This window comes from Stenotrophomonas sp. 05N37 (assembly GCF_056397365.1).
This window is the reverse complement of record NZ_JBFTNG010000006.1, coordinates 57,672-226,093: the sequence shown is the minus strand read 5'-3', so window position 1 is coordinate 226,093 and position 168,422 is coordinate 57,672. Positions and strand designations below refer to the sequence as shown.

At 67.6% G+C, this 168,422-nt stretch carries 139 protein-coding genes, 1 tRNA gene and 1 pseudogene (1 of these 141 only partly in view); 91 read left to right on the top strand and 50 right to left on the bottom strand.

Annotated elements, in window-relative coordinates; genetic code table 11:
- Positions 1-222: 222 nt before the first annotated feature.
- From AC1DGC_RS16635 to ykgO, 6 genes are all read right to left on the bottom strand, one after another.
- A complete protein-coding gene (locus tag AC1DGC_RS16635; RefSeq protein ID WP_478048378.1) occupies positions 223-1,446 on the bottom strand; it encodes a TraB/GumN family protein in 1,224 nt (407 codons plus the stop codon).
- A 1-nt stretch (position 1,447) separates the two neighbouring features.
- Positions 1,448-1,978: a GNAT family N-acetyltransferase gene (locus AC1DGC_RS16630; RefSeq protein WP_259208419.1), complete on the bottom strand. Its 531-nt coding sequence runs from the start codon at positions 1,976-1,978 to the stop codon at positions 1,448-1,450.
- Between the two features lie 17 nt (positions 1,979-1,995).
- Complete coding sequence (locus AC1DGC_RS16625; RefSeq protein WP_259208422.1) at positions 1,996-2,883, bottom strand: carbon-nitrogen hydrolase; 888 nt, start codon at positions 2,881-2,883, stop codon at positions 1,996-1,998.
- A 203-nt stretch (positions 2,884-3,086) separates the two neighbouring features.
- The gene (locus AC1DGC_RS16620; RefSeq protein WP_478048377.1) at positions 3,087-4,124 is read right to left on the bottom strand and encodes an agmatine deiminase family protein; all 1,038 of its coding nucleotides are present in this window, start codon (positions 4,122-4,124) and stop codon (positions 3,087-3,089) included.
- Between the two features lie 43 nt (positions 4,125-4,167).
- A complete protein-coding gene (locus AC1DGC_RS16615; RefSeq protein ID WP_394163624.1) occupies positions 4,168-4,500 on the bottom strand; it encodes a hypothetical protein in 333 nt (110 codons plus the stop codon).
- Positions 4,501-4,681: 181 nt separating this feature from the next.
- The gene (gene ykgO / locus AC1DGC_RS16610; RefSeq protein WP_017355593.1) at positions 4,682-4,807 is read right to left on the bottom strand and encodes a type B 50S ribosomal protein L36; all 126 of its coding nucleotides are present in this window, start codon (positions 4,805-4,807) and stop codon (positions 4,682-4,684) included.
- Positions 4,808-5,001: 194 nt separating this feature from the next.
- Between ykgO and cmk the strand changes: the two genes are divergently transcribed.
- The 8 genes from cmk to galU all read left to right on the top strand — a co-directional run bounded on the left by cmk (position 5,002) and on the right by galU (position 13,314).
- The gene (cmk, locus tag AC1DGC_RS16605; RefSeq protein ID WP_259208432.1) at positions 5,002-5,682 is read left to right on the top strand and encodes a (d)CMP kinase; all 681 of its coding nucleotides are present in this window, start codon (positions 5,002-5,004) and stop codon (positions 5,680-5,682) included.
- 196 nt (positions 5,683-5,878) lie between these two features.
- Positions 5,879-7,564: a 30S ribosomal protein S1 gene (rpsA, locus tag AC1DGC_RS16600; RefSeq protein WP_068851279.1), complete on the top strand. Its 1,686-nt coding sequence runs from the start codon at positions 5,879-5,881 to the stop codon at positions 7,562-7,564.
- An 87-nt stretch (positions 7,565-7,651) separates the two neighbouring features.
- Positions 7,652-7,957 (top strand): integration host factor subunit beta, encoded by a 306-nt coding sequence (locus AC1DGC_RS16595; protein ID WP_017355596.1) that lies wholly within the window; start codon positions 7,652-7,654, stop codon positions 7,955-7,957.
- Between the two features lie 98 nt (positions 7,958-8,055).
- A complete protein-coding gene (locus AC1DGC_RS16590; RefSeq protein ID WP_259208441.1) occupies positions 8,056-8,346 on the top strand; it encodes a LapA family protein in 291 nt (96 codons plus the stop codon).
- A gap of 6 nt (positions 8,347-8,352) precedes the next feature.
- Positions 8,353-9,531 (top strand): lipopolysaccharide assembly protein LapB, encoded by a 1,179-nt coding sequence (lapB, locus tag AC1DGC_RS16585; protein ID WP_259208443.1) that lies wholly within the window; start codon positions 8,353-8,355, stop codon positions 9,529-9,531.
- 3 nt (positions 9,532-9,534) lie between these two features.
- Complete coding sequence (locus AC1DGC_RS16580; RefSeq protein WP_449336360.1) at positions 9,535-10,509, top strand: MraY family glycosyltransferase; 975 nt, start codon at positions 9,535-9,537, stop codon at positions 10,507-10,509.
- 16 nt (positions 10,510-10,525) lie between these two features.
- Positions 10,526-12,433 (top strand): polysaccharide biosynthesis protein, encoded by a 1,908-nt coding sequence (locus AC1DGC_RS16575; protein ID WP_259208447.1) that lies wholly within the window; start codon positions 10,526-10,528, stop codon positions 12,431-12,433.
- Positions 12,430-13,314: a UTP--glucose-1-phosphate uridylyltransferase GalU gene (gene galU / locus AC1DGC_RS16570; protein WP_259208450.1), complete on the top strand. Its 885-nt coding sequence runs from the start codon at positions 12,430-12,432 to the stop codon at positions 13,312-13,314. Before AC1DGC_RS16575 ends, galU begins: the two co-directional genes overlap by 4 nt.
- A 243-nt stretch (positions 13,315-13,557) precedes the next feature.
- Here the strand turns inward: galU and AC1DGC_RS16565 are convergent, their stop codons facing one another.
- From AC1DGC_RS16565 to AC1DGC_RS16555, 3 genes are all read right to left on the bottom strand, one after another.
- On the bottom strand, positions 13,558-14,766 hold the full coding sequence (locus tag AC1DGC_RS16565; protein WP_259208453.1) for an acetyl-CoA C-acyltransferase: 1,209 nt from the start codon (positions 14,764-14,766) through the stop codon (positions 13,558-13,560).
- A 73-nt stretch (positions 14,767-14,839) separates the two neighbouring features.
- Complete coding sequence (locus AC1DGC_RS16560) at positions 14,840-17,212, bottom strand: 3-hydroxyacyl-CoA dehydrogenase/enoyl-CoA hydratase family protein (protein ID WP_478048376.1); 2,373 nt, start codon at positions 17,210-17,212, stop codon at positions 14,840-14,842.
- A 51-nt stretch (positions 17,213-17,263) separates the two neighbouring features.
- Entirely contained in the window at positions 17,264-17,926 is a 663-nt protein-coding gene (locus AC1DGC_RS16555; RefSeq protein ID WP_259208455.1) for a TetR/AcrR family transcriptional regulator, read from the bottom strand.
- A 311-nt stretch (positions 17,927-18,237) separates the two neighbouring features.
- Here AC1DGC_RS16555 and ndk point away from each other — a divergent pair, with 311 nt between their 5' ends.
- From ndk to AC1DGC_RS16475, 16 genes are all read left to right on the top strand, one after another.
- On the top strand, positions 18,238-18,663 hold the full coding sequence (gene ndk, locus AC1DGC_RS16550; protein ID WP_008265389.1) for a nucleoside-diphosphate kinase: 426 nt from the start codon (positions 18,238-18,240) through the stop codon (positions 18,661-18,663).
- Between the two features lie 10 nt (positions 18,664-18,673).
- A complete protein-coding gene (gene rlmN, locus AC1DGC_RS16545; RefSeq protein ID WP_259208463.1) occupies positions 18,674-19,879 on the top strand; it encodes a dual-specificity RNA methyltransferase RlmN in 1,206 nt (401 codons plus the stop codon).
- A complete protein-coding gene (pilW, locus tag AC1DGC_RS16540) occupies positions 19,866-20,663 on the top strand; it encodes a type IV pilus biogenesis/stability protein PilW (protein WP_478048375.1) in 798 nt (265 codons plus the stop codon). Before rlmN ends, pilW begins: the two co-directional genes overlap by 14 nt.
- A 6-nt stretch (positions 20,664-20,669) precedes the next feature.
- The gene (locus AC1DGC_RS16535) at positions 20,670-21,545 is read left to right on the top strand and encodes a helix-turn-helix domain-containing protein (protein ID WP_478048374.1); all 876 of its coding nucleotides are present in this window, start codon (positions 20,670-20,672) and stop codon (positions 21,543-21,545) included.
- Positions 21,546-21,603: 58 nt separating this feature from the next.
- On the top strand, positions 21,604-22,242 hold the full coding sequence (locus AC1DGC_RS16530; RefSeq protein WP_259208470.1) for a YfgM family protein: 639 nt from the start codon (positions 21,604-21,606) through the stop codon (positions 22,240-22,242).
- Complete coding sequence (gene bamB / locus AC1DGC_RS16525; RefSeq protein ID WP_259208473.1) at positions 22,242-23,450, top strand: outer membrane protein assembly factor BamB; 1,209 nt, start codon at positions 22,242-22,244, stop codon at positions 23,448-23,450. The genes AC1DGC_RS16530 and bamB overlap by 1 nt, the downstream gene beginning before the upstream one ends.
- A gap of 12 nt (positions 23,451-23,462) precedes the next feature.
- Positions 23,463-24,854, top strand: a complete 1,392-nt coding sequence (gene der, locus AC1DGC_RS16520; RefSeq protein WP_259208475.1) for a ribosome biogenesis GTPase Der — start codon at positions 23,463-23,465, stop codon at positions 24,852-24,854.
- A 522-nt stretch (positions 24,855-25,376) separates the two neighbouring features.
- A complete protein-coding gene (gene moeB, locus AC1DGC_RS16515) occupies positions 25,377-26,516 on the top strand; it encodes a molybdopterin-synthase adenylyltransferase MoeB (protein ID WP_478048373.1) in 1,140 nt (379 codons plus the stop codon).
- 253 nt (positions 26,517-26,769) lie between these two features.
- Positions 26,770-28,596: a monovalent cation:proton antiporter-2 (CPA2) family protein gene (locus AC1DGC_RS16510; RefSeq protein ID WP_478048372.1), complete on the top strand. Its 1,827-nt coding sequence runs from the start codon at positions 26,770-26,772 to the stop codon at positions 28,594-28,596.
- A gap of 70 nt (positions 28,597-28,666) precedes the next feature.
- The gene (gene folD, locus AC1DGC_RS16505; RefSeq protein WP_259208479.1) at positions 28,667-29,548 is read left to right on the top strand and encodes a bifunctional methylenetetrahydrofolate dehydrogenase/methenyltetrahydrofolate cyclohydrolase FolD; all 882 of its coding nucleotides are present in this window, start codon (positions 28,667-28,669) and stop codon (positions 29,546-29,548) included.
- 618 nt (positions 29,549-30,166) lie between these two features.
- Positions 30,167-31,624, top strand: coding sequence for an IMP dehydrogenase (gene guaB, locus AC1DGC_RS16500; RefSeq protein ID WP_259208622.1), 1,458 nt, complete (start codon positions 30,167-30,169; stop codon positions 31,622-31,624).
- 111 nt (positions 31,625-31,735) lie between these two features.
- The gene (gene guaA / locus AC1DGC_RS16495; RefSeq protein ID WP_046273759.1) at positions 31,736-33,301 is read left to right on the top strand and encodes a glutamine-hydrolyzing GMP synthase; all 1,566 of its coding nucleotides are present in this window, start codon (positions 31,736-31,738) and stop codon (positions 33,299-33,301) included.
- A gap of 154 nt (positions 33,302-33,455) precedes the next feature.
- Positions 33,456-34,868 carry a hypothetical protein gene (locus tag AC1DGC_RS16490; protein WP_478048371.1) on the top strand — a complete coding sequence of 471 codons (1,413 nt, stop codon included), beginning with the start codon at positions 33,456-33,458 and terminating at the stop codon, positions 34,866-34,868.
- Positions 34,837-35,823, top strand: coding sequence for a phosphoribosyltransferase-like protein (locus AC1DGC_RS16485; protein WP_478048370.1), 987 nt, complete (start codon positions 34,837-34,839; stop codon positions 35,821-35,823). Before AC1DGC_RS16490 ends, AC1DGC_RS16485 begins: the two co-directional genes overlap by 32 nt.
- Complete coding sequence (locus AC1DGC_RS16480) at positions 35,787-37,853, top strand: ORC-CDC6 family AAA ATPase (RefSeq protein WP_478048369.1); 2,067 nt, start codon at positions 35,787-35,789, stop codon at positions 37,851-37,853. Before AC1DGC_RS16485 ends, AC1DGC_RS16480 begins: the two co-directional genes overlap by 37 nt.
- Positions 37,843-38,793 carry a hypothetical protein gene (locus AC1DGC_RS16475; RefSeq protein ID WP_478048368.1) on the top strand — a complete coding sequence of 317 codons (951 nt, stop codon included), beginning with the start codon at positions 37,843-37,845 and terminating at the stop codon, positions 38,791-38,793. Before AC1DGC_RS16480 ends, AC1DGC_RS16475 begins: the two co-directional genes overlap by 11 nt.
- Positions 38,794-39,312: 519 nt before the next feature.
- Here AC1DGC_RS16475 and AC1DGC_RS16470 read toward each other — a convergent pair.
- Positions 39,313-40,236: pseudogene (locus tag AC1DGC_RS16470) on the bottom strand (LysR family transcriptional regulator).
- Positions 40,237-40,331: 95 nt separating this feature from the next.
- On the opposite strand from AC1DGC_RS16470, the gene AC1DGC_RS16465 reads away from it, so the two are divergent.
- The 3 genes from AC1DGC_RS16465 to AC1DGC_RS16455 all read left to right on the top strand — a co-directional run bounded on the left by AC1DGC_RS16465 (position 40,332) and on the right by AC1DGC_RS16455 (position 42,983).
- Positions 40,332-41,030 carry a type 1 glutamine amidotransferase domain-containing protein gene (locus AC1DGC_RS16465; protein WP_478048367.1) on the top strand — a complete coding sequence of 233 codons (699 nt, stop codon included), beginning with the start codon at positions 40,332-40,334 and terminating at the stop codon, positions 41,028-41,030.
- A 336-nt stretch (positions 41,031-41,366) separates the two neighbouring features.
- A complete protein-coding gene (locus AC1DGC_RS16460) occupies positions 41,367-42,149 on the top strand; it encodes a 3-hydroxybutyrate dehydrogenase (protein WP_478048366.1) in 783 nt (260 codons plus the stop codon).
- A gap of 195 nt (positions 42,150-42,344) precedes the next feature.
- Positions 42,345-42,983, top strand: a complete 639-nt coding sequence (locus AC1DGC_RS16455) for a hypothetical protein (protein ID WP_478048365.1) — start codon at positions 42,345-42,347, stop codon at positions 42,981-42,983.
- A 19-nt stretch (positions 42,984-43,002) separates the two neighbouring features.
- Here AC1DGC_RS16455 and AC1DGC_RS16450 read toward each other — a convergent pair whose 3' ends face one another.
- The 4 genes from AC1DGC_RS16450 to AC1DGC_RS16435 form a co-directional block, all read right to left on the bottom strand.
- The gene (locus AC1DGC_RS16450; protein WP_478048364.1) at positions 43,003-43,671 is read right to left on the bottom strand and encodes a hypothetical protein; all 669 of its coding nucleotides are present in this window, start codon (positions 43,669-43,671) and stop codon (positions 43,003-43,005) included.
- Between the two features lie 110 nt (positions 43,672-43,781).
- The gene (locus AC1DGC_RS16445; RefSeq protein ID WP_478048363.1) at positions 43,782-44,033 is read right to left on the bottom strand and encodes a helix-turn-helix domain-containing protein; all 252 of its coding nucleotides are present in this window, start codon (positions 44,031-44,033) and stop codon (positions 43,782-43,784) included.
- An 810-nt stretch (positions 44,034-44,843) separates the two neighbouring features.
- Positions 44,844-47,963: a galactose-binding domain-containing protein gene (locus AC1DGC_RS16440; RefSeq protein WP_478048362.1), complete on the bottom strand. Its 3,120-nt coding sequence runs from the start codon at positions 47,961-47,963 to the stop codon at positions 44,844-44,846.
- A gap of 115 nt (positions 47,964-48,078) precedes the next feature.
- Positions 48,079-48,978: a LysR family transcriptional regulator gene (locus AC1DGC_RS16435; protein ID WP_259208523.1), complete on the bottom strand. Its 900-nt coding sequence runs from the start codon at positions 48,976-48,978 to the stop codon at positions 48,079-48,081.
- Between the two features lie 84 nt (positions 48,979-49,062).
- Between AC1DGC_RS16435 and AC1DGC_RS16430 the strand changes: the two genes are divergently transcribed.
- A complete protein-coding gene (locus AC1DGC_RS16430; RefSeq protein ID WP_394163652.1) occupies positions 49,063-49,842 on the top strand; it encodes an NAD(P)H-dependent oxidoreductase in 780 nt (259 codons plus the stop codon).
- Here the strand turns inward: AC1DGC_RS16430 and AC1DGC_RS16425 are convergent.
- Complete coding sequence (locus tag AC1DGC_RS16425; protein ID WP_478048361.1) at positions 49,827-50,279, bottom strand: N-acetyltransferase family protein; 453 nt, start codon at positions 50,277-50,279, stop codon at positions 49,827-49,829. The two genes, AC1DGC_RS16430 and AC1DGC_RS16425, sit on opposite strands and share 16 nt — an antisense overlap.
- A 267-nt stretch (positions 50,280-50,546) precedes the next feature.
- Between AC1DGC_RS16425 and AC1DGC_RS16420 the strand changes: the two genes are divergently transcribed.
- From AC1DGC_RS16420 to AC1DGC_RS16405, 4 genes are all read left to right on the top strand, one after another.
- Positions 50,547-51,074: a DUF3592 domain-containing protein gene (locus AC1DGC_RS16420; protein WP_259208529.1), complete on the top strand. Its 528-nt coding sequence runs from the start codon at positions 50,547-50,549 to the stop codon at positions 51,072-51,074.
- 91 nt (positions 51,075-51,165) lie between these two features.
- Positions 51,166-52,374 carry a hypothetical protein gene (locus AC1DGC_RS16415; protein WP_394163658.1) on the top strand — a complete coding sequence of 403 codons (1,209 nt, stop codon included), beginning with the start codon at positions 51,166-51,168 and terminating at the stop codon, positions 52,372-52,374.
- Positions 52,371-54,596, top strand: a complete 2,226-nt coding sequence (locus tag AC1DGC_RS16410) for a hypothetical protein (RefSeq protein ID WP_478048360.1) — start codon at positions 52,371-52,373, stop codon at positions 54,594-54,596. Before AC1DGC_RS16415 ends, AC1DGC_RS16410 begins: the two co-directional genes overlap by 4 nt.
- A gap of 96 nt (positions 54,597-54,692) precedes the next feature.
- Positions 54,693-55,721, top strand: coding sequence for a phosphotransferase enzyme family protein (locus tag AC1DGC_RS16405; RefSeq protein WP_478048359.1), 1,029 nt, complete (start codon positions 54,693-54,695; stop codon positions 55,719-55,721).
- Between the two features lie 55 nt (positions 55,722-55,776).
- Here the strand turns inward: AC1DGC_RS16405 and AC1DGC_RS16400 are convergent, their stop codons facing one another.
- The 8 genes from AC1DGC_RS16400 to amaB form a co-directional block, all read right to left on the bottom strand.
- Positions 55,777-56,664, bottom strand: a complete 888-nt coding sequence (locus AC1DGC_RS16400) for a DMT family transporter (RefSeq protein ID WP_259208538.1) — start codon at positions 56,662-56,664, stop codon at positions 55,777-55,779.
- 32 nt (positions 56,665-56,696) lie between these two features.
- On the bottom strand, positions 56,697-57,746 hold the full coding sequence (gene murB / locus AC1DGC_RS16395; RefSeq protein ID WP_478048358.1) for a UDP-N-acetylmuramate dehydrogenase: 1,050 nt from the start codon (positions 57,744-57,746) through the stop codon (positions 56,697-56,699).
- The gene (locus tag AC1DGC_RS16390; protein WP_259208541.1) at positions 57,743-58,798 is read right to left on the bottom strand and encodes a quinone-dependent dihydroorotate dehydrogenase; all 1,056 of its coding nucleotides are present in this window, start codon (positions 58,796-58,798) and stop codon (positions 57,743-57,745) included. The genes murB and AC1DGC_RS16390 overlap by 4 nt, the downstream gene beginning before the upstream one ends.
- Positions 58,799-58,807: 9 nt before the next feature.
- Positions 58,808-59,578 carry a class I SAM-dependent methyltransferase gene (locus AC1DGC_RS16385; RefSeq protein ID WP_478048357.1) on the bottom strand — a complete coding sequence of 257 codons (771 nt, stop codon included), beginning with the start codon at positions 59,576-59,578 and terminating at the stop codon, positions 58,808-58,810.
- 7 nt (positions 59,579-59,585) lie between these two features.
- Complete coding sequence (locus tag AC1DGC_RS16380) at positions 59,586-59,870, bottom strand: DUF4190 domain-containing protein (RefSeq protein ID WP_259208545.1); 285 nt, start codon at positions 59,868-59,870, stop codon at positions 59,586-59,588.
- Positions 59,871-59,958: 88 nt separating this feature from the next.
- Positions 59,959-60,270, bottom strand: coding sequence for a DUF4190 domain-containing protein (locus tag AC1DGC_RS16375; protein ID WP_478048356.1), 312 nt, complete (start codon positions 60,268-60,270; stop codon positions 59,959-59,961).
- A gap of 46 nt (positions 60,271-60,316) precedes the next feature.
- Entirely contained in the window at positions 60,317-61,081 is a 765-nt protein-coding gene (locus AC1DGC_RS16370) for an SDR family NAD(P)-dependent oxidoreductase (RefSeq protein ID WP_478048355.1), read from the bottom strand.
- On the bottom strand, positions 61,078-62,610 hold the full coding sequence (amaB, locus tag AC1DGC_RS16365) for an L-piperidine-6-carboxylate dehydrogenase (RefSeq protein WP_259208550.1): 1,533 nt from the start codon (positions 62,608-62,610) through the stop codon (positions 61,078-61,080). Before amaB ends, AC1DGC_RS16370 begins: the two co-directional genes overlap by 4 nt.
- Positions 62,611-62,824: 214 nt before the next feature.
- Here amaB and kdsA point away from each other — a divergent pair, with 214 nt between their 5' ends.
- Together kdsA and AC1DGC_RS16355 are read left to right on the top strand one after the other, a co-directional pair.
- Complete coding sequence (kdsA, locus tag AC1DGC_RS16360) at positions 62,825-63,670, top strand: 3-deoxy-8-phosphooctulonate synthase (RefSeq protein ID WP_259208551.1); 846 nt, start codon at positions 62,825-62,827, stop codon at positions 63,668-63,670.
- Between the two features lie 128 nt (positions 63,671-63,798).
- A tRNA-Arg gene (locus AC1DGC_RS16355) sits at positions 63,799-63,875 on the top strand.
- Between the two features lie 94 nt (positions 63,876-63,969).
- Here AC1DGC_RS16355 and AC1DGC_RS16350 read toward each other — a convergent pair.
- Together AC1DGC_RS16350 and AC1DGC_RS16345 are read right to left on the bottom strand one after the other, a co-directional pair.
- Positions 63,970-64,221, bottom strand: coding sequence for a hypothetical protein (locus tag AC1DGC_RS16350; protein ID WP_259208553.1), 252 nt, complete (start codon positions 64,219-64,221; stop codon positions 63,970-63,972).
- A 187-nt stretch (positions 64,222-64,408) separates the two neighbouring features.
- Positions 64,409-64,903 carry a YciE/YciF ferroxidase family protein gene (locus AC1DGC_RS16345; protein ID WP_449335476.1) on the bottom strand — a complete coding sequence of 165 codons (495 nt, stop codon included), beginning with the start codon at positions 64,901-64,903 and terminating at the stop codon, positions 64,409-64,411.
- A 402-nt stretch (positions 64,904-65,305) separates the two neighbouring features.
- Here AC1DGC_RS16345 and AC1DGC_RS16340 point away from each other — a divergent pair, with 402 nt between their 5' ends.
- Positions 65,306-65,881, top strand: coding sequence for a hypothetical protein (locus AC1DGC_RS16340; RefSeq protein WP_478048354.1), 576 nt, complete (start codon positions 65,306-65,308; stop codon positions 65,879-65,881).
- 25 nt (positions 65,882-65,906) lie between these two features.
- Here the strand turns inward: AC1DGC_RS16340 and AC1DGC_RS16335 are convergent, their stop codons facing one another.
- Positions 65,907-67,013, bottom strand: coding sequence for an alpha/beta hydrolase (locus tag AC1DGC_RS16335; RefSeq protein ID WP_478048353.1), 1,107 nt, complete (start codon positions 67,011-67,013; stop codon positions 65,907-65,909).
- Between the two features lie 162 nt (positions 67,014-67,175).
- Between AC1DGC_RS16335 and AC1DGC_RS16330 the strand changes: the two genes are divergently transcribed.
- The 8 genes from AC1DGC_RS16330 to thrC all read left to right on the top strand — a co-directional run bounded on the left by AC1DGC_RS16330 (position 67,176) and on the right by thrC (position 75,942).
- A complete protein-coding gene (locus AC1DGC_RS16330) occupies positions 67,176-67,397 on the top strand; it encodes a hypothetical protein (protein ID WP_394163692.1) in 222 nt (73 codons plus the stop codon).
- A 230-nt stretch (positions 67,398-67,627) separates the two neighbouring features.
- Positions 67,628-68,077 (top strand): PA2169 family four-helix-bundle protein, encoded by a 450-nt coding sequence (locus tag AC1DGC_RS16325; RefSeq protein WP_449335481.1) that lies wholly within the window; start codon positions 67,628-67,630, stop codon positions 68,075-68,077.
- Between the two features lie 174 nt (positions 68,078-68,251).
- Positions 68,252-68,530 carry a hypothetical protein gene (locus tag AC1DGC_RS16320; protein WP_310440123.1) on the top strand — a complete coding sequence of 93 codons (279 nt, stop codon included), beginning with the start codon at positions 68,252-68,254 and terminating at the stop codon, positions 68,528-68,530.
- Between the two features lie 540 nt (positions 68,531-69,070).
- Entirely contained in the window at positions 69,071-69,790 is a 720-nt protein-coding gene (locus tag AC1DGC_RS16315) for a helix-turn-helix transcriptional regulator (RefSeq protein ID WP_478048352.1), read from the top strand.
- A gap of 72 nt (positions 69,791-69,862) precedes the next feature.
- Positions 69,863-70,810: a DMT family transporter gene (locus AC1DGC_RS16310; protein WP_478048351.1), complete on the top strand. Its 948-nt coding sequence runs from the start codon at positions 69,863-69,865 to the stop codon at positions 70,808-70,810.
- 367 nt (positions 70,811-71,177) lie between these two features.
- Positions 71,178-73,685, top strand: a complete 2,508-nt coding sequence (gene thrA, locus AC1DGC_RS16305; RefSeq protein WP_478048350.1) for a bifunctional aspartate kinase/homoserine dehydrogenase I — start codon at positions 71,178-71,180, stop codon at positions 73,683-73,685.
- A complete protein-coding gene (locus AC1DGC_RS16300) occupies positions 73,685-74,614 on the top strand; it encodes a homoserine kinase (protein ID WP_478048349.1) in 930 nt (309 codons plus the stop codon). The genes thrA and AC1DGC_RS16300 overlap by 1 nt, the downstream gene beginning before the upstream one ends.
- A gap of 32 nt (positions 74,615-74,646) precedes the next feature.
- Entirely contained in the window at positions 74,647-75,942 is a 1,296-nt protein-coding gene (thrC, locus tag AC1DGC_RS16295; protein ID WP_478048348.1) for a threonine synthase, read from the top strand.
- Between the two features lie 58 nt (positions 75,943-76,000).
- Here thrC and AC1DGC_RS16290 read toward each other — a convergent pair whose 3' ends face one another.
- The gene (locus tag AC1DGC_RS16290; RefSeq protein WP_394163701.1) at positions 76,001-76,756 is read right to left on the bottom strand and encodes a Crp/Fnr family transcriptional regulator; all 756 of its coding nucleotides are present in this window, start codon (positions 76,754-76,756) and stop codon (positions 76,001-76,003) included.
- A 141-nt stretch (positions 76,757-76,897) separates the two neighbouring features.
- Between AC1DGC_RS16290 and hisS the strand changes: the two genes are divergently transcribed.
- The 15 genes from hisS (at position 76,898) to AC1DGC_RS16215 (ending at position 90,834) form a co-directional block, all read left to right on the top strand.
- Positions 76,898-78,295: a histidine--tRNA ligase gene (hisS, locus tag AC1DGC_RS16285; RefSeq protein WP_478048347.1), complete on the top strand. Its 1,398-nt coding sequence runs from the start codon at positions 76,898-76,900 to the stop codon at positions 78,293-78,295.
- Positions 78,292-78,591 (top strand): hypothetical protein, encoded by a 300-nt coding sequence (locus AC1DGC_RS16280; protein WP_478048346.1) that lies wholly within the window; start codon positions 78,292-78,294, stop codon positions 78,589-78,591. Before hisS ends, AC1DGC_RS16280 begins: the two co-directional genes overlap by 4 nt.
- A gap of 205 nt (positions 78,592-78,796) precedes the next feature.
- Positions 78,797-79,117, top strand: a complete 321-nt coding sequence (locus tag AC1DGC_RS16275) for a YerC/YecD family TrpR-related protein (protein WP_259208585.1) — start codon at positions 78,797-78,799, stop codon at positions 79,115-79,117.
- An 11-nt stretch (positions 79,118-79,128) separates the two neighbouring features.
- Positions 79,129-80,040, top strand: a complete 912-nt coding sequence (gene hisG, locus AC1DGC_RS16270) for an ATP phosphoribosyltransferase (RefSeq protein ID WP_478048345.1) — start codon at positions 79,129-79,131, stop codon at positions 80,038-80,040.
- Entirely contained in the window at positions 80,037-81,332 is a 1,296-nt protein-coding gene (gene hisD, locus AC1DGC_RS16265) for a histidinol dehydrogenase (RefSeq protein WP_478048344.1), read from the top strand. The genes hisG and hisD overlap by 4 nt, the downstream gene beginning before the upstream one ends.
- Positions 81,329-82,420: a histidinol-phosphate transaminase gene (gene hisC, locus AC1DGC_RS16260; protein ID WP_259208590.1), complete on the top strand. Its 1,092-nt coding sequence runs from the start codon at positions 81,329-81,331 to the stop codon at positions 82,418-82,420. Before hisD ends, hisC begins: the two co-directional genes overlap by 4 nt.
- Positions 82,417-83,490 (top strand): bifunctional histidinol-phosphatase/imidazoleglycerol-phosphate dehydratase HisB, encoded by a 1,074-nt coding sequence (hisB, locus tag AC1DGC_RS16255; RefSeq protein WP_394163713.1) that lies wholly within the window; start codon positions 82,417-82,419, stop codon positions 83,488-83,490. Before hisC ends, hisB begins: the two co-directional genes overlap by 4 nt.
- Positions 83,487-84,089: an imidazole glycerol phosphate synthase subunit HisH gene (gene hisH, locus AC1DGC_RS16250; protein WP_259208593.1), complete on the top strand. Its 603-nt coding sequence runs from the start codon at positions 83,487-83,489 to the stop codon at positions 84,087-84,089. The genes hisB and hisH overlap by 4 nt, the downstream gene beginning before the upstream one ends.
- Positions 84,086-84,820 carry a 1-(5-phosphoribosyl)-5-[(5-phosphoribosylamino)methylideneamino]imidazole-4-carboxamide isomerase gene (gene hisA / locus AC1DGC_RS16245; RefSeq protein WP_478048343.1) on the top strand — a complete coding sequence of 245 codons (735 nt, stop codon included), beginning with the start codon at positions 84,086-84,088 and terminating at the stop codon, positions 84,818-84,820. Before hisH ends, hisA begins: the two co-directional genes overlap by 4 nt.
- Positions 84,814-85,590, top strand: a complete 777-nt coding sequence (hisF, locus tag AC1DGC_RS16240) for an imidazole glycerol phosphate synthase subunit HisF (protein ID WP_259208595.1) — start codon at positions 84,814-84,816, stop codon at positions 85,588-85,590. Before hisA ends, hisF begins: the two co-directional genes overlap by 7 nt.
- A complete protein-coding gene (hisIE, locus tag AC1DGC_RS16235; RefSeq protein ID WP_394163715.1) occupies positions 85,580-86,203 on the top strand; it encodes a bifunctional phosphoribosyl-AMP cyclohydrolase/phosphoribosyl-ATP diphosphatase HisIE in 624 nt (207 codons plus the stop codon). Before hisF ends, hisIE begins: the two co-directional genes overlap by 11 nt.
- A gap of 93 nt (positions 86,204-86,296) precedes the next feature.
- Positions 86,297-87,895, top strand: coding sequence for a calcineurin-like phosphoesterase C-terminal domain-containing protein (locus AC1DGC_RS16230; RefSeq protein ID WP_259208597.1), 1,599 nt, complete (start codon positions 86,297-86,299; stop codon positions 87,893-87,895).
- Positions 87,896-88,049: 154 nt separating this feature from the next.
- Entirely contained in the window at positions 88,050-89,048 is a 999-nt protein-coding gene (locus AC1DGC_RS16225) for a glucokinase (RefSeq protein ID WP_310440139.1), read from the top strand.
- 56 nt (positions 89,049-89,104) lie between these two features.
- Positions 89,105-90,103: a glycosylasparaginase gene (locus AC1DGC_RS16220; protein ID WP_259208599.1), complete on the top strand. Its 999-nt coding sequence runs from the start codon at positions 89,105-89,107 to the stop codon at positions 90,101-90,103.
- A 2-nt stretch (positions 90,104-90,105) separates the two neighbouring features.
- Positions 90,106-90,834, top strand: coding sequence for a copper homeostasis protein CutC (locus AC1DGC_RS16215; protein WP_478048342.1), 729 nt, complete (start codon positions 90,106-90,108; stop codon positions 90,832-90,834).
- Between the two features lie 595 nt (positions 90,835-91,429).
- Here AC1DGC_RS16215 and AC1DGC_RS16210 read toward each other — a convergent pair.
- Positions 91,430-94,519, bottom strand: coding sequence for a TonB-dependent receptor (locus AC1DGC_RS16210; protein ID WP_478048341.1), 3,090 nt, complete (start codon positions 94,517-94,519; stop codon positions 91,430-91,432).
- A 630-nt stretch (positions 94,520-95,149) separates the two neighbouring features.
- On the opposite strand from AC1DGC_RS16210, the gene AC1DGC_RS16205 reads away from it, so the two are divergent.
- From AC1DGC_RS16205 to AC1DGC_RS16180, 6 genes are all read left to right on the top strand, one after another.
- A complete protein-coding gene (locus AC1DGC_RS16205; protein ID WP_478048340.1) occupies positions 95,150-97,621 on the top strand; it encodes a GH92 family glycosyl hydrolase in 2,472 nt (823 codons plus the stop codon).
- A gap of 105 nt (positions 97,622-97,726) precedes the next feature.
- Positions 97,727-98,773 (top strand): LacI family DNA-binding transcriptional regulator, encoded by a 1,047-nt coding sequence (locus AC1DGC_RS16200; protein WP_478048339.1) that lies wholly within the window; start codon positions 97,727-97,729, stop codon positions 98,771-98,773.
- 43 nt (positions 98,774-98,816) lie between these two features.
- Positions 98,817-100,127, top strand: coding sequence for an L-fucose:H+ symporter permease (gene fucP / locus AC1DGC_RS16195; RefSeq protein WP_259208607.1), 1,311 nt, complete (start codon positions 98,817-98,819; stop codon positions 100,125-100,127).
- A 7-nt stretch (positions 100,128-100,134) separates the two neighbouring features.
- Positions 100,135-101,130, top strand: a complete 996-nt coding sequence (locus AC1DGC_RS16190; protein WP_394163720.1) for a carbohydrate kinase family protein — start codon at positions 100,135-100,137, stop codon at positions 101,128-101,130.
- On the top strand, positions 101,127-102,335 hold the full coding sequence (locus AC1DGC_RS16185; RefSeq protein ID WP_478048338.1) for an AGE family epimerase/isomerase: 1,209 nt from the start codon (positions 101,127-101,129) through the stop codon (positions 102,333-102,335). The genes AC1DGC_RS16190 and AC1DGC_RS16185 overlap by 4 nt, the downstream gene beginning before the upstream one ends.
- Positions 102,336-102,559: 224 nt before the next feature.
- Entirely contained in the window at positions 102,560-105,199 is a 2,640-nt protein-coding gene (locus tag AC1DGC_RS16180; RefSeq protein ID WP_478048337.1) for a beta-mannosidase, read from the top strand.
- A 1,171-nt stretch (positions 105,200-106,370) separates the two neighbouring features.
- Here AC1DGC_RS16180 and mtnC read toward each other — a convergent pair.
- The 5 genes from mtnC to AC1DGC_RS16155 all read right to left on the bottom strand — a co-directional run bounded on the left by mtnC (position 106,371) and on the right by AC1DGC_RS16155 (position 111,482).
- Complete coding sequence (gene mtnC, locus AC1DGC_RS16175; protein WP_478048336.1) at positions 106,371-107,069, bottom strand: acireductone synthase; 699 nt, start codon at positions 107,067-107,069, stop codon at positions 106,371-106,373.
- A 3-nt stretch (positions 107,070-107,072) separates the two neighbouring features.
- Complete coding sequence (locus tag AC1DGC_RS16170; RefSeq protein WP_259202429.1) at positions 107,073-107,636, bottom strand: 1,2-dihydroxy-3-keto-5-methylthiopentene dioxygenase; 564 nt, start codon at positions 107,634-107,636, stop codon at positions 107,073-107,075.
- A gap of 161 nt (positions 107,637-107,797) precedes the next feature.
- On the bottom strand, positions 107,798-108,439 hold the full coding sequence (locus AC1DGC_RS16165; protein ID WP_259202431.1) for a methylthioribulose 1-phosphate dehydratase: 642 nt from the start codon (positions 108,437-108,439) through the stop codon (positions 107,798-107,800).
- Between the two features lie 68 nt (positions 108,440-108,507).
- The gene (locus AC1DGC_RS16160; RefSeq protein ID WP_259202432.1) at positions 108,508-109,935 is read right to left on the bottom strand and encodes an amino acid permease; all 1,428 of its coding nucleotides are present in this window, start codon (positions 109,933-109,935) and stop codon (positions 108,508-108,510) included.
- 68 nt (positions 109,936-110,003) lie between these two features.
- On the bottom strand, positions 110,004-111,482 hold the full coding sequence (locus AC1DGC_RS16155; RefSeq protein WP_259202434.1) for an amino acid permease: 1,479 nt from the start codon (positions 111,480-111,482) through the stop codon (positions 110,004-110,006).
- 186 nt (positions 111,483-111,668) lie between these two features.
- Between AC1DGC_RS16155 and AC1DGC_RS16150 the strand changes: the two genes are divergently transcribed.
- Positions 111,669-112,250, top strand: coding sequence for an NUDIX hydrolase (locus AC1DGC_RS16150; RefSeq protein ID WP_394163724.1), 582 nt, complete (start codon positions 111,669-111,671; stop codon positions 112,248-112,250).
- 1,191 nt (positions 112,251-113,441) lie between these two features.
- Here the strand turns inward: AC1DGC_RS16150 and serA are convergent.
- Complete coding sequence (gene serA, locus AC1DGC_RS16145; RefSeq protein WP_478048335.1) at positions 113,442-114,683, bottom strand: phosphoglycerate dehydrogenase; 1,242 nt, start codon at positions 114,681-114,683, stop codon at positions 113,442-113,444.
- Positions 114,684-114,871: 188 nt separating this feature from the next.
- On the opposite strand from serA, the gene AC1DGC_RS16140 reads away from it, so the two are divergent.
- The 4 genes from AC1DGC_RS16140 to AC1DGC_RS16125 all read left to right on the top strand — a co-directional run bounded on the left by AC1DGC_RS16140 (position 114,872) and on the right by AC1DGC_RS16125 (position 119,306).
- On the top strand, positions 114,872-116,260 hold the full coding sequence (locus AC1DGC_RS16140; protein WP_259202439.1) for an FAD-binding oxidoreductase: 1,389 nt from the start codon (positions 114,872-114,874) through the stop codon (positions 116,258-116,260).
- A 61-nt stretch (positions 116,261-116,321) separates the two neighbouring features.
- The gene (locus tag AC1DGC_RS16135; RefSeq protein WP_394163727.1) at positions 116,322-116,618 is read left to right on the top strand and encodes a DUF2388 domain-containing protein; all 297 of its coding nucleotides are present in this window, start codon (positions 116,322-116,324) and stop codon (positions 116,616-116,618) included.
- Entirely contained in the window at positions 116,618-118,432 is a 1,815-nt protein-coding gene (locus tag AC1DGC_RS16130) for a DUF7844 domain-containing protein (protein ID WP_478048334.1), read from the top strand. Before AC1DGC_RS16135 ends, AC1DGC_RS16130 begins: the two co-directional genes overlap by 1 nt.
- A 139-nt stretch (positions 118,433-118,571) precedes the next feature.
- Complete coding sequence (locus AC1DGC_RS16125; protein WP_478048333.1) at positions 118,572-119,306, top strand: MliC family protein; 735 nt, start codon at positions 118,572-118,574, stop codon at positions 119,304-119,306.
- 12 nt (positions 119,307-119,318) lie between these two features.
- On the opposite strand, the gene AC1DGC_RS16120 is transcribed toward AC1DGC_RS16125, so the two are convergent.
- From AC1DGC_RS16120 to AC1DGC_RS16090, 7 genes are all read right to left on the bottom strand, one after another.
- On the bottom strand, positions 119,319-119,900 hold the full coding sequence (locus tag AC1DGC_RS16120) for a hypothetical protein (RefSeq protein ID WP_394163730.1): 582 nt from the start codon (positions 119,898-119,900) through the stop codon (positions 119,319-119,321).
- A complete protein-coding gene (gene yeiP / locus AC1DGC_RS16115) occupies positions 119,890-120,456 on the bottom strand; it encodes an elongation factor P-like protein YeiP (RefSeq protein ID WP_394163731.1) in 567 nt (188 codons plus the stop codon). Before yeiP ends, AC1DGC_RS16120 begins: the two co-directional genes overlap by 11 nt.
- Before the next feature lie 67 nt (positions 120,457-120,523).
- On the bottom strand, positions 120,524-121,294 hold the full coding sequence (locus AC1DGC_RS16110) for an SDR family NAD(P)-dependent oxidoreductase (RefSeq protein ID WP_394163732.1): 771 nt from the start codon (positions 121,292-121,294) through the stop codon (positions 120,524-120,526).
- Positions 121,295-121,371: 77 nt separating this feature from the next.
- The gene (locus tag AC1DGC_RS16105) at positions 121,372-123,939 is read right to left on the bottom strand and encodes a sensor domain-containing protein (protein WP_478048332.1); all 2,568 of its coding nucleotides are present in this window, start codon (positions 123,937-123,939) and stop codon (positions 121,372-121,374) included.
- Positions 123,936-124,832 carry a hydroxymethylglutaryl-CoA lyase gene (locus AC1DGC_RS16100; protein ID WP_394163734.1) on the bottom strand — a complete coding sequence of 299 codons (897 nt, stop codon included), beginning with the start codon at positions 124,830-124,832 and terminating at the stop codon, positions 123,936-123,938. The genes AC1DGC_RS16105 and AC1DGC_RS16100 overlap by 4 nt, the downstream gene beginning before the upstream one ends.
- Before the next feature lie 192 nt (positions 124,833-125,024).
- Positions 125,025-125,411, bottom strand: a complete 387-nt coding sequence (locus AC1DGC_RS16095) for a VOC family protein (protein ID WP_478048331.1) — start codon at positions 125,409-125,411, stop codon at positions 125,025-125,027.
- A 10-nt stretch (positions 125,412-125,421) separates the two neighbouring features.
- Positions 125,422-126,210, bottom strand: a complete 789-nt coding sequence (locus tag AC1DGC_RS16090) for an enoyl-CoA hydratase-related protein (protein WP_259202453.1) — start codon at positions 126,208-126,210, stop codon at positions 125,422-125,424.
- Between the two features lie 117 nt (positions 126,211-126,327).
- On the opposite strand from AC1DGC_RS16090, the gene AC1DGC_RS16085 reads away from it, so the two are divergent.
- From AC1DGC_RS16085 to AC1DGC_RS16075, 3 genes are read left to right on the top strand one after another with little or no spacing between them, the layout of a single operon-like run.
- The gene (locus AC1DGC_RS16085; RefSeq protein ID WP_259202454.1) at positions 126,328-126,585 is read left to right on the top strand and encodes a FeoA family protein; all 258 of its coding nucleotides are present in this window, start codon (positions 126,328-126,330) and stop codon (positions 126,583-126,585) included.
- Positions 126,582-128,441, top strand: coding sequence for a ferrous iron transport protein B (gene feoB / locus AC1DGC_RS16080; RefSeq protein ID WP_259202455.1), 1,860 nt, complete (start codon positions 126,582-126,584; stop codon positions 128,439-128,441). The genes AC1DGC_RS16085 and feoB overlap by 4 nt, the downstream gene beginning before the upstream one ends.
- Positions 128,441-128,695, top strand: a complete 255-nt coding sequence (locus tag AC1DGC_RS16075) for a DUF6587 family protein (protein WP_478048330.1) — start codon at positions 128,441-128,443, stop codon at positions 128,693-128,695. Before feoB ends, AC1DGC_RS16075 begins: the two co-directional genes overlap by 1 nt.
- A gap of 159 nt (positions 128,696-128,854) precedes the next feature.
- Here AC1DGC_RS16075 and AC1DGC_RS16070 read toward each other — a convergent pair whose 3' ends face one another.
- Genes AC1DGC_RS16070 through AC1DGC_RS16060 form a run of 3 tightly spaced genes read right to left on the bottom strand, consistent with a single transcriptional unit; the run spans position 128,855 to position 130,652 of the window.
- Positions 128,855-129,436 carry an NAD(P)H-dependent oxidoreductase gene (locus AC1DGC_RS16070; RefSeq protein WP_478048329.1) on the bottom strand — a complete coding sequence of 194 codons (582 nt, stop codon included), beginning with the start codon at positions 129,434-129,436 and terminating at the stop codon, positions 128,855-128,857.
- A 53-nt stretch (positions 129,437-129,489) separates the two neighbouring features.
- Positions 129,490-129,891, bottom strand: a complete 402-nt coding sequence (locus AC1DGC_RS16065; protein ID WP_478048328.1) for a MerR family transcriptional regulator — start codon at positions 129,889-129,891, stop codon at positions 129,490-129,492.
- Positions 129,891-130,652 (bottom strand): 3-oxoacyl-ACP reductase, encoded by a 762-nt coding sequence (locus tag AC1DGC_RS16060; protein WP_449336271.1) that lies wholly within the window; start codon positions 130,650-130,652, stop codon positions 129,891-129,893. The genes AC1DGC_RS16065 and AC1DGC_RS16060 overlap by 1 nt, the downstream gene beginning before the upstream one ends.
- A gap of 129 nt (positions 130,653-130,781) precedes the next feature.
- Here AC1DGC_RS16060 and dapB point away from each other — a divergent pair, with 129 nt between their 5' ends.
- From dapB to recJ, 6 genes are all read left to right on the top strand, one after another.
- Positions 130,782-131,522 (top strand): 4-hydroxy-tetrahydrodipicolinate reductase, encoded by a 741-nt coding sequence (gene dapB, locus AC1DGC_RS16055; protein ID WP_259202462.1) that lies wholly within the window; start codon positions 130,782-130,784, stop codon positions 131,520-131,522.
- Between the two features lie 293 nt (positions 131,523-131,815).
- Positions 131,816-132,946, top strand: coding sequence for a glutamine-hydrolyzing carbamoyl-phosphate synthase small subunit (carA, locus tag AC1DGC_RS16050; protein WP_259202464.1), 1,131 nt, complete (start codon positions 131,816-131,818; stop codon positions 132,944-132,946).
- Between the two features lie 147 nt (positions 132,947-133,093).
- Positions 133,094-136,336 carry a carbamoyl-phosphate synthase large subunit gene (gene carB / locus AC1DGC_RS16045; protein ID WP_259202465.1) on the top strand — a complete coding sequence of 1,081 codons (3,243 nt, stop codon included), beginning with the start codon at positions 133,094-133,096 and terminating at the stop codon, positions 136,334-136,336.
- Between the two features lie 8 nt (positions 136,337-136,344).
- Entirely contained in the window at positions 136,345-136,809 is a 465-nt protein-coding gene (gene greA, locus AC1DGC_RS16040; protein ID WP_026069738.1) for a transcription elongation factor GreA, read from the top strand.
- Between the two features lies 1 nt (position 136,810).
- Positions 136,811-137,731 carry a phosphoglycerate mutase gene (locus tag AC1DGC_RS16035; RefSeq protein ID WP_478048327.1) on the top strand — a complete coding sequence of 307 codons (921 nt, stop codon included), beginning with the start codon at positions 136,811-136,813 and terminating at the stop codon, positions 137,729-137,731.
- 157 nt (positions 137,732-137,888) lie between these two features.
- Entirely contained in the window at positions 137,889-139,676 is a 1,788-nt protein-coding gene (gene recJ / locus AC1DGC_RS16030; RefSeq protein ID WP_478048326.1) for a single-stranded-DNA-specific exonuclease RecJ, read from the top strand.
- Between the two features lie 60 nt (positions 139,677-139,736).
- On the opposite strand, the gene AC1DGC_RS16025 is transcribed toward recJ, so the two are convergent.
- Positions 139,737-140,792: a DUF1176 domain-containing protein gene (locus tag AC1DGC_RS16025; RefSeq protein WP_478048325.1), complete on the bottom strand. Its 1,056-nt coding sequence runs from the start codon at positions 140,790-140,792 to the stop codon at positions 139,737-139,739.
- 137 nt (positions 140,793-140,929) lie between these two features.
- Here AC1DGC_RS16025 and AC1DGC_RS16020 point away from each other — a divergent pair, with 137 nt between their 5' ends.
- The 6 genes from AC1DGC_RS16020 to AC1DGC_RS15995 all read left to right on the top strand — a co-directional run bounded on the left by AC1DGC_RS16020 (position 140,930) and on the right by AC1DGC_RS15995 (position 151,787).
- Positions 140,930-143,860: a VIT domain-containing protein gene (locus AC1DGC_RS16020; protein WP_478048324.1), complete on the top strand. Its 2,931-nt coding sequence runs from the start codon at positions 140,930-140,932 to the stop codon at positions 143,858-143,860.
- A gap of 159 nt (positions 143,861-144,019) precedes the next feature.
- Entirely contained in the window at positions 144,020-144,913 is an 894-nt protein-coding gene (locus AC1DGC_RS16015) for a LytTR family DNA-binding domain-containing protein (RefSeq protein ID WP_478048323.1), read from the top strand.
- Between the two features lie 55 nt (positions 144,914-144,968).
- Positions 144,969-146,094, top strand: a protein-coding gene (prfB, locus tag AC1DGC_RS16010) for a peptide chain release factor 2 (RefSeq protein WP_259203508.1) whose coding sequence is annotated in 2 segments (ribosomal slippage) — positions 144,969-145,043 and positions 145,045-146,094 — 1,125 coding nt in all. Because the reading frame shifts where the segments join, the coding sequence is not laid out codon by codon here.
- Positions 146,095-146,217: 123 nt separating this feature from the next.
- Complete coding sequence (gene lysS, locus AC1DGC_RS16005; protein ID WP_259202474.1) at positions 146,218-147,735, top strand: lysine--tRNA ligase; 1,518 nt, start codon at positions 146,218-146,220, stop codon at positions 147,733-147,735.
- Positions 147,736-147,931: 196 nt separating this feature from the next.
- Positions 147,932-149,071 (top strand): cyclic di-GMP phosphodiesterase response regulator RpfG, encoded by a 1,140-nt coding sequence (rpfG, locus tag AC1DGC_RS16000; protein ID WP_259202475.1) that lies wholly within the window; start codon positions 147,932-147,934, stop codon positions 149,069-149,071.
- A 544-nt stretch (positions 149,072-149,615) separates the two neighbouring features.
- On the top strand, positions 149,616-151,787 hold the full coding sequence (locus AC1DGC_RS15995) for a response regulator (protein WP_478048381.1): 2,172 nt from the start codon (positions 149,616-149,618) through the stop codon (positions 151,785-151,787).
- Positions 151,788-151,814: 27 nt separating this feature from the next.
- Here the strand turns inward: AC1DGC_RS15995 and rpfF are convergent, their stop codons facing one another.
- The 3 genes from rpfF to acnA form a co-directional block, all read right to left on the bottom strand.
- On the bottom strand, positions 151,815-152,684 hold the full coding sequence (gene rpfF, locus AC1DGC_RS15990) for a diffusible signal factor synthase RpfF (RefSeq protein ID WP_259202478.1): 870 nt from the start codon (positions 152,682-152,684) through the stop codon (positions 151,815-151,817).
- A gap of 209 nt (positions 152,685-152,893) precedes the next feature.
- A complete protein-coding gene (locus AC1DGC_RS15985) occupies positions 152,894-154,570 on the bottom strand; it encodes a long-chain fatty acid--CoA ligase (protein WP_259202479.1) in 1,677 nt (558 codons plus the stop codon).
- Positions 154,571-155,014: 444 nt separating this feature from the next.
- Entirely contained in the window at positions 155,015-157,771 is a 2,757-nt protein-coding gene (gene acnA / locus AC1DGC_RS15980) for an aconitate hydratase AcnA (protein ID WP_259202480.1), read from the bottom strand.
- 286 nt (positions 157,772-158,057) lie between these two features.
- On the opposite strand from acnA, the gene AC1DGC_RS15975 reads away from it, so the two are divergent.
- From AC1DGC_RS15975 to acnB, 3 genes are read left to right on the top strand one after another with little or no spacing between them, the layout of a single operon-like run.
- Positions 158,058-158,282: an AbrB/MazE/SpoVT family DNA-binding domain-containing protein gene (locus AC1DGC_RS15975; protein ID WP_259202482.1), complete on the top strand. Its 225-nt coding sequence runs from the start codon at positions 158,058-158,060 to the stop codon at positions 158,280-158,282.
- A 7-nt stretch (positions 158,283-158,289) separates the two neighbouring features.
- A complete protein-coding gene (locus AC1DGC_RS15970) occupies positions 158,290-158,688 on the top strand; it encodes a type II toxin-antitoxin system VapC family toxin (protein ID WP_259202483.1) in 399 nt (132 codons plus the stop codon).
- A gap of 49 nt (positions 158,689-158,737) precedes the next feature.
- Positions 158,738-161,323 (top strand): bifunctional aconitate hydratase 2/2-methylisocitrate dehydratase, encoded by a 2,586-nt coding sequence (gene acnB / locus AC1DGC_RS15965; protein WP_394163746.1) that lies wholly within the window; start codon positions 158,738-158,740, stop codon positions 161,321-161,323.
- Between the two features lie 63 nt (positions 161,324-161,386).
- Here acnB and AC1DGC_RS15960 read toward each other — a convergent pair whose 3' ends face one another.
- Together AC1DGC_RS15960 and AC1DGC_RS15955 are read right to left on the bottom strand one after the other, a co-directional pair.
- Positions 161,387-161,755 carry a hypothetical protein gene (locus AC1DGC_RS15960; RefSeq protein WP_478048322.1) on the bottom strand — a complete coding sequence of 123 codons (369 nt, stop codon included), beginning with the start codon at positions 161,753-161,755 and terminating at the stop codon, positions 161,387-161,389.
- A 1,619-nt stretch (positions 161,756-163,374) separates the two neighbouring features.
- Positions 163,375-164,625: a LysR family transcriptional regulator gene (locus AC1DGC_RS15955; RefSeq protein WP_310439032.1), complete on the bottom strand. Its 1,251-nt coding sequence runs from the start codon at positions 164,623-164,625 to the stop codon at positions 163,375-163,377.
- Positions 164,626-164,726: 101 nt separating this feature from the next.
- Here AC1DGC_RS15955 and AC1DGC_RS15950 point away from each other — a divergent pair, with 101 nt between their 5' ends.
- The 4 genes from AC1DGC_RS15950 to AC1DGC_RS15935 form a co-directional block, all read left to right on the top strand.
- Positions 164,727-165,398, top strand: coding sequence for a 4-carboxy-4-hydroxy-2-oxoadipate aldolase/oxaloacetate decarboxylase (locus AC1DGC_RS15950; protein WP_478048321.1), 672 nt, complete (start codon positions 164,727-164,729; stop codon positions 165,396-165,398).
- Complete coding sequence (locus tag AC1DGC_RS15945) at positions 165,391-166,446, top strand: 4-oxalomesaconate tautomerase (RefSeq protein ID WP_478048320.1); 1,056 nt, start codon at positions 165,391-165,393, stop codon at positions 166,444-166,446. The genes AC1DGC_RS15950 and AC1DGC_RS15945 overlap by 8 nt, the downstream gene beginning before the upstream one ends.
- A gap of 42 nt (positions 166,447-166,488) precedes the next feature.
- Entirely contained in the window at positions 166,489-167,802 is a 1,314-nt protein-coding gene (dctA, locus tag AC1DGC_RS15940) for a C4-dicarboxylate transporter DctA (protein ID WP_259202489.1), read from the top strand.
- 78 nt (positions 167,803-167,880) lie between these two features.
- A protein-coding gene (locus AC1DGC_RS15935; protein WP_478048319.1) for a carbohydrate porin crosses the window boundary here: on the top strand, positions 167,881-168,422 show its start. 754 nt of this gene lie beyond the right edge of the window; only the first 542 of its 1,296 coding nucleotides appear in the window; the start codon lies at positions 167,881-167,883; its stop codon lies off the right edge, out of view.

Genomic DNA, 168,422 nt, shown 5'->3' with positions numbered 1-168,422 from the left:
CCCCATGCCCTTGGAGGCGAAATAAAGGAGGAGGGGGCGGCCGCAGGCCGACGCCGGGGGACATTCGCCGGAAAGGGCATGGGGCCCCAGCGCCCAACCCACTGACCGCGCGCGCCTGGAAGAAGTCAAAGCACGCTTCTGCTTGCCCCCGCATAGGGGCGAAGAACCTAAAAAAAAGGCCACGCATTGCGTGGCCTTTTCATACGCATCGGCGTGGGGTGATTACCCCGCCACCTTGCCCCACACCTGGAACCCGGTCAGCCACAGCCCCAGCATGCTGCCGAGGTTGGTCAGCATGAAGGTCAGCACCACGCGGGTGACCCGGTTGCGGTACCAGCCCTTCACGCTCTGCGCGTCATCGCGCAGCTTGAGGAAGTCCTCGTAGGCCGGCTTGCGCAGCCGCGTTTCCACCAGCGCGGCAAACGCGCCGGTGGGGATGCTCAGCCGGAACGGCTTGAACGGAGCCACCACGATCGCGGTCAGGATGCTCAGTGGATGGCTGCCCGCCAACAGGCAGCCCAACCCGGCCAGGCCGCCGGTGTACATCGCCCAGGTCAGCAGCAACTCGCCGCCGACACCGAGGCCACCGCGGTAGAAGCCCACGGCAATACCGGTCAGCACCACGGCCAGGATGGTCAGCGTGATCCACGGGATGTTGCGCTTCTTCGGCACCGCTTCCAGCGACTCGCGCAACGGGCCCGGCGCATCGGTATCGGTCTCCAGGTACCGCGCCAGCCCGGCCAGGTGGCCGGCGCCGACCACGGCCAGCACCTCGCGCTGGGCCGAGTCGTGCACCTCGCGCAGGCGGGTGGCCATGTAGCGGTCGCGCTCGCCGATGATCGTCTCGTACAACGCCGGGCTCTCGCTGGCGAACTCGCCGAAGCTCGCTTCCAGCATGTCGCCCTGCTTGAGTTTCTCGATCTCGTCCTCGCCCACGTCCTCGGACGCGAACAGGCCGGCGCCCAGGCCCATCACCAGCTTGATCCGGCCAAAGAAGCCCAGCTGCTGCGAGGCGCGCTTGAAGGTCAGCCCAACCTCGCGGTCGATCAGGTGGACCGGCAGGTTGTGCTGGTTGGCCAGGGTGACCGCACGCTTGAGCTCGGCACCGGGCTCGATGCCCAACTGCTCGGCCAGCCGGCGCTGGTAGGCGGCCAGCGCCAGGTTGGCGGCGAACAGCGCCACGCGCCCCTTGCGGATCACCTCCACCAGGTCCAGCTTGGCCATGGCATCGGGGTTGGTCAGCGCCTGCAGGCGTTGCGGGTCCAGTTCAACCGCGACCGCGTCGAAGCGGCCGCTGCCGATGGCGCGTTCCACCGCCTCCACGCTGGCCTGGGAAACGTGCGCGGTGCCCAGCAGGGTGTAGCGCACGCCGTCGCGTTCGACCACGCGCACGGGCTGGCCGGCGAACAGATCGTCGCCGGTGTCATCGAGTTGGGGTTCAGTCATTTCATTCATTCGAAGGGGCGCTGTCGGCACCATCGCCGAGCGCGCGCTGCATCTGGACGGTATCCAGCCAGCGGCCATGCTTGCGGCCGAGGCCGCGGAAAATGCCGACGGTATGGAAACCGAAGCGCTCGTGCAGCTTGATCGAGGCGGTGTTGGTCGGCTCGCCGATCACCGCCACCATCTGCCGGTAACCGCGTGCCACGCAGGCGTCGATCAGCCCCTGCATCAGCGCCGTGCCGACCCCGCGACCCTGGAAGCCGCCCGCCACGTAGACCGAATTCTCCACGGTCCACTGGTAGGCGATGCGCCCGCGGTAGGTATTGGCGTAGGCATAGCCGGCCACCTGGCCATCGACGTCGGCCACGAGGTAGGGGAAGCCACGGCCGACGATGTCGTGCATGCGGCGCAGCATCTCCACCGCGTCGGGCACGTCGTACTCGTAGGTGTTGACCAGGTCGGTCACCTCCACCGCGTAGATGGCGGTGATGGCATCGATATCGGTGTCACGGGCGTCGCGCAGCTGCACGGTCACGGGCGGTTCCTGGTCGGTCAGTCGATGTAGCGCTTGAGCAGGTCGCCGTACGCATCGATGCGGCGATCGCGCAGGAACGGCCAGATCCGGCGCACGTGTTCGCTGCGTTGCAGGTCGACGTCGCAGAGCAGCACGGTGGGGTCGCCACCGGCCTCGGCGATGAACTCGCCCTGCGGGCCGAGCACGTGGCTGTTGCCCCAGAACTGGATGCCCGAGGCGCCCAGCGGCGAGGCTTCATGACCGACGCGGTTGCAGCTCAGCACCGGTACGCCGTTGGCCACGGCATGGCCGCGGTGGCTCAGCACCCACGCATCGCGCTGGCGGTTCTGTTCGTCCTGCTGGTCGTCCGGGTCCCAGCCGATCGCGGTGGGGTAGAGCAGCAGCTCGGCGCCGGCCAGCGCCATCAGGCGCGCCGCTTCCGGATACCACTGGTCCCAGCACACCAGCACGCCAAGGCGACCCACCGAGGTGTCGATCGGCTTGAAGCCGATGTCGCCGGGGGTGAAGTAGAACTTCTCGTAGAAGCCCGGGTCGTCCGGGATGTGCATCTTGCGGTACTTGCCGAGCAGCGTGCCGTCCTTTTCGAAGACGACCGCGGTGTTGTGGTACAGGCCGGCGGCGCGGCGTTCGAACAGCGAGCCGACGATCACCACGCCGTGCTTCTTGGCAAGCGCGCCGAGGCGCTCGGTGCTGGGGCCGGGGATCGGTTCGGCCAGGTCGAATTCGTCCACCGACTCGTGCTGGCAGAAGTACGCGCCGTTGTGCAGTTCCTGCAGCAGGATCAGCTTGGCACCCTGGGCGGCCGCTTCAGCCACGCGCGTTTCGATCACGGCCAGGTTGGCCGCGGCGTCTCCGTGGTTGCGCTCCTGGATCAGGGCGACGGAAAGGGTGTGGCGTGAGCTCATCCGAGTGCGGTCCTGCGGGGGAAAAACGCAGTTTATCGCGGATGGGTGCACGCGGCGTGCTGTGCGCTAAATGGGGAGCGCGCAGCCTCGGGGCTGGCGAGGGAGCGGGCTGGGCAGTGCGGCCGGGGCCACGCCGTGAACCCACGCATTGGCCGCTCGCGGGCGCCCTCCATGGCGCCCAACGGTCGCGGCCCGGGCGGCGGTCAGGCCAGCAGGCCTTCCGGCAGCTGCATGGTGATGCAGTGCAGGCTGCCGTTCTGCCAGATCAGCGAGCGGCAGGGCACCGGCACGATCTCCCGGCCCGGGTAGGCCGCGGCCAGCACGGCCCGCGCGGCGTCGTCGGCCACGTCGCCGTACACCGGCATCAGCACTGCGCCGTTGAGGATCAGGTAGTTGGCGTAGGACGCGGCCAGGCGGCGGCCGTCGTCGATCACCGGCTGCGCCCACGGCAGCGGGAACAGGCGATACGGCGCACCGGACGCGGTGCGCAGCGCGCCCAGCTCATTGCCCATCGCCTGCAGTTCGACGAAGTGCGAGTCGCTGCTGTCATCGCAGGCCTGGTAGACGATGCTGTCGGTCGAGGCGAAGCGGGCCAGCGTATCGATGTGGGCGTCGGTGTCGTCGCCTTCGAGGTAGCCGTGATCCAGCCACAGCACGCGGTCCTGCTGCAGCCAGTTGGCCAGATCGGCGCTCAGCGAATCGCGGCTGCGCTCCGGGTGGCGCTCGTGCAGGCATTGCCAGGTGGTCAGCAGGGTGCCGGCGCCATCGGTCTCGATGCCGCCGCCTTCCAGCGCGAACGGGATGCTCTGCACCTCGGCGCCGGAGGCGAACACGCCGGCCTCATGCAGTACCCCCACCAGCTTGTCGTCCAGGCTGGCGTCGAACTTGCCGCCCCAGCCGGTGAAGCGGAAGTCCAGCAGGCGGAAGCCGCCGTCGGCGCGCGTGAGCGTGATCGGGCCGGAATCGCGCAGCCAGGTGTCGTCGTACTGCGCGGTGACGAAACGGACGCGGTCCATGTCGATCCGGTTGGAGCGCAGCCGTGCATCGGCGTAGGCCTCCAGGTCATCGTCGGCGACGATGATCAGCACCGGCTGGAAGCGGGTGATGGCGGCGACCAGGGCGATGTAGGTGTCCTCGACGTCACCCAGGCGGTCGGCCCAGTCGGTGTCGGCGTGGGGCCAGGCGATCAGGATGGCGGACTGGGTTTCCCATTCGGCCGGAAAGCGGAGCGTGTCGTTCATGGTCTCGGTGCGATGGCCCGCCCTGCGCGGGCGGAGTGATGGGTCAGCGGATCGGCGGCTTGGGGCCGACCTCGTTGGCGTCGGCCTTGTTGGCCACCACGTCGATCACCTTCTGCTTTTCAAAGTAGACGGTGAACTGCGGGTAGACCCAGCGGTTGATCGTCGGCCACTGGCGCTTCTGGCCGCCGCGCGGGTCCAGGCGCTCGCTGGGGTCGCCGAACCGGGATTGCACCTCCTGCATGCTCTGGCCGCGGACGGGCAGGGCGGTGGCGGGCTTTTCCTGGCTGCGGTCGATCAGCAGCGTATCGGCGTGGGCGCTGGCGCTGGCGCAGGCCAGCACGGCAAGCAACGGCAGGGTGGTCAGGTAACGCGTCATCTCGATCTACTCCCCAGTGGTCAAGAAAGGTGTCACGGCAAGGAACGTGTCACGACGGACGGCCTTGCGACCGACCGTCACGACCAACCCGGCGATTACAACAAAAACGGCAATAAAAAACCGCCCGGAGGCGGCTTTTTATTCAGGATGGTCGCGACCAGAGGCCGGGACCCCCGCCGGCTCAGCGCTGGCGAGCCTTGAAACGCGGGTTCGACTTGCAGATCACGAAGATCTTGCCGCGACGACGAACGACCTTGCAATCGCGGTGACGGGACTTGGCCGACTTCAGGGAAGACAGGACTTTCATTGCATACCTCGGCGTAAACGTTGGATTCGGTTGGAGCGCGGCCGCGATATGCAGATGACAATCGGCAGGTGACGCCCGTTCAAGCCCGCAATTGTACCGGGCTTTTTTCCATCCTTTCAAGTGGTTGCACGAAAAAGGTCTCGAAGGCCCCCGGGCGGGGGCTAGAATGGGCGGTCCATTCCACAGGGAAACCCATGAACCAGCTTCCTCCCGTGCTCACCATCGACGGCCCGTCCGGGGCCGGCAAGGGTACCGTCAGCCGCATTGTCGCACGCCGCCTGGGCTGGCATTACCTGGATTCGGGCGCCTTGTATCGCGCCGTGGGCGTGGCCGCGAGCTGGGCCGATATCGACACCTCCGACGCCTCGGCACTGGTCCGCTGCACCTTCGACACCCATGTCCGCTTCGTCGAGGCGGCCGACGGGGGGCTGCGGGTGGTGGTCAATGAAACCGACGCAACCGACGAGCTGCGCCTGGAGACCACCGGCGCGCTGGCCTCGGCCATCGCGGCCATTCCGGAGGTCCGCGCCGCGCTGAAAGAGCGCCAGCGCGCATTCAGGATTCTGCCCGGCCTGGTCGCCGACGGCCGTGACATGGGCACGGTGATCTTCCCGGATGCCCCATTCAAGGTCTTCCTGACGGCGAGCGCGGAGGAGCGGGCGGGGCGTCGGCATAAGCAGTTGAAAGACAAGGGGGTTTCTGTTAACTTTGATGACCTCCTGCGCGAGATCATGGCCCGCGACGCCCGTGATGCACAGCGCACAGTGGCGCCCCTGAAGCCGGCAGACGATGCCGTCATCATCGACACCAGTGGCATCGGCATCGACCAGGTCGTTGCCAATGTGTTGGATCTGCTTCCGGTTTCGGGTGCCTGATCCGTTGTACAGGAGGACCGCCAGGGCACCGGCGGTGTCGCACATCGCAAGGCAGCACAAGCTCCGTCCCGCAATGATGCGTGGCGGTTTTCCTACTTAACACACGGCCTGCAGTACCGGGGTCGACGAACAGGCGGGCGGTAGCCATTCCCCGAAGGGAAGCCAACCGACCCATGTGTCCAACAGAGTAAATCTAATGACCGAATCATTTGCCGAACTGTTTGAAGCCAGCCAGGCCAATCTGGCCAAGCTGAAGCCGGGCGCCATCGTCAGCGGTGTTGTCGTTGAAGTCCGCGGCGACGTCGTGGTGATCAACGCCGGCCTGAAGTCTGAAGGCATCGTGCCGATCGAGCAGTTCCGTAACGACGCTGGCGAGATCGATGTCGCCGAAGGCGACGTCGTCAAGGTCGCCCTCGATTCCATCGAGAACGGCTTCGGTGAGACCGTCCTGTCGCGCGAGAAGGCCAAGCGCGCGATGGTGTGGGACGAGCTGGAAGAAGCGTTGGAAAAGAACGAAACCATCACCGGCCGCATCAGCGGCAAGGTCAAGGGTGGTTTCACCGTGGACATCAAGGATGTCCGCGCGTTCCTGCCGGGTTCCCTGGTCGATGTGCGCCCCGTGCGCGATCCGGCCTACCTGGAAGGCAAGGAGCTGGAATTCAAGCTCATCAAGCTGGACCGCAAGCGTAACAACGTCGTGGTCTCGCGCCGCGCTGTCGTCGAAAGCGAGCACTCGGAAGAGCGCGAGCAGCTGATGGACAAGCTGCAGGAAGGCGCGATCCTGAAGGGTGTCGTCAAGAACCTGACCGATTACGGCGCGTTCGTGGACCTGGGCGGTATCGACGGCCTGCTGCACATCACCGACATGGCCTGGAAGCGCGTGCGCCATCCGTCCGAAGTCGTGAACGTCGGCGACGAGCTGGACGTGCGCGTGCTGAAGTTCGACCGCGAGCGCAACCGCGTTTCGCTCGGCCTGAAGCAGCTGGGCGAGGATCCGTGGGACAACATCGCCCGTCGTTACCCGGCCAACAGCCGCGTCTTCGGCAAGGTCTCCAACGTGACCGATTACGGCGCGTTCGTCGAGATCGAGCCGGGCGTGGAAGGCCTGGTGCACGTGTCCGAAATGGATTGGACCAACAAGAACGTCAACCCGTCCAAGGTTGTGCAGGTCGGTGACGAAGTTGAAGTCATGGTCCTGGACGTCGACGAGGAGCGTCGCCGCATCTCGCTGGGCATGAAGCAGGTTGCCGCCAATCCGTGGGAAACCTTCGCTGCCATCCACAAGAAGGGCGACAAGGTGTCGGGCCAGATCAAGTCGATCACCGACTTCGGCATCTTCATCGGCCTGGACGGCGGTATCGATGGCCTGGTGCACCTGTCCGACATCAGCTGGAACACCACCGGCGAAGACGTGGTCCGCAACTTCAAGAAGGGCGACAACCTGGACGCCGTCGTCCTGGCCGTCGATCCGGAGCGCGAGCGCATCAGCCTGGGCGTCAAGCAGCTGGAGCAGGATCCGTTCGGTCAGTACATGGCTGCCAACCCGAAGGGTTCCAAGGTCGAAGGCGTGGTCAAGGAAGTGGACGCCAAGGGCGCTACCATCGAACTGGCTGACGGCATCGAAGGCTACGTGGCCGCTCGCGACGTTGCCAACGAGCGCGTGGACGACGCGACCCAGTTCCTGAAGGTCGGCGACAAGGTGGAAGCCAAGTTCGTGGGCATGGATCGCAAGGGTCGTACCCTGCAGCTGTCGATCAAGGCCAAGGACGACGCGGAAATGCGCGAAGTGCTGGAGGAATACCAGTCCTCGTCAGCATCCAGCGGCACCACCCAGCTCGGCGCGCTGCTGCGTGCACAGCTGAACGGCAACAAGTCCGAGTAATCGGTTTGTCGCTGGCGTAGTTTCCTGGACGGCCCGGACATCAGTCCGGGCCGTTTCAGGGTCTGAGTTCCCCTCGAAGAGCCCGTAATGACCAAATCCGAGCTGATCGAAATCCTGGCGCGCCGACAGGCGCATTTGAAATCGGACGATGTCGATCTGGCGGTAAAGTCGTTGCTGGAGATGATGGGTGGGGCGCTGGCCGGCGGGGATCGCATCGAGATCCGCGGGTTCGGCAGTTTTTCGTTGCACTACCGGCCGCCACGGCTGGGGCGCAACCCCAAGACCGGGGAATCGGTCGCGTTGCCGGGCAAGCATGTCCCGCACTTCAAACCGGGCAAGGAGCTGCGCGAACGCGTCAGCGCCGTGGTGCCGCTGGAAAGCGACCCCGCGTAGAGCGGCCCGTTGGTCCGTTGCTCTTCTGGTCCGCGTCTCTTTTGTCCCGCCGCTCCATATTCCGCTACTCTTGAATCTCCCGGAACTGGAGCTGCTGCATGAAAGTCGTACGTCTGCTGATCCTGTTGGCGGTTCTGGTGTTCGGGCTCATCGTCGGTGCGCTCAATTCAGACCCGATCGTCATCAGCCTGGGCTTCACCCATATCAATTCCACCACCGGCCTGGCGATCATCATCGCCCTGTTGTCCGGTGCCATCATCGGTGGCGGCATCGTGCTGGCCAGCCTGGTGATCCCGTTGTACGCAAAACTGCGCAAGGCGCAGAAGGCAGGCCCGACCGTGGTCGTGGCGCCTGCTCCCACCCCTTCTTCTCCTTTCGACGGACGCTGAGCGCCGATGGAATTTGTCTCCGAGTGGTTCTGGTTCTTCCTGTTCCTGCCGTTGGCGGCGGTGTCCGGCTGGGTGATCGGCCGTCGCGGTGGCCAGCGCCACGGCGACAACCAGGTCAGCCGCCTCTCCAGCACCTACTTCCGTGGCTTGAACTACCTGCTCAACGAGCAGCCGGACAAGGCGATCGAGCTGTTCCTGCATATCGCCGAGCTGGACAAGGAAACCTTTGAAACCCAGGTCGCGCTGGGCCACCTGTTCCGCCGTCGCGGCGAAGTGGACCGCGCGATCCGCCTGCACCAGGGCCTGGTCAACCGCGCCGACCTGAACGACGCGCAGCGCGTGCAGGCACTGCTGGCGCTGGGCGAGGACTACATGAAGTCCGGCCTGCTGGATCGCGCCGAGACCGTGTTCACCGAACTGGCGCAGATCGACCAGCGCGCCCCGCAGGCGCTCAAGCACCTGATCGGGATCTACCAGGCCGAGCGCGATTGGGAAAAGGCGATCGACAACGCCAGCCGGTTCGAGGAAGTCACCGGCGAGCCCATGGGCAAGCTGATCGGGCAGTTCGAATGCGAACTGGCCGAGCGCTTCCGTGGCGCGGGCAAGATCGAGGAGGCGAGGGCGGCGATCGCGCGCGCCTACCAGGCCGATGCGATGTCCGTCCGTGCCGGCATCATCGAAGGCCGCCTGGAGGCCGACGCTGGCAACGCCGAGGCCGCCGTGCGCGCCTTCGAACGTGCCGCCCGCAATGATCCGGAGTACCTGCCGGAAGTCCTGCAGGCGCTGATGCAGAACTACCGCAAGGTCGGTGACCTGGGCGGCGCGCGCGCGTTCCTGTCGGAAATGACCGAGCACTACCGCGGTATCGCCCCGGTGCTGGCGCTGACCCAGTTGATGGAAGAGCAGGAAGGCGTTGCCCCGGCGCGCGCCTACCTCGGGCGCCAGCTCAAGGACCGGCCGTCGGTGCGTGGCGAATCGGCGCTGATCGACCTGACTCTGGCCGAGGGCGCCGATTCCACCGCGACTTTGCACGACCTCAAGCACATCACCGACCAGTTGCTGGTACGCAACCCGGCCTACCGCTGCACCCGTTGCGGGTTCGGGGCACGTACCCACCACTGGCAATGCCCCAGCTGCAAGGAGTGGGGCACGGTCAAGCCGCTGCTGAACTACGCGGTGCTCTAAGCGATGCCCGTTGCCTGGATGATCGGATTGCCAGCGGTGCTGGTGATCGCGGCGCTGCTTACCTGGGTGGCGCGCCAGTACGCGTTGCGTCGCAATCTCATGGACCAGCCCGGCGAGCGCCGCAGCCATGGCGTGGCCACCCCGCGCGGCGGCGGCATCGCGATCGTGCTGACGCTGCTGCTGGCCACCGCGGCCGCCGGCCTGGCCTGGCCCGGCGGGCGCGTGGCGCTGCTGGTGTTCGGGGTCGGCCTGGTGCTGGTCGCGGGGATCGGCTGGTGGGACGACCACCGGCCGCTGCCGGCGGTGCGCCGCCTGCTGGTGCACCTGGTGGCATCCGCGCTGGTGGCCGCGCTGGTCTGGCAGGCCAGCGGCAACCCGGTGCAGGCGGTCCTGGCGTTGTTGTTCACGGTGTCGATGATCAACATCTGGAACTTCATGGATGGCATCAATGGCATCGCCACCACCCAGGCGATCCTGGCGGGCCTGGCGTTCGCCGCGGTGATGCCCATGCCGTTCGCCTTGGCCGGCGCGGTGCTGGCCCTGGCTTGTCTCGGCTTCCTGCCGTTCAACTATCCGCGGGCCCGGATCTTCATGGGCGATGTCGGCAGTGGCGCCCTGGGCTATGCGATCGCCGCGCTGGTCTGCCTGGCCAGCGTGGTCACCGAGGTCCATTGGTTGCTGCTGCTGGTGCCGCTTTCGGCCTTTCTTGTGGACGCAGGCTTCACACTCCTGTCGCGCATGCTGTCGGGGCAGCGATGGATGGAACCCCACACCCAACATCTCTATCAGCGCGCCGTTAAAGGTGGCATGAGCCACACTTCGGTGACAGGGATGTACTTCGTTTTTGGTCTGTTCAGTATTACAGTGTTTAATGCTTGCAGCGATCTGCAGCCGAGGTGGGAGGCTGCCGTGGCCGTCGCGTGGTTGATCTTCGCGACCGGTTTGTGGCTACTCCTGCGCAAGGGAATGCGCAACTAGAAGGATTGTTTGTTTTATGACGCCTTGGCAGGACCGTCTTACCAGTTTGATTCCACGCGGCGCCATCGTGGTCCACGACCTGTTCATGGTCTGGGCCTGCTGGCAGCTGCTGCATGCCGGCCGCTATTCGATGCTGGCCGATGCCCCCTCGCTGCCCCTGTGGAACATCGACACCTCGCTGGTGCTGGTGATCCAGGCGGTGGTGTTCTGGCGGGTGGGCCTGTATCGCGGCCTCTGGCGTTTCGCCAGCGTGGCCGACCTGCTCAATATCTTCAAAGCCAGCTTCATCGGCCTGCTGGCCATCGTCGTGGTGCTGGCCTACAAGCGCTTCAATGGCGTGCCGATGTCGGTGCTGGTGATCTATCCGTTCGCGCTGTCGGCGCTGCTGGGCGCGCCGCGCCTGCTGTACCGGGCATGGAAGGACTATCAGTCGCTGCAGTCCGATGCCACCGCCCGTCGCGTGCTGATCCTCGGCGCCGGACAGGCGGCCGAGGCGCTGGTCCGCGACCTGCGCCGCTCCGGCGATTTCGAACCGGTCGGCCTGCTCGACGACGCCCCGCACCTGCAGGGGGCCAAGCTGCAGGGCCTGCCGATCCTGGGCACGCTCGACGATGCGCCGGCGGCCGTGCGCGAGACCGCGGCCAAGCTGCTGGTGATCGCCATCCCTTCGCTGGACGCGGTGGGCATGCAGCGCGTGGTCGCCATCTGCGAGGCCACCGGCGTGCCGTTCCGCATGGTGCCCAAGCTCAATGACGTGCTGCTGGGGCATTCGCTGCCCGGCGAGCTCAAGGAAGTGGCGATCGAGGACCTGCTGGGGCGCAAGCCGATCCTGCCGGACTGGTCGCTGATCCGCGGCTGGCTGGGCGGGCGCACCGTGCTGGTGACCGGCGCCGGCGGCTCGATCGGCTCGGAGCTGTGCCGCCAGTGCGCGCGCCACGGTGCCGGGCGCATCATCCTGCTGGAAATGAGCGAGCTGCTGCTGCTGACCATCGAGGCCGAGCTCAAGCGCAGCTTCCCGGACCTGGAAGTGGAGGCCGTGCTCGGCGACTGCGGCGACCCGGCGGTGATCCGCCACGCGCTGTCCATGGCCAGCGTCGATGCGGTCTTCCATGCCGCCGCCTACAAGCAGGTGCCGGTGCTGGAGCGCCAGCTGCGCGAAGCGGTGCGCAACAACATCCTGTCCACCGAGACGGTGGCCCGCGCCTGCGTCGAAGCCCGCATCGAGCATTTCGTCTTCATCTCCACCGACAAGGCGGTCGACCCGGTCAACGCACTCGGCGCCAGCAAGCGCTATGCGGAGATGATCTGCCAGAGCCTGGACCAGAAGACCAGCCACACCCGTTTCGTGACCGTGCGCTTCGGCAACGTGCTGGCCTCGGCCGGCAGCGTGGTGCCGCTGTTCCGCGAGCAGATCCTCAAGGGCGGCCCGGTCACCGTGACCGACCCGGAAGTCACCCGCTATTTCATGACCATTCCCGAGGCCTGCCAGCTCATCCTGCAGGCGGCCGCCTCGGCGTCGCATGGGGCCATCTACACCCTGGACATGGGCGAGCCCGTGCCGATCCGGGTGCTGGCCGAGCAGATGATCCGCCTGGCCGGCAAGCAGCCGTACAAGGACATCGCGATCATCTACACCGGGCTGCGCCCGGGCGAGAAGCTGCACGAGACCCTGTTCTATTCGGACGAGGACTATCGCCCGACCGCGCACCCGAAGATCCTGGAGGCCGGCGTGCGCACGTTCGCGCGTGAGCAGGTGCTTGGCAACGTGCCGCGGCTGCGCGAGGCGATCGCCACCTACGACACCGATGCCATCAACAACATCCTGTTCGCGACCATGCCGGAGTTCTCGCCGTTGCAACAGGACGATCACGTCGCCTCGGCTAAAGTGCTTCCTTTCCCGGCACGAGAGGCCAACAGGCTGTGACGAACAAGCGTATTCGCAAGGCGGTTTTCCCGGTGGCAGGGCTGGGCACGCGTTTCCTGCCCGCAACCAAGACGGTTCCCAAGGAAATGCTGCCGATCATCGATCGGCCGCTTATCCAGTACGCCGTCGACGAGGCGATCGAAGCCGGTTGCGACACCCTGATCTTCATTACCAACCGCTACAAGCACGCGGTCGCCGACTATTTCGACAAGGCCTACGAGCTGGAGCAGAAGCTCGAGCGCGCCGGCAAGACCGAGCAGCTTGAACTGGTGCGCCACGTGCTGCCCAACGGCGTGCGCGCGATCTTCGTCACCCAGGCCGAGGCACTGGGCCTGGGCCATGCGGTGCTGTGCGCCAAGGCCATCGTCGGTGACGAGCCGTTCGCGGTCCTGCTGCCCGACGACCTGATCTGGAACAAGGGCGACGGTGCACTCAAGCAGATGGCCGATGCCAACCAGGCCAGCGGCGCGAGCATCATCGCGGTCGAGGACGTCCCGCACGACAAGACCGGCAGCTACGGCATCGTGGCCACCGACACCTTCGACGGCCGCCAGGGCCGGATCAGCGCGATCGTCGAGAAGCCGAAGCCGGAAGACGCACCGAGCGACCTGGCCGTGGTCGGCCGCTACGTGCTGAGCCCGAAGATCTTCGAGCTGCTCGAAGCCACCGGCACCGGTGCCGGCGGTGAGATCCAGCTGACCGATGCCATTGCCGAGCTGCTCAACAGCGAGCGCGTGGACGCGTACCGGTTCGAGGGCACGCGGTTCGATTGCGGCACCCACCTGGGCCTGGTCGAGGCCACCATCCGCTTCGCGCTCAACAACGAGAAGCTGGCCGGCCCCGCCCGCGAGATGCTGCAGAAGGCGCTGGCCGACGGCTGACCCTGGCGCCGGGCCATGCCCGGCCGCCCGTCGACGCGGGCGGGGTGGTGTTGCCGGGCATGGCTCGGCACTGCGCACGGGTTTCCGGTCACGGTAAACAAAAAGGGCAGCCTCGCGGCTGCCCTTTTGCGTTTCAAGTGCCCACCAACGGCTGGCACCTACCGTTTTCTCACTGCCGTATCGACCAACGGTCGATACCTGCCGCGTGGCAAGTGCCGGCGCTGGGCCGGCACCGCCGATGCATCACAGCGACTCGAAGATGCCCGCCGCGCCCATGCCGGTGCCGATGCACATGGTGACCATGCCGTACTTCTGCTGGCGACGGCGCAGGCCGTGCAGCAGGGTGGCGGTACGGATCGCGCCGGTCGCGCCCAGCGGGTGGCCCAGGGCGATCGCGCCGCCCAGCGGGTTGACCTTGGACGGGTCCAGGCCGCAATCGCGGATGACCGCCAGCGACTGCGCGGCGAAGGCTTCATTGAGCTCGATCCAGTCCAGCTGGTCCTGGCTCAGGCCGGCCTGCTTGAGCGCCTTGGGGATCGCGGCGATCGGGCCGATGCCCATCACTTCCGGGCGCACGCCGGCGACCGAGAAGCTGACGAAGCGGGCCAGCGGGGTCAGGCCGTAGTCCTTGATCGCCTGCTCGGAGGCCAGCAGCACCGCACCGGCGCCGTCGCTCATCTGCGAGGAGTTGCCGGCGGTCACGGTGCCGCCGAACTGGCCGTTGCGGAACACCGGGCGCAGCTTGGCCAGGCCCTCGGCGGATGAATCCAGGCGCGGGCCTTCGTCGGTGTCGACGATCTTGTCGCGGGTGATGATGCGGCGGCCGTCAGCCAGGTCGGGCTGGCGGGTGCGCACGTCGTAGGGGCTGATCTCGTCCTTGAAGTCGCCGTTCTGGATCGCGGCGATGGCCTTCTGGTGCGAGGCCAGCGCAAAGGCGTCCTGCTCCTCGCGCGAGACCTTCCACTCCTCGGCGACCTTCTCGGCGGTGATGCCCATGCCGTAGGCGATGGCGACGTGGTCGTTGTCGAACACGCTCGGGGCCATCGCGATCTTGTTGCCCATCATCGGCACCATCGACATCGACTCGGTGCCACCGGCCAGCATCAGGTCCGAATTGCCCAGGCGGATCTGGTCGGCCGCCATCGCCACGGCCTGCAGGCCGGAGGAGCAGAAGCGGTTGACGGTCTGAGCGGCGATGGTGTCCGGCAGGCCGGCCAGCAGCACGCCGATGCGCGCCACGTTCATGCCCTGCTCGGCTTCGGGCATGGCGCAGCCGATGATCGCGTCATCGATGCGGTTGAGGTCGATGCCCGGGGCCTGTGCGACCACCGAGCGGAGCACGTGGGCGAGCATGTCGTCGGGGCGGGTATTGCGGAACACGCCCTTGGGCGCCTTGCCAACCGGGGTGCGGGTGGCGGCGACGATGTAGGCGTCCTGGATTTGCTTGGTCATTGCAGTGATCTCTCGAAATTTTTGCCGGAGTGCCGACCTGTGGTCGGCACCCACCGAAAGCAGGGAGGGGCCATCAATTGCGCAGCGGCTTGCCGGTCTTGAGCATGTGCGCGATGCGGGCCTGGGTCTTTTCCTGCTGGGCCAGTTCGACGAAGTGCTTGCGCTCCAGGGTCAGCAGCCATTCTTCGTCCACCAGCGTGCCGCGATCCACTTCGCCGCCGCACAGCACGGTGGCGATGCGCACGGCGATCTCGTAGTCGTACGGGCTGATGAAACGGCCTTCCAGCATGTTGACCAGCATCATCTTGAAGGTGGCGATGCCGACGTCGCCGGCCACCTGGATGCGACGGGCCGGCATCGGCGGACGGTAACCGCCGTCGGCCAGCGCCTGCACTTCGGCCTTGGCGATGTAGAGCGCTTCGAAGCTGTTGAACACCACCTTGTCGGTGGCGCGCATCAGGCCCAGTTCCTTGGCGTTGACCGCCGAGTTGGAGACCTTGGCCATGGCCACGGTTTCGAAGGTCTTCTTCAGCTCGGCAAAGACGTCACCGCCCGGGCCGGCCGCCTGCGAGGCGCGCACCGCCAGTTCCTTCAGCCCGCCGCCGGCCGGCAGCAGGCCGACGCCGGCTTCGACCAGGCCGATGTAGCTTTCCAGCGCGGCCACGCTCTTGGCGCTGTGCATCTGGAACTCGCAACCGCCGCCCAGGGCCAGGCCGCGCACGGCGGTCACCACCGGTACCAGCGAGTACTTGATCGCCTGGCTGGTGCGCTGGAAGTTGTGCACCATTTCTTCGAACTGCTCGACCTTGCCGGCCTGCAGCAGGCCCAGCGCACCGGCCAGGTCGGCACCGGCAGAGAAGGGCTCCTTCTGCTGCCAGATCACCAGGCCCTTGAAGTCTTTTTCGGCGCGCTTGATCGCTTCCTGCAGGCCATCGAGCACGTGGTCGGAGACGGTGTTCATCTTGGTCTTGAAGCTGACCACGGCAATGCCGTCGCCGTCGTGCCACATGCGCACGCCGTCGTTCTCGAACACGGTCTCGCCCGGGCTGAAGGTTTCGCCCAGCAGCGGATCGGGGAAGCGCTGGCGCTGGTACACCGGCAGCGCCGAGCGCGGCAGCTTGGCATTGCGCGACGGGCTGTAGCTGCCTTCGGCGGCGTGCACGCCCTCGCGGCCATCGAACACCCAATCCGGCAGGGGCGCGTTGCTCATGCTCTTGCCGGCGACGATGTCATCGGCGATCCACTGCGCGACCTGCTTCCAGCCGGCCGCCTGCCAGGTTTCGAACGGGCCCAGCGACCAGCCGTAGCCCCAGCGGATGGCCAGGTCCACGTCGCGCGCGGTCTCGGCGATGTCGGCCAGGTGGTAGGCGCTGTAGTGGAACAGGTCGCGGAAGGTCGCCCACAGGAACTGCGCCTGCGGGTGCTCGCTCTCGCGCAGCTTGGCGAACTTCTCGGCCGGGTTTCGGATCTTCAGGATCTCGACCACTTCCGGGGCGGCGGTGCGGTCGGCCGGGCGGTAGTCCTGCTTTTCCAGATCGAGGACGACGATGTCCTTGCCGACCTTGCGGAAGATGCCAGCACCGGCCTTCTGGCCCAGCGCGCCCTTGGCGATCAGCGCGTCCAGCCACTTTGGCGATTTGAAGAACTCATGCCACGGATCGTTGGGCAGGGTGTCGCCCATGGTCTTGATCACGTGCGCCATGGTGTCCAGGCCGACCACGTCGGAGGTGCGGTAGGTGGCCGACTTCGGGCGACCGACCAACGGGCCGGTCAGGCCGTCGACTTCGTCGAAGCCCAGGCCGAATGCCTGCGTGTGGTGGATGGTGGACAGGATCGAAAACACGCCGATGCGGTTGCCGATGAAGTTCGGGGTGTCCTTGGCGTACACCACGCCCTTGCCCAGGGTGGTGACCAGGAAGGCTTCCAGGCCTTCCAGCACCGCCGCATCGGTGGTGCTGGCCGGGATCAGCTCGGCCAGGTGCATGTAGCGCGGCGGGTTGAAGAAATGCACGCCGCAGAAGCGGTGGCGCAGCTGCTCGGGCAGCACGTCGGCGAGCTTGTTGATGCCCAGGCCGGAGGTGTTGGAGGCCAGCACGGCGTGATCGGCCACGAACGGGGCGATCTTCTTGTACAGGTCCTGCTTCCAGTCCATCCGTTCGGCGATGGCTTCGATGATCAGGTCGCAGTCCTTGAGCTGCTCCAGGCCGGTCTCATAGTTGGCCGGGGTGATCGCCTCGGCGTAGGACTTGCTGGCGAGCGGGGCAGGGCTGAGCTTGCCCAGGTTGGCGATTGCCTTGAGCACGATGCCATCGGCCGGACCTTCCTTGGCGGGAAGGTCGAACAGCACGGTGTCGACGCCGGCATTGGTCAGGTGGGCCGCGATCTGGGCACCCATGACGCCGGCACCCAGCACGGCGGCGCGGCGGACTAGCAGGGAATTGGACATGTCGATAAGCCTTTGTTGGTCAACGTCGGTGCAGCCGGGCAGCGCCCGGCTCTACGGGGTGGAAAGGGAACTCGTCGCAGCCTCGGTGCCCGCGCTGGCGCGGAAACCGGCTTCGGCGAAGTGGATCAGTTCGCGGGCGGCATGGGCACGATGCGCCGCTTCGGTGACACCGGCAGGTCGCTTGATCAGGCCGAAGTCGGCCATGGCGTAGGTCAGCGAGCCGGCCAGGAAATCCAGGCGCCAGTACAGCTCCTCCTTGCTCAGCCCCGGCACGCAGGCGGCGATCGCCTTGCCGAAGTCGCGCAATACGTGGCCGTAGTGGTCGGAAAGGAACTTGCGCAGGTTGTCGTTCTTCTCGGCGTAGGCCCGCGCGATCACCCGCACGAAGGCACCGCCGGTCTGGCGGTCCTGGGCCATGGCCAGGGCTGGCTCCACGAACGCGGCCAACACCGGGCGCAGCTGGCCGGGATGCTCGCGGCGGGCGCCCTCGAGCTGGGCCAGGCGCGCGGCGGTCATCTCGTCCATGCGGCGGCGGAACACCTCGTTGACCAGGTTTTCCTTGGACCCGAAGTGATAGTTGACCGCGGCGATGTTCACGTCGGCCTGGCTGGTGACCTGGCGCAGCGACGTGCCGGCGAAGCCATGCTGGGCGAACAGCTCCTCGGCCGCGCCGAGAATGCGGTCCTTGGTGGAGAAATGAGCGGGCTTGGCCATGGGACGGGCAGGGTTCAATCAAACGATTGTTTGATATTAGGCCCATGCCGGCGAGGGAGCATTGTGCGGCGCACAAAAGCGCGGCATCCGTTCATCGTCGTGCAGGGCGTTGACCGGCCACCCCGGGGGCGCCTGAACGGGCGGCATCGCCCTGCGGGGTGCCGGCCTGCCACGCGTGGCGTGGCACTACCGTAGATGGGGAGGACACGTTAGAATTGCCTCACGTATATCAGGCTAAGCCCGCGTTTTGACGCGGGTTTTTTTCATGTTACTCTCGGGCCGATCAGTGGCCCGCCCAACGGAGAATTCCCATGGCGCTGGAGCGCACCCTTTCCATCATCAAGCCGGACGCCGTCGCCAAGAACGTCATCGGTGAAATCTACGCCCGCTTCGAAAAGGCCGGCCTGAAGGTCGTCGCCGCCAAGTACAAGCAGCTGTCGCGCCGTGAAGCCGAAGGCTTCTACGCCGTGCACCGCGAGCGTCCGTTCTTCAACGCGCTTGTCGAGTTCATGATCTCCGGCCCGGTGATGATCCAGGCGCTGGAAGGCGAGAACGCCGTGCTGGCCCATCGCGACCTGCTGGGCGCCACCAATCCGAAGGAAGCCGCTGCGGGCACCATCCGCGCCGACTTCGCTGAATCCATCGATGCCAATGCCGCCCACGGCTCGGACTCGGTCGAGAACGCCGCGATCGAAATCGCCTACTTCTTCGCCGCGACTGAAGTCGTCTCGCGCTGAGAGTGAACCCGTGAACGAGGTCGTACAGCCAACCGCCATCCCCGTCGTGCTCGTCCCGAGCGCGCCGGTGGCCAAGCAGAACCTGCTCGACCTCGATCGCGAGGGTCTGGAGCGCTTCTTCGCCGATACCCTCGGCGAAGCGCGCTACCGTGCCCACCAGGTGATGAAGTGGATCCACCACCATTACGTCACCGATTTCGATGAGATGACCGACCTGGGAAAGGCGCTGCGCGCCAAGCTCAAGCAGCACGCCGAGGTCCGCGTCCCGAACATCGTGTTCGACAAGCCTTCCGCCGATGGTACCCACAAGTGGCTGCTGGCGATGGGCACCGATGGCAAGAACGCCATCGAAGCGGTCTACATTCCGGACAAGAACCGCGGCACGCTGTGCGTGTCCTCGCAGGTCGGCTGCGCGCTGAACTGCACGTTCTGTTCGACCGCCACCCAGGGCTTCAACCGCAACCTCTCCACCGCCGAGATCATCGGCCAGGTGTGGGTGGCCGCGCGTCACCTGGGCAACATCCCGCACAAGCAGCGTCGTCTCACCAACGTGGTGATGATGGGCATGGGCGAGCCGTTGATGAATTTCGACAACGTCGTGCGCGCCATGAGCGTGATGCGCGACGACCTGGGCTACGGCCTGGCCAACAAGCGCGTGACCCTGTCCACCTCCGGCCTGGTGCCGCAGATCGACCGGCTGTCCGCGGAAAGCGACGTGTCGCTGGCGGTGTCGCTGCATGCGCCCAACGATGCGCTGCGCGAGACCCTGGTCCCGCTCAACAAGAAATACCCGATCGTCGAGCTGATGGCCTCGTGCGCACGCTACCTGCGCGCCAACAAGCGCCGCGAATCGGTGACGTTCGAATACACCCTGATGAAGGGCATCAACGACCAGCCCGAACATGCCCGCCAGCTGGCGCGGCTGATGCGCCAGTTCGACAACGCCGTGCAGGCGTCGCACTCGGGCAAGGTCAACCTGATTCCGTTCAATCCGTTCCCGGGGACGCGCTACGAGCGTTCCGGTGATGCCGAGATCCGTGCGTTCCAGAAGATCCTGCTGGATTCGCAGGTGCTCACCATGGTGCGACGCACCCGCGGCGACGACATCGATGCCGCCTGTGGCCAGCTCAAGGGCCAGGTGATGGATCGCACGCGTCGCCAGGCCGAGTTCAATAAAACACTGCAGGAAGGGAAAGGCCGGGATGCCGCTGCCTGATATCCGATTGCCAGCCGTTGTCTTCATCGCGCTGGCATTGGTCGGCTGCGGCAGCAAAGGCGTCAAGCCCCCGTCCGGACCCTTGGCCATCGCGCCGGTGTACGAGGTCCGCGACACCCCGTCGACCCGTCAGCGGGTCGGCTACCAGGACCAGATGACCCTGGCGGCCGAAGCGTTCCGCGCCGGCCAGATCGAGGCGGCCGAGAAGAAGGCCAAGGCGGCACTGAAGATCGACGGTACCCGTCCGGACGCCTACCTGCTGCTGGCCAATGTCGCCACCCAGCGTGGCGCCGACGCCGAGGCGGGCACGCTGTATCGCAAGGCCGCCGAGTTGGCGCCCGCCCACGGCGATGCCCTCAACAACTACGGCGCCTGGCTCTGCACGCATGGCCATCCGGCCGAGTCGCTGGTCTGGTTCGACCGCGCCATCGCCGCGCCGGGCTATGCGACGCCGGCCTCGGCCCTGGCCAATGCCGGCGGCTGCGCCCTCGATGCCGGCCAGGCCGAACGGGCCGCGCGCGACCTGCGCAACGCCATCCAGCTGGACCCGACCAACGCCTACGCGCTGGAATCGATGGCCCGCAGCGAGTATGGCCAGGGCCGTTATTTCGAGGCGCGCGCCTTTTCGCAACGTCGTCTTGCGGCTGCGCCGGCCACACGTTCCGTGTTACAACTTGCCTCTCAAATCGAGGCGCAGCTTGGCGACACTGTGGCATCCGGTCGTTATCTGCAGCGAATTCGCGACGAATTTCCGCAGGATGCGGCTCCTAATCCCCGGGGTTGAAGCATTGTGATTGATGACCAGACTGTGAACGCTCTTGACGCTGCCGCCGGCTGTGGCGCACGCCTCCGCCAGGCGCGGGAAGCGGCAGGGCTGACGCTCGAGGAAGTGGGGCAGCAGCTGCGCATGCCCATGCAGGTGGTGAAGTCGCTTGAGGATGAGCAATGGGAGCGCCTGGGCGCACCGGTGTTCGTCCGCGGCCAGCTGCGCAGCTACGCGCGCCTGTTGAAGGTGGACCTGGGCGATGCGCTGGAGCAGGCCCGGATCGGGGCGGTGGTGCCGCCGCAACTGGTCAGCCACACGCATACCCCGCGCACCCGCCGCATTGCCGAGAGCCTGGGCCGCAAGGCGCTGTACGTGGGCATCACGGCGGCGCTGGTGGTGCCGACCTATTTCACGACCCGGGGCTTCTTCGACGCGGGCAGCCCCGCCCCGAGCACCGCCTCGCTGGATGTGATCCCGGCGGCCGTGCCGGTGGCCGGTGGTCCGGCCCCGGCCGACACCGCGCCCGCGCCGGCCGCTGCCCCCGCCGGTGCCGTTCCCGCCACGCCCAACGCGCCCTACGTGGCCTCGCTGACGGCGGTTCCGCGCCCCGCGGCCGCCGCCGCCCCGGCCCCGGCCGGTGCCTTGAACCTGCAGTTCACCGGCGACAGCTGGGTGGACATCACTGCTCCCGATGGCAGCAGCGTCGAGAAGGCCCTGATCAAATCCGGCGAGACGCGCAGCTTCAGCCCCGGCCAGGTCGGGCGCATGGTGCTGGGCAATGCCTCTGCGGTCGAGGTTCAGCAGGCCGGCACTATCGTCGACCTTTCGCCGTACCAGCGAGCCAACGTGGCACGCTTTACGGTATCCTCTGACGGCTCCGTGGCCCCAGTTTCGCACTGAGTCGCGTTTCCCAATCCAATTCAACTAGCTCCCCTTCACGGGCGGGGCGAGAGTACGCATGGCGATCGACGATCTGCTCGACGAGCACGAACAAAGTGAACGCGTCCGCAGCTGGCTGCGGAAGAATGGTGTCAGCATCATCGCGGGTGTCGCGATCGCAATCGGCGGCATTGCCGGTTGGCAGTGGTGGCAGAAAGAGCACAGCAATTCATTGGCCGGCGCCAACGTCCAGTACCAGGCGGTGCTCAAGCACCTCCAGGACAAGGACCTGGAGCAGGCAGCCAAGGGCGTGAAGGCGCTCGATGAAGGCAAGGCCAACATCTACGCCGACCTGGCGGCGCTGCAGCTGGCCAAGGCCCAGGTGGAGGCCGGCAAGAACGACCTCGCGCTGGCGACCCTGCGCGGTATCAAGGCCGACCCGGAGTTCCAGCCGGTCATCGAGCAGCGCATCGCGCGCCTGCTGCTGGCCACCGGCAAGTACGACGAGGCCAGCAAGGCACTCGGCGGCGCCAGCGACAGCGCCAGCCTGGAAATCCAGGGCGACGTGTTGATGGCGCAGGGCAAGCGTGATGACGCCCGGCAACAGTATGAGAAGGCGCTCAAGACGCTGGACGTGGCAGCGCCGCAGCGGCGACTGCTTGAAACCAAAGTGATGGATGCCGGTGGCACCGTCACCGATGCTGCGGAGTCGGTGTAATGAAGCAGATGGTCATGATCAAGCGCGTTGCCACCCTGGTCCTGCTGGGCGTTGCATTGTCCGGCTGCACCACCGTCAAGGGCTGGTTCGCCGGCAAGGACGCGGCCGCCAAGAAGGCGCTGGAGCCAGCGGAGCTGGTGAAGTTCGAGCCCACCGTCAAGGTCGACAAGCTCTGGAGCGTCAACGTCGGCAAGGGCGAAAAGCGCATCGGCGTCCGCCAGGGCCCGACCGTGGCCGATGGCCGCGTGTACGCGGCGGCCATCTACGGTGGCGTGCATGCCATCGACCTGCAGACCGGCAAGAAGGTCTGGACCTGGGAGCCGGCCAAGGAAAAGAAGAAGCCCAAGCTGCGCCTGTCCGGTGGTCCCGGCGTGGGTGACGGCCTGGTGGCCATCGGCACGCTGGACGGCCAGGTGATCGCCCTCGATGCCAACGATGGCACCGAGAAGTGGCGGGCCAAGGTGACCGGTGAAGTGATTTCCGCGCCGGCCATCGCCCAGGGCATGGTGTTCGTGCGCAGCAACGACGGCCGCGTGACTGCCCTGGACGCCGGCAACGGCACCCAGCGCTGGTTCAATCCGCGTGAGCTGCCGGCCCTGACCGTGCGTGGCAATGCCGCCGTGGTCGCAGGCCCGGGTGTCCTGTTCATCGGCAACGATGACGGCAGCGTTTCGGCGCTGGGCATGCAGGACGGCCGCACCGTGTGGGACCAGATGGTCGCCAACGGCGAAGGCCGCACCGAGCTGGAGCGCATGTCCGACGTGGACGGCGCCCCGGTGCTGGAAGGCAACACCCTGTTCGTGAGCAGCTTCAAGAGCCAGACCATGGCCATTGAAGGCCCGACCGGTCGTCCGCTGTGGGCCCGCGATCATGGCGGCGCCGGCGGCTTGGCGCTGACCTCGGGCAACGTCTTCGTCACCGACAACAAGGGTGGCGTGTTCGGCCTGGACAAGAGCAGTGGCACCGCGATGTGGTCGCAGACCGGCCTGGCGCGGCGCTCGCTGACCGGCCCGGCGGTGCAGGGCGATTACGTGGTGGTCGGCGACTACAAGGGTTACCTGCACTGGTTGCGGACCGACAATGGTGAGTTCGCGGCGCGCGCCAAGAGTGGCGGCGACGCCCTCCTGGCACAGCCGGTAGCTGCCGATGGGATTCTGCTGGTGCAGAACGTTGATGGAAAGCTGACCGCATTCCGGTTGGCACAATAAGGAGTTACCGCGATGCTGCCCTTGGTCGCCCTGGTTGGACGGCCGAATGTCGGCAAGTCCACGCTGTTCAATGCGTTTACCCGTACGCGCGACGCGCTGGTCCATGACCAGCCCGGCGTGACCCGGGACCGTAATTACGGTGTTTGTCGTCTTAACGAAGACCACCCGTTCCTGGTGGTCGATACCGGCGGTATCGCCGGTGAAGAAGAAGGTCTGGCCGGCGCTACCGCCCGCCAGGCCCGCGCCGCCGCCGCCGAGGCGGACCTGATCCTGTTCGTGGTCGATGCCCGTGAGGGCCCGATGGACGACGAGATCCTGTCGTGGCTGCGCAAGCTGGCACGTCCGACCCTGCTGTTGATCAACAAGATCGACGGCATGAACGAAGACACCGTGCGTTCGGAGTTTGCCCGGTACGGCTTTGGCGAAATGCTGACCGTCTCGGCCGCGCATCGCCAGGGCCTGGACGACCTGCTGGACGAGGTCGTGGAGCGGCTGCCGGAAGAAGGCACCACCGAGACCCTCGACACCGATCCGAACCGGATCCGCATCGCCTTCGTCGGCCGCCCCAACGTGGGCAAGTCGACGCTGGTCAATCGCCTGCTGGGCGAAGAGCGCATGATCGCCTCCGAAGTGCCCGGTACCACCCGCGACTCGATCGCGGTGGACATGGAGCGTGACGGGCGCGAGTACCGACTGATCGACACCGCCGGCCTGCGTCGCAAGGCGCGGGTGGAGGAGGTGGTCGAGAAGTTCAGCGTGATCAAGACGCTGCAGGCCATCGAGCAGTGCCAGGTGGCGGTGCTGATGCTGGACGCCGCCGAAGGCGTGACCGACCAGGACGCCAGCGTGCTGGGTGCGGTGCTCGATGCCGGCCGTGCCCTGGTGGTGGCGATCAACAAGTGGGATGGCCTCACCGATTACCAGCGCGAGCAGGCCGAAGCGCTGGTGTCGCGCAAGCTCGGGTTCGTGCCGTGGGCGGAAGTGGTGCGGATCTCGGCCAAGCACGGTTCGGGCCTGCGCGAGCTGTTCCGCTGCATCCACGCCGCGCACGCCTCGGCCACGCACGAGTTCAGCACCAGCGAAGTCAACAAGGCGCTCGAAGTGGCGTACGAGACCAACCCGCCGCCGGCGATCCGGGGTCACGTGTCCAAGCTGCGTTACGTGCACCCGGGCGGCTCCAATCCGCCCACCTTCATCGTGCACGGTACGCGCCTGAAGGACCTGCCGGAGTCGTACAAGCGCTACCTGGAGAATTTCTTCCGCAAGCGCTTCAAACTCGTTGGCACCCCGGTGCAATTCATCTTCCGCGAGGGTGTGAACCCGTACGAAGGCAAGAAGAACGTCCTGACGGAACGCCAGATCAAGCGCAAGCGGCGCCTGATCAAGCACGTCAAGGGCAAGTAATCCAGAAGAGCCGGCGAAAGCCGGCTCTTCTGCATTACCGGTAGTGCCGAGCCATGCTCGGCAAGGCAGCGCTCAGTCATCCAGCCGGTAGTGCCGAGCCATGCTCGGCAGGCCCCCGCGCAATAATCCAGCCCGGTAGTGCCGAGCCATGCTCGGCAGGCCCCCGCAAGGGGGCAATGGCCGATGCCAACAGCAGCCGAGCATGGCTCGGCTCTACCCGCGGCCGGCCTGCGCGATGGTCCCGGGATGAGCAGCGCGCAATCATCCCCCCGGTAGTGCCGAGCCACGCTCGGCAAGGCCCCCGCAAGGGGGCAATGGCCGATGCCAACGGCAGCCGAGCATGGCTCGGCTCTACCCGCGCCCTGCCTGCGCGATAATCCCGGGATGAGCAGCGCGCAATCATCCAGCCGGTAGTGCCGAGCCATGCTCGGCAAGGACCCCGCAAGGGGGCAATGATCGATGCCAACGGCAGCCGAGCATGGCTCGGCTCTACCCGCGGCCTGCCTGCGCGATAATCCCGGGATGAGCACCGTCCGCGAAATCACCCCCGAGCAGGCCCGCGCGCGCATCGTCCATGGCGCCCTGCTGATCGACGTCCGCGAGGCGCACGAGCGCGCCACCGGCATGGCCGAGGGTGCGCTCGGCATCGCCAAGGGCGATCTCCAGGCCGAGCCTTCTACCCATCTGCCCGCCACCGACCGCGAGGTCGTGCTGATCTGCCAGAGCGGCAAGCGCTCGATGGAGGCTGCGCGGGTGCTGCACGACCTGGGCTACACCCACCTGGCCTCCGTGCAGGGCGGCACCACCGCCTGGCGTGCCGACGGCCTGCCGCTGGTGCAGCCGCTGCAGGGCGACGCCGAGCGCGACTTCAACGAACGCTATTCCCGCCACCTGCTGCTGCCGCAGGTCGGCGTGCCCGGACAGCAACGCCTGCTGGGATCGCGGGTGCTGGTGGTCGGCGCCGGAGGCTTGGGCGCACCGGCCAGCTTCTACCTGGCCGCGGCCGGGGTAGGGCACCTGCGCATTGCCGATGACGACGTGGTGGAGCGCAGCAACCTGCAGCGCCAGATCATCCACACCGACGCCAGCGTCGGCACGCCGAAGGTACTGTCCGCGCGTGAGCGCCTGATGGCGCTCAATCCGCACCTGCAGGTGGAGGCGCTGCAGGTGCGGGTCACCTCCGGCAACGTGGACGCGCTGCTGGACGGCGTGGACGTGGTGCTGGATGGCTCGGACAATTTCCCGCTGCGCTACCTGCTCAACGATGCCTGCATCCGGCACGCCATCCCGCTGGTGTATGGCGCGGTGGAGCGCTTCACCGGCCAGGTGAGCGTGTTCGATGCCGGCCGCCAGCGCGGGCACGTGCCGTGCTATCGCTGCCTGTTCCCCGAGCCGCCGCCGCCGCAGTTCGCCCCCAACTGCGCCGAGGCCGGCGTGCTCGGCGTGCTGCCGGGGATGGTGGGGCTGCTGCAGGCCACCGAGGTGCTCAAGCTGCTGCTGGGCGTGGGCGAACCGCTGACCGGCCGGTTGCTGAGCTTCGATGCACTGGGCATGCGTTTTCGTGAGACCCGCCTGCGCCCCGATCCGGCCTGTCCGCTGTGCGCGCCGGGCACGGCCTTTCCCGGGTATATCGACTACGCCGCGTTCTGCAACGCCCGCTGATGCGCGTTGTGGCCAAGGTAGAGCCGACCCATGGTCGGGGCTGCCTTTGGCGCGGTCTTCGGCAGCGTGAGCAGCCGACCATGGGTCGGCTCTACCGGGCTTGCGTGGTGCGACCCCTGTTTGCGGGACGATATGCCGTGTGAATCCCGCCATCGTTCTGTTTTCGGCACAATCATGCGCGACATGCGTGCTATTGCCGCCAGACGCTTTGCCCTATCGTTGACCCCTCTATGTAGTCCGGGGAAGCAACCGCATGGCGGTCGAAGCAGGTGCCAGCGAGCTGGTGAAAGTAGTGGCGCTGCTGGGCGCGGCGGTGGTGATGGTGCCGCTGTTCCGCCGGCTGGGCCTGGGCTCGGTGCTGGGCTATTTCGCCGCCGGCCTTGCCATCGGCCCGTTCGGCTTCGGCTGGTTCTCCGATCCGCAGGCGATCCTGCATACCGCCGAACTCGGCGTGGTGATGTTCCTGTTCGTGATCGGGCTGGAAATGCGGCCCTCGCACCTGTGGAGCCTGCGCAACGAGATCTTCGGGCTGGGCACGCTGCAGATCGTGGTCTGCGGCACGGTGCTCACCGGCGTGTGCATGCTGCTGGGCTTCCCGTTGCCGGTGGCCTTCATCGGCGCGGCGGGTTTCGTGTTGACCTCCACCGCGGTGGTGATGCAGTTGCTGGCCGAGCGTGGTGACATCGCCTTGCCGAGCGGCCAGAAGATCGTCTCGATCCTGCTGTTCGAAGACCTGCTGATCGTACCGCTACTGGCCGTGGTCGCGTTCATGGCGCCGGTGCACAGCGACGCCGGCGAGAGTTCGCGCTGGGTCACCGTCGGCATCGCCGCCGGCGCGATCGTCGGCCTGGTGCTGGTCGGCCGCTTCCTGCTCAACCCGTTGTTCCGCATCCTCGCCGCCGCCAAGGCGCGCGAAGTGATGACCGCCGCCGCACTGCTCGTCGTGCTGGGCGCGGCGCTGCTGATGCAGCTGGGCGGCCTGTCGATGGCGATGGGCGCGTTCCTGGCCGGCGTGCTGCTCAGCGAGTCCACGTTCCGCCACCAGATCGAAGCGGACATCGAACCGTTCCGCGGCATCCTGCTGGGCCTGTTCTTCCTCAGCGTGGGCATGGCGCTGGACCTGACCGTGGTGGCCAACAACTGGCCGCTGATCGTCTCCGGCGTGTTCGCACTGATGCTGGCCAAGGCGGTGTGCATCTACGTGGTCGCGCGGATCCTCGGCAGCGATCATCGCCAGGCGCTGGATCGCGGCGTGGTGATGGCGCAGGGCGGCGAGTTTGCGTTCGTGCTGTTCTCCGCCGCGGCGGTGGCCGGTGTGATCGACGTACAGGTCAACGCCAACTTCACCGCGATCGTGGTGCTGTCGATGGCGCTGACCCCGTTGTTCGTGCTGCTGCACGACAAGCTGATGCCCGACCGCGAAGTGTCGCTGGACGGCGTGGAGGAGGCCGACGGCCTGTCCGGCAGCGTGCTGATGATCGGCTTCGGCCGCTTCGGCCAGGTCGCCAGCCAGTCGCTGCTGGCGCGCGACGTGGACGTGACCATCATCGACAACGACGTGGACATGATCCACAACGCCGAGCGCTTCGGTTTCAAGATCTATTACGGCGATGGCACCCGCCTGGACGTGCTGCATGCCTCCGGGGCCGGCTCGGCCCGGGCGATCGCGGTGTGCGTCAACAACGACCAGGACGCCGACCGGATCGTCGAGCTGGTCACCCATGAATTCCCGCAGGCCAAGGTGCTGGTGCGCTCGTTCGACCGCGAGCATTCGCTGCGCCTGATCCATGCCGGCGTGGACTACCAGATTCGCGAGACGTTCGAGTCGGCGCTGCAGTTCGGCCAGGCCGCGTTGATGGAACTGGGCGCCGACCAGGACGATGCGCGCGAGATCGCCGAGCAGATCCGCGAGCGCGACGCCGAGCGCTTCGAGCTGGAAATGGCCGGCGGCAGCCTGCGTGCCGGCGCGCACATGGTGTTCGGCAGCGCGCTGCCAGGCGTGCCCACGCCCACCCCGTTCACCGCGCCCAAGCGCAAGGCGCGCACGCTCAACGCCGGCGAAGTGCCCGAAGAGGAATGACGCAGCGGTGGGCGGGGCCGGCGTAATCGGGGACAATACCGTCCCCGCCGCCCCACGCCTGCCGCCCTCGATGAGCTCACCGACCCCCGCATCCGCCGCCCCCGCCCGCATCCTGGACGGGCGCCGCATCGCCGAAGACCTGCTGGACAGCCTCAAGGTGCGGGTGGATGCCCGACTGGCCGCCGGCGGCACCCGGCCCGGCCTGGCCGTGGTGCTGGTGGGCGGCGACCCGGCGTCGACCGTATACGTGCGCAACAAGCGCCGCGCGGCCGAGAAGGTGGGCATCGAGGCCTTCGACTACGACCTGCCGGCGGGCACCAACGAGGCCCAGCTGCTGGACCTGATCGACCAGCTCAACGCCGACCCCAAGATCCACGGCATCCTGGTGCAGCTGCCGCTGCCGGGCATCCCCGATGCCAGCCGCCTGATCCACCGGATCGACCCGCGCAAGGACGTGGACGGCTTCCACCCGGAAAACGTCGGCCACCTGGCCCTGCGCGAGTTCGGCCTGCGCCCGTGCACGCCGCGCGGCATCGTCACCCTGCTGGGCCACACCGACCAGCCGGTGCGCGGCCGCAACGCCACCATCGTGGGCGTGAGCAACCACGTCGGCCGCCCGATGGGCCTGGAGCTGCTGATCGCCGGCTGCACCGTGACCAGCTGCCACAAGTTCACCCCGCGCGACGTGCTGGAGCGCAGCGTGCGCGACGCCGACATCCTGGTGGTGGCGGTGGGCCGCCCGGGCATCGTGCCGGGGGAGTGGGTGAAGCCGGGCGCGGTGGTGATCGACGTGGGCATCAACCGCCTGGACGACGGCCGCCTGGTCGGCGACGTCGGTTTCGAGGCCGCCGCCGCCCGTGCCAGCTGGATCACCCCGGTGCCGGGCGGGGTAGGGCCGATGACGGTGGCCACGCTGATGCAGAACACGATCGAGGCGGCGGAAGCCTTCTGACCGCCCGGGGCTGACTCGCGGTCGGCACCTGTCGCGGCTGCGGTTCCTGACCGACCGATACCTGCCGTGGCGGCGGTCCCGGACCGAGCGATACTTGCTGCCTCCACGGTCTCGGGCTGACCGATACCTGCCGTGGGGGCGATCCCGGACCGAGCGATAACTGCCGACGCTGGGATCTCGGGCCGACCGAGACCTGCTGCGGCCGCGATCTAGGGCCGACCGACCGGCGCCGCTGCCGCGATGTCGTGCCGACCGACCGGTGCCGCTGCCGCGATGTCGTGCCGACCGACCGGTGCCGCTGCCGCGATGTCGAGCCGATCGACCGGTGCCGCTGCCGCGATGCCGTGTAGAGCCGACCGTTGGTCGGCTGCTTTTGGCGCGGTGGCTCATCGATCCAGGTGCAGCCGACCAACGGTCGGCTCTACCGGGTTCGGGGCAGGGTTCAGGTGTAGCCGACCAACGGTCGGCTCTACCCGGTTCGGGGGAAGGTTCAGGTGCAGCCGACCAACGGTCGGCTCTACGGCCCCCGCCGGCGCGACAGTGCGTCGCATCCGCCCCCTGCCCAAGACGGCCGAATCAGGGTAAAATGTCGCGCTTCCCCACATCTCGGGTATGCCGATGCTGCGCATCCAGGCTGAAGCTCTCACCTACGACGACGTCTCGCTCGTCCCCGCACACTCCACGATCCTGCCCAAGGATGTCAGCCTGGAAACCCGGCTGACCCGCGACCTGCGGCTGAAGCTTCCGATCCTCTCCGCGGCCATGGACACGGTCACCGAAGCCCGCCTGGCGATCGCCATGGCCCAGCTCGGTGGCATGGGCATCATCCACAAGAACCTCAGCGTGGAGCAGCAGGCCGCCGAAGTGGCCAAGGTCAAGAAGTTCGAGGCCGGCGTCATCCGCGACCCGATTACCGTCGGCCCGGAAACCACCATCCGCGACGTGCTGGCCCTGACCCAGGCGCGCAACATCTCCGGCGTGCCGGTGGTGGACGGCGGCGGCCAGCTGGTCGGCATCGTGACCCACCGCGACATGCGCTTCGAGACCGAGCTGGACGATCCGGTCCGCCACATCATGACCAAGAAGGATCGCCTGATCACGGTCAAGGAAGGCGCCGCGTCGGAAGAAGTGCTGCAGCTGCTGCACCGCAACCGCATCGAAAAGATCCTGGTGGTCAACGACGAGTTCGCCCTGCGCGGGCTGATCACGGTCAAGGACATCCAGAAGAACACCGACTACCCCAACGCCGCCAAGGACACCGCCACGCGCCTGCTGGTGGGTGCTGCGGTAGGCGTCGGCGGCGACACCGATCGCCGCGTCGAGGCGCTGGTCGCCGCCGGCGTGGACGTGCTGGTGGTGGACACCGCGCACGGCCATTCGCAGGGCGTGCTGGACCGCGTGCGCTGGGTCAAGAAGAACTTCCCGAACGTGCAGGTCGTGGGTGGCAACATCTGCACCGGCGAAGCCGCGCTGGCGCTGCTGGACTGCGGCGCGGACGCGGTCAAGGTCGGCATCGGCCCGGGCTCCATCTGCACCACCCGCGTGGTCGCCGGTGTCGGCGTGCCGCAGATCACCGCGATCGACCTGGTGGCCGAGGCGCTGCAGGACCGCATCCCGCTGATCGCCGACGGTGGCATCCGCTACTCCGGCGACATCGGCAAGGCGCTGGCCGCCGGTGCCTCCACCATCATGATCGGCGGCCTGCTGGCCGGTACCGAAGAATCGCCCGGCGAAACCGAGCTGTTCCAGGGCCGCTCGTACAAGAGCTACCGCGGCATGGGCTCGTTGGCCGCGATGGAGAAGGGGTCCAAGGACCGCTACTTCCAGGACGCCTCCAGCGCCGACAAGCTGGTGCCCGAAGGCATCGAAGGCCGCGTGCCCTACCGCGGCCCGGTCGGCGGCATCATCCACCAGCTGATGGGCGGCCTGCGCGCCACCATGGGCTACGTGGGCTGCGGCACCGTCGAAGACATGCGCAGCAAGCCGAAGTTCGTCAAGATCAGCGGCGCCGGCCAGCGTGAGAGCCACGTCCACGACGTGCAGATCACCAAAGAGCCGCCGAACTACCGCGCCTGATGCGGCATGAGCAAAGAGGAACGAGGAAGCTGATTCCCGTTCCTCTTTCTCTATCCGCCGCCGGTAACGAATCTGTGTTTCCCGTATTTACTCCTGCATTGCCCGGGCACCATGACCAACATCCATAACGACAAGATCCTCATCCTCGATTTCGGCGCGCAGTACACCCAGCTGATCGCGCGCCGCATCCGCGAGCTCGGCGTGTACTGCGAGATCTGGGCGTGGGACCACAACCCGGCCGACATCGCCGCGTTCGGCGCCAAGGGCATCATCCTGTCCGGTGGCCCGGAGTCGACCACGCTGCCGGGCGCGCCCGCCGCGCCGCAGGAAGTGTTCGACAGCGGCCTGCCGATCTTCGGCATCTGCTACGGCATGCAGACCCTGGCCGCCCAGCTCGGTGGCGCCACCGAAGCGGCCGACCAGCGTGAGTTCGGCCATGCCGAAGTCAACGTCGTCGCCCCCGATGCGCTGTTCAAGGGCCTGAGCGACCACGGCGGCGAGCCCAAGTTGAACGTCTGGATGAGCCACGGCGACCACGTCTCCGTCGCGCCCCCGGGCTTCACCGTGACGGCTGTGACCGATCGCATCCCGGTGGCCGCGATGGCCAACGAAGAGAAGCGCTGGTACGGCGTGCAGTTCCACCCGGAAGTGACCCACACCCTGCAGGGCCAGGCGCTGCTGCGCCGCTTCGTGGTGGATGTGTGCGGCTGCGAAACCCTGTGGACCGCCGCCAACATCATCGACGACCAGATCGCCCGCGTGCGCGAACAGGTGGGCGATGACGAAGTGATCCTGGGCCTGTCCGGCGGCGTCGATTCGTCCGTCGTGGCCGCGCTGCTGCACAAGGCGATCGGCGACAAGCTGACCTGCGTGTTCGTCGATACCGGCCTGCTGCGCTGGCAGGAAGGCGACCAGGTGATGGCGATGTTCGCCGAGCACATGGGCGTCAAGGTGATCCGCGTCAACGCGGCCGACCGCTACTTCGCCAAGCTGGAAGGCGTGAGCGATCCGGAAGCCAAGCGCAAGATCATCGGCAACCTGTTCGTGGACATCTTCGATGAAGAGTCCACCAAGCTGAAGAACGCCAAGTGGCTGGCGCAGGGCACCATCTACCCCGACGTGATCGAGTCGGCCGGCAGCAAGACCGGCAAGGCGCACGTGATCAAGAGCCACCACAACGTGGGCGGCCTGCCGGAACACATGAAGCTGGGCCTGGTCGAGCCGCTGCGTGAGCTGTTCAAGGACGAAGTACGTCGCCTCGGCGTTGAACTCGGCCTGCCGCGCAGCATGGTCTACCGCCACCCGTTCCCGGGCCCGGGCCTGGGCGTGCGTATCCTGGGTGAAGTGAAGCGTGAGTACGCCGAGCTGCTGGCCAAGGCCGATGCGATCTTCATCGACGAACTGCGCAAGGCCGATCTGTACGACAAGACGAGCCAGGCGTTTGCCGTGTTCCTGCCGGTGAAGTCGGTGGGCGTGGTGGGCGATGCGCGCGCTTATGAGTGGGTGATCGCGCTGCGTGCGGTGGAGACCATTGATTTCATGACGGCGCATTGGGCGCACCTGCCGTATGAGTTCCTGGGTACGGTGAGTAACCGGATCATCAATGAGCTGCGGGGGGTGTCGCGGGTGGTTTATGACATCTCCGGGAAGCCGCCGGCGACGATCGAGTGGGAGTGACACAAGGGAACGGTGTCAACCGGCTTTGGGGTTCGGAGTAGTTCTATAGGATGGAATGAGCGCCCAAGAGGCGCTCTTTCTATACTCAGCGGGCGCACGGGAGTAGGACTTCAAGCGTAGGCCGCCACTCTGTACGCTAGCCTAGGTTCGAAGCATGGTCTGTACGGAAATATTTGAGGATGAGGAAGTGACTACGCCGAAGGCGCGCAGGGCGGTGACGGAACGCCAAAAGCCTTATCCCGTCGACACAACGGAACTTATTGAATCTCTCACTCGTGACTATCGAGTGAATGGTCGGCCGGTAACTGTATCCTTTCGACAGCTAGTCCCTTGGATGAAGGTGGGAGAGCGCGCGACGCATTACTTGCACCATTACCCTGCAAAGCTCCTGCCGCAGATCGCACATTTTTTTCTCGCGTCCCAGACATTTTGCCCCCTCGGCGGAGTTGTTTTGGATCCTTTTGGGGGTACCGGAACTGTCGCCTTGGAGACGATCCTATCCGGGAGGTTGGCGGCTTACGCAGATACCAATCCGTTAGCACGGCTTATCGCGGAGGCTAAAACCAATCCACCCGACAGGGTCGACTGGGACTCGGTGTTCTTGACTATTGAGTCTAAGTACAAGCTGTGCAGAAAACGGAATCTTCCTGATGTCGTTAATCTGGAGAAGTGGTTCACGCCGACTGTGATTGGCGCACTGGTCCGATTGCGATTTGTTCTTTGTAATGAGTTCGATGGCGCAGTCAGAACCTTTCTCCTTGTTACTTTTTCGGCGAGCCTTAGAAAGGTTTCAAACGCGGATCCGCGCCTCTCAGTTCCAGTGATGTCGAGGCCTGGTCGTCCAGAATTGTGTTCAGAAGACGTCTTTAGCGCTTTTGCTGATCAGTTCAGGTCAAACGTAAAGCGCTTGGCGTCGCTGTCAGCTATGGGGCAAAACTTCAGGTCGTTCGATCACGTTGGGCGAGATGCCAGGAAGATAAGTCGTGGGAATGGCGGAGAACTGGATCTCGAGAGCGTTGATCTAATAATTACGTCGCCACCGTATGCTGGTGCTCAGAAATACATTCGCGCATCTTCCCTAAGCTTGGGGTGGCTGGGTCTGGCTGGCGCACGTCAGTTGAAGCCTTTGGAGAATGCGACTATCGGCCGCGAGCATTTGACTTCCAGTCACAGGTTGATGGATTTTGGGAGCACTAGTGGCGAATTGAGAGATGTTCTGGAGCGCATACAGAGGAAGAACCCAATTCGGGCTGCGATATGTTTTACCTATATTAGAGAAATGGAGGAGGCGCTCTTTGAGGCTTCGGCAGTCCTTAAAGTTGGTGGGTTCTTCATTCTTGTCATTGGAAATAATGAGGTCTGTGGTGAGCAGTTTTGGTCGTCACGATTTCTCACGAATATCATGGAGCGCGCTGGTTTTGCAGTTGAGCTTGAGCTTGTTGATGAAATAAAGTCTCGGGGGCTCATGACCAAGCGGAATAGAAGTGCGAGCGTGATTTCAACGGAATGGGTAATTATTTTTAGGAAGGTTACAAATGCTGACTGTTCCGGGCGGGCTTACGAATGACCAGATGGAAACTTGGGAGGCGCTTGCAAAAAGAGTGCTCACTCTAGACGAGCGCTCCTGGGCTGGGGCTGTCAATGGGCCCGCCGTAGTTCAATGGCTCGGAAATTTTCGAGGTGACGCCCGTCAGGCCTCGGCTGTAGAGCAGCTTCACGCTCTCTACATGCTTTCTCAGTTCATGTATTTCGGCGCCAAGGAAATCAGAGTGCTGCTCAAATCCCTTTATAGGGACCTCTTTTTCCTTCCTCTAGCGCACAGGGTGAAGTCGAGAACTTCAAGTTACATGGAGTTTCATGCTGAATTTGAAAGGGAGATTTTCGCGACGAGATTTCTTGGTGTTGGAAACCCGTCAGAGAGTGGTGTGCACCTACTCTACTATTTCAGACAGGAAAATGGACTGTCTAAAGATAATTTCCTGGACTCGGCGCAATTATACAAGACGGAAGCTACTAGCTCGGGACGGCAGAGGGTTGTTCGTCACGGAGAAATAACTCGCTATGTGTTCATCGATGACATGTGCGGGAGTGGAGAAACGGCAACTCGATATTCCAAAGATCTTCTGCCGGATCTCGTTGCGCAAAAGCCCGATGTTGAGCTGCACTATCTTTGTCTCTTTGCATCGAAGGATGGCCTTGATATAGTTCGCAATGACTCAGTTTTTGGCCCCAACGCTGAGGCTATTTTTGAGCTGGATGACACCTACAAATGGGCTTTCAGCGGGTCGCGATACAAGAATGGGCTTCCGCCAGGTATAGAATCGGACATTCTAGACGAGATAGCTCGCAAGTACGGAGGTCTGGTCTGGCCGGGTCACCCACTAGGGTTTGGTGGAGGGGAGCTTTTGTTGGGATTCTTTCACAACACCCCTGATAATACGCTTCCTATTATTTGGGGCGAACTGTCAAATGGTTCCTCGGTCTCATGGAGCCCAATTTTCAGAAGGTATCCGAAGGTATGATGGAATCGGCACTCAAGTCCGTAGCTAGAGATAATCCATTTGATCTTAATAAGGCGTCAGACTACTCTGATCGACAAGTTCAAGAGTACTGGGTCGATGTGGAAGAGCTCGGTCTACAAAGTCTATTAAATCCGACCTCGCTACTCCCAATGTTCATTCTTGGAGGGAAGGGGAGCGGGAAAACGCATCTGATGCGTTATTGCTCATCAGCAGTGCAGGAGCTTCGACACGGAAGTCTGAGTGATGCGATCGCTCATGATCAGTACATAGGCGTGTACACAAGCATTGATGGCTTGAATGTCCATAGGTTCTCAGGGAAAGGACAGTCTGATGAGACTTGGGCTGCAGTGTTTTCTTACTCGACTGAGCTCTGGCTCGCCGTCAGCTTCCTTTCCGCGCTCAGGCCACTTACAGATCCGCTTCCTCTGGATGTGCAGAAGAGAATCTCACGTAAAATTTCTTCGGCCGTTCGAGTTGATGAGTTGGCAGAGGCGCTGACTATTGGCGACCTCATTGCTGGCCTAAATTCCATCCGAGCAAAGGTTGATGTGGTCGTGAATAACTCTGCTATTCGTCGAAATCTCGACGGAATAGAGATAGGTTTCGGTGCAGGGGATCTGTTTTACGGCATTCCCAAAATATTCGCCGAGGAAGTTCCGAGTGTCCGGGATTTAGTGATTGTTTATCTGATCGATGAGGTTGAAAATTTCACCGCAGATCAACAGCGATTCGTAAATTCACTTATTCGGTACCGCAAGGGTAACGTTACGCTTCGGCTGGGATCTAGGCTGTATGGGGTCAAGGGCTTGGGTACGCTAGGCTCAGGGGAGCCGATTCATAGGGGGGCGGAGTTCGACAACGTAGTGATAGATGAGGTCTTGCGCGACAGGCATAAAGATTACGAGCGGTTGGCGGAGAGGCTCCTGTTAAAGCGCCTTCAAATCCAAGGTTTGGACAAATTCGCGGATATGTCAGATCTTCGTCAGTGCTTTGATGAGGCAGACTCGGCGCTTTTCTATCGTGACGCGGCTCTTGCAATTATCTCTGGCAGAGAGATGTCAGGCTTGGATCGTCCGCACGTTGTGCGATTGCGGCAGCAATTGGATGGATTTCTCGCCGATGATCAGGCGAATTCGGTAGTTGCAAATCTATCCATTCCTGATCATCCACTGCTGGAAAAGGTGAATATTCTAGCATTTCTTAAGGCGGCGCCGCGAGGCGGTGCGCTTCTTGAGTTGTCGCAGGAGATAGCGGCGTCGTGCGCTGCTTTCCGCTCTGGAGGAAAGCAGGCGTCCGAGCGATATTATCAGCTGTACAGTCATTTTTCATCTGATATGTACGCTCAGCTGTGCCGAGAATACGGGAAGAAGCCAGTCTACGCTGGGCTGAAGACCGTGGTTAAGCTGTCGCAGGGTGTCCCGCGCAATCTTCTCAATATTATGAAGAATATATATAGAAGGTCCATGTTCGCTGGAGAGGCCCCATTTCAGGGATCTCCGTTGTCTCTGGAAGCTCAAACATATGGCGTGCAGGATACGGCAGAGTGGTTCTGGGAGGATGCTCAGGCAGACTCTTTTGGAACTGTTGTTCGGCGTATGGTTGACAATGTGGCTAGCCTTCTGCGTGCTGTCCGTTACAGCGACAATCCGTCAGAGTGCGACGCTTGCTGTTTTCTTGTAAACGTTGACGCACTCTCCGACGATTGCGTACGAGTCATACGGGCGGCAGAGACGTGGGCATTTCTCATCGGTGTAGGCAAGAGCTCGAGCGCCAAGAACGATGACAGGGTTATGTATAAGTATCAGATTAATCCGATGTTGGTGTCGCGATGGGGCATTTCTGAGTCGAGGCGAGGTGCAATTGAATTGAGTGATGAGCTCGCTGCAGTCTTGCTTGATCCAGGAGTTGATCAACCGGTTGTGAAGCAGGCTATCAACGGTAGGGTTGAAAGGATGACCGGATATAAGGCTCTTGAAAGATGGCGGTCATCGGGGGGCGGTTTCACGCAGGAGGTGCTCTTTGATTTATAAGAGCTTATACGAGAGTATTGGCAATGGTCGACTACTGCTGCCTGCGGACTACTCCTGCGATGTGTTTGTATCAGCGTACAATCTCAGTGATCGGGTAATTTCAACTTTTGATAAGATCAATTCTGGATCTAAGTATTGGGTCATCCATAATGAATATGAATTTAGTGATAGCGAGCTTCCTTATGGCGCTAACATCTTGCAATCCGATTCTGGGAACGAATCTGATTTTATTTATGAGGTGATGGATTCAGTCGTATCAGGGTTGCGTGTCGATGATTCTCTTTGTATAGATGTAACTGGCTTCATGCGGCCTCATTTGATGTTCCTGCTTATGTATCTACGTGCAAGCGGGGTTGCCAATGTTGATTTGATTTATACCGAGCCCTCGCATTATCTGAGGAAGTCGGATACCGTCTTCTCATCTGATGTCTATTCTGTGCGTCAGGTGGGGGGCTACGAAGGTGTCCATAAGGTTGATTTATCGAATGATGTATTGTTGGTTGGTTGTGGTTATGACCATGATTTGGTTAGTCAGGTGATTTCTTATAAGAGCGGCGCCAAACTTTTGCAGCTGCTTAGCTTGCCGTCATTGAGTGCGGACATGTATCAAGAGAGTTTGGTTCGCCTGCAGAAGGTGGCAGATGCTCCGATGCGAGTCCCTGACGAGCAGATTTCCTATGTTTGTGCGAACGATCCGTTCGCGACTTGCCTCGTGCTTGAGAAATCCATCTCCAAGTTTGAGCTGGCGCAGGGAGCTATCACGAACCTTTATTTGAGCCCGTTGGCGACAAAGCCTCAGGTTATCGGCTTTGCTCTGTATTACATTCGTGAGATGATTGATCAGTCAACTAGTGTGATATTTCCTTACGCCAAGAGCTATTCGAAGGAGACGGGTGCCGGGGTAGGGCGCCGTTGGCTGTATAGAATATCGATTGTTTGATTTTTTGCGGAATGGGGCTGAATTACTTTGGTTTAACAGTTGAAGGCGTGCGATTGGTTTTGGAGGCTGCGCTAATCTTGATTGGGCATATCTGAACCTGCTTATCTTGGCTTTTTGCGTGCTTTTACTCTCGGCTCTCTTCGAGGCAGGCTCGCTCAGCCCCGTCCTGCTAAAAGTCAGAATCAGCCATTCAATGTTCCTTCGCCAAACTGTCGGTCTGAAGCGGCAGCGGGCGCGTATCGTTTTAACCGATTGCGGCGGCTCTACGATTGGAGGCGGCTTCGCTGATGCGAGACATGTCCTGACTGGTCTTGCCTGTCCTTCGGGGGAGACCTACTTCACAAATCAAAGGTGCAATCGGTGGCTTGGTAGCCGCCCTTGCTCTTTAGTAGTCCGGGCAGGAAGCCAAGGCAGCCGGGGGTTTGGTTGCTGATGACCCTGGCGATGAATTGCTAGGCAGCCCCATCTACCGCAAGGCCTAGAAAGCTCAAACCCGCACTGCCAGCGGGCATCGCATCTTCAACCAATCCCCTCCTCGGCAATCGCCGCATTTCCCACCAGCAGCTCAACCATTACCCGCGCTGCCGCCGATTGACGCCGATGGGGCGCATAGATCACCGCGAACGGCCGCGATCTACCTCGCAGCGGCGGCAGCAGTTCACCAGGTGCCCACGCAGCCGCCGCTCGCGCACGATGAACTCATAGCTCTGGCAGATGCCGATGCCCTGTTCGGCCAATGACACCACGCCCAGCATATCGTCGGAGGTCTCGATGGACGAACGCGGTACCCAATCCACGTCGTGCCCATCGTTGCGGAACACCCACGGTGCCAACCGCCCCGTGCGCGGCATCACGAAGGGCAGGTACAGGTGCTGCTGCAGATCGTCCAGCGTCTGCGGCGTGCCGCGGCGCTGCAGGTGGTCCGGCGCGGCCACCAGCAGCAGCGGGGCGTCTTCGAGTTTGCGCGCCACCAGCCCGCTGTCCGGCAGCCCGCCCAGGCGGATGGCCAGGTCGAAACCTTCGGCCAACAGGTCCACGTTGCGGTTGCTGATGTTTCAGTTCCACCTGCACATGCGGGTACTGCAGCGCAAAGCGCGCCAGTACGGGCGGGAGCCGGCAATGGCTATAGGTGGTCGGCACGCTCAGGCGCACGCGGCTGGCCAGCGCGCCTTCCTGGCCCTGCACGTCGCGCTCTGCGTCGTCCAGCAGGCCGAGGGCGGTGCGAGCCTGTTCCCGATAGAGCCGCTCGGCGTCGGTCAGGCCCACGCGGCGGGTGGTCCGCTACAGCAGCTGCCGGCCCAGCCGTGCTTCCGGCCGGGTGAACGCGCGGCTCAGCACCGAGGGCGTGGTGGACAGGGCCACGGCGCCGGCGGTGAAAGAGCCGTGCTCGACCACCGCCAGGAACACCTCCACATCGCCCAGGTAGCCGAACTTGCGGCTCATTTGGCTCTCCGGGGAACAGATGTTTTGCGGGAAGGCCAATTTATCGCCGCTGGGGCGATGAATAAAGTGGCGGCCATTCCCCGACGAGCTCCCCCATGAATCTGATGAGGCGACTGGCCGTTGCACTGGCCCTGACCCTGACCCTGGCCGCTACGGGCGCTAATGCCGCCAACGTGCTGGTGGTGCCGTCCGATGAAAACCACGTGGACCTGAAGGACGGCAAGGTGCTGTCGACGGGCTTCTATCTCAACGAACTGATGCAGCCGGTCAAGCTGCTGCTGGATGCGGGCCACGAGGTTACCTTTGCCATGCCGCTGGGGCGGGCACCTACGGTGGATGCGTCATCGGTGACGCCTGCGCACTTTGGCAACGATGCCACGCAGTTGAAGGTGCACAAGGACCTGCTGGAGAAACTTGCCTTGACCTCGCCGAAGGCGTCACCTGTGCTCAGCTTGGCGCGTGTCGAGCAACAGGGTTATGTGCATTTCGATACGGTCTACATTCCCGATGGCCACGCGCTGATGCAGGACCTGCCGAAGAGCCCGGCGCTGGGCCGGTTGCTGGCCGATTCCTACCAGCGCAACAAGACTACCGCTCTGGTCTGCCACGGGCCGATCGCGCTGCTGTCCACGCTGCCCGATGCCCAGGGCTTTGTGGCGACGCTGGAAGCCGGTGCCACGCCGAGCGCGCCGAAGTGGATCTACAGCGGCGCCCAGATGACCGTGATCAGGAACCAGGAAGAAGAACGGCCCAAGCCACTGCTGGGTGGCGGTGAAATGAAGTTCTACCCGTAGACCGCGCTGCAGCGAGCGGGTGCTAGGTTCAGCAGCAACACCACGCCGTGGACGAGTCATTTGGTAGTGGACCGCGAGCTGATTACTTGGCAGAACCCGGCTTCGGCGTTGGAGTTAAGGCAGCGGTGGGTTGAGCGGTTGAAGTAAGCCGCTTCGTTCTAAGCGCGTGTGCTTGCGGAGAACTCCGCGCGAACTGCGCGGGATCTCCGCCAGTCGGCGATGCGCATTATCGCGGGCCAATTATGGCCGACGGCGGCAAGCAGCCAGGGGCGCGACATGCGCTGATGGGCTTCCCAACCGCTACACTGGCCGCCTGCCCCCGATGGAATCTCGCCCATGTTCACTGGAAAAGTCGCGGTGGTTACTGGCTCCACCAGCGGTATCGGTCTTGGCATTGCCACTGCGCTCGCGCGGCAAGGGGCCAACATCGTGCTGAATGGATTTGGCGATGCGGCGGAGATCGAACGCATCCGTTCCCGCTTGGCGACCGAGTTTGGCGTACGGGTGGCACACGATGGCGCCGACCTTTCCCGTGGTGAGGCGGTGCGCGAAATGATCGCCCATGCCGTCGAGAAAATGGGGCGCGTCGACATTCTGGTGAACAATGCGGGCATCCAGCACACTGCGTCGATCGAGGAGTTTCCCGTGGAGAAGTGGGATGCGATCCTGGCGCTTAATCTATCTGCAGTGTTCCATGCAACCGCGGCTGCCTTGCCCTACATGAAGCAGCAGGGATCCGGCCGCGTGATCAACATCGCGTCGGTGCATGGATTGGTTGCGTCGGTGAACAAGTCTGCCTATGTGGCCGCGAAGCATGGCGTAGTGGGATTCACCAAAGTGACGGCACTGGAGAACGCGGGCACGGGCATTACGGCCAATGCCATCTGCCCCGGTTGGGTGCGAACGTCGCTGGTCGAGCAGCAGATCACCGCGTTGGCGGAACGGGAAGGAACGGATAAGGAGTCCGCCGCGCGCGCACTGCTGGCCGAAAAACAGCCCTCGCTGCAGTTTGTGACGCCCGAGCAGCTCGGAGACATGGTGGTCTTCCTGGCCTCGGACGCCGCTGCTCAGATTACCGGTACGGCACTTCCGATGGATGGCGGCTGGACAGCCCGCTGACTAGCCGTCTTTGCCCGTCGACGCAGCATCGGCAGCGCCGCCAGGTTTGCTACCCGAGCGGTGATCCATGTGCACCAGGTTGAGCATCCTGCCCACCCTGGTGGCAGAACCGGCTGAGGTGACGAGACTGCCTTATCGAATTCCGCCGTCAGGCGCTACAGTTCGCGGTTCCACCCGTACCCGCAAGGAAGCACGATGTCAGAGCTGGATTACCGCGCCTTCTACCGCCTGTTGGCTGCTGAAGTGCGCGCCTCGACGGATGTCGGCCAGTCCATGCAGACGCTGCTGGCCTGGGGCGACCAGCGCATCCCGCACCCGTCCTGGGCGGCGCTGGGGAAACTTGATTGTTCGGTTGAGAGTGCCGGCATGGGCAAGTGGCTCACCCGCGTGCTGCGGCGGGCACCGTGCCCCTTCCCGGTGCGCGCGATCTACTTCGGACTTGGCGAACGCGCCACCCGCGACCGGGTGGAATTCGCGGACCTGTACGTCGGTCTGTTGAGTCACTACGAACCGGAGGACAAGGCCTGCGAGTGGTTGTGGCGCAACCCCAGGCACTATCCCGACAAGGCCTACCTCGGCTCGGCGATCTTGAGAACGGCCGGCGTGATCTGCAACGAGGACGAGGTCACCGGACTGGGCACGCCTGGCCACGTGGTGTTTGCACTGGCTTTCGCGGCGTTGCTGCTACGTGCTTCGCTGGACGGGGCCATCCACCAGCTGCTGGGTGCGGTGGAGCCCGTGGGCGTGGTAGTCGGTTTTGATTCGGGCGACCTGTTCCGGCTTGGAGAGCTTCACCGTCATGGGTTCGAGCCGACACAGGGTGCAATGACGTAGTCAGTGCGGGGAGTGCGCATTACGCATCGCCAGTGGCCTGGAAAAGGCCCACTACTGCCGCATGGTGACCGCCATAGAACTGCATGTTCATCATGACGGTGGTTGAAGACTCGAACATCTGGTAAGCGAAGATCTGTTGATGCCCGCCCGCCTTGGGATATCGCTCCATATCCTGTGCAGTCTGGGACCTCAGTCTTTCCACATCCGCCCTGAAATGGACATCGCTCGCGTTGTCTACAGGGAGGAACAGCGGAAGAACGTGCAGTGGAATCCGCAGCTTTCTATGACCGCCATGATGGTCGAAGTAGAGTGCACGTGCCATTTTTTCCAAGCCAGCGCGTAGTAGCTCGATATCCACAGTGAACTCGTTTCCGATCACGAGTGTCTGTTCATCCCATTTGAAGCCAAAGCGCTGAATATTCCGGCTACGCTTTTCGGCGAGTCGAACCGCTCCTCTTGCCGCACTTGCGATGATCGACGGCGGAACGTCCGACGCGATCGCGCCTAGCAGAAACTTCAAATACTCGTCGGCCTGTGAGGTGTCGTTGTTGTGCTTCGAGCAGGACGGGACGGTAATCAGGCGCGATCGGTCCATGTTGCGGGGAAAGAGGCACTTCGGAGGGACGTGCTCTCTTCCCGTGGCCGTGGCATCGCACTGGTAGCAGCTTGGGGCCAGGGCAGTACTCATGGGCATCAGCAGGGCATGACATGGCGGTGTGCCAGTTTGGCAGAACCACTGGCGGGGGCGGGGCGTCGCGTTCTGGCGGGCACGGGCGACATGTACTGGCCGTTGTCGGCTCAGCAGCCCACCAGTCGATCGGCGGGGATGATGTTGCGGTGCCGATTGCGGTACTCGGTGGGACTTGTGCCGACCATGCCACGGAAGTGACGGCGAAACGACTCCTGCGAGCCAAACCCGGCTTGGCCGGCCACCCACTGCAGCGGCCGGTCGGTGGTTTCCAGCAGTTCGCGCGCGTACGCCACGCGCTCGCGGATCAGCCAGTCGATCGGTGACAGGCCGGTCGCGTCCAGGAACGGGCTCTGCAGCATGCTGGCTGAGCGCTGCCTGCTTGGCCATGCTGCCCAGCGAATGGGTGCGCGCGCAGGTTGCGCCGCATCCATTCCATCAGCCTGGCGAGCCGGGTGGGTTCGCCCAGAGGAATGGAGCGCACCACGCGCTGGCTGCGTTCGGCATCGCGCCACGGGGCGAGCACCAGCCGTTCGGCCACCAGGTTGGCCACGCGCGCGCCGTAATCCTTGCGCACCAGGCGCAGCATCATGTCCATGCCGGTGGGAGGTGAGGAGGCTGCCTTCGTCGGCGTACAGCACGTCCTCGCGGACGCGGATGGCCGGAACGTACGGACCAGGGTATCTGTGAGGCCCAGCAGGTGGTGGTCTTGCGACCCCCGAGCAGACCGGCCCACGCCAACACGAATGCGCCCGAGCAGATCGGCGTGATGCGTTCGCCGCGCAGGTGCGTGCGGGTGAGGGCGTCGAGCAGTGCCTGCGGGGGCGCTCGGTGGGGCCGCGTCGGCCGGGGACGAAGATGGAGTCGGCGTGGTCGAGGGCGCGCTGGCCGTGCGGTCGCTGCACGTGAGTGCGGCCCAGCATGCGCGGGGGCCGTGGGATGCTGCGTCGGTGGTTCATCCACGCATGGCGTGGATCTACGTGGTGCCGCGGCGGTGGATCATCGATGCGCGGCGCAATCGCAGACCAATCCGCCGGGGTTGCCGAACCTGTGAGGCGGCAGGAGCAGCCGAGCATGGCTCGGCTCTACCCGAACGCGCCGGCTCGGTGCCGATACGGCGCTGGCCGCAACGTGCCCTGTAGAGCCGGGCCACGCCCGGCTGCCCTGCGGGGTTACCAGCGCGCCTCCAGCGTGCGGAACGGCCGCGCCAGCAGCACGCCGTCTGCATCGTAGTCGCTCACCGCGCGCCCATCCACGCGCACGCTGGCCGGCCGCGTGCGCGACGGCCACCACACGCGCACGGCGGCGTCCTTGCGCAGGCCCGGGCCCAACGTGAGCCGCAGCGCATCGTCGCGCTGTCGCGCCTGCAGTTGCAGGGTGCCGTAGGCGGTGGGCAGGCGCTCGATGGCCAGGCCTTCGCCAGCCACCCACGACGGCGGCGTGCCCGGCAGCAGCGACAGTGCGTTGTCGTCTTCGCGCATCAACATGCCAAACAGCGTGCGCCCGTATTCGGCACCGATCCAGGTGTGCGGCATGTCGCCGAGGTAGCGCGGGAAGCGCAGCCGCGAGTGCACCACTTCGGCCAGTACCTGCCATTCCAGCGGGCGGCGGTCGTGCAACAGGCCCTGCAACAGCTCCTCGGCCGCGGCTGGCTGGTCCAGGTGCACGTAGCTGAGTACGTTGCGGATCTCGTACGGGGTATAGGCATACAGCGCGCCGGGCTGCCTGCGCTTGCGCACGTCCTCCAGGTAGCGCGCGAAGGTGGTGCGCAGTGCCTCGGGCGGCAGCACGCTCTGTGCGCCGGTCGGGTCCAGCGCGATCGAGACGCCGGTCGGATCGCCGTCGCCGAGATCGGCCGAGGACGGGATGAAGTCGATGCCCTTCCAGGCCATCGTCGCCCGGATCGACGCACCGAGGGCGTCGTACAGCGCCTTGTACTGCGCGCGTGCCCACGCGGCGGTTTCGTGGTCACCCAGCGAGTCGGCCAGCCACGCGCCGTCGTGCCAGCCCTTCAGGCCCCAGTAGTCGTCCCAGTAGCTGTGGGTGGGCGAGGGATAGCCTTCGTGGCTGATCGACGGCGCAAGGATGCCGGCGAAGCGCTCGGGCGAGGGTTGGCTGGCCATGTAGCCGGGCACCAGCGTGCGCTCGCGCAGTTCCTGCAGGAAGCGCAGTGCGGCCTTCACCTTGGGCAGGTAGCCGCGGACCGACTCGGGACCGCCGTCCAGCCGTGCGACGTCGGCCACCAGCGTGACGTACTGGCCCTGGCTGTCGTACTCGATATCCGAGCCGAACCCGGTGTTGACGCTGCCGTCGTCGTTGAGGATGGGCGATACCAGACCGTTGGCGTGCACGCCGTGCTCGCTGTACCAGGCCAGGTAGTCGCGCGCGACCTTGGCCTCGCCCATGCGCAGCAGCACCGCCGAGGTGGCCATGCCGTCGCGGATGAAGGACCGGTTGTAGTTGCGCGGGCCGGGCTGCATGGCCGGCCCGGTCTGGTTGATCAGCATGTAGGCGGCCTGCGCGCGCAGCATGTCCACCAGTGACGGGTCGGGCAGGCGCAGGCCGACCTGGCCCAGGCGTGCCTGCCAGTCGTCGGCGGCGCGCCTGGCCAATGCGTCGAAGGCGGCATCGGCGTCGCGCGGGGCATCGGCCAGGTCCAGCGGGGGTGCCTCGGGCAACGCGCCATCGGAACCGGTCGCGGCGGTGCCGAGCGGGAAGGCCACCACCACGGCGCGGCTCTCACCGGGTGCCAGCTGCACGCGATAGCGCAGCGCGGCCGCCGCCAGGCCGTCGGCGTCGCGGGCGTGCTGCGCGGTGGGCAGCACGCCGCTGGCGATCGCCGCGGTGATCTCGGCGTTGCCATCGGGCCCGAACGGCGCGGCACCGGCGGCATCCACCGCGCTCAGCGACTGCAGCAGGCGACGCCCATTGACGCGCACGCTGCGGCCGTCGATCGCGATCTCGCGGATCGGCGAAAGGCCGCCGTTCTGCCACGGCGGGTTCATCTGCATCGGCCGCACCACCAGCGCCAACGTTCCGTCCACCGGCGTGCTGCCGGTGTTCGTGAGGCGGTGGCGCAGGTACGTCACCGGCTGCCCGTCGCGTTCGATGGCGAAGGTTTCGCTGCGCAGTTGCAGCCCCGGTTGGGGCGACCAGGTGGCCGACGGCATGGGCTTCCAGCCGTCGCGCAGGGCGTGCTGCACGGGATGGTCGGCGGCGCCGGCGGTGTTGCCATCGGCGTTGCGCCAGATCGGCTGCACCAGCGGCGCCCCCTTGAATGCCTCGATGTTGCCGTACTCGTCGAAAATCGACTTCTGCCGGCCGCCGTGGATGCCGACCGCGGTCCAGTAGGTCTGCTGCATGTGCAGCGAGGCGGGGAACAGGCTGCGTTGCGCGCCACTGGCGGCGATCTGGTATCGCTTCATCGGCGTCATCACCGCCTTCGGGCCAAGCAGGCGCAGGCGCGCAACCTGCGGGGCGTCGCCGGCCACGCTCAGGCGCAACGCCTTGGCCGTCACGGGCGCGCTGCCCGCCAGCCAGCTCTGCGGGCGGCTGCCGGCCTGCGCGTCGGTGGCAAGGTCACGCCATGCGCCGTGCGTGTCCTGCGCCTGCAGCCGCGCCGCGCCGTGCGCGCCGGCCCATTCCACGACCAGGCCGGTGGTGGCCTGTGGGCGGGGCAGGGTGATGTCGAGTGCGTGCGTGCCGCTCTTCAGTGGCGGCACCGGGACTGCTCCGCCGCCCTGCCACACGGCGGCGGCCTGCTGTGGGGTGAGCGCGGCCACGCGCGCGCTGCTGGCGGCGTCCAGCGGCTCCAGTTCGAAGATCGACACGCCCCAGTCGGAGGTGCGATCCGGACTGGCCAGGCGCAGGTAACGCGCCTGGCGTGGGGCGAAGTACAGGGTTTCGATGCTGCCCAGCGAGTCGGCCATGGTGTAGGCGGGCTGCCATTGCGTGCCGTCCAGCGAGGTCTGCAGCGTGTAGCCTTCCGGGTTGGAGACATCCCAGGTGATCTGCGCGCCGCTGAGCGACGCCGTGTTGCCCAGGTCCACTTGGAACCAGTGGCCGGGACTGAAGGCGCCGCCGGTGACGGTCTTCGGGTCGCCGTCGATGAGGTGGCTGACCGCCATCGCCGGGACCTGCTGCGAGGAACTGCTGGCGTGCCACTGGCTGCGTGGCGGCAGGTTCTGCGCGGCTGCGCCCAGGGCCAGCAGCAGGGCCGGGAGCAGCAGGCTGCGCGCGAGGCGCTCTGCAGGCGGGCGCGGGACGGTGCGGCGATCGGCAGGCAACCCCATCAAGCTCTCCTCGGCGACCCTCGACATGAGGTGGGGGCAACGCTAGCAGGGGATGTAACCGTTTACATGACGCGTCGCAATATCGTTTTCGACTGCGCCCTGCCGCCGGTACCGGTCAGCCCAGCCCCGCCACGATCCGTTCGCGCAGCCAGCGGTGCGCCGGGTCACGGTGCACGCGCTCGTGCCAGAGCATCACCATCTCGAAGCCCGGCACCTCGATCGGTGCGGGGACCGCCTTCAGCGCCGGATCCTGCGCGACCAGGCGCGAGGGCATCATCGCCACCAGGTCGGTGCGCAGCAGCACGCTGCGCAGGAACAGGAAGTGCGGCACCGACAGAACCACGTTGCGGCGTGCCCCGGCGTGCGCAAGCGCGCTGTCGGTATTGCCGTGGAAGCCGCCGCCATCGGGCGAGACGATCACATGGTCCAGCGCGCAGAACTGCTTGAGCGTGGGCCGGCGCTTGAGGCGCGGGTGGTCGCGGCGGCCGGCCAGTACGTAGCGCTCCTGGAACAGAGGGCGGTGGTGGAGGCTCGGCGGTGCTTCGGAGGTGATGTGGATCGCCAGGTCGATGGCGCCGCGCTCGCTCTGCGACACCATCTGGCCCGGTACCAGGCCGACCACGGCCAGCCGCGTCGAGGGTGCGGCCTGGCGCAGCGCGGGCAGGGCAGGCAGCACCACGGTGGTTTCCCCGAAGTCCGAGGCCATGATGCGCCAGGTGAGCGCGGCCTGGCCGGGATCGAACGGCTGCACCGGCGCAACCGCGCGCTGCAGCGCGGCCAGCGCGTCGGCGAGCGGCTCGCGCAGCGCATCGGCGCGGGCGGTACTGCGCATGCCGCGGGGGCCGGGCAACAGCAGCGGGTCGTCGAACACGTCGCGCAGCCGGCCCAGCTGCACGCTCACCGTCGGCTGGGCCAGGTGCAGTCGCTCGGCGGCGCGGGTGACGTTCTGCTCTTCCAGCAGGGCCTGCAGGGTCACCAGCAGGTTGAGGTCGATGCGGCGCAAGGTATCGTCCATGGCAATGCCTGGAATGCAAGGAATTCATTTCTACTATAGCCGGGCGCCGCCTAAGGTGGTTGGCAGTCCCGTATTGGAGTGCCCATGAACGTCCTGCTTGTCTACGCCCACCCCGAATCCACCTCGCTCAACGGCGCGCTCAAGGACTTCACCGTCCAGCGCCTGCAACGCGCCGGCCACTGCGTGCAGGTGTCCGACCTCTACGCCATGCGCTGGAAGGCCCAGGTGGATGCGGATGACCATGTGGGGCGCGATCCGTCTGCGCCCTTCCACGCGTCGCTGGACTCACGGCAGGCCTTCGCCACCGGCGCCCAGAGCGCGGACATCGCCGCCGAGCAGGACAAGCTGCGCTGGGCCGATGCGGTCATCCTCCAGTTCCCGCTGTGGTGGTTCTCGATGCCGGCCATCCTCAAGGGCTGGGTCGATCGCGTGTACGCCTATGGTTTCGCCTACGGTGTCGGCGAGCATTCGGATACGCACTGGGGCGACCGCTATGGCGAAGGCGCGATGAGCGGCAAGCGCGCGATGCTGGTGGTCACCACCGGCGGCTGGGCGTCGCACTACGGCCCGCGCGGCATCAATGGGCCGATCGAGGACGTGCTGTTCCCGATCCAGCACGGCATCCTGTTCTATCCCGGCTTCGAGGTGCTGCCGGCGCACGTGATCTACCGCACCGGCCGGGTGGATCAGGCCACGTATCCCGCGCTGCTGGAGCAGCTGGGCAAACGCCTGGACGGACTGGCCAGCGATCCGCCCATTGCCTACCGTCGGCAGAATGGCGGCGACTACGTGATTCCCACGCTCACCCTGCGCGACGGGCTGGCCGAGGGCGAGGGCGGGCTGGGCATTCACATCGCAGGCTGAGCGGCACCCACGCCGGGCCGGAAGAACACCTGCTCCGGGTCGCCAGGGTCGAGGTTGTCGATCTGTCCGCTGGCGATGAAGCCGTTGCGCGCCAGCAGCGCGTGCATCGGCTGGTTGGACCGGTTGGTGGAGGTGAACAGGCGCGGTCGCTCGCAGCGTGACACCAGGTGCTGCAGCAGGGCCTCGCCCAGGCCGCGGCGACGGACGTGTGCACCGACCATCAGCATCTCGATGAAACCACTGTCGAAGAAGTGATGATGGAGCACGCCGTAGGCCACCACATGCCCGTCGAGCAGCAGCAGGTGGCAACTGCGCGCCGCCACCCAGTGCTGCAACAGCTCGACGCGGCGCCGGTCGTGGGCGGCCACGCTGTCGATGTCGATCAGCGCAGGCAGGTCGCCGGCGTGGGCGAGGCGGAACTGGACGGTGTTTCCCACGGGGTATCCGGGTGTGGCAATGGGGCGAGCGTAGGCCAGGAGCGTGGCGGACGCCACCCGCCGGGCATCGCGCCCGACCCGCAGCGAAGGGCGTTGCATCGACTGCGGGACGAATGCGTCTGATCGTCGCTGCTTGACGCATCGTCAAGTGCGTGACGCGCCAACTTGACGGGCTGGCGGTTCACCCGCGGATCGCCCATCCGCACACTTTCCCGGTGCCAGTCCACATCCAGGGCTGGCCATGACGATCACTACCGGGGGACCACCATGATCAGCATTCCCGTTTCCGATACCTCGCACGCACGCCTGACGCGCGCCGCGCGCTGGCTCTGCATCCTTGGCTACGTCGGCCTGGCCATCGGCTTTGCCTGGACCGCGCTCAGTGGCCATCGACAGGCGCAGGCCATCCTCAAGGATCCCGTCAGCGTGCAGGTGCCCGTGCAGCTGGACCACATCGAGGAGAGCCGGCGCAAGGGCCGGGTCAGCCACACCTATCAGTTCCGCTATCAGTTCGTGGTCGACGGCGTGGCACGGCACGGGGAATTCAGCACCTCCGAAGACAATGCGACGCCGTACCTGGAGGACGGGGCGCAGGTCGAGGTGGCGTATGCGCGCGCCGACCCGGCACGGTTCGAACGCATGGACCGGCTGCAGGGCCAGAAGGACCTGGGCGCGGTGCTGGGCCGGTTGTCGGTCGGCGTGGTGCTGCTCGGCGTGCTGGCCTTCGTGGTGTTCCTGCTGCTGACCCGCAAGCTGTTCGTGGTGCGCCAGCCACACGCCGCATCGGCAGCCTGATCCGGTCCCGACACGGCAGGCCGCCCAGATGGTTGACAGCAGAAACGGCCACGGTAGGGTGGCCGATTCCCACCCGTTCTGGTCCCCCTCCATGCCCGTCCCGGCGTTCGCGGAACTGCTCTCGCGCCACATGCGCCGCATCCGGGCCAGCGCCGGCGGCGTCGCCGCCGAGATCGGGATCAGCCGCGAGGCGGTCAACAACTGGCGCGCGGGCGCGTCATTGCCCAGCCGTCGTCACCGCGACCGCGTGCTGGCCTGCGCCAACTACCTGCGCCTGACCGAAACGGAAAGCAATGCACTGCTGTGCTCGGCCGGTTTCGAGCCGGAGTTCCCGGTAGAGCCGGCGGAGCCAGCCACGCATGCGCCGGTCCCGGCCACGGTGGTGCGTCTGTTCGACCGTCTCCAGGCCCTGCGGCCGTACCCGGTGAGCTTGTTGTTGACCCAGGCGCACTGGGGGCAACCGCCGGAACGCGAGGCGATGCTCGCCGAAGCGGCGCGCCGCTACGGCCACGATCGGGTGTTGCACCTGCAGCCACCGTTCCGTGCCGGCGTGGATGACCAGGACTACTTCGCGTTGCTGGCCGCGCAGTGCGGGCTGGACGGCATCGACTCCGATGCCGGTTTCGAAGCGGCGCTCGCGCGTCGCCTGCAGCAACCCGGCGCACTGTTCTGCCTGGTCAGCCGCTTCGAACAGGGCGCGCCCGGCCCGCGCGATGTGCTCGCCGGCATCCTGCGCAGCCTCAGCGAAATGTATAGCGGCAAGCTGCACCTGCTGATCTGTGGCGGTGCCGCACTGGCCGATCTGAAATACCAGGGCGGCGACCTGTCGCTGCTCAACATCGCCGCCAGCGAGCAGTGGCCCGAGCTGGGCCTGGAGGACCTGCAGCGCAACGCAGCCAACGTGCCGGACGCCCTGCTGGCCCGCGCGCTGCACCTGTCCGGCGGCCACCCGCTGCTGGCCCAGGCCGCGCTGGCCCTGCTGACCACGCCCGCGCCGGCGCCTACGCTGGACGACGACGCGGTCATCGCCGCCCTGGCCACGCATCCGCGCCTGTGGGAAGCCCTGCTGCCGCTGCTGCGCGACCCGGCCGCGCGCGCCGCGGTGGATGCGTGGCTGGCGCGTCCGCGGCTTGCACCGGCACGTCCGTACCTGGTGGATCCGCTGCTGCGCCAGTTGTACTGGCACAACCTGCTGGCAGCGCGCGCGCACGCCGACGGTGCATGGCTGGAATGGCGCTGCGAGGCGATCCGCCGCGCGGTGCGGCAGGTGATCGACGGCCTCGCCGAGGTGCCCGCATGAGCCGCGGCACGGGCCTGTCGCGTGGGCGCGTCGTGCGCCTGCTGTTGATCGTGGCCGTGACCTGGTTCGTGGCCAGCCTGTTCGTGGCGCCCATGTTGAACCCGTGGGTGGCGTGGAAGATCTCGCACGACGGCGAAAGCATGATGCTGATGCAGCGTGCCCGCATCGACATGCTGCTGTTGCGCGAGGAAGCGCAGGGCTACTGGGAACGGGAGGGCGAGTGGCCCGCCGAGATCGCCGTGCCGGGTGTGCACGACCCCGCGGAGGCGCTGCTGGTGGCCGAGCTGCCGGCACCGTTCGTGCTGCGGCTGCGGTTTACCGACCGCTTCCCGGCCAGCGCCGGGCTGGCCGGCACCGTGCTGGAGCACACGCTCACCCCGGCCACCGGCAGTTGGCGTTGCCGGCCCGGCGAGCCGGCGCCACCGTCGCGCTGGCTGGCGCCGGACTGCCAGGCCAGTGCGCCCTGGACCATCATCGAATGGCTGGGCCTGCTGCTCGGGATCACCCTGGTGGTGCTGGTGGCGCTTGGCCTGGCCTGGTATCGCGTGCAGCCGGCCATTGCCGGCATCGTGCGCGCGCCGCGGCGCCTGTTCGAGCAGCCGCTGCAGGCGTTGCCGGCGTTGGACCGGCAGTTGGGCTGGGTACGCCTGCGCGTGCGCGTGCTGGCCGACGCCGGCGTGGCCACGGTGCGGTGGCGCGAGGCACTGCGCCATGCAGAGGCACCCGCGACGCAGCAGGCGGCGGCATTGGCGGCGCGGATCGGTGCCGTCGACGCCCCGGCGGCGGGATGGTCGCTGCCCGGTTGCGTGCGCGAGTGGACGCTGCCCGATGCCATGCCCCTGGCGCTGGAGCGCCTATGGGTCTACCTCCCCGACAACGGCCTGAGCGGCGAGTCGATCGTGCAGCACGTGCGCGGCATGCCCAACGGGCAGGACGTGGTCCTGGTGGTCAGCCCATCGCTGGCAGCCGAGCCCGCGCTGGTCGCCCATGCCGACGACCCCGCAAACCTGTGCGTCTGCCTGGACCAGGTCGCGCAGAGCCGCTGGCTGCTGCAGCCCAATGCCGCGGCCGCGCTGCTGGCGTTGCTGGCACGGCAACTGAAGGTGACCCGCATCTCCCCGTACCAGACGCATGGCGGCATCACCCGGCCGACGGCGTTTTTCGGACGCGAATCGCTGCTGGCCCGGGTGCTCAACCGCGAGCCCGGCAACTACCTGCTGGTGGGTGGCCGGCAGTTGGGCAAGACCAGCCTGATGAAGGCGATCGAGCGCCGTTTCGCCGGGCATCCGCGGGTGCACTGCCGCTACCTGTCGCTGCGCGACCACCGCCTCGGCGTACGCCTGGCGGTGGAGCTGGGCTTGCCTGAAACCGCCGACATCGATGCCGTGGTCGCCGCGCTGTCCGCGCAGGCCGGTGGGCGCCGGCTGCTGCTGTTGGTCGATGAGACCGACCTGTTCCTGCGCGCCGACGCCAGTGCCGGTTACCCGCAGCTGGCCGCCTTGCGCGCGATCAGCGAAGAGGGGCGCTGCCATTTCATGCTGGCCGGATTCTGGGACCTGTATGAAGCGGTCACCCTGGATTTCGCCTCGCCGCTGCGCAACTTCGGTGAGGTGATCCATGTCGGCGGGCTGGAGGAGGCGGCCTGCCAGGCCCTGGCAACCGAGCCGATGGCGCGCCTGGGCGTGCACTTCAGCGCGCCGGAGCTGCCCCGGCGGCTGGTGGCCGCGTGTGGCCGGCGCGCCAATCTGGTCGCGATCGTCTGTCAGCAGCTGCTGGCACAGCTGGGCCGCGGCGAACGCGTGATCGACGCGACGCACCTGCACGCCGCGCTGGTGGCCGAGCCGGTCTTCGATGCGTTGGCCGGCTGGGCCCGGCTGACCCCGGACGCGGAGGCCAACCGCATCGATCGGATCGTGGTGTACCGCGTCGCCTGCGCGCAGCTCGGTGGCACCGGTGAGCGCAGCGTGGGGCTGGACGAGCTGCTGGCCGACTTCGATGGGGCCGGCGTGCGCGTCGATCCCGAAGCGCTGCGCCGCGCGTTGGCGCGGCTGCAGCTGGCCTACGTGATCCGGCGCGAGGATGACGGTCCGCGGTTCGTGTTCGCGGTGCCGTTGTTTGCCACCCAGTTCCAGGGCGAGGAAGCGCGGACGCTGCACCAGCGTGAACTGCAGGCGATGGCGGGCAGGGTTGCAGAGCGCGATGCTGCCGGGCCGGCCGCGTAGCAAGCATGCCGGTCGCGCCGCAGCGTGACGCAATGCGCTGCTACTGCGCGGCGATTCTGCGATAGTGGGGCGATGCTCGTGCAACACGGCGGATGGATGCTGCACCCACAGGAACTCTCTTCTTCGCAGATTGGCGCGGTGCTGGCACAGGCCTGGGGCGTGCGCGCCACCTCGGTGGTGCAGCGCCCGGCCGGTGCCGACGCCGGCGCCACGGTCTACCAGGTGGGCGCGCACGACGGCGCCCGGTACTGGCTGAAATGTCGCCGCTACGCGGTGGAAGACACGGTGTGGCAGGTATTGCAGCACCTGCGCGGGCCGCTGGGCCTGGTGGAAGTCACCGCGCCGCAGCCCGCGCTGGATGGCGCCGCGGCGGTGCGTGCCGATGGCCTGCAATGGACCCTGTTCGCCTATATCGAAGGCCAGTCCGGCTTCGAGGCCGCGCTGTCGCAGGCGCAGTGGCGTCGTCTGGGCGAGGTGCTGCGCCAGGTGCACGAGGCGCGGCTGCCGCCCGCGCTGGCCGCCGGGTTGGCGCAACCGGGCTTTGATGACGACACCGCCGTGGAGCGGGTTGGCGCGTGGTTGCGCCGCGGCGATGCGCGCTGGCCGGTGCCCGATGCGCTGGCCGCCCAATACCTGGCCAGTTGGCGCCAGCACCGGCCGCGCATTGCCGAGGTCTGGCAGCGCTGCGAGGCGCTGCGCGAACGCCTGGTCCGGCAGCCGCTGCGGCGGGTGCTGTGCCATGGCGACCTGCACGCGGGCAACCTGCTGCTGCGCGCGGACGGGGGGTTGAGCCTGATCGATTGGGACGACATGTTGCTGGCCCCGCGCGAGCGCGACCTGATGCTGGTCGGCGCCGCCGTGGGAGGGCGCTGGGGGCGCGAGGATCCGCCGGGCTTCGGCGACGGTTACGGTCCGGTGGCGGTCGAGCCGGCGCGGCTGGCCTACTACCGGCATTGGCGGATCCTGCAGGACGTGCAGGAGTTCCATGACCTGCTGCTCGAACCCGGCGCGGCCTCACGCCCGCCCACCCAGCGCCGGCAGGCGCTGCGCTACATGGACGAGCAGTTCGCGCCGGGCAACGTGGTCGACAGCGCCGCACGCAGCTGGGCAGTTGCGATCGACTGAACGAGGGCGGCCACGCAGGGCGTGGCGCGCTGCCGCTTGCACCGGCCGGGCCGGCTTACTCGCCTGGCTTGGCCGCGGCGGAGGCGGCCTGCGAGGCCGCGCGGCGCGACAGTACCGCCTCGCGATGGGCGATGTAGGCGTTGGCGGCGAGGATGATGCCGGCGCCGATCACCGTCCAGCGATCCAGGCGTTCGCCGAACAGCAGCCAGCCCAGCGTCGCCACCAGCGGCAGCTGCATGAAGCTGATCGGGGTCAACGCGGACACATCGCCCAGGCGCAGTGCGCGGGTCCACAGCAGTTGGCCGACGGTGCCGAACAGGCCGGTCGCCGCCAGCCACAGCCAGGCCATGCCCGCCGGCCAGACCCAGACGAACAGGGCCGGCACCAGCGACAGCGGCACCCAGAACACATAGGTGTACAGCACCACCGCATCGGCGCTGTCCACGCGGGTCAGCTGCTTGATCTGGATCGCCACCAGTGAACTGAGCACCGCGGCCAGTACCGCCACCAGGATGCCGGGGGTGAAGCTGTCCGAGCCGGGGCGCACGATGATCAACACCCCGATGAACCCGACCACCACCGCCGCCCAGCGCCGGGCGCGCACGGTTTCCCCCAGCCACAGCACCGCGGCAATGGTCACGAACAAGGGCGTGGAATAGGACAGCGAGATCGCCTGCGACATCGGCAGGTGGCCGATCGCCCAGAACGCGCACAGCATCGAGGCCAGCCCGATCGCGCTGCGCAGCAGGTAGCGCGGCAACTGCTGCGTGCGCAGAGAGGCCCGGCCCGGGCGCAGCAGCATCGGCAGCAGCGCCAGCAGCCCGAAGGCGTTGCGGAAGAACGCCACCTCCTGGGTGGGGACCGAGCGGGTGGCGTAGCGGATCGCCACCGCCATCAACCCGAACGCCATCGTGCTGCCAAGCATCAGCAGTGCCGCACGCATCGGGGCTGGGGCGGGCAGGGCGAGTGGCGGGGTCACCACTGCGCGCCGATCAGGCGCGGCTCCGGCTCAATCGGCACGCCGAATTTTTCCAGCACCGAGGCCGATATCTGCCGCGCCAGCGCCAGCAGCTGCGCACCGGTGGCAGCGCCATGGTTGACCAGCACCAGGGCATGCTGCGGCGACACCCCGGCATCGCCGTCACGGTAGCCCTTCCAGCCGCAGGCCTCGATCATCCAGGCCGCCGACAGTTTGCGGCGGTCCTCCTGGTCGGCCGGGTACACCGGCAGGTCGGGGAAGTGCTGCAGCAGCACCTCCACCTGTTCCAGCGGCAGGATCGGGTTCTTGAAGAAGCTGCCGGCATTGCCCAGCACGTCAGGGTCGGGCAGCTTGCGCCGGCGGATGTTGATCACCGCGTTGGCCACGTCCGCGGCGACCGGCAGCTCCACGCCCATCGCCTGCATTTCTTCGTCGATCCCGGCATATCCCAGGCGCAGCGCGTGCAGCAGCGGCAGGCGCAGTTCGATGGCGCTGATCAGGTAGCGGTCCGGGAACTGCTTGAACACGCTGTCGCGGTAGCCGAACTGGCAGGCATCCGCGTCCATCCGCACCCAGGCCGCCGCCTCGCGGTCCCACGCTTCCACGGTCTGGATGAACTCGTCCACCTGCACGCCGTACGCGCCGATATTCTGGATCGGGGCGGCGCCGGCAGTGCCGGGGATCAACGCGAGGTTTTCCAGCCCGGACAGCCCGTTCTGCAGCGACCACATCACCAGTCCATGCCAGTTCACGCCGGCACCGGCGCGCACGATGGTGTGGTCGGCGCGGTGTTCCAGGATGTCGATGCCGCGGTTGGCGAACACCAGCACGGTGCCCTCCACGTCGCCGGCCAGCAGCACGTTGCTGCCGCTGCCGAGCACCAGCAGCGGCCGGTCCGCCACCTGGGGCAGGGCCAGCACGTCCGGCAGCAGGGTCACATCGTCCAGTTCCAGCAACTGCGCGGCGCTGGCCTCGACGTGGAAGGTGTTCAGCGCCTTCAGCGAGGCGTTTTCAGTCAGGGTCCAGGCAGGCATCGCATTACTCATAGGGGGGCGACCGCGCCACGGCTGGGTGCTTCGCGGCGACGGCGGATGGCCTCCACGCAGTCCTGCACCAGGGCCGGGCCACGGAAGATCAGGCCGCTGTAGCACTGCACCAGCGCGGCACCGGCGGACATCTTGGCCACGGCATCGGCACCGGACAGGATGCCGCCGACGCCGATCAGCGGCATCGATTCGGGCAGGCGTGCGCGCAGGCGGCGCAGCACCAGGGTGGATTGGCCCAGCAGCGGCGCGCCGGACAGGCCGCCGGCCTCCTGCGCGCGCGGGTCGCCCGCCACGGCGCTGCGGTCGATGGTGGTGTTGGTGGCGATCACCCCGTCCACCTTCAGCTCGCTGAGCACGCGGGCGGCGGCGTCGATGTCGCGGTCGCTCAGGTCCGGCGCCACCTTGACCAGCATCGGCACGCGCTTGCCATGCCGCGCGGCCAAGGTTTCCTGGCTGTCGCGCAGCTGCGAGATCAGCTGGCGCAGCGCGTTCTCTTCCTGCAGTTCGCGCAGGCCGGCGGTGTTGGGCGAGGAGATGTTGACGGTGATGTAGTCGGCCAGCGGGTAGACCTTCTGCAGGCAGTGCTGGTAGTCGTCGAACGCCTGCTCGTTGGGGGTGTCCTTGTTCTTGCCGATGTTGATGCCGAGCAGCCCGGTGCGGCGCTTGGCGCGTTCGACGTTGCGCACCAGCGCATCCACGCCGAGGTTGTTGAACCCCATGCGGTTGATGATGGCCTGGTGCGCCGGCAGCCGGAACAGGCGCGGTGTGGGGTTGCCCGCCTGCGGGCGCGGGGTGATGGTGCCGATCTCGACGAAGCCGAAGCCCAGCGCCAGCAGTGCGTCGATGTGCTCGCCATTCTTGTCCAGGCCGGCGGCCAGGCCGACCGGATTGGGGAACGCCAGGCCGAAGGCCTGGGTCGGCAGCGGTGCGATGCGGCCGGCGAGCAACGGCGTGGTGCCGGTGCGGTAGGCCAGCTCCAGGCCGCTCAGGCCAAGGCCGTGGGCACGCTCGGCATCGAAGGCGAACAGGAAGGGACGGGCAAGCGAGTACATGGCGTTCTATCAGTCCAGCGTGCCGACGAAGGCACGGGTGTGGTATTCGAAGGCGACCTGGCCGTCCACCGCATGGGCGTCGAACAGCTGCTGCAGCGCCTCCAGCATCGGCGCGTGGCGCGGGTGGCCGGCCTGGGGCGCGTAGGACGACGACAGCAGGCGGCCGCGCAGGCCATCCAGGTCCATCCGCTGCACGTTGGGGAAGCTGGCCATTCCGCGCAGGCCGGGGCCGAACCAGGCACGCATGGCGTCATCGTCCTGGTAGCGCTCGGCAACCTGGGTGTAATCGGTGCCGAACTCCAGCAGCAACTGTTCGTAGCCGACCAGGAACGGCGAGGCATCGAGCAGCCGCGAGTTCCAGAACACCAGCGCCAGGCCGCCCGGGTGCAGGATGCGCGCCCATTCGGTGCGTACCGCGGTGGTGTCGAACCAGTGGAAGGCCTGCGCGGCCGCCACCAGGCCGACGCTGTGGTCGGCCAGCGTGGTCGCTTCGGCGGTGCCGTCGACCAGTTTCAGGCGCAGGTAGTCCGGCGCCAGCCACTGCTCGGCGGCCGCGCGCATGGCTGCGTTGGGCTCCACCGCGATTACCGGGTGGCCGCTGGCCAGGAACCGGCGGGTGGAGATGCCGGTGCCGGCACCGATATCGGCGACCAGGGTCTCGGTCGGCACGCCGATATCACGGTGCAGCCAGTCCAGCAGCGCCGGCGGGTAATCGGGGCGGTAGCGGACGTAGTCGGCGACGCGACTGCTGAAGCGTTCCGTCGAATCCGATGCGCTCATGCCGACCTCACGATTGGGATGCGGCAAACAGGGCCAGTCCACCGAAGAACAACAGGAAGCCCATCACCACCAGGATGCTGCCGATCACCGCCACCCAGCCCAGGATCAGGCCGGCCAGGGCCAGTCCGTCGCCTTCCAGCGCCTGCGGCTGGCGACGGATGTCGGCGCGCGCCATGTGCCCGGTGATGATCGCCACCAGGCTGCCGATGAACGGCAGCACCGTCCAGCCGACGATGCCCATGACCAGGCTGACCACGGCCAGCGCGCTGGTTTGTCGAAGTGGCTGGTTCATCCGGTTCCTCCAAGGCAATGTGCCCATGATAGTGCCTGTGGCCGGTTTATCCCATCGACGGCAAGGCCCAGGCGTTGGCGGCGGCCGCTCAGTGCGAGCGGAGCAGCAGGGCGTCCAGCAGCACCTGGCCCGGCGCCTTCAGCGCTGGAATCACCCGGAACACCATCACCGCGGCCACCACCAGCAGGACGATCAAGCCGATCCAGCCCAGCGTCAGCCCGGCCAGGGCGAACGCATCGGTGTCCATCGGCGCGTGGCGCCGCCGGATCTGCGCCCGTGCCCAGTGGCCGGTGATGATCGCGACCCACTGCCCGACGACGGGCAGGACCACGCAGTCGAGCACGCCGAATATCAGGCTGACCCTGGCCAGGGTATTGCCGAGGGGTGGGGGCTGGGACATCGACATCCTCCGGGATGGCGATGCGCTGCATGGCGGAGCGGGAGGCTCAGCCCATGAGGACCTGGCCGCCATCCACGTTCAAGGTGTGGCCGGTGATCCAGCGTGCCAGCGGCGAGCACAGGAACAACGCGGCATCGGCGATCTCCTGCGGCTGCCCGAAGCGGCCGAACGGAATCTTGGCCAGGGTGCCGTGGTACAGCGTGGGGTCCTGCTCGCGGCGGCGTGCCCACAGGCCGTCCTCGAACTCGATCGAGCCTGGGGCGATGGCATTGACGCGGATGCGCCGCGGGGCCAGCGCCAGCGCCTGCGAGGCGGTGTAGTGCATCAGGGCGGCCTTGGCCGCCGCATAGGGCGCCGCGCCGGGGCGCGGTTGCTGGGCCGCGATCGAGGCCAGGTTGAGGATGCAGGCGTCGCTGGACTGCTGCAGCCAGGGCAGGGCCAGACGCGAGGCCCGCACGGCCGCCATCAGGTCGACGCCAAGGCTGGCCTCCCAGCCGGCCTCGTCATCGGCCATGCCGTAACCGGTGGCGTTGTTGACCAGCACGTCGATGCCACCGAGCGCGCCGGCGGCATCGGCCAGCCAGCGGCCGATGTCGTCCAGCACCGCCAGGTCCGCCGACGCGGTATGCACGTCCAGGCCCAGTGCCTGCGCATCGGTACGCAGCGCGGCGAGCCCTTGCTCACCGCGTGCGCAGACCGAGACGCGGGCGCCCGCCGCAGCGAACGCCAGCGCCATCGCGCGGCCGATGCCCTTGCTGCCACCGGCCACCAGTACCCGGCGGCCGCTGAAATCCAGGCAGGGGCCGCTCACAGGTCGAACTTGATGCCCTGGGCGAGCGGCAGCGAATCGGAGTAGTTGATGGTGTTGGTCTGGCGGCGCATGTAGACCTTCCATGCATCCGAGCCGGACTCACGACCACCGCCGGTGTCCTTTTCGCCGCCGAACGCACCGCCGATCTCCGCACCCGAGGTGCCGATGTTGACGTTGGCGATGCCGCAATCCGAGCCGGCCGCCGACAGGAAGCGCTCGGCGGTCTTCAGGTTGGTGGTGAAGATCGAGGACGACAGGCCCTGCGGCACGCCGTTCTGCATGTCGATGGCCTCATCCAGCGTGCTGTACTTCATCACGTACAGGATCGGCGCGAAGGTCTCGTGCTGCACCACTTCGTCGCTGTTCTTCAGCCCGGTGACGATCGCCGGCAGCACGAAATTGCCGGCGCGGTCGATGCGGGTGCCGCCGGTTTCCACGGTGCCGCCGCTGGCCTTGGCCTTCTCGATGGAGGCCAGGAACTGCTGCACGGCGCCGTCGCTGTTGAGCGGGCCCATCAGGTTGGCCGGGTCGGTCGGATCGCCGATCTTGCCTTCCACCTGCTTGTACGCCTTGATCAGCGTGGCCAGCACGTCGTCATGGATGGATTCGTGCACGATCAGGCGGCGCGTGGTGGTGCAGCGCTGGCCGGCGGTGCCGACCGCACCGAACACGATGCCCGGGATGGCCAGCTTCAGGTCGGCCGTTTCATCCAGGATGATCGCGTTGTTGCCGCCCAGTTCCAGCAGGCAGCGGCCCAGGCGATGGGCGACCTTCTCGGCGACCTGGCGGCCGACCTGGGTCGAGCCGGTGAAGCTGATCAGCGGCACGCGCTTGTCGGCCACCATCTTCTGCGACAGCTCGGTACCCGCATCGTTGATGAGGAAGAACAGGTCCGGGAAGCCGCCGTTGCGCAGCGCTTCGTTGCAGATGCGCATCGAGGCGATGGCAGTGAGCGGGGTCTTGTTGGACGGCTTCCACAGGCAGATGTCGCCGCAGATCGTGGCCAGGAACGCGTTCCACGCCCACACCGCGACCGGGAAGTTGAACGCACTGATGATGCCGACCAGGCCCAGCGGCTGGTACTGCTCGTACATGCGGTGGCCCGGACGCTCCGAATGCATGGTGTAGCCGTACAGCATGCGGCTCTGGCCCACGGCGAAGTCGGCGATGTCGATCATCTCCTGCACTTCACCGTCGCCCTCGGGCTTGCTCTTGCCCATTTCCAGCGCGACCAGCGAACCCAGCGCGTCCTTGTTGGCGCGCAGCGCTTCGCCACACAGGCGCACGGCTTCGCCACGGCGCGGGGCCGGGGTGGTGCGCCACACGTGGAAGGCTTCCTGGGCGCGCGCGATGATGGTTTCGTAATCGGCGTCGGTGGTGGCGTGCACTGTGGCGATCGCTTCACCGGTGGTCGGGTTGACCGGGGTGATCACACCGGCGCTGGTGGCGGTGGACCACTCGCCGTTGCCCAGATAGGTGCCAGCGTTGGTCGCGTCCAGGCCAAGGGCCTTGAGCAGCTCAGAGGACATGCAAACTCCTGTTGCGTATCAAAAAAGGGCGCAGCCGCTGGCAGGGTGGGGGGCGGCATGCAGATCGCCGATTCTACCCGGTCGACGCAGGCGATGCCTGGCTGCGCCCGGCGCGGACGCCCTCGCCCCAAACAGGTAGAGCCGGGCCATGCCCGGCTGCTCTTCCCCTGCAACCGGATAGAATGTCGCCCATTGTTCGCCCCAAGGAATCTGAATGAACGTTACCGTTGCGGAAGGCGTGGTTGTCGGCAATCGACTGCCGTTCGTGCTGTTTGGCGGCCTGAACGTGCTCGAAGACCTCGATTCGACCCTGCACGCGGCCGAACACTTCACCACGGTCACCGCCAAGCTCGGCATCCCGTACGTGTTCAAGGCGTCGTTCGACAAGGCCAACCGGTCCTCGATCAAGTCCTTCCGTGGCGTCGGCCTGGAGGAGGGGCTGCGCATCTTCGAGGAGGTCAAGCGTCGTTTCGGCGTGCCGGTGATCACCGACGTGCACGAAGTGGCCCAGGCCGCGCCGGTCGCCGAGGTGGTCGACGTACTGCAGATCCCGGCCTTCCTGGCGCGCCAGACCGACCTGGTCGAGGCGATCGCGCGCACGGGCCGCGCGGTCAACATCAAGAAGCCGCAGTTCCTCAGCCCCACCCAGATCAAGCACATCGTGTCCAAGATCCGCGAGGCGGGCAACGAGAACATCATCCTGTGCGAGCGCGGTGCGCAGTTCGGCTACGACAATCTCGTGGTGGACATGCTGGGCTTCCGCGAAATGATCGAATCCACCGGCGGCCTGCCGGCGATCTTCGACGTCACCCACAGCCTGCAGCGTCGTGACGCTGGCAGCGATGCCTCCGGTGGCCGCCGCCGCCAGGTGGCGGAACTGGCCCGTTCCGGCATGGCGCTTGGCCTGGCCGGCCTGTTCCTGGAAGCCCACCGCGATCCGGACCACGCCCGTTGCGACGGCCCCAGCGCGCTGCCGCTGGCCGCGCTGGAGCCGTTCCTGGTGCAGATCAAGGCGCTCGACGAGCTGGTCAAGGGCTTCCCGGAACTGGACATCCGCTGACCCGGCGGACCCGCGCGCTGCGGCGGTGGCCTTGGTCCCGCCGCTGAATGTGGGTATCCTTCACGGCTGCACCGCGCGTCGCGCCGGTGCAGCCAGCGCCAGGGCGGATCTCGCCCCGCACCGCACTTGGCCCCGTAGCTCAGCTGGATAGAGCGTCTCCCTCCTAAGGAGAAGGTCGCCCGTTCGAATCGGGCCGGGGTCACCATCATTCCTGCAGCGTCAATCCCGCCGCTCGGCTGCCAGCCCACACGGGCCAGGTCGGGGCGTCTGTCGCCGCGTTCAGGGCCGCCGATTCGCTGCTAGCCCTGCCGCTCCTGCCGCAGCAGTCCATCAAACCGCGCCCGGCTGATCGCCTGCCGTGTCTTGCAGCCCGGGCAGGTAATGGCCACCCCGCCGGGGATGAGTTGCAAACCGTTGTCGCCGCTGGCGGTGAAGTGGCGCTTGCACGCAACGCAGGCGGCGGCCACCGAGCTGAGCCACGATGCGCGCGCGTCGCGCGCTTCGGTGGGGACGTTGACTTCAATCAGTTCGAAAACGCCTGTACAGGTCATGGGTATCGATGTCCGTCAGTGTCGCCAGGGCGGGGCGGGTGGCGACGCAGTGCGCCAGGCCCCTTGGCTGGATATCGGCGGCGGTGGCCGGAACCTGAGCCCGGCAGGGGAGTAGCGCAGTCCCGGCTGGCCGCCGCGAGGGACGCGGCGGCCAGGTAGTCCAGAAGGCTCGCCGAGCCGGATGGGCTCATGCCGCCTTCGCAGGTTTCCCGTCGCCGCCCTTCGCGATGAGGGTCAGCTTGTCATCGGTGGCCTTCTCCTCCTGCAGCGTGGCCAGCAGATGCGGCAGCGCGTCCTTGTAGCCGAGCTGCTTGGCCAACGCCGCGATGGTGCCGTAGGACGCGATTTCGTAATGCTCCACTTTCTGCGCGCCGCCGATCAGGGCCGAATCCCGTACCGGACCCTCCTCGATGCTCTCGATGGCCTCCTTGCCTTCCTCGACCAGGCCTTCCATCGCTGCACACTTGATGCGCTTGAGCCGGATGCCGAGCAGCTCGACCACCGCGTCGATGCGCTCGACCTGGCCCTGGGTTTCCTCCAGGTGCAGCTCGAATGCGGCTTTCAGGGCCGGGTTGGTTGCGGCGCGGGCCAGTCGCGGCAGCGCCTTGGTCAACTGTTTTTCCGCACTGTAGATGTCGGAGAGCTCGTGGATGAAGAGATCTTCCATCGTCTTGATTGCCATGTGTCTGCACCGGGGTGTGTTGGAGAGTGCAGGCTAGGCGCATGGTTGTTACTTGAACGGGGGGTTCCTGTGAGGCTCGTCTAGACATGTCCTCGATGAATGCCGGTTGCTGCGCAATGGGACCTCGCGTGGTGTGGCGGCGGTGCATACAGGGTGAGGGTAGCGTCGCAGGCAAGCCCCTTCCACATGACGCGGCGCGAATACTCGCGTCGATACCCTCTGCCCGGCCGTGGTGGATCCTGCGGCCGCCGCGTTCGACGGCGATTGCGCCCACCCCAGGTCACCCGACCCGGTTCGAACGTCGCATGCGCTGGCCGGCGCTGGCCAGCGCTGGCCAGCTGCATGGCGATCGCCAGCCGGGTAGTCTTGAACATCGCCAGGACGCGATGCCAGGAGACGGGAATGGAGTTTCGACAGATGACCACGTGGCCGGCCAAGGCCAGGGACGCAACGAAGCTGAAATCGGGGTGGCGGTTTGATCTGAGCCAGGGTGTCTGGTGGCTCGATCTGTGCCAGATGGAAGAGTTCCTGAAGCAGCGTTTGTCGGGGCAGAGCTTCGGCGCCGCTGTCGACGTTTTCATATTCGGATTCGAGATGTACGACGCGGTCGATGGTACTGCCATCGGCTCGTCCGGCGCCGTGCCGGCCGATTTCTCGCGTTACACGCCCAAGCTGCGGCAACTCCTTTCGGTCGGCCAGTTGGACTGGCACGATGTGCGCTTCCTTGATGCAAGCGCTCAACTGGTCGCCTACAAAGCGGCCCTGCTGCGCGCGGTCGACAACTGGTACGCGCGCAAGCGTCGCCCGCGCGACTTCGACGTCGAGGCATTTCGCGCGTACCTGCTGGACAGCCTCGCCGCGCTTACGACCGCGCAGTGCGCGGTGGACCTGTCGCTGTTGGACCTGTCCTTGCCCGAATGGGATGAGGACGGTCGGTTCATCTACAAGAATCTCTCGGCCCACGACGTGCTGGAGTGAGCCGGTAAGCGCTGCCCATCGTGCCTCAGCGCGGCGGAGCAGGCAGCGTCGCCTCCAGGTGCCTGGCAAAGAACCGCGCCATCACCCGGTACGCCTGCTGGCTCTCCGGGAGCTTGGCATCCAGGTGGAAGGCATGGCCCAGGCCCTCCCACACATGCAGGTCCGATTCGCGCCCCAGGTCCACCAGCCGGCCGTGCATGTAGGCCACGTTGCTCAGCTCGGCGGCGCGGGTGGCGGTGATGAACAGGGTGGGCGGAAACTGCGCCAGCAGCGGCTCGGAGAATATCGGGGACACCAGCGGATCGCGGAAGTCGACATCGCCGTAATACAGGTCCTCCATGATCGGCAGGCTGCCGTCGGCATGTGGCAGCAGCGCGTCGTTGAGCGCGGCCATCACGTAGCGGGAATCACCGCCGTAACGGGCATCGCCGCCCGCGCAGAAGAGCCCGGCGGCGCCCGGCATCGGCAGTTTTTCCTTGGCGAACCAGGCCAGCGATTCACCGGTGAGCACGCCCCCGGCGGAGCAGCCGAACAGGCCAATGTGCCTGGCCGGCATCTGCTCGAGGGCGGCGCGGTACACGCTGGCCACGTCTTCGCTGACGGCGGGGAAGCGGTGCTCCGGGCCTTGCCGATACTCCACCGCCACGACGGTCATGCCAGTCATCGCCGCTACCGGGATCGCCTCAAGCAGGCCGAGGCTGTCGGCGCGGCCGAACACGAAGGCACCGCCATGCAGTTCGATCAGCAGGCGCCGCTGCGTCGGATCGGCCGGGGCACTGCGCGGTTGCACGCGCACCACGGGCACACCGTTCCAGGTTTCGTTGTGCAGCTCCACCGGGTAGCGCTTGCGCAGTTCGGCGATCTCGGCATACGCCCACTGGTCGGCGCCCGTGCGGATTGCCCCCAGCTGCGCGCGCACGGCGGTGTTGTCCAGCTTGGCGGTGGGATCGCCGTGGATCACGCCATTGCGAACGCTGGCCTGTGCTTCCGGGCTGAGGAAGGGCGAGATCGGCAGCGGGAAGGTGGGCACCTGGCGCGTGCCGTCGGCGTCGGGTGGGGTTGCCTGCGCGAGCGCGTCGCCGCCTGCAACCAGGCCAAGGACCAGCAGTGATATCCGTATCGACCTACCCATGGGCGGATCCAGCAGTAATGGAGGAGGTCGCACAGGATAGCCGCAAGCTGCGCGCGCCGCGTGCCGCACGGGGCGGCGGCGTGCGCAGCGCGTGGCGTCCTCGCGGGCTCGTGACGGCAGGCGGTGGATGCTGCAGGACGATACCCCGAAGGAGACCACTGAATGCACCACGATGCCATGCAGGAAACGGCCGCGCAGCGTCCGCTGTGCGCGCAGACACCCACGCCCGAGGTGCCGGTGCCACCGCCGGCACCGGTCGAAGAACCGGTGCGCGAAGACCCGCCCGCGCAGGAGCCGCCGACCGAGGTTCCGCCCGAGCGGGACCCGTCGCCGTCGACGCCGCCCATGGAAGATCCACCGCCGCCCGGCCATGCGCCGCATTGAGCGGCGAGCGCGCGCGAGGGGGGCATGTTTCATGCTGCCGGATGCGCCATGGCGGGCATATTCGTGACGGCGCCATGGCGCGGTCAACACGTCATGCAAACAACTGTTTTTCCGCGCGCACACCTCGCTGAACCGTCCGTTTTGGGTGTCACGCCGACTTCATTGCCGATGCGGAAAGGTGGACCCACCCAAGCACGGGCAAGCCCAAAGAAACACAGGAGCAGATCTCAGTGACTACCGAAACCAAGACCACGCACACCCTGAACGACCTGATCGAAATCGCCCGCGATGGCAAGGACTTCTACACCGAAGCCGCCGGCAAGGTGAAGGACGCGGAACTGTCCTCGCTGTTCACCCGCATCGCCGGGGTGAAGGACGAGATCGTGCGTTCGCTCAGCGCCAGCGTGCTGGCCGCCGGTGGCAAGCCGGCCGAGCACGGCACCGTGGTCGGCTCGATGCAGCAGTTCTACGGCAAGGTGCGCGCCACCCTGGGCGACACCCAGTACGGCTACGTGGCGGAACTGGAAGAATCCGAAGACCGTTTGCTGAAGGCGTTCAAGGACACCCTTACCGATGCGGACACCCCGCCGGCCGCGCGCCAGGAAGTGCAGCGCCTGCTGCCGCAGGTGCAGGAATGCCATGCGGTGATGCGCGATCGCAAGCACGCGATGAAGCAGTAATCCCACCCGCCCTGGTGCTTGCGCCAGGGCGTGGGTGAATGCGCGGGCCTCGCGCATGGACAGCCCCGGCACGCCCGGGGCTGTCGCTGTGTGGGGTCCGCACGGCCGCGTACGGGGCAGGAGGATTTGGTGCATACTCGATCGAAAGGGCTAGTTGGATCTGCTATGGAACACATGCGTTGGCTGACGCTTCGTCTTGGCAATAATCAATCCATCGGGCCCAAGGTTCTGTCGGACCTGTGGAGCAATGCCTGCGAAACAAACCAGTCGTCGGTGACCCGCGATACGATGCCGGGCAAGTCCACCTCGTATGCACTGCACGCGCCGCTGTCGCTGGCCTATCCCAAGCGTGCCGAGTTGCGCATGCGCAAGCTGCTCGAGGAAGCCGGCTACACCTTCACCCTGGGATCGTTGGCCGACCGGCCCGCGCCGCAGCCGATGCGGTCGCGCTGAATCAAGGCGGCGCCAGCCGCCGCAGCATGACGCGCTCCGGGAAGCCCCGTCGTGCGCCACAGGTTTTCCAGCGGCGACCCGCCCAGTCGGCGATACAGGCGCCCATCGTCGGCCGCAGTCCGCACGGACATATTCCGCACCCCCAGCACCGCCGCCTTGGCCATCAGGTCTTCGATCCGCGTGGCCGCCAGGCCTTGGCCGCGATGCGGGTCACTGACGTAGAGGCCGCCCAGGCGATGTTGGCGCCCGAGCCGCCCAGTGCATTCATGGGAGGTGAGCGGCGCGGCAGCCACCACTGGCTCGCCCCAGCGGCAGCGCCGTCGTGCAGAAAGACGTGCCGACGCTGGCATTCGTCGGCGGCACGCCGGCCAGGGACAGGGGGCCCCATTGCGCGACGTACCACGCCGGCACGATCGGGAATCGTTCGAGCACGGTAGCCGCCAGCCGCCAGCCGGCGCCCGGCACGGCGCGTGATTGCGTCGCGGGTTGGCCACCTGCAGACTCCTGCATACCGCCGCCTGCCGCCGTGCCTCCCGCTCCATGTCTGCCGCTGCCTTCAACCTGCGTCGTTACGACCGCTCATCGAGCGTGGACCGGCATGCGTTCGCGCAGTGGGTGGTGCCGGTGCGGGGCGAGTTGGCGTTCGAGCTGGAGGGGAGGGGCGCGCGCCTGGATGTGTGGCAGGGCGCATTCGTGGCGCCGGCGGCCGGACATGCGCAGGCTGCGCTCGATGACGACCGTTTCCTGATCGTCGACTGCCCGGCGGCGCTGTTCGACGATGACACGCTGCAGCGGCTGCACCGCCACCCGGTACTGGCGTTGCCGGTGCAGGTGCGCGCGATGGCGCAGCGGGTCTGCGCGCAACCGGAGCGGCTCGATGCCGACGTGGTGGCACGCGAGCTGCCGCTGCTGCTGCAGGCGTTTTCCCTGGCGGGCAGCGGCACGCGGCTGCAGGCGGTATGCGCGCAGATCGAGCGCCATCCCGGCCAGGCGTGGCCGGTGGAGCGGATCGCTGCGGAAGTGGGGGTCAGTGGCAGCCGGCTGCATGCGTTGTTCCGCCAGGCCTTCGGCATGAGTCCGCTGGCATGGCTCAGTGCCTGTCGGCTGCGCTGGGCACGTGGCCGCCTGGCCGAGGGCGACATGCCGATCGCCAGCATCGCCCAGCATGCCGGCTACTCCGAGCAGAGCGCGCTGACCCGGGCGTTGCGCCGCGAGTGGGGCATGACCCCGGCCGACTATCGCCGTCGTCACCGGCAGTAGCCTCGGTCAAGATTGGCCGCGCGCGCCTGCCTACACTGGCAGGCCTTTCCAGACCGGAGCCCGCGCACGCAGATGAATCGATCGATGGGAGTTGGCGTCGCCAACGGCATTGCCGCCGGCGCGCTGTGGGGTGTGGTGTTCCTGGCGCCGGCGATGCTGAGCCAGTTCAGTGCGGTGCAGCTGTCGGCCGGGCGTTACCTGGTGTACGGGCTGATCGCAGTGGCATTGCTGGCCCCGCGGTGGCGCGAGCTGCGCACGCGGATCGGCATGGCCGAATGGCGTGGGCTGCTGTGGCTCAGCCTGGCCGGCAACCTGGTCTATTTCGTGCTGCTGGCCAACGCGGTGCAGTGGGCCGGTGGTGCGGCGGCCTCGCTCATCGTCGGCCTGATCCCGGTGGTGGTCACGCTGGCCGGTGTGCGCGAGGCAGGCGCGGTGCCGCTGCGGCGATTGGCACCGGCGCTGCTGCTGTGCCTGCTCGGGGTGGGGCTGGTGGGCTACGAAGCGCTCCTGGCCGAGCACGCCGCCGGTTCCACCGGGCGCCGCCTGCTTGGGCTGCTGTGCGCGGTCGGTGCGCTGCTGTCCTGGGCGGTGTACTCCATCGGCAACAGCCGCTGGCTGGCGCGCCGGCCGGACCTGTCCGGGCACGACTGGTCGTTGCTGACCGGCGTGGCCACCGGCGGCCTGGCGCTGCTGCTGGTGCCCAGTGCATTCCTGGCGTCCGGCCCATCGCATCCCGCCACGGACTGGGGCGGGTTCTGGCTGATCAGCGCCGGCGTGGCGGTGGTTGCCTCGGTACTCGGCAACGCGTGCTGGAACCGCGCCAGCCGCAACCTGCCGCTGACCCTGACGGGCCAGATGATCGTGTTCGAGACCCTGTTCGCGTTGCTGTACGGGTTTGCCTGGCAGCGGCGCTGGCCGAGCACGATCGAGGTCGTGGCGATCGTCTGCCTGGTCTCCGGCGTGCTGATGTGCGCGCACGCGCACCGGCCGCCCCGCGCGGTGGCCGAGCACGTCGGCTGAGCAAACGACGGCGAGAGCCCCGCGATGCCTGGATGGTGTCATTCGCAACTTTTTTGCCGACGTTGCACGCCGATCGCGGCGCGGAATCTTTTGCGCTGCAACACTTGACAAGCCCCCCGGCGACGTAGTTTTCTTGGTCCATGGTCTCCATCGCCGCCACCGCCCCGCTGTCCAACGCCGCCCTTGCGGGCGGTCGGGCCGTGCCGCGCCAGACCACCGGTACCACCACCATTACCACCGTCACCACTCGCCCGGTGCGGCCCGTCGTCTTCGCGTAATTTCCGAACACAACGGCCCCGCACCCGGAACAGGTTGCGGGGGAGCACCTTCAGCCTGAGCCGACGCGGGGCCTCGAATCGAGGTCCACATGTCATCCGTCGCCGTCCCCGTTGCTGATTCCCCCGCCCCCGTCCTGCGGGCCGCCTCCACCGTCGTGCACAAGTTCGGTGGCACCTCGGTGGCCGATGCCGAGCGTTACCGCCACGTGGCCCAGTTGCTGCTGGCGCGCGACGACGCCGTGCAGGTCACGGTGGTCTCGGCGATGAAGGGCGTGACCGACGCGCTGATCGGCCTGGCCGGGCTGGCCGCGGATGACGCCCCGCAGTGGCGCGATGACTGGCACGCGCTGCGCGCTCGCCATCGCGGCGCGGCAGTGGCGCTGCTCGGCGAGCATGCCGGGCCCACCGTGGAATGGCTCGACGCGCGCTTTGCGCAGCTGGCCGACGTGCTGGGCGCGCTGGCGGTGATCGGCGAGCTGCCGGCCGAGGTGCTGGATCGCGTGCAGGGGCTGGGCGAGGTGTACTCGGCGCATCTGCTCGGGCACTACCTGCAGGGCCTGGGTGAAGACTGCGCGGTGCTGGATGCGCGTGACGTGCTGGTGGTGGACCGCGGCGAACTGGGCGTGGACGTGGACTGGGTGCAGAGTGCGCAACGCCTGGCCACCTGGCGGCAGGCGCATCCGCAGCGGCGGGTGGTGGCCACCGGCTTCGTCGCGCGGGACCGCCGTGACCGGATCACCACGCTGGGGCGCAACGGCAGCGACTACTCCGGCGCGATCTTCGCGGCGCTGTTCAATGCCGGCGAACTGCATATCTGGACCGACGTGGACGGGGTGCTCTCGGCCGATCCGCGGTTGGTGCCCGAAGCGGTGCAGCTGGAGGCGCTCAGCTACGACGAGGCCTGCGAGCTGGCCTATTTCGGGGCCAAGGTGGTGCACCCGCAGACGATGTCGCCGGCCATCGAGCGCGGCCTGCCGATCATCATCCGCAACACCTTCAACCCGGATCACCCGGGCACCCGGATCACCGCCGACCGCACCGTGGCCGGCCCGATCAAGGGCCTGACGCTGAGCCCGGACCTGGCCGTGCTGAACCTGGAAGGCACCGGGCTGATCGGCGTGCCCGGCACCGCCGAGCGCGTGTTCGCCGCGCTGCGCAACGCGCACGTATCGGTGGTGATGATCTCGCAGGGCTCCTCGGAGCATTCGATCTGCTGCGTGGTGCGGCAGGCCGAGGCCCTGCGCGCACGCGATGCGCTGCTGCAGGCCTTCGCCCACGAGCTGGGCCTGGGCCAGGTGCAGCGCGTGCAGCTCACCGACAACGTCAGCGTGCTGGCGGCGGTCGGCGATGGCATGGCCGGGCAGCCCGGCGTGGCCGCGCGCCTGTTCGAATCGCTGGGCCGCGCCCAGGTCAATATCCTGGCCATTGCGCAGGGCTCGTCCGAGCGCAACATCTCGGTGGCGGTGGACAGCCGCCACGCGACCAAGGCCCTGCGCGCGGCGCATGCCGGGTTCTGGCTGTCGCCGCAGACGTTCTCGGTGGGCGTGATCGGGCCGGGCAACGTGGGCGCGGCGCTGCTGGACCAGTTGCAGGCCGCGCAGGCGCACCTGCTTGGGCGTGCCAAGGTGGACCTGCGGTTGCGTGCGGTGGCCTCGCGCAGCCGCATGCTGCTCGACCAGCGCGGCGTGCACGGCGACTGGCGTGCCGCACTGGCCGGGCCGTCGCAGCCGACCGACCTGGAGGCCTTCACCGCGCACCTGCTGTCCGCGCACCTGCCGCACGCGCTGATCATCGACTGCAGCGGCAGCGCCGATGTGGCCGATCGCTATGCCGGCTGGCTGGCCGCTGGCATCCACGTGGTGACCCCGAACAAGCAGGCCGGTGCCGGGCCGCTGCCGCGCTACACCGCGATCCGCGAGGCGGCCGCCGCCAGCGGTGCGCGCTTCCGCTACGAGGCCACGGTGGGCGCCGGGTTGCCGGTGATCACCACGCTGCGCGACCTGGTCGACACCGGTGACGAAGTGCTGGCCATCGATGGCATCTTCTCCGGCACGCTGGCCTGGCTGTTCAACATGTACGACGGCCAGGTGCCGTTCTCGCAGCTGGTGGCGCAGGCACGTGGCATGGGCTACACCGAGCCGGACCCGCGCGACGACCTGTCCGGAGTGGACGTGGCGCGCAAGCTGGTGATCCTGGCGCGCGAAGCCGGACGCGAGCTGAGCCTGGAGCACGTGCAGGTGGAAAGCCTGGTGCCCGAGGTGCTGCGCCAGGCCAGCGTCGAGGACTTCATGGGCGGGCTGGATGCCGTCGATGCGGTGTTCGCCGAGCGCCTGGCCCAGGCCCGCGCGCGTGGCGCGGTGCTGCGCTACGTGGCGCGGTTGTCGGATGCGGGCGCGCAGGTGGGGCTGGTCGAGCTGCCGGCCACGCATGCCTTCGCCAACCTGCGCCTGACGGACAACGTGGTGCAGTTCACCACGCGTCGTTACTGCGAGAACCCGCTGGTGGTGCAGGGCCCGGGTGCCGGCCCGGAGGTCACCGCCGCCGGCGTGTTCGCCGATGTGCTGCGGGTGGCGGTGGGCGAGGGGGCGCGCCTGTGATGGCCGTGGCATCGGCGGTGGCGCGCGCGTTTTCGCCGGCGTCGGTAGGCAATGCGGCGGTGGGCTTCGACATCCTCGGGCATGCGATCGCCGGCGTCGGCGACACCGTCAGCGTGCGTCGCATCGACGCGCCTGAGGTGCGCATCGCCGCGATCCGTGGCACGCCGTTCGCGCTGCCGCTGCAGGCCCCGGACAACACCGCCGGGGCGGCACTGATCGCGCTGCGGGACGCACTGGCGCTGCCGTTCGGCTTCGAGATCGAGATCGACAAGGGCATCGCGCTGGGCTCGGGGATGGGCGGCTCGGCCGCCTCCTGCGTGGCCGCGCTGGTGGCCGCCAATGCACTGCTGGACACGCCATTGCCGCGCGCGGGGCTGTACCCGTTCGCGCTGGCCGGCGAGGCCGTGGCCAGCGGCGGCCGGCATGGCGACAACCTGGGGCCGATGCTGCTGGGCGGGTTGGTGCTGAGCACCGCCGAGCGACTGGTGCCGGTGCCGGTGCCCGACGCCTGGCACAGCCTGCTGGTGCATCCGGAGGCGGTGCTGGAAACGCGCCGGGCACGCGCCGCGTTGCAGGGCCACTACGCGCTGGGAGAGTTCGTGCAGCAGAGCGCCAATCTGGCGCTGGTGTTGTGTGGCTGCTTCAACGCCGACGCATCGCTGGTCCGTGCCGGCCTGCGTGACGTGCTGGTGGAGCCGCGCCGGGCGGGCCTGATTGCCGGCTTTGCCGCTGCACGCGATGCCGCGCTGGCGGGCGGCGCGATGGGCGCCAGCATCTCCGGTGCCGGCCCCAGTGTGTTCGCCTGGTTCGAACAGCGCACGCAGGCCGAGGCCGCGCAGGCGGCGGTGCAACGCGCGTTTGCCGAGGCTGGCTTCGACAGCCAGGGCTGGGTGTCGCCCTTGAACGCGCCCGGTGCGCAGTTGCTGTGATTCCCGATGTCCCTCTTCCCGCAGGATCTCCGATGAATTTTGTTTCCACCCGCCACGCCGCCCCGTCCGCAACGCTCAGCCAGGCCATCGCCGCGGGCCTGGCCCCCGATGGCGGGCTCTACGTACCCGCGCAACGCCCGCCGCCGCATGCCTGGCAGGCGCAGGGTTCGCTGGCCCAGGATGCCGCCGCGGTGCTGGCGCCGTTCTTTGACGGCGATGCGCTGGCACCGCAGCTGGCCGTGCTGTGCGAGCAGGCCTTCGACTTCCCTGCGCCACTGCGTGCGTTGAGCACGCCCGGTGACCACGTACTGGAACTGTTCCATGGCCCCACTGCGGCCTTCAAGGATTTCGGTGCACGCTTCCTGGCCGCCAGCCTTGCCCGGTTGCAGCAAGGCCAGGCGCGCGAGCTCACGATCGTGGTCGCCACCTCCGGCGATACCGGTGCGGCGGTGGCCGCCGCCTTCCATCGCCAGCCCGGCATCCGGGTGGTGGTGCTGTACCCGGACGGGCGCGTGTCGCCGCGCCAGGCGCACCAGTTGGGGTGCTTCGGCGACAACATCCAGGCCCTGCGCGTGGCCGGCTCGTTCGACGATTGCCAGGCGATGGTCAAGCAGGCGCTGGGCGACCGCGAGCTGCAGGCACGGGTGCCGCTGAGTTCCGCCAACAGCATCAGCCTGGGGCGCTGGCTGCCGCAGATGAGCTATTACGCGCACGCCGCGCTCAGCCACCAGGCCGCCTCGGGCAACGTCCTCAACCTGGTGGTGCCGACCGGCAACCTGGGCAACGCGATGGCCGCGGTGCTGGCGCGGGCGATGGGCCTGCCGCTGGGGCGCATCGCACTGGCCACCAACGCCAACGATGTCTTGCCGCGCTTCTTCCACGGCGGCGATTACCAACCGGTCGCCAGCGTGGCCACCCTGGCCAACGCCATGGACGTGGGCGCACCGAGCAACTTCGAACGCCTGCGCTGGCTGTACGCCGCCGACGACGCGGCGCTGCGCGCGGCCTTCCGGGTGGAGGCGGTGGACGATGCGGCGATCCGCGAGGTGATCACCCGGCGGCATGCGCAGGCAGGCGAGGTGTTCTGCCCGCATACCGCGACCGCCGTCGCGCTGCTGGAGACGATGCGGGCCGAAGGCGTGCAGGGCGACTGGGCGGTGGCGGCCACCGCGCATCCGGCCAAGTTCGATTCGGTGGTGGAGCCGTTGATCGGGCGTTCGCTGGCGGTGCCGGCTGCGCTGGCCGAGTTGCTGCAGCGGCCGGCGCATGCCGAGCCGTGCGCGCCGGCGTATGCGGCGTTGCGCGCGGTGCTGCTGCAGGGGCGGTAGGGCTGCACGATGCGCGGGCGAGCCGCCGGCCAGCCCGGCGCACCCGATGCGCCGCGGCTTATTCGTCGCCGGAGAGTGTGTGCAGGCCCGCTTCGTCCAGGATCTCGACGGTGTTCAGGTGGGGCAGGGCGATCAGGCCCTGCTGGCGCAGCTTGGTGAAGGTGCGGCTCACCGTTTCCATGGTCAGGCCGAGGTGGTCGGCGATGTCGCCACGGCCCATCGGCAGGGTCACGCGCAGGCCGTCGGCACCGAGCCGGGCTTCGCGCGCGGCCAGCCGCAGCAGGAAATCGGCCAGCTTTTCGGCCGGCTGCAGGCGCGCCAGTGACAAGGCCGCATCCTGCGCGTCATCCAGCGCCTGGCAGGCACGCTGCAGCAGCTTGCGCTCCAGGTGCGGGTAGCGTTGGCGCAGGTCTTTCATCTGCGGCAGGGTGACGCGGCAGACGCGGCTGTCGGCGATCGCTTCGATGTCGTAGCGGTGGTTGTCGCTGCCGGTCAGGCCAAGATAGTCGCCGGGCAGCACGAAGCCGCTGATCTGGCGGCGGCCATCGGCCAGGGTGCGGACCAGGCGCAGCGCACCGGCCGTCAAGGTATAGACATGTTGGCGCGGCTCGCCGCTGCGGGCCAGGGTGGCGCCCAGTGGCAGGGCCTGCGATACGGTTACCCGTTCCAGTGCCTGCACCTCGTCCGGGGACAGCGCCGAGCACACCGCGAGGTGGCGCACCGAGCAGTGCAGGCAGTCGCGCAGCGTCGAGCAGCCCGGGCTGGCAGGGTCTTCAACGGCGGAAAGGGCGTTACCGGAGTGGGGCCGGGTCATGTCGAACCAGGGAGCGGGGCCTGCTCATGATACTTCATGCGGCCGTTCACCCGGGCCGTGGCGCCGGCCTGCGGTCGCGCCGCCCGGCTGCGGCTAGAATATGCCGCTAGCTCATCCCCCCGATTCGCAGGAGTCCCGCAAGTGATCAAGCCCCGTACGCCGCCCGGCATCATGGAATTGCTGCCGCGCGAGCAGATCGCGTTCCAGCGCATGCTGGACGTCATCCGCCGCAATTACGAGCGGTTCGGGTTTCTGCCGGTGGAAACCCCGGTGTTCGAGTTGTCCGACGTGCTGCTGACCAAGTCCGGCGGCGAGACCGAGCGCCAGGTGTATTTCGTGCAGTCCACAGGCGCGCTGGCCAATGCCGCCGAAGCCGGCGACAAGACGCTGCCCGAGCTGGCCCTGCGCTTCGACCTGACCGTGCCGCTGGCCCGCTACGTGGCCGAGCACGAACATGACCTGACGTTCCCGTTCCGCCGTTACCAGATGCAGCGCGTGTACCGCGGCGAGCGTGCCCAGCGTGGCCGTTTCCGCGAGTTCTACCAGTGCGACATCGATGTGATCGGCAAGGACACGCTGAGCACGCGGTACGACGCCGAAGTGCTGGCGGTGATCCACGCGGTGTTCGCCGAACTGCGCATCGGTGATTTCTCGGTGCAGTTGAACAACCGCAAGCTGCTGCGCGGCTTCTTCGAAAGCCTGGGCGTGGCCGACGGCGAGCGCCAGCTGGCGGTGCTGCGTGAAGTGGACAAGCTGGACAAGCGCGGCGCCGATTACGTGCGCGAGACGCTGGTGGGCGAGGGCTTTGATATTCCGGCCGAGCAGGTCGAGCGCATCCTGGCCTTCGTCGCGGTGCGTTCCAGCAGCCACGCCGACGCGCTGGCGCAGCTGGACGCGCTGCTGGCCGACCCGGCCGCCAGCGACACGCTGAAGCTGGGCGTGGCCGAGCTGCGCGAAGTGCTGGAGCTGGTCAAGGCGCTGGGCGTGCCGGAGACCGCGTACTGCCTGAACTTCTCCATCGCCCGCGGCCTGGATTACTACACCGGCACGGTCTACGAGACCACGTTGACCGACCACCCGCAGATCGGCTCGATCTGCTCGGGCGGCCGTTACGAAGACCTGGCCAGCCATTACAGCAAGTCCAAGCTGCCGGGCGTGGGTATCTCCATCGGCCTGACCCGCCTGTTCTGGCAGCTGCGCGAGGCTGGCCTGATCGCCGGCATCGAGGACAGCAGCGTGCATGCGCTGGTGGCCCTGATGGACGACGCCAGCCTGCCGCAGTCGCTGGATATCGCCCGTCGCCTGCGCGTGGGTGGCATCAACGCCGAAGTGCAGATGGAGCCGAAGAAGATCGGCAAGCAGTTCCAGTACGCGGCGAAGGCGGGCATCCGCTTCGTGGTGTTGGCCGGTGAAGACGAGCTGGCGCGCGGCGTGGTGGCGGTGAAGGACCTGCTGCGCGAGCAGCAGTTCGAGGTCTCCCGCGAGGAGCTGGCCAGCACCCTGCAGGTGGAACTGGAGCAGGCCAAGGTCATGCCGTGAAGCCGGTAGCGGCAGGGGCACTGTTGCTGCTCCTGCTCTGCGCCTGCCGGAGCGATCCGTCGCTGCACAGCGATCGGATCGGCCCGGGGCAGTACCGGTTGGTGGTCGATCGCTGTCATGTGATCGACCCGGAGCAGCTTGAACAGGACCTGCGCACGTTGGCCGGCACGCTGTGTCCAGACGGGGCAGGGGCGCTGGACGCCCTGCAGCCGATCCCGAGCCGCCAGGGCGGCCTGTTGGGTGAGTGCCTGCGCGGCGGGGCAATGCGCGCCGAGGTGCGTTGCACGGTGCGATAGCGGCGTCTGTTGGTTGACTGGCGCCCGTCCGTTGCCTTCCATCTTCAGCTGTGCAGCCGACCATGGGTCGGCTCTACCCCCGACGCCCGCTACCGCGGGCGTTTTTCGTTTTCAGCGGCTGAACGGGTCCTTTGTGGACCCTGGGGCGGTTTGACCCAAGACCCTCGTTTGCGCTAATGTAATAGCACGCTATTACATTGATACGATGAAACTACGCCCCGCCCCCCGTGAAAAAGACGCCCAGGCCGATCTGGCCTCGCTGGCGCGCGCCTTTGCTGCCGTCACCGATCCCGAGGCGGTGACCGCGTTCCTGCGCGACCTGTGCACGCCGGCCGAGCTGGAGGCGCTGTCCGACCGCTGGAAGGTCGTGCCGCTGCTGCAGCAAGGGGTGCCGTATCGCGAGATCCATGAGTTGACCGGGGTCAGCGTGACCACCACCGGGCGCGTGGCGCGCTCGCTGGACCACGGCCACGGCGGCTATGCCGCTGCCATCGCCGCCACGCCGACCTCCCCCGAATCCGAGTAGAGACCTCCCCCATGAGTGCAACCCAGACCGCCCCGGCACGCGACCGGCTGCGTATCGCCATCCAGAAGAACGGGCGGCTGGCCGAGCCCGCGCGCAGCCTGCTGACCGCCTGCGGGCTCAGCTGGCGGCAGAGCCGCGACAAGCTGTTCTGCTACGGTGAATCGCTGCCGGTGGACCTGCTGCTGGTCCGCGATGACGACATCCCCGGCCTGATCGCCGATGGTGTGTGCGATTTCGGCATCGTCGGTCGCAATGAGCTGGACGAGCAGGGCGCTGCGCGCCGCCGGATCGGCCTGCCGGAGGCCTACCAGGCGCTGCGCGGCCTGAACTTCGGCCAGTGCCGCTTGATGCTGGCCGTGCCGGACGAATGGGAATGGACGGGCGTGGAGCAGTTGGCCGGCAAGCGCATTGCCACCAGTTATCCCGCGATCCTGGCCGACTGGCTGGCCGCACGGGGCGTGGACGCGCAGGTGGTGGAACTGTCCGGCTCGGTCGAAATCGCCCCGCGGCTGGGCACCGCCGATCTGATCTGCGACCTGGTCTCCAGCGGCGCGACGCTCGCGGCCAACCAGCTCAAGCCGGTGGAAACCCTGCTGGAAAGCGAAGCCGTGCTGGCCGGCCCGGTCCGCACGCCCGACGACGCCCGCGCCGGCCTGATGGCCATGCTGCTGCGTCGCCTCGATGGCGTGGTCAAGGTGCAGGACAGCAAGCTGCTGATGTTCCGCGCCGCCCTGGACCGGGTCTCCGAGCTGACCCGGCTGCTGCCGGACGCCGATCCGCTGGTGCAGTTGCCCGATGACGGCGGCCACCTGCGTTTGCAGACCATGTGCCACGGTGCGTTGACGTGGCAGCGGTTGGAGGACCTGGAGCGCGCGGGCGCGCAGGGCTTGATGGTGTTGAGCGTGGAGCGGTCGCTGGCATGAATCGTCTGACGTGGTCCCAATTGAATGCCGGCGCCCAGGCGCAGGCCCTGCAGCGCCCGGTCCAGGCCGTGGCGGCGCGTACCCGTGAATCGGTGGCGGGCTTGATCGCCGCGGTGCGCGCCGATGGCGATACGGCGCTGCGCGAGATCAGCCTGCGCTTCGATGGCGTGGCGCCGGCAAGCTTTGAAGTGGGCGAGGCCGAATTCGCCGCGGCCGAGCAGGCGGTGTCGGCCGAGCTGCGCCAGGCGATGACCGATGCCGCCGCGCGGATCCGCACGTTCCACCAAGCGGGCATGAGCCAGGGCTATGCGGTGGAGACCGCGCCGGGCGTGCGCTGCGAGCGCGTCGTGCGTCCGATCGGTCGCGTTGGCCTGTACGTACCGGCCGGCAGTGCGCCGCTGCCGTCGACCGCGCTGATGCTGGGCGTGCCGGCACAGCTGGCCGGCTGTCGCGAAGTGGTGCTGTGCACGCCGCCACGCAAGGACGGCAGCGCCGATCCGGCGGTGCTGGTGGCCGCCCGCCTGACCGGCGTGCACCGGGTGTTCAAGCTCGGCGGTGCGCAGGCGATCGCGGCGATGGCCTACGGCACCGACAGCGTGCCGGCCTGCGACAAACTGTTTGGCCCCGGCAACAGCTTCGTCACCGAAGCCAAGCAGCAGGTGGCGCAGGACGGTGCGGCGGCGATCGACATGCCGGCCGGTCCTTCGGAAGTGCTGGTGATCGCCGATGCGGGGGCCAATCCCGCGTTCGTCGCCGCCGACCTGCTGTCGCAGGCTGAACACGGTCCCGATTCGCAGGTCCTGCTGCTCACCGACGACGCGCAGATGCTGGCGCGGGTGGAAGCCGAGGTGCAGGCGCAGTTGGCCCGGCTCTCGCGTGCGGACATCGCCGCGCAGGCCCTGCAGGCGTCGCAGCTGATCCTGGTCGACACGCTGGAGCAGGCCTTCCAGATCAGCAATCGCTACGCGCCCGAGCACCTGATCCTGGCGCTGCGCGACCCGCGCGCCTGGCTGGCGCAGGTCGAGGCGGCCGGTTCGGTGTTCCTCGGCGACTACACGCCCGAAGCACTGGGCGACTACTGCAGCGGTACCAACCACGTCCTGCCGACCGCCGGCGCCGCACGCGCCTACAGCGGCGTGAGCGTGGCCAGCTTCCAGAACCTGATCAGCGTGCAGTCGGCCACCGCGCAGGGCATCGCCGCGATCGGCGGCTGCGCGCGCGTGCTGGCCCGTGCCGAAGGGCTGGATGCGCACGAAAATGCCGTCGCCCTGCGCATGGAGGCTGCGGCATGAGCGCCGCCTCGTCGGTGATGGCGCTGGTGCGCCCGGACCTGCAGGCGTTCGCGGGCTATTCGTCCGCGCGCAGCAGTGCGCTGGTGGGCGATGTGTGGCTCAACGCGAACGAGTCGGCCTGGGCCAACCCGGCGGACAGCGAAGGCCGCGCACGGCGTTACCCGGACCCGCAACCGGCCGCGCTGCGGGCACGCCTGGCCGACCTGTACAAGTGCACGCCCGAGCAGTTGCTGATCGGGCGTGGCAGCGATGAAGCGATCGACCTGCTGGTGCGCGCGCTGTGCGAGCCCGGTCGTGACGCGGTGCTGGTCACCCCGCCGGTGTTCGGCATGTACGCGGTCTGTGCACGGCTGCAGAACGCGCCGCTGCTGGAGGTGCCGCTGCGCGATGACGGTGAGGCGCTCAATGCCGATCTCGACGCGGTGATCGCCACGGCGCTGGCGGGCAATGCCAAGCTGGTGTTCCTGTGCTCGCCATCCAACCCCGCCGGCAGCACGATCGCGCTCGATCAGATTGAGCGCGTGGCGCGCGCGCTGCAGGGCAGGGCACTGGTGGTGGTCGACGAGGCCTATGCCGAGTACGCGGCGCTGCCATCGGCGGTGTCGCTGCTGGCCACGCATGACAACGTGGCCGTGCTGCGCACGCTGTCCAAGGCGCATGCGCTGGCCGCGGCGCGGATCGGCAGCCTGATCGCCGCGCCCGCACTGATCGCGCTGCTGCGCCGGTGCCAGGCACCGTATCCGATTCCCGGCCCGTGCGCCGATCTGGCCCTGGCCGGGCTGAGCGACAGCAACCTGCAGCTCACCGCCTCGCGCGTGGAGCGGATCAAGGCCGAGCGCAGCCGTCTGCAACTGGCCCTGGCGGTGCTGCCGGGCGTGCTCCGGGTGTATCCCTCGCAGGGCAACTACCTGCTGGTCCGCTTCGCCGACGCGCAGCAGGCCTTCGACGCGCTGCTCGATGCGGGCGTCGTGGTGCGCGACCAGCGCGCCGCGCCACAGCTGCACGACGCGCTGCGCATCACCGTGGGCAGCACCCTGGAGAACGACCGCGTGCTCAGTGCGCTGGCGGCACGGAGGGTTGCCGCATGACGCCCATCCTGTTCGTCGACCGTGACGGCACCCTGATCGAAGAGCCGGCCGATTTCCAGATCGATGCCTACGAAAAGATCCGCTTCGTCCGCGACGTGATCCCGGCCATGCGCAAACTGCGCGATGCCGGCTACCAGTTCGTGATCGTCAGCAACCAGGACGGGCTCGGCAGTGAAGGCTATCCGCAGGCCAGTTTCGATGGCCCCAACGACCTGATGCTGCAGATCTTCGCCAGCCAGGGCATCGAGTTCCGGGATGTGCTGATCGACGGTACCTGGCCGCACGACAACGCGCCCACGCGCAAGCCCGGCATCGGCATGATGCTGCCCTACCTGCAGGACCGCAGCATCGACTGGACGCGCTCGGCGATGGTCGGTGACCGCCCCACCGACATCCAGTTCGCCGAGAACATGAACATCCGCGGCTTCCAGCTGCGCACCGAGCAGTTCGGCGGCGAGTGGGACTGGAATGCGATCGCCCACGAGCTGGCCGATGCGCCGCGTCGCGCCACCGTGCAGCGCAATACCAAGGAAACCAGGATCCGGGTGGAGGTCGACCTGGACCGCACCGCCGAGCCGCAGACCCACACCGGGCTGCCGTTCTTCGACCACATGCTGGAGCAGATCGGCAAGCACGGCGGTTTCGCCTTGAGCGTGCAGGCCGAGGGCGACCTGCACATCGACGAGCACCACACCATCGAGGATACCGGCCTGGCGTTGGGGCAGGCATTGCGCGAGGCGCTGGGCGACAAGCGCGGCATCGGCCGCTACGGCTTCACCCTGCCCATGGACGAGACCCTGGCCAGTGCCGCGCTGGATTTCAGCGGGCGCCCGTATTTCGTGTTCAACGGCGAGTTCAAGCGCGAGCGCGTGGGCGACATGCCGACCGAGCTGGTGCCGCACTTCTTCCGCTCGCTGTGCGATGCGGCCGGCCTCAACCTGCACCTGAGCGTGCACGGCGACAACGACCACCATAAGGTCGAGGCGTGCTTCAAGGCGCTGGCGCGGGCATTGCGCCAGGCGCTGCCGCGGCAGGGCACCGCGTTGCCCAGCACCAAGGGGGCGCTGTGAGCGAGGTCGCGCTGATCGATGCCGGCGGCGCCAACCTGGGCTCGGTGCGCTACGCACTGGAGCGGCTGGGCGTGCAGGTACGGCTGGTACGCGATGCCAAGGGTCTGCAGGGCGTGTCGCGGGTGATCCTGCCCGGGGTGGGCGCCGCGCCGCATGGCATGGCACGGCTGCATGCGCAGGACCTGGTGCAGCCGCTGCGCGAGCTGCAGGTGCCGCTGCTGGGCATCTGCCTGGGCATGCAGTTGCTGTTCGAGGGCTCCGAGGAAGGTCACGTGGAGTGCCTGGGCCTGCTGCCCGGCGTGGTCCGCCACCTGCACCCGGCCACTGGGATCCGCGTGCCGCACATGGGCTGGAACCGGCTGCTGCCGCTGCGCGAGTCGACCCTGCTGGCGGGCGTGCCCGAGCGTGCCAGCGCGTATTTCGTGCACAGCTACGCCGCCCCGCTGGGCGAGCACACCGTGGCGGCCTGCGACCACGGTGGCCTGTTCGCGGCCGTGGTGCAGCGCGGCCGCCACAGCGGCGCGCAGTTCCATCCCGAGCGATCGGCCGCCACCGGCGCGCGGATCCTGCAGAACTTCATCGAGAACCCGCCGACATGAGTTTTACCGTCTATCCCGCCCTGGATATCCGCGAGGGCCGCGTGGTGCGGCTGCTGCAGGGCGACTATGCCCGGCAGATCACCTACGGCGACGACCCGTTGCCGCGTGCGCAGGCGTTCGCCGCCGCCGGGGCCACGTGGATGCACCTGGTCGACCTGGATGCGGCGCGGGCGGGCGGTTACACACTGTCACCGCTGCTGTCGGCCATTGCGCAGCAGACCCCGCTGCAGGTGCAGACCGGTGGCGGCGTGCGCTCGCGCGACGACGTCGCGCGCATCCTCGACGCCGGCGCCGCCCGCGTGGTGGTTGGCTCGGTGGCGGTGCGTGAGCCGGAGACGGTGATCGGCTGGCTGGCCGAGTTCGGCGCGGAGCGGCTCACCCTTGCGCTGGATGCGCGCCAGGCCGAGGACGGCCGCTGGCTGCTGCCCGTGCATGGCTGGACCGAGACCGCCGAGGCTACCCTCGACGCGCTGGCCACCCGGTTCGCCCAGGCCGGCATGCGTCACCTGCTGTGCACCGATATCGCCCGCGATGGGATGCTGTCCGGGCCCAACATCGGGCTGTACCAGCACCTGGCGGCATTGCTGCCGGGCGTGGCCGTGCAGGCCTCCGGTGGCGTGCGCAGTGCCGCCGACGTGGCCGACGCCAAGGCCGTGGGATGTGGCGGCGCGATCCTCGGCAAGGCGCTGCTGGAAGGCCGCATGACCCTGGAAGGAGCGCTGGCATGTTGAGCCGGCGGCTGATTCCCTGCCTGGACGTGCGCGATGGCCGCGTGGTCAAGGGCGTGCGCTTCCGCGACCACGTGGACATGGGCGACATCGCCGAGCTGGCACTGCGCTACCGCGACCAGGGCGCCGACGAGCTGGTGTTCTACGACATCGGCGCCAGCCCGGAAGGGCGCGCGGTGGACGTGGGCTGGATCGAGCGCATCGCCCGGCTGATCGACATTCCGTTCTGCGTGGCCGGCGGCATCTCCGATGTGGAAACCGCGCGCCGGGTGCTGTATGCCGGCGCCGACAAGATCTCCATCAATTCGCCGGCGCTCGGTCGCCCCGCGCTGATCGAGGAGCTGGCCGACGCGTTCGGCGTGCAATGCGTGGTGGTCGGCATCGACTCGGTGCGCGAGGCCGACGGCGAGTGGCGGGTGCGCCGCTTCAGCGGCGACCCCGACAAGACCCAGGCCGTGCCGCTGCGCACGCTGGACTGGCTGGTGGAGGCGCAGCGCCGCGGGGCCGGCGAGATCGTCTTGAATTGCATGGACAGCGACGGCGTGCGGCGTGGTTATGACGTAGCCCAGCTGCGCCAGGCGCGTGCGCTGTGCCATGTGCCGCTGATCGCCTCCGGCGGTGCTGGCGAGATGCAGCACTTCGTCGATGTGTTCGACCAGGCTGACGTCGACGGCGCCCTGGCCGCCAGTGTTTTCCACAGTGGCGCCATCGCCATTCCCGCGCTCAAGCAGTTCCTGCGCGCGCAGCAGATCGAGGTTCGAGATGTCTATTGAGGTATTGCCGTCGCGCGAGGCGCTGGCCGGGTTGGACTGGAACAAGGGCGATGGCCTGCTGCCGGTGGTGGTGCAGGACGCCGACAGCCTGGCGGTGCTGATGCTGGGCTACGCCAGTGCCGAGTCGCTGGAGCTGACGCTGGTCACCGGCCACATGACCTTCTACAGCCGCAGCAAGCAGCGCCTGTGGACCAAGGGCGAGTCGTCGGGCAACGTGCTGGCGGTGGTGGCGGTGCGCATCGATTGCGACAACGACACCCTCCTGGTGAGCGCGCGCCCGGCCGGCCCGACCTGCCACACCGGCAGTGAAAGCTGCTTCGAGCGGGCCCCGGGCAATTTCCTGGGCCGGCTCGATGCGCTGGTGCAGCAGCGTGACCAGCAACGTCCGGCGGGCAGCTACACCACGCGCCTGTTCGAGGACGGCATCCGCCGCATCGCGCAGAAGGTGGGCGAGGAGGGCGTGGAAACCGCGCTGGCTGGCGTGGTCCAGGACGATGCCGCCCTGCTGGGCGAATCGGCCGACCTGCTGTTCCACCTGATCGTGCTGCTGCGCGCACGCGGGCTGTCGCTGGATGACGCCGTGCAGGTGCTGGCGACGCGCCACGCGCGCTGAGCACGTCGAGGCGCGCCGTTTAACGTCGGTGAAACGCGGCACACGCGATGATGTGCCGCTTTACAATCACCCACCCCCGAACGGACCGTCCCGATGACCCGCACCGCTGCCTGGCTGGCCTGCCTGCTGTTGACCACCGCACCCGCCCTGGCCGCCGAGGTGACCGTCACCGGCAAGGTCTACCAGGAACGCGACGGCAAGCCCGGGCGCGGCCCCACGGATCCGGGCATGGGCGGAGTGCAGGTTTCCAATGGCGAGACGATCGTGCGTACCGCCGCCGATGGCAGCTACAGCCTGCCGGTGCGCGAAGGCCAGACCGTGTTCGTGATCAAGCCGGACGACTATCGCTTCCCGGCGGCGGCCAACGGCCTGCCGGCCTACTGGCGGCATTACGCGCCCCAGGGGTCGCCGCGCCTGAAGTACGACGGCATCCACGCCACCGGCAGCGCCACCCGCAACTGGGATTTCGCGCTGGAGCCGGCCAAGGGCAGCGATGCGGCGCGGTCCGGTTTCGAGATGCTGGTGTTCACCGATTCGCAGACCGCCAGCCGCCAGGACATCGACTACTACCAGCGCGCCATCGTCGAACCGATCATCGGCAAGCATCCGGCCCGGCTGGGCACCACGCTGGGCGACATCGTCAATGACGATCTGGGCCTGTACCCGGCCATCAACAAGGTCACCGCGCAGCTGCAGGTGCCCTGGTTCCATGTGCCGGGCAACCACGACCTGGATATGGACGCCGGCGATGACCGCCACTCGCTGGACAGCTGGCGCGCGGTGTACGGCCCGGATACCTATGCGGTCGAGGAAGGCGGCGCCAGCTTCGTGTTCCTCGACGACGTGGTGTACGACCCTGCCGCCAAGCCGAGCTACGTCGGTGGCCTGCGCCCGGACCAGTTGACCTTCCTCGGCAACTACCTCAAGGGCCTGCCACGCGATCGGCTGGTGGTGTTGGGCATGCATATCCCGCTGTTCGATGCCGCGCCGGGCCGCGAAACCTTCCGCCATGCCGACCGGACGCGCCTGTTCGCGCTGCTGAAGGACTTCCCCAACGTGCTGGTGCTCAGCGGCCACAGCCACACCCAGCAGCACTATTACCACGGCGCCGCCGAGGGCTGGCAGGGCAGCAAGCCGCTGCACGAGTACAACGTCGGCGCGGCGTGCGGTGCATTCTGGTCCGGGGTGAAGGACAGCAACGGGATTCCGGACGCCACCATGAGCGACGGCACTCCCAACGGCTATGCGCTGCTCTCGGTCAAGCCGGGTGGCGCGTACAGCCTGCGCTACTACGTCGCGCGGGCGCCGGATGACTACCAGATCGCCCTGCACGCGCCGAAGGTGCTGCGCAAGGATGCCTATCCGGCCTGGGGCGTGTACGCGAACGTGTTCATGGGCCAGGCCGACACCCAGGTGGAGTTCCGGGTGGACAATGGCGCCTGGCAGCCGATGAAGCGCGTGGAGCAGCCGGATCCGCGCCTGCTGGTGGAAAACGTCGCAGACGACGAGGCAGAGCGACTGCGCGGCTTCGACCGCTCGCCGGAGGCCACGCCGTCGCCGCACCTGTGGCGGGGGGCGCTGCCCACGAACCTGGCCGCCGGGGCGCACAAGGTGGATGTGCGTGCGATCCATGCCGACGGCCCCACCGCCACGGCCAGCACCAGCTACCGGCTGCAGGTCGCCAAGCCCTGATGGCGCATACGCCCCTGTACGGCACCGCGCGCTTTGCAAAGCCCGAAGGATCGCCGAAAATCGCGCCGAGTTATTCGATCCCAGCCAAGGCCTGCGAGTGAGCGTTGCGGTACCGTTCCCGGAACACATTCCGGCCCCTTCCGGCGCGCCCTCGGTGGTGACGCCCGGCCTGCCGCCGCAGTCCGGGCCGATCATCGTCGCCGACGTCGGCGGCACCTTCGCCCGTGTCGCGCTGGCGCAGTTGCCTCCCGGCCAGCCGCCGCAGCTGACCGGGCTGCGCCGTTACGAGTGCGCCAGCTACCCCAGCCTGGCCGCGATCCTGGCCGATTTCATCGCCGTCAGCGGGCACGCGCTGGATACCGCGGTGGTGGCCATTGCCGGCTTGTTGGAAGGCGACCACCTGGTCAACACCAACCTGCCCTGGGCAGTGTCGGTGCAGGCGACGCAGGCGCAGGCGCGGTTGCGCTCACTGGCGTTGATCAACGATTTCGAGGCGGTGGCCTACGCCATCCCGCACGTGCAGGCCGACACCCTTGCCGCACTCAACGGCGACCCCGATGCGCTGCCGTCGTGGCCGGCGCTGGTGCTTGGTCCGGGCACCGGGCTCGGCGCGGCACTGCGTTTCCAGGGCGGCGAACAGCCGGTGCTGGCCAGCGAAGCCGGGCATGCCGCGCTCACTGCGGTGACCGCGCTGGAGATGGACATCCTGGCCCGCATGCAACAGCGTTGGGAGCATGTGGACCAGGAGCGGATCCTGTCCGGCAGCGGCCTGATGAACCTGTATCCGTGCCTGTGCGACATCCGCGGGGCCAGCCCGCGCTGGCAGTCCACCGAAGCGCTGATCGCCGCGGCGCACGCGGGCGAGGACCCGCTCGCGGTGGAAACGCTGGAGGTGTTCAGCGCCTGGCTGGGCAGCCTGGCCGGCGACCTGGCGATCACCTTCGGCGCGCGCTCGGTCTACCTGGTCGGCGGGATCCCGCCGCGGATCGCGCATTTCCTCCATGCCGGCGGTTTCCGCGCACGGTTCCTGGCAAAAGGCGTGATGGGACGGGTGCTGGCGCAGGTGCCGGTGTGGCGGGTGGAACACGGCGAACTGGGCATGCTCGGCGCCGCGGTATGGCAGGCGGCACGGCGCGACCGCGCGGCGGCCTGAGGCGAGCCCGGCCGACGCCGGGCGCTGTAACCCCATAGGGCAGGGAGAGGTTTCAGATGACCGATCGCAGGCAGTTTCTCCAGGCCGGCGCGCTCGCCGCCGGCGCCTTGGCGTTGCCACGCGCACGCGCACAGGGCAGCAACGGCGCGCGGGTAGTGTCCACCTGGGACTTCGGGGTGGGCGCCAACCAGGCGGCGTGGGCGGTGTTGTCCGGCGGCGGCAGCGCGCTGGACGCCGTGGAGGCCGGCGCGCGCTGGGCCGAAAGCGAGCTGTGCAACCCGACGGTGGGGCGCTGCGGCAACCCCGACCGCGACGGCGTGCTCAGCCTGGATGCCAGCATCATGGATGGCGATGGCCGCTGTGGTTCGGTGGCCGCGCTCACCGACATCCTGCATCCGGTCTCGGTGGCCCGCAAAGTGATGGAGAACACCCCGCACGTGATGCTGGTCGGGGAGGGCGCGCAGCAGTTCGCGGTGGCGCAGGGGTTCGAGCGGCAGAGACTGCTCACTCCGGCCGCCGAGAAGGCCTGGCGCGACTGGCTGAAAACCGCGCAGTACACGCCGGAGATCAACGTCGAGCGACGCGGTCGCCCCGGCGACAGCAGCAACCATGACACGCTGGGCATGTTGGCCATCGACGCCACCGGCCGCCTCGCCGGTGCCTGCACCACCAGCGGCATGGCGTGGAAGCTGCATGGCCGGGTCGGCGACAGCCCGATCATCGGTGCCGGCCTGTACGTGGACAACGAGGTGGGCGGCGCCACCGCGTCGGGCGTCGGCGAGGAGATGATGCGCAACGCCGCCTCGTTCCTGGTGGTGGAACTGATGCGCCAGGGCCGCTCGCCGGCCGAGGCCTGCCGCGAGGCGATCGCCCGCCTGGTGCGCAAGCGCCCGGAGGCCAGCAAGACCCTGCAGGTGTGTTTCCTGGCGCTGGACAAGCACGGGCAGGTCGGCGCGTATGCGCTGCACCGGGGTTTCGTGTTCGCGGTGTGCGACAAGGACCGCCAGGACGACCTGCGTGATTCGGCCTCGGTCTACCGCAGCGAGCAGACCTGAGCATGACGCGCCGGCTGCTGGAAATCGCCTCCAATTCGGTCGCCTCCGCGTTGGCCGCGCAGGCCGGTGGCGCCGACCGCATCGAACTGTTCGACAACCTCGCCGAGGGCGGCACCACGCCGTCGCACGGCAGCATCGCGTTGGCGCGCGAGCGCTTGCGGATCCCGCTGTTCGTGTTGATCCGGCCGCGCCCGGGCGATTTTCATTACGGGCCACTGGAGGTGGACATCATGCTGCGTGATGTCGCGCAGTGCCGCGCGCTGGGCTGCGATGGCGTGGTGATCGGCGCGCTGGATGCCGACGGCGGCATCGATATCGCTGTCTGCCACGAACTGGTGCAGGCGGCCGGACCGATGCAGGTCACCTTCCACCGTGCGTTCGATGCGGCACGCGACCTGCCCAGCGCGCTGGAGCAGGTGATCGCGCTCGGCTGCCAGCGCGTCCTGAGCTCCGGTGGCCAGGCCAGTGCGGAAGCCGGCGCGGATCGGTTGGCGTCGCTGGTCGCCCAGGCCACCGGCCGCGTGCGGGTGATGGCCGGGGCAGGGCTCAACGCCGACAACATCGCCACCGTGGCCGCCCGCAGCGGATGCCAGGAGCTGCATGCGTCGGCCAAGGCCGTGCAACGCTCGGCCATTCGCCACCAGAACCCGGCGCTGATCGGATTGTCCGCGGATTGGACCGCCACCGACACCGCGAACGTCGCGGCCCTCCGTGCCGCCCTCGACACGTAGCGCCACGCCATGCGTGGGTGCGCTTTGAACTGGCAGGGCGCGCAGCCACCCATGGGGTGGCTCTACGGGGATACGTTGGGTCACGGTGTGCGTGGGTGCGCTTCGATTTGGCACCGCGCGCAGCCACCCATGGGGTGGCTCTACGGGGCTACGTTGGGTCACGGTGTGTGTGGGTGCGCTTGGATTTTGCACTGCGTGTAGCCACCCATGGGGTGGCTCTACGGGGCTACGGTGGGTCACGGTGTGTGTGGGTGCGCCTCGATTTGGCACCGCGTGTAGCCACCCATGGGGTGGCTCTACGGGGCTACGTTGGGCCACGGTTTGCGTGGGTGCGCTTCGATTTGGCACCGCTTGCAGCCACCCATGGGGTGGCTCTACGGGGCTGCGTTGGGCCGCGGTGTGCGTGGGTGCGCTTCGATTTGACACCGCGTGTAGCCACCCATGGGGTGGCTCTACGGGGACATCGTAGAGCCACGCCATGCGTGGCTGCGCTTCGACCCGACCACGCGGGCGCCACAAAAAACGGCAGCCACCTGTACCAGCGTGGCTGCCGTGGAGGACCGTTATCCCTGCCTCGGGGCAGGGCGGGCGATGCTTAGAACTTCCAGTTCACGCCGAAATACAGCTGGCGGCCGGTGTAGGTGTTGGAGATCAGGCGGGCCTTGCTGTCGCTGCCCAGGTAGATGCGCTGCTCGGACTTGGTGGCGTTGAGCACCGAGGCGGTCAGGGTGAGCGCGTCGGTGAGGTTGTAGGCCACGTTGAGGTCCAGCTGGTCGTACGGCTCGGAATACTGGGTGAGGCCGTTGACCAGCCCGCCCACCACTTCACCGCGACGGTTGTACGAGGCGCGTGCCAGGAACTTCTCGTTCTCGTAGAACAGGGTCACGTTGGCCTGGTTCTTGGCGCTGCCCACCAGCGGCGAGGAGCCGATGTTCTGGCCGTCCAGCACGATCGACGCCAGGTTGGTGTCGTTGTAGGTGTAGTTGGCCTGCACGCCAAAGCCCATCTGGAAGGTGTACTGGCCGTACAGCTCCACGCCCTGCGAGACGCCATCACGGCCGTTGGCTTCGGTTTCGTACTTCTGCACGGTCACCGTCTGGCCGCCGACCGTCATCTGCTGGTCGCGCACCACCGGCACGGTGAAGTTGTCCACGTTCTTGCGGAACAGCGCCGCACCGGCCACCGCGCCGGGCTGGAAATACCACTCCAGGCCGATGTCGAACTGGGTCGCTTCGAACGGCTCCAGGTTCTTGTTGCTGCCGTGCCCGTACCAGCCGGGGGTGTCGGTACCGCCGGCCACGCGACGGTCGTTGCTGTATTCCTCGCTCACATAGCTCAGGCTGCCCGGCGCGGCGATGCTGGTGTAGCCGGGGCGTGCGATGACCTTGGAGGCCGCGCCGCGCAGCACCAGGGTGTCGGTGATGTCCCAGGCGATGTTGAAGCTCGGCAGGAAGTCGGTGTAGGTGCGCTCCAGCGAGGCGAACTCGTAGGTCTTCTCGCGCGCCAGCGCGTCGGGCAGGCGCACGAAACCGCTCTGGCAGACGTAGCCGGTGTTGGAGGCGATCAGCGGGGCGGCGGCCGGGTCGTTGCAGCCCATCGGCGCGCCGGCGGCGTTGTCCTGGAAGTAGTCATTGAACCGTTCGACCGAATCGCTGGACTCGGCGAACTGCTGGGTACGCACCACGCGCACGCCCACGTTGCCGCGCACGCGCTCGGTGCGGAAGTTGGCCTGGAAGTAGCCGGAGTAGATCTTCTCGTTGACGTTGTAGACGAAGTCCTCTTCCTTGCGGCTGTACGAGCCGCCGTACTTCTGGTTGAGGAAGTCGATGTAGGCCGGGTAGTTGATGCCCGGGAACACGTTGGCATTGAAGCCGCCGGCGATGTTGCTGATCGGGCTGGACAGGAAGAAGCCGGGCTGGGCCTCACCGGCGGTGGAATCGCACCCGGCCTGGTAGCGGTTGTTGTCGTAGTCGGCCGGGTCCTTGCCCTGGCACACCCAGTAGGTGTTGCCGGTATTGCGGTGGACCTCGCCGTCGCGGTACTTGGCGCCGAACTGGATCGAGTCCAGCCAGCCGCTTTCGAACAGCTTGGTGACGTCGGCCTGGAAGTAGTTCTGCTTGACGCTGGTCTGCATCCACGATGACCCGGTCGAGCCGGTGTCGATCTCGGCGATGCCGGCCATCAGCTGGTCCTGCAGGTTTGGCGAGAAGGTCACGCTGGGCGTGCCGGTCAGGTCCCAAGCCGTGTAGGTGTTGCCGGACTGCCACACGCCGTCCACCTGGCGGCGCGGCTTTGCCGACATGCCGAAGTTCATCGACGGACCGCCCTCGGACCAGGTCCGGCCACCGGTGAAGGAGGCCTTCCACAGCGGACTGATGTCCCAGTCGATGGTCAGGTCGGCGGTCTGCGAGAGCGCCTTTTCCTTGCTGTAGGTACCGGTCAACTGCGGGGTGGGGATGGTGCAGTCATCCGGGCCCCAGCCGCCGGGCGGCATGCCCGCGGCAGCTGCCTGCTCTTCGCTGCAGTAGTAGGTCTTGCCGGCCAGCTTTTCGTACTGGGCGCCGGTGACGATGCTGCCGCTCGGGTCGAAGTCCAGCCCGTTGAGCAGGCGCCCGCCGGCCCAGTTGCCGTCGCCGTTGAAGCGCGCCAGGTTCCATTCGGGAACCTTCAGCATGTTCTGGGTGTAGTTGCCTTCCAGCTCGAAGCGGAAGTAGTTCGCGGTCAGGGTCAGGTTGTCGATCGGCTTGAACTGGAACGTCAACTGCCCGCCGGTGCGCTCGCGCTTTTCTTCCTTCACGGCGAAGTTCGCCGAGGTGGGCATGAAGAACTCGCTGTAGTTGCGCCCGCTCTGGTCGTTGAAGCCGGACTGGCCCCACCAGTAATGGATGCCGTCCTGGCCCAGCACGTTGCCGTTGGCATCCACGGCATCGGTGCCGTTGCCGTACCACTGGTAGTCCTCGGTGCTCACCTGCATGGTGCGACTGGTGCGCTTCTGCTTGGTCGCGCCGACCAGCACGCCGAAGCGCTCGTCCTGGCTGTGCCAGGAATACAGCGCCGACGCCTGCGGGTCCACGTCGTGGCTGGTATCGGAGGAGGTGCCTTCCAGGTTGACGTAGCCCGAGTTGGCTTCCATCTCCAGCGGGCGCCGGGTATGCAGGATCACCGTGCCGCCGATGCCGCCTTCGTCGATGCGCGCTTCCGGCGACTTGAACAGTTCCGCGCTGGACAGCATGTTCGACGGCAGCAGCGTGTAGTTGAACGACCGCGTGGCCTCGTTGTTGGTTTCCGAGGTCGCCACGTAGTTGCCGTTCAACTGGGTGAGCGTCAGGTCCGGCGCGAGGCCGCGCACGCTGACGGTCTTGCCTTCGCCGCCGCTGCGCTCGATGACCACGCCGGGCACGCGCTGCAGCGCATCGGCCACGTTCTTGTCGGGGAACTTGCCCACGTCCTCGGCGGTGATCACTTCGACCACGGCGTTGGCGTCGCGCTTCTGCTGAAGGCTCTTTTCGATGGCGTAGCGATAACCGGTGACGGTCACGCTGTCGAGCGTGGTGGCCTCTGGCGACGACGCGGGGCTGGCCTGCTGTGCGAAGGCACCGGCCGGCACCATCGCGGCGGCGAACAGCGCGGCGGTAATGGCGGCCGACAGCGTGTCGCGGTTGCGCATGCGGGACATCTTGTTCATTCCACTCTCTCCCTCTCCTGGATTGAAACGGTGGCGATACGTTGTTGAATCGATCTAATGTTTTGGGAGGGCTGTTGCCAGCGCTCAACTCCCGTGCGTCCCGCGTGCTGCCTGGTGGGCCCCCACCCACCGCTCCGGCAATCGTGACCGTTTGAAGTTGGATCGATCTAAACGATTGACGGGGGAATTTTTAGCACGGGCGGGGCAGGGAAGCATGCTGCTCCGCAATATGGCCAAGGACGACCGGGGACCGGGCCGATGACGTCCGAGGGGTGAAAACGTTTTCTTGCGCTGGACGCCGGCAGGGCGTCAGCCGGCGCTCCGCAGGCGACCCTGGGATACGGCGTCGTGGCGTGCACCTTGCCGCAACCACTCGGCGCCGCTTAACCCATACCGGGGTACTCCTGCGGCGACCGGCGTGGCAGCCCCTTCAGGGAGTGACCTCGACCCGGCCATGTTGCGCCGCAGAATGCATCCGTCGAAATCTCCGTGCTTTACTTGAATCGATCTAAATCCACGGCAACGTGGATCTGGACCGGTGCCAGCGGGGGAATGGCTGGCGCGCCACGGCGGGCATCCGCCGTGCCTTTTTCCGTCTGCCGTACCAACATCGACCCACAGGATCCACGCATGCGCCGACTGCCGTCCGTCATCGCCGTTACCCCGTTGCACCGCCCACTGCCGCGCCTGGCCTGCCTGCTCGCGCTGGCCTTCGCGCCGGTCCTGCAGGCCGCCGCGCCGGTCGCGCTGGAGCGCGAGGTCAACACCTTCATCGGCAGCAAGGATGACGGCAACACCTTCCCGGGCGCATCGGCCCCGTTCGGCCTGATCCAGGTGAGCCCGATCGGCGAGCATTACGCCGGCTGGCGCTACGACGACCCGAAGATCCGCGGCTTCGGCCATTCGTTCCTGTCCGGTGCCGGCTGCTGGGAGCAGGGCGGTCAGGTCTCGGTACTGCCGGTCACCGGCAGCATCGGCAAGGGCGGCGACTTCAACACCGACGATGCCAAGAGCTTCGACCACAAGCGCTATGCCGCCAGCTACACCCACGACGGCGAGATCGGCCAGGCCGGCTACTACAAGGTTCGCCTGACCAGCTACGGCGGCATCGATGCCGAGGCCACCGCCCGCACCCGTGCCGCCGCCGAGCGCTACACCTTCCCCGCCGATGCCGGGACCGGCCATGTACTGGTCAACGTCGGCCAGGCCAACGAGCGCCATTCGGTGATCGGCAGCGTCATCGACGTGGTCGGCGACCGCGCGGTGGAAGGCAAGCTGGTCACCAAAAGCTTCTGCGGCGGCCACCAGTACACCACCTGGTTCCGCATCGAATTCGACCGCCCGTTCAAGGCGTTCGGTACCTGGGGCGAAGAGGGCGGCCTGGCCGGCGCGCGCCACCGCATGGAAGGCGAGCAGAAGCCCAGCGGCGCCTGGTTGAGCTTCGACGTCGGCAAGGACGGGAAGCGCGCGGTCACTGCGATCAGCGCCATCTCGCACGTGGATGCAGAAGGCGCGCGCAACAACCTGCGCAGCGAGGGCATGCAGGGCGGCAAGCTGCTCGGCTTCGAGCAGATGCGCACCCGGTCGCAGCAACAGTGGCGCCGCGAGCTGGCCACCACGCGCGTGCAGGGCGGCACCACCGACGACCGCACCGTGTTCTATTCCGCGCTTTACCACGCCCTGTTGCAGCCGCTGACCGGCAGCGATGCCGACGGTCGTTACCGCGGGTACGACGATGCCATCCATCGCGCCGACGGCTGGACCTATTACGAGTATTTCTCGCTGTGGGATACCTACCGCGCGCAGAACCAGTGGCTGGCCTTGACCCGCCCCAGCGTGGCGCGCGACATCGGCCGCAGCCTGCTGGCCATCAACGAACAGGGCGGTTGGCTGCCGCGCTGGGGCTATGCCAACTTCGAGACCAACATCATGACCGGCGACCCGGTCACCCCGTTCCTGGTCGACCTGTGGCGCTTCGGTGCCCTCGCCGGGCGCGAGGGCGAGGCCTACACGGCGCTGCGCCGCAATGCCTTCGAACAGCCGCCGCTCAACTCTCGCCACGCCGGCCGTTCCGGCAACCCCGGTTACGTGGAAAACGGCTATGTGGCCTATGACCGCGCCTTCCCCTCCAAGGGCATGGACGTGGACCCGCACCACGGCGGTTCGGCCACGCTGGAATACGCGCTGGCCGACTGCGCGCTGGCACAGATGGCCGATGGCCTCGGCCACGCCGACGATGCGGCCACGCTGCGTACGCGTGGCGGCAACTGGCACAAGGTGTGGGACCCGCAGGTGCGCGATGAGGAGACCGGCATGAGCGGCTTCCCGCGCCCGCGCATGGACGATGGCAAGTGGTACGTGCCCTCCGACGGCCACTACAGCCCGCGTTCGCACCATGGGTTCCACGAAGGCACCGCGTGGCAGTACCAGTGGCTGGCGCAGCAGGACATGCCGGGCCTGGTCCAGGCCATGCACGGCCGCGAACAGGCCGGCAAGCGCCTGGATGCGTTCTTCGCCTACGACGCGCTGGTGCAGTCGCCGCTGACCGCCGCGCGCAAGGAATGGGTGGTGGGCCCGTACAGCTACTACAACCAGTACCGCTACAACCCCAACAACGAACCGGACCTGCACGCGCCGTGGATGTACACGCTGATCGGCCAGCCGTGGAAGACCGCCACGGTGGTGCGCGCCGCCCAGCAGTTGTTCACCAATGCGCCCAACGGCGTGACCGGCAATGACGACCTGGGCACGATGTCGGCCTGGTACCTGTTCAGTGCGATCGGCCTGTACCCGGCGGTGCCGGGCAGTGGGCAGTTCCTGCTGCATACCCCGCGCTTTGCCAAGGTCGAGGTGGACCTGGGCACCGGCCGCACCCTGACCGTCGCCGCCGCTGGTGCCGACGGGCGCCGCCTGCAGTATGTGCAGGGCGTGCAGGTGGACGGCCAGGACCACGCCCCGGTGTGGTTGGACTGGGCCCGGCTGCAGCAGGGCGGGCGCATCGCGTTCGCCCTGGGGACGGACGCGCCGACCACCGGCTGGGGCACCCGTGCCGAGGCGCTGCCGCGTTCGTTCTGCGCCACCCCGGGTGCGGTGCTGGAATGATCCGTCGCAGCGGCCGCAGCCCCTACCTGACCGACGGCACGGGCACGGTCCGCTTGCCGATGCGATCGTTTAGGCTTGCGGCATGACAAGGAACGGGCAGACAGCATGAACGACAAGGCCACCCCCGCAGGCAAGGGATCGCGCGCGGTCACCGTGACCGACATCGCCGAGGCGATCGGCGTGTCGCGGGCGACCGTGTCGCTGGTGCTGCGGGGCAGTCCGCTGGTCAACGTGGACACCCGTGCGCGGGTCGAGGCCGAACTGCGCCGGCAGCGCTACGTCTACAACCGTGGCGCGGCCAACCTGCGCCGGCGCACGTCCTCGAGCGTGGCCCTGGTGATCAACGACCTGTCCAACCCGTTCTTCGCCGAATTCGCCTCCGGGGTGGATGAGGCGCTGGGTGCCAAGGGCTTCGTGACCCTGCTCGGCAGTACCGGCGAATCGCCGCAACGCCAGCAGGCGGTGTTGAGCACGCTGATGGAGCACACCCCGGCCGGGTTGATCCTGTCACCGGCCGAAGGCAGCGATGCCAGCGAACTGCGCCAGGTGCTGGGGTTCAACGCCAACGTGCTGCTGTTCAACCGCGAGCCGCCCGGTGCCGACTGGGACTTCCTTACCCTGGACAACCAGCAGGGCGCCTACCTGGCCACCCGCCACCTGATCGAGCGCGGCCACGAGCGCATCGCGTTCTTCGGTGGCCACGCCGACTCCAGCTCCTGCCACCAGCGTCGCCTCGGCTACGCGCAGGCGCTGGCCGAAGCGGGCAGCGCGGTGCACCCGGACTGGCTGATCGAATCGGCGCCGAATCGTCTTGAAGCCGCCGCGCGCACCAACGAACTGTTCGCGCGCGATCCGGTGCCCACCGCCGCGGTCTGCTACAACGACAGCGTGGCGCTGGGGCTGATGCTGGGCCTGGCCTCGCGCGGGGTGCGGCCCGGCGTCGATTTCGCGGTGACCGGGTTCGATGACATTTCCGAAGCAGCCGTCGCCCTGCCGCCGCTGACCACGCTCACGGTCAATCCGCGCGAGCGCGGCCGCCAGGCGGCCGAGCTGCTGCTGCAGCGGCTGGACCATCCCGACGCGGCGCCCCAACGCACCGTGGCGCCGGTACAACTGCGCATCCGCGCCAGCAGCGGCCCCGTGGCCGCGTGATGGCGCTTCCTTCCACCTGCTCGCGCAATGAGGCGCGTACCTGATGCCCATCTCTCCAACGCCCCGACTGCCGTCTTCGCCTGCGTCCGCGCCCGTGGTCAACACGCGCATGGCCCTCGCCGTGGCGACCACGATCTTCTTCATGTGGGGCTTCCTGACGTGCCTCAACGACATCCTCATCCCGCACCTGAAGGCGGTGTTCGAACTGAACTACGCCAAGGCGATGCTGGTGCAGTTCACGTTCTTCGGCACCTATTTCCTGATGTCGCTGCCGGCCGGCCGGCTGGTCGCGCACCTGGGCTACAAGAAGGGCATCGTGGCCGGCCTGGCGATCGCCGCGGTGGGCGCGCTCGGCTTCTGGCCGGCGGCCGAACTGCGGGTGTATGAAGCCTTCCTCGGCGCGTTGTTCGTGCTCGCCACCGGCATCACCGTGCTGCAGGTGGCGGCCAATCCGTACGTGGCGCTGCTTGGCCCGGAGCAGACCGCCTCGAGCCGGCTGACCCTGGCCCAGGCGCTGAACTCGCTGGGCACCGCGATCGCGCCGATTTTCGGCGGCCTGCTGATCCTCGGCAACACGGTCAAGAGTGCCGACGAACTGGCTGCGCTGCCGTCGGCCGAGCAGATCGCCTATCGCGTGCAGGAAGCGCAGTCGGTGCAGGGCCCCTACGTGGGCCTGGCCATCGCGCTGGCGTTGCTGGCGGTGTTCGTCTACCTGTTCCGTCTGCCGGCGCTGACCGAAACCACCGAGCAGGCCGACAGCGGCACGCACACCCTGCTCGACGCGCTGCGCCACAAGCACGTGCTGTTCGGCGTGCTGGCGATCTTCTTCTACGTGGGCGCCGAGGTGTCGATCGGCAGCTTCCTGGTCAACTACCTGTCGATGCCGTCCATCGGCGGCTTCACCGAACAGCAGGCCACCCACTATGTGTCGGCGTACTGGACGCTGGCGATGATCGGCCGGTTCGCCGGTTCGGCGATCATGACCCGTTTCTCGCCGCGCCTGCTGCTGACCCTGTTCGCGGCGGTCAACGTGCTGCTGCTGGCGCTGACCATGCTCGCCACCGGCCACGTGGCGCTGTACGCGGTGGTGGCGGTGGGCCTGTTCAACTCGATCATGTTCCCGACCATCTTCGCGCTGAGCATCGAGCGCCTGGGCCCGTTGACCAACAAGGCGTCCAGCCTGCTGATCATGGCGATCGTCGGGGGCGCGGTGGTGCCGTACCTGCAGGGCGTGCTGGCCGACCACATCGGCTTGCAGCCGTCCTTCATCCTGCCGCTGGTCTGCTACGGCTACATCATTTTCTATGGCCTGTCGGGTTCGCGCCCGAGCGCCGCATTCCGCCAGGGAGCCTGAGGCCCGAATGAGCAAGATTGTCTGTTTCGGCGAGATTTTGATCGATCTACTCGCCCAACCACCGGCCAACGCGGACACCCCGCGCGCGTTCCTGCAGTACGCCGGTGGCGCGCCGGCCAACGTTGCGGTGGCCGCCGCGCGGCTGGGTGCCGATACCCATTTCGCCGGCATGCTCGGCCAGGACATGTTCGGCGACTTCCTCGCCGACAGCCTGGCCCAGGCCGGCGTGGCCACCGACTGCATCGTGCGCACCGATGCCGCCAAGACCGCGCTGGCTTTCGTGGCGCTGGACGCACATGGCGAGCGCAGTTTCAGTTTCTACCGGCCGCCGGCGGCGGACCTGCTGTTCCGCAGCGAGCACTTCCAGCCCACCTGTTTCGAGGGCACGCGCAGCTTCCATGTGTGCTCCAACAGCCTGACCGAGGCGGAGATCGCCGCGACCACGCTGGACGGCATGCGCCGCGCCCGCGCGGCCGGGGCGATGGTCAGCATCGACCTCAACCTGCGCCCCGCGCTGTGGCCGACCGGGGTCGACCCGCTGCCGCGGCTGTGGGAAGCGCTGGTGCTGGCCGAGCTGGTCAAGCTGTCGCGCGAGGAGCTGGATTACCTGGCCGCCGCGCAGGCCGGCGGCGCCGACGCAGTCATCGCGCGGCTGCTGGCCGCGCAGGCGCAGGCGGTGGTGGTCACCGACGGCGCCGCACCGATCCGTTGGCACACCCGCCACGCGCAGGGCGTGCTCACCGGCTTCCGCGTGCAGACCGTGGACTCCACCGCCGCAGGCGATGCCTTCGTCGGCGGCCTGCTGTTCGGCATCGGCGAGCGCGGCGGGGATGGCAGCGGCTTCGCCGACTTCTGCCAGGACCCGGCCGCACTCACCGGCGCGATCCGTTTCGGCGCTGCGGTCGGCGCGCTCGCGGTCACCCGCAAGGGTGCGTTCGCCGCCATGCCCAGCCTTGATGAAGTCCACCAACTGCTGCAGCAGCAACAGGAAGACGCCGCATGACCACCGCCTCCAACGGCACGCCCGTTCCGCCGACCCCCGATTTCCGTTCGCCCGCGTTCCTGCGCGCGCACATCGCGCAGACCATGGCGTTCTACCAGCCGCACGAGATCGACCCGAACGGCGGCTTCTTCCACTACTACCGTGACGATGGCAGCGTGTACGACACCGCGCATCGGCACCTGGTCAGCAGCACCCGCTTCGTGTTCAACCATGCCATGGCCTACCGCGAGTTCGGCAAGGCAGAGGACCTGGCGGCCGTCGAACACGGCCTGCGCTACCTGCGCGATGTCCACCGCAACCCGGCTACCGGCGGCTACGCCTGGACGCTGCGCGATGGCGTGGTCGAAGACGCCACCAACCACTGTTACGGCGTGGCCTTCGTGCTGCTGGCCTACAGCTGTGCGCTCAAGGCCGGCATCAGCGAGGCCCGTGCGTGGATGGACGAGACCTGGCAGCTGCTGGAACGTCGGTTCTGGGAGCCGGAATTCGGCCTGTACAAGGACGAAGCCGACGCAGAGTGGAACTTCAGCGACTACCGCGGCCAGAACGCCAACATGCACATGTGCGAGGCGATGCTGGCCGCGTTCGAGGCCAGCGGCGAGCAGCGCTACTTGGCGCGCGCGCTGTTGCTGGCCGACCACATGACCCGCCGCCAGGCCGCGCAGGGCGATGGCCTGGTGTGGGAACACTACGACCGGCAATGGCAGATCGACTGGGACTACAACCGCGACAATCCCAAGCACCTGTTCCGTCCATGGGGCTTCCAGCCCGGCCACCAGACCGAGTGGGCCAAGCTGCTGTTGATCCTGGACCGGCACGTGCAGGCCGACTGGCTGCTGCCGACGGCCCGGCATCTGTTCGACGTCGCGGTCGAGCGCAGCTGGGATGCCGCGCGCGGTGGGCTGTACTACGGCTTCGCCCCCGATGGCAGCGTCTGCGATGACGACAAGTATTTCTGGGTGCAGGCCGAGTCGCTGGCCACCGCCGCGCTGCTGGCCAGGCGCACGGGCGATGCGCAGTACTGGGACTGGTACGACCGGCTGTGGGGTTACGCCTGGCAGCACATGATCGACCACCGCTACGGTGCGTGGTATCGCATCCTGGACGCGGACAACGGCAAGTACAGCGACGAGAAGAGCCCGGCAGGCAAGACCGATTACCACACCATGGGCGCGAGCTACGAAGTGCTCAACGTGGTGCGTTGAACAGGTAGAGCCGACCGTTGGTCGGCTGCCCAAACCCCGGTAGAGCCGACCGTTGGTCGGCTACCCAGACCCCGTAGAGCCGACCGTTGGTCGGCTGCTCAAATCCCCATAGAGCCGACCGTTGGTCGGCTACCCAAATCCCCGTAGAGCCGACCGTTGGTCGGCTGCCCAAACCCCGTAGAGCCGACCGTTGGTCGGCTGCTCCCGCAACCAGGCACATCACCATGCGCGCGCACCGCCGTCTCCATGTCGTTGCACCGGCCTGCTGGCTGTTGCTGGTCCTGCTGGCAGCCTGGGCACTGCCCGTCGCTGCCGCCCCGCTGGCGGCGGACTGGTCATTCCGCCTGCTGCCCGGTGACGCGCGCGGTGCCGCACACCCCGGCCTGCAGCAGTGGCGCCCGGCACAGGTGCCCGGCGCGGTGCACACCGACCTGCTCGCGCACGGCTTGATTCCCGATCCCTACGTGGGCGCGCCCGAGGCGGGCCTGCAATGGATCGGGCTGGCCAGCTGGGAGTATCGCGCCCGCTTCGACGTGGACGCCGCCACGCTGGCGCGCGCGCACGCCGAGCTGGCGTTCCATGGCCTGGATACCTTCGCCACGGTCAGTTTGAACGGCGCGCCCCTGCTGCAGGCCGACAACAGCCATCGCACTTGGCGTGCGCGCGTGGATGGCCGGTTGCGCGCCACCGGCAACGAACTGCGCATCGTGCTGCGCTCGCCGATCAGCACCCTGCTGCCAGGCGTGCAGGCGATGCCGCACAAGATCGCCGGCAATTACCCGTCGCCGTACGGCGATGAGCCCAAGGACGCGATGGTCGGCAACTTCGTGCGCAAGCCGGGCTACCACTTCGGCTGGGATTGGGGCCCGCGTTACGTGACCGCCGGCCTCTGGCGCCCGGTGCAGCTGGAAAGCTGGGATGCGCAGCGCCTGACCGCGCTGGCCGTGCAGACCCGCGCGCTGGATGCGGACCATGCCGATCTGGCGGTCACGCTGCAGGTGGAAAGCGCCGCGCCCGGCAATGCCGCGGTGCGCGTGGAGATCCTGGATCCGGACGGTGTGTCGGTGGCCCGCATGGATCGTGACGCCGCACTGCAGGCCGGGGACAACGCCATTGCCGTGCCGGTCTCGCTCAAACAGCCGCGCCGCTGGTGGCCGGCCGGCCAGGGGGAGCAGGCGCGCTATACCGTGCGCGCCACGCTCGCCCCGGGTGCTGCCGACGCGACCGGTATCGAACAACGCATCGGGCTGCGCACGGTGGAGCTGCGCCGCGAGGTGGACCGCCAGGGCGGGCAGGGCTTTGCCTTCGTCATCAATGGCGTGCCGATCTTCGCCAAGGGCGCCAACGTGATCCCGTTCGACATGTTTCCCGCGCGCGTGGACGCCGCGCGCATCCGTCGCGAGCTCACCGCCGCGCGCGATGCCAACATGAACATGCTGCGCAACTGGGGCGGCGGCTATTACGAGGACGACGTCTTCTTCGACATCGCCGACGAGCTGGGCCTGCTGGTCTGGCAGGACTTCATGTTCGGCGGCGGCATGCAGCCCGGCTACGATCCCGCATTCCGCGCCAACGTGGTGGCCGAGGCCCGCGACAACGTGCGCCGGTTGCGGCACCACCCCAGCGTGGTGCTGTGGTGTGGCAACAACGAAGAAGAGACGGCCTGGAAGGACTGGGGGCATGGCCGCGACCTGGCCGCCGCCGATCCGGCCTTCGCCGCCAGGGTGTGGCAGGGCTACGTGGACCTGTTCGGCAATGACCTGCGCCAGGTCGTGGCCGAGGAGGGGCTGGGCGTGCCGTACTGGTCCAGTTCGCCCGGCAACGACCTGGACGAGAAGGCCAACGATTCCACCCGCGGCGACAAGCACTACTGGCAGGTGTGGGGCAACCCCGCGCTGCCGGTGAGCGCCTACCTGCGCGAGACCCCGCGCTTCATGTCCGAGTACGGCCTGCAGGCGTGGCCGGTGCTGCGCACGCTGGACGGGATCATTCCCGCTGCCGAGCAGCAGGTGGACAGTGCCACGGTGCGCGCGCACCAGAAGTTCATGGCGGGCGAGGGCAACCAGCGCCTGCTCAAGTACATCGAAGAGGAATACGGTACGCCGCGCGATTTCCCGGCGTTCGTCTACCTCAGCCAGGTGATGCAGGCCGATGGCATCCAGCTGGCCGCGCTGCACCACCGCGCCTCGCGCCCGTACACGATGGGTTCGCTGTACTGGCAGCTCAACGACGTGTGGCCGGGTGCGTCGTGGTCCAGCATCGATTACGCCGGGCGCTGGAAGGCGCTGCACTTCCACGCCAGGCGCTTCTTTGCCGACCAGGCGGTGGCCGCACTGCGCGACGACGGCGTGACCCGCATCAGCCTGCTCAACGACCGCCAGCAGGGCCTGCGGGCGACCTGGCGTCTGCGGGTGATGGATCTCGACGGCACGCTCCGCCACACCCGGCGAAAGACGGTGGACGTGCCACCGCTGGCCGCGCTGGAGGTGGGCCGATTCGACGACACCACGCTGCTGAAGGGCGCCGACCCGACGCGCACGGTGGCCGTCGTCGAGCTGCTGGATGGCGCGCGGGTGCTGTCGCGGCAGGCGGTGTACTTCGTGGCGGCCAAGGATCTCGCGCTGGCACCGGTGACGATCGACACCGACCTGCGCGCCGATGGCCAGGGTTACGTGCTGCGGCTGCGCGCCCCGCAGTGGGTACGCGCGTTGTGGATCGCGTTCGAGGGGCACGATGCCACGCTGGACGACAACGCCCTGGACCTGCTCCCGGGCGAAACCGTGACCCTCCATCTACGCAGCGACGCCGACCTCACCACCCTGCGCCGCAGCCTGCGCCTCACCTCGTTGACCGACACCCGGTAGCGCCCGGCCAAGCCCACACGTAGAGCCACGCCATGCGTGGCGGACGCGCCCATGATGCCCGTAGAGCCACGCCATGCGTGGCTGACGCGCGGTGTGGTCCGCGCGAAGAGCATCCACGCATGGCGTGGATCTACGGGTTGGGCCCCCGCGGCGGCGCACACAGCGGCTGACGCGATGCAGGATTCCCGTAGAGCCACGCCATGCGTGGCTGACGCGCGGTGTGGTCCGCGCGAACAGCATCCACGCATGGCGTGGATCTACGCGGTGGGCCTCGGGGCGGCGCACACAGCGGCTGACGCGATGCAGGATTTCCGTAGAGCCACGCCATGCGTGGCTGACGCGAGGCGTGGTCCGGGCGAACAGCATCCAAGCATGGCGTGGATCTACGGGTTGGGTCCCCGCGGCGGCTCACACAGCGGCTGACGCGATGCAGGATTCCCGTATAGCCACGCCATGCGTGGCTGACGCGGGGTGTGGTCCGCGCGAAGAGCATCCACGCATGGCGTGGATCTACGGGTCCGGTTCCCGCGGCGGCGTACACAGAGGCTGACGCGATGCGGGATTCCCGTAGAGCCACGCCATGCGTGGCTGACGCGAGGTGTGGGCCGCGCGAACAGCATCCACGCATGGCGTGGATCTACGGGTTGGGTCGCCCCTTGGCGGGACACACAGCGGCTGACGCGACGCAGGATGCCCCCACGCCATGCGTGGCTGACGCGAGGCGTGGTGCGCGCGAAGAGCATCCACGCATGGCGTGGATCTACGCGGTGGGCCTCGGGGCGGCGCACACAGCGGCTGACGCGATGCAGGATTTCCGTAGAGCCACGCCATGCGTGGCTGACGCGAGGCGTGGTCCGCGCGAAGAGCATCCACGCATGGCGTGGATCTACGGGTTGGGTCCCCGCGGCTGGGCACACAGAGGCTGACGCGATGCAGGATTCCCGTAGAGCCACGCCATGCGTGGCTGACGCACGGCGTGGTCCGCGCGAAGAGCATCCACGCATGGCGTGGATCTACGGGTTGGGTCCCCGCGGCTGGGCACACAGAGGCTGACGCGATGCAGGATTCCCGTAGAGCCACGCCATGCGTGGCTGACGCACGGCGTGGTTCGCGCGAACAGCATCCACGCATGGCGTGGATCCCCGCGTCGGGTCGCCCCGGGGTGGCGCAATTACAGCGTGATCTGCTGGAAATTCTCGACGCGGTCGTGGCCATGGGTGGCTTCGCCCGTGCGCGGCAGCGGGTAATCGTCCAGGCGGTCGAGCAGGCGGGTCTGCAAGCCTGCGTCGCGCGCGGCGTCCAGCTCTTCCACCACGTCGGAAAGGAACACGATCTGGTTCGCCGGCACGCCGATCGTCTGCACGATGCGGTGGTAGCTGTCGGCCTCACGCTTGCCACCGACTTCGGTGTCGAACCAGCCGGAGACCAGCCCGGTCAGGTCGCCGGCCTCGCTGAAACCGAAGAACTGCTTCTGCGCCGGCACCGATCCGGAGGAATACACGTACAGCCGCTTGCCTTCGGCGTGCCAGCCCTTGAGCGCCGCGCCCACCTCCGGGTAGAAGTGCGCCTTGTAGTCGCCGTTGCGGTAGCCGCTTTCCCAGATCATGCCCTGCAGCGCCTTGAGCGCGGTGTGCTTGCGGTCCTGGTCGATCCAGCCCTGCAGGGTCTCCACGACCAGGCTGTCCTGGCAGGCACCGCCGATCTCCACGGCCACCGCGTCCAGCCAGCGGCGCACCTCCGGCTGCTGGCCATGTGCGGCGACGAATGCCGTCAGGGCCTTGCGCGCATACGGGAACAGCACGTTCTTGACGAACGAAATGCTGCTGGTGGTGCCTTCGATATCGGTGAGGATGACAGTGGGATGCGGCATGGATCAGTCGGCCTGGTGCTGTGCGGGGTGGTAACGCGGGAACTGCTGGGCGATGTCGCTGCCGGTGAAATGACCCACCCAGCCATCGGCCTCGGTGAAGAAACGGATCGCGACGAAATTGGGCTCTTCGCCCATGTCGAACCAGTGGGTGATGCCATCGGGCACGGCGATCAGGTCGTCCTTGACGCACTCGATCTCGTACACCTTGCCGTCCACGTGCAGGGTGAACAGGCCGGAGCCGGCGACAAAGAAGCGCACCTCGTCTTCCTTGTGGAAGTGTTCGTCGAGGAATTTCCTGCGCAGTTCGGCACGGTTGGGGTTGTCCGGGGCGATCGACGCCACGTCCACGCTCTTGAAGCCGTGCTGGGCGACCAGGCGGTCGATGTCGGCCTTGTAGGCGGCGAACACCTCGTCCTGGCTGGCGCCGGGGGCGACCTCCTGGGTGGCCTGCCAGCGTTCGAAGGTGACCCCGATCCGGGTCAGTTCGGCCGCGATCGCCGCGCCATCGCGGCTGTCGAACAACGCGGTGTCCGGGGCAGTGTCGTCAAATATGCGGAGTCGGCTCATGGCGGCGGCAGCGAGGCGAAAGGGGGAAGGAAAGGGTACCAGCGCAGCGCCGGGGCAGGGGCGCTGCGCTGATGGTGAACGGCGGAATACAGATTCCCTTCAGGAATCTGCACGGGGCACGCCCGGTCCGTGCAGCGTGGCCCGGCGCCCGCCCAACCCGTTCAGCCGCGCAGTTTGCGCAGTTCCAGCTCGCAATGGAACAGGAACTCGAAGGCTTCCAGGTGCCGGCGCGCTTCGGCCATGTCGCGGCCCCAGGCATACAGGCCGTGGCCGTCGATCAGGTAGCCCCACAGGCATTGCTGGTCGAGCAGCGCATCCACCTGCGCCGAGAGCACGTCCATGTCCTGGGTGTTGGCGAACACCGGCACGTCGATGGCCATCTCGTGGGTGCTGTTGCCGTGGAAGGCCTTGAGCAGCTCGTAGCCTTCCAGGCGGATGTGGCCTTGCGGCGCATACAGGCGCGAGGCCACCGTCTGCACCGGCGAGTGCGTGTGCAGCACGCAGCCGATCTCCGGGAAACGGCGATACAGCTGGGTGTGCAGCAGGGTCTCGGCGGACGGGCGCAGGGGGCGGCCAACGGCCTTGCCGTCGAAGTCCACCACCATGATGTCGTCCTCGACCAGCCGGCCCTTGTCCTTGCCGGACACGGTGATCGCCGCGTGGCGGTCATCCAGGCGGTGGGAGAAGTTGCTGCTGGTCGCCGGGGTCCAGCCGGCCTGGGCCAGCTCGCGGACGTTGTCGATCAGCACCTGGGCCAGGTCGCTCAGGCGGGCGGTGTCGTAGGGGAAGGTCGGGGTGGTCATGCGGCCATTTTACGGCGCTTCGCTGATTCGCGCGCGCCCGGCGCCGGCCAATGGCCGGCGGCAAGCCCCTATTTCCCGCGCAGGCGGCTGTGGCGGTAGCCGTAGCCGAAGTAGATGGCAAAGCCCACTGCGGTCCAGACCCCCATCAGCATCCAGTTGTGCGCGGTCATCGCGGTCAGCAGGGCGATGCAGCTGAGCACGCCGAGGCTGCAGATCAGCCACGCCATCGGCATCCGGAACGGGCGCGGCAGGTCCGGCTGGGTGCGGCGCAGGATCAGCACGCCGGCGCAGACCGCGGCGAAGGCGATCAGCGTACCCATCGAGGTAAGTTCGCCGAGGATGTCCAGCGGGAACAGCGCGGCCAGCAGGGCGATGCCGATACCGGTGATGACGGTATTGATGTGCGGCGTGCGGTAGGTCGGGTGGATCTTGGTGAACACCGGCGGCAGCAGGCCGTCGCGGCCCATGATCATGAAGATGCGCGGCTGCCCGATGATCATCACCAGCACCACCGACGACAGGCCGATCAGCGCGCCGATCTCCACGATGATGCGCAGCCAGCCCAGCTGCGGGTGCGCGGCCACCGCGGTGACCACCGGCTCGTCGGTGCCCAGCAGCGTGTACGGCACCAGCCCGGTCATCACCGCCGCCATGGCGATGTACAGCACCGTGCAGATCACCAGCGAGAGCAGCATGCCGATCGGCATGTCGCGCTGCGGCTTGTGCGATTCCTGCGCGGCCACCGACACCGCCTCGAAGCCGATGTAGGCGAAGAACACCATCGCCGCGCCGCGCAGCACGCCTTCCATGCCGTACTTGCCCGGGCCCTCGTTGGCGGGGATGAACGGGGTCCAGTTGGCCGGGTCCACGTACCGCCAGCCGGCGATGATGACCAGGACGATCAGCCCGGTCTTGAGCACCACCATGGCCATGTTCATGGCCGAGGACTTGCTGATGCCGACGTAGCACAGCCAGGTCAGCAGCAGCACCAGGATGGCGGCGGGGATGTTGGCGATCGCCCCGGTCGGGCGCAGCTGCGCGTCCAGAGGGGCACTGACCAGCGCCGCGGGGAGGTGGATGTCGAAATGACTGAGCAGGCTGAGGAAGTAACCGGTCCAGCTGACCGCCACCGCCGAGGCCGAGACGCCGTACTCGAGCACCAGCATCCAGCCGATGAACCAGGCCGACAGCTCGCCGAAGGTGGCGTAGGTATAGGTGTAGGCGCTGCCGGAGACCGGCACCATCGCCGCGAATTCGGCATAGGCCATGGCGCAGAACGCGCAGCAGATCGCGGCCAGCACGAAGGACAGCATGATCGCCGGGCCGGCGTGGTTGGCTGCGGCCTGGCCGGTGATCACGAAGATGCCGCCGCCGATCACCGCGCCGATGCCCAGCGCGGTCAGGCCCCAGGGGCCGAGGGTGCGGCGCAGGCTCAGGCCGTTGGCGTCTTCATGGGCGGCGTGCGGATGCTTGGTGGCCCACAGTTGCTTGAACATGGTGTTGACTTCTTCTCAGGCGCGACGGATCAAACGACCGGGCCGGCACTTGGCCGGCCCGGCAGCACTCAGGCGGACTTCTTGTTGAGCTTGCTGTGGCGCATGCCGTAGCCGAAGTAGATGCACAGGCCCAGCAGGGTCCAGCCGACGAACAGGTGCCAATGCACCACGAACGCCTGCCAGAACAGGAACAGGCACGACAGCGCGCCCAGCGGGCAGATCACCCACACCAGCGGCACGCGGAAGGGGCGCGGCAGTTCCGGGCGGGTATAGCGCAGGATCAGCACGCCGATGCAGACCGTGGCGAAGGCCAGCAGGGTGCCCATCGAGACCAGCTCGCCGAGCACGTTCAGCGGGACCATGCCGGCCAGCGCGGCGGCGATCACGCCGACCACGATCGTGGCCCAGTACGGGGTGCGGAAGCGCGCGTGGACCTTGCCGAACACCTTGGGCAGCAGGCCATCGCGGGAGATCGTGTAGGCGATGCGGGTCTGGCCCATCATCATCACCAGCACCACCGAGGAGAGGCCGGCGATCGCGCCGATTTCCACGGCGGTCTTCAGCCAGGACAGGCTCGGGTAGGCTTCCAGCGCGGTGGCCACCGGCTTGTCGGTGCCCAGCAGGTGGTAGGGCAGCATGCCGGTCAGCACCGCGCAGACGATGATGTAGACGATGGTGCAGACCGCCAGCGAGCCGAGCAGGCCGATCGGCATGTTTCGCTGCGGATCCTTGGTTTCACCGGCCGCGGTAGAGACCGCATCGAAGCCGATGTAGGCGAAGAACACGATGGTGGCTGCACGGAACACGCCGCTCCAGCCGAACTCGCCGGACACGCCGGTGTTTTCGGGGATGAAGGGGTGCCAGTTGGCCGGGTCCACGTGTGCCGCGCCGATGCCGATGAACAGGCAGATCACGAACACCTTGATCGCCACGATGATCGCGTTGACGAAGGCGGACTGGGTCACGCCCACGTACAGCAGGCCGGTCACGGCCGCCACGATCAGCACCGCTGGCATGTTGAACAGCTTGCCGGAGGCGATGAACTCCTGGCCGGTCCAGGCGATCGGCGCGGCACTGAGCGCATCCGGGAACGGCATGTGCAGCGTGGTGGTGATGAAGCTGATCAGGTACGCCGACCAGCCCACCGCGACCGATGCCGAGGCAAACAGGTACTCCAGCACCAGGCACCAGCCGATGAACCACGCCATGCCTTCGCCGAGGGTGGCGTAGGAATAGGAGTAGGCGCTGCCGGAGACCGGCATCATCGCCGCGAACTCGGCGTAGCAGAGGCCGGCCAGCGCGCAGGCAATGCCAGCGAACACGAACGACAGCATCACGGCCGGGCCGGCGTGATTGGCCGCGGCCTGGCCGGTGAGCACGAAGATGCCGGCGCCGATCACCGCGCCGATGCCGAGCATGATGAGGTGCTTGGCTGTGAGGGTCCGTTTCAGCGTGGCTTCGCCGTCCAGGCTGCCTTCGATGGGCTCGCCGGCATCGACGTGCCCGGCCGGTTCGACCGGTTTGACCCTCAACAGAGACTTCAGCATGCAGTGCTTCCCTAAAATGGACAAAGGTGAGGCGCGCGGTACTTTGCCGCGCGCCCTGATGGCAACTGGGCGCCCCAACGGAGCGGGGCCCGCTGTACCTTAGCCAAAGCTGAAGCCTGCACACAAGCACAAATGCAGCATGACCCCGGTGATAATCGACAAATTCCGCCCGAACCCGCCGCTGCCATGCCGATGAACCCTGAATCCGTTGTCGTTGCTGATGCCGAACTGCGCGCCGAACTGGCCGCCTATGCGCAACGCCAGCCCGGACACGCCGCGCTATCTGCCGAATTCAGCACACTATTGGATGATCCGGAAAATCCGTTCCTGCGCGAGCGCCTGGCCGGCCACTTCACAGGCAGTGCGTGGCTGGTCAGCGCCGACGGGCAGCGCGTGCTGCTCACCCACCACCGCAAGCTGGACCGCTGGCTGCAGTTGGGCGGCCACGCCGATGGCGACCGTGACCTGGCCCGGGTGGCGCTGAAGGAGGCCGAGGAAGAGTCGGGCCTGAGCGGGTTGGTGCTGGAGGATGGCGAGCTGTTCGACATCGACAAGCACTGGATCCCCGAGCGAAAGGACGTGCCCGGCCACTGGCATTACGACGCGCGCTACGTGGTGCGTGCGCTGGGCAGCGAGCAGTTCGCGCTCAGCGAAGAGTCGCTGGCCCTGGCCTGGCGGGATATCCGTGACGTGGCCAATGCGGCGATCGAGACGCCGGACGGTGACGATTCGCTGCCGCGGATGGCGAAGCGCTGGCTGGCGCGCTAACCCGAGGCCGAATGCTTCTCGCGGCCAAGACCCGGCGCGCACCGGTAGTGCCGAGCCGTGCTCGGCAACCGCGAGCCAGCGCGGCAACCGGTCGCCGCCGGCCGGGCGACGCGTCGGTGGCGCGGGTGATCTCCGTCCGACGTGTGGCTCAGGCCATCGCGATCCCGCGACGAAAAGCAGCCGAGCATGGCTCGGCTCTACCGGGATCCGGGTGCACCGGACCATTGGCGGGCAATCCGGGGCGCACCGGTGATGCCCGACCACGGCCGCCAAGCGCGATCCGGCGCGCACCGGTAATGCCGAACCATGGCCACCAACCGCGATCCGGCGCGCACCGGACCATGGCCGCCAATCCAGGGCGCACCGGTAATGCCGAACCATGCCCACCAACCGCGGTCCGGCGCGCACCGCACCATGGCCGCCAATCCGGGGCGCACCGGTAATGCCGAACCATGGCCGCCAACCGCGATCCGGCGCGCACCGGTAGTGCCGAGCCATGCTCGGCAACCGCGCACCAGCGCGGTAATCGGTCGCCGCCGGATGCCTCCCGACGGGCGACGCGTCGGTGGCGCGGGTGATCTCCGTCCGACGTGTGGGTCGGGCTATCGCGAGCCCGTAACGAAAAGCAGCCGAGCATGGCTCGGCTCTACCGGGATCCGGGTGCACCGGATCATGGCCGGCAATCCGGGGCGCACCGGTGATGTCCGACCGCGGCCGCCAACAGCGATCCGGCGCGCACCGCACCATGGCCGCCAATCCGGGGCGCACCGGTAATGCCGAACCATGGCCGCCAACCGCGATCTGGCGCGAACGGGTAGTGCCGAGCCATGCTCGGCAACCGCGCACCAGCGCGGCAACCGTCCGCAACCGGATGCCGCCCGACAGGCAACGCGTCGGTCGGGCGCCTGATCTCCGTCCGACGTGTGGGTCAGGTCATCGCGAGCCCGTAACGAAAAGCAGCCGAGCATGGCTCGGCTCTACCGGGATCCGGGTGCACCGCACCATGGCCGCCAATCCAGGGCGCACCGGTAATGCCGAACCATGGGCGCCAACCGCGATCCGGCGCGTACAGGTTAATGCCGCACCATGGCCGCCAACCGCAATCCGACGCGAACCGGTAGTGCCGAGCCATGCTCGGCAACCGCGCACAGCGCGGCACGACATCCCGCCGCCGGGGAGCCCGGCGGGCGATCAATACAGTACGCGCGTCCGCAGCGTGCCCGGGATCGCGGCCAGCTCTTCGCGAACGGCCGTCGCCTGGGCCTCGCTGGCGGTGATGTCGATGACCACGTAGCCCACCTTGGGGTCGGTGCGCAGGAACTGGCCGTCGATGTTGACGTTGTGGCGCGAGAAGATCTCGTTGACCTTGGACAGCACGCCCGGCACGTTCTGGTGGATGTGCAGCAGGCGCAGGCTGTCTTCGTGCTCGGGCAGGGTCACTTCCGGGAAATTGACCGCCGACAGGGTGCTGCCGTTGTCGCTGTAGCGGACCAGCTTGGCCGCCACTTCCACACCGATGTTGTCCTGCGCTTCCAGCGTGCTGCCGCCCACGTGCGGGGTCAGGATCACGTTGTCGTGCGCGGTCAGCGGCGACACGAACGCATCGCCGTTGCCCTTGGGCTCGATCGGGAACACGTCCACCGCCGCGCCGCCGATATGGCCGCTGTGCAGCGCCGCGTCCAGCGCGTCGATGTCGACCACGGTGCCGCGCGCGGCATTGATCAGGTGCGCGCCGGGACGCATGCGCGCCAGTTCGGCGGCGCCGATCATCCACTGCGTGGCCGGGGTTTCCGGCACGTGCACGGTGACGATGTCCGCGCGCGCGAGCAGGTCGTCCAGGCTGATCGCCGCGCGCGCATTGCCCAGCGACAGCTTGGTTTCCACGTCGTGGAAGATCACCTGCATGCCCATCGCCTCGGCCATCACCCCGACCTGGGTACCGATGTGGCCGTAGCCGATGATGCCCAGCGTCTTGCCGCGCACTTCATGGCTGCCGGCGGCCGATTTGGACCATCCGCCGCGATGGCATTCGGCATTCTTCTGCGGGATGCCGCGGGTGAGCATGATCGCTTCGGCGATGACCAGCTCGGCCACGCTGCGGGTGTTGGAGTAGGGCGCGTTGAACACCGGGATGCCGGCCAGCTCGGCAGCGTCCAGGTCGACCTGGTTGGTGCCGATGCAGAAGCAGCCCACCGCCATCAGGCGCTTGGCATGGGCCAGCACCTCGGCGCTCAGCTGCGTGCGCGAGCGGATGCCGAAAATGTGCGCCTCGGCGATGCGTGCCTTCAGTTCGTCTTCGGGCAGCGCCTTGCTGTGCAGTTCGATCTGCGAATAGCCGGCGGCGGTGAACACGTCGATCGCGGTCTGGCTCACCCCCTCCAGCAACAGCACGCGGATATCCTGCTTCGGGAACGAGGTCTTCTTCGGCGACATGGGCGGGTGCGGCATGGTGGGCGGGAGCACCCAACTATGCCAGAACGGGCCGCCGATTGTGCAGTGCGCCAATGGGCGCGGAGATGGTTTCAGATGCATCCGTTGACACGCCCCAGGTCGATGCCAGCCGTCGGGCCAGCGGCGGGGGTCTGCTACGCTTGGGAATTCCCTCGCCCAGTCCTGCTGCCATGACCGATCCGCGCCTTTCTTCGCTGTTGCAGGACTGCCCCGGGCTGCGGCTCAAGACCGATCCGGCCGACCTGGAGCACTACGGCCGCGACTGGACCCGGCGCTGGACCCCGGCGCCGCTGGCCATCGCGCTGCCGGGCAGCGTGGAGGAGGTGCAGGCGATCCTGCGCTGGGCGAGCGCCCAGCAGGTGGCGGTGGTGCCCTCCGGCGGCCGCACCGGCCTGTCCGGTGGCGCGGTCGCCGCGCAGGGCGAGCTGGTGCTCAGCCTGGAACGCATGAACAAGCCGCTGGCCTTCGATGCCGTGGACCGCACCTTGACCGTGCAGGCCGGCATGGCGCTGGAAGCGGTGCACAACGCCGCGCTGGAACACGGCCTGATCTACCCGGTGGATTTCGCCGCGCGCGGGTCGTGCTCGATCGGCGGCAACATCGCCACCAACGCCGGCGGCATCCGCGTGATCCGCTACGGCAACACCCGCGAGTGGATCGCCGGGCTCAAGGTGGTCACCGCCAGCGGCGAGCTGCTGGAACTCAACAAGGGCCTGATCAAGAATTCCAGCGGCTACGATTTCCGCCAGCTGCTGATCGCCTCGGAGGGCACCCTGGGGGTGATCGTGGAGGCCACGCTGCGGCTGACCGATCCGCCGCCGGCCAGCAACGTGATGCTGCTGGCGCTGCCCAGTTTCGAGGTGCTCATGCAGGTGTTCGCCGCGTTCCGCGAGCGGTTGCAGCTGCAGGCCTTCGAATTCTTCACCGACCGCGCGCTCGAACACGTGCTCGCGCATGGTGCGCAGGCACCGTTCGCCGAGGTGCACCCGTTCTACGTGGTCACCGAGTTCGCCGCCGGCGACGAGGCCCAGGAGGCCGCCGCGATGGCCGCCTTCGAGGCCTGCATGGAGCAGGGCTGGGTCAGCGATGGCGTGGTCAGCGCGAGCGATGCGCAGGCCGCGCAGTTGTGGCGCCTGCGCGAGGGCATCACCGAAGCGGTGGCGCGTTACACGCCCTACAAGAACGACGTGTCGGTGCGGATCTCGGCGATGCCCGCGTTCATGGCCGAAACCCAGGCCTTGATCGGCCAGGCATATCCGCAGTTCGACGTGGTCTGGTTCGGCCACATCGGCGACGGCAACCTGCACATCAACGTGCTCAAGCCCGACGCCACCGCCAGCGCGGAATTCCTTGCCCAGTGCGAGCACGTCACCACGCTGCTGGCGCAGGTGCTGGCCCGTTTCGATGGCAGCATCTCGGCCGAGCACGGCATCGGGCTGGTCAAGAAGGGCTACCTGGACAGCACCCGCAGCGCGCCGGAAATCGCCTTGATGAAGGCGGTCAAACGTGCGTTTGATCCCCAAGGCCTGCTGAATCCCGGCAAGCTGTTCGACCTGTAGGCCGCGACAGGATTTCACCCAGCCTATACGCTCTGCGTTTTCCACCGCGAACGACACCCTGATGATGCGTCCGATCCTGCTTCTTGCCGTCCTCGCCCTGCCGCTGTCCGCGCTGGCCTCCAGCTTCGCCGGCTCCTCGGCCGGTTCCGCCTCCGGCGCGTCGTCGGCCGGTTCGTCCAGCTCGGACGATGACAAGATCGTGCTCGACGCGCGCGACGATGCGGCCGCGTTCGTTGCCAGCGATGGCGCCATCCGTGGCGCGCGTCTGGAAGCGGCGTTGCTGCACCTGCGCGAGCGCGATGCCGCCCAGCGCGACGCCAGCGACCTGGCCCTGGCCAAGGCGCTGCTGGCCCGTTGATGCACGTGCGTGGCCAGGCCCGCCGCTGGCGATGGGCGGCCCTGGCGGCGCTGCTGGCCGCGCCGCTGGCGCAGGCCGGTCTGCGCCTGGAACTGCAGGCCGACGGCCTGGATGCGGCCCAGCGGGTGGCCGCGCAGCGGGTACTGGACGAGGTGCCGCTGCCCGCCAGCTGGCAGGCGCGCTTCGATGCCCCGGTGCGCGTGCGCTGGAGCGATGCGCTTCCCGTGCAGGTGCATGGGCGCGCGCGCAACGGCGCCATCACCCTGCGCCGGCAGCTGCTCGACGAGCTGCAGGACGGGCAGCCGCTGCCGCGAGCGGTGCAGGCCGCGCTCATCCATGAACTGACCCACGTGCTCGACCGCAGCCGCGCTGGCGGCTGGTCGCGCAGCGCACGCTGGCGCGAGCTCAGTGGCTGGCAGCAGCGCCCGTGGCGGATGGGGCGCAGCGGCAATCATTTCAGCCAGCGCAGCCCGGACCCGTACGAGCGCGCCAGCCCGGCCGAGTTCCTCGCCGTCAACGCCGAACACTTCCTGCTCGACCCTGGCTATGCCTGCCGCCGTCCCGCGCTCGCGGCGTGGTTCGACAGCACCATCGGCACGCGCGGCGACGATGCAGCGCGTTGCGATGCGCGGATGCCCCTGGTCCAGAGCGACGATGCCACCGGCGCGGCGTCGCTGCTGGAGCTGGATCCGGCCCGTGTGTACGCGGTGGATTACCTGCTGGCCGAGGGCAACGACCAGATGATGAGCCGATGGGGCCACAGCATGCTGCGGCTGGTGATCTGCGCGCCGGGGCGGCCGCCGGGCCCGGCCTGCCGCATGGACCTGGCCCATCACCGCGTGCTGTCCTTCCGCGCATTCGTCGGCGACGTGCAGATCTCCAGCTGGCGCGGCCTGACCGGTTCCTATCCCTCGCGCCTGTTCGTGCTGCCGCTCAACCAGGTGATCAACGAATACACCCAGGTGGAGCTGCGCGGGCTGGCCTCGGTGCCACTGCGGCTGCAGCCGACCGAGATTGCCAGCCTGCTCGAACGCGTGGCGCAGGTGCATTGGAGCTACGACGGCCGCTACCTGTTCGTCAGCAACAACTGCGCGGTGGAAACCGGCAAGCTGCTGCAGGCGGGCGTGCCGGGGTGGGCCACGCCGGGACTGAACCGGATCACGCCGCGCGGCCTGCTGGACAGGCTGCAACGGCAGGGGCATGCGGATGGTTCGGTGTTGCGCGATCGCGATGCCGCGTTGCGCCAGGGCTACTACTTCGCCTCTGCCCAGGACCACTACCAGCAGCTGTTCGACGTCGCGCGGGCCGAGCTTCCGCTCGGCGCGGACCGGGTCGACGACTGGCTGCGCCAACCGGCGGCCCGGCGCGCAGCCTCGCTGGAGCAGGGCGGGTTGCGTGCCACCGCCGCGCTGCTGCTGCTGGAACAGGCGGTGCGTCAGCGCGAGGAACTGCGCGCGCGCGACCTGCTCAAGCGTACCCTGGCGGCCCCGGCCGATGCCGGCGACGACGCGCGCCAGGCCTTGATGGCCCTGCTGCGCGATACCGGCCAGCTGGTCAGCCCTGCCGCACTCGTGCCGGCCGGTGGCTATGGCCTGCCGCTGGGCAGCGAGCGCGCCGCCGCGGCGGCGTCCACTGCGGCGATCAGCCAGCGTGCGGTGCCGGGCTGGCAGGCGCTTGCCCAGCGACTGCGCGCGCGGCTGCCGGCGGCGCACCAGGAGGAACTGCGGATCACCGACGACAACCTGGAACGGCTGGGTGCGCGGATGCGTTTGCTGGCCCGCGCCGACACCGCCGCCGGCGCTGACCTGCACTGAGGTCGCTGCCGCGCATGCGCGCGCCGAGCGCCGGCGACGCGATGGCGCGGACGGGGCCGGAGTCAGTGCCGCTTCACCTGCGGCTGCAGGGTGCGGGCTAGGATGGTGCGTTGAATGCAACAACCGCAAGGAGTTCCACATGCGTGCTTCCCCCTGGCTTTTGAGCCTCGCCATCGCGGCCGGGCTGGCCGCCTGCCAGCCGGCGCCACAGGGTGGCGACACCGCCAGTGCAGGTGCGACCGACCAGGCCCCACCGCCGGCGGTCGCGGCTACGTCCGACGAGCGCAGCTATGTCTTCCAGTGCGGCGAGCTGACGGTGCATGCGACGTATCGGGGGCAGGATTCGGCCACCGTGGTGGTGGGCGACCGCACCTTCGCGATGTCATCGCAGCCGGCCGCCTCCGGCGCCAGATACAGCGACGGTCAAGGCACCACGTTCTGGACCCGGGGCACCACCGACGGCACCCTGGCGTTGAAGGGGGAGCCCGACCGCACCTGCACCGGGTCGGGTGCGGAAGGGGTGGCAGCGCCGGGGCCGGCCGCGGCGGGCACCGCGGCGGCGGGCTTCCGCGCGACCGGCAACGAGCCGGGCTGGCTGGCGGAAGTAGCCGCCGGTGCGACGCCCAGCCTGCGGGTGGAAACGGATTACGGGCAGCGTACCTTCGAGATTCCGCTGCCGACCCAGGGCAAGGATGGCTGGTCGGGCAAGGCCGCCGACGGCACCGACATCAAGCTCACCTTCCAGCGCACGGTCTGCCAGGACGACATGAGTGGGCAGGCGTTCGGGACCACGGCGATGCTGACCGTGGGCGCGCGGCAGTACCACGGCTGCGGTGATTTCGGCGGGGCGCCGACGCTGGCCGCCAAACCGTGAACCGAGGGTGGATCAGCGCACGTCCTGCGGGCGGCAGTGGTCCGCCGCGACGTCGGTGAACAGGTCGTAGCGGTTGCCCACGCCGATCAGTGCTTCGCGCAGCGCGCAGTCGTCATGATGGCGGTCGTAGAGGTCGGCGAAGATGCGCTCGCGGCCATCGCAATAGCGCTCGCTGGCGGTCTCGAGTTCCAGTCGCCGCGCTTCATCGTAGGCTTCTTCGCCCGCGAAGTGCTGGCAGGTGTTTTCGCGTTCGAGGAACGCGCGCACGTCGGCCGGCATCTGGCAGTAGATGCGGATGTCGTCCAGGTCGCCGATGTCGTTGGAGACCGCGCAGCCGGCGGCAGCCCGCGCCTGCTCGAGCTCATCCAGGTCGGGCATGCCGCCACTGGGGTCGCTGTCGGCGTCCGAGGGGGCGTCCACGGCCGGTGCAGCGGCAGCCGGGGCGTCGGTAACGCGGTCCGCTGCGGCGACGTCGCCCTGGCTTGACGCCGGCGGGGCGGCATCCACTGCATCAATGCTGCTGTCCGCTGCCCGCGGCGCGCACGCCGCGAGCAGGGCCAGGCAACCGAGCAGCGCGACGCGCTTAGTCGGCACGGCCGGCAAATTCACCGGTGGTGGTGTTGACCAGCACGCGCTCGCCGTTGGCGATGTACTCGGGCACCATGATCTCGATACCGGTGCTGAGCTTGGCCGGCTTCGGGCGTTTGGTGGCGGTGCCGCCCTTCATTTCCGGCGGGGTTTCGACCACTTCCAGCACCACGCTGGTCGGCAGCTGCACGCCCACCGGGGTTTCGTCGATCACCTGCACGTAGATGCCGGTCAAGCCGTCGGTGATGTAGCCGGCGTCGTCGCCGAGCACGTCCGCGTCGACCATGTACGGGGTGTAGTCCTCATCATCCAGGAACACGAACGCATCGCCGTCCTTGTAGGAATAGGTGGACTGGCGGCGCAGCAGTTCGACTTCCGGCAGGTTGTCGTCGGCATCGAAGCTGGCATCGAGCTTGTTGCCGCCCGGCACGCTGTACATGATGAAGCGGAAGCGGACGTTGCCGCCGCGGCCCTGCGGCGAGCTGCGCTCGATGTCGCGGATCTGGTAAACGCCGTTGTTGTATTCGACGACGTTGCCTTTCTTGATGTCGTTGGCTTTCATGGACTGAAGGTCGGTTCGTGGGAGGTCAGGGCGCCAGACCGGGCGCCCGGCGGGATGGGAATGCGGGTTACTTCGGCGCCAGCCGCACCGCGCCGTCCAGGCGGATGGTCTCGCCGTTGAGGTAGGTGTTGCCGAGGATGTGGCCGACCAGGCCGGCGAAATCCTCCGGCTTGCCCAGGCGCGGCGGGAACGGGATCGAGGCGGCCAGCGACTCCTGCACGGCCGGCGGCATGCCATCCACCATCGGCGTCCAGAAGATGCCCGGGGCGATGGTCATGACGCGGATGCCGAAGCGCGACAGCTCGCGCGCCATCGGCAGGGTCATGCTGACCACGCCGCCCTTGGAGGCGGCATACGCGGCCTGGCCGATCTGGCCCTCGTAGGCGGCCACGCTGGCGGTGTTGATGATGACCCCGCGCTCGCCGTCCTCGCCCGGGGTGTTGTGCTGCATGCGGTTGGCCGCGGCCTTGGCCACGTTGAAGCTGCCGACCAGGTTGACCATCACCGTGGCCTGGAAACTGGCCAGCGGCATCGGCGCTTCCTTGCCGAGCACGCGGCCGGCACCGAGGATGCCCGCGCAGCTGATCGCGGCATTGAGGCCGCCAAGAAAGTCGTGCGCGGCATCGATCTGCGCGGCAACGGCGGCTTCATCGCTGACGTTGGTGGTGAAGTAGCGGGCATTGGCCTCGCCAAGCCCGGCCACCGCGGCCGCGCCCTTGTCGTCATTGAGGTCGAACAGGGCCACCTTGGCGCCCTGGGCGACCAGGTACTGGGCCACGGACAGGCCGAGGCCGGAGACGCCACCGGTGATGACGGCACGGACTGAAGACAGCTGCATTGCGTGGTTCCGCTGGTTCGGGAACCGCCGATTCTAGCGGAAGCCGGCGCCGCCGCCGTTGTGCAGTGCGCGCGCGCTCAGTGGCGGTGGACCAGCCGCCGTGCGAATTCGTCGGCCGGCAGCCCCGGGGCGAACAGGAAGCCCTGGCCGACCGACACCCCGAGGGCCTGCAGGAAACGCCGCTGCGGCTCCGACTCGATGCCCTCGGCCACCAGCCCCAGGCCCAGGCTGCGCGCGATGCCGCAGACCGCCTCGCAGACCGCTTCATCGGAGCGGTTGCCCGGCACGCCTTCGACGAACAGCTGGCTGAGCTTGAGCCCGTGGATCGGCAGACGACGCAGGTAGTTCAGCGCGCTGTAGCCCTCGCCGAAGTCGTCGATGGTGAGCAGCACGCCCATCTCGCGCAGGCGGGCAAAGGTCTGCAGGGTGTCCGGGGCGTCCTCGATCAGCACCCGCTCGGTGAACTCCAGTTCCAGCGCGCTGCCGGGCAGGCCGAACTCGTCCAGCACCTGGCGCACGTTGCGGGCCAGGTCCTCGCCGACGAACTGGCGGTAGGACACGTTCACCGCCACCCGCACGATGCCCAGCCCGGCGTCCTGCCAGGCGCGGATCTGGCGGCAGGCCTCGCGCAGCACCCACAGCCCGATCCGGACGATGTCGCCGGTGCTCTCGGCATGGCCGATGAAGATGTCCGGCCGCAGCTCGCCCAGCTGCGAATTGCGCCAGCGGATCAGGGCCTCGGCCGCCACCATGCGGCCGTCATGCAGGTTCACCTGCGGCTGGTAGACCAGGTGGAACTCGTCGTCGTCCAGGGCCCGGTGCAGGCGGCTTTCGATCTGCAGGCGGTCGTGCTGGCGCTGCGCCAGCTCCGGGGAGAATACCTGCCAGCCGTTGCGGGTGCGCCGCTTGCAGTCGTACATGGCGATGTCCGCGTTCTGGATCAGCTGCTGCGGGCGCAGCCCATCCTGCGGGGCACGCGCGATGCCGATGCTGGTGGTGACCGCGAACTCGTCGCTGCCGAAGCGGAACGGGGTGCTGAAGCCGCGGGTGATCGCCTCGGCCAGGCGCTCGGGCTGGTCGGCCTGGTCGCGGGTGTCGCAGACCACCAGGAACTCGTCGCCGCCGAACCGCGCCAGCAGCCCTTCGGTACCGATCGCGGTGGCGATGCGGCGGGTGGCGTCGATCAGCAGTTCGTCGCCGGCGTTGTGGCCGAGCAGGTCATTGACCGTCTTGAACCGGTCCAGGTCGATGTACAGCACGGCCACCCGGCAATGGGTGGGGTTGGCCATGCGCGTGGACAGGTCGTTGAGTACCGCGTCGCGGTTCATGATGCCGGTGAGCGGGTCGGTACGGGCCTGGATGCGCAGGGTTTCCTCGGCCTGCTTGCGCGCGGTGATGTCCTGCACGGTGCCGGCGATGCGCGCGGCGTCCACGTCGCCGGCCTCGGCCTCACCGATCATCCGCACCCAGAACGAATGGCCGTCACTGCGCTGGCCCTGCAGTTCCAGTTCGAACGGGGCCTGCTTGTCGATCACGTCCAACAGCGCCTGCTGCAGCTGCGAGCGGTCGTCCACGCGCAGGCATTCCAGCAGGTGGGCCATGTCGTGCAGCGGCAGCGCCTGGCCGAGGATGCGGTTGGCCTCGTCGGTGAGATACAGCCGCTGCAGGCCGCGGTCCCATTCCCAGCCGCCGATGTGCGCCAGCGACTGGGCGCGGTCGAACAGCGCGTTGGTGCGCTTGAGTTCGGTGATGTCGCTGAACATGCCGAACACATGGTCCGGACAATCGCGGCCGGTGCCAAACACCGGCACGTTGGTGGTGGAGATCCAGATCATGCGGCCGCGCGGGCGGTGGTACAGCCCGACGATGGTGCTGCGGATGATCCGCCCGGTGCGCAGCGATACCGCCGCCGGCCATTGCTCGCGGGTGAGCGGGTGGCCGTGTTCGTCCACGCAGATCCAGTCATCCGGGGCCAGCATCGCCTGCAGGCTGCCGCCGTTGCCGGCGGTGCCGAGGATGCGATGCGCGGCCGGGTTGGCCGAGACCACGCGCAGGTGGGCGTCGAACAGGACCACGCCCTTGTCGATCGACTCCATCAGCAACCGGTAGCGCGATTCGGCCTGCCAGCGGCTGCTGAGGTCGCGCGCCACCGCCACGATGCAGTGCTCGCCCTGGTGCTCGAAACCCGCCGAGTGCACCTCCACCGGGAAGCGGCTGCCGTCGCCGCGCATGTTGGTGACTTCGATGACGTAGGTCTCATCGCGCCGCAGCGCCTCCCACACCGGGTCGAGGTGGTCGCTGGGCAGGTCCGGGTTGAGCAGTTCGATCGGCTGCCCGACGATGTCCTCGCGCGGGCGGCCGTAGGCGCGCACGCCGGCCTTGTTGAGGTCCAGCACCACGCCGGTTTCGCTGAGGATGCTGACCGGGTCGGGCACCGCATCGAACAGCGCGGCGTAGCGGCGCAGTGCCAGCTGGCGCTCGTCCATCGCTTCCTGCAGCGCCTGCTGCACATCGCGCAGCAGGGTCCGCAGGTCGGCCTCGCCGGGGATGCGTGCGAGCGCCTGGTCCATGGCGGCCAGCGCGTGGACGTGGGCGGTGAGGTGGTCACCGGCCGCAACGTTCCGGCGCGGGCCGCGGCGACTCATGTGGCCGCCAGCGCCTTGCCGGCCTTGCTGCCGGTCTCGCGGCCGAGCCGCGCGGCCAGCCAGCGGCCGGTCGTGGCCAGCGCCGGCAGGTCGATGCCGGTGCGCATGCCGATGCCGTGCAGCAGGTACACCACGTCCTCGCTGGCGACGTTGCCGCTGGCCCCCTTGGCGTAGGGGCAGCCGCCCGCGCCGGACACCGCCGAATCCACCACGCGCACGCCTTCCTCCAGGCACGCGTCGATGTTGGCCAGCGCCTGCCCGTAGGTATCGTGGAAGTGCACCGCCAGCGCGGCCATCGGCACTTCGGCGGCCACGGCGTGCAGCATCGCGCGCGCCTTGCGCGGCGTGCCCACGCCGATGGTGTCGCCCAGCGAAATTTCGTAACAGCCCATCGCGTGCAGCGCGCGCGCCACCCGCACCACCTCGCTGACCGGCACCTCGCCCTGGTAGGGGCAGCCGAGCACAGTGGAGACATAGCCGCGCACCTTCACCCCATCGGCCCTGGCGCGTTCGAGGATCGGAGCAAAGCGCGCCAGCGATTCGTCGATGCCGGCGTTGGTGTTGGTGCGGTTGAAGGTTTCCGAGGCGGCGGTGAACACCGCCACTTCCTGCACGCCCACGGCGCGCGCCCGGTCATAGCCCTGCTCGTTGGGCACCAGCACCGGGTAGGCGATGCCGGGCCGGCGCTCGATCCCGGCGTAGACCTCGGCGGCGTCGGCCAGTTGCGGCACCCAGCGCGGGCTGACGAAGCTGGTGGCCTCGATGGTGCGCAGGCCGGTCAGCGACAGCTGCCGGATCAGCTCGATCTTGTCGGCGGTGGCCACCGGCTGGGCTTCGTTCTGCAGGCCATCGCGCGGGCCCACCTCGACGATGCGGACGAAGGTGTCATCCATGGCAGGCCTCCCGGCGAACGGGATGGCGCACAGCAGGCTGCGTAGGGGGCGGGGTTGGGGTCACAGGGATACCAGGGAAAGGAGGGTGGCCCACGGTCCCCGGCGGGCCACGAAAGGGGGATACGCGGGATGGGCGACAAAGCGGCCATCCTGCGCCAGGCGCACGCGGTCGTCGGGGGCGACCGCCGGGCGTCAGCCCGGACGGTGGCAGACCGCTTCGATGTTGTTGCCGTCCGGATCGAGGACGAAGGCCCCGTAATAGTCGGGGTGGTAATACTCGCGGATGCCCGGGGGGCCGTTGTCGCGGCCGCCGGCAGCCAGCGCCGCGGCATGGAAGGCATCCACCTCGGCGCGGCTGCCGGCACTGAAGGCGACGTGGACGCCGCCGTGGGCGCCGGGCGCATTGCCGATCCAGAAGTCCGGCTTGCCGGTGCGGCCGAAGCCGGCGTGGTCGTGCGCGCCGGTCTGTTCGGCGCCGACCTGCATCACCACCGTGATGCCGAGTGGCGCCAGGGCCTGCTGGAAGAAGGCCAGGCTGCGCGTGAAGTCGGCGCAGCGGATACCGATATGGTCAAGCATGTCCGAGTCCTCAGTCCTGGGTAACCCAATGCGGGGCGCGCTTGTCCAGGAAGGCGCCGAGGCCCTCCTGGCCCTCGGCCGAGACCCGCAGCCGCGCGATCAGCGCGGCATTGTCGCGGTCCAGCGCATCGCGGTCGCGGCCCGCGCTGACCCGACGCACCAGGTCCTTGGCCAGGGCCGAGGCGATCGGGCCGGCCTTGTCCAGCAGGCCGAGCTGGCGCTGCACGGCCTCGTCGATGCGTTCAGGTTCGATCAGCTGGTGGACCAGCCCGATCCGCAAGGCGGTGTCGGCGTCGAAGTGCTCCCCGGTGGCGAACCAGCGCCGTGCCTGGCGGGGGCCGATGGCGTCGATCACGTACGGGGAGATCACCGCCGGCAGCAGCCCCAGCCGGCTTTCGGTCAGGCCGAACCGGGCCGTGGTGCTGGCGATGGCGATGTCGCAGCAGGCCACCAGGCCGACCCCGCCACCGAAGGCGGCGCCGTGCACCCGCGCGATGGTCGGCTTGGGCAGCTCGTCCAGCGTGCGCATCAACTGCGCCAGGGCCAGCGAATCCTGGCGGTTGGCCTCTTCGCTGGCGGCGGCCATGCCGCGCATCCACTGCATGTCCGCGCCCGCCGAGAACGAAGCCCCCTGGCCGGCCAGCACCACCGCACGCACCTGCTCGTCGCGGCCGGCGGCGTCCAGCGCCGCGGTGAGCTGGGCGATCAGGGCCGCATCGAAGGCGTTGTGCAGGGTGGGGCGGTTCAGCCAAAGGGTCAGCACCGAGGCGCTGCGTTCTATCCTTAATGCATCACTCATGGGGGTCTGCGGTCGGTCCATACATGTACGGATCATAGCGGGCCATTGGTCACGGGCAATGACGCGGCGCGGCGATGGTAGAATTGATAACCATTCCTATCATCGAGAAGGCGCTCCGTGACGTTGTCCGATCTGGCGCTGTACGACTCCGCCCTGGTGGCGTCCGTGCAGGAACTACACGCAAACGATGCGATCGCCCGCCGTCTGAAGGAGCTTGGCTTCGTCGAAGGGGAAGAAGTGCGTCTGGTAGCCCGTGGTCCGGTCGGCGCCGAGCCGCTGCTGGTGCAGGTCGGGTTCACGCGCTTCGCCCTGCGCCGCAGTGAGGCGTCGCGCATCGTGGTGACCGCGCTGCCGGGCGGGGAGGCGCGCGCATGAGCGCTGCGACCGCCGCCCTGCGCGTGGCGCTGGTGGGTAACCCCAACAGCGGCAAGACCGCGCTGTTCAACCAGCTGACCGGCAGCCGCCAGAAGGTGGCCAATTACACCGGCGTGACCGTGGAGCGCAAGGAAGGCCGCCTGCGCGCGCCGTCCGGGCGCGAGTTTGCCGTGCTCGACCTGCCGGGTGCCTACAGCCTGCAGCCCGCCAGCCTGGACGAGGCGATCACCCGCGACCTGTGCCGGGGCTTCTACCCGGGCGAGGCCGCGCCGGACGTGCTGCTGTGCGTGATCGATGCGACCAACCTGCGCCTGCACCTGCGCTTCGCGCTGGAGCTGCGCGAGCTGGGCAAGCCGATGATCGTGGCGCTCAACATGGTCGACGCCGCCCAGCGCCGTGGCATCAAGATCGACGTACAGGCCCTGGAACAGGCGCTGGGCGTGCCGGTGGTGGAAACCGTGGCCGTGCGCCGCAATGGCGCCCAGGCGCTGGTCGAACGGCTGGACGGCATGGTGCCGCACCTGCAGGCGCCGGTGGCGGCACCGGCCGAAGACCGGGACTACCACGCCCAGGTGCGCGCCATCCTGGCCGCCGCGGTGAGCATGCCCACGCGCACCGCGAAGGTGGACGATGCGCTGGACCGCTGGCTGCTGCACCCGGTGTTCGGGTTGTTGACCCTCGCAGTGGTGATGTTCCTGATCTTCCAGGCGGTCTATGCCTGGGCCACGCCGGTGATGGACCTGATCGAGGCCGGTACCGGGGCGCTGGGCGAGTGGGTCGGTGGCGCGCTGCCGGAAGGGCCGCTCAACAGCCTGCTGACCGACGGCATCATTGCCGGCGTGGGCGGGGTGATCATCTTCCTGCCGCAGATCCTGATCCTGTTCGCCTTCATCCTGGCGCTGGAGGAATCGGGATACCTGCCGCGGGCCGCGTTCCTGCTGGATCGGATGATGGCGGCGGCCGGCCTGTCCGGGCGCTCGTTCATCCCGCTGCTGTCCAGCTTCGCCTGTGCCGTGCCGGGCATCATGTCCACCCGCAGCATCCAGGACCCGCGGGATCGCCTGGCCACGATCCTGGTGGCCCCCTTGATGACCTGTTCGGCGCGGCTGCCGGTGTATGCGCTGCTGATCGGTGCGTTCATTCCGCAGAAGCAGGTCTGGGGCGTGTTCAACCAACAGGGCTTGGTGCTGTTCGGGCTGTACGCGGCCGGCATCGTCAGCGCGCTGCTGATGTCCTGGTCCATGAAGAAGTGGCGTCGCGACAAGAGCGAGCACCCGTTGATGCTGGAGCTGCCGTCCTACCGCATTCCGCACCCGCGCGACCTGGCGGTGGGGCTGTACGAGCGCGGCATGATCTTCCTCAAGCGCGTGGGTGGCATCATCCTGGCGCTGACCATCCTGTTGTGGGTGCTGCTGTCGTTCCCGGGGGCACCGGAGAACGCGACGATGCCGGCGATCGACTACAGCTTCGCCGGCCAGATCGGGCACGCGATGGCGGTATTCTTCGCACCGCTGGGCTTCAACTGGCAGATCTGCATCGCCCTGATCCCGGGCCTGGCCGCGCGTGAAGTGGCCGTGGCGTCGCTGGCCACGGTGTATGCGCTGTCGGCTGCCGATGATGACGCCGCCAGCCAGGCGCTGACCCCGCTGATCAGCGATGGCTGGTCGCTGGCCACCGCGCTGTCGCTGCTGGTCTGGTACATCTACGCGCCGATGTGCATTTCCACGCTGGCCACGATCAAGCGCGAAACCAACTCGTGGAAGCAGATGGGCTTTGCCACCTTCTACCTGTTCGCGGCCGCCTACATCGCCTCGCTGGTCACCTACCAGGTGACCGTGGCACTGGGCGGCGGCTGATGGACGCCGGCCTGCTGCTGCAGTACGCCGTGATCGCGCTGGCCGTGCTGGTCAGCGCGTGGGTGGTGATGAAGAAGCAGTTCCCCGGCGTGGTGCGCAGGATCCGCGGTGCGATCGCGCTGGTGCTGGTCAAGCCGCAGCGCGCTGCCTGGCAGCAGGCGTTGGGGCGCAGGATCGCACCGCCGGCCAACGCCGGTGGCGGGGCCTGCGGCGGCTGCGACAGCTGCGGCCCGACCCCGCCCAAACAGCATTGAGCCGGCGCACCCGTCGCACCATCACCGTAGCGCCACGCCATGCGTGGCTGGCACAAGCCGACGCACCATCACCGTAGCGCCACGCCATGCGTGGCTGGCAGCCATCCGCACGCCGGAACCAAGGGCAGCCCCGCATGGCGTGGCTCTACCCCCTCCATTTCACCTGGCCTGGCGGCCCAGTTGCTCGGCCTGTAGCAGCCACGCATCCCGCTGCGCGGGGGTGCTGCTGCGCACCGGGCCGAGCCCGGTGATCCGCACCGGCTTGATCCCGCAGAACTCCAGGATGGTGCGCCGAATCTGCTGGTGCCCCGGCATCCGGTACACCCAGCGGTAGTACCAGGGCGGGGTGTCCAGCGTGGTGATCACCCGCGCGCTGCGTCCGGCCAGCAGCCGGTCCCACCACACCGAATCCTTGCGGTAGCGGAACGCCACGCCCGGCAGGAAGGCGCGGTCGAAGAAGCCCTTCAGCAGGGCCGGCATGCCGCCCCACCAGGTCGGGTAGACCAGCACCAGGTGCTGGCACTCCGCGATGGCGGCGTTGACCTGCTGCAGGGCCGGCTCCAGCGGCTGGATCTGGCGGTAGCCATGGCGCAGGATCGGGTCGAAGGCGAGTTCGCCGAGCGCGAACAGCTGCACGGGGTGGCCGGCGGCCTGCGCGGCCTGCCGGTAGCGCTCGGCCAGGGCCCCGCACAGGCTGTCGCGGTCGGGGTGGCCAAGCAGGATAACGATCGAACGGGACATGGGGGCGCTCGTGAGGGGAGCGCGCAGCCTACGGTCTGCCCCATGGGGCAGAGTCAAGCGGCCAGGCAGTCACCGCTGGCCATGCACGCATCCAGCGGCCCGGTGTCGCCGTGGCCGATCAGCACGACCACCTCGGCGCGAAGCTGTGTCAGCGCGGCATCCAGTTGCTGCAGGCGCTGCATGTCCGCGCGCACCGCCTGCTGCCGCTGCGCCAACAGCGCCTGCACGCGCAACCAGTCGATGCCGCCATCGGCGCGCCGCAGCGCGGCCACGTCGGCCAGCCGGAAGCCCAGCGCAAGGGCCTGCCGGATCAGCAGCACCAGGTTGAGATCCTGCTCGCTGTAGTCGCGGTAGCGGTTGATCCGCGCCACCGTGGCCAGCAGCCCGCGCGCCTCGTACAGGCGGATGGCCTTCTGGCTGGCGCCACTGCGCCGCGCCACCTCGGAGATGCGCATCAGTCGCGCACCAGGCCGCCGTCCACCACCAGGTTCTGCCCGGTGACCGCGCGCGACCAGGGCGAGGCGAAGAACAGGGCGGCATCGGCGAACTCGGCCGGGGTGGTCACGCTGCGCAGCGGTGTGTTGGCCGCGATGTAGTCGAATACCGCCTCCGGCGTGGCCGCACTGGCATCGGTGCTGCGCAGCAGGCCGCCGGACAGCATGTTCACGGTGATCCCGTCCGGGCCGAGGTCGCCAGCCAGGGTGCGGGTGAGCGACAGCAGCGCGGCCTTGGCCGCGGTGTAGTCGTGGTAGGGCACCACCGGGTTCTGGAACAGGTTGGTGCCAATGTTGATCACGCGCCCGAAGCGCTGCGCGCGCATGCCGGGCAGGGCGGCCTGCACGGTGTTCAACGCGCCGCGCACGCTGCCTTCGAACTGCGCGTTGAATGCCTGCCAGCCGATCGCATCGGCCTGGGCGCGGGCGTCGCCGTTGAACGAGAAGGCGGCCAGCGCGTTGTTGACCACGCTGGTGACCTCGCGACCGAAGTGCGCGCGGGCCTGCGCGAACATCGCCTGCACCTGCGCGGGGTCGGTGACATCGGCGCGCACCGCGAGCGCGGCCGGGCCCAGGTCGGCGGCCAGTGCGCTGGCGGCGTCGGCGCTGTGCAGGTAGTTGACCAGCACCTGCGCGCCTTCGCGCGCAAAGGCGCGTACCAGGTGCTGGCCGAGGCCGCGGGCGCCGCCGGTGACGAGGACGAGTTGCTGGGAAAGCTGCATGGCGGACCGGCGGCAAGGAGGGGGCGCACAGGGTAGCAAGCGACATCGCGCCCTGGCCGGGCGCCTGCCTGCATGGCGGTGGCGTTTTTCCCCTTGTGCAGGCTTGCCGCCACCCGCTAGCCTGCGCGCATGACCAACACACCTCTTCGCCTGCTCATCCACGGTGCCTCCGGACGCATGGGCCAGGCCCTGCTGCGCCTGGCCGCCGACCATCCCGACCTGCAGGTCGTCGCCGCGGTGACCCGGCGCTCGCCGGTACAGCGCGTGATCGACGGCGTGCCGCACTTCGCCGCCAGCGAGCTGGCCGGCGCGCCGCCGTTCGACGTGGCGATCGATTTCAGCCTGCCCGAGGGTTTCGACCCGGTGCTGGCGCTGTGCGTGGAGCGCCAGGCCGGGCTGGTGTCGGGCACCACCGGCATCAGCGAACAGCAGCGTCAGGCCCTGATCCAGGCGGCCACCGGCATCCCGCTGGTGTGGGCCTCCAATTTCAGCCTGGGGGTGGCGGTGCTGGACGAGCTGGTCGAGCGCGCCGCGTCGGCGCTGGCGGGCTGGGACTGCGACATCGTTGAATCGCACCACGTGCACAAGCAGGACGCGCCGTCGGGCACCGCGCTCACCCTGGGCGCGGCCGCGCAGAAGGGCGGGGCCGAGCCGCACTACGCCAGCCTGCGTGCCGGTGACATCGTCGGCGAGCACCTGGTCCAGTTCACCGGGCTGGGCGAGCGCATCGAGCTGACCCACCGGGCCACCAACCGGGACATCTTCGCCCGTGGCGCGCTGTTCGCCGCGCGCCAGCTGAATGGGCGGGCGCCCGGCAGCTACCGGGTGCGTGACCTGTTGGCCGGCCCGGCGCCCGCCAGCGCCGGCTGAGCCGCTCCCGGCACAGGCCACCGTCGATCGCCGCCAGTGCGCGGGATCGGCGGGTCGGGCCAGGCTGAACAGGCCCGGGCCAGCCTGAACCGAGGGCGGGCCCGGCATCGCCGTACGTCAGCGCATGCATGTAAACGCTGGCATCGCAGGCCCCTTGCCTTTACAATTCCCGCTCGCCGAATCACGACAGCCGGACCGGTCCCGCACCGCCGTCCGCGCTTTTTTGCAGCCGCTTTTTCGTGAAGCGCAGGCGTGACTTCGGTGACCCCATCGGTAGCCAAAGTGAGAATTCCGTGACCCAAGCCGCAATCCTCGTCCTCGAAGACGGCACCGTATTCGAGGGCGAATCCGTAGGCGCGCCCGGCCTGTCCGTCGGTGAGGTGGTGTTCAACACCGCGCTGACCGGTTACCAGGAAGTGCTGACTGACCCTTCCTACGCCCGGCAGATGGTCACGCTGACCTACCCGCATATCGGCAACACCGGCATGACCGACCAGGACGACGAGGCCCACAAGGTCTGGTCGGCCGGTCTGATCGTGCGCGACGTGCCGCGCCGTCCCAGCAACTGGCGCAGCCAGGTGTCGCTGCAGGACTGGCTGCTGCAGCGTGGCGTGGTGGCCATTTCCGGCATCGATACCCGCAAGCTGACCCGCATCCTGCGCGAGCGCGGCGCGCAGAACGGTGCGCTGATGGCCGGCGACGGCCTCAACGTGGAGACGGCGCTGGAAGCGGCACGCAAGTTCCCGGGCCTGAAGGGCATGGACCTGGCCAAGGTGGTAAGCACCGACAAGGCCTACCCCTGGACCGAAGGCCAGCTGGACCTGGACAGCAACGAGTTCGTCAGCGCTGCGCCGAGGTTCAAGGTGGTGGCCTACGATTTCGGCGCCAAGCTCAACATCCTGCGCATGCTGGCCGAGCGCGGCTGCGAGATCACCGTGGTGCCGGCGCAGACCCCGGCCGCCGAGGTGCTGGCAATGAACCCGGACGGCGTGTTCCTGTCCAACGGACCGGGCGATCCGGAACCGTGCGACTACGCGATCGAGGCGATCAAGGTGTTCCTGGACAAGAAGCTGCCGGTGTTCGGCATCTGCCTGGGCCACCAGTTGCTGGCGCTGGCCTCCGGCGCCAAGACGGTCAAGATGGGCCACGGCCACCACGGTGCCAACCACCCGGTGCAGGACCTGGACGATGGCCGGGTGATGATCACCTCGCAGAACCACGGGTTCGCGGTGGATGAAGCCACGCTGCCGGCGACCCTGCGGGTCACCCACCGCTCGCTGTTCGATGGCACCAACCAGGGCATCGCGCGCACCGACGTGCCGGCGTTCTCCTTCCAGGGCCACCCGGAAGCCTCGCCGGGCCCGCACGACGTCAGCCCGCTGTTCGACCGTTTCGTGGACCTGATGGCGCAGGCCAAGGCCTGACGCGTCGCCGCCGGCGAGCCCGGCGGCATCGCGACGGATCGCGACGTCCTGCACTGCCGCTGCCTTCGGCGCGGCGCTGCACCCCGGAAGTTTCCTGATCGACAGCGTGCGATCACCCCGACACGCTGTACTGACTTAGAGAAGACAATGCCCAAGCGCACTGACCTTAAAACCATCCTCATCATCGGTGCTGGCCCGATCGTCATCGGCCAGGCCTGTGAGTTCGATTACTCCGGCGCGCAGGCCTGCAAGGCGCTGCGTGACGAGGGCTACCGCGTGGTGCTGGTCAACAGCAATCCGGCCACGATCATGACCGACCCGGAGATGGCCGACGCGGTCTACATCGAGCCGATCAACTGGCAGACGGTCGAGAAGATCATCGCCAAGGAAAAGCCCGACGCCCTGCTGCCGACCATGGGCGGCCAGACCGCGCTGAACTGCGCGCTGGACCTGGCCGACAACGGCGTGCTGGAGAAGTACAACGTCGAACTGATCGGCGCCAAGCGCGACGCGATCCGCATGGCCGAAGACCGCGAGCTGTTCCGCGTGGCGATGGGCGAGATCGGCCTGGAATGCCCGTCGGCGGCGGTGGCGCACACGCTTGAAGAAGCGATCGAGATCCAGACCCGCGTCGGCTACCCGACCATCATCCGCCCCAGCTTCACCCTGGGCGGCAGCGGTGGCGGCATCGCCTACAACCGCGAAGAGCTGGTCGATATCGTGACCCGCGGCCTGGAACTGTCGCCGACCACCGAAGTGCTGGTGGAAGAGTCGGTGCTGGGCTGGAAGGAGTTCGAGATGGAGGTGGTGCGCGACACCGCCGACAACTGCATCATCGTCTGCTCGATCGAGAACCTGGACCCGATGGGCGTGCACACCGGTGACTCGATCACCGTGGCCCCGGCGCAGACCCTGACCGACAAGGAATACCAGCGCCTGCGCGATGCCTCCATCGCCGTGCTGCGCAAGATCGGCGTGGATACCGGCGGCTCCAACGTGCAGTTCGGCATCAGCCCGACCACCGGCCGCGTGGTGGTGATCGAGATGAACCCGCGCGTGTCGCGCTCCTCGGCGCTGGCCTCCAAGGCCACCGGCTTCCCGATCGCCAAGGTCGCCGCCAAGCTGGCGGTGGGTTACACCCTGGACGAATTGAAGAACGAAATCACCGGCGGCCTGACCCCGGCCTCGTTCGAGCCGTCGATCGATTACGTCGTCACCAAGATCCCGCGCTTCGCCTTCGAGAAGTTCCCGGCCGCCGATGCGCGCCTGACCACCCAGATGAAGTCGGTGGGCGAGGTGATGGCGATGGGCCGCACCTTCCAGGAATCGCTGCAGAAGGCCCTGCGTGGCCTGGAAACCGGCAAGATCGGCCTGGACCCGACCGGTCTGGACCTGTCCAACGAGGACGACATCACCACCCTCAAGCGCGAGCTCAAGGCGCCGGGCCCGGAGCGCCTGTTCTTCGTCGGCGATGCGTTCCGCGCCGGTTTCAGCGTGGAAGACGTGTTCGCGCTGTCGCACATCGACCCGTGGTTCCTGGACCAGATCGAAGAAATCATCCAGGCCGAAGCGCAGGTCGCGGCCGAGGGCATCGATGCGCTCGACGCCGCGCGCCTGCGCAAGCTCAAGCGCGCCGGCTTCTCCGACGCCCGCCTGGCCGAACTGACCGGGACCAACGAAGCGGCCGTGCGCGCGCTGCGTCGTGCCCACAAGGTGCGCCCGGTGTACAAGCGCGTGGATTCCTGCGCGGCCGAGTTCGCCACCAGCACCGCCTACCTGTACTCGACCTACGAGGACGAGTGCGAAGCGGCGCCGAGCAACCGCGACAAGATCATGATCCTGGGCGGCGGTCCGAACCGCATCGGCCAGGGCATCGAGTTCGACTACTGCTGCGTGCACGCGGCACTCGCGCTGCGCGAGGATGGCTTTGAAACCATCATGGTCAACTGCAACCCGGAAACCGTCTCCACCGATTACGACACCTCCGACCGCCTGTACTTCGAGCCGCTGACGCTGGAAGACGTGCTGGAGATCGTCGAGCTGGAACAGCCGAAGGGCGTGATCGTGCAGTACGGCGGCCAGACCCCGCTGAAGCTGGCGCGCGCGCTGGAAGCCAATGGCGTGCCGGTGATCGGCACCTCGCCGGACTCGATCGACCTGGCTGAAGACCGCGAGCGTTTCCAGCAGCTGGTGGACAAGCTGGGCCTGAAGCAGCCGCCGAACCGCATCGCCCGCAACGACCAGGAAGCCCTGCTGCTGGCCCGCGAGATCGGCTACCCGCTGGTGGTGCGCCCGAGCTACGTGCTGGGCGGCCGTGCGATGGAAATCGTCTACGGTGAATCCGATCTGGCCCGCTACGTGCGCGACGCGGTCAAGGTCTCCAACGACTCGCCGGTGCTGCTGGACCGCTTCCTGGACAACGCCGTGGAAGTGGACGTGGACATCATTGCCGACAAGGACGGCAACGTGCTGATCGGCGGGGTGATGGAGCACATCGAAGAGGCCGGCGTGCATTCGGGCGACTCGTCCTGCTCGCTGCCGCCGTACTCGCTGTCGGCCGAAACGCAGGCCGAGCTGCGCCGCCAGGTGGTCGAGCTGGCCAAGGCCCTGAACGTGGTCGGCCTGATGAACACCCAGTTCGCCATCCAGGCCGGCGAGAACGGCGAAGACATCGTCTACCTGCTGGAAGTGAACCCGCGTGCGTCGCGCACCGTGCCGTTCGTGTCCAAGGCCACCGGCATGGCGCTGGCCAAGATCGCCGCGCGCTGCATGGCCGGCAAGACCCTGGCCGAACAGGGCGCCACCAAGGAAATCGTGCCGGATTACTACTCGGTCAAGGAAGCGATCTTCCCGTTCGCCAAGTTCCAGGGCGTCGATCCGATCCTCGGGCCGGAGATGCGTTCCACCGGCGAGGTGATGGGCGTGGGCCGCAGCTTCAGCGCCGCCTTCGCGCGCGCGCAGGAAGCCGGCGGTATCAAGGCCCCGCCGCTGGGCAAGGCCTTCGTCTCGGTGCGTGACCCGGACAAGCAGCGCGTGCTGCCGGTCGCCCAGGCCCTGCTGGAGCGTGGCTACACCCTGGTCGCCACCCGTGGCACCGGTGCGTGGCTGCAGCAGCACGGCATGGACTGCGAGATCGTCAACAAGGTCGTCGAAGGCCGCCCGCACATCGTCGATTCGATCAAGAACGGCGAGATCGTGTATATCGTCAACACGACCGAAGGTCGCGCGGCGATCAACGACTCGTTCTCGATCCGTCGCGAGGCGCTGCAGCACCGCGTCACCTATTCGACCACCATTGCCGGCGCCAAGGCGCTGGTGCAATCACTGGAATTCCGCGGTACCGGCCCGGTCTGGTCGCTGCAGGAACTGCACAAGGAGTTGAACGCATGAGAGCACCGATCACCCTGAAGGGCGCGCAGCGTCTGCGCGAAGAGCTTGACCACCTGAAGTCGGTCAAGCGCCCCAAGGTCATCGCGGCGATCGCCGAGGCGCGCGAGCACGGCGATCTCAAGGAGAACGCCGAGTACCACGCCGCGCGCGAAGAGCAGGGCTTCATCGAAGGCCGCATCAAGCAGCTGGAAGGTGAGCTTTCGCACGCCGAGATCATCGACATCACCAAGCTCAACGCCGGCAGCAAAGTGGTGTTCGGCGCGACGGTGGAGCTGTCGGACGTGGAAAGCGATGAAGAGAAGCGCTACCAGATCGTGGGCGACCTGGAGGCCGACATCAAGCTGGGCCTGATCGCGATCTCGTCGCCGCTGGCGCGCGCCCTGATCGGCAAGCTGGAAGGCGACGCGGTCACCATCGACGCACCGGCCGGCCAGCGCGAGTACGAAATCGTCAGCGTCCAGTACCTGGACTGACATGGCCACCGCCACGCTGCTGCTGCCGGCGCGCAGCCGGTTTCCGGCGGCGCCTTTGCCCGATGACGTGGCCAAGGCGCTCGGTCGTGCCGAACGCAGCAGCGTGGATGGGGGTGAACGCGCCCAGTTGCAGCGGCATTTCCAGCTGCAGCCGGCGCAGTGGCCGGTTGCCGCGCTGACCCGCCAACTGGATGTCGGCGACGCCGGGGACGCGATCTGGTTGCGTGCAGACCCGGCCAATGTCGTGCCGGACATGCAGGGCGCACGGATGATGGGCCACGGCGACACGCTGCGGCCCGATGCCGAGGACGTGGCCCAGCTGCTGCCGGCCTTGCAACCGTTGTTCGCCGGGTTCGGGTTCATCCTGGATGCGCCGGTGCCCTCACGCTGGTACCTGCGCCTGCCGCCGGGCACCACGCTGCCGGACTTCCACAGCCCCGATGACGTGCTGGGCGACGACCTCTTCGCGCATCTTCCGGACGGCGATGCGGGGCGCCGATGGCGCGCCCTGCTGACCGAAGCGCAGGTGGTGCTGCATACCCACGACTGGAACCAGCAGCGCGTGGCCGACGGCAAGCGTGCGATCAATTCGCTGTGGTTCTGGGGCGGCGGCGCGTTGCCGCAGTCGGTGCATACCGCCCATGCCCAGGTCCGCAGCCGCGAGGCGCTGCTGCAGGCCTTGGCCAAGGCAGCCGGGCTGCAGGCCAACAACGAACAGCAGGTGGACGCCCTGGTCGACCTGCGCCAGCTGCGCTCGTTGGACCAGTTGGGCAACGATGCGATCCGTCCGTTGTTGTCGGCGCTGCAGCGTGGCGAACTGCGCCGGCTGGTGCTGGATTTCGAGGACGGGGTACGCTTCGAGATCGACAAGGGCCAGCGCTGGCGCTTCTGGAAAAAGCCGCTACAGCTGCACGACGCGTGAGGCGCGGCCGCCCATAGGGGGGCGCAACCGGATCGGCATCACCTCGTAGAGCCACGCCATGCGTGGCTGCATTTCGTTCCGGCACCGCGCGCAGCCACCCATGGGGTGGCTCTGCCCGACCCGTGTGTGCGGCAGGTCGCCGCCAGCAGCCGGTATCATGGTGCGCGTCGATACGTGTTCGGCGTTCCGCCCGCCATCCGAGCCTGCCTTGCCTTCTTCCGATACGCCCCAGATCCAGCGCCGCCCGCTTGCGCCTGCCGCCACGGCGTGGCCCGCCGATATGCTTCCGTTGCTGCAACGCCTGTACGCTGCGCGCGGTGTCACCGATGCCGCGCAGGCGCACCCCAAGCTGGCCCAGCTGCATGCGCCGGAGCTGATGGGCAGCATGCAGGCGGCGGTGGAGCTGCTGGCGACGGCCATCGCCAACGACGAACGGATCCTGGTGGTGGGCGATTTCGACTGCGATGGCGCCACCGCCTGCGCCGTCGGCGTGCGCGGGTTGCGCATGCTCGGCGCGCGCGACGTGGTCCATGCCGTGCCCAACCGCATGCTGCACGGCTACGGCCTCTCTCCCTCGCTGGTGGCCGACCTGGCCCCGCTGCAGCCCGGCCTGCTGGTCACCGTCGACCACGGCATCGCCTGCCATGCGGGCGTCCGCGCCGCCAAGGCGCTGGGCTGGAAGGTGCTGGTCACCGACCATCATCTGCCCGGCGAGCAGTTGCCGCCGGCCGATGCGCTGGTGGACCCGAACATCGATGGCGATGCGTTCCCGAGCAAGTCGCTGGCCGGCGTCGGCGTGATCTTCTACGTGTTGATGGCCCTGCGCCGGCACCTGCGCGGGCAGGGTGCGTTCGGCGCCGGCCCCGAGCCGGACCTGCTGACCCTGCTGGACCTGGTCGCCGTCGGTACCGTCGCCGACCTGGTGGCGCTGGATGCCAACAACCGTGCGCTGGTCGCCGCCGGCCTGCGCCGCCTGCGTGCGGGGCAGGGCTGCGTGGGCCTGCAGGCGTTGATCGAGGCCAGCGGCCGCGACCCGGCCCGGCTGAGCGCGACCGATATCGGCTTCGCGCTGGGGCCACGGCTCAACGCCGCGGGCCGCCTGGAAGACATGGCGCTGGGCATCGAACTGCTGCTCACCGAAGACCGCAGCCAGGCCCGCGACATCGCGCAGACGCTGGAGCAGATCAACGCCGAGCGCCGCGCCGTGCAGCAGTTGATGACCGACGATGCCGAACTGGCGGTGTCGCGGGCGGTGCTCAGTGCCGAAGGCGAACGCCCGATCGCCGCGTGCCTGTTCGATGCCGAGTGGCACCCGGGCGTGGTCGGGTTGGTCGCCTCCAAAATGAAGGACCGCCTGCATCGCCCGGTGATCGCCTTCGCGCCCGCCGAACCAGGCAGCGACGCATTGCGTGGCTCGGCCCGTTCCATTCCCGGCTTCCACATCCGCGACGCACTGGCGCTGGTCAACGCGGCGCACCCGGGCCTGATCGACAAGTTCGGTGGGCACGCGATGGCGGCCGGCCTGAGCCTGCCGCACGCGCGCCTGGACGACTTCCAACGCGCTTTCGTGGCGGTGGTCGCGGCGAGCATGGACCCGGCCGCGTTGCAGCAGCAGTTGATGAGCGATGGCGAGCTGGCGCCCGCCGAACTCGACTTCCGGCATGCCGAGGCGCTGCGCCTGGCGGGCCCGTGGGGGCAGGGCTTCCCCGAGCCGCTGTTCGATGGCCACTTCCAGGTGGCGCGCTGGCAGGTGCTGAAGGAAAAGCACCTCAAGCTCAGCCTGCGGGTGCCCGGCCGTGCCGAGCCGCTCAACGCCATCCATTTCAGTGGCTGGAAGGGCACCGCCCCGGCCAACCACGTGCATATCGCCTACCGGCTGGTCAGCGATGACTACCGGGGCGGCGGGGCGATCCAGCTGATCATCGAGCATTGCGCCGATGCCTGACGCCGCCCGGCGCTGCACCGGGGCACGGCGCGGCGAACGCGCAGCGCCCGGTGCGGGGGGTTACTTCTGGACCTTGGTCACCAGCGTCGGCAGGTCCCACGGACCGCCGGCCGAGACCAGCCGGCACAGGCCCGAGCTGGATACCGCGGTGCGCACGAACGCAGTGCCGTTCCAGGCCCAGCTGGCGGTGTACCAGCAGTCGCCCAGGCCACGGCCCTTGTGGCCTTCCTCGATGGTCACCGTGTCATCGGCCACGGCGGAGGTGGTGACCAGCGTCGGCTGGTACGGCGCGCGGTCGTTGACCACCCAGTAGCCGTCGCCGGTGTTGTAGGCCGCACGCCAGCAGGCCTGGGACACCAGCAGCTTGCTCGCGCTCAGCCGCTGCACGCTGATCTCCTGCGGGCCTTCATTGGCGATCATGCTGTCGCCCGGGTGCAGCGCTTCGCAATCGTCGGCCGAGGTTGCCGCGGCCAGCGCCGCACGCAGGGCGGCCGAGGTGGCCAGCGCCTCGTCGGCAGGGCGGGTGGCCACCGCCTTGACCAGCCTCACCACCGGCACCGGCAAGGGCGGCAGCACCGTGCTTTCGGGGTTCTTGCCCTTGCGCACCAGCGCGCCGGGCGTGCCCAGCCGGCCCTGGTACTCGTCCATCTTCAACAGCACCGCCGAAGCACCGCGATCGGATACGGTCCAGCGCTTGCCGTCGTTGCCGACCAGCACGATGCGGCTGCTGCGGGTCAGCGAGGCAAGCAGGGCCGTCACCTGCGCGGGTGACAGCTCCGCAGTGCCCTCGGCGGCGGCGTACTTCAACGCGCCGAGCTTGGCGTCGTTGATCTGCAGCGACAGCTGCTTCGGCAGCGTGACCTCGTCGTACTGGCCCAGCATCAGCTCGGCGGAGACCGGCTGGTCGGGGCCGGCGCGGCGGGTGAGCAGGATCGAGACCGGCGGGTTGTCGCCGTCGTCATCGTTCTGGTAGCCGGCCGCGCGGCAGGTGCGGGTGTTGTCGCAGGCCAGCGTCCAGTCATTGTGGGTGAAGCTCAGCCCGCTGGTGGCGGGGGCGGCGTGGGCAGCCAGGGCCGGGGCCAACAGCAGCAGCGGCAGCAGGGCAGTCGGGCGCATCGGGACATCCTTGTAGACGTGGTTCGGGGGAGCGGCATCTTGGCCCACGGCGATGCCCGCGCCAAGCCTTGCATTGCCTCAACCCCGTTTGCCCGCATGATCCGTTCAACCTGCTGTCATCGGATCGGGAGCGTCACATGCAATGCGCACTTCGTGGGATCGGCATGCTCGGCATGCTGTGGCTGGGAAGCCAGGTGGGCATGGCGCAGACGCGCCCGGCGCTGACGCCGCGCCCGCCGGCAACGGCGCCGCTGCTGCAGGTGGCAGGGGCGGAGCGGCCGGTGCAGCTGCGCACGGTGCGCCTGGACAGCCACGTGGTGGCGGGCCTGGGCGAGACCCGCATCGAGATGGAGTTCCACAATCCCAATGCGCGGGTGCTGGAGGGCCAGCTGGAATTCCCGCTGGCCGATGGCCAGCAGGTGGCGGGCTTCGCGCTGGATATCGACGGCACGCTGCGCGACGCGGTGCCGGTGCCCAAGGCGCAGGGACGGCAGGTATTCGAGGCGATCGAGCGGCGCCGGGTCGATCCGGGCCTGCTCGAGCAGACCGCGGGCAACCAGTTCCGGCTGCGCGTGTACCCGATCCCCGCCAAGGGCAGTCGTCGCGTGGCGCTGACCCTGCGGCAGACGCTGCCGGTGGATGCGCAGGGCCTGCGCTGGAACCTGCCGCTGCAGTTTGCCCGCGGGGCGGGGCAGGTCAGCGTCCGGATGGACGCCAGCGGGACCGGGGCGCCGGTGCCCAGCACGCCTGTGCTGTGGCAGTTCCGTGCCCGCGAGGGTGCCTACGTGGCGCAGTGGCAGGGCGCCGGCGACGCCCTGCCGGCGCAGGCCCAGTGGCGGTTGCCGCAGGTGCGCCAGGCGGACGTGGTGACCGGGCTGCATGACGGGCAGCGCTACCTACTGGCGCAGGTGCCGTTGCCGGTGCAGGCCACGCCGCGGGCGCTGCCGCGTCGCATCGGACTGCTGTGGGACGCCTCCGGCTCGGCACGCCAGCGCGACCGCGATGCGGAACTGGCGGTGCTGGAGGGCTACTTCCGTGCGATCGGCGAGGGCGAGGTGGCCCTCACGGTGCTGCGCGATCGTGCCGAACCCAGCCGCAGCTTCCGCATCCATGGCGGCGACTGGAGCGCGCTGCGTGCGCACCTGGCCAGCCTGCCGCTGGATGGCGCCAGCGCGTTGACCGCATGGACCCCGCGTGCGGACATCCCCGAGTACCTGCTGGTCAGCGACGGCCTGTCCAACTACGGGGCGCCGGCCTTGCCGCCCCTGGGCGCCGACCAGCGCCTGTATGCACTCAGCAGCGCCGGCGCACGCACCGACGTCGCGCGGCTGCGCGCCTGGACCCAGGCCCACCACGGCCAGGCGCTGGTGCTGTCCACGCCGGCTGATGTGGCGGCGGCGCTGCCCCTGCTGTTGCAGCAGCCGGCCGAGGTCGCGGCGCTGCACGGCACCGGCGTGGATCAACTGACCGCCGATGCCGGCAGTGCCAACCAGGGCTGGTTGCGGATTACCGGGCGCGTACAGCGCGACGATGGCCAGATCGACGTCGCGCTGCGCCTGGCTGACGGTCGCCTGCATCGCGAGCGCATTGCGGTGCGCTCGGCGCGTGCGCTGGACGGCGGGCTGGTCGCGCAGGCCTGGGCCAACGCGATGCTGGCCACGTATGCCGCCGATCCGGTTGCCCACGCCGCCGACATCCGCACGCTGTCGCAGCAGTTCGGCATCGTCGGCGCGGATACCTCACTGCTGGTCCTCGAGTCGCTGGACGACTACCTGCGTTACGGCATCCGCGCGCCGGCCCCATGGCGTGCCGAGTACGACCGCCTGCACGCGCTGCGGCTGGACGATGAAACGCAGGCGCGCCGCCAGCGCCTGGACCAGATCGCACGCCAGTTCGCCGACCGCGAGCGCTGGTGGAACACGCGCTGGCCGAAGGACCGCCCGGCACGCAGCGAGGGCCTGGAAAAGTCCGCGCCGATGACGATGCCGGTGGCGGTCGCGGCGCCTGCACCCCAGGCGCAGATGGAGGCCCTGGCCAACGACGGGGTCACCCCACCGTCGCCGCCCGCACCGCCAGCGCCGATGGCGCTGGTAGCCCCTGCCAGGAGCCAGCTCGAGGGGGTGGAACTGACCGCCGCCCGCGCCGTCGCCCCGGCCAACCGCGGTGCCATCGCCATCAGCCTGGCGCCGTGGGCACCGGATTCGGCCTATGCCCGCCGCCTGCGCGATGCCACGCCGGCCCAGCTCTATGCCACCTACCTCGACGAACGCGCGCAGCACAGTGACAGCAGCGCCTTCTACCTGGACGTGGCCGACCTGCTGCTGGCCAAGGGCCAGCGCGACCTCGCGCTGCGGGTGCTGTCCAACCTGGCCGAGATGCAGCTGGAGAACCGCCACGTCCTGCGCGTACTTGGCTACCGGCTGATGCAGGCCGGCGCGCCGGAGCTGGCCGTGCCCGTGTTCCGCGAGGTGCTGCGGCTGGGCGAGGAAGAACCGCAGAGCTTCCGCGACCTCGGCCTCGCACTGGAGGCCAGCGGGCAGTACGCGCCGGCCGTGGCGATGCTCAACGAAGTGGTGGAGCGCCCGTGGGACCGGCGCTTCGACGGCATCGCGCTGATCGCCCTGGACGAGTTGAACACGCTGGCCGCGCGCGAGCGCGTGGACCTGGGCGCGGTCGATCCACGCCTGCGCCGGGCGATGCCGCTGGACCTGCGGGTGGTCCTCAGCTGGGACAGCGACAACAGCGACATGGACCTGTGGGTGACCGATCCCAATGGCGAGCGCGCGTACTACGGCAACCGCCTCACCTATCAGGGCGGGCAGATGTCGCAGGACTTCACCGGCGGCTACGGTCCCGAGCAGTTCTCGCTGCGCGATGCCAAGCCGGGCAAGTACAAGGTGGAAGCGAACTTCTTCGGCAGCCGCGAGCAGCTGGTCACCGGTGCCACCACGCTGAGCCTGCGCCTGAGCACGCATTGGGGCACCCGCCGGCAGCGCGACCAGCAGGTCACGATGCGATTGAAGGACCGCGCCGACACGGTGCTGGTGGGCGAGTTCGAGGTGAAGTAGCGCCTGCATGCAGGGGCTTGCCTTCACCGCGGCAGCACCGGCGGTGAAGGCGGCCCCGAACCGGCAGGCAGTGACCAATGACGGGTTCAGGGGACGCATGGCGGCAGCTAGAATCGGACTCCTGCCGCATCCTGTCGGGCCTTTCGCGTGAATACCCCCATGATCACTTCCAAGCCGGTGCGCTGGCGCCCGGCCAGCCGCCTGCTGGTCTGGACGGCGATCCTGCTCGGCAGTGCCGTGGCCAATGCGGTGGTCGAGGTGATGGACGCGCAGCGCCGCGGCGAGATGCTCGCCTTCTGGCAGCCGCTGGTCTGGGAAGCGAGCAGCGCGACGCTGATCCTGCTCACGCTGCCCCTGCTGTGGTGGGGCTGCCAGCGCTGGCCGCTGCACGCCGATACCTGGCGGCGCCGACTGCCGCTGTACCTGCTGGCCAGCGTGGCGTGGTCGCTGGTCCACGTAGTGGGGATGATGCTCCTGCGCCACCTGGCCTACGCCAGCGTGGGCGAGCACTACGTGGACGGTTCCAGCTGGCCCACCCGGCTGCTGTACGAATACCTCAAGGACGTGCGCGCGTTCTTCACGTTCGTGGCGCTCGAGCACTTTTTCAGCTGGTTCGGGCGCCGCCGCCAGGGCGAGGCGCATCTGCTGGTCGCGCCCGAGGACGTGCCGCCGGAGGAGCCGGTCGATCGCCCGGAGCGGTTCCTGGTGCGCAAGCTGGGGCGCGACTTCCTGGTGGCGACCGCCGACATCGAATACGCCCAGGCCGCGGGCAATTACATGAACCTGCACGTACGCGGCCACGACTACCCGCTGCGCAGCACCATGGCCGCGCTGGAGGCCCGGCTGGACCCGGCCCGGTTCGTCCGGATCCACCGCAGCTACGTCCTCAACCTGGGCTTTCTGGTGTCCATCGAGCCGCTGGACAACGGCGAGGCGCGCGCCCACCTGGCCGATGGCAGCGCGCTGCCGTGCAGTCGCCGCCAGCTGCCGGGGCTGCGGGCGGCGCTGGGGCAGGGCGGCACGCCGCCGGTCAGCGCGGCCACGCCAGCATGAACGGGCGGCCTGGGCTACAATTCCGGTCTTGTCCCAAGCCTTCAACACCGCCGATATGATCGAGCTCAATCCCGTGCGCCAGCGAATCACCGATCTGACCGATCGCGTGCTCTCGCTCAGGGGGTATCTTTGACTACGACGCCAAGAAAGAGCGTCTGGAAGAAGTAACCCGGGAACTGGAAAACCCAGACATCTGGAACAACGCCGAGTACGCCCAGAACCTTGGCCGCGAACGCGCCACCCTGGAAAAGACGGTCGGCGGCATCGCCACCATCCTCGACGGGCTGTCCGAGTCGGGCGAACTGCTGGAACTGGCTGAGAGCGAACAGGACGAAGATACCGCCCTGGCCGTGGTCGCCGACCTGGACAAGTACCAGAAGCACGTGGAGCAGCTGGAATTCCAGCGCATGTTCTCCGGCCAGATGGATACCGCCCCGGCGTTCGTGGACATCCAGGCCGGTGCCGGCGGCACCGAAGCCCAGGACTGGGCCGAAATCCTGCTGCGCATGTACCTGCGCTGGTGCGAATCGCGCGGTTGGAAGACCGAGCTGATGGAAGTGTCCGGTGGCGACGTCGCCGGCATCAAGTCGGCCACGCTGCGCGTGGAAGGCGATTACGCGTATGGCTGGCTGAAGACCGAGACCGGCGTGCACCGCCTGGTGCGCAAGTCGCCGTTCGACTCGGACAACCGCCGCCACACCAGCTTCACCTCGGTGTTCGTGTCCCCGGAAGTGGACAACAACATCGAGATCGACATCAACCCGGCCGACCTGCGTACCGACGTGTACCGGTCCTCCGGCGCGGGTGGCCAGCACGTCAACAAGACCGAGTCGGCGGTGCGTATTACCCACATCCCGACCAATACGGTCGTGGCCTGCCAGACCGGCCGCAGCCAGCACCAGAACCGCGACAACGCGATGAAGATGCTGGCCGCCAAGCTGTACGAGCTGGAAATCCAGAAACGCAACGCCGAGCGCGATGCGGTGGAAGCCACCAAGTCCGACATCGGCTGGGGCAGCCAGATCCGCAATTACGTGCTCGACCAGAGCCGGATCAAGGACCTGCGCACCGGCATCGAGCGCTCGGACACCCAGAAAGTGCTGGACGGCGACCTCGACGAATTCGTCGAAGCCAGCCTGAAGTCCGGCCTGGCCGTGGGCTCCAAACGCATCGACGCCTGACCGTCGGGCCGCCGCGCGCGGCCCGATGCGCCCGCCCCGGGCCCGCCCGGGGATTTCGCACTCTGCCCCGTCCATCGGCATGATGGCGGGGTTCGCACCTCCCCCCATACATAGACCCACGCCATGAACGATCAGACCCCCGCGCCGCAGCCCCCCGTCGACGAGAACAGCCTCATCGCCGAGCGCCGCGCGAAACTGACCGCGCTGCGCGGGCAGGGCATCGCCTACCCGAACGACTTCCGTCGCGAGCAGTTCGCCGGCAACCTGCAGGCCGAATTCGCCGATGCCGACCAGTGGACCGCCGAGGCGCTGGAAGCGGCCGACCGCCACGTGAAGATGGCCGGCCGGCTGATGGCCAAGCGGGTCATGGGCAAGGCCAGCTTCGCCCAGATCCAGGACGAGTCCGGCCGCATCCAGCTGTTCCTGCAGGGCAGCACCCTGGGCGATGCGTACACCGCCTTCAAGGGCTGGGACGTGGGCGACATCATCGCGGTGGAAGGCGGCCTGACCCGCACCAAGACCGGCGAGCTGTCGGTCAAGGCCACCAGCATCCGCCTGCTGACCAAGTCGCTGCGCCCGCTGCCGGACAAGTGGCACGGCCTGGCCGACGTGGAGCAGCGCTACCGCCAGCGCTACGTCGACCTGATCGTGACCCCGGAGTCGCGCGAGGTCTTCATCAAGCGCTCGCGGATCATCCGCGCCATGCGCGCCTGGCTGGACAACCGCGACTTCCTGGAAGTCGAAACGCCGATGATGCATTACATCCCCGGCGGCGCCACGGCCAAGCCGTTCACCACCCACCACAACGCGCTGGACCTGGACCTGTACCTGCGCGTGGCCCCGGAGCTGTACCTCAAGCGCCTGGTCGTGGGTGGCCTGGAGCGCGTGTACGAGATCAACCGCAACTTCCGCAATGAAGGCGTCAGCACCCGGCACAACCCGGAATTCACCATGATGGAGCTGTACGAGGCCTACGCCACGTACACCGAGGTGATGGACCTGACCGAAGGCGTGATCCGCGACGTGGCCAGCAAGGTGCTGGGCACCACGACGGTGGAGTGGGACGGCGCCACGATCGACCTGGCCCCGGCGTTCCGCCGCTGGCGCATGGACGAGGCGGTGCGCCACCACAACCCGGAGATCAGCGCCGCCGACTGCACCGACCGCGACGCGCTGGCCGCCCATTGCGAGCGCCTGAAGATCCGCATCAAGCCGTCCTACGGCTGGGGCAAGCTGCTGCTGGAGATCTTTGAAGCCACCGTCGAGCACACCCTGGTGCAGCCGACCTTCATCACCGACCACCCGGTCGAGGTCTCCCCGCTGGCCCGGGCCAACGACGACCAGCCGGGCTATACCGATCGCTTCGAGCTGTTCATCAACGGCAAGGAACTGGCCAACGGCTTCTCCGAGTTGAACGACCCGGAAGACCAGGCGGCCCGCTTCCAGGCACAGGTGACGGCCAAGGAAGGCGGCGACGACGAGGCCATGCACTACGACGCCGACTACATCCGTGCGCTGGAGTACGGCATGGCCCCGACCGGCGGCCTGGGTATCGGCATCGACCGGCTGGTGATGCTGCTGACCGGCAGCAGTTCGATTCGTGATGTCCTGCTGTTCCCGTATATGCGTCCCGAAAACTGAGACGTAGGTCCGGCTGCCCGGGGAGGGCAGCCGCGACGGGGTTCCGCTCCCGCGGCTGCGCGCGTATGGTTTCGTGCGTGGCCATCCCGGTATCCGGGCGCGATGGCCAGGCGAGGATCGTTCAGGTGATGCATGACATCCGCATCACGCCATGAGCACGATCATGAACCGGCAGATCACGACGGGAGGCGGATCCATGCAAGGTGCCAGTGTGCAAAGTGGCGGAGTATCCTTTCCGCAGCATGTTCCAGTGTGGTCCAGGAAGACGGCGGAAGCATCCTTGAATATTGTCATCGTTGACGACCAGACGTCCGCGCGCACCATGCTCCGTCATGTCATCGAGGACATCGCGCCGGAACTGAGCGTGCACGACTTCGGTGATCCGCTCACCGCGCTGGCCTGGTGCGAGTCGCACCCGGTGGACCTGCTGCTGCTCGACTACCGCATGCCGGAGATGGACGGGCTGGAGTTCGCCCGCCGCTTCCGCCGGTTGCCCAAGCACCGCGACATCCCGGTCATCCTGATCACCGTGGTCGGCGACGAGCCGATCCGCCAGGCCGCGCTGGAAGCGGGCGTGATCGATTTCCTGGTCAAGCCGATCCGGCCGCGCGAGCTGCGCGCCCGCTGCTACAACCTGTTGCAGTTGCGCCAGCAGTCGGAGAACGTCAAGCAACGCGCGCTGTCGCTGGAGCAGCGGCTGCTGGCCAGCATGCACGAGGTGGAAGAGCGCGAACGCGAGACCCTGTCGCGGCTGGCGCGCGCGATCGAGTTCCGTGATGCCGGCACCAGCGCCTACCTGGAACGCATGGCGCACGTGGCCGGGCTGATCGCCGAGCAGCTCGGGCTGCCGGAAGAAGAATGCAAGCTGATCGAGATGGCCGCCCCGTTGCACGACATGGGCAAGATCGCCATTCCCGATGCGGTGCTGCTCAAGCCGGGCAAGCTCAACGAAGAGGAGCTGGCGATCATGCGCCGGCACCCGCGGATTGGCTATGAGCTGCTGAGCGGCAGCCAGAACCGGTTCATCCAGGTCGGCGCGCTGATCGCGCTGCGCCACCACGAACGCTACGATGGCAGTGGCTACCCCGATGGCCTGATCGGCGATGCGATCCCGCTGGAAGCGCGGATCGTGGCGGTGGCCGACGTGCTGGACGCCCTGATTTCGCCGCGCCCGTACAAGGAAGCATGGACGATGGAAGCGACCCTGGCCTACCTGTATGCACAGCGTGGCCGCCTGTTCGACCCGCGTTGCGTGGACGCGCTGCTGCGCGGCCGCGAGCAGCTCGATGAGATCTGCGCGCAGCATTCCACTGCGTCGTCCCGACCGGGGATGTGAGATGCAACCCCTGTACCCGTGGCTGAAGCGTCGGTTGGCGCAACGTCCGGATACGGAGCACAACCAGGCGATCGTCAGGATCGCGATGATCTCGTTGATCCTGGTGTACGTGCTGCTGGCCGGAGCACGCAACCACCTGCTGCACCAGTACCAGGCGGTGCTGGCCACGGCGCTGACCGGGCTCGGCGCATCGCTGCTGCTGTTCGGCTGGCTGCTGTGGCGGCCGCAGCGTTCGCACCCGCGCCGCGTGCTGGGCATGCTGGCCGACTATGGCCTGATCGCGGTCGGCATGGTGCAGATGGGCGAGCCGCTGGCCTGGGTGTACGTGGTGGTGATGTGGGTGACGGTCGGCAACGGCCTGCGCTACGGCAACCACTACCTGACTGCCGCGATGGTGTTGGCCCTGCTCAGTTTCGGCGCTACGACGCTGCTGACACCGTACTGGATGGACAACGCCAGGCTGGCCTTCTTCCTGTGGCTGGGCCTGGCGGTCGTGCCGATGTTCTGTTCGACCCTGCTGCGCCGACGCACGCGAGTAACCCCCATGAACGTACCCGTCTCCGGCGCCGCGCCCAAACGCCATCTTCTGGCCCGCTTCAAGCAGCGCCTGTCCGGGCGCCCGGACAGCGAGCACGCGCAGAACCTGATCCGCATCGCCATCACGGCGTTGTTCATCATCTACCTCGGCTGGCGCTACCTGGAGACCGACGGCGACACGCTGCTGGCCACCTGGCTGATCCTGGCCTTCGAGCTGACCATCTCCGCCGGTTTGCTGATCGGCATCCTGGTCCGGCCCGGGGTGTCGCACGTGCGCCGGGTGATCGGCATGCTCACCGACTATTCCTGCATGGGCGTGATCATGTCCATCCAGGGCGAGCCGGCCGCGCCGCTGTATGCGGTATGCCTGTGGGTGACCATCGGCAACGGCATGCGCTACGGCAGCACCTACCTGCGCGTGGCGACGGCGATGGGTTGCCTGGCATTCCTGTGCACGGTCACGCTCAGCCCGTATTGGCAGCAGCACAGCTACCTCGGCTGGGGCCTGCTGCTGGGCCTGGGCGCCATCCCGTTGTACTTCGATTCGCTGCTGCATGCGCTGACCCGGGCAGTGGCCGAGGCGCGCCAGGCCAACGAGGCCAAGAGCCGCTTCCTGGCCAACATGAGCCACGAGTTCCGCACCCCGCTCAACGGCCTGGCCGGCATGACCGAGGTGCTGGCCACCACCCGCCTGGATGAAGAGCAGCGCGAGTGCCTCAACACCATCCAGGCCTCGGCGCGCAGCCTGCTGGCGCTGGTGGAGGAGGTGCTGGACATCTCCGCGATCGAGGCCGGCAAGGTGCGCGTGGAGCGGCATGAGTTCGCGCTCGCCGACGTCCTCCAGGCGATCAACCTGATCCTGACCCCGCAGGCCCGGACCAAGGCGCTGGACTACCGGGTGGTCGTGGACGACGTGGTGCCGCCGCGGTTGTTCGGCGACGCCGGCCACCTGCAGCAGATCCTGCTCAACCTGATGGGCAATGCGGTCAAGTTCACCGACGAAGGTTTCGTGCAGTTGCGGGTCTCGGTGCTGGACGGGCAGGGCGCCGGGCGGGTGACGCTGCGCTTCGAGATCGGCGACAGCGGCATCGGCGTGCCGGCGGTGCTGCGCGACCGCTTGTTCGATGCCTTCGAGCAGGCCGACGTGGGCCTGGCCCGTCGCCACGAGGGCACCGGCCTGGGCACGTCCATCGCCAAGGGCCTGGTCGAATCGATGGGCGGCCGGATCGGCTACAGCCCCAACGCACCGCGCGGCAGCGTGTTCTGGGTGGAGATCGCGCTGGACGTGGCCTCCACGCCGGTACTGGTGGGGGAGACCACCGAGGGCGGCAACGTTATCGCCTTCTCCAACCCGTTCCTGCGCCATCGTGCGCGGGTGCGCAGCATGCGCGTGCTGGTGGCCGATGACCACGAGGCCAACCGCATGGTGTTGCAGCGGCTGCTGGAGAAAGCCGGGCACAAGGTGTTCTGCGTGAACGGTGGCGAGCAGGTGCTGGACATGCTCGAACAGGCCGACTTCGATACCGCGATCGTGGACCTGCACATGCCCGGCATGAGCGGGCTGGATCTGCTCAAGCAACTGCGCGTGATGCAGGCCAGCGGCATGCCCTACCTCCCGGTGATGGTGCTCAGCGCCGATGTCACCCCCGACTCGATCCTGCGCTGCGAGCAGGCCGGCGCACGGGCCTTCCTGGCCAAGCCGGTGGTGGCTACGCGGCTACTGGATATCCTGGCCGACATCGCGGCCAATACCCGGCCCGAACCTGGCCTGCAGGCGGTGCCGGCCGCACCGCTGACCGCGGGCGCGCTGGACCCGGCCGTGCTCGACGAGCTGGCCGCGCTGGGCATGGGGGATGGGTTCGAAAAACAGTTCATCGCCCAATGCCTGAGCGATGTGGACGGCTGCGTGGCGCGCATCCAGGCCAGCGGCGAAGCGCAGGCCTGGGACCCGCTGCGCGAACACGCCCACGCCCTGCGCGGGGTGGCCAGCAACCTCGGCCTGGTCCAGGTGGCCACCGCCGGGGGTGAATTGATGCGGATGCCCGACTGGCAGCTCAAGGCCGAGTGGAACCTCCGTGTTCCGAATCTGGTCAACGCGTTGCGGCAGGGAAGGAAGGCACTCGACGCCCGCGCGGCTGCGTCGCGGCAGCGCGATGGCGACGAGTGCGCGCCTTCCTGAGCTCACCCTCCTGAGCATGGCCGGACGTCAGCGAGCGTCGCCGGTGCGACGCCCCTGCGCGCGCACCAGCCGGTCCATGGTGCGCAGCGACTTCTCACCCAGCTGCATGGCCGTATCCACCCAGATCTCGGTGATCCGCATCATTTCGTGCAGCGGCACCATGCTGGACACCTCCGACACCTCGCGCATCGCCGCCCACGCATGCGGGATGCGGCGGCTGTCCTTGATCACCTGTTCGACCGCGGCCACGCCTTCGCCGACCGGCACCACCACGTCGACCAGGCCCATCTCGTGCAGTTGGCGTGCGGTGTAGAGGTTGCCCTCCAGCATGATCTTCTCGGCCAGCCGCGGGCTGATCCGCTGGCACATGAAGGAGTAGGCGCCCATGCCCGGGAACAGGTCGAACAGCACCTCCGGCAGGCCCATCAGCACGCCTTCCTCGGCCACGATGGTGTGGCAGCTCAGCGCGGCTTCGAAGCCGCCGCCCAGTGCATTGCCCTGGACCAGCGCGATGCTGTGCGCGCGCACACCCAGCCCGGCGTGGAAGGCATGCACCCCGCGCACGCAGCGCTGGGCGTAGTCGAGCAGGCGCGCGCGGTCGCCCTCGCGGATCAGGCGGCAGAACAGTTCCAGGTCGCCGCCAAGGTTGAACACGTCGCTGTCCGAGGCCAGCACGACGTGCGGGGACAGTGCATGGGAAATGCTCAGGCGTTCGCCCAGCTCGCGCTGGTAGCCCACGATGTCGTCCACCAGCCGCGAGGCGAAGCAGGGGCGGCCGGGCTCGTCGACCAGGTTGGCATGCATGTGGATCCAGTACACATCGCGCTGGGTTTCTTCGGTGATGCGCAGGGTCGGGTGCAGCTGCGGGCGCGGGGCAAAGGGATGGACTGCAGACATGGGAGTTCTCCGTAAGACCGTCCGGCCGACCGCGATGCGGACGGAGAATGAAGGGGGCGAGCTGGAACCTGCGGCGGCGAATGATTCTATGCGCGCGATGTGAACCGCCCGCAAGCGCCGCCCGGCCGGGCCCGGCCCCGGGCGCCCCAACGCAAAGGCCCCCGCCGTCGCCGGCAGGGGCCCATTACGTCCCGGATACCCGCAAAGCCTTACGGGGCGGGGCTGTCGCGCAACTCGCGGCGCAGGATCTTGCCGACGTTGGTCTTCGGCAGCTCCTTTCGGAATTCCACGATTTTGGGGTGCTTGTAGCCGGTCAGGTTGGCCCGGGCGTGTTCCTTGACCATCTCGGCGGTCAGGTTCGGGTCCTTCTTGACGATGACCACCTTGACCACTTCGCCCGAGCGCTCGTCCGGCACGCCTACCGCGGCCACTTCGAGCACGCCGGGCATCATCGCGATGACGTCTTCGACCTCGTTGGGGTACACGTTGAAGCCGGACACCAGGATCATGTCCTTCTTGCGGTCGACGATGTAGAAGAAGCCGTGCTCGTCCATCCGCGCCATGTCGCCGGTGTGCAACCAGCCGTCGGCATCGATGGCCTTGGCGGTTTCTTCCGGGCGCTGCCAGTAGCCCTTCATCACCTGCGGGCCCTTGATGCACAGCTCGCCCACTTCACCGGGGGTGAGGGTCTTGCCGTCATCGTCCTTGACGCAGGCATCGGTGGACGGGATCGGCAGGCCGATGGCGCCGTTGTACTCGGCCAGGTTGAGCGGGTTGATGCAGGCGGCCGGCGAGGTTTCGGTCAGGCCGTAGGCTTCCACCAGGGTCACGCCGGTGGCCTTCTTCCAGCGCTCGGCCACGGCGCGCTGCACTGCCATGCCGCCCCCCAGGGTGAACTTCACCGTGGAAAAGTCGATCTCCTCGAAGCCGGGGGTGTTGAGCAGGCCATTGAACAGCGTGTTGACGCCGGTGATGGCGGTGAAGCGGGTCGCCTTGAGTTCCTTGACGAAGCCCTTCATGTCGCGCGGGTTGGTGATCAGGTGGTTGCAGCCACCGAACTTCATGAAGACCAGGCCGTTCGCCGTCAATGCGAAGATGTGGTACAGCGGCAGGGCGGTGATGATCACTTCCTTGCCCGGCTCGATGCCCGAGGTGGACAGCCACGCCGAGGCCTGCTGCATGTTGGCGATCAGGTTGCGGTTGGTCAGCATCGCGCCCTTGGCCACGCCGGTGGTGCCGCCGGTGTACTGCAGGAAGGCGACATCTTCGTGGTCGATCTCGACCTTGGGCAGGGTGTGCCGGCTGCCGAGCTTCAGCGCCTGGTTGAAGCGCACCGCGCCGCGGATGCTGTAGTTGGGCACCATCTTCTTGATGTACTTCAGCACGAAGTTCACCAGTACGCCCTTGGCACCGAGCATGTCGCCCAGGCCGGTGGTGATCACCTGCTTGATCGGGGTGTCGGCCAGCACCTGCTGCACGGTGTCGCCGAAGTTGTCGACCACCACGAGCACCGCAGCGCCGGAATCGACCAGCTGGTGCCTGAGTTCGCGCGCGGTGTACAGCGGGTTGACGTTCACCACGGTGAGGCCGGCACGCAGCACGCCGAAGGTGGCCACCGGGTACTGCAGGCAGTTGGGCATCATCAGGGCGACGCGATCGCCCTTCTTGAGCTGCAGTTCGCCCAGCAGGTAGGCGGCGAACTGCTCGACCAGGGCGTCGGTTTCGCCGTAGGTGATGGTCTTGCCGAAGCTGGAGTAGGCGGGACGGTCGCGGTACTTGGCCACCGAGGTGTCGAATACGGCCGAGACCGAATGGAACTCGTTGACGTCGATCTCGGCAGGCACGCCGTTGGGATAGCTCTGCAGCCAGGGACGTTCCAGACTCATATTCCCCCTCCAGGAATCGTTGATGAAAGTGTGTTCTGGCCCTGAGTATCCGCCAGTTCACGTCCGGGCAGCATACCGGGCCGAATGGAAAAGGCGAAGGGGGCGTGAAGGGTGGGCGCTCGTGGAGGCGCTGCGGGCGCATCGGACGGCGTCGGCCTGCCCATGGCGGTAGTGCCGAGCCATGCTCGGCAGATGCCCGGTGCGGGCATTGCTGTCGGTGCGGGTGGCGTGCGTGGGGCGGATGGGTGGACGGTGCCGCGCGTGGGTCTGGATTGCCGGTGCCGAACACGGCTCGGCACTACCGGGGGCGAGCGTGGGTCTGGATTGCCGGTGCCGAGCATGGCTCGGCACTACCGGGCGTCGGACGGAAGCGGGCGAAGCGTCGGAACGCTGCGCCCGCTTCCATGCGCCGCCTGCGGTGCAGGCGGGGCATGGTGGCTGCTGTCAGCCCTTCGCCGCGAGCTGGCGCAGCACGTACTGCAGCAGGCCGCCGTGCTTGAAGTACTCCACTTCCTTCGGGGTGAGCAGCATGACGTGCGCCTCGAAGCGCTTCGTCGTGCCATCGGCCTTGGTCGCGGTGACCGTGGCGGTCTTGCTGGCGCCATCGCGCAGGCCGCTGATGTCGATGGTCTCCGACCCGTCCAGGCCCAGGCTCTGCGCGTTCTCGCCGGCCTTGAACTGCAGCGGCAGCACGCCCATGCCGACCAGGTTGGAGCGGTGGATGCGCTCGAAGCTCTCGGCCATCACCGCCTTGACGCCCAGCAGGTTGGTGCCCTTGGCCGCCCAGTCGCGCGAGGAACCGGTGCCGTATTCCTTGCCGGCAAACACCACCAGCGGCACGCCTTCGGCCTTGTACTTCATGGCCGCGTCGTAAATGGCCAGCTTCTGCGGTTCACCGCCGTCCTTGGGGAAGTACAGCGTGTTGCCGCCTTCTTCGCCGCCAAACATCAGGTTCTTGATGCGGATGTTGGCGAAGGTGCCGCGGACCATGACGTCATCGTTGCCGCGGCGGCTGCCGTAGCTGTTGAAGTCGGCCGGCTGCACGCCGCGTTCCTGCAGGAAGCGGCCGGCGGGCGAATCCTTCTTGATGTTGCCGGCCGGGGAGATGTGGTCGGTGGTGATCGAGTCGCCGAACAGGCCCATCACCCGCGCGCCGTGCACGTCTTCGATGTGCCCGACCTGCATGGTCATGCCCTCGAAGTACGGCGGGTTCTTGATGTAGGTCGAGCCACCGTCCCACTCGTACAGGTCGCCATCGGGCGACTTGATGGTGTTCCAGCGGGTGTCGCCCTTGAAGACGTCGGCGTAGTTCTGCTTGAACATCTCCGGGCCGATGGTGGCGGCGATGACATCGCCGATTTCCTTGTTGCTCGGCCAGATGTCGCGCAGGTAGACCGGCTGGCCATCGCTGCCGGTGCCGAGCGGCTCGGTGGTCAGGTCGATGTCGGTGGTGCCGGCGATCGCATAGGCCACCACCAGCGGCGGGCTGGCCAGGTAGTTCATTTTGACTTCCGGGTGCACGCGGCCTTCGAAGTTGCGGTTGCCCGACAACACCGAGGTCACCACCAGGTCGCCGGCGGCGATGCCGGCACTGACTTCGGCCGGCAGCGGGCCGGAGTTGCCGATGCAGGTGGTGCAGCCGTAGCCGACCACGTAGAAGCCGATCTTCTCCAGCTCGGTGAGCACACCGGCCTTTTCAAGGTAATCGGTGACCACCCGCGAACCCGGGCCGAGCGAGGTCTTCACCCACGGCTTGCGGTCCAGGCCCCGGGCGGCCGCGTTGCGGGCGAGCAGGCCGGCACCGATCATCACCGCCGGGTTGGAGGTGTTGGTGCACGAGGTGATGGCGGCGATGACCACTGCGCCGTCCTTCAGGCGGACTTTCTGGCCGTCCAGTTCGACATCGCTGTAGCCCTTGGCCAGCTGCTCGTTGCCGACCGCCGCGCCACCGCCTTCGTTGACGAAGTTGGACACATCCTCGGTGCGCTTGTCGCGGTTGGTGGTGAGGCCGACCAGGCTGTCGCGGTAGTTCTGCTTGACGTCTTCCAGCAGCACGCGGTCCTGCGGGCGCTTGGGCCCGGCGAGCGAGGGCTTGACCGTGCCCATGTCCAGTTCAAGCGTGGCGCTGTAGCTGGCGTGCGCGGTCTGCGCGTCGTGCCACAGGCCTTGGGCCTTGGCATAGGCCTCCACCAGCGCGATCTGTTCTTCGCTGCGGCCGGACAGGCGCAGGTAGTTCAGCGATTCGTTGTCGATCGGGAAAATACCGCAGGTGGCGCCGTATTCGGGGGCCATGTTGCCGATCGTCGCGCGGTCGGCCAGCGGCAGGTGCTGCAGGCCTTCGCCGAAGAACTCCACGAACTTGCCGACCACGCCGTGCGAACGCAGCATCTGGGTGACGGTGAGCACCAGGTCGGTGGCGGTGGCGCCTTCGGGCAGCCTGCCGACCAGCTTGAAGCCGACCACCTGCGGGATCAGCATCGAAGACGGCTGGCCAAGCATGGCCGCCTCCGCTTCGATGCCGCCCACGCCCCAGCCGAGCACGCCGATGCCGTTGATCATGGTGGTGTGGCTGTCGGTGCCGAACACGGTGTCCGGGTAGGCGACCGCCTTGCCGTCCTTGTCGGCCGTCATCACCACGCGGGCCAGGTTCTCCAGGTTCACCTGGTGGACGATGCCGGTATTGGGCGGCACCACCTTGAAGTTGTCGAACGCCTTCTGGCCCCAGCGCAGGAAGCCGTAGCGTTCCATGTTGCGCTGGAACTCGATCTTGCCGTTGAGGTCGAGTGCGTCGGGCGTGCCGAACACATCCACCTGCACCGAGTGGTCGATCACCAGTTCGGAGGGAATCTGCGGGTTGATCTGCTCCGGTCGGCCGCCGAGCTTGACCACCGCATCGCGCATGGCGGCCAGGTCGACCACGCAGGGCACGCCGGTGAAGTCCTGCAGCACCACGCGGGCGGGCATGAAGGCGATCTCGATGTCCGGCTCGGCCTTGGGGTTCCAGCGGGCGACCGCCTCGATGTGATCGCGGCCGACGGTGGCACCGCCGTCCTCGTGCCGGAGCAGGTTCTCCAGCAGGATCTTCATCGAGTAGGGCAGGTGGGAGATGTCGAACTGCTGTCCGAGCTTGGGCAGGCTGAAGTAGTCGTAGGTCTTGCCGCCGACGTCCAGCTGGCTGCGGGTGGAGAACGAATCGCTCATGCGGGGTGACTCCTCTTGCGGATGGCTTGCAGTGGTCCGCACGGGGCGGGCCTGCTTGCGTTCGCCGGTGGCTTATAGGCCCGGTGATCGTCCCCAGTATGAACGATTCAGTCGGCCTACCGCCTGCGGCATCGGGTCTCAGACTACATAGAGATATGTATCGCGGATGTCATCGGGGCTGCGTAACCTTTGCCTGGCAAGGGCGGGAAGGGCCCTGAACACTGCGGTGGTGGAAGTATGCCCCCGGAAGTATGTATAATTTGTGCATACTTTGGAGGGCCTACCGATGGAAGCCACCGTTGCAGAGCGCGGCCAGATCACCCTGCCCAAGGCGGTGCGTGATGCCCTGGGGCTGACCAAGGGCACCCAGTTGACCGTCGAGCTGGAAGGCGGCCGGATCATCCTGCGCAAGAGCGTGGACGACGCGATCTCGCGCGCCCGCGGCAAGTTCGCGCTGGATGGCTTCGAGTCGTCCGACGCCGCCGTGAAGGCCGTCCGTGACGAAGGCTGAGCCCGCGATGATCGCCGTCGATTCGCCGGTGCTGATCGAGCTGCTGAGCAATGGCCCGCAGGCCGACGCCGTGGAGGCGTGCCTGCGCCAGAACCTGGTGGGCGGGCGCGTGGTGGTGTGTGGCGCGACCCTGGCCGAACTCTGCGCCGCGTTGCGTGGCGGGGCCGAAGTGCTCGAAGCACTGGAAGAGATGGGCGTCCATTTCAATGCGCTGGAAGCCAAGTCGGCCCTGCGCGCCGGCGAGATGCAGCGCCGCCACCGGCAGCGTGGCGAAGGCCGCCGCAGCCTCGACGATTTCATGATCGGCTCGCACGCACTGCTGCAATGCGACGGCCTGATCACCTGGAACGACAAATTTTACCGCGACTACTTCAAGGGCCTGAAGCTGATCGTGCCGCACGCCTGAGCCCATACTTTTAAACCGCATTCTTTCAAAGAATCACCCGGGAGTTGTCATGTTGGAAGCCTACCGCCACCACGTAGCCGAGCGCGCCGCGCTTGGCATCCCGCCGCTGCCGCTGAGCGCCCAGCAGACGGCCGACGTCATCGAACTGCTGAAGAACCCGCCCGCCGGCGAGGCCGAGTTCCTGCTGGAACTGCTGACCCACCGCGTGCCGGCCGGCGTCGATGACGCCGCCAAGGTCAAGGCCTCCTACCTGGCCGCGATCGCCTTCGGCAGCGAAACCAATGCGCTGATCAGCCGCGAGCGCGCCACCGAACTGCTGGGCACCATGCTCGGTGGTTACAACGTCGCCCCGCTGGTCCAGTTGCTGGACGACAGCGCCGTCGGCGCGATCGCCGCCGACGCGCTGAAGAACACCCTGCTGGTGTTCGATGCGTTCCATGACGTGCAGGAAAAGGCCAAGGCCGGCAATGCCAACGCCCAGGGCGTGCTGCAGAGCTGGGCCGATGCGGAGTGGTTCACCAGCCGCCCGCAGGTGCCCGAGAGCCTGACCATCACCGTGCTCAAGGTGACCGGCGAAACCAACACCGACGACCTGTCGCCGGCCCCGGATGCCACCACCCGCCCGGACATCCCGCTGCACGCGCTGGCGATGCTGAAGAACAAGCGCGATGGCATCGAACCGGAAGAAGACGGCAAGCGTGGCCCGGTCAAGTTCATCGAATCGCTGAAGGACAAGGGCCACCTGGTGGCCTACGTGGGCGACGTGGTCGGCACCGGCTCCAGCCGCAAGTCGGCCACCAACTCGGTGCTGTGGTTCACCGGCGAAGATATTCCGTTCATCCCGAACAAGCGCTTCGGCGGCGTGTGCCTGGGCTCGAAGATCGCGCCGATCTTCTACAACACCATGGAAGACGCCGGCGCGCTGCCGATCGAACTCGACGTGTCGCAGATGAACATGGGCGATGTGATCGAGCTGCGCCCGTACGACGGCAAGGCCCTGAAGGACGGCGCGGTCATCGCCGAGTTCAAGGTCAAGTCCGACGTGCTGTTCGACGAAGTGCGCGCCGGTGGCCGCATTCCGCTGATCATCGGCCGCGGCCTCACCGCCAAGGCGCGTGATGCGCTGGGCCTGGCCCCGACCGATCTGTTCCGCCTGCCGATGGACCCGCCGGACACCGGCAAGGGCTTCTCGCTGGCGCAGAAGATGGTTGGCCGCGCCTGTGGCCTGCCGGAAGGCCAGGGCATGCGCCCGGGCACCTACTGCGAACCGAAGATGACCTCGGTGGGCTCGCAGGACACCACCGGCCCGATGACCCGTGACGAGCTGAAGGACCTGGCCTGCCTGGGCTTCTCGGCCGACCTGGTGATGCAGTCGTTCTGCCACACCGCCGCCTACCCGAAGCCGGTGGACGTCAAGACCCACCACACGCTGCCGGAGTTCATCTCCACCCGTGGCGGCATCTCGCTGCGCCCGGGCGACGGCGTGATCCACAGCTGGCTCAACCGCATGCTGCTGCCCGACACCGTCGGCACCGGCGGCGACTCGCACACCCGTTTCCCGGTGGGCATTTCGTTCCCGGCCGGCTCGGGCCTGGTCGCCTTCGCCGCGGCCACCGGCGTGATGCCGCTGGACATGCCCGAATCGGTGCTGGTCCGCTTCAAGGGCAAGATGCAGCCGGGCGTGACCCTGCGTGACCTGGTCAACGCGATCCCGCTGTACGCGATCAAGTCCGGCCTGCTGACCGTGGCCAAGGCCGGCAAGAAGAACATCTTCTCCGGTCGCATCCTGGAAATCGAAGGCCTGCCGGACCTGAAGGTCGAGCAGGCGTTCGAACTGTCCGATGCCTCGGCCGAACGTTCGGCCGCCGGTTGCTCGGTGCACCTGAACAAGGAGCCGATCATCGAGTACCTCACCAGCAACATCACGCTGCTGAAGTGGATGATCGCCGAGGGTTACCAGGACGCCCGTTCGCTGGCGCGCCGCATCGAGAAGATGGAAGCCTGGCTGGCCAACCCGGAGCTGCTGGAAGGCGATGCCGATGCCGAGTACGCGGCCGTCATCGAGATCGACCTGGCCGACATCCACGAGCCGATCGTGGCCTGCCCGAACGATCCGGACGACGTCAAGACGCTGTCGGACGTGGCCGGCGCGGCGATCGACGAAGTGTTCATCGGTTCGTGCATGACCAACATCGGTCACTTCCGTGCGGCCGCCAAGCTGCTGGAAGGCAAGCGCGACATCCCGACCAAGCTGTGGGTGGCGCCGCCGACCAAGATGGACGCGTCGGAGCTGACCAAGGAAGGCCATTACGGCACCTTCGGCACCGCCGGTGCGCGCATGGAAATGCCGGGCTGCTCGCTGTGCATGGGCAACCAGGCGCAGGTGCGCGAGGGCGCGACGGTGTTCTCGACCTCGACCCGCAACTTCCCGAACCGTCTGGGCCGCAACTCCAACGTGTACCTGGGCTCGGCCGAACTGGCCGCGATCTGCTCGCGTCTGGGCCGCATCCCGACCAAGGAAGAGTACATGGCCGACATCGGCGTGCTCGATGCCAGCAGCAAGGACATCTACCGCTACATGAACTTCGACCAGATCGAGGATTACCAGGACGTGGCCAAGACGGTTGCTGCCTGATCTGCTGATCGGTTGATGTGTTAACGAAAAACCCCCGGCGCAGGCCGGGGGTTTTTGTGTCGCCTACCGGATATCCCAGTCTGCCTCGCCGTGCAGGCGCCGGCCCAAGAAGCGCACATCCCCCTGGCTGCCGACGACGTCCAGCTCGAACCACGGAAGGCCGTCACGTTTGCGCGGGCGGACATAGAGGCGCTGTCTGGCGCGGTCGAACTCGACGTAGTACTGCCGGTAAGGAAGATTGCGGTCCGCCGCTGGCGCACCCGTCCAGACCACGTGGATCGCACCGATATCCTCACGCCCGTGCATCATCAGCGTGAAGCTGACATCCCCTTGGGTGGCGTTGAACTGAAATAGATCGCCGCTGGCGACGGTGGGGGCGATCGGGGCTGCCAGCAGCGCGATCGCCAACAATCGCATCCAGGGGTGTTTCATGCTCACGCTCCGTTGTGAGGGACAGGGTGATTCGCGTCGGCTGCGATACCCTGAGCGGGTAAGGACGACAGCCAGAGATTGCATTACATTCCGCAGACCGACCTACTTGAACACGCCGAACGGGCACGCGCAACGGCGAGTGTCTGCATTTGGAAGACGAATCGATTGCAGGGGGCAGAAAAGTCTGATTCCCTGCCTGATGTGATCTAAATGGCTTCTGCCATATTGATTGTCATACCGATTGATTGGCTCAATGCGGGAACGGGAATCTTGATTGGCCTGCCAAGGTCTTGCGTCAGTCGCGGCGTGGCAGCCAGGGAAGGGAAAATAATGAAATATCGTGATCTTCACATCGGCACTCTGCTGGGCGCGGCGGTAGCAGGGCCGTCGATGGTCTCGGGCGCTGCAGGTGCTCAGGATTTTTCGGCCTTAACGACGTGCTGCTGGCATAGTGCGGCGCGTCCTGCGAGGACCTGTGAGCGTAAAAAACACAATTGACGTGCCAGCACAGGGAATGAGGCTGTTAGGCATGGGTGTTCCTCGACGTTTGCGCCGACCTGCACCCGTCTGCGAGCCTGTCTAGTAAAAAGTCCTGGGCCAGATGTTGACGTGGTTACATGGCGACTGGGGCTTCCATCATCGACGTGATGATTGCGGACACCCTGGATTTCGCGAGAGATTCGCCAGCAGGGGATGCTTGCCAGAGACAAGCTTGAGAAGTTGGGTGAGATGCGCTCAGAGGGGCGGGATCTACTGCTGTTGGCCAAGAACAGGGGAGGTCCGAGGGAGCCGTTCTCTTTTCGGTTGGCTGCGCCTGATTTGAGGCCGGTTGAACGTTGGATGGGCGAACAGATGCCTATTATGTATTGCGAGCAGGTGGTCATCCGCGGAGAGTTGCCGGACGCCGCGCGTGGTCGTCGACCCAATGCGGGATGTGGCGAAGCTCAAGCTCAGAACTGGGAGGATGCAGATATCAATCAGGATAAAGATCAACTCTCTTCGGATCTATCGGAGGCTGCGCTTTACAGCGTGCCCAGTCGTACGCAATGTGGATGTGGCCAATGAAACGAATTCACACTCTCCGCCTGCCATTCTTGGGGATCTGTTGCCTCCTGGCATCCTGCCAGCCGCCAGGCGAGGGCCGTAAAGGGGTGCATGGCATGGAAAAAGGCGCGGAAATCATCAGTGCTCTGGAAGCTTTCCGTTCAACAGCTGGACGATATCCACGGAGCCTTCAAGAGCTTGGCGGCGGTTATGAGGGTGCTGATCTCGATTACGACTCGGTTGGTGTGATGTACCACTACTCATCCAGCGCAGAGGAGAGATTCAGCCTCTCCTTCAATTATCACGGTCCGGGTACCAATACGTGCTCCCTCGTGCCTGACGTCAGTCCGCCTGATTGGAATTGCACCGGGGCGTATTGAACGAACTTACGCTGCAGGTACAGGCTCGTCCCCGCACAAGCCGGACGTGCATCTTTTATCAGGCTGGATTCGGCAACTGCGGTTATCTACGAGAGAAGGACGTGGTGGCGATCGCGGTCGGCTTCGGCCCATGAGCGCTCGTAGGGATCGCCGAGTTCGACCATCAATGTGCTGCAGCGACATTCCCGGCGTCGGTCACGGGTAGCGGAACGGCCACGCAGCATCGGTGCCGTCATCAGTGCGCTCGGCACATACCCGCCGGAAGGTTTCCACGAACGCCTGCTGTAGCCGGGTGGGGTGCCAGTCGGCGCGGGTGGTAAGTCCGATGCGGCGGCGCAGGTGGTCGCCGGCGCTGCCAATCTCGCGGAGCAGCCCGGCACGGCGTTCGAGCACGAACTGGTCGCGCGACATCAGGGTGAGCCAGTCGTCTTCCAGCAGCAGGCCACGGGTGATCAGGACCGAGCCGCATTCGATGCGCAGGCGCGGCGGTTCATGGCCCTGCTGGCGGAACATGCGCTCCCAGCGGGCGCGGACCGGGGCGCCGGTGGCAGCGATCACCCAGGGGTAGGCGAGCAGGCGGGTGAACGCGAAGCGCGGGTGGCTGGCCAGCGGGTGGCCGCTGCGCGCCACGATCACCGGATCATCGTCGAACAGGCCTTCCTGGGCGACGTCGCGCGCCGGAAGGCTGTCGCGCATCGCGCCAATCAGCAGGTCCAGGCTGCCTTCGCGCAGGTCACCCAGCAGTTCCGCGTAGGGGCCTTCGATCACGTTGACCGAGGCGCCGGGGTGGGCGCGGGCGAAGCGGGCCAGCACCTGCGGCAGCAGGATGGCGCGGGCCAGTGGCATGACACCGAGGGTTACCCGGCCGGCAAGTTCCGATCGCAGCGTGGCGAGGTCGTCCACGCCGGCCGCCAACTCTGACAGCGCCAGCCGCACCGGTCTCAGCATGCGCGTGGCCGCCGGGGTGGCCTGCACGGTTTTGCCACGGCGCAGCGTAAGGGGAATTTCAATGACCTCGGCCAAGTCATGAACCGCGCGATACATGGCCGGCTGCGAGACGCCGCTTCGAGCGGCGGCCAGGGTGAAGCTGCCGGCACTATCCACGGCGGCCAGTGCGCGTAGCTGGCCAAGGGTGACGCGGCGCTCGATGGCCGGTAACGCAGGCAGGCGCTGGGTGCGTCGGGCGGCACGCACGCCGTGGGCGATGTAGGCCAGCGCCCGTTCGATGCGCGGTACCAGCAGGCGCGCGGCTTCGGTGGGGGCCATGCCTCCGGGCTGGCGGTCGAACAGCACGCTGTCCAGCTGCTTCTCCAGCCGGGTGATGGCTTGGGTCAACGCGGGCTGGGACAGGTTGACCTGTGGCGCGGCGGCGCTGATGCCGCCGTGGTGGTACACGGCCGCCAGTGCATGCAGGTGCTTGAGGTTCAGGTCCAGGGTCGCATCCATGGATCAACTATAACCAAACCCAATGGCTGTAACGAAAAACGATCTTGAGGGGGTGCGGGCAGCCAGACAAGACTGGGCCATCACCAACGAAGGATGGATGGATGTCCCGCGTAGTCACCCAGATCGAACGCGCTGATCCGGCGCTTATCGCGGTACTGGCCCAGGCTGGTGTCGCCACCGCACACGAAGCGCAGGGCCGCTCTGGCCTGCTGCATCCCCGGTTGCGCCCGATCTACAGCGGGGCGCGCATTGGCGGCAGCGCAATCACGGTGTCGGTGCCGCCAGGCGACAACTGGATGATGCACGTGGCCATCGAGCAGCTGCGCGAGGGCGACATCCTGGTGGTGGCGCCGACCAGCGACTGCACGGATGGTTATTTCGGCGACCTGCTGGCGACGTCCGCGCAGGTGCGCGGTTGCCGGGGGCTGGTGATCGATGCCGGGGTGCGCGATGTGCGCGACCTCACCGCGATGGGCTTCCCGGTGTGGAGCCGGGCCATTCACGCCCAGGGCACGGTCAAGGGAACGTTGGGGTCGGTGAACGTACCGGTGGTCTGCGGCGGCGCTTTGGTGAACCCCGGCGACGTGGTGATCGCAGACGACGATGGCGTGTGCATCGTGCCGCGCACCGACGCGGCGCGCGTGGCCGGCGAGGCGCAGGCGCGCGCGGCCCGCGAAGCGGACAAGCGCGCGCGGCTGGCCAACGGCGAACTGGGCCTGGACATCTACGCCATGCGCGAACGCCTGGCGGCCAAGGGCCTGCGCTATGAGTAAGGGCGTGCGCGCGATGTGGATGCGCGGTGGCACCTCCAAAGGCGGGTTCTTCCTCGCCTCGGAGTTGCCCGTCGACGTGGCTGCGCGCGACGCCTACCTGCTGCGTGCCTACGGCTCGCCGGATGCACGCCAGATCGACGGCATGGGCGGGGCTGATCCATTGACCTCCAAGGTGGCCGTGGTGTCACCGTCCGCAAGTGACGATGCCGACGTGGACTACCTCTTCCTGCAGGTGTTCGTGGGCCAGGCGCTGGTCAGCGATGCACAGAACTGCGGCAACATGCTGGCCGGTGTCGGCCCGTTCGCGATCGAGCGTGGGCTTGTCGCCGCGTCCTCCGGGCAGACTGATGTGCGGATCTTCATGGCCAACACCGGCAAGATCGCGCGTGCGACGGTGCAGACGCCCGATGGGCGCGTGCGCTATGAAGGCCGGGCGCGCATCGACGGCGTTCCGGGCACGGCCGCACCGATTCCGCTGACCTTCGAGGATACGGCCGGGTCCAGCTGTGGTGCGTTGCTACCGTCCGGGCGTGCGCTGGACCTGATCGACGGCATCGAGACGACCCTGATCGACAACGGGATGCCGTGCGTGGTGCTTCGCGCGGCCGACCTGGGCATCAGCGGGTACGAGGATCGGCAGACGCTGGACGCCGATGAGGCACTGAAAGCACGACTGGAAGCGATCCGCCTGCAGGCCGGCCCGATGATGAACCTGGGCGATGTCAGTGCGCAGTCGGTACCGAAAATGATGCTGATAGCCGCGCCGCGCGACGGCGGGGCGATCTGCGTGCGCTCGTTCATTCCGCATCGCTGCCATGCCTCGATCGGGGTGCTGGGCGCGGTGAGCGTGGCCACTGCCTGCCTGCTGCCGGGCTCGCCCGCGCATGCGTTGGCCGTGCTCCCCGCTGGCACCAGACAGACGTTGGCGGTGGAACACCCCAGCGGCAGTACAGGCTGCGTGCTGGACCTGGACGAGGCGGGGCAGGTGACCCGCGCAGCGGTGCTGCGAACCGCCAGAAAACTGTTCGATGGCGTGCTGTTCGACTGAATACGCGCGACGTCCCTATTCTTGCAACCTGGGAGGGTTGATATGACCGTTGTAGAGAAGCGGCCGGGCCGCTTCGGCATTCTTGGCCAACTGTGGTTCCAGGTACTGGCCGGTACCGTGATCGGGGTGGTGCTGGGGTGGCTGCAGCCGGATATCGGCTCTGCGATGAAACCCTTTGGTGACGCCTTCATCAAGCTGATCCGGATGATGATCGGGCCGATCATCTTCGTGACGGTGGTGCACGGCATCGCCGGCATGCGCGACATGCGCAGTGTCGGGCGGCTGGCGCTGAAGTCGCTGGTCTATTTCGAGGTGATCACCATCCTGGCGCTGATCATCGGCCTGGTGGCGGTGGACCTGTGGCAGCCAGGCGCGGGCATGAACATCGACCCGGCGACCATCGACATGGCCAGCATCCAGGGCTATGTGCACACCGCGCATGACCAGTCGATCGTGTCCTACATCATGGCGATCATCCCCAACACGCTGGTCAGCGCGTTCACCGAGGCGCATGTGCTGCAGGTCCTGTTCGTGGCAGTGCTGTTCGGCGTGGCGCTTGCGGCGGTGGGCGAGCGCGGCGAGCCGGTGATGAAGGTGATCGAGGCGACGTCCTCGGCGTTGTTCAAGATCATCGGCTACATCATGTACTTCGCCCCGATCGGCGCGTTTGGTGCGATTGCCTTTACGGTGGGTCAGTTCGGTGCCGGCTCCCTGTTGTCGCTGGGCGAGCTGATCATCGAGTTCTTCGTGGTCTGCGGCGTGTTCACCGTACTGGTGCTGGGCAGCGTGTGCTGGTGGACCGGCGCCAGCCTGTGGCGGCTGCTGGGCTACCTGCGCGATGAGATCGTGATCGTGGCGGCGACCACCTCCACCGAGACCGTGCTGCCGCGCCTCATCGAGAAGATGAAGAAGCTCGGCTGCGAGGAGGGCGTGGTGGGGTTCGTGATCCCGGCCGGCTACTCGTTCAACCTCGACGGCACGTGCCTGTACCTGACCACCGTGGCGCTGTTCCTGGCGCAGGCCACCAATACCGAGCTGACCGTGTGGCACCAACTGGGCCTCATCGCGGTGCTGCTGCTGACCTCCAAGGGTGCCGCTGGCGTGGCCGGTGCGGCGTTCGTGGTCCTGGCCGCGACGCTGGGCACCACCGGCACCATTCCGGTGGCGAGCATCGCGCTGATCCTGGGCATCCACCGCATCCTCGCCGAAGGGCTGACCTTCGTGAACCTGATCGGCAATGCGGTCGCCGTGCTGGTGATCGCCAAGTGGGAAGGCAAGCTGGACGAGACGGTGCTGGCCGAACAGATCGGCACGCGCCGACTGCGACGCCGCGTGCTGGGCGTGCAACCGGTCTGATCCTGCGGCTGCAGCACCGCTGCGGCCCTTCCGAATTCCACTTCGTTCCGGGGCCCTGGCCCCGGACAGGAGGCGCTTGTGTCGTTGATTTCCCGCCGCACGCTGTGCGTGCTTGTTGCCGCCAGTCTGGCCGCTCCCGCGTTCGCTGGGGCACCCGCCTCCAAGGGCAGCCTGCCCGACGGGGTCGATCTCACCCTGGATCTGGTCGGCAACGTGGCCTCCAATCCGGTGGGCGGTGTCGAGCAGGGCACCAAGGGCTCTTACTGGGTGATGGCCCAGTCGAAGTTCGACCTCGATACTCTGTGGGGCGTGCACAACACCGACGTCGATGCGCAGTGGGCGTGGTTTGCCGGTCGCAACCTGGCGCGCGAGAAGATCGGCAATTCGATCAGTGCCCAGCAGACCTGGCGGCCGGTGGCCGGTGGGCGTCTGACCCGGCTCACCGTGCGTCATCGCTTCGATAACGGGCTGAGCATCACCGCCGGTCGCGCGCCGGTGAACAGCTACTTCAACAACTCCGCGCTCAACTGCGTATTTATGAGCAACGCGATGTGCCTGACCCCGTATGGGGCGATCACCGACCTGGGCATCACCGCGTATCCGAATTCGTCCTGGGCCGG

Bases quoted from the DNA above. Each gene is read 5' to 3' on its own strand.
- AC1DGC_RS16635 (WP_478048378.1), bottom strand. From the start codon at position 1,446: ATGACTGAACCCCAACTCGATGACACCGGCGACGATCTGTTCGCCGGC.
- AC1DGC_RS16625 (WP_259208422.1), bottom strand. From the start codon at position 2,883: ATGAGCTCACGCCACACCCTTTCCGTCGCCCTGATCCAGGAGCGCAAC.
- AC1DGC_RS16620 (WP_478048377.1), bottom strand. From the start codon at position 4,124: ATGAACGACACGCTCCGCTTTCCGGCCGAATGGGAAACCCAGTCCGCC.
- AC1DGC_RS16615 (WP_394163624.1), bottom strand. From the start codon at position 4,500: ATGACGCGTTACCTGACCACCCTGCCGTTGCTTGCCGTGCTGGCCTGC.
- ykgO (WP_017355593.1), bottom strand. From the start codon at position 4,807: ATGAAAGTCCTGTCTTCCCTGAAGTCGGCCAAGTCCCGTCACCGCGAT.
- cmk (WP_259208432.1), top strand. From the start codon at position 5,002: ATGAACCAGCTTCCTCCCGTGCTCACCATCGACGGCCCGTCCGGGGCC.
- rpsA (WP_068851279.1), top strand. From the start codon at position 5,879: ATGACCGAATCATTTGCCGAACTGTTTGAAGCCAGCCAGGCCAATCTG.
- AC1DGC_RS16595 (WP_017355596.1), top strand. From the start codon at position 7,652: ATGACCAAATCCGAGCTGATCGAAATCCTGGCGCGCCGACAGGCGCAT.
- AC1DGC_RS16590 (WP_259208441.1), top strand. From the start codon at position 8,056: ATGAAAGTCGTACGTCTGCTGATCCTGTTGGCGGTTCTGGTGTTCGGG.
- lapB (WP_259208443.1), top strand. From the start codon at position 8,353: ATGGAATTTGTCTCCGAGTGGTTCTGGTTCTTCCTGTTCCTGCCGTTG.
- AC1DGC_RS16580 (WP_449336360.1), top strand. From the start codon at position 9,535: ATGCCCGTTGCCTGGATGATCGGATTGCCAGCGGTGCTGGTGATCGCG.
- AC1DGC_RS16575 (WP_259208447.1), top strand. From the start codon at position 10,526: ATGACGCCTTGGCAGGACCGTCTTACCAGTTTGATTCCACGCGGCGCC.
- AC1DGC_RS16565 (WP_259208453.1), bottom strand. From the start codon at position 14,766: ATGACCAAGCAAATCCAGGACGCCTACATCGTCGCCGCCACCCGCACC.
- AC1DGC_RS16560 (WP_478048376.1), bottom strand. From the start codon at position 17,212: ATGTCCAATTCCCTGCTAGTCCGCCGCGCCGCCGTGCTGGGTGCCGGC.
- AC1DGC_RS16555 (WP_259208455.1), bottom strand. From the start codon at position 17,926: ATGGCCAAGCCCGCTCATTTCTCCACCAAGGACCGCATTCTCGGCGCG.
- ndk (WP_008265389.1), top strand. From the start codon at position 18,238: ATGGCGCTGGAGCGCACCCTTTCCATCATCAAGCCGGACGCCGTCGCC.
- pilW (WP_478048375.1), top strand. From the start codon at position 19,866: ATGCCGCTGCCTGATATCCGATTGCCAGCCGTTGTCTTCATCGCGCTG.
- AC1DGC_RS16530 (WP_259208470.1), top strand. From the start codon at position 21,604: ATGGCGATCGACGATCTGCTCGACGAGCACGAACAAAGTGAACGCGTC.
- bamB (WP_259208473.1), top strand. From the start codon at position 22,242: ATGAAGCAGATGGTCATGATCAAGCGCGTTGCCACCCTGGTCCTGCTG.
- der (WP_259208475.1), top strand. From the start codon at position 23,463: ATGCTGCCCTTGGTCGCCCTGGTTGGACGGCCGAATGTCGGCAAGTCC.
- moeB (WP_478048373.1), top strand. From the start codon at position 25,377: ATGAGCACCGTCCGCGAAATCACCCCCGAGCAGGCCCGCGCGCGCATC.
- AC1DGC_RS16510 (WP_478048372.1), top strand. From the start codon at position 26,770: ATGGCGGTCGAAGCAGGTGCCAGCGAGCTGGTGAAAGTAGTGGCGCTG.
- folD (WP_259208479.1), top strand. From the start codon at position 28,667: ATGAGCTCACCGACCCCCGCATCCGCCGCCCCCGCCCGCATCCTGGAC.
- guaB (WP_259208622.1), top strand. From the start codon at position 30,167: ATGCTGCGCATCCAGGCTGAAGCTCTCACCTACGACGACGTCTCGCTC.
- guaA (WP_046273759.1), top strand. From the start codon at position 31,736: ATGACCAACATCCATAACGACAAGATCCTCATCCTCGATTTCGGCGCG.
- AC1DGC_RS16490 (WP_478048371.1), top strand. From the start codon at position 33,456: ATGGTCTGTACGGAAATATTTGAGGATGAGGAAGTGACTACGCCGAAG.
- AC1DGC_RS16485 (WP_478048370.1), top strand. From the start codon at position 34,837: ATGCTGACTGTTCCGGGCGGGCTTACGAATGACCAGATGGAAACTTGG.
- AC1DGC_RS16480 (WP_478048369.1), top strand. From the start codon at position 35,787: ATGGAGCCCAATTTTCAGAAGGTATCCGAAGGTATGATGGAATCGGCA.
- AC1DGC_RS16465 (WP_478048367.1), top strand. From the start codon at position 40,332: ATGAATCTGATGAGGCGACTGGCCGTTGCACTGGCCCTGACCCTGACC.
- AC1DGC_RS16460 (WP_478048366.1), top strand. From the start codon at position 41,367: ATGTTCACTGGAAAAGTCGCGGTGGTTACTGGCTCCACCAGCGGTATC.
- AC1DGC_RS16455 (WP_478048365.1), top strand. From the start codon at position 42,345: ATGTCAGAGCTGGATTACCGCGCCTTCTACCGCCTGTTGGCTGCTGAA.
- AC1DGC_RS16450 (WP_478048364.1), bottom strand. From the start codon at position 43,671: ATGAGTACTGCCCTGGCCCCAAGCTGCTACCAGTGCGATGCCACGGCC.
- AC1DGC_RS16445 (WP_478048363.1), bottom strand. From the start codon at position 44,033: ATGCTGCAGAGCCCGTTCCTGGACGCGACCGGCCTGTCACCGATCGAC.
- AC1DGC_RS16440 (WP_478048362.1), bottom strand. From the start codon at position 47,963: ATGGGGTTGCCTGCCGATCGCCGCACCGTCCCGCGCCCGCCTGCAGAG.
- AC1DGC_RS16435 (WP_259208523.1), bottom strand. From the start codon at position 48,978: ATGGACGATACCTTGCGCCGCATCGACCTCAACCTGCTGGTGACCCTG.
- AC1DGC_RS16430 (WP_394163652.1), top strand. From the start codon at position 49,063: ATGAACGTCCTGCTTGTCTACGCCCACCCCGAATCCACCTCGCTCAAC.
- AC1DGC_RS16420 (WP_259208529.1), top strand. From the start codon at position 50,547: ATGATCAGCATTCCCGTTTCCGATACCTCGCACGCACGCCTGACGCGC.
- AC1DGC_RS16415 (WP_394163658.1), top strand. From the start codon at position 51,166: ATGCCCGTCCCGGCGTTCGCGGAACTGCTCTCGCGCCACATGCGCCGC.
- AC1DGC_RS16410 (WP_478048360.1), top strand. From the start codon at position 52,371: ATGAGCCGCGGCACGGGCCTGTCGCGTGGGCGCGTCGTGCGCCTGCTG.
- AC1DGC_RS16405 (WP_478048359.1), top strand. From the start codon at position 54,693: ATGCTGCACCCACAGGAACTCTCTTCTTCGCAGATTGGCGCGGTGCTG.
- AC1DGC_RS16400 (WP_259208538.1), bottom strand. From the start codon at position 56,664: ATGCGTGCGGCACTGCTGATGCTTGGCAGCACGATGGCGTTCGGGTTG.
- murB (WP_478048358.1), bottom strand. From the start codon at position 57,746: ATGAGTAATGCGATGCCTGCCTGGACCCTGACTGAAAACGCCTCGCTG.
- AC1DGC_RS16390 (WP_259208541.1), bottom strand. From the start codon at position 58,798: ATGTACTCGCTTGCCCGTCCCTTCCTGTTCGCCTTCGATGCCGAGCGT.
- AC1DGC_RS16385 (WP_478048357.1), bottom strand. From the start codon at position 59,578: ATGAGCGCATCGGATTCGACGGAACGCTTCAGCAGTCGCGTCGCCGAC.
- AC1DGC_RS16380 (WP_259208545.1), bottom strand. From the start codon at position 59,870: ATGAACCAGCCACTTCGACAAACCAGCGCGCTGGCCGTGGTCAGCCTG.
- AC1DGC_RS16375 (WP_478048356.1), bottom strand. From the start codon at position 60,270: ATGTCCCAGCCCCCACCCCTCGGCAATACCCTGGCCAGGGTCAGCCTG.
- amaB (WP_259208550.1), bottom strand. From the start codon at position 62,610: ATGTCCTCTGAGCTGCTCAAGGCCCTTGGCCTGGACGCGACCAACGCT.
- kdsA (WP_259208551.1), top strand. From the start codon at position 62,825: ATGAACGTTACCGTTGCGGAAGGCGTGGTTGTCGGCAATCGACTGCCG.
- AC1DGC_RS16350 (WP_259208553.1), bottom strand. From the start codon at position 64,221: ATGACCTGTACAGGCGTTTTCGAACTGATTGAAGTCAACGTCCCCACC.
- AC1DGC_RS16345 (WP_449335476.1), bottom strand. From the start codon at position 64,903: ATGGCAATCAAGACGATGGAAGATCTCTTCATCCACGAGCTCTCCGAC.
- AC1DGC_RS16340 (WP_478048354.1), top strand. From the start codon at position 65,306: ATGGAGTTTCGACAGATGACCACGTGGCCGGCCAAGGCCAGGGACGCA.
- AC1DGC_RS16335 (WP_478048353.1), bottom strand. From the start codon at position 67,013: ATGGGTAGGTCGATACGGATATCACTGCTGGTCCTTGGCCTGGTTGCA.
- AC1DGC_RS16330 (WP_394163692.1), top strand. From the start codon at position 67,176: ATGCACCACGATGCCATGCAGGAAACGGCCGCGCAGCGTCCGCTGTGC.
- AC1DGC_RS16320 (WP_310440123.1), top strand. From the start codon at position 68,252: ATGCGTTGGCTGACGCTTCGTCTTGGCAATAATCAATCCATCGGGCCC.
- AC1DGC_RS16315 (WP_478048352.1), top strand. From the start codon at position 69,071: ATGTCTGCCGCTGCCTTCAACCTGCGTCGTTACGACCGCTCATCGAGC.
- AC1DGC_RS16310 (WP_478048351.1), top strand. From the start codon at position 69,863: ATGAATCGATCGATGGGAGTTGGCGTCGCCAACGGCATTGCCGCCGGC.
- thrA (WP_478048350.1), top strand. From the start codon at position 71,178: ATGTCATCCGTCGCCGTCCCCGTTGCTGATTCCCCCGCCCCCGTCCTG.
- AC1DGC_RS16300 (WP_478048349.1), top strand. From the start codon at position 73,685: ATGGCCGTGGCATCGGCGGTGGCGCGCGCGTTTTCGCCGGCGTCGGTA.
- thrC (WP_478048348.1), top strand. From the start codon at position 74,647: ATGAATTTTGTTTCCACCCGCCACGCCGCCCCGTCCGCAACGCTCAGC.
- AC1DGC_RS16290 (WP_394163701.1), bottom strand. From the start codon at position 76,756: ATGACCCGGCCCCACTCCGGTAACGCCCTTTCCGCCGTTGAAGACCCT.
- AC1DGC_RS16275 (WP_259208585.1), top strand. From the start codon at position 78,797: ATGAAACTACGCCCCGCCCCCCGTGAAAAAGACGCCCAGGCCGATCTG.
- hisG (WP_478048345.1), top strand. From the start codon at position 79,129: ATGAGTGCAACCCAGACCGCCCCGGCACGCGACCGGCTGCGTATCGCC.
- hisD (WP_478048344.1), top strand. From the start codon at position 80,037: ATGAATCGTCTGACGTGGTCCCAATTGAATGCCGGCGCCCAGGCGCAG.
- hisC (WP_259208590.1), top strand. From the start codon at position 81,329: ATGAGCGCCGCCTCGTCGGTGATGGCGCTGGTGCGCCCGGACCTGCAG.
- hisB (WP_394163713.1), top strand. From the start codon at position 82,417: ATGACGCCCATCCTGTTCGTCGACCGTGACGGCACCCTGATCGAAGAG.
- hisA (WP_478048343.1), top strand. From the start codon at position 84,086: ATGAGTTTTACCGTCTATCCCGCCCTGGATATCCGCGAGGGCCGCGTG.
- hisF (WP_259208595.1), top strand. From the start codon at position 84,814: ATGTTGAGCCGGCGGCTGATTCCCTGCCTGGACGTGCGCGATGGCCGC.
- hisIE (WP_394163715.1), top strand. From the start codon at position 85,580: ATGTCTATTGAGGTATTGCCGTCGCGCGAGGCGCTGGCCGGGTTGGAC.
- AC1DGC_RS16230 (WP_259208597.1), top strand. From the start codon at position 86,297: ATGACCCGCACCGCTGCCTGGCTGGCCTGCCTGCTGTTGACCACCGCA.
- AC1DGC_RS16220 (WP_259208599.1), top strand. From the start codon at position 89,105: ATGACCGATCGCAGGCAGTTTCTCCAGGCCGGCGCGCTCGCCGCCGGC.
- AC1DGC_RS16215 (WP_478048342.1), top strand. From the start codon at position 90,106: ATGACGCGCCGGCTGCTGGAAATCGCCTCCAATTCGGTCGCCTCCGCG.
- AC1DGC_RS16210 (WP_478048341.1), bottom strand. From the start codon at position 94,519: ATGAACAAGATGTCCCGCATGCGCAACCGCGACACGCTGTCGGCCGCC.
- AC1DGC_RS16205 (WP_478048340.1), top strand. From the start codon at position 95,150: ATGCGCCGACTGCCGTCCGTCATCGCCGTTACCCCGTTGCACCGCCCA.
- AC1DGC_RS16200 (WP_478048339.1), top strand. From the start codon at position 97,727: ATGAACGACAAGGCCACCCCCGCAGGCAAGGGATCGCGCGCGGTCACC.
- fucP (WP_259208607.1), top strand. From the start codon at position 98,817: ATGCCCATCTCTCCAACGCCCCGACTGCCGTCTTCGCCTGCGTCCGCG.
- AC1DGC_RS16190 (WP_394163720.1), top strand. From the start codon at position 100,135: ATGAGCAAGATTGTCTGTTTCGGCGAGATTTTGATCGATCTACTCGCC.
- AC1DGC_RS16185 (WP_478048338.1), top strand. From the start codon at position 101,127: ATGACCACCGCCTCCAACGGCACGCCCGTTCCGCCGACCCCCGATTTC.
- AC1DGC_RS16180 (WP_478048337.1), top strand. From the start codon at position 102,560: ATGCGCGCGCACCGCCGTCTCCATGTCGTTGCACCGGCCTGCTGGCTG.
- mtnC (WP_478048336.1), bottom strand. From the start codon at position 107,069: ATGCCGCATCCCACTGTCATCCTCACCGATATCGAAGGCACCACCAGC.
- AC1DGC_RS16170 (WP_259202429.1), bottom strand. From the start codon at position 107,636: ATGAGCCGACTCCGCATATTTGACGACACTGCCCCGGACACCGCGTTG.
- AC1DGC_RS16165 (WP_259202431.1), bottom strand. From the start codon at position 108,439: ATGACCACCCCGACCTTCCCCTACGACACCGCCCGCCTGAGCGACCTG.
- AC1DGC_RS16160 (WP_259202432.1), bottom strand. From the start codon at position 109,935: ATGTTCAAGCAACTGTGGGCCACCAAGCATCCGCACGCCGCCCATGAA.
- AC1DGC_RS16155 (WP_259202434.1), bottom strand. From the start codon at position 111,482: ATGCTGAAGTCTCTGTTGAGGGTCAAACCGGTCGAACCGGCCGGGCAC.
- AC1DGC_RS16150 (WP_394163724.1), top strand. From the start codon at position 111,669: ATGCCGATGAACCCTGAATCCGTTGTCGTTGCTGATGCCGAACTGCGC.
- serA (WP_478048335.1), bottom strand. From the start codon at position 114,683: ATGTCGCCGAAGAAGACCTCGTTCCCGAAGCAGGATATCCGCGTGCTG.
- AC1DGC_RS16140 (WP_259202439.1), top strand. From the start codon at position 114,872: ATGACCGATCCGCGCCTTTCTTCGCTGTTGCAGGACTGCCCCGGGCTG.
- AC1DGC_RS16135 (WP_394163727.1), top strand. From the start codon at position 116,322: ATGATGCGTCCGATCCTGCTTCTTGCCGTCCTCGCCCTGCCGCTGTCC.
- AC1DGC_RS16130 (WP_478048334.1), top strand. From the start codon at position 116,618: ATGCACGTGCGTGGCCAGGCCCGCCGCTGGCGATGGGCGGCCCTGGCG.
- AC1DGC_RS16125 (WP_478048333.1), top strand. From the start codon at position 118,572: ATGCGTGCTTCCCCCTGGCTTTTGAGCCTCGCCATCGCGGCCGGGCTG.
- yeiP (WP_394163731.1), bottom strand. From the start codon at position 120,456: ATGAAAGCCAACGACATCAAGAAAGGCAACGTCGTCGAATACAACAAC.
- AC1DGC_RS16110 (WP_394163732.1), bottom strand. From the start codon at position 121,294: ATGCAGCTGTCTTCAGTCCGTGCCGTCATCACCGGTGGCGTCTCCGGC.
- AC1DGC_RS16105 (WP_478048332.1), bottom strand. From the start codon at position 123,939: ATGAGTCGCCGCGGCCCGCGCCGGAACGTTGCGGCCGGTGACCACCTC.
- AC1DGC_RS16100 (WP_394163734.1), bottom strand. From the start codon at position 124,832: ATGGATGACACCTTCGTCCGCATCGTCGAGGTGGGCCCGCGCGATGGC.
- AC1DGC_RS16095 (WP_478048331.1), bottom strand. From the start codon at position 125,411: ATGCTTGACCATATCGGTATCCGCTGCGCCGACTTCACGCGCAGCCTG.
- AC1DGC_RS16090 (WP_259202453.1), bottom strand. From the start codon at position 126,210: ATGAGTGATGCATTAAGGATAGAACGCAGCGCCTCGGTGCTGACCCTT.
- feoB (WP_259202455.1), top strand. From the start codon at position 126,582: ATGAGCGCTGCGACCGCCGCCCTGCGCGTGGCGCTGGTGGGTAACCCC.
- AC1DGC_RS16075 (WP_478048330.1), top strand. From the start codon at position 128,441: ATGGACGCCGGCCTGCTGCTGCAGTACGCCGTGATCGCGCTGGCCGTG.
- AC1DGC_RS16070 (WP_478048329.1), bottom strand. From the start codon at position 129,436: ATGTCCCGTTCGATCGTTATCCTGCTTGGCCACCCCGACCGCGACAGC.
- AC1DGC_RS16065 (WP_478048328.1), bottom strand. From the start codon at position 129,891: ATGCGCATCTCCGAGGTGGCGCGGCGCAGTGGCGCCAGCCAGAAGGCC.
- AC1DGC_RS16060 (WP_449336271.1), bottom strand. From the start codon at position 130,652: ATGCAGCTTTCCCAGCAACTCGTCCTCGTCACCGGCGGCGCCCGCGGC.
- dapB (WP_259202462.1), top strand. From the start codon at position 130,782: ATGACCAACACACCTCTTCGCCTGCTCATCCACGGTGCCTCCGGACGC.
- carB (WP_259202465.1), top strand. From the start codon at position 133,094: ATGCCCAAGCGCACTGACCTTAAAACCATCCTCATCATCGGTGCTGGC.
- AC1DGC_RS16035 (WP_478048327.1), top strand. From the start codon at position 136,811: ATGGCCACCGCCACGCTGCTGCTGCCGGCGCGCAGCCGGTTTCCGGCG.
- recJ (WP_478048326.1), top strand. From the start codon at position 137,889: ATGGTGCGCGTCGATACGTGTTCGGCGTTCCGCCCGCCATCCGAGCCT.
- AC1DGC_RS16025 (WP_478048325.1), bottom strand. From the start codon at position 140,792: ATGCGCCCGACTGCCCTGCTGCCGCTGCTGCTGTTGGCCCCGGCCCTG.
- AC1DGC_RS16020 (WP_478048324.1), top strand. From the start codon at position 140,930: ATGCAATGCGCACTTCGTGGGATCGGCATGCTCGGCATGCTGTGGCTG.
- AC1DGC_RS16015 (WP_478048323.1), top strand. From the start codon at position 144,020: ATGATCACTTCCAAGCCGGTGCGCTGGCGCCCGGCCAGCCGCCTGCTG.
- lysS (WP_259202474.1), top strand. From the start codon at position 146,218: ATGAACGATCAGACCCCCGCGCCGCAGCCCCCCGTCGACGAGAACAGC.
- rpfG (WP_259202475.1), top strand. From the start codon at position 147,932: ATGCAAGGTGCCAGTGTGCAAAGTGGCGGAGTATCCTTTCCGCAGCAT.
- AC1DGC_RS15995 (WP_478048381.1), top strand. From the start codon at position 149,616: ATGAACGTACCCGTCTCCGGCGCCGCGCCCAAACGCCATCTTCTGGCC.
- rpfF (WP_259202478.1), bottom strand. From the start codon at position 152,684: ATGTCTGCAGTCCATCCCTTTGCCCCGCGCCCGCAGCTGCACCCGACC.
- AC1DGC_RS15985 (WP_259202479.1), bottom strand. From the start codon at position 154,570: ATGAGTCTGGAACGTCCCTGGCTGCAGAGCTATCCCAACGGCGTGCCT.
- acnA (WP_259202480.1), bottom strand. From the start codon at position 157,771: ATGAGCGATTCGTTCTCCACCCGCAGCCAGCTGGACGTCGGCGGCAAG.
- AC1DGC_RS15975 (WP_259202482.1), top strand. From the start codon at position 158,058: ATGGAAGCCACCGTTGCAGAGCGCGGCCAGATCACCCTGCCCAAGGCG.
- AC1DGC_RS15970 (WP_259202483.1), top strand. From the start codon at position 158,290: ATGATCGCCGTCGATTCGCCGGTGCTGATCGAGCTGCTGAGCAATGGC.
- acnB (WP_394163746.1), top strand. From the start codon at position 158,738: ATGTTGGAAGCCTACCGCCACCACGTAGCCGAGCGCGCCGCGCTTGGC.
- AC1DGC_RS15960 (WP_478048322.1), bottom strand. From the start codon at position 161,755: ATGAAACACCCCTGGATGCGATTGTTGGCGATCGCGCTGCTGGCAGCC.
- AC1DGC_RS15955 (WP_310439032.1), bottom strand. From the start codon at position 164,625: ATGGATGCGACCCTGGACCTGAACCTCAAGCACCTGCATGCACTGGCG.
- AC1DGC_RS15950 (WP_478048321.1), top strand. From the start codon at position 164,727: ATGTCCCGCGTAGTCACCCAGATCGAACGCGCTGATCCGGCGCTTATC.
- AC1DGC_RS15945 (WP_478048320.1), top strand. From the start codon at position 165,391: ATGAGTAAGGGCGTGCGCGCGATGTGGATGCGCGGTGGCACCTCCAAA.
- dctA (WP_259202489.1), top strand. From the start codon at position 166,489: ATGACCGTTGTAGAGAAGCGGCCGGGCCGCTTCGGCATTCTTGGCCAA.